Annotated in this window: 240 protein-coding genes, 5 tRNA genes and 1 other RNA gene (2 of these 246 cut by a window edge); 80 read left to right on the forward strand and 166 right to left on the reverse strand. The window is 58.7% G+C overall.

The genetic code is table 11. From position 1 onward, the window contains the following. Positions 1 to 118 carry the 5' portion of a methyl-accepting chemotaxis protein gene (locus tag QRN60_RS09150; protein ID WP_111785085.1) on the reverse strand. It extends 1,697 nt beyond the left edge of the window, so 118 of the gene's 1,815 nt are visible here — the first part of the coding sequence; the start codon lies at positions 116 to 118; the stop codon falls past the left edge of the window. 242 nt (positions 119 to 360) lie between these two features. On the opposite strand from QRN60_RS09150, the gene QRN60_RS09155 reads away from it, so the two are divergent. Next, positions 361 to 675, forward strand: coding sequence for a DUF1883 domain-containing protein (locus QRN60_RS09155; RefSeq protein ID WP_060723301.1), 315 nt, complete (start codon positions 361 to 363; stop codon positions 673 to 675). A gap of 113 nt (positions 676 to 788) precedes the next feature. On the opposite strand, the gene QRN60_RS09160 is transcribed toward QRN60_RS09155, so the two are convergent. Both QRN60_RS09160 and QRN60_RS09165 read right to left on the reverse strand, forming a co-directional pair. After that, entirely contained in the window at positions 789 to 2,105 is a 1,317-nt protein-coding gene (locus QRN60_RS09160) for a replication-associated recombination protein A (RefSeq protein ID WP_003507807.1), read from the reverse strand. Next, on the reverse strand, positions 2,102 to 3,508 hold the full coding sequence (locus QRN60_RS09165) for a DegQ family serine endoprotease (RefSeq protein WP_111785086.1): 1,407 nt from the start codon (positions 3,506 to 3,508) through the stop codon (positions 2,102 to 2,104). Before QRN60_RS09165 ends, QRN60_RS09160 begins: the two co-directional genes overlap by 4 nt. A gap of 186 nt (positions 3,509 to 3,694) precedes the next feature. Here QRN60_RS09165 and QRN60_RS09170 point away from each other — a divergent pair, with 186 nt between their 5' ends. Then, positions 3,695 to 4,045, forward strand: a complete 351-nt coding sequence (locus QRN60_RS09170) for a lysozyme inhibitor LprI family protein (protein ID WP_003507804.1) — start codon at positions 3,695 to 3,697, stop codon at positions 4,043 to 4,045. 16 nt (positions 4,046 to 4,061) lie between these two features. Here QRN60_RS09170 and QRN60_RS09175 read toward each other — a convergent pair whose 3' ends face one another. After that, on the reverse strand, positions 4,062 to 5,063 hold the full coding sequence (locus tag QRN60_RS09175; RefSeq protein ID WP_129565207.1) for a serine hydrolase domain-containing protein: 1,002 nt from the start codon (positions 5,061 to 5,063) through the stop codon (positions 4,062 to 4,064). A gap of 229 nt (positions 5,064 to 5,292) precedes the next feature. Here QRN60_RS09175 and QRN60_RS09180 point away from each other — a divergent pair, with 229 nt between their 5' ends. Further along, positions 5,293 to 5,775: a GNAT family N-acetyltransferase gene (locus tag QRN60_RS09180; RefSeq protein WP_077998587.1), complete on the forward strand. Its 483-nt coding sequence runs from the start codon at positions 5,293 to 5,295 to the stop codon at positions 5,773 to 5,775. Between the two features lie 61 nt (positions 5,776 to 5,836). On the opposite strand, the gene ilvD is transcribed toward QRN60_RS09180, so the two are convergent. Then, a complete protein-coding gene (ilvD, locus tag QRN60_RS09185) occupies positions 5,837 to 7,672 on the reverse strand; it encodes a dihydroxy-acid dehydratase (protein WP_003507800.1) in 1,836 nt (611 codons plus the stop codon). Between the two features lie 312 nt (positions 7,673 to 7,984). On the opposite strand from ilvD, the gene msrP reads away from it, so the two are divergent. Both msrP and msrQ read left to right on the forward strand, forming a co-directional pair. Continuing rightward, positions 7,985 to 8,926 carry a protein-methionine-sulfoxide reductase catalytic subunit MsrP gene (gene msrP, locus QRN60_RS09190; RefSeq protein WP_111785088.1) on the forward strand — a complete coding sequence of 314 codons (942 nt, stop codon included), beginning with the start codon at positions 7,985 to 7,987 and terminating at the stop codon, positions 8,924 to 8,926. Between the two features lie 2 nt (positions 8,927 to 8,928). Continuing rightward, positions 8,929 to 9,576 (forward strand): protein-methionine-sulfoxide reductase heme-binding subunit MsrQ, encoded by a 648-nt coding sequence (gene msrQ, locus QRN60_RS09195; RefSeq protein WP_129565208.1) that lies wholly within the window; start codon positions 8,929 to 8,931, stop codon positions 9,574 to 9,576. Here msrQ and QRN60_RS09200 read toward each other — a convergent pair. Then, positions 9,530 to 9,958: a ribosomal maturation YjgA family protein gene (locus QRN60_RS09200; RefSeq protein ID WP_060726358.1), complete on the reverse strand. Its 429-nt coding sequence runs from the start codon at positions 9,956 to 9,958 to the stop codon at positions 9,530 to 9,532. The genes msrQ and QRN60_RS09200 overlap by 47 nt on opposite strands. Positions 9,959 to 10,013: 55 nt before the next feature. Here QRN60_RS09200 and QRN60_RS09205 point away from each other — a divergent pair, with 55 nt between their 5' ends. After that, entirely contained in the window at positions 10,014 to 10,886 is an 873-nt protein-coding gene (locus QRN60_RS09205; RefSeq protein WP_112293723.1) for a DUF817 domain-containing protein, read from the forward strand. Between the two features lie 204 nt (positions 10,887 to 11,090). Here the strand turns inward: QRN60_RS09205 and rplQ are convergent, their stop codons facing one another. The 31 genes from rplQ to rpsL form a co-directional block, all read right to left on the reverse strand. Then, on the reverse strand, positions 11,091 to 11,516 hold the full coding sequence (gene rplQ / locus QRN60_RS09210) for a 50S ribosomal protein L17 (RefSeq protein ID WP_129565210.1): 426 nt from the start codon (positions 11,514 to 11,516) through the stop codon (positions 11,091 to 11,093). A gap of 119 nt (positions 11,517 to 11,635) precedes the next feature. Beyond that, complete coding sequence (locus tag QRN60_RS09215; protein ID WP_003495228.1) at positions 11,636 to 12,646, reverse strand: DNA-directed RNA polymerase subunit alpha; 1,011 nt, start codon at positions 12,644 to 12,646, stop codon at positions 11,636 to 11,638. Positions 12,647 to 12,841: 195 nt separating this feature from the next. Beyond that, positions 12,842 to 13,231 carry a 30S ribosomal protein S11 gene (gene rpsK, locus QRN60_RS09220; protein ID WP_003495225.1) on the reverse strand — a complete coding sequence of 130 codons (390 nt, stop codon included), beginning with the start codon at positions 13,229 to 13,231 and terminating at the stop codon, positions 12,842 to 12,844. A 138-nt stretch (positions 13,232 to 13,369) separates the two neighbouring features. Beyond that, positions 13,370 to 13,738, reverse strand: coding sequence for a 30S ribosomal protein S13 (rpsM, locus tag QRN60_RS09225; protein WP_003507791.1), 369 nt, complete (start codon positions 13,736 to 13,738; stop codon positions 13,370 to 13,372). Positions 13,739 to 14,037: 299 nt separating this feature from the next. Continuing rightward, complete coding sequence (locus QRN60_RS09230) at positions 14,038 to 14,628, reverse strand: adenylate kinase (protein ID WP_003507790.1); 591 nt, start codon at positions 14,626 to 14,628, stop codon at positions 14,038 to 14,040. Further along, positions 14,625 to 15,965 (reverse strand): preprotein translocase subunit SecY, encoded by a 1,341-nt coding sequence (gene secY, locus QRN60_RS09235; protein WP_003507789.1) that lies wholly within the window; start codon positions 15,963 to 15,965, stop codon positions 14,625 to 14,627. Before secY ends, QRN60_RS09230 begins: the two co-directional genes overlap by 4 nt. A 331-nt stretch (positions 15,966 to 16,296) precedes the next feature. Continuing rightward, positions 16,297 to 16,776, reverse strand: coding sequence for a 50S ribosomal protein L15 (rplO, locus tag QRN60_RS09240; protein WP_003507788.1), 480 nt, complete (start codon positions 16,774 to 16,776; stop codon positions 16,297 to 16,299). Positions 16,777 to 16,792: 16 nt separating this feature from the next. Beyond that, entirely contained in the window at positions 16,793 to 16,999 is a 207-nt protein-coding gene (gene rpmD / locus QRN60_RS09245; RefSeq protein WP_003495212.1) for a 50S ribosomal protein L30, read from the reverse strand. An 11-nt stretch (positions 17,000 to 17,010) separates the two neighbouring features. After that, positions 17,011 to 17,580: a 30S ribosomal protein S5 gene (rpsE, locus tag QRN60_RS09250; protein ID WP_003495208.1), complete on the reverse strand. Its 570-nt coding sequence runs from the start codon at positions 17,578 to 17,580 to the stop codon at positions 17,011 to 17,013. A 119-nt stretch (positions 17,581 to 17,699) separates the two neighbouring features. Beyond that, the gene (rplR, locus tag QRN60_RS09255; protein WP_003507787.1) at positions 17,700 to 18,062 is read right to left on the reverse strand and encodes a 50S ribosomal protein L18; all 363 of its coding nucleotides are present in this window, start codon (positions 18,060 to 18,062) and stop codon (positions 17,700 to 17,702) included. Between the two features lie 12 nt (positions 18,063 to 18,074). Further along, positions 18,075 to 18,608, reverse strand: coding sequence for a 50S ribosomal protein L6 (rplF, locus tag QRN60_RS09260; RefSeq protein ID WP_003495204.1), 534 nt, complete (start codon positions 18,606 to 18,608; stop codon positions 18,075 to 18,077). Between the two features lie 43 nt (positions 18,609 to 18,651). Beyond that, complete coding sequence (gene rpsH / locus QRN60_RS09265; protein WP_003507786.1) at positions 18,652 to 19,050, reverse strand: 30S ribosomal protein S8; 399 nt, start codon at positions 19,048 to 19,050, stop codon at positions 18,652 to 18,654. A 12-nt stretch (positions 19,051 to 19,062) separates the two neighbouring features. Further along, entirely contained in the window at positions 19,063 to 19,368 is a 306-nt protein-coding gene (rpsN, locus tag QRN60_RS09270) for a 30S ribosomal protein S14 (protein WP_003507785.1), read from the reverse strand. Between the two features lie 33 nt (positions 19,369 to 19,401). Further along, on the reverse strand, positions 19,402 to 19,956 hold the full coding sequence (rplE, locus tag QRN60_RS09275) for a 50S ribosomal protein L5 (RefSeq protein ID WP_003507784.1): 555 nt from the start codon (positions 19,954 to 19,956) through the stop codon (positions 19,402 to 19,404). After that, positions 19,949 to 20,257, reverse strand: a complete 309-nt coding sequence (rplX, locus tag QRN60_RS09280; protein ID WP_003495200.1) for a 50S ribosomal protein L24 — start codon at positions 20,255 to 20,257, stop codon at positions 19,949 to 19,951. The genes rplE and rplX overlap by 8 nt, the downstream gene beginning before the upstream one ends. A 12-nt stretch (positions 20,258 to 20,269) precedes the next feature. Further along, positions 20,270 to 20,638, reverse strand: a complete 369-nt coding sequence (gene rplN, locus QRN60_RS09285) for a 50S ribosomal protein L14 (RefSeq protein WP_003495199.1) — start codon at positions 20,636 to 20,638, stop codon at positions 20,270 to 20,272. Positions 20,639 to 20,873: 235 nt separating this feature from the next. Beyond that, complete coding sequence (gene rpsQ / locus QRN60_RS09290; protein WP_003495195.1) at positions 20,874 to 21,110, reverse strand: 30S ribosomal protein S17; 237 nt, start codon at positions 21,108 to 21,110, stop codon at positions 20,874 to 20,876. 11 nt (positions 21,111 to 21,121) lie between these two features. After that, positions 21,122 to 21,322 carry a 50S ribosomal protein L29 gene (gene rpmC / locus QRN60_RS09295; RefSeq protein WP_003495193.1) on the reverse strand — a complete coding sequence of 67 codons (201 nt, stop codon included), beginning with the start codon at positions 21,320 to 21,322 and terminating at the stop codon, positions 21,122 to 21,124. 12 nt (positions 21,323 to 21,334) lie between these two features. Next, positions 21,335 to 21,748 carry a 50S ribosomal protein L16 gene (gene rplP, locus QRN60_RS09300; protein ID WP_003507774.1) on the reverse strand — a complete coding sequence of 138 codons (414 nt, stop codon included), beginning with the start codon at positions 21,746 to 21,748 and terminating at the stop codon, positions 21,335 to 21,337. A gap of 38 nt (positions 21,749 to 21,786) precedes the next feature. Continuing rightward, on the reverse strand, positions 21,787 to 22,518 hold the full coding sequence (gene rpsC / locus QRN60_RS09305) for a 30S ribosomal protein S3 (protein WP_003507773.1): 732 nt from the start codon (positions 22,516 to 22,518) through the stop codon (positions 21,787 to 21,789). Beyond that, a complete protein-coding gene (rplV, locus tag QRN60_RS09310) occupies positions 22,518 to 22,907 on the reverse strand; it encodes a 50S ribosomal protein L22 (RefSeq protein ID WP_003495184.1) in 390 nt (129 codons plus the stop codon). Before rplV ends, rpsC begins: the two co-directional genes overlap by 1 nt. 2 nt (positions 22,908 to 22,909) lie before the next feature. Continuing rightward, positions 22,910 to 23,188, reverse strand: coding sequence for a 30S ribosomal protein S19 (gene rpsS, locus QRN60_RS09315; protein ID WP_003507772.1), 279 nt, complete (start codon positions 23,186 to 23,188; stop codon positions 22,910 to 22,912). Between the two features lie 15 nt (positions 23,189 to 23,203). Next, positions 23,204 to 24,040: a 50S ribosomal protein L2 gene (rplB, locus tag QRN60_RS09320; protein ID WP_003507771.1), complete on the reverse strand. Its 837-nt coding sequence runs from the start codon at positions 24,038 to 24,040 to the stop codon at positions 23,204 to 23,206. 43 nt (positions 24,041 to 24,083) lie between these two features. Continuing rightward, the gene (locus QRN60_RS09325; protein WP_003495178.1) at positions 24,084 to 24,377 is read right to left on the reverse strand and encodes a 50S ribosomal protein L23; all 294 of its coding nucleotides are present in this window, start codon (positions 24,375 to 24,377) and stop codon (positions 24,084 to 24,086) included. Further along, positions 24,374 to 24,994: a 50S ribosomal protein L4 gene (gene rplD, locus QRN60_RS09330; RefSeq protein WP_003495173.1), complete on the reverse strand. Its 621-nt coding sequence runs from the start codon at positions 24,992 to 24,994 to the stop codon at positions 24,374 to 24,376. Before rplD ends, QRN60_RS09325 begins: the two co-directional genes overlap by 4 nt. Positions 24,995 to 25,006: 12 nt before the next feature. Further along, on the reverse strand, positions 25,007 to 25,648 hold the full coding sequence (gene rplC, locus QRN60_RS09335; protein ID WP_003507769.1) for a 50S ribosomal protein L3: 642 nt from the start codon (positions 25,646 to 25,648) through the stop codon (positions 25,007 to 25,009). A 204-nt stretch (positions 25,649 to 25,852) separates the two neighbouring features. Continuing rightward, a complete protein-coding gene (rpsJ, locus tag QRN60_RS09340) occupies positions 25,853 to 26,161 on the reverse strand; it encodes a 30S ribosomal protein S10 (protein WP_003507767.1) in 309 nt (102 codons plus the stop codon). Between the two features lie 311 nt (positions 26,162 to 26,472). Then, complete coding sequence (tuf, locus tag QRN60_RS09345; RefSeq protein ID WP_003507684.1) at positions 26,473 to 27,648, reverse strand: elongation factor Tu; 1,176 nt, start codon at positions 27,646 to 27,648, stop codon at positions 26,473 to 26,475. Positions 27,649 to 27,713: 65 nt separating this feature from the next. Beyond that, the gene (fusA, locus tag QRN60_RS09350) at positions 27,714 to 29,813 is read right to left on the reverse strand and encodes an elongation factor G (protein ID WP_003507762.1); all 2,100 of its coding nucleotides are present in this window, start codon (positions 29,811 to 29,813) and stop codon (positions 27,714 to 27,716) included. Positions 29,814 to 29,847: 34 nt separating this feature from the next. After that, entirely contained in the window at positions 29,848 to 30,318 is a 471-nt protein-coding gene (gene rpsG, locus QRN60_RS09355; RefSeq protein WP_003507761.1) for a 30S ribosomal protein S7, read from the reverse strand. Positions 30,319 to 30,395: 77 nt separating this feature from the next. Further along, positions 30,396 to 30,767, reverse strand: coding sequence for a 30S ribosomal protein S12 (gene rpsL, locus QRN60_RS09360; protein WP_003507760.1), 372 nt, complete (start codon positions 30,765 to 30,767; stop codon positions 30,396 to 30,398). A 526-nt stretch (positions 30,768 to 31,293) separates the two neighbouring features. Between rpsL and QRN60_RS09365 the strand changes: the two genes are divergently transcribed. The 3 genes from QRN60_RS09365 (at position 31,294) to QRN60_RS09375 (ending at position 33,133) form a co-directional block, all read left to right on the forward strand. Further along, a complete protein-coding gene (locus tag QRN60_RS09365) occupies positions 31,294 to 31,587 on the forward strand; it encodes a hypothetical protein (RefSeq protein ID WP_003507722.1) in 294 nt (97 codons plus the stop codon). Positions 31,588 to 31,598: 11 nt separating this feature from the next. Then, complete coding sequence (locus QRN60_RS09370; RefSeq protein WP_111793197.1) at positions 31,599 to 31,949, forward strand: VOC family protein; 351 nt, start codon at positions 31,599 to 31,601, stop codon at positions 31,947 to 31,949. Between the two features lie 98 nt (positions 31,950 to 32,047). Next, a complete protein-coding gene (locus tag QRN60_RS09375; RefSeq protein WP_099085231.1) occupies positions 32,048 to 33,133 on the forward strand; it encodes a helix-turn-helix transcriptional regulator in 1,086 nt (361 codons plus the stop codon). A gap of 154 nt (positions 33,134 to 33,287) precedes the next feature. Here QRN60_RS09375 and rpoC read toward each other — a convergent pair whose 3' ends face one another. The 11 genes from rpoC to tuf (QRN60_RS09430) form a co-directional block, all read right to left on the reverse strand. Then, positions 33,288 to 37,496 (reverse strand): DNA-directed RNA polymerase subunit beta', encoded by a 4,209-nt coding sequence (gene rpoC / locus QRN60_RS09380; protein ID WP_080866263.1) that lies wholly within the window; start codon positions 37,494 to 37,496, stop codon positions 33,288 to 33,290. 181 nt (positions 37,497 to 37,677) lie between these two features. After that, entirely contained in the window at positions 37,678 to 41,814 is a 4,137-nt protein-coding gene (rpoB, locus tag QRN60_RS09385) for a DNA-directed RNA polymerase subunit beta (protein WP_111793424.1), read from the reverse strand. Positions 41,815 to 42,077: 263 nt separating this feature from the next. Continuing rightward, complete coding sequence (rplL, locus tag QRN60_RS09390) at positions 42,078 to 42,455, reverse strand: 50S ribosomal protein L7/L12 (RefSeq protein WP_003507708.1); 378 nt, start codon at positions 42,453 to 42,455, stop codon at positions 42,078 to 42,080. A 59-nt stretch (positions 42,456 to 42,514) separates the two neighbouring features. After that, positions 42,515 to 43,033, reverse strand: coding sequence for a 50S ribosomal protein L10 (gene rplJ / locus QRN60_RS09395; protein ID WP_003507705.1), 519 nt, complete (start codon positions 43,031 to 43,033; stop codon positions 42,515 to 42,517). Between the two features lie 355 nt (positions 43,034 to 43,388). Then, positions 43,389 to 44,084, reverse strand: coding sequence for a 50S ribosomal protein L1 (rplA, locus tag QRN60_RS09400; RefSeq protein WP_129565021.1), 696 nt, complete (start codon positions 44,082 to 44,084; stop codon positions 43,389 to 43,391). Positions 44,085 to 44,086: 2 nt separating this feature from the next. Next, positions 44,087 to 44,518, reverse strand: coding sequence for a 50S ribosomal protein L11 (rplK, locus tag QRN60_RS09405; RefSeq protein ID WP_003507702.1), 432 nt, complete (start codon positions 44,516 to 44,518; stop codon positions 44,087 to 44,089). A gap of 144 nt (positions 44,519 to 44,662) precedes the next feature. Beyond that, entirely contained in the window at positions 44,663 to 45,193 is a 531-nt protein-coding gene (gene nusG, locus QRN60_RS09410; RefSeq protein ID WP_003507690.1) for a transcription termination/antitermination protein NusG, read from the reverse strand. 24 nt (positions 45,194 to 45,217) lie between these two features. Beyond that, positions 45,218 to 45,418 carry a preprotein translocase subunit SecE gene (gene secE / locus QRN60_RS09415; RefSeq protein WP_003507689.1) on the reverse strand — a complete coding sequence of 67 codons (201 nt, stop codon included), beginning with the start codon at positions 45,416 to 45,418 and terminating at the stop codon, positions 45,218 to 45,220. Between the two features lie 183 nt (positions 45,419 to 45,601). Further along, positions 45,602 to 45,677, reverse strand: a tRNA-Trp gene (locus tag QRN60_RS09420). Between the two features lie 125 nt (positions 45,678 to 45,802). After that, positions 45,803 to 46,696: an NAD-dependent epimerase/dehydratase family protein gene (locus QRN60_RS09425; protein ID WP_060723319.1), complete on the reverse strand. Its 894-nt coding sequence runs from the start codon at positions 46,694 to 46,696 to the stop codon at positions 45,803 to 45,805. A 142-nt stretch (positions 46,697 to 46,838) separates the two neighbouring features. After that, a complete protein-coding gene (gene tuf, locus QRN60_RS09430; protein WP_003507684.1) occupies positions 46,839 to 48,014 on the reverse strand; it encodes an elongation factor Tu in 1,176 nt (391 codons plus the stop codon). Between the two features lie 401 nt (positions 48,015 to 48,415). Between tuf (QRN60_RS09430) and QRN60_RS09435 the strand changes: the two genes are divergently transcribed. Beyond that, entirely contained in the window at positions 48,416 to 49,048 is a 633-nt protein-coding gene (locus QRN60_RS09435; protein WP_099086092.1) for a TerC family protein, read from the forward strand. Positions 49,049 to 49,518: 470 nt separating this feature from the next. Here the strand turns inward: QRN60_RS09435 and QRN60_RS09440 are convergent, their stop codons facing one another. Further along, a complete protein-coding gene (locus QRN60_RS09440) occupies positions 49,519 to 49,887 on the reverse strand; it encodes an MliC family protein (protein ID WP_129564876.1) in 369 nt (122 codons plus the stop codon). A gap of 651 nt (positions 49,888 to 50,538) precedes the next feature. Next, positions 50,539 to 50,988: a hypothetical protein gene (locus tag QRN60_RS09445; protein ID WP_129564877.1), complete on the reverse strand. Its 450-nt coding sequence runs from the start codon at positions 50,986 to 50,988 to the stop codon at positions 50,539 to 50,541. 296 nt (positions 50,989 to 51,284) lie between these two features. On the opposite strand from QRN60_RS09445, the gene QRN60_RS09450 reads away from it, so the two are divergent. Further along, complete coding sequence (locus QRN60_RS09450) at positions 51,285 to 51,611, forward strand: BA14K family protein (RefSeq protein ID WP_026363434.1); 327 nt, start codon at positions 51,285 to 51,287, stop codon at positions 51,609 to 51,611. 117 nt (positions 51,612 to 51,728) lie between these two features. Then, positions 51,729 to 51,923 carry a hypothetical protein gene (locus QRN60_RS09455; RefSeq protein ID WP_060723321.1) on the forward strand — a complete coding sequence of 65 codons (195 nt, stop codon included), beginning with the start codon at positions 51,729 to 51,731 and terminating at the stop codon, positions 51,921 to 51,923. Between the two features lie 85 nt (positions 51,924 to 52,008). Here QRN60_RS09455 and QRN60_RS09460 read toward each other — a convergent pair whose 3' ends face one another. From QRN60_RS09460 to QRN60_RS09470, 3 genes are all read right to left on the reverse strand, one after another. Continuing rightward, entirely contained in the window at positions 52,009 to 53,859 is a 1,851-nt protein-coding gene (locus QRN60_RS09460) for an ABC transporter ATP-binding protein (protein ID WP_129564878.1), read from the reverse strand. A 301-nt stretch (positions 53,860 to 54,160) separates the two neighbouring features. Further along, positions 54,161 to 55,186: an SAM-dependent methyltransferase gene (locus QRN60_RS09465; protein WP_060723323.1), complete on the reverse strand. Its 1,026-nt coding sequence runs from the start codon at positions 55,184 to 55,186 to the stop codon at positions 54,161 to 54,163. Then, complete coding sequence (locus QRN60_RS09470; RefSeq protein WP_111797703.1) at positions 55,183 to 55,971, reverse strand: DUF1295 domain-containing protein; 789 nt, start codon at positions 55,969 to 55,971, stop codon at positions 55,183 to 55,185. The genes QRN60_RS09465 and QRN60_RS09470 overlap by 4 nt, the downstream gene beginning before the upstream one ends. A gap of 189 nt (positions 55,972 to 56,160) precedes the next feature. Here QRN60_RS09470 and QRN60_RS09475 point away from each other — a divergent pair, with 189 nt between their 5' ends. From QRN60_RS09475 to QRN60_RS09505, 7 genes are all read left to right on the forward strand, one after another. Beyond that, positions 56,161 to 57,534: an NAD(P)/FAD-dependent oxidoreductase gene (locus QRN60_RS09475; RefSeq protein WP_060723325.1), complete on the forward strand. Its 1,374-nt coding sequence runs from the start codon at positions 56,161 to 56,163 to the stop codon at positions 57,532 to 57,534. After that, complete coding sequence (locus QRN60_RS09480; protein ID WP_060726366.1) at positions 57,531 to 58,349, forward strand: DUF1365 domain-containing protein; 819 nt, start codon at positions 57,531 to 57,533, stop codon at positions 58,347 to 58,349. Before QRN60_RS09475 ends, QRN60_RS09480 begins: the two co-directional genes overlap by 4 nt. Further along, the gene (locus QRN60_RS09485) at positions 58,336 to 59,568 is read left to right on the forward strand and encodes an SAM-dependent methyltransferase (RefSeq protein ID WP_003507666.1); all 1,233 of its coding nucleotides are present in this window, start codon (positions 58,336 to 58,338) and stop codon (positions 59,566 to 59,568) included. The genes QRN60_RS09480 and QRN60_RS09485 overlap by 14 nt, the downstream gene beginning before the upstream one ends. Before the next feature lie 27 nt (positions 59,569 to 59,595). Then, positions 59,596 to 59,973 carry a DUF2147 domain-containing protein gene (locus tag QRN60_RS09490; protein ID WP_003507664.1) on the forward strand — a complete coding sequence of 126 codons (378 nt, stop codon included), beginning with the start codon at positions 59,596 to 59,598 and terminating at the stop codon, positions 59,971 to 59,973. Positions 59,974 to 60,050: 77 nt separating this feature from the next. Next, entirely contained in the window at positions 60,051 to 60,482 is a 432-nt protein-coding gene (locus QRN60_RS09495; protein ID WP_003507662.1) for a DUF2177 family protein, read from the forward strand. Positions 60,483 to 60,607: 125 nt separating this feature from the next. Beyond that, positions 60,608 to 61,150: a sigma-70 family RNA polymerase sigma factor gene (locus QRN60_RS09500; protein WP_003507660.1), complete on the forward strand. Its 543-nt coding sequence runs from the start codon at positions 60,608 to 60,610 to the stop codon at positions 61,148 to 61,150. Further along, entirely contained in the window at positions 61,147 to 61,857 is a 711-nt protein-coding gene (locus QRN60_RS09505; RefSeq protein ID WP_129564879.1) for an anti-sigma factor, read from the forward strand. Before QRN60_RS09500 ends, QRN60_RS09505 begins: the two co-directional genes overlap by 4 nt. Positions 61,858 to 61,942: 85 nt before the next feature. On the opposite strand, the gene QRN60_RS09510 is transcribed toward QRN60_RS09505, so the two are convergent. The 3 genes from QRN60_RS09510 to QRN60_RS09520 are packed head-to-tail and all read right to left on the reverse strand — an operon-like array spanning position 61,943 to position 64,876. After that, complete coding sequence (locus QRN60_RS09510) at positions 61,943 to 62,983, reverse strand: sensor histidine kinase (RefSeq protein WP_003507655.1); 1,041 nt, start codon at positions 62,981 to 62,983, stop codon at positions 61,943 to 61,945. 4 nt (positions 62,984 to 62,987) lie between these two features. Next, entirely contained in the window at positions 62,988 to 63,425 is a 438-nt protein-coding gene (locus tag QRN60_RS09515) for a response regulator (protein ID WP_003507653.1), read from the reverse strand. After that, a complete protein-coding gene (locus QRN60_RS09520; RefSeq protein WP_129564880.1) occupies positions 63,422 to 64,876 on the reverse strand; it encodes a sensor histidine kinase in 1,455 nt (484 codons plus the stop codon). Before QRN60_RS09520 ends, QRN60_RS09515 begins: the two co-directional genes overlap by 4 nt. Positions 64,877 to 65,033: 157 nt before the next feature. Here QRN60_RS09520 and QRN60_RS09525 point away from each other — a divergent pair, with 157 nt between their 5' ends. Continuing rightward, positions 65,034 to 65,459, forward strand: coding sequence for a response regulator (locus QRN60_RS09525; protein ID WP_223564862.1), 426 nt, complete (start codon positions 65,034 to 65,036; stop codon positions 65,457 to 65,459). A gap of 53 nt (positions 65,460 to 65,512) precedes the next feature. Here QRN60_RS09525 and QRN60_RS09530 read toward each other — a convergent pair whose 3' ends face one another. From QRN60_RS09530 to QRN60_RS09550, 5 genes are all read right to left on the reverse strand, one after another. After that, positions 65,513 to 66,505, reverse strand: coding sequence for a sensor histidine kinase (locus QRN60_RS09530; protein ID WP_003507649.1), 993 nt, complete (start codon positions 66,503 to 66,505; stop codon positions 65,513 to 65,515). A gap of 13 nt (positions 66,506 to 66,518) precedes the next feature. Beyond that, positions 66,519 to 66,974: a response regulator gene (locus tag QRN60_RS09535; protein ID WP_003507648.1), complete on the reverse strand. Its 456-nt coding sequence runs from the start codon at positions 66,972 to 66,974 to the stop codon at positions 66,519 to 66,521. Then, the gene (locus tag QRN60_RS09540; RefSeq protein ID WP_099086083.1) at positions 66,967 to 69,177 is read right to left on the reverse strand and encodes a sensor histidine kinase; all 2,211 of its coding nucleotides are present in this window, start codon (positions 69,175 to 69,177) and stop codon (positions 66,967 to 66,969) included. Before QRN60_RS09540 ends, QRN60_RS09535 begins: the two co-directional genes overlap by 8 nt. 253 nt (positions 69,178 to 69,430) lie before the next feature. Continuing rightward, a tRNA-Gly gene (locus tag QRN60_RS09545) sits at positions 69,431 to 69,504 on the reverse strand. A gap of 25 nt (positions 69,505 to 69,529) precedes the next feature. After that, positions 69,530 to 69,614 (reverse strand) — tRNA-Tyr (locus tag QRN60_RS09550). 209 nt (positions 69,615 to 69,823) lie between these two features. On the opposite strand from QRN60_RS09550, the gene rlmB reads away from it, so the two are divergent. From rlmB to QRN60_RS09570, 4 genes are all read left to right on the forward strand, one after another. After that, a complete protein-coding gene (gene rlmB, locus QRN60_RS09555) occupies positions 69,824 to 70,711 on the forward strand; it encodes a 23S rRNA (guanosine(2251)-2'-O)-methyltransferase RlmB (RefSeq protein ID WP_129564881.1) in 888 nt (295 codons plus the stop codon). Between the two features lie 76 nt (positions 70,712 to 70,787). Beyond that, positions 70,788 to 71,180, forward strand: a complete 393-nt coding sequence (locus QRN60_RS09560) for an acyl-CoA thioesterase (RefSeq protein WP_003507645.1) — start codon at positions 70,788 to 70,790, stop codon at positions 71,178 to 71,180. 177 nt (positions 71,181 to 71,357) lie between these two features. Next, entirely contained in the window at positions 71,358 to 71,762 is a 405-nt protein-coding gene (locus QRN60_RS09565) for a DUF2946 family protein (RefSeq protein ID WP_003507644.1), read from the forward strand. 47 nt (positions 71,763 to 71,809) lie between these two features. Beyond that, positions 71,810 to 73,174 (forward strand): PepSY-associated TM helix domain-containing protein, encoded by a 1,365-nt coding sequence (locus tag QRN60_RS09570; RefSeq protein ID WP_129564882.1) that lies wholly within the window; start codon positions 71,810 to 71,812, stop codon positions 73,172 to 73,174. A gap of 68 nt (positions 73,175 to 73,242) precedes the next feature. Here the strand turns inward: QRN60_RS09570 and QRN60_RS09575 are convergent, their stop codons facing one another. Together QRN60_RS09575 and QRN60_RS09580 are read right to left on the reverse strand one after the other, a co-directional pair. Next, positions 73,243 to 73,719: a nuclear transport factor 2 family protein gene (locus tag QRN60_RS09575; RefSeq protein WP_284765344.1), complete on the reverse strand. Its 477-nt coding sequence runs from the start codon at positions 73,717 to 73,719 to the stop codon at positions 73,243 to 73,245. Positions 73,720 to 73,731: 12 nt separating this feature from the next. Further along, positions 73,732 to 74,343: an NAD(P)-dependent oxidoreductase gene (locus QRN60_RS09580; RefSeq protein WP_129564883.1), complete on the reverse strand. Its 612-nt coding sequence runs from the start codon at positions 74,341 to 74,343 to the stop codon at positions 73,732 to 73,734. Between the two features lie 154 nt (positions 74,344 to 74,497). Between QRN60_RS09580 and QRN60_RS09585 the strand changes: the two genes are divergently transcribed. Then, entirely contained in the window at positions 74,498 to 74,881 is a 384-nt protein-coding gene (locus QRN60_RS09585) for a winged helix-turn-helix transcriptional regulator (protein ID WP_003507622.1), read from the forward strand. 117 nt (positions 74,882 to 74,998) lie between these two features. On the opposite strand, the gene QRN60_RS09590 is transcribed toward QRN60_RS09585, so the two are convergent. Together QRN60_RS09590 and QRN60_RS09595 are read right to left on the reverse strand one after the other, a co-directional pair. Further along, complete coding sequence (locus QRN60_RS09590; protein ID WP_087744521.1) at positions 74,999 to 75,421, reverse strand: GNAT family N-acetyltransferase; 423 nt, start codon at positions 75,419 to 75,421, stop codon at positions 74,999 to 75,001. A 106-nt stretch (positions 75,422 to 75,527) separates the two neighbouring features. Next, positions 75,528 to 75,881 (reverse strand): DMT family protein, encoded by a 354-nt coding sequence (locus tag QRN60_RS09595; protein ID WP_129564884.1) that lies wholly within the window; start codon positions 75,879 to 75,881, stop codon positions 75,528 to 75,530. A 265-nt stretch (positions 75,882 to 76,146) separates the two neighbouring features. Here QRN60_RS09595 and uvrB point away from each other — a divergent pair, with 265 nt between their 5' ends. Beyond that, entirely contained in the window at positions 76,147 to 79,113 is a 2,967-nt protein-coding gene (gene uvrB / locus QRN60_RS09600) for an excinuclease ABC subunit UvrB (protein WP_284765345.1), read from the forward strand. An 80-nt stretch (positions 79,114 to 79,193) separates the two neighbouring features. Here uvrB and QRN60_RS09605 read toward each other — a convergent pair whose 3' ends face one another. Then, on the reverse strand, positions 79,194 to 79,793 hold the full coding sequence (locus QRN60_RS09605; RefSeq protein WP_060726374.1) for a hypothetical protein: 600 nt from the start codon (positions 79,791 to 79,793) through the stop codon (positions 79,194 to 79,196). A gap of 190 nt (positions 79,794 to 79,983) precedes the next feature. Between QRN60_RS09605 and QRN60_RS09610 the strand changes: the two genes are divergently transcribed. Continuing rightward, positions 79,984 to 80,952, forward strand: a complete 969-nt coding sequence (locus QRN60_RS09610) for an alpha/beta hydrolase (RefSeq protein ID WP_129564886.1) — start codon at positions 79,984 to 79,986, stop codon at positions 80,950 to 80,952. A gap of 28 nt (positions 80,953 to 80,980) precedes the next feature. Here the strand turns inward: QRN60_RS09610 and QRN60_RS09615 are convergent, their stop codons facing one another. After that, positions 80,981 to 81,406 (reverse strand): DUF1801 domain-containing protein, encoded by a 426-nt coding sequence (locus tag QRN60_RS09615; RefSeq protein ID WP_003507616.1) that lies wholly within the window; start codon positions 81,404 to 81,406, stop codon positions 80,981 to 80,983. A gap of 163 nt (positions 81,407 to 81,569) precedes the next feature. Between QRN60_RS09615 and QRN60_RS09620 the strand changes: the two genes are divergently transcribed. Both QRN60_RS09620 and QRN60_RS09625 read left to right on the forward strand, forming a co-directional pair. Continuing rightward, on the forward strand, positions 81,570 to 82,025 hold the full coding sequence (locus QRN60_RS09620; RefSeq protein WP_060723339.1) for a PRC-barrel domain-containing protein: 456 nt from the start codon (positions 81,570 to 81,572) through the stop codon (positions 82,023 to 82,025). 158 nt (positions 82,026 to 82,183) lie between these two features. After that, positions 82,184 to 82,792, forward strand: coding sequence for a DUF922 domain-containing Zn-dependent protease (locus tag QRN60_RS09625; RefSeq protein WP_112278280.1), 609 nt, complete (start codon positions 82,184 to 82,186; stop codon positions 82,790 to 82,792). A 7-nt stretch (positions 82,793 to 82,799) separates the two neighbouring features. Here the strand turns inward: QRN60_RS09625 and QRN60_RS09630 are convergent, their stop codons facing one another. Beyond that, entirely contained in the window at positions 82,800 to 83,402 is a 603-nt protein-coding gene (locus tag QRN60_RS09630; RefSeq protein ID WP_003507613.1) for a J domain-containing protein, read from the reverse strand. A 395-nt stretch (positions 83,403 to 83,797) separates the two neighbouring features. On the opposite strand from QRN60_RS09630, the gene QRN60_RS09635 reads away from it, so the two are divergent. Beyond that, on the forward strand, positions 83,798 to 84,151 hold the full coding sequence (locus QRN60_RS09635) for a nuclear transport factor 2 family protein (RefSeq protein ID WP_129564887.1): 354 nt from the start codon (positions 83,798 to 83,800) through the stop codon (positions 84,149 to 84,151). A gap of 90 nt (positions 84,152 to 84,241) precedes the next feature. Then, entirely contained in the window at positions 84,242 to 85,111 is an 870-nt protein-coding gene (locus tag QRN60_RS09640; RefSeq protein ID WP_165000646.1) for a hypothetical protein, read from the forward strand. A gap of 444 nt (positions 85,112 to 85,555) precedes the next feature. Here the strand turns inward: QRN60_RS09640 and QRN60_RS09645 are convergent. Next, positions 85,556 to 85,625: transfer RNA gene (locus tag QRN60_RS09645), tRNA-Thr, on the reverse strand. A gap of 132 nt (positions 85,626 to 85,757) precedes the next feature. Between QRN60_RS09645 and QRN60_RS09650 the strand changes: the two genes are divergently transcribed. From QRN60_RS09650 to QRN60_RS09685, 8 genes are all read left to right on the forward strand, one after another. Next, positions 85,758 to 87,011 (forward strand): tyrosine-type recombinase/integrase, encoded by a 1,254-nt coding sequence (locus tag QRN60_RS09650; protein ID WP_209689497.1) that lies wholly within the window; start codon positions 85,758 to 85,760, stop codon positions 87,009 to 87,011. Between the two features lie 147 nt (positions 87,012 to 87,158). Further along, entirely contained in the window at positions 87,159 to 87,365 is a 207-nt protein-coding gene (locus QRN60_RS09655; protein ID WP_099085357.1) for a dehydrogenase, read from the forward strand. Beyond that, positions 87,349 to 87,828 (forward strand): hypothetical protein, encoded by a 480-nt coding sequence (locus QRN60_RS09660; protein ID WP_284765346.1) that lies wholly within the window; start codon positions 87,349 to 87,351, stop codon positions 87,826 to 87,828. Before QRN60_RS09655 ends, QRN60_RS09660 begins: the two co-directional genes overlap by 17 nt. Before the next feature lie 2 nt (positions 87,829 to 87,830). Beyond that, complete coding sequence (locus tag QRN60_RS09665) at positions 87,831 to 88,493, forward strand: SOS response-associated peptidase (RefSeq protein WP_284765347.1); 663 nt, start codon at positions 87,831 to 87,833, stop codon at positions 88,491 to 88,493. 9 nt (positions 88,494 to 88,502) lie between these two features. Then, positions 88,503 to 88,916 carry a hypothetical protein gene (locus tag QRN60_RS09670; protein WP_284765348.1) on the forward strand — a complete coding sequence of 138 codons (414 nt, stop codon included), beginning with the start codon at positions 88,503 to 88,505 and terminating at the stop codon, positions 88,914 to 88,916. Positions 88,917 to 88,994: 78 nt separating this feature from the next. Then, positions 88,995 to 90,002, forward strand: coding sequence for a hypothetical protein (locus QRN60_RS09675; protein ID WP_284765349.1), 1,008 nt, complete (start codon positions 88,995 to 88,997; stop codon positions 90,000 to 90,002). Positions 90,003 to 90,927: 925 nt separating this feature from the next. Then, entirely contained in the window at positions 90,928 to 91,254 is a 327-nt protein-coding gene (locus tag QRN60_RS09680) for a hypothetical protein (protein ID WP_284765350.1), read from the forward strand. 201 nt (positions 91,255 to 91,455) lie between these two features. Then, positions 91,456 to 91,599, forward strand: a complete 144-nt coding sequence (locus QRN60_RS09685; RefSeq protein WP_284765351.1) for a hypothetical protein — start codon at positions 91,456 to 91,458, stop codon at positions 91,597 to 91,599. Positions 91,600 to 91,667: 68 nt separating this feature from the next. Here the strand turns inward: QRN60_RS09685 and QRN60_RS09690 are convergent, their stop codons facing one another. Beyond that, positions 91,668 to 91,871 carry a hypothetical protein gene (locus QRN60_RS09690; protein WP_284765352.1) on the reverse strand — a complete coding sequence of 68 codons (204 nt, stop codon included), beginning with the start codon at positions 91,869 to 91,871 and terminating at the stop codon, positions 91,668 to 91,670. 170 nt (positions 91,872 to 92,041) lie between these two features. Here QRN60_RS09690 and QRN60_RS09695 point away from each other — a divergent pair, with 170 nt between their 5' ends. Further along, a complete protein-coding gene (locus QRN60_RS09695) occupies positions 92,042 to 92,308 on the forward strand; it encodes a hypothetical protein (protein ID WP_129566767.1) in 267 nt (88 codons plus the stop codon). Positions 92,309 to 92,311: 3 nt separating this feature from the next. Here the strand turns inward: QRN60_RS09695 and QRN60_RS09700 are convergent, their stop codons facing one another. The 7 genes from QRN60_RS09700 to QRN60_RS09730 all read right to left on the reverse strand — a co-directional run bounded on the left by QRN60_RS09700 (position 92,312) and on the right by QRN60_RS09730 (position 96,820). Further along, on the reverse strand, positions 92,312 to 92,647 hold the full coding sequence (locus tag QRN60_RS09700; RefSeq protein WP_236760209.1) for a response regulator: 336 nt from the start codon (positions 92,645 to 92,647) through the stop codon (positions 92,312 to 92,314). Between the two features lie 157 nt (positions 92,648 to 92,804). After that, a complete protein-coding gene (locus QRN60_RS09705) occupies positions 92,805 to 93,149 on the reverse strand; it encodes a hypothetical protein (protein ID WP_111792603.1) in 345 nt (114 codons plus the stop codon). 117 nt (positions 93,150 to 93,266) lie between these two features. Further along, complete coding sequence (locus QRN60_RS09710) at positions 93,267 to 93,506, reverse strand: hypothetical protein (protein ID WP_022556394.1); 240 nt, start codon at positions 93,504 to 93,506, stop codon at positions 93,267 to 93,269. Beyond that, positions 93,503 to 94,429, reverse strand: a complete 927-nt coding sequence (locus QRN60_RS09715; protein ID WP_284765354.1) for a glycoside hydrolase family protein — start codon at positions 94,427 to 94,429, stop codon at positions 93,503 to 93,505. The genes QRN60_RS09710 and QRN60_RS09715 overlap by 4 nt, the downstream gene beginning before the upstream one ends. Positions 94,430 to 95,249: 820 nt before the next feature. Further along, positions 95,250 to 95,435, reverse strand: coding sequence for a peptidoglycan-binding domain-containing protein (locus QRN60_RS09720; RefSeq protein WP_284765355.1), 186 nt, complete (start codon positions 95,433 to 95,435; stop codon positions 95,250 to 95,252). A 33-nt stretch (positions 95,436 to 95,468) separates the two neighbouring features. Then, positions 95,469 to 96,023 carry a hypothetical protein gene (locus QRN60_RS09725; RefSeq protein ID WP_284765356.1) on the reverse strand — a complete coding sequence of 185 codons (555 nt, stop codon included), beginning with the start codon at positions 96,021 to 96,023 and terminating at the stop codon, positions 95,469 to 95,471. After that, positions 96,023 to 96,820: a hypothetical protein gene (locus QRN60_RS09730; RefSeq protein WP_284765358.1), complete on the reverse strand. Its 798-nt coding sequence runs from the start codon at positions 96,818 to 96,820 to the stop codon at positions 96,023 to 96,025. The genes QRN60_RS09725 and QRN60_RS09730 overlap by 1 nt, the downstream gene beginning before the upstream one ends. Before the next feature lie 101 nt (positions 96,821 to 96,921). Here QRN60_RS09730 and QRN60_RS09735 point away from each other — a divergent pair, with 101 nt between their 5' ends. From QRN60_RS09735 to QRN60_RS09755, 5 genes are all read left to right on the forward strand, one after another. Continuing rightward, on the forward strand, positions 96,922 to 97,173 hold the full coding sequence (locus QRN60_RS09735; protein ID WP_284765359.1) for a putative NADH:ubiquinone reductase complex subunit: 252 nt from the start codon (positions 96,922 to 96,924) through the stop codon (positions 97,171 to 97,173). 2 nt (positions 97,174 to 97,175) lie between these two features. Further along, positions 97,176 to 97,751 (forward strand): hypothetical protein, encoded by a 576-nt coding sequence (locus QRN60_RS09740; protein WP_284765360.1) that lies wholly within the window; start codon positions 97,176 to 97,178, stop codon positions 97,749 to 97,751. 119 nt (positions 97,752 to 97,870) lie between these two features. Next, positions 97,871 to 98,155 carry a hypothetical protein gene (locus QRN60_RS09745; protein WP_284765361.1) on the forward strand — a complete coding sequence of 95 codons (285 nt, stop codon included), beginning with the start codon at positions 97,871 to 97,873 and terminating at the stop codon, positions 98,153 to 98,155. A 13-nt stretch (positions 98,156 to 98,168) separates the two neighbouring features. Continuing rightward, the gene (locus QRN60_RS09750; RefSeq protein ID WP_284765363.1) at positions 98,169 to 98,633 is read left to right on the forward strand and encodes a hypothetical protein; all 465 of its coding nucleotides are present in this window, start codon (positions 98,169 to 98,171) and stop codon (positions 98,631 to 98,633) included. Further along, a complete protein-coding gene (locus QRN60_RS09755) occupies positions 98,630 to 98,878 on the forward strand; it encodes a hypothetical protein (RefSeq protein WP_112635641.1) in 249 nt (82 codons plus the stop codon). Before QRN60_RS09750 ends, QRN60_RS09755 begins: the two co-directional genes overlap by 4 nt. Here the strand turns inward: QRN60_RS09755 and QRN60_RS09760 are convergent. The 14 genes from QRN60_RS09760 to QRN60_RS09825 all read right to left on the reverse strand — a co-directional run bounded on the left by QRN60_RS09760 (position 98,849) and on the right by QRN60_RS09825 (position 114,677). Next, positions 98,849 to 100,810, reverse strand: a complete 1,962-nt coding sequence (locus QRN60_RS09760; protein WP_284765364.1) for a hypothetical protein — start codon at positions 100,808 to 100,810, stop codon at positions 98,849 to 98,851. The two genes, QRN60_RS09755 and QRN60_RS09760, sit on opposite strands and share 30 nt — an antisense overlap. After that, positions 100,807 to 102,612 (reverse strand): hypothetical protein, encoded by a 1,806-nt coding sequence (locus QRN60_RS09765; RefSeq protein ID WP_284765366.1) that lies wholly within the window; start codon positions 102,610 to 102,612, stop codon positions 100,807 to 100,809. Before QRN60_RS09765 ends, QRN60_RS09760 begins: the two co-directional genes overlap by 4 nt. Before the next feature lie 161 nt (positions 102,613 to 102,773). Continuing rightward, complete coding sequence (locus tag QRN60_RS09770) at positions 102,774 to 103,757, reverse strand: tail fiber domain-containing protein (protein ID WP_284765368.1); 984 nt, start codon at positions 103,755 to 103,757, stop codon at positions 102,774 to 102,776. Next, on the reverse strand, positions 103,757 to 104,137 hold the full coding sequence (locus tag QRN60_RS09775; protein WP_284765369.1) for a GNAT family N-acetyltransferase: 381 nt from the start codon (positions 104,135 to 104,137) through the stop codon (positions 103,757 to 103,759). The genes QRN60_RS09770 and QRN60_RS09775 overlap by 1 nt, the downstream gene beginning before the upstream one ends. Continuing rightward, complete coding sequence (locus QRN60_RS09780) at positions 104,134 to 105,714, reverse strand: hypothetical protein (RefSeq protein WP_284765370.1); 1,581 nt, start codon at positions 105,712 to 105,714, stop codon at positions 104,134 to 104,136. The genes QRN60_RS09775 and QRN60_RS09780 overlap by 4 nt, the downstream gene beginning before the upstream one ends. Continuing rightward, positions 105,711 to 106,409 carry a phage adaptor protein gene (locus tag QRN60_RS09785; RefSeq protein ID WP_284765371.1) on the reverse strand — a complete coding sequence of 233 codons (699 nt, stop codon included), beginning with the start codon at positions 106,407 to 106,409 and terminating at the stop codon, positions 105,711 to 105,713. Before QRN60_RS09785 ends, QRN60_RS09780 begins: the two co-directional genes overlap by 4 nt. 3 nt (positions 106,410 to 106,412) lie before the next feature. Beyond that, positions 106,413 to 107,279, reverse strand: coding sequence for a hypothetical protein (locus QRN60_RS09790; protein ID WP_284765373.1), 867 nt, complete (start codon positions 107,277 to 107,279; stop codon positions 106,413 to 106,415). A 78-nt stretch (positions 107,280 to 107,357) separates the two neighbouring features. Beyond that, complete coding sequence (locus QRN60_RS09795) at positions 107,358 to 107,873, reverse strand: hypothetical protein (protein WP_284765374.1); 516 nt, start codon at positions 107,871 to 107,873, stop codon at positions 107,358 to 107,360. 12 nt (positions 107,874 to 107,885) lie between these two features. After that, complete coding sequence (locus tag QRN60_RS09800) at positions 107,886 to 108,899, reverse strand: phage major capsid protein (RefSeq protein ID WP_284765375.1); 1,014 nt, start codon at positions 108,897 to 108,899, stop codon at positions 107,886 to 107,888. A 19-nt stretch (positions 108,900 to 108,918) separates the two neighbouring features. Then, entirely contained in the window at positions 108,919 to 110,118 is a 1,200-nt protein-coding gene (locus tag QRN60_RS09805) for a hypothetical protein (protein WP_284765376.1), read from the reverse strand. A gap of 24 nt (positions 110,119 to 110,142) precedes the next feature. After that, positions 110,143 to 110,487 carry a hypothetical protein gene (locus tag QRN60_RS09810; RefSeq protein WP_284765378.1) on the reverse strand — a complete coding sequence of 115 codons (345 nt, stop codon included), beginning with the start codon at positions 110,485 to 110,487 and terminating at the stop codon, positions 110,143 to 110,145. Next, positions 110,484 to 112,721, reverse strand: coding sequence for a coiled-coil domain-containing protein (locus QRN60_RS09815; protein ID WP_284765379.1), 2,238 nt, complete (start codon positions 112,719 to 112,721; stop codon positions 110,484 to 110,486). The genes QRN60_RS09810 and QRN60_RS09815 overlap by 4 nt, the downstream gene beginning before the upstream one ends. Next, positions 112,721 to 114,235: a terminase large subunit domain-containing protein gene (locus QRN60_RS09820; protein WP_350225261.1), complete on the reverse strand. Its 1,515-nt coding sequence runs from the start codon at positions 114,233 to 114,235 to the stop codon at positions 112,721 to 112,723. Before QRN60_RS09820 ends, QRN60_RS09815 begins: the two co-directional genes overlap by 1 nt. Beyond that, the gene (locus QRN60_RS09825) at positions 114,219 to 114,677 is read right to left on the reverse strand and encodes a DNA-packaging protein (RefSeq protein WP_284765380.1); all 459 of its coding nucleotides are present in this window, start codon (positions 114,675 to 114,677) and stop codon (positions 114,219 to 114,221) included. The genes QRN60_RS09820 and QRN60_RS09825 overlap by 17 nt, the downstream gene beginning before the upstream one ends. Before the next feature lie 150 nt (positions 114,678 to 114,827). On the opposite strand from QRN60_RS09825, the gene QRN60_RS09830 reads away from it, so the two are divergent. From QRN60_RS09830 to QRN60_RS09840, 3 genes are all read left to right on the forward strand, one after another. After that, positions 114,828 to 115,034, forward strand: a complete 207-nt coding sequence (locus tag QRN60_RS09830; RefSeq protein ID WP_243015498.1) for a hypothetical protein — start codon at positions 114,828 to 114,830, stop codon at positions 115,032 to 115,034. A gap of 53 nt (positions 115,035 to 115,087) precedes the next feature. After that, complete coding sequence (locus tag QRN60_RS09835; protein WP_284765382.1) at positions 115,088 to 115,231, forward strand: hypothetical protein; 144 nt, start codon at positions 115,088 to 115,090, stop codon at positions 115,229 to 115,231. 184 nt (positions 115,232 to 115,415) lie between these two features. Beyond that, complete coding sequence (locus QRN60_RS09840) at positions 115,416 to 115,718, forward strand: hypothetical protein (RefSeq protein ID WP_284765384.1); 303 nt, start codon at positions 115,416 to 115,418, stop codon at positions 115,716 to 115,718. A 730-nt stretch (positions 115,719 to 116,448) separates the two neighbouring features. Here the strand turns inward: QRN60_RS09840 and QRN60_RS09845 are convergent. From QRN60_RS09845 to QRN60_RS09880, 8 genes are all read right to left on the reverse strand, one after another. After that, positions 116,449 to 117,108, reverse strand: a complete 660-nt coding sequence (locus QRN60_RS09845; RefSeq protein ID WP_284765385.1) for a transcription termination/antitermination NusG family protein — start codon at positions 117,106 to 117,108, stop codon at positions 116,449 to 116,451. A gap of 9 nt (positions 117,109 to 117,117) precedes the next feature. Then, positions 117,118 to 117,405 (reverse strand): hypothetical protein, encoded by a 288-nt coding sequence (locus QRN60_RS09850; protein WP_284765387.1) that lies wholly within the window; start codon positions 117,403 to 117,405, stop codon positions 117,118 to 117,120. A gap of 256 nt (positions 117,406 to 117,661) precedes the next feature. Continuing rightward, positions 117,662 to 118,252 carry a ribonuclease H family protein gene (locus QRN60_RS09855; RefSeq protein WP_284765388.1) on the reverse strand — a complete coding sequence of 197 codons (591 nt, stop codon included), beginning with the start codon at positions 118,250 to 118,252 and terminating at the stop codon, positions 117,662 to 117,664. Then, entirely contained in the window at positions 118,245 to 118,376 is a 132-nt protein-coding gene (locus tag QRN60_RS09860; RefSeq protein WP_284765389.1) for a hypothetical protein, read from the reverse strand. Before QRN60_RS09860 ends, QRN60_RS09855 begins: the two co-directional genes overlap by 8 nt. After that, positions 118,376 to 118,558, reverse strand: a complete 183-nt coding sequence (locus tag QRN60_RS09865; RefSeq protein WP_112635595.1) for a hypothetical protein — start codon at positions 118,556 to 118,558, stop codon at positions 118,376 to 118,378. Before QRN60_RS09865 ends, QRN60_RS09860 begins: the two co-directional genes overlap by 1 nt. After that, positions 118,555 to 119,376: a hypothetical protein gene (locus QRN60_RS09870; RefSeq protein WP_284765391.1), complete on the reverse strand. Its 822-nt coding sequence runs from the start codon at positions 119,374 to 119,376 to the stop codon at positions 118,555 to 118,557. The genes QRN60_RS09865 and QRN60_RS09870 overlap by 4 nt, the downstream gene beginning before the upstream one ends. Positions 119,377 to 119,536: 160 nt before the next feature. Next, on the reverse strand, positions 119,537 to 119,980 hold the full coding sequence (locus QRN60_RS09875; RefSeq protein WP_284765392.1) for a winged helix domain-containing protein: 444 nt from the start codon (positions 119,978 to 119,980) through the stop codon (positions 119,537 to 119,539). Beyond that, a complete protein-coding gene (locus QRN60_RS09880) occupies positions 119,977 to 120,159 on the reverse strand; it encodes a helix-turn-helix transcriptional regulator (protein WP_092731537.1) in 183 nt (60 codons plus the stop codon). The genes QRN60_RS09875 and QRN60_RS09880 overlap by 4 nt, the downstream gene beginning before the upstream one ends. 173 nt (positions 120,160 to 120,332) lie before the next feature. Between QRN60_RS09880 and QRN60_RS09885 the strand changes: the two genes are divergently transcribed. Further along, positions 120,333 to 120,839, forward strand: a complete 507-nt coding sequence (locus QRN60_RS09885) for a hypothetical protein (protein WP_284765393.1) — start codon at positions 120,333 to 120,335, stop codon at positions 120,837 to 120,839. A 4-nt stretch (positions 120,840 to 120,843) separates the two neighbouring features. On the opposite strand, the gene QRN60_RS09890 is transcribed toward QRN60_RS09885, so the two are convergent. The 5 genes from QRN60_RS09890 to QRN60_RS09910 form a co-directional block, all read right to left on the reverse strand. Then, positions 120,844 to 121,269, reverse strand: coding sequence for a hypothetical protein (locus QRN60_RS09890; protein ID WP_284765394.1), 426 nt, complete (start codon positions 121,267 to 121,269; stop codon positions 120,844 to 120,846). A 4-nt stretch (positions 121,270 to 121,273) separates the two neighbouring features. Next, a complete protein-coding gene (locus QRN60_RS09895) occupies positions 121,274 to 121,462 on the reverse strand; it encodes a hypothetical protein (RefSeq protein ID WP_284765395.1) in 189 nt (62 codons plus the stop codon). Then, the gene (locus tag QRN60_RS09900; protein WP_284765396.1) at positions 121,459 to 121,674 is read right to left on the reverse strand and encodes a hypothetical protein; all 216 of its coding nucleotides are present in this window, start codon (positions 121,672 to 121,674) and stop codon (positions 121,459 to 121,461) included. The genes QRN60_RS09895 and QRN60_RS09900 overlap by 4 nt, the downstream gene beginning before the upstream one ends. Next, a complete protein-coding gene (locus QRN60_RS09905) occupies positions 121,671 to 122,465 on the reverse strand; it encodes a hypothetical protein (protein WP_284765398.1) in 795 nt (264 codons plus the stop codon). The genes QRN60_RS09900 and QRN60_RS09905 overlap by 4 nt, the downstream gene beginning before the upstream one ends. 90 nt (positions 122,466 to 122,555) lie before the next feature. Further along, positions 122,556 to 122,714 carry an Arc family DNA-binding protein gene (locus QRN60_RS09910; RefSeq protein ID WP_209689580.1) on the reverse strand — a complete coding sequence of 53 codons (159 nt, stop codon included), beginning with the start codon at positions 122,712 to 122,714 and terminating at the stop codon, positions 122,556 to 122,558. A gap of 110 nt (positions 122,715 to 122,824) precedes the next feature. Between QRN60_RS09910 and QRN60_RS09915 the strand changes: the two genes are divergently transcribed. Beyond that, a complete protein-coding gene (locus QRN60_RS09915; RefSeq protein ID WP_209689582.1) occupies positions 122,825 to 123,160 on the forward strand; it encodes an Arc family DNA-binding protein in 336 nt (111 codons plus the stop codon). 23 nt (positions 123,161 to 123,183) lie between these two features. Here QRN60_RS09915 and QRN60_RS09920 read toward each other — a convergent pair whose 3' ends face one another. After that, entirely contained in the window at positions 123,184 to 123,777 is a 594-nt protein-coding gene (locus QRN60_RS09920; RefSeq protein WP_209689584.1) for a hypothetical protein, read from the reverse strand. Between the two features lie 134 nt (positions 123,778 to 123,911). On the opposite strand from QRN60_RS09920, the gene QRN60_RS09925 reads away from it, so the two are divergent. Continuing rightward, positions 123,912 to 124,352 carry a thermonuclease family protein gene (locus QRN60_RS09925; RefSeq protein ID WP_350225263.1) on the forward strand — a complete coding sequence of 147 codons (441 nt, stop codon included), beginning with the start codon at positions 123,912 to 123,914 and terminating at the stop codon, positions 124,350 to 124,352. A 420-nt stretch (positions 124,353 to 124,772) separates the two neighbouring features. On the opposite strand, the gene QRN60_RS09930 is transcribed toward QRN60_RS09925, so the two are convergent. Continuing rightward, positions 124,773 to 124,848, reverse strand: a tRNA-Thr gene (locus QRN60_RS09930). A gap of 212 nt (positions 124,849 to 125,060) precedes the next feature. On the opposite strand from QRN60_RS09930, the gene QRN60_RS09935 reads away from it, so the two are divergent. Then, complete coding sequence (locus QRN60_RS09935) at positions 125,061 to 126,800, forward strand: GGDEF domain-containing protein (RefSeq protein ID WP_111792349.1); 1,740 nt, start codon at positions 125,061 to 125,063, stop codon at positions 126,798 to 126,800. 31 nt (positions 126,801 to 126,831) lie between these two features. Here the strand turns inward: QRN60_RS09935 and QRN60_RS09940 are convergent, their stop codons facing one another. The 5 genes from QRN60_RS09940 to QRN60_RS09960 form a co-directional block, all read right to left on the reverse strand. Beyond that, a complete protein-coding gene (locus QRN60_RS09940; RefSeq protein WP_003507596.1) occupies positions 126,832 to 127,941 on the reverse strand; it encodes an endonuclease/exonuclease/phosphatase family protein in 1,110 nt (369 codons plus the stop codon). A 267-nt stretch (positions 127,942 to 128,208) separates the two neighbouring features. Next, positions 128,209 to 129,234 (reverse strand): ABC transporter ATP-binding protein, encoded by a 1,026-nt coding sequence (locus QRN60_RS09945; RefSeq protein ID WP_060726380.1) that lies wholly within the window; start codon positions 129,232 to 129,234, stop codon positions 128,209 to 128,211. Continuing rightward, a complete protein-coding gene (locus QRN60_RS09950; protein WP_129564888.1) occupies positions 129,222 to 130,916 on the reverse strand; it encodes an ABC transporter permease in 1,695 nt (564 codons plus the stop codon). The genes QRN60_RS09945 and QRN60_RS09950 overlap by 13 nt, the downstream gene beginning before the upstream one ends. Positions 130,917 to 130,925: 9 nt before the next feature. Continuing rightward, the gene (locus tag QRN60_RS09955) at positions 130,926 to 131,909 is read right to left on the reverse strand and encodes an ABC transporter substrate-binding protein (protein WP_060726382.1); all 984 of its coding nucleotides are present in this window, start codon (positions 131,907 to 131,909) and stop codon (positions 130,926 to 130,928) included. 326 nt (positions 131,910 to 132,235) lie between these two features. Beyond that, positions 132,236 to 133,480 carry an aminotransferase-like domain-containing protein gene (locus QRN60_RS09960; RefSeq protein ID WP_087744528.1) on the reverse strand — a complete coding sequence of 415 codons (1,245 nt, stop codon included), beginning with the start codon at positions 133,478 to 133,480 and terminating at the stop codon, positions 132,236 to 132,238. 273 nt (positions 133,481 to 133,753) lie between these two features. Between QRN60_RS09960 and QRN60_RS09965 the strand changes: the two genes are divergently transcribed. Both QRN60_RS09965 and QRN60_RS09970 read left to right on the forward strand, forming a co-directional pair. After that, complete coding sequence (locus tag QRN60_RS09965; protein WP_087744529.1) at positions 133,754 to 134,206, forward strand: RbsD/FucU family protein; 453 nt, start codon at positions 133,754 to 133,756, stop codon at positions 134,204 to 134,206. Between the two features lie 107 nt (positions 134,207 to 134,313). Further along, entirely contained in the window at positions 134,314 to 135,345 is a 1,032-nt protein-coding gene (locus tag QRN60_RS09970) for an endonuclease/exonuclease/phosphatase family protein (protein ID WP_087744531.1), read from the forward strand. Positions 135,346 to 135,426: 81 nt separating this feature from the next. Here QRN60_RS09970 and ilvC read toward each other — a convergent pair whose 3' ends face one another. From ilvC to QRN60_RS09985, 3 genes are all read right to left on the reverse strand, one after another. Next, positions 135,427 to 136,446, reverse strand: a complete 1,020-nt coding sequence (gene ilvC / locus QRN60_RS09975; protein WP_046798127.1) for a ketol-acid reductoisomerase — start codon at positions 136,444 to 136,446, stop codon at positions 135,427 to 135,429. A gap of 49 nt (positions 136,447 to 136,495) precedes the next feature. Further along, positions 136,496 to 137,149: a TetR/AcrR family transcriptional regulator gene (locus QRN60_RS09980; RefSeq protein WP_003507581.1), complete on the reverse strand. Its 654-nt coding sequence runs from the start codon at positions 137,147 to 137,149 to the stop codon at positions 136,496 to 136,498. A gap of 394 nt (positions 137,150 to 137,543) precedes the next feature. Further along, positions 137,544 to 138,449 (reverse strand): AraC family transcriptional regulator, encoded by a 906-nt coding sequence (locus QRN60_RS09985; RefSeq protein ID WP_003507579.1) that lies wholly within the window; start codon positions 138,447 to 138,449, stop codon positions 137,544 to 137,546. A gap of 193 nt (positions 138,450 to 138,642) precedes the next feature. On the opposite strand from QRN60_RS09985, the gene QRN60_RS09990 reads away from it, so the two are divergent. Then, entirely contained in the window at positions 138,643 to 139,689 is a 1,047-nt protein-coding gene (locus QRN60_RS09990) for an NAD(P)-dependent alcohol dehydrogenase (RefSeq protein ID WP_129564889.1), read from the forward strand. 225 nt (positions 139,690 to 139,914) lie between these two features. Here the strand turns inward: QRN60_RS09990 and QRN60_RS09995 are convergent, their stop codons facing one another. Both QRN60_RS09995 and QRN60_RS10000 read right to left on the reverse strand, forming a co-directional pair. Beyond that, positions 139,915 to 141,180: an NAD(P)/FAD-dependent oxidoreductase gene (locus QRN60_RS09995; RefSeq protein ID WP_111784818.1), complete on the reverse strand. Its 1,266-nt coding sequence runs from the start codon at positions 141,178 to 141,180 to the stop codon at positions 139,915 to 139,917. Positions 141,181 to 141,251: 71 nt separating this feature from the next. Further along, a complete protein-coding gene (locus QRN60_RS10000) occupies positions 141,252 to 142,007 on the reverse strand; it encodes a pyridoxine 5'-phosphate synthase (RefSeq protein ID WP_099086074.1) in 756 nt (251 codons plus the stop codon). A gap of 236 nt (positions 142,008 to 142,243) precedes the next feature. Between QRN60_RS10000 and QRN60_RS10005 the strand changes: the two genes are divergently transcribed. Further along, entirely contained in the window at positions 142,244 to 142,942 is a 699-nt protein-coding gene (locus QRN60_RS10005) for a MerR family transcriptional regulator (RefSeq protein ID WP_099086232.1), read from the forward strand. 6 nt (positions 142,943 to 142,948) lie between these two features. Here QRN60_RS10005 and QRN60_RS10010 read toward each other — a convergent pair whose 3' ends face one another. From QRN60_RS10010 to QRN60_RS10020, 3 genes are all read right to left on the reverse strand, one after another. Next, on the reverse strand, positions 142,949 to 144,076 hold the full coding sequence (locus QRN60_RS10010) for an ATP-dependent DNA helicase (protein WP_129564890.1): 1,128 nt from the start codon (positions 144,074 to 144,076) through the stop codon (positions 142,949 to 142,951). Between the two features lie 79 nt (positions 144,077 to 144,155). Next, positions 144,156 to 144,638, reverse strand: a complete 483-nt coding sequence (locus QRN60_RS10015; RefSeq protein WP_003507571.1) for an SRPBCC family protein — start codon at positions 144,636 to 144,638, stop codon at positions 144,156 to 144,158. After that, on the reverse strand, positions 144,635 to 144,994 hold the full coding sequence (locus QRN60_RS10020; RefSeq protein ID WP_003507570.1) for an ArsR/SmtB family transcription factor: 360 nt from the start codon (positions 144,992 to 144,994) through the stop codon (positions 144,635 to 144,637). Before QRN60_RS10020 ends, QRN60_RS10015 begins: the two co-directional genes overlap by 4 nt. A gap of 132 nt (positions 144,995 to 145,126) precedes the next feature. On the opposite strand from QRN60_RS10020, the gene QRN60_RS10025 reads away from it, so the two are divergent. Genes QRN60_RS10025 through QRN60_RS10035 form a run of 3 tightly spaced genes read left to right on the forward strand, consistent with a single transcriptional unit; the run spans position 145,127 to position 146,833 of the window. After that, positions 145,127 to 145,507: a COG4315 family predicted lipoprotein gene (locus QRN60_RS10025; protein ID WP_077998921.1), complete on the forward strand. Its 381-nt coding sequence runs from the start codon at positions 145,127 to 145,129 to the stop codon at positions 145,505 to 145,507. Next, positions 145,491 to 146,048, forward strand: a complete 558-nt coding sequence (locus tag QRN60_RS10030; protein WP_060723379.1) for an RNA polymerase sigma factor — start codon at positions 145,491 to 145,493, stop codon at positions 146,046 to 146,048. Before QRN60_RS10025 ends, QRN60_RS10030 begins: the two co-directional genes overlap by 17 nt. Further along, entirely contained in the window at positions 146,045 to 146,833 is a 789-nt protein-coding gene (locus tag QRN60_RS10035) for an anti-sigma factor family protein (protein WP_060723380.1), read from the forward strand. The genes QRN60_RS10030 and QRN60_RS10035 overlap by 4 nt, the downstream gene beginning before the upstream one ends. Before the next feature lie 6 nt (positions 146,834 to 146,839). On the opposite strand, the gene QRN60_RS10040 is transcribed toward QRN60_RS10035, so the two are convergent. Beyond that, entirely contained in the window at positions 146,840 to 147,433 is a 594-nt protein-coding gene (locus QRN60_RS10040; RefSeq protein WP_026363426.1) for a LysE family translocator, read from the reverse strand. A gap of 164 nt (positions 147,434 to 147,597) precedes the next feature. Here QRN60_RS10040 and QRN60_RS10045 point away from each other — a divergent pair, with 164 nt between their 5' ends. Next, positions 147,598 to 148,443 carry an aldo/keto reductase gene (locus QRN60_RS10045; protein ID WP_129564891.1) on the forward strand — a complete coding sequence of 282 codons (846 nt, stop codon included), beginning with the start codon at positions 147,598 to 147,600 and terminating at the stop codon, positions 148,441 to 148,443. Between the two features lie 152 nt (positions 148,444 to 148,595). On the opposite strand, the gene QRN60_RS10050 is transcribed toward QRN60_RS10045, so the two are convergent. From QRN60_RS10050 to QRN60_RS10065, 4 genes are all read right to left on the reverse strand, one after another. Next, a complete protein-coding gene (locus QRN60_RS10050) occupies positions 148,596 to 149,126 on the reverse strand; it encodes an SRPBCC family protein (protein ID WP_003507564.1) in 531 nt (176 codons plus the stop codon). Further along, positions 149,119 to 149,487, reverse strand: coding sequence for an ArsR/SmtB family transcription factor (locus tag QRN60_RS10055; RefSeq protein ID WP_026363425.1), 369 nt, complete (start codon positions 149,485 to 149,487; stop codon positions 149,119 to 149,121). Before QRN60_RS10055 ends, QRN60_RS10050 begins: the two co-directional genes overlap by 8 nt. Positions 149,488 to 149,619: 132 nt before the next feature. Next, complete coding sequence (gene ilvN / locus QRN60_RS10060) at positions 149,620 to 150,192, reverse strand: acetolactate synthase small subunit (protein ID WP_003507555.1); 573 nt, start codon at positions 150,190 to 150,192, stop codon at positions 149,620 to 149,622. A 19-nt stretch (positions 150,193 to 150,211) separates the two neighbouring features. Beyond that, the gene (locus QRN60_RS10065) at positions 150,212 to 152,005 is read right to left on the reverse strand and encodes an acetolactate synthase 3 large subunit (RefSeq protein ID WP_129564892.1); all 1,794 of its coding nucleotides are present in this window, start codon (positions 152,003 to 152,005) and stop codon (positions 150,212 to 150,214) included. A 380-nt stretch (positions 152,006 to 152,385) separates the two neighbouring features. On the opposite strand from QRN60_RS10065, the gene QRN60_RS10070 reads away from it, so the two are divergent. Continuing rightward, positions 152,386 to 154,395, forward strand: a complete 2,010-nt coding sequence (locus tag QRN60_RS10070; RefSeq protein WP_129564893.1) for an ATP-binding protein — start codon at positions 152,386 to 152,388, stop codon at positions 154,393 to 154,395. 7 nt (positions 154,396 to 154,402) lie between these two features. Here the strand turns inward: QRN60_RS10070 and miaA are convergent, their stop codons facing one another. Beyond that, the gene (miaA, locus tag QRN60_RS10075) at positions 154,403 to 155,299 is read right to left on the reverse strand and encodes a tRNA (adenosine(37)-N6)-dimethylallyltransferase MiaA (protein ID WP_111793443.1); all 897 of its coding nucleotides are present in this window, start codon (positions 155,297 to 155,299) and stop codon (positions 154,403 to 154,405) included. Here miaA and serB point away from each other — a divergent pair. Together serB and QRN60_RS10085 are read left to right on the forward strand one after the other, a co-directional pair. Beyond that, the gene (gene serB, locus QRN60_RS10080; RefSeq protein ID WP_129564894.1) at positions 155,298 to 156,188 is read left to right on the forward strand and encodes a phosphoserine phosphatase SerB; all 891 of its coding nucleotides are present in this window, start codon (positions 155,298 to 155,300) and stop codon (positions 156,186 to 156,188) included. The two genes, miaA and serB, sit on opposite strands and share 2 nt — an antisense overlap. Beyond that, positions 156,185 to 156,748: a GNAT family N-acetyltransferase gene (locus QRN60_RS10085; RefSeq protein ID WP_003507545.1), complete on the forward strand. Its 564-nt coding sequence runs from the start codon at positions 156,185 to 156,187 to the stop codon at positions 156,746 to 156,748. Before serB ends, QRN60_RS10085 begins: the two co-directional genes overlap by 4 nt. A gap of 24 nt (positions 156,749 to 156,772) precedes the next feature. Here the strand turns inward: QRN60_RS10085 and QRN60_RS10090 are convergent, their stop codons facing one another. The 7 genes from QRN60_RS10090 to QRN60_RS10120 form a co-directional block, all read right to left on the reverse strand. Beyond that, positions 156,773 to 157,522: an SDR family oxidoreductase gene (locus QRN60_RS10090; RefSeq protein WP_111781729.1), complete on the reverse strand. Its 750-nt coding sequence runs from the start codon at positions 157,520 to 157,522 to the stop codon at positions 156,773 to 156,775. A gap of 89 nt (positions 157,523 to 157,611) precedes the next feature. Continuing rightward, complete coding sequence (locus QRN60_RS10095) at positions 157,612 to 159,156, reverse strand: Do family serine endopeptidase (RefSeq protein WP_111834745.1); 1,545 nt, start codon at positions 159,154 to 159,156, stop codon at positions 157,612 to 157,614. Positions 159,157 to 159,348: 192 nt separating this feature from the next. Continuing rightward, positions 159,349 to 160,272 (reverse strand): protease modulator HflC, encoded by a 924-nt coding sequence (gene hflC / locus QRN60_RS10100; protein ID WP_060727395.1) that lies wholly within the window; start codon positions 160,270 to 160,272, stop codon positions 159,349 to 159,351. A gap of 1 nt (position 160,273) precedes the next feature. Next, the gene (hflK, locus tag QRN60_RS10105) at positions 160,274 to 161,392 is read right to left on the reverse strand and encodes an FtsH protease activity modulator HflK (protein ID WP_003507538.1); all 1,119 of its coding nucleotides are present in this window, start codon (positions 161,390 to 161,392) and stop codon (positions 160,274 to 160,276) included. Between the two features lie 143 nt (positions 161,393 to 161,535). Continuing rightward, entirely contained in the window at positions 161,536 to 162,063 is a 528-nt protein-coding gene (locus QRN60_RS10110) for a dihydrofolate reductase (RefSeq protein ID WP_111781731.1), read from the reverse strand. Further along, the gene (locus tag QRN60_RS10115) at positions 162,060 to 162,854 is read right to left on the reverse strand and encodes a thymidylate synthase (RefSeq protein WP_003507534.1); all 795 of its coding nucleotides are present in this window, start codon (positions 162,852 to 162,854) and stop codon (positions 162,060 to 162,062) included. The genes QRN60_RS10110 and QRN60_RS10115 overlap by 4 nt, the downstream gene beginning before the upstream one ends. Positions 162,855 to 162,946: 92 nt before the next feature. Further along, on the reverse strand, positions 162,947 to 163,255 hold the full coding sequence (locus tag QRN60_RS10120; RefSeq protein ID WP_003507532.1) for a DUF2853 family protein: 309 nt from the start codon (positions 163,253 to 163,255) through the stop codon (positions 162,947 to 162,949). Positions 163,256 to 163,397: 142 nt separating this feature from the next. Here QRN60_RS10120 and ssrA point away from each other — a divergent pair. The 4 genes from ssrA to QRN60_RS10140 all read left to right on the forward strand — a co-directional run bounded on the left by ssrA (position 163,398) and on the right by QRN60_RS10140 (position 165,081). Further along, positions 163,398 to 163,770, forward strand: a transfer-messenger RNA (tmRNA) gene (ssrA, locus tag QRN60_RS10125). 229 nt (positions 163,771 to 163,999) lie between these two features. Next, the gene (locus QRN60_RS10130; protein WP_111793094.1) at positions 164,000 to 164,512 is read left to right on the forward strand and encodes an SspB family protein; all 513 of its coding nucleotides are present in this window, start codon (positions 164,000 to 164,002) and stop codon (positions 164,510 to 164,512) included. Between the two features lie 42 nt (positions 164,513 to 164,554). Further along, a complete protein-coding gene (locus tag QRN60_RS10135; protein WP_003507529.1) occupies positions 164,555 to 164,758 on the forward strand; it encodes a DUF4169 family protein in 204 nt (67 codons plus the stop codon). Between the two features lie 113 nt (positions 164,759 to 164,871). Continuing rightward, entirely contained in the window at positions 164,872 to 165,081 is a 210-nt protein-coding gene (locus QRN60_RS10140) for a ribbon-helix-helix domain-containing protein (protein ID WP_003507527.1), read from the forward strand. A 357-nt stretch (positions 165,082 to 165,438) separates the two neighbouring features. Here the strand turns inward: QRN60_RS10140 and QRN60_RS10145 are convergent, their stop codons facing one another. From QRN60_RS10145 to QRN60_RS10160, 4 genes are all read right to left on the reverse strand, one after another. After that, on the reverse strand, positions 165,439 to 169,152 hold the full coding sequence (locus QRN60_RS10145; RefSeq protein ID WP_129564896.1) for an AsmA family protein: 3,714 nt from the start codon (positions 169,150 to 169,152) through the stop codon (positions 165,439 to 165,441). A gap of 91 nt (positions 169,153 to 169,243) precedes the next feature. Then, complete coding sequence (locus QRN60_RS10150) at positions 169,244 to 170,656, reverse strand: FAD-binding oxidoreductase (RefSeq protein ID WP_129564944.1); 1,413 nt, start codon at positions 170,654 to 170,656, stop codon at positions 169,244 to 169,246. A gap of 134 nt (positions 170,657 to 170,790) precedes the next feature. Continuing rightward, positions 170,791 to 173,937 (reverse strand): efflux RND transporter permease subunit, encoded by a 3,147-nt coding sequence (locus QRN60_RS10155; protein ID WP_111793097.1) that lies wholly within the window; start codon positions 173,935 to 173,937, stop codon positions 170,791 to 170,793. Beyond that, on the reverse strand, positions 173,934 to 175,082 hold the full coding sequence (locus QRN60_RS10160) for an efflux RND transporter periplasmic adaptor subunit (protein ID WP_060727399.1): 1,149 nt from the start codon (positions 175,080 to 175,082) through the stop codon (positions 173,934 to 173,936). Before QRN60_RS10160 ends, QRN60_RS10155 begins: the two co-directional genes overlap by 4 nt. Positions 175,083 to 175,306: 224 nt before the next feature. On the opposite strand from QRN60_RS10160, the gene QRN60_RS10165 reads away from it, so the two are divergent. The 5 genes from QRN60_RS10165 (at position 175,307) to QRN60_RS10185 (ending at position 180,385) form a co-directional block, all read left to right on the forward strand. Further along, on the forward strand, positions 175,307 to 175,717 hold the full coding sequence (locus QRN60_RS10165) for a carboxymuconolactone decarboxylase family protein (RefSeq protein ID WP_003507518.1): 411 nt from the start codon (positions 175,307 to 175,309) through the stop codon (positions 175,715 to 175,717). Between the two features lie 100 nt (positions 175,718 to 175,817). After that, positions 175,818 to 178,292: an ATP-dependent helicase gene (locus tag QRN60_RS10170; protein ID WP_077998920.1), complete on the forward strand. Its 2,475-nt coding sequence runs from the start codon at positions 175,818 to 175,820 to the stop codon at positions 178,290 to 178,292. Between the two features lie 104 nt (positions 178,293 to 178,396). Then, complete coding sequence (locus QRN60_RS10175) at positions 178,397 to 179,209, forward strand: glycosyltransferase family 25 protein (protein ID WP_060727401.1); 813 nt, start codon at positions 178,397 to 178,399, stop codon at positions 179,207 to 179,209. 271 nt (positions 179,210 to 179,480) lie between these two features. After that, positions 179,481 to 179,963 carry a DMT family transporter gene (locus QRN60_RS10180; RefSeq protein WP_020009321.1) on the forward strand — a complete coding sequence of 161 codons (483 nt, stop codon included), beginning with the start codon at positions 179,481 to 179,483 and terminating at the stop codon, positions 179,961 to 179,963. Further along, the gene (locus QRN60_RS10185) at positions 179,960 to 180,385 is read left to right on the forward strand and encodes a DMT family transporter (RefSeq protein WP_004430812.1); all 426 of its coding nucleotides are present in this window, start codon (positions 179,960 to 179,962) and stop codon (positions 180,383 to 180,385) included. Before QRN60_RS10180 ends, QRN60_RS10185 begins: the two co-directional genes overlap by 4 nt. Positions 180,386 to 180,448: 63 nt before the next feature. On the opposite strand, the gene QRN60_RS10190 is transcribed toward QRN60_RS10185, so the two are convergent. After that, positions 180,449 to 181,720, reverse strand: a complete 1,272-nt coding sequence (locus QRN60_RS10190; protein WP_004430811.1) for a DUF2778 domain-containing protein — start codon at positions 181,718 to 181,720, stop codon at positions 180,449 to 180,451. 456 nt (positions 181,721 to 182,176) lie between these two features. Between QRN60_RS10190 and pncA the strand changes: the two genes are divergently transcribed. Beyond that, positions 182,177 to 182,803: a bifunctional nicotinamidase/pyrazinamidase gene (gene pncA, locus QRN60_RS10195; protein WP_004430808.1), complete on the forward strand. Its 627-nt coding sequence runs from the start codon at positions 182,177 to 182,179 to the stop codon at positions 182,801 to 182,803. A 151-nt stretch (positions 182,804 to 182,954) separates the two neighbouring features. On the opposite strand, the gene QRN60_RS10200 is transcribed toward pncA, so the two are convergent. Further along, complete coding sequence (locus QRN60_RS10200; RefSeq protein ID WP_004430806.1) at positions 182,955 to 183,191, reverse strand: DUF2164 domain-containing protein; 237 nt, start codon at positions 183,189 to 183,191, stop codon at positions 182,955 to 182,957. A 179-nt stretch (positions 183,192 to 183,370) separates the two neighbouring features. Between QRN60_RS10200 and QRN60_RS10205 the strand changes: the two genes are divergently transcribed. Both QRN60_RS10205 and QRN60_RS10210 read left to right on the forward strand, forming a co-directional pair. After that, positions 183,371 to 184,090: an AzlC family ABC transporter permease gene (locus tag QRN60_RS10205; protein WP_129564897.1), complete on the forward strand. Its 720-nt coding sequence runs from the start codon at positions 183,371 to 183,373 to the stop codon at positions 184,088 to 184,090. Beyond that, a complete protein-coding gene (locus QRN60_RS10210) occupies positions 184,087 to 184,401 on the forward strand; it encodes an AzlD family protein (RefSeq protein WP_004430802.1) in 315 nt (104 codons plus the stop codon). The genes QRN60_RS10205 and QRN60_RS10210 overlap by 4 nt, the downstream gene beginning before the upstream one ends. Here QRN60_RS10210 and QRN60_RS10215 read toward each other — a convergent pair. Next, positions 184,398 to 186,239: an aminopeptidase P family protein gene (locus tag QRN60_RS10215; RefSeq protein ID WP_129564898.1), complete on the reverse strand. Its 1,842-nt coding sequence runs from the start codon at positions 186,237 to 186,239 to the stop codon at positions 184,398 to 184,400. The genes QRN60_RS10210 and QRN60_RS10215 overlap by 4 nt on opposite strands. Positions 186,240 to 186,532: 293 nt before the next feature. On the opposite strand from QRN60_RS10215, the gene QRN60_RS10220 reads away from it, so the two are divergent. Beyond that, positions 186,533 to 186,706, forward strand: a complete 174-nt coding sequence (locus QRN60_RS10220; protein ID WP_003522343.1) for a hypothetical protein — start codon at positions 186,533 to 186,535, stop codon at positions 186,704 to 186,706. 149 nt (positions 186,707 to 186,855) lie between these two features. Here QRN60_RS10220 and QRN60_RS10225 read toward each other — a convergent pair whose 3' ends face one another. The 3 genes from QRN60_RS10225 to QRN60_RS10235 all read right to left on the reverse strand — a co-directional run bounded on the left by QRN60_RS10225 (position 186,856) and on the right by QRN60_RS10235 (position 188,860). Next, positions 186,856 to 187,734, reverse strand: coding sequence for a 50S ribosomal protein L11 methyltransferase (locus tag QRN60_RS10225; protein ID WP_004430796.1), 879 nt, complete (start codon positions 187,732 to 187,734; stop codon positions 186,856 to 186,858). A gap of 80 nt (positions 187,735 to 187,814) precedes the next feature. Continuing rightward, entirely contained in the window at positions 187,815 to 188,423 is a 609-nt protein-coding gene (gene sco / locus QRN60_RS10230) for a cytochrome oxidase assembly protein Sco (RefSeq protein WP_004430794.1), read from the reverse strand. Positions 188,424 to 188,563: 140 nt separating this feature from the next. Next, positions 188,564 to 188,860: a hypothetical protein gene (locus QRN60_RS10235; protein WP_223568009.1), complete on the reverse strand. Its 297-nt coding sequence runs from the start codon at positions 188,858 to 188,860 to the stop codon at positions 188,564 to 188,566. A gap of 87 nt (positions 188,861 to 188,947) precedes the next feature. Between QRN60_RS10235 and QRN60_RS10240 the strand changes: the two genes are divergently transcribed. Beyond that, positions 188,948 to 189,415 carry a chemotaxis protein CheW gene (locus tag QRN60_RS10240; protein WP_004430791.1) on the forward strand — a complete coding sequence of 156 codons (468 nt, stop codon included), beginning with the start codon at positions 188,948 to 188,950 and terminating at the stop codon, positions 189,413 to 189,415. Positions 189,416 to 189,451: 36 nt separating this feature from the next. Here QRN60_RS10240 and QRN60_RS10245 read toward each other — a convergent pair whose 3' ends face one another. Genes QRN60_RS10245 through gcvA form a run of 3 tightly spaced genes read right to left on the reverse strand, consistent with a single transcriptional unit; the run spans position 189,452 to position 191,544 of the window. After that, the gene (locus QRN60_RS10245; protein WP_035220532.1) at positions 189,452 to 189,943 is read right to left on the reverse strand and encodes a CreA family protein; all 492 of its coding nucleotides are present in this window, start codon (positions 189,941 to 189,943) and stop codon (positions 189,452 to 189,454) included. Positions 189,944 to 189,989: 46 nt separating this feature from the next. Beyond that, positions 189,990 to 190,598, reverse strand: coding sequence for a 3'-5' exonuclease (locus QRN60_RS10250; protein ID WP_004430786.1), 609 nt, complete (start codon positions 190,596 to 190,598; stop codon positions 189,990 to 189,992). A gap of 43 nt (positions 190,599 to 190,641) precedes the next feature. After that, positions 190,642 to 191,544: a transcriptional regulator GcvA gene (gcvA, locus tag QRN60_RS10255; RefSeq protein WP_111781737.1), complete on the reverse strand. Its 903-nt coding sequence runs from the start codon at positions 191,542 to 191,544 to the stop codon at positions 190,642 to 190,644. 197 nt (positions 191,545 to 191,741) lie between these two features. On the opposite strand from gcvA, the gene QRN60_RS10260 reads away from it, so the two are divergent. Continuing rightward, complete coding sequence (locus QRN60_RS10260) at positions 191,742 to 192,671, forward strand: DMT family transporter (RefSeq protein WP_060725254.1); 930 nt, start codon at positions 191,742 to 191,744, stop codon at positions 192,669 to 192,671. 180 nt (positions 192,672 to 192,851) lie between these two features. Further along, on the forward strand, positions 192,852 to 193,385 hold the full coding sequence (locus QRN60_RS10265) for a GNAT family N-acetyltransferase (RefSeq protein ID WP_020809657.1): 534 nt from the start codon (positions 192,852 to 192,854) through the stop codon (positions 193,383 to 193,385). 6 nt (positions 193,386 to 193,391) lie between these two features. Here QRN60_RS10265 and QRN60_RS10270 read toward each other — a convergent pair whose 3' ends face one another. The 9 genes from QRN60_RS10270 to QRN60_RS10310 all read right to left on the reverse strand — a co-directional run bounded on the left by QRN60_RS10270 (position 193,392) and on the right by QRN60_RS10310 (position 205,686). After that, the gene (locus tag QRN60_RS10270) at positions 193,392 to 194,285 is read right to left on the reverse strand and encodes an aminoglycoside phosphotransferase family protein (protein ID WP_087744565.1); all 894 of its coding nucleotides are present in this window, start codon (positions 194,283 to 194,285) and stop codon (positions 193,392 to 193,394) included. A gap of 64 nt (positions 194,286 to 194,349) precedes the next feature. Further along, positions 194,350 to 196,524 carry an NAD-dependent DNA ligase LigA gene (gene ligA / locus QRN60_RS10275; RefSeq protein ID WP_129564899.1) on the reverse strand — a complete coding sequence of 725 codons (2,175 nt, stop codon included), beginning with the start codon at positions 196,522 to 196,524 and terminating at the stop codon, positions 194,350 to 194,352. A gap of 116 nt (positions 196,525 to 196,640) precedes the next feature. Next, positions 196,641 to 198,314 (reverse strand): DNA repair protein RecN, encoded by a 1,674-nt coding sequence (gene recN / locus QRN60_RS10280; protein WP_020809660.1) that lies wholly within the window; start codon positions 198,312 to 198,314, stop codon positions 196,641 to 196,643. Positions 198,315 to 198,330: 16 nt separating this feature from the next. Beyond that, positions 198,331 to 199,197, reverse strand: coding sequence for an outer membrane protein assembly factor BamD (locus tag QRN60_RS10285; protein WP_060725092.1), 867 nt, complete (start codon positions 199,195 to 199,197; stop codon positions 198,331 to 198,333). 233 nt (positions 199,198 to 199,430) lie between these two features. After that, on the reverse strand, positions 199,431 to 200,390 hold the full coding sequence (gene lpxC, locus QRN60_RS10290; protein ID WP_099086057.1) for a UDP-3-O-acyl-N-acetylglucosamine deacetylase: 960 nt from the start codon (positions 200,388 to 200,390) through the stop codon (positions 199,431 to 199,433). A 272-nt stretch (positions 200,391 to 200,662) separates the two neighbouring features. Further along, positions 200,663 to 202,420: a cell division protein FtsZ gene (ftsZ, locus tag QRN60_RS10295; RefSeq protein ID WP_087744572.1), complete on the reverse strand. Its 1,758-nt coding sequence runs from the start codon at positions 202,418 to 202,420 to the stop codon at positions 200,663 to 200,665. A 91-nt stretch (positions 202,421 to 202,511) separates the two neighbouring features. Beyond that, positions 202,512 to 203,843: a cell division protein FtsA gene (ftsA, locus tag QRN60_RS10300; RefSeq protein ID WP_004442783.1), complete on the reverse strand. Its 1,332-nt coding sequence runs from the start codon at positions 203,841 to 203,843 to the stop codon at positions 202,512 to 202,514. Continuing rightward, positions 203,840 to 204,772, reverse strand: a complete 933-nt coding sequence (locus tag QRN60_RS10305; RefSeq protein ID WP_162709061.1) for a cell division protein FtsQ/DivIB — start codon at positions 204,770 to 204,772, stop codon at positions 203,840 to 203,842. Before QRN60_RS10305 ends, ftsA begins: the two co-directional genes overlap by 4 nt. Further along, positions 204,760 to 205,686 (reverse strand): D-alanine--D-alanine ligase, encoded by a 927-nt coding sequence (locus QRN60_RS10310; protein ID WP_004430761.1) that lies wholly within the window; start codon positions 205,684 to 205,686, stop codon positions 204,760 to 204,762. Before QRN60_RS10310 ends, QRN60_RS10305 begins: the two co-directional genes overlap by 13 nt. 544 nt (positions 205,687 to 206,230) lie before the next feature. On the opposite strand from QRN60_RS10310, the gene QRN60_RS10315 reads away from it, so the two are divergent. Then, the gene (locus QRN60_RS10315) at positions 206,231 to 207,535 is read left to right on the forward strand and encodes an MFS transporter (RefSeq protein ID WP_020009298.1); all 1,305 of its coding nucleotides are present in this window, start codon (positions 206,231 to 206,233) and stop codon (positions 207,533 to 207,535) included. A gap of 72 nt (positions 207,536 to 207,607) precedes the next feature. Here QRN60_RS10315 and QRN60_RS10320 read toward each other — a convergent pair whose 3' ends face one another. The 12 genes from QRN60_RS10320 to rsmH form a co-directional block, all read right to left on the reverse strand. After that, positions 207,608 to 208,411 carry a GGDEF domain-containing protein gene (locus QRN60_RS10320; RefSeq protein WP_112278301.1) on the reverse strand — a complete coding sequence of 268 codons (804 nt, stop codon included), beginning with the start codon at positions 208,409 to 208,411 and terminating at the stop codon, positions 207,608 to 207,610. Between the two features lie 151 nt (positions 208,412 to 208,562). Beyond that, the gene (gene murB / locus QRN60_RS10325) at positions 208,563 to 209,528 is read right to left on the reverse strand and encodes a UDP-N-acetylmuramate dehydrogenase (protein WP_004430753.1); all 966 of its coding nucleotides are present in this window, start codon (positions 209,526 to 209,528) and stop codon (positions 208,563 to 208,565) included. Further along, positions 209,525 to 210,940 (reverse strand): UDP-N-acetylmuramate--L-alanine ligase, encoded by a 1,416-nt coding sequence (murC, locus tag QRN60_RS10330; protein ID WP_004430751.1) that lies wholly within the window; start codon positions 210,938 to 210,940, stop codon positions 209,525 to 209,527. The genes murB and murC overlap by 4 nt, the downstream gene beginning before the upstream one ends. Then, entirely contained in the window at positions 210,937 to 212,073 is a 1,137-nt protein-coding gene (murG, locus tag QRN60_RS10335) for an undecaprenyldiphospho-muramoylpentapeptide beta-N-acetylglucosaminyltransferase (RefSeq protein WP_004430750.1), read from the reverse strand. The genes murC and murG overlap by 4 nt, the downstream gene beginning before the upstream one ends. 6 nt (positions 212,074 to 212,079) lie before the next feature. Further along, positions 212,080 to 213,234: a putative lipid II flippase FtsW gene (gene ftsW / locus QRN60_RS10340; protein WP_004430748.1), complete on the reverse strand. Its 1,155-nt coding sequence runs from the start codon at positions 213,232 to 213,234 to the stop codon at positions 212,080 to 212,082. Positions 213,235 to 213,239: 5 nt separating this feature from the next. After that, a complete protein-coding gene (gene murD / locus QRN60_RS10345) occupies positions 213,240 to 214,649 on the reverse strand; it encodes a UDP-N-acetylmuramoyl-L-alanine--D-glutamate ligase (protein ID WP_129564900.1) in 1,410 nt (469 codons plus the stop codon). A 3-nt stretch (positions 214,650 to 214,652) separates the two neighbouring features. After that, positions 214,653 to 215,753, reverse strand: a complete 1,101-nt coding sequence (gene mraY / locus QRN60_RS10350; protein WP_004430746.1) for a phospho-N-acetylmuramoyl-pentapeptide-transferase — start codon at positions 215,751 to 215,753, stop codon at positions 214,653 to 214,655. A 23-nt stretch (positions 215,754 to 215,776) separates the two neighbouring features. Continuing rightward, complete coding sequence (locus tag QRN60_RS10355; protein WP_004430744.1) at positions 215,777 to 217,210, reverse strand: UDP-N-acetylmuramoylalanyl-D-glutamyl-2,6-diaminopimelate--D-alanyl-D-alanine ligase; 1,434 nt, start codon at positions 217,208 to 217,210, stop codon at positions 215,777 to 215,779. Continuing rightward, positions 217,207 to 218,676 (reverse strand): UDP-N-acetylmuramoyl-L-alanyl-D-glutamate--2,6-diaminopimelate ligase, encoded by a 1,470-nt coding sequence (locus tag QRN60_RS10360; protein WP_060727410.1) that lies wholly within the window; start codon positions 218,674 to 218,676, stop codon positions 217,207 to 217,209. The genes QRN60_RS10355 and QRN60_RS10360 overlap by 4 nt, the downstream gene beginning before the upstream one ends. Positions 218,677 to 218,733: 57 nt before the next feature. Next, a complete protein-coding gene (locus tag QRN60_RS10365) occupies positions 218,734 to 220,476 on the reverse strand; it encodes a peptidoglycan D,D-transpeptidase FtsI family protein (RefSeq protein WP_004430740.1) in 1,743 nt (580 codons plus the stop codon). After that, complete coding sequence (ftsL, locus tag QRN60_RS10370) at positions 220,476 to 221,036, reverse strand: cell division protein FtsL (RefSeq protein ID WP_004430738.1); 561 nt, start codon at positions 221,034 to 221,036, stop codon at positions 220,476 to 220,478. The genes QRN60_RS10365 and ftsL overlap by 1 nt, the downstream gene beginning before the upstream one ends. A gap of 1 nt (position 221,037) precedes the next feature. Then, positions 221,038 to 221,530, reverse strand: partial view of a 16S rRNA (cytosine(1402)-N(4))-methyltransferase RsmH gene (gene rsmH / locus QRN60_RS10375; RefSeq protein ID WP_065695166.1) — the 3' portion only. 533 nt of this gene lie beyond the right edge of the window; the window shows 493 of its 1,026 coding nt (coding positions 534–1,026); its start codon lies off the right edge, out of view; it ends in the stop codon at positions 221,038 to 221,040.

Genomic DNA, 221,530 nt, shown 5'->3' on the forward strand with positions numbered 1-221,530 from the left:
GTTCGCGCTCCATTTCGTGGTAGCTTTCAAACAGGCTGAATGTGAGAGCCGCGGCCAGTATTGCCAGAAACAATGCGACGAGCGCATACAAGCGCATAGATATTGTTACGTTTTTCATGTTCCCCCTCAACGTCGCTGATGCACTTCGACCAGCCGATGTTAAAGGCAAAAAATTTATTATTATTAAATACACATATTATACGTTGGTATTATTCTTATATGCTCACATTAATTCGCACCGCCATTCCAAACCGGTACAAAAAGCGTGAATTTTCAAACCGGCCGGCGGCATTTAAAGACAGCGTTAACCCTGCCGCCCCTATCCTCCTTGACCGAAATTACACTGCAGGGAGGCGCGCGATGGCACGGCCCAATTTTCGCTATACGCATTATGACCTGAAGGAACTTCGGGCCGGCACGGTCATTGAAGTATCCCTGTCGGCCGTCAACAATGTCCGGCTGATGACGGGGGCGAATTTCCAGCGTTTTACCGAATTGCTCGACTTCAAATATCTCGGCGGCGTCGCGAAAAAATCGCCGATCCGCCTCGCCATTCCAGAGACGTTACACTGGCATCTGGTCATCGACGCCGAAGGCCATAGCGGCCTCGCCGAATCCTCGGTCAAGATGCTGCCCGCGCAGCCGCAGGCAGCACCACATCGCAAGGCATCCTGATCTTATTTAAAAACAGTGAGTTACCGCGGTTTTGCGACTCTTTTTGCCAACGGCCTGAATCTTTTTCTTAAGATCGACCGCAATACGGTTTCGGCTCAAACCGCACAAAAAACCTAACGCGATCCCCGCTCGCGGCGCAGCTTCGCCCACCAGTCCAGACGCTTGCGGATTTCCCTTTCGAAACCCCGGTCCGGCGGATCGTAAAAGGTCGTGCGCCCCATTTTCTCCGGGAAATAGTCCTGCCCGGAAAAGGCATCCGGCTCGTCATGGTCGTAGCGATAGCCATCGCCGTAACCTTCGCCCTTCATGAGCTTGGTCGGCGCGTTCAGAATATGTTTCGGCGGCACCAGCGAGCCGTTTTCCTTGGCCGCCCGCATCGCCGACTTGAAGGCGTTATAGACGGCGTTCGATTTCGGCGCGGTGGCGAGATAGACGCAGGCCTGAGCCAATGCGAGCTCGCCTTCCGGTGAGCCCAGATAATCATAGGCGTCCTTGGCGGCATTGCAGACGACGAGCGCCTGCGGATCGGCAAGGCCGATATCCTCAACCGCCATGCGCACCAGCCGCCGCCCGAGATAGAGCGGGTCTTCGCCGGCATCGAACATGCGGGCGAGATAATAAAGCGCCGCATCCGGGTCCGAACCGCGCACGGACTTATGCAGTGCGGAAATGAGATTATAATGGCCGTCCTGGCTCTTGTCGTAAACCGGGGCGCGGCGCTGCACGATGCGGGTCAGCCCCTCGGTATCGAAGGTCTCATCCTTGCGCGCCGCACGCCAGACCTCTTCGGCAAGCGTCAGCACGGCGCGGCCATCGCCGTCGGCCATGCGGATGAGGCTTGCGCGCGCCTCCTCGGTGAGCGGCAGGGGCTTGCCCTCCGCCTCCTCGGCGCGTTTCAATAATTCGCTCAGGCTCTCCTCGTCATGCGAGCCGAACGTCAACACGCGCGCCCGTGACAACAGAGCGGCATTCAGCTCAAAGGACGGGTTTTCGGTGGTGGCGCCCACCAGAATGATGGTGCCGTCTTCCATCACCGGCAGGAAACTGTCCTGCTGGGCGCGGTTGAAACGATGGATTTCGTCAACGAAAAGTAGCGTCTGCCGGCCATTCATCCGACGTGTGCGCGCTGCCTCGAAAACCTTCTTGAGATCGGCGACACCGGAAAAGATCGCCGAAATCTGCTCAAAGGCCAACCCCGCCTCGCCGGAAAGCAGCCGCGCAACGGTGGTCTTGCCGGTGCCGGGCGGGCCCCAGAAGATCATCGATCCCAACGACCCGCTATCGATCATGCGGCGCAGAACGCCCTCCTCGCCCGTCAGATGCGGCTGCCCGCTCACCTCCGCCAGCGTCTTCGGACGCAGGCGATCGGCAAGAGGCCGCCGGTTGGCGACCTCCACGGGCACTTGCGGGGCGAAGAGATCGTCGCTCATCGCAGGAACTGCCGAATGCGTTGCCCGTCACGCAGGATTTCCACGCGCCAGAAGCCGGGATTGTCATCCAGCGCCTTTTCGACCGCAGCGGTGGAGGCGATGTCTGCACCGTTCAGCGACAGGATCACATCCTTCGGCTGGAAACCGACACGATAGGCCGGCGAACCGCGCTTCACATCGGTGATCACAACACCCGTCACCTGCGACGGCATCCGCAATTCATCGGCAAGCTTCGGCGAGAGATTGGCGACTGTCGCGCCGGCAAAGGGATTGCGGCCCTCGATCAGGCGCTCATCACGCGGCGCGGTTTCCGGCGCAGTATCGAGCGCAATCGTAACTTTCTTCTCTTTGCCCTTTTCCACCACCGTTAGTTCGGCGGATTTGCCGATACCGGCGGTGGTCACGCGATATCCCAGCGCATCCGGATGCTCCACCTCGAAGCCATTGACGGCGGTAACGACCTCGCCGGGCTCGATGCCCGCCTTTTCGGCCGGTCCACCCTTGACGACGCTGACGACAAGCGCGCCGCGGGCCCGGTGCAGGCCAAGCGCTTCAGCAACGTCTGATGTCACGGGATCGAAGGTGGCGCCGATATAGGGACGCTCGAAGCTCGCGTCACCGCGTTCAGCAGCAGCGACGAAAACCCGGACGAGATTGGCGGGAATGGCGAAACCGATACCGTTCGATCCGCCGCCCTTGGAGAAGATGGCCGTATTGATGCCGATCAGCTCACCCGCCATGTTCATCAGCGCGCCGCCGGAATTGCCGGGGTTGATGGAGGCGTCGGTCTGGATGAAGAAGCCGAAATCACCCTGCGTTACCTGGTTGCGGGCGAGACCCGAGACGATGCCGCTGGTCACCGTCTGGCCGACGCCGAAGGGGTTGCCAATGGCAAGCACCAGATCACCAACTTCAATCGCGTCGGAATTACCGAGCGACAGCACCGGGAACTGTTCTTTCGCATCGATCTGCAGAATGGCAAGATCGACCCGGTCATCTTTCAGCAGCACCTTGGAGGAGAACTCACGCCCATCCGCCAGCGCCACCTTGATGTCGTCAGCACCGTCGATGACGTGATTGTTGGTCACCACGAGGCCGCCGGCGGTCACGATCACGCCGGAGCCAAGCGACGACTGTTTTTCCGTGCGGTTCGGCATCTGCTGGCCGAAGAACTGCTCGAAGAAAGGATCGCCGGCAAAGGGCGACAGACGCCGCTGCACGACGCGCTCGGCATAGACATTCACGACAGCGCCTGCGGTGCGCTTGACCAGCGGCGCAAAGGAAAGCTGCATTTCCGTGTGGCTTGAGGGCACGGTCCTGTTGTCCTGTGCGCCAGCGCCCACGGGCAGGAGAATGAGCGCGGCGAGAAAGCCGGTGGACAGATACTTCAACACGCTTCGCATGTGATTCCTCATCGTCATCAATATGATGGAGTTATAACGCCAAAGCCTGTAAAGCAAAGAGCGGCAAGATGATGGCTATCCTTTTCCCAAGTCGCGCCTTTTCCCAGATCATGGCAACAGCGAAATGGAACCAGCGAGCCGCCTTTCCGGTTTCATCCGCAACAGCATTTCTCAAAGAGACACGTCATGGATTTGAAAAAGCCCCTCCTCGCCTGCGGCCTGCTCCTCGCCTCCTCCCTCGTTTCGCCGGCCGCTGCTGCAAGCTTCGACTGCGCAAAGACCGATCTGGCCGCAGATGAAAAGGCGATCTGCGACAACCGTGCCCTCAACGATCAGGATGTGAAGATGGCCACCACCTTCGACATCCTCACCCAGCTGATGGCCATGGGTGCACGCGACACGCTGCGCGACGAACAGAGCAAATGGCTGAAGAAACGTCAGGAGTGTTCAGCCGACGTTGCCTGCCTGACAGCCGCCTATGAGGAGCGCATGAAACGTCTCGGAGAGGCGTTCCAGAGCATCAACAGGCCGCTCTGACCATTATCGCCTGCCCTTACACCGCACGGATGATGACTTCCATGAGGCCATGCAGCTGATCGCGATAACCGGTTCTGGCGGAAGGTGCATCCTCACGAGAGGTCATCACGACGGATAGCCGCCTCGTGGGAACGATATAGAGCATCTGCCCGCCATAACCCCAGGCGTAATAGACCGTTTCGCCCGCCATTTCCTTGATGAACCAGCAATAACCATATCCGTCGCCGTTGAAGACCGAATTTGTGCGCTGCTGCCAGGACTGGTCGATCCAGCCTTGCGAAATCAGTCGCTCGCCCTCCGGTGTCGTCCCACCGCGCCTATAAAGCTCGCCGAAGGCCAGCAACGACCGCGCCGTCATCGCCATCTGGTTGCCGCCGAGATAGACACCCTGCGGATCACGCTCCCAGCCGCCGATCGCAAATCCCTTGAGCGGACGAAACCAGTCACGCGCCAGAGCAAGCGTCGAGCGGCCGGAGGCCCTGGTCAATATCGCCGAGAGCAGATGCGTGGAACCCGTGGAATAGAGCATGCCGCCGCCCGGTTCTCCGACAAAACCGGAACCCAGCGCCATCCGAACCCAGTTGCGGCTGGCGACCCAGCGGCCGTAATTCGGCCCGGACATGCGCTCCAGACCTGACTGCATGGACAACAGGTTGCCGATGGTGATCCGTTCCAGCCGGGGATCGGGACTTGGCGGAAAATCGCCGCGCAGAACTGTCGCAATCGGCTGATCGGCGCCCTCGATGATCTTGCGATCAATCGCCATGCCGACCAGCGCCGAAATGATCGATTTCGAGGCCGACTTGATATTGGTGGAGCCATTCACGCTGGCCCCATGATAGGCGCGGCTTGCGACCTCCTCGCCGTCAATGCTGACTAGGACCGTCCTGAGGCTGGAAAGCGCGTCCGCCTCCCTCAGCAACGGATCGAAACGGATGCCATTGCTGGAGCTTTGCGCGCGGGCAAGTTCAGCAAAAGGCAGGGACGCGATGAGGGCGAGTGCGGTTCGTCTTTTCATGTCACTGAGCTAGGAAGCTATACGGCGATGAAAAGAGGTAACTCCGCCAATCACTCCAATGTGACCATATTTCAAGTACCGCATTCCCATACCGCAATTTGATAGTCCACCGGAACCTTCATGAAAACAAGGCGTTGCCATGCATTCCGGAATCGAGATGCGAAGCGCTTGAATCAGTTTCTGATCTTGAGGACTATCGCCCTGCCACAAATGCAAAAGACGGGAAACGATGCCGCAATTGAAATCATCACGCCTTGTCCTCCGACCTTTTAAGATGACGGACTCGCCGCCGCTCGCCCGGCTGACGAACGACCCGCTCATATTGCGCAATCTGCTGCGCACGACCTACCCTTTCGAACCCGATGATGCACGGCGTCTGATCAGGCGCATTGCTGAACGCCGGCTCCCGGTATGGGCGGTGGATGACGGCAGGCTGGTCGGTCTCATCGGCCTTTCAGGCGAATTCGGTCTTTGGCTTGATCGCCGTGTTTGGGGAAAGGGCTACGGAGAAGAAGCCGGACGCCTCGTCATCGATTATGCCTTTCAGCACATGGGCATCAAGACCCTGCATGCCAATCCCCTATTTGACAACAGGGCGTCGCACCGTCTGATGGACAAGCTGGGTTTTGTTGCGACCGGCCGTGCAACTGCCCTTTGCAGGCAACGGAGAAAAGTTGTGCCGCTTCGACCTTATCGGCTCGATAAAGAGTGATCGGCACAAAAAAGCCGCCGTTAATCAACGGCGGCTTTTTATCATCTCGCAGATCCGGAAATTACTCCGGCAGAATCCGCACGGCACCCTTGTCCGCGCTGGACGCAAAGGCCGCATAGGCCTTCAGCGCCGTCGTGACATTGCGCTTGCGCGGTGCTTCCGGCTTCCAGCCCAGCTCTTCCTGTTCGGCGCGGCGCGAAGCCAGTTCCGAATCCGCTACCCTGAGATTGATGGTGCGGTTCGGAATATCGATCTCGATCAGGTCACCCTGACGCACGAGGCCGATTGCGCCGCCCTGCGCCGCTTCCGGCGAGGCATGGCCGATGGAAAGGCCAGAAGTGCCGCCCGAAAAACGACCGTCGGTGATGAGCGCGCAGGCTTTGCCGAGGCCCTTGGATTTCAGGTAGCTGGTCGGATAGAGCATTTCCTGCATGCCGGGGCCGCCCTTCGGGCCTTCATAGCGGATGACGACGACGTCGCCCGCCTTGACCTCGTTGCCGAGAATGCCCTTCACCGCTGCGTCCTGGCTTTCGTAAACGACCGCCGGGCCGGTGAATTTCAGGATGGATTCGTCAACACCAGCCGTCTTCACGATGCAGCCGTCGAGCGCGATGTTGCCGTAAAGCACGGCCAGACCGCCATCCTTTGAGAAGGGCTTTTCGACCGAGCGGATGACGCCGTTGTCGCTATCTGTATCCAGATCGTCCCAACGCGAGGACTGGCTGAAAGCCACCTGTGTCGGCACGCCGCCGGGGGCAGCCTTGAAGAATTCACGCACCGTCTCGCTGTTGGTGCGAGTGATATCCCAGCGGTCGATAGCATCGCCAAGCGTCGCTTCGTGCACCGTATAGGTATCGCGGTTGATGAGGCCGCCGCGTTCCAGCTCGCCGAGAATACGCATGATACCACCCGCACGGTGAACGTCTTCCATGTGCACGTCCTGCTTGGCAGGCGCCACCTTGGAAAGGCAGGGAACCTTGCGGGAAAGACGGTCGATGTCTTCCATGCCGAAATCGACACCGCCCTCATGCGCCGCCGCCAGAATATGCAGCACCGTATTGGTGGAGCCGCCCATGGCGATATCCAGCGACATGGCGTTTTCGAACGCCGCCTTGTTGGCGATGGTGCGCGGCAGAACGGTCTCGTCGTCCTGCTCGTAATAACGGCGCGCCAGATCAACGATCAGGTGACCGGCTTCGACGAACAGCCGCCGGCGATCCGAATGGGTGGCGAGCGTCGAACCGTTGCCGGGCAATGACAGACCCAGAGCCTCGGTCAGACAGTTCATCGAATTGGCGGTGAACATGCCGGAGCAGGAACCGCAGGTCGGGCAGGCCGAACGCTCGATGACCTTCACGTCCTCGTCGGAAATCTTGTCATCTGCTGCCGCAACCATGGCGTCGACCAGATCAAGCGCGACCGTCTTGCCGTGCAGAACGACCTTGCCCGCTTCCATGGGGCCGCCGGAAACGAAAACGGCGGGAATGTTGAGACGCATCGCCGCATTCAGCATGCCGGGCGTGATCTTGTCGCAGTTGGAAATGCACACCATCGCATCGGCGCAATGGGCATTGACCATATATTCCACGGAATCCGCAATGATTTCGCGCGACGGCAGCGAATAGAGCATGCCGTCATGGCCCATGGCGATGCCGTCATCAACCGCGATGGTGTTGAATTCCTTGGCGACGCCGCCTGCCGCCTCGATTTCACGGGCAACGAGCTGGCCAAGATCCTTCAGATGCACATGGCCCGGCACGAACTGCGTGAAGGAATTGACGACAGCGATGATCGGCTTGCCGAAATCGCTGTCCTTCATGCCGGTGGCGCGCCAAAGGCCGCGCGCGCCCGCCATGTTGCGGCCGTGGGTTGTCGTTCTTGAGCGATAGGCTGGCATGGTGTTTTCCTCGATCTCATGGCGAAGAGCGCATTGCCGCAAAGGCGATAAAAATAGCTCCTGCCCTATTTTGCGGTTTTTCTAGCGCAAACCGCAAGCCCTGTCACTGTCACCTTCAGGCAAAACAGTACGGTTCGGTACGGTACGCCGCTTCCCGATGCAGCAATTCACGCGACCACTTATCACAAATGCGCGATTTCCGCCGCCCGGCCGTTGTTTTTGCACGACGCGCTGAAACATATCTGTGCAGCAGCCGTATAGCCTATCATAATCGATTTATCGCCGATGCACCCGGCTTTTGTGGAGGTTGAAATGCCCGCCTATCGTCCGCCCCTGATCGCGGCTACAGAAATCACGCCGAAGAATATCTACCTGTCCCGACGCGGCTTCCTCGGTACGGCGGCAGGACTTGCGGCAATCGGGCTTGGCGGCCGCGAGGCAATTGCCGCTCCGCTTACGGCGAAACCAGGCGCCTACAAGCTGGATGAAAAGCTCACCCCGCTCGACGCCGTCACCAGCTACAATAATTTTTACGAATTCGGCGTCGGAAAATCCGACCCCAAGGAAAATTCCAGCAAGTTCAAGCCCACCCCATGGACCGTGAAGGTGGATGGCCTTGTCTCCAAACCGCAAGAATTCGGCATCGAAGAGCTGATGAAATATCAGCTCGAAGAGCGTACCTATCGCATGCGTTGTGTCGAGGGCTGGTCGATGGTCATTCCATGGATCGGTTTCCCCCTCGCGGCACTTCTCGATAAGGTGGAGCCGCTTGGCAGCGCGAAATACGTCTCCTTCGAAACCGTGGTGCGGCCGGATGAAATGCCCGGCCAGAGCGGTCTGTTCCAGCCTCTGTCCTGGCCCTATGTCGAGGGTTTGCGCCTCGATGAGGCACGCCACCCGCTGACCATTCTGGCCGTCGGCCTATACGGAGAAACGCTGCCGAACCAGAACGGTGCGCCCATCCGGCTCGTCGTTCCCTGGAAATACGGTTTCAAGGGCATCAAATCCATCGTCCGGATTTCGCTGACCGAGAAACAGCCGGAAACGACGTGGAAAAACTCCAACGCCCGCGAATATGGCTTCTACTCCAACGTCAATCCGCATGTGGACCATCCGCGCTGGAGCCAGGCGACTGAGCAGCGCATCGGCGAAGGCGGCTTTTTCGGCACCCAGAACCGCCCTACCCTGATGTTCAACGGTTATGACGAGGTAGCAGGCCTCTATACCGGCATGGACCTGAAAGCGAATTACTGACCATGGCCCTCGCCTTTTCGCTTCCGTCGCTGCCGAAGCGTTACCAGCCAGCGGCTATCTGGTCGCTTTATGCGATCGGCCTCTGTCCGGGCGTCTGGTATTTTTACCTCACCGCTACCGGTGGCCTCGGCTTCAATCCGGTCAAGGATTTCGAGCACCTGCTCGGCATCTGGGCGTTACGCTTCCTCTGCGTTGGGCTTCTGGTGACGCCGCTGCGAGACCTGTTCAACATCAACCTCATCGCCTATCGCCGGGCGGTGGGGCTGATCGCCTTTTATTACGTGCTGGCGCATTTCACGGTCTATCTGGTGCTGGACCGCGGCCTGATCATCAGCTCCATCGCCGGCGATATTCTGAAGCGGCCCTATATCATGCTCGGCATGGCGGGGCTTACCATGCTCCTGCCCCTCGCGCTCACCTCCAACCGCTGGTCCATCCGCAAGCTCGGCAACCGCTGGAACACGCTGCACAAACTCGTCTATCTCGTGCTCATCGTCGGCGTGCTGCATTTCGTGCTGGCGCGAAAATCGATCACGCTGGAGCCTGTGTTTTATATCAGCACGATGGTGATCCTGCTCGGCTATCGGCTGGTACGGCCCTCGATCATGTCGATGAAGAGGGCGAAACGCGCCAGACCCGTCCGGCCATAATGGCGGCGGCCCCAATTCCCGCGATATAACAGACTATATTCCACAGCGAAAAAACACGGCCGAGCAGCAAAGCGCCGGAGGTCGTTGCGCGAAACCCATCCAGCGCCGGGAAATGAACAAGCCGGACGAGTTCCACGAGGATAGCCGCAATAATGGCGGCATGGACCTCATAGCCACGCCAACGGTAGGGAAAGACGGTCGCCAGCAACAGATAAACCATCGCACCCCAGAGCACTGATCCGCCATATTTTACCGCCACGAACGGCAGTCCCACATCGTAACCGAAGGTGCGCAGGCAAAGGCCGCAGACGATCACCGCCATCGCCGCCGCCAGAAACCGGATGCGGGCTAAATAAGATGGGGATACGCGCGGCAGGCCCATACGGCTTCCTTCGGGTTTTCGTATGAAAGGTAACGAACTGAGATCGGGGACGGAAATGAGCACAGCAACAAGCCCGGCCGCAAGCCGCCTCTCCGTCTTGGACAATCTGCTCTGCGATACCTATCCCTGGGGCGAACTCAAGGGCATCAGGCGTTTTATCGTCGAGTTTCTGTATTTCGGCATCAAGGAGGCACGGGCCTGCATGTTCGCGGGCTTGTTCTTCGTCTCCATCTTCGTGGTGCCGCATGGCGGCGTGCTCGGCATTCCCCGATATGACGTGCTGCTGATCATTGCGCTCGGCATCCAGTTCTTCATGATCTGGAGCAGGCTCGAAACGCTTGACGAGGCCAAGGCCATCCTGTTGTTCCATATCGTCGGCTTCGCACTGGAAGTGTTCAAGACGTCGAGCGCCATCCAGTCATGGGCTTATCCGGATTTCGCCTACACCAAAGTGCTAGGCGTACCGCTCTTTTCCGGTTTCATGTATGCCGCCGTCGGCAGCTACATCATTCAGGCATGGCGGTTGCTGGATGTGCGCATTCGCCACTATCCCGCCTACTGGATGGCGACCCTGATCGGTATCGCCATCTACGCCAACTTCTTCACCCATCACTTCATCGGCGATTACCGCTGGTACATCGCCGCCTGCGCCATCGGCCTCTATTCCCGCGCAACAGTCGTCTTTCGCCCCTACGACCGGGACCGAAAGATGCCGCTGCTCCTCGCCTTCATCCTGATCGGCTTTTTCGTCTGGCTGGCGGAAAACATCTCCACCTTCTTCGGCATCTGGAAATACCCCGATCAAATCGGCGCCTGGTCCGTCGTCCACATCGGAAAGTGGAGTTCGTGGTCGCTGCTGGTCATCATGACCTTTACAATTGTCGCGCACCTCAAGCACATCAAGGGCCGCATCCACGTTCCGGAGTGAGACTATACTTTCCTCCAGGGTTACGTTTGAGCGGATGGTTCGCAGCCCTGAACTATACCTTGGCAACTGAGGCGCTCCCTCCCCCATCCAACCTTTGCGATGGCGGAAGTCCCAACTGCTCCTACTCCCAATAGACGAACGCAAAAAAACCGGGTGATCTCTCACCCGGCTTTTTAATTCATGACGCCTGAACGGCGTCAGACCTTATGCGGCTTCGGCGGCAGCAGCTTCTGCGGCAACGCGAGCCTTGTCGGCTGCGCCCTTGGCATCAACGTCGCGCTCGACGAATTCAACGACGGCGAGAGCCGCGTTGTCGCCCTGGCGGAAGCCGGCCTTCATGATACGCAGGTAGCCGCCGTTGCGGGTTGCGTAACGCGAAGCGATCGCGTCGAACAGCTTGCGAACAGCGTTCTGATCCTTGATCTGCGAGATCGCCTGACGACGAGCGTGCAGGTCGCCGCGCTTGCCGAGGGTCACGAGACGCTCGACGATCGGGCGGATTTCCTTCGCCTTAGGAAGCGTGGTTACGATCTGCTCATGGGTGATGAGCGAAGCAGCCATGTTGGCAAACATTGCCTTGCGGTGGCTGGCGGTTCTATTGAGCTTGCGGCCTGAATTTCCGTGGCGCATTGCTATTCTCCTTTAGTGCAGGCTTCCTATCCGGACCTGCCGTTTCCTGGCACATGCAGGTGACTTACCTGCTGTTTGACGGGGAAAGGCAGTCTTTAAAGGGTCTGCCTTTTTGATTGTTAGTACTGGTCTTCGTAACGCTTGGCGAGATCTTCGATGTTCTCAGGCGGCCATGCCGGTACTTCCATACCGAGGTGCAGACCCATGGAAGCGAGAACTTCCTTGATTTCGTTCAGCGACTTGCGACCAAAGTTCGGCGTGCGAAGCATTTCGGCTTCGGTCTTCTGGATCAGGTCGCCGATATAGACGATGTTGTCGTTCTTCAGGCAGTTAGCCGAACGAACCGACAGCTCGAGCTCGTCGACCTTCTTGAGAAGCGCCGGGTTGAACGCGAGTTCGGTAACCGATTCTTCTTCTGCTTCCTTCTGCGGCTCGTCGAAGTTGACGAAGACGCCGAGCTGGTCCTGAAGAATACGAGCGGCGAAGGCAACGGCGTCTTCGCCGGAAACCGAACCGTTGGTCTCGATCGTCATGATCAGCTTGTCATAGTCGAGAACCTGACCTTCACGGGTGTTTTCCACCTTGTAGGACACTTTCTTGACCGGAGAATAGAGGCTGTCCACCGGAATGAGGCCAATCGGGGCATCTTCCGCGCGGTTGCGCTCAGCCGGTACGTAACCCTTGCCGTTGTTGACGGTGAATTCCATGCGGATTTCAGCGCCATCATCAAGCGTGCAGATCACGTGGTCGGGGTTCAGGATCTCGATGTCGCCAACCGTCTGGATATCACCAGCGGTTACGGCACCTGGGCCCTGCTTGCGCACGACCATGCGCTTGGAATCGTCGCCATCCATCTTGATGGCGATTTCCTTGATGTTGAGCACGATATCCGTCACATCTTCCCGAACGCCGGGGATGGAGGAGAATTCGTGCAGGACACCGTCGATCTGCACGGCCGTAACAGCGGCGCCGCGCAGAGAAGACAACAGAACGCGACGCAGCGCGTTGCCGAGGGTGAGGCCGAAACCACGTTCCAGCGGCTCGGCAACGAGCGTTGCCTTGGTGCGGCTGGACGAGGTGAACTCGACCTTGTTCGGCTTGATAAGTTCCTGCCAGTTCTTCTGAATCATCTTTAAACCTTCCGTTCGCCGCCACCATCCAATCGTGACGGACCGAGCATGAAAACACCGAGAGGAACCTAATTCAGTGGTTCATCGGTGGGTTCTTGAGCGCAAGTCCGTCGATCGAAATCGACGCGCACACGCCAGATACACGAAAATTCCGCCTGACCTGGGGAAAGGCGGAATTTCCGAACCACGGTCGCGTCAGACGCGGCGCTTCTTGCGCGGACGGCAACCGTTGTGCGGGATCGGCGTCACGTCGCGAATGGAGGTGATCATGAAACCGGCAGCCTGCAGAGCGCGAAGTGCCGATTCACGACCGGAACCCGGACCGCAAACTTCAACTTCAAGCGACTTCATGCCGTGTTCCTGAGCCTTCTTCGCGCAATCTTCAGCAGCGATCTGGGCAGCGAACGGGGTCGACTTACGCGAACCCTTGAAGCCCTTGGCACCAGCAGACGACCAGGCAATAGCATTGCCCTGTGCGTCGGTGATGGTGATCATCGTGTTGTTGAAGGTCGAGTTGACGTGCGCGACGCCCGACGTGATATTTTTACGTTCGCGACGGCGAACGCGTGCGGCTTCCTTGGCCATTTTATACCTTTCATTGATCTCTTCACCGCCGTAACACCAGCGGCTACACCGGCGATCGACCCGTCTCCGAGCTTCACGCCAAACTCAGAAAGGCTGGCGCGGACTGCACCAGCCTCCCCTTTCCGGAGAACCGGAAAATTACTTCTTCTTACCAGCGATAGCCTTCGCCGGACCCTTACGGGTGCGGGCGTTGGTGTGCGTGCGCTGACCGCGGACCGGAAGGCCACGACGGTGACGCAGGCCGCGGTAGCAGCCGAGGTCCATCAAACGCTTGATGTTCATCGACGTATCGCGACGCAGGTCACCTTCGACCTGGTAGTCGCGGTCGATGGCTTCGCGGATCTGAAGAACTTCAGCATCCGTCAGCTGATGAACGCGCTTGTCAGCCGGAAGACCGACCTTGTCCATGATTTCCTGCGCGAATTTCGGACCAATCCCGTGAATGTAGGTCAGCGCAATAACAACGCGCTTTGCAGTCGGGATGTTGACGCCAGCGATACGTGCCACGTCTTTTCTCCTTGGTTCCAGTTGCCATCCGGCAAGTGGTGATTCCATTCGAGCGGCCGAGACCGCCAGTTCAAAATTGATGTCCGTGACAAGTCAAAACGACCGAACCCGGATCTCCCTTCCCTCAGGGAAATCCGCGCCAGTCGCTTGGGATGTCGCGAGTTGGCGCGGTGTTTAACGGAATCAGCGCAAAAAAGCAACCGGCTCCGCCAAGATTCTTTTGCGATCCAAAGGATCAGTCGCCATGCGGAAGCGAGATATGGGCAAGAACGCAACAGCCTCGCCCATCCGCTCCATGATCAGGCGGAGGCTTTCTCGAGAACGCGCTCGATGGCCTCGGTGACAGCATCGACGTCAGCCATACCGTCAAGCGTCACGAGTTCGCCCTGTTCGCTGTAATAGGCAGACAGCGGCGCGGTCTTCTCGCGATATTCCGTCAGGCGCTTGCGGAACGCTTCCGGATTGTCATCCGAGCGAACCGTGCCGCCGGCGGCAATGGTTTCAGCCACACGGTTTTCGATTCGGCGAATCAACGCCTCTTCGTCGACCTTGAGTTCGATAACGGCATCTAGGACCAGATTCTTCTTGCGCATGTTGTCTGCAAGCGCCTTGGCCTGCGGAACGGTGCGTGGATAGCCGTCCAGAATAAAGCCCTTGGCACAGTCCGGTGCTTCGATGCGTTCGGAAACGATCTGATTGACGATATCGTCGGAAACAAGCCCGCCGGCGTCCATGACGGCCTTGGCGCGTTTGCCGATTTCGGTGCCCGCGCTGACCGCAGCGCGAAGCATGTCACCGGTGGAAAGCTGCGGGATCCCGTACTTGTCAGTCAGGCGCTTGGCCTGGGTTCCCTTGCCCGCACCCGGCGGACCCAAAAATATCAGTCTCATCGTCCCCTCTTTCCTCCACGCAACTTCGACTTCTTGATCAGCCCTTCATATTGCTGCGCGATCAGGTGGCCCTGAATCTGCGCAACCGTATCCAGAGTTACACTGACAACGATCAAAAGCGAAGTACCACCAAGGGCTAATGGAATGCCCGTGCGTGCGATAAGTGTCTCAGGAAGGATACACACGAAGACCAGATAAATCGCGCCGACCACGGTGATACGGGTCAGGACGTAATCAATGTACTCCGCGGTGCGCTCGCCCGGACGAATGCCCGGAATGAAGCCACCATGCTTCTTGAGGTTATCTGCGGTGTCCTTCGGATTGAAGACGATCGCCGTATAGAAAAACGCGAAGAACGCGATCAGCAGGCCATAGAGCGCCATGAACAGCGGCTGTCCGTGCTGCAGCGACGCGATGATCGAAGTCGCCCAGGCCGGCAGGTTGGTATTGCCGGCAAAACCAGCAGCCGTTGCCGGCAGAAGCAGCAGCGAAGATGCGAAGATCGCGGGAATGACGCCGGCCGTGTTGAGCTTCAGCGGCAGATGCGAAGTATCGCCCTGGAACATCCGGTTGCCGACCTGTCGCTTCGGATATTGAATGAGCAGACGGCGCTGGGCGCGCTCCACGAAGACGATAAGAGCGATGACACCGATGGCGACCACGACAACCATCAGGATGAGCGGGGTCGAAAGCGCACCGGTACGGCCGAGTTCGAGCGTGCCGGCGAGCGCCTTGGGCAGGCCTGCGGCAATACCCGCGAAGATGATCAGCGAAATACCGTTGCCGATACCACGCGAAGTGATCTGCTCACCGAGCCACATCAGGAACATCGTGCCGCCGAGCAGCGTGATGACGGTGGAAACGCGGAAGAACCAGCCGGGATCGACCACAAGGCCGTTGCCGCTTTCAAGGCCGACCGCAATGCCATAGGCCTGCAGCGTGCCGAGCAGCACCGTGCCGTAGCGGGTGTACTGGTTGATGATCTTGCGGCCGGCTTCGCCTTCCTTCTTCAACGCTTCGAGCGACGGCACGACCGACGTCATGAGCTGCACGATGATCGAAGCGGAGATGTAAGGCATGATGCCGAGGGCGAAGATCGCCATGCGCTCGACAGCGCCACCCGCAAACATGTTGAAAAGACCGAGAATACCGTTGGCCTGGCCACGGAAGGCCTGCGCATAGGCTTCGGGGTTCAGGCCCGGAAGCGGAATATGGGTGCCGAGACGGTAGACGAGAAGTGCGGCAAGAGTAAACCAGAGACGCTTTTTCAGATCCTCCGCCTTAGCGAAGGTCGAAAAATTCAGGTTCGAAGCCAGTTGTTCCGCTGCTGAAGCCATAAATTTCTCCGAATGACCCTTGCCAGCCAGCGCAACCGGCCGATGCGGAAAGGTCTAAAAGATACTGGTCAAAACCGGGCTTCGGACAAATGCGGCTCTCGACCGCCATCATGCCTCACCCTGTTTTTTATGTCCTATCCCCTCCCCTACGGAAGTTCAAGAACTGTGAGGCTCTCCCTGCAGCACTTTCTGCCGCAAGCGGGGCCAAGGAAGCACACCGCGAAGAGATTGCCCTGATGCTCTATAAATCGATTTAGATCGAAAGCACCATAGGCCAGGGAGCGCAAACGCCCGGAGCGACTATGCGCCCCGGGCGTCTGAAGTGTATATATTACTCGGAAGCTTCTACTGCAACAGCGAGAAGCTTGATCGAGCCGCCGGCCTTTTCGATCTTTTCGATTGCAGGCTTGGAAGCGCCGGCAACTTCGAAAGCGACCTTTGCCTTCAGCTCGCCGTCAGCGAGAATGCGAACGCCGTCCTTGGCGCGACGGATGATGCCGGCAGCCTTGAGAGCTGCAGCATCGATCGTTGCGGAAGCGTCAAGCTTCTTGGCGTCGATAGCGGTCTGAATGCGGCCGAGCGATACGACAACATATTCGGAAGCGAAGATGTTGTTGAAACCGCGCTTCGGCAGACGACGGTAGATTGGCATCTGACCGCCTTCAAAACCGTTGATGGCGACGCCCGAACGAGCCTTCTGACCCTTCACACCGCGACCACCGGTCTTGCCCTTGCCGGAACCGATACCGCGACCTACGCGGATACGGTCCTTGGAGGAGCCTTCGTTGTCTCTGATTTCATTGAGTTTCATGATAGGTTACTCCGTCTCACTTCTCGTCAACGACGCGAACGAGATGCTGGACCGCACGGATCATGCCGCGAACCGCAGGAGTATCTTCCAGGGTGCGCTGACGATGCATCTTGTTGAGACCCAGACCGACCAGCGTCTGACGCTGGATTGCCGGGCGGCGAATAGGGCTGCCGATCTGTTCGACCGTAACAGTCTTCTTGGCTTCAGTAGTCTTCTTGGCCATGATCCAGCTCCTTATTCTTCAGAAGCGTTGCCGGACGCGGCACGGCGAGCCTGAAGGGTCGCATACTTGAGACCGCGCTGTGCAGCGATGTCCTTCGGATGAACCTGATGCTTCAGAGCGTCGAACGTTGCGCGAACCATGTTGTACGGGTTCGAAGAACCGGTCGACTTGGCAACAACGTCGTGAACACCCAGCGTTTCAAAAACAGCGCGCATCGGGCCACCGGCGATGATACCGGTACCGGCCTTGGCCGAACGCAGCAGAACCTTGCCAGCGCCGTGACGGCCATTGACGTCATGATGCAGAGTGCGGCCATCGCGCAGCGGAACGAAGATCAGATCGCGCTTTGCGCTCTCGGTAGCCTTACGGATGGCTTCCGGAACTTCGCGAGCCTTGCCGTGACCGAAGCCAACGCGGCCCTTCTGGTCGCCAACGACGACGAGAGCGGCGAAGCCGAAGCGGCGGCCACCCTTAACAACCTTTGCAACGCGGTTGATCGCGACCAGCTTGTCGACGAATTCGCTATCGCGCTCTTCACGGTTCTGGCGATCGTCGCGAGAACCTCTTTTTTCCTGTGCCATTGTCCTTGTCCTTTTTCTTTTACGGGTGGAACGGCAAACGAAAAGACCACCGGCCTCGATAAAGAGACCCGCATGGCCCGGTGAAATTCCGCCCGGATCGTTGTCCGGGCGGAAAAAAATCAGAAGTTCAGACCGCTTTCGCGGGCAGCGTCTGCCAGGGCCTTGATGCGGCCGTGATAGATGAACGCGCCACGATCGAATACGACATCCTTGACGCCAGCCTTGACGCCACGCTCGGCAACCAGCTTGCCTACGACAGCTGCTGCTGCAACGTCGGCGCCGGTCTTGAGCGAGCCGCGCAGATCGGCTTCGAGCGTGGAGGCAGACGCAAGCGTCTTACCAGCAACGTCATCGATGATCTGGGCGTAGATGTTCTTCGACGAGCGATGAACCGACAGGCGCGGGCGGCCGTTGGCAACCGCCTTGATCTGGCGGCGCACACGGCTCGCGCGACGTGCAAGTGCTTCTTTCCTGCTAGCCATTTCGCGTGATCCTTACTTCTTCTTGCCTTCTTTGCGGACAATACGCTCTTCAGCGTACTTCACGCCCTTACCCTTGTAGGGCTCGGGACCGCGGTATTCGCGGATTTCCGCGGCTACCTGGCCAACCTGCTGCTTGTTGATGCCGGAAACGATGATTTCCGTCGGCTTCGGAACGGCAATGGTGATGCCGACCGGCGGCTCGTAAACAACGTCATGGGAAAAGCCGAGGGCCAGCTGCAGGTTCTTGCCCTGCATGGCGGCACGGTAACCGACGCCGTTGATTTCGAGCTTGCGCTCGTAACCGTCCTTAACACCCTTGAAGATGTTCTCGATCATCGTGCGGGACATGCCCCACTTCGAACGAGCTTCCTTGGTGCCGTTAGCCGGCGTTACGGAAACGCCGTTATCTTCGAGCTTCAGCTGAATGTCGTCGTTAGCGACGAAAAACAGTTCACCCTTCGGGCCCTTCGCAGTGACCTTCTGGCCGTCGACATTGGCCGTCACACCTGCGGGAACCGGAACGGGCTTTTTACCGATACGAGACATTATTCAATCCTGTCTGTTCGTTATGGAGATCCTTGCTCGGGTCTTAGAAGACCGAGCAAAGAACCTCGCCACCAACGTTCTGTTCGCGAGCCTGGTGATCGGCCATCACGCCCTTCGGGGTCGAAAGGATGGTGATGCCGAGGCCGTTCGCGACCTGCGGAATGGACTTTACCGAGACATAAACCCGGCGGCCCGGCTTGGAAACGCGGCCGATCTCACGGATCACGGACGCGCCTTCGTAGTACTTCAGCTCGATCGTGAATTCGGACTTGCCGTTTTCGAAATCGACCTTGGAATAACCGCGAATGTAGCCTTCAGCCTGCAGCACGTCGAGAACGCGTGCGCGGAGGCTGGAAGCAGGCGTGCTTACCGCAGACTTGCGGCGAGCGGCACCATTGCGGATGCGGGTGAGCATATCACCCAAAGGATCAGTCATGGTCATGTGCCCGTCTCCTTACCAGCTCGACTTGACAATGCCCGGCACCTTGCCGGAATTGCCCAGCTCACGAAGCGCGATACGCGACATCTTGAGCTTGCGATAGAACGCGCGCGGACGGCCCGTTACTTCGCAGCGGTTGCGGATACGCGTCTTCGAGCCGTCACGCGGCAGCGAAGCGAGCTTCAGAGTGGCCTTGAACCGGTCTTCGATCGGAAGGGACTGGTTCATCACGATCGCCTTCAGTGCAGCGCGCTTGGCGGCCTGCTGGGCGACCGACTTGCGGCGGCGCTTGTTCTTTTCAACTGCGCTTGTTTTCGCCATATCGGAGTTCCTTTTCTACGCTCGTCGTTACGGTTAGTGACGGAACGGGAAGTTGAACTCTGTCAGCAGAGCCCGAGCTTCGTCGTCCGACGTCGCCGTCGTGCAAACGATGATGTCCATGCCCCACATCTGATCAACCTTATCGTAGTTGATCTCAGGGAACACAATGTGTTCCTTGATGCCCATGGCGAAGTTGCCACGGCCGTCAAAGCTCTTCGGGTTCAGGCCCCGGAAGTCGCGAACGCGCGGCAGCGCGATGTTGACCAGACGATCAAGGAATTCGTACATGCGTGCGCCACGAAGGGTAACCTTCGCACCGATCGGCATGCCTTCGCGAACCTTGAAACCAGCGATCGAGTTGCGAGCCCGGGTAACGACCGGCTTCTGGCCGGCAATTGCAGCCAGATCGGCGGCAGCAATCGTGGGCTTCTTGGAGTCGGCAGTTGCCTCGCCAACACCCATGTTGATCACGATCTTCTCAAGCTTCGGGATCATCATCACGTTGGCGTAGGAGAACTTCTCCTGCATGGCGCCACGGATACGGGAAACGTATTCCGTCTTGAGACGCGGCTCGTACTTATCAGCCATCGATCACTTCTCCCGAACGCTTGGCCACGCGGACCTTCTTGCCATCCACAACAGAGAAACCAACGCGGGTCGGCTTGCCATCCTTGTCGACGATGGCGATGTTGGAGATGTGCAAGGATGCTTCCTTGTTGATGATGCCGGCTTCCTGTGCCTGGGTCTGGCGCTGGTGACGCTTCACCATGTTTACGCCACGCACAACGGCACGGTCTTCTTTCGGCATCACCTGGATTACTTCGCCGGTACGGCCCTTGTCCTTACCGGTCAATACGACAACCTTGTCGCCTTTACGAATTTTCTGCATCGCTATAGCTCCTTACAGCACTTCTGGAGCCAGCGAGATGATCTTCATGTGGTTCTTGGCGCGAAGTTCGCGCGGAACCGGTCCGAAGATACGGGTGCCGATCGGCTCTTTCTTGTTGTCGATAAGAACGGCTGCGTTGTTATCGAAACGGATGACGCTGCCGTCAGCGCGACGGATGTCCTTGGCGGTGCGAACGACAACCGCCTTCATCACGTCGCCCTTCTTGACGCGGCCGCGCGGAATAGCTTCCTTGATGGAAACGACAATAATGTCGCCAACAGAAGCATATTTGCGCTTCGAGCCGCCCAGCACCTTGATGCACATGACACGACGTGCGCCGGAATTATCCGCCACGTCGAGGTTTGTTTGCATCTGAATCATGTCAGGTCGCCTTCTTGTTGTTACCGGAACGGTTGGGCAAACTCTCCCGAGCGAGCCCCCTGCCCCAGCTTATGAATATATCTTCGTCTTGCGCGGAAATGTCGTGACAGGGTGGTTTCCCGAAGGACCTTCCGTGCGCATCAAAGCAAAAGACGCTCGATTCACGAGCGTCCTTGCGGTGCTTCATACAGGAATTCGCGCCAAGTTCAAGAGACCTGGCGCGATTCTGATGAAATTAAGCCTGGGCGGATACAACCGTCCAGCGCTTGTCCTTGGAGATCGGTGCGCATTCCTCGATGGAAACGACATCGCCGACCTTATACTGATTGTTCTCGTCGTGTGCCTTGTACTTCTTCGAACGACGAACGGTCTTCTGAAGCAGCGGGTGAGCGAATCGACGCTCAACACGAACTACGACAGTCTTCTCGTTCTTGTCGGACACAACGACGCCCTGCAGAATGCGTTTCGGCATATTATTTTTCCTTAGGCCTTGGCTTCTGCCGCCTTCTGGCGGGCAATGGTTTTAACGCGGGCGATATCCTTGCGGACTTCGTTGATGCGCGAGGACTTCTCCAGCTGACCAGTTGCCTTCTGGAAGCGCAGGTTGAACTGCTCCTTCTTCAGATCGGCGAGCTTGTCCTTGAGCTGGTCGGCGCTGAGGCCGCGAACTTCATCGGCTTTCATGTGCCTTGCTCCTTACTCTGCGATGCGCTGTACGAAGCGCGTCTTGACCGAGAGCTTGGCAGCGCCGAGACGAAGCGCCTCACGGGCGATCTCCTCGGTAACACCGTCGATCTCGAACATCATACGACCGGGCTTGACCTTGCATGCCCAGTAATCGACCGAACCCTTGCCCTTACCCATACGAACTTCGGTCGGCTTGGCCGTAACCGGAACGTCTGGGAATACGCGGATCCACACACGACCTGCGCGCTTCATGTAACGCGTGATCGCGCGGCGGGCCGCTTCGATCTCGCGTGCATTCACGCGGTTCGGTTCCTGCGACTTCAAGCCGAATTCACCGAATGCCAGGTCAAAGCCGCCCTTGGCGACGCCTTTGATGCGTCCCTTGAACTGCTTACGGTACTTAGTACGCTTTGGCTGCAACATTTTCTTACTTCTCCGAGCTTATCTTTCGCCAGCGTCAATCAAGCGTTTTCGCGACGACGATCGGAACGATCGCCACGCTCACGGCTTGCAGGGCCCTGTGCGTCGCCTTCGAGACCGCGACGCTCAGAAGCCATCGGATCGTGCTCAAGGATTTCGCCCTTGAAGATCCAGACCTTGATGCCGCAGATACCGAATGCGGTTTCAGCTTCGGCTGTGCCGTAGTCGATGTCCGCACGCAGCGTGTGCAACGGAACGCGACCTTCGCGGTACCATTCGGTACGAGCGATTTCTGCACCACCGAGACGGCCGCCGCAGGTGATCTTGATGCCTTCGGCGCCAAGACGCATTGCGGACTGAACAGCACGCTTCATCGCACGGCGGAAAGCCACGCGGCGCTCGAGCTGCTGAGCGATCGACTGGGCAACCAGCGTCGCGTCGATTTCCGGCTTGCGCACTTCAACGATGTTGAGGTGCGTTTCGGAGTTGGTCATCTCGGAAAGCTTCTTGCGAAGCTTCTCGATGTCTGCACCCTTCTTGCCGATGATCAGACCCGGACGAGCCGAGTGGATCGTGACGCGGCACTTCTTGTGCGGACGCTCGATGACGACCTTGGCGATGCCGGCCTGCTTGAGTTCCTTGATCAGGTAAGCCCGGATCTTCAGGTCTTCATGCAGAAGCTTGCCGTATTCAGCGGTGTCAGCGTACCAGCGGCTGTCCCAGGTACGGTTGATGCCGAGGCGGAAGCCGATCGGATTGATTTTCTGACCCATTATGCGGCCTCCCCTTTTTCCTCAACTTCACGAACAACGATCGTGAGGTGAGAGAACGGCTTTTCAATGCGGGAAGCACGACCACGGCCACGGGCGTGGAAACGCTTCATGGTGATGGACTTGCCAACATAGGCCTCGGCGACGACGAGAGCGTCGACGTCGAGGTCATGGTTGTTTTCCGCATTGGCAATTGCAGATTCGAGCGTCTTCTTGACGGTGCCTGCAATGCGCTTGCGGGAGAATTCGAGCTCGGCGAGAGCGCGATCAACCTTCTTGCCACGGATAAGAGCGGCAACCAGGTTCAGTTTCTGGGGGCTGACGCGGAGCGTACGGGCAATGGCCTGAGCCTCATTGTCCTTCAGCCGGCGTTCGGTCTTAGCCTTCGCCATGATTACTTCCTCTTTGCCTTCTTGTCCGCGCCGTGACCGTAATAGGTACGGGTCGGAGAGAATTCACCGAACTTGTGTCCGACCATGTCTTCGTTGACGGAGACGGGCACATGCTTGCTGCCGTTGTAGACGCCGAACGTCAGACCAACGAACTGCGGCAGGATCGTGGAGCGACGGCTCCAGATCTTGATTACTTCGTTACGTCCGCTCTCGCGCACCTTCTCAGCCTTGGTGAGAAGATAGCCGTCAACAAACGGACCTTTCCATACTGAACGAGCCATTAGTGACTACCTCTCTTACTTCTTACGCTGATGGCGCGAGCGCATGATGAACTTGTCGGTCGACTTGTTCGAACGGGTGCGCTTGCCCTTCGTGGGCTTGCCCCACGGAGTAACCGGGTGGCGACCACCCGACGTGCGACCTTCACCACCACCGTGCGGGTGGTCGACCGGGTTCATGACGACGCCGCGAACGTGCGGACGCTTGCCACGCCAACGCGAACGACCGGCTTTACCGTCGTTGATGTTGCCGTGATCCGAGTTCGAAACAGCGCCGATCGATGCGAGGCAGGAGCCGTGCACCAGACGCTGTTCGCCCGAGTTGAGACGCAGGATGGCCATACCGGCATCGCGGCCGACGAGCTGGACATACGTACCGGCGGAGCGAGCGATCTGACCGCCCTTGCCCGGCTTCATCTCGACGTTGTGGATGATCGAACCAACAGGAATGTACTGAAGCGGCATGGTGTTGCCGGGCTTCACGTCCACTGCCTTGTCGGAGGCGATCACCTTGTCACCGGCAGCGAGACGCTGTGGCGCGAGAATGTAAGCCTGTTCGCCGTCGGTATACGTAACCAGCGCGATGAACGCGGTGCGGTTGGGGTCGTATTCCAAACGTTCAACGGTGCCTTCAACGTCGAACTTGCGACGCTTGAAGTCAACCAGACGGTAGGTCCGCTTGTGACCGCCACCCTGGAAACGGACGGTGATCCGGCCCTGGTTGTTACGGCCACCCTTGGAGCTGAGGCCCTGGGTGAGAGCCTTTACCGGCTTGCCCTTGTAGAGCGAAGCGCGGTCCACGATAACCAGCTGACGCTGGCTCGGCGTGGTCGGATTGAAACTTTTCAATGCCATATTCTTGTTCCCTTTTGGGTCTTTGCCCGCTTGGGCCTAACCTTTAGAGTCCGGTGGACACGTCGATGGATTGACCTTCGGCGAGCGTAACGACGGCTTTCTTGACGTCCTTAAGCTTACCGGCGAACCCACGGAAACGACGGGTCTTACCCTTGCGGATAAGCGTGTTCACAGCCGTGACTTTGACGCCGAAGAGAGCTTCCACGGCAGCCTTGATTTCAGGCTTGGAAGCGCTTTTGGCGACGTTGAATACGACCTGGTTCTGTTCGGATACCAGCGTCGACTTTTCCGTGATCGAAGGAGATACGATCACATCGTAGTGGCGAAGATCCGTCATTTGAACCGCTCCTCCAGAGCCTCTACAGCAGCCTTGGAAAGCACCAGCTTGCCACGGCGCAGGATGTCGTAAACATTGATGCCCTGTACCGGCAGAACGTCCACATTCGGGATGTTCTGAGCAGCGAGCTTGAAGTTGCCATCAAGTTCGGCGCCACCGATGACGAGAGCGTTGGTCAGGCCAAGCGAAGCGAAGCTGCCCAGCAGAGCCTTGGTCTTTGCTTCGGACGCGACGAGCTGATCGACGATGATCAGTTCTTCAGCCTTCAGCTTTGCAGACAGGGCGTGACGCAGAGCAAGCGCACGAACCTTCTTGGGAAGGTCATGTGCGTGGCTGCGAACGACCGGGCCGTGGGCCTTGCCGCCGCCGCGGAACTGCGGTGCGCGAGCCGAATGGTGACGAGCGCGGCCCGTACCCTTCTGCTTGTACATCTTCGCGCCGGTGCGGGAAACTTCCGACCGGTTCTTGGACTTGTGGGTTCCCTGCTGCTTCTTTGCAAGCTGCCAGCGAACCATACGGGCCAGGATGTCCTGGCGGGGGTCGAGGCCGAAGATCTCATCCGACAGAGAAACCTTGCCGGCGTCTTTTCCCTCGAGGGTTTTGACGTTCAATTCCATGATAAGGCTCCCTTACTTCGCAGCCGACTTGACGGCGTCGCGGACGATGATCCAGGAACCCTTCGAGCCGGGAACTGCACCCTTCACGAGGATGAGGCCACGGTCTTCATCGGTCGAAACGACTTCGAGGTTCTGGGTCGTAACGCGCGTCTGGCCCATATGACCAGCCATGCGCTTGCCCTTCCAGACGCGGCCCGGATCCTGGTTGTTACCGGTCGAACCGTGTGCACGGTGCGATACGGAGTTACCGTGCGAAGCGCGGCCACCACCGAAGTTGTGACGCTTCATAGCACCGGCAAAACCTTTACCGATCGTGGTTCCAGTGACGTCGACCAGCTGGCCGGACTGAAAATGATTTGCGGTCAGTGTTGCACCGATGTCGATCAGGTTCTCGGGGGAAACCCGGAACTCGACGAGCTTGGCTTTCGGCTCGACGTTGGCAGCGGCAAAATGACCGCGAAGCGCCTTCGTCGTGTTCTTGACCTTGGACTGGCCGGCACCGAGCTGAACTGCGGTGTAGCCATTCTTGTCTTCCGTGCGCTGGGCAACGACTTGTACGTTATCCAGTCGCAATACTGTTACAGGGATATGTTCACCTGCGTCGTTATAGACGCGTGTCATACCCACTTTCTGTGCAATCACACCTGAACGCATTGGTTCATCCTCTTGCGAGCCTTGAAGGGAAAACCCTCTCTGGCCTTTGTTAAGGAGTGCCCTTCGACATCTCACGATGTTTCCGGTCTCCGGTTTGGAAGTCGTTGGATTTCTCCACGTACCTTCCTTGTTATTGGCCTTCACCCGAGGGTGAAGCCCGGCCTTGTTACTTCAGCCCTCACCTTGGATGGATCGGGCCGGGTCTTAGAGCTTGATTTCCACGTCAACGCCAGCAGCGAGGTCGAGCTTCATCAAAGCATCGACAGTCTGCGGGGTGGGGTCAACGATATCGAGAAGACGCTTGTGCGTCCGCATTTCGAACTGTTCACGGCTCTTCTTATCAACGTGGGGAGAGCGGTTGACGGTAAACTTTTCGATGCGGGTGGGGAGCGGAACCGGGCCGCGAACGCTGGCGCCGGTGCGCTTTGCGGTCGACACGATTTCACGGGTAGAGGCATCGAGGATCCGGTGATCGAACGCCTTGAGGCGGATACGGATATTCTGGCCGTTCATTCGTCTTGTCCTTGTTCTTTGTTATTCGTTTCCGCACGCGGAAACACATGAACTTCTATTGATCGTGGCGCCGCAGATTTTCAAAAATCGAGAGGGATGAGCGTTACACCCCAATCATTTCGGTAGTCTGTATTGCTAAAAACACCGCGCTCCGCAATCGCTTGCGAATCCAGCGGTGATTGTGAGTGCGCGTTTACGCGCTTTCACCGAATTTTTCAAGCACTAAAAATGCAACGCCGCCAGGCTTTTTACTAAAAGGCCGGCGGCGGTGTTGTTCACACCGCCGCCAGTCAGAATTTCAATGGTCGAAATTACTCGACGATCGAGGCCACGATGCCGGCGCCGACGGTACGGCCGCCTTCGCGGATAGCGAAGCGCAGCTTTTCTTCCATCGCGATCGGAACGATCAGCTCGACTTCAACGGTGACGTTGTCGCCAGGCATAACCATTTCCGTGCCTTCAGGAAGCGACACGATGCCGGTCACGTCAGTCGTACGGAAGTAGAACTGCGGACGGTAGTTCGTGAAGAACGGCGTATGACGGCCGCCTTCTTCCTTCGTCAGGATGTAGGCTTCTGCCATGAACTTCTTGTGCGGCTTGACCGAACCCGGCTTGCACAGGATCTGACCACGCTCAACGCCGTCACGGGTAACACCGCGAACCAGTGCACCGATGTTGTCGCCAGCCTGGCCCTGATCGAGCAGCTTGCGGAACATTTCAACGCCGGTAACAGTCGTCTTCGAGGTCGGACGGATGCCGACGATTTCGACTTCTTCACCAACCTTGACGATACCGCGCTCAACGCGACCCGTCACAACCGTACCACGGCCAGAGATCGAGAACACGTCTTCGATCGGCATCAGGAACGGCTGGTCGATCGGACGCTCAGGCGTCGGGATGTAGGCGTCAACAGCAGCCATCAGCTCGCGGATTGCGTCTTCACCGATCTTCTTGTCAGAATCTTCAAGAGCGGCAAGTGCCGAACCCTTGATGATCGGGATATCGTCGCCCGGGAAGTCGTAGGACGACAGAAGTTCGCGAACTTCCAGTTCAACGAGCTCGAGAAGCTCGGCGTCGTCAACCTGGTCGACCTTGTTGAGGAACACGACGATTGCCGGAACGCCAACCTGGCGGGCAAGCAGGATGTGCTCGCGCGTCTGCGGCATCGGGCCGTCAGCTGCAGAGCAAACCAGGATCGCGCCGTCCATCTGGGCAGCACCGGTGATCATGTTCTTCACGTAGTCGGCGTGGCCGGGGCAGTCGACGTGCGCGTAGTGACGGGCAGGCGTCTCGTATTCAACGTGTGCCGTCGAGATCGTGATACCACGAGCCTTTTCTTCCGGAGCCGCGTCGATCTGGTCATACGCCTTGAACTCGCCGAAGAACTTCGTGATTGCTGCCGTCAGCGACGTCTTGCCATGGTCAACGTGACCGATCGTGCCAATGTTGACGTGCGGCTTATTGCGCTCGAACTTGCTCTTTGCCATTAGTGGCTCTCCATTCTTGTCCCTTGACGGGAATAATCTTCAAAATTCGGTGGGGCGTACCCCGATCACTTCTGACCGGAGTACTTTGCCTGGATTTCCTGCGCCACGTTCGACGGAACCGGCGAATAGTGGTCGAACGTCATCGAGTACTGTGCACGGCCCTGCGACATGGAGCGCAGGTTGTCGACGTACTTGAACATGTTCGCGAGCGGAACATGCGCGTTGATGACGACGGCGATACCACGGCTTTCCTGGCCCTGGATCTGACCACGACGGGAGTTCAGATCGCCGATAACGTCACCGACATAGTCTTCCGGCGTTACGACTTCGACCTTCATCATCGGCTCGAGAAGCTGTGCGCCAGCCTTCTTCGCTGCTTCACGGAAGCAGGCACGCGATGCGATTTCGAAGGCGAGAACCGACGAGTCAACATCGTGGAATGCACCGTCGACCAGCGTCGCCTTGACGCCGAGCATCGGGAAGCCAGCCAGCGGACCGGAAGACAGAACGCTTTCGATACCCTTCTGAACGCCCGGGATGTATTCCTTCGGAACAGCACCACCGACGATCTTCGATTCGAACTTGAAGTCTTCGCCTTCGGGGTTCGGTTCGAAAATGATCTTCACGCGAGCGAACTGACCGGTACCACCGGACTGCTTCTTGTGCGTGTAGTCTTCTTCGTGCTGACGCGTGATGGTTTCGCGGTAGGCAACCTGCGGAGCGCCGACGGTAGCTTCAACCTTGAACTCGCGACGCATACGGTCAACGAGAATGTCGAGGTGAAGTTCGCCCATGCCTGCGATGATCGTCTGACCGGATTCTTCATCCGTCTTGACGCGGAACGAAGGATCTTCAGCAGCCAGGCGGTTGAGCGCGAGGCCCATCTTTTCCTGGTCGCCCTTGGTCTTCGGCTCGATGGCGATCTGGATGACCGGCTCGGGGAATTCCATGCGCTCGAGGATAACCGGCTTCAGCGGATCGCAGAGCGTATCGCCAGTGGTGGTTTCCTTGAGGCCAGCCAGAGCAACGATGTCGCCGGCAAAGGCTTCTTCGATGTCTTCACGGCTGTTGGAATGCATCTGCAGCATACGGCCGACGCGCTCGCGCTTGTCCTTGACCGTGTTGATGACCGACGTGCCCTTTTCGAGCTTGCCGGAGTAGATGCGGGCGAAGGTCAGCGAACCGACGAAGGGGTCGTTCATGATCTTGAACGCGAGCATGGAAAGCGGCTCGCTGTCATCGGCATGACGCTCGATTTCGGCTTCGGTCTTGAAGTCGATGCCCTTGATCGCGGGAATGTCCAGCGGCGAAGGCAGGTAGTCGACGACGGCGTCGAGAAGCGGCTGAACGCCCTTGTTCTTGAACGCGGTACCGCAGAACATCGGGTGGAACTTCACGTCGATGGTGCCGCGGCGAACGAGCGCACGGATCTTTTCGTTGTCGGGCATGATGCCGTTCAGGTAGTCTTCCATCGCTTCTTCGTCGATCTCGACAACGGTCTCGATCAGCTTTTCGCGATATTCGTCAGCCTTGGCCTTCATGTCTTCAGGAATTTCGACGACGTCCCACTGAGCGCCGAGCGATTCGTCGCGCCAGATGAGTGCGTTCATCTCGATCAGGTCGATAACGCCCTTGAACTCGGTCTCAGCGCCGATCGGCAGCTGCATGACAACGGCGATGGCGCCGAGACGGGTCTTGATCATTTCTACCGAGCGGTAGAAGTCAGCGCCGGTCTTGTCCATCTTGTTGCAGAAGATCATGCGCGGAACATGATACTTCTCGGCCTGGCGCCAGACGGTTTCCGTCTGCGGCTCAACACCGGCGTTGGCGTCAAGCAGCGCGATGGCGCCGTCGAGAACGCGCAGCGAACGCTCAACTTCAATGGTGAAGTCGACGTGGCCGGGGGTGTCGATGATGTTGAAGCGGCGCATCTTGCCGTCGCGACCCTTCCAGAAGGTCGTGGTGGCAGCGGAGGTGATGGTGATACCACGCTCCTGCTCCTGTTCCATCCAGTCCATCGTGGCTGCGCCATCGTGAACTTCACCGATCTTGTGCGACTTACCGGTGTAATAAAGGATACGCTCGGTGGTCGTCGTCTTGCCGGCGTCGATATGCGCCATGATACCGAAATTGCGGTAGTCTTCGATTTTATATTCGCGAGCCATAATGGACTGCCTTTCGATATGCGACCGGTTAAGATTACCAGCGGTAATGCGAGAATGCGCGGTTGGCGTCGGCCATCTTGTGCGTGTCTTCGCGCTTCTTGACAGCAGAACCGCGGTTGTTCGCAGCGTCCATGAGTTCGCCGGAAAGGCGATCGACCATGGTCGTTTCGTTGCGCTTGCGGGCAGCCGTGATCAGCCAGCGAATAGCGAGGGCCTGACGGCGCTCGGGGCGAACGTCGACGGGAACCTGATAGGTGGCACCACCAACGCGGCGCGAACGCACTTCAACGTGCGGAGCAACGTTGTCGAGGGCGGAGTGGAACACGCCGAGCGGCTCCTGCTTCGTCTTGCCCTGAACGACGTCGAACGCGCCGTAAACGATGCTTTCTGCGACCGACTTCTTGCCGTGAAGCATGATGGCGTTCATGAACTTGGTGACGACCAGATCGCCGAACTTCGGGTCCGGGTTGATCTCACGCTTTTCTGCACTATGGCGACGGGACATATTTTTTGTCTCTCAATGTTATTGACGCTTTACCACGCGGAGAACCTCGCGCAGCGCCGGAATTTGTTAAACCCGAATTACTTCGGACGCTTCGCACCGTACTTGGAGCGGCGCTGCTTGCGGTTCTTGACGCCCTGGGTATCGAGAACACCGCGGATGATGTGGTAACGCACACCCGGCAAGTCCTTTACGCGGCCGCCGCGGATCATGACCACGGAGTGTTCCTGAAGGTTGTGACCTTCGCCCGGAATGTAACCGATGACTTCGAAGCCGTTGGTGAGGCGGATCTTGGCAACCTTACGCAGAGCCGAGTTCGGCTTCTTCGGGGTCGTCGTGTAAACGCGGGTGCAAACACCACGCTTCTGCGGGTTTTCCTGAAGAGCAGGAACCTTGTTGCGCTTTACCTGTGCCTGGCGAGGCTTGCGGATCAGCTGGTTTACGGTAGGCATATAACCATCCCTTGCAAAAACTACTTAAGCCACCCTCACGGGTGGCGGCTATGCCGTTGCCGGCGACGATGCACGCATATATCCTCATGCGCAAAACGTGGCCCGATCCGGTTTCACGGATGGACCACCAAGAGCAGAGGACACCGGATGAGGCGTCTTGCGTGCAACATTCGTGTCTTCTACGTGCAATGGAGACCCGTTTGAGATGATGTTCGGGAAAAAGCTTTCCGAACGGCCAGCACCCACAGAGGCTCCGATGGCGGGCGTACTACTGTTTTAGCCAGCTTTCGTCAAGGGCGAATCCACATTTTGCCCCCGCGCCCGCGGCCACGAAGCCCGCGTCCGGGCCATTTCCAGCCAGCTTTAACATAAGTCGGCGCAGAAGGCTGCGATTTCGACCTCCACGCTTTGGCTTTTCATAAAATCCGTCTATTGATTCCCTGTGGCGAGCCGGAGCAGCGCCGCCACGGGCGGAACCGATTCCATCGGCCCCCATTACAGCAACGAATGATCAAGGAACCGCGTCATGAGCACCCTCCCCGACAACGACAACGGACGCGAAGAGCCGATGGTCTTCATCGTCATCGGCAAGGCCTATGAGCACGACAATTCCGAAGGCATCGACATCCACGTCATTTTGCGGGCGCCGGACGACGATACCGCCGTGCGCGAAACGCTGAACGCGCTTTCCGAGGAAGGCTTCATCGAAGCGGACCTCGACCAGATCGGCATGCTGACCGAAGTTCCCGATGAAGAGCCGCACGCTTCCGCCTATCAGGGCGCCCTCGAAGGCGAAGTCGCCATCATCCGTTTCGCCTGAGGCGCAAATCCATGGCGGTAAGACGGGTCGTCGCCAATATAGAAACGCCCGACCCAGCGCGGGCGAAGGCGTTTTATTGCGATATTCTCGGCATGCCCGTCGCCATGGATCACGGCTGGATCGTCACCCATGCCAGCCCGCTCGAAGCAAGAGCACAGGTCAGCTTCGCAAGTGAAGGCGGCTCCGGCACTGATGTGCCGGACCTTTCGATCGAGGTTGATGATTTCGAGGAGGTCCACGCCAGAATCCTGAAGGCCGGGCTGCCCATCGAATACGGCCCCGCCGTTGAGGCGTGGGGCGTACGCCGCCTTTTCGTGCGCGACCCCTTCGGCAAACTTATCAATATATTAAGTCACTCATAGATTATATACTTTTAATACAATAGTATTATTTCTTTATCCGTTGAACAATACCCAAATATCAGCTTACAATAGTATCGACGCAAAATTCCGGTGGCGGGTTGGATACTATATCTTCAGCAGACATTATCGATGACATTTACGAGGCGGCACTTTTCCCTGATCGCTGGGCTGAGGTCATAGAGACAATCGGTAACCGCCTGGATTTCTGGGGCGGTGCGCTTACCTGGGGCAAGGGTGAGGAGGAGGCATGGCTCTTCACCCCCAATCTGCAGGACGTGATGCAGGCCTTCATGGAAGGCGGCTGGAACAGGCGCAACGATCGCCTCACCCGCGCAATCCGCGAAGGACAGTTTTCCTTCGTACAGGATTTCGACGTCTTCACCCATGACGAATGGGCCGGATTGCCGATCGTGCGTGACTTCCTGATGCCGCGCGGATTGGGATATGGCGCGGCAACGCAGATTGCGCCACCGGATCATCCGGAAATGACAGTGCTTTTCGAACGCAAACTCGATAGCGGCGTCATCGGGCCGGAAACCATGGCGGCGCTGGGCCGGCTGAGGCCACACATTGCCCGCAGCCTCACCCTCGCAACCCGGCTGCAGCGACAGAAGGCCGACGCCATGACGCTCGGGCTGAACGCCATAGGCGCGCCAGCGGCGGTGCTACAGGCGAGCGGGCGTATCCTCTCCGCAAACGACATGTTTCTCTCCCTCAGGAAATGTATTTCCACCCGTGCCCGCGACAGGATCGTAGTGTCAGACGAAAGAGTAAACCGGCTGCTCTATAAGGCGCTCGCCGGAGATAATGTCGGCTCTTTCCCCCTCCCGACCGGCGAAGATCGGTCCTGCATCCTCCACGTCATACCGTTGCGCAGGAACGCACTGGATTTGTCCCCGAAAGGTTCCGCCATCGTGCTGATATCGCAACCCATGGGCACCATCACCGATGCAACGTCACTGTTAAAAGGGCTATACGATCTCACCAAGGGCGAGGCCCGCGTGGCTCTGGAAATCATGAAGGGGCTCTCGCTTCCCGCCGTGGCGAAGCAATTGCAGATTTCCCATGAAACGGTGCGCAGCAACGCCAAGTCGATCTATGCGAAGACTGGCAGCACCGGCCAAACTGATCTCGTTCGCCGGCTCTCCGTTCTCACCCGCTATAACATCCGCGAACAGAGCTGACCCTCGCCGCGCGGCTGAAGATAATCTCAAAGACAAATCGTAAAATCGCGCTGACTCGCCGGTGGCTTCCACACAAACAAAAACGCCCGGATTGCTCCGGGCGTTTCCATTGAACCTTTGGCGGGGCTTCGTAAAGCCCCTGCCCTGTCTGACCTTATTCGGCGGCCGGAGCCTGGTCCGTCATGTCCTGCAGCATCTGGTTCGCAGAGCCTGCACCCGTACCCTTGCGGCGTTCCTCGAGAATGAGGTCGTCGCGCGAGGTGGCGATGCGGCGGATCTGCGTCATGGTGCCGCCAGTACCGGCCGGGATGAGGCGGCCGACGATGACGTTTTCCTTGAGGCCCTGCAGCGTGTCCGTCTTGCCGGCGATCGCAGCTTCCGTGAGAACCTTGGTGGTTTCCTGGAAGGATGCGGCCGAGATGAAGGACGGCGTCTGCAGCGAAGCCTTGGTGATGCCGAGCAGAACCGGCTCGCCATAGGCAGGCTTCTTGCCTTCTTCGATCAGGCGGTCGTTGTTGTCGTCAAGCTCGATGCGATCGACGTTGTCGCCAACGATGTACTGGCTGTCGCCAGCATCGGTGATTTCAACCTTCTGCAGCATCTGGCGAACGATCACCTCGATGTGCTTGTCGTTGATCACAACGCCCTGCAGTCGATAGACTTCCTGGATTTCGTTCACGAGGTAGGAAGCCAGAGCCTCCACGCCCTTAATCGCCAGAATGTCGTGCGGCGCCGGGTTGCCGTCGAGAATGTATTCGCCCTTCTCGATGTAGTCGCCTTCCTGAAGATGGAAGGGCTTGCCCTTCGGGATCAGGTATTCGACCGGCTCGACGCCGTCTTCCGCAGGCTCGATCATCACGCGACGCTTGTTCTTGTAGTCGCGGCCGAGGCGGATCGTACCATCAATCTCGGCGATGATGGCGTGATCCTTCGGACGACGTGCTTCGAACAGTTCGGCAACACGCGGCAGACCACCGGTGATGTCCTTCGTCTTGGCGCTTTCCAGCGGCGAACGTGCAAGCACGTCACCCTGGGAGACCTTGGAACCCGGCTCGACCGACAGGATGGCATCCACGGACAGATGGAAGCGGGCTTCGCCACCACGGCTAAGCTTCGCCACAGCGCCGGAAGCGTCCTTGATGATGATCGCGGGCTTCAAGTCCGAACCGCGCGGCGTCGAACGCCAGTCAATGACCTGACGCTTGGTGATGCCGGTGGATTCGTCGGTCGCTTCCAGAACGGAGAGACCGTCGACGAGGTCTTCGAAGTGAACGGTACCTTCCACTTCCGTCATCATCGGACGGGTGTAGGGGTCCCACTCTGCAAGACGCTGGCCACGCTTAACCTTGTCGCCATCATCCACGAAGATCTTCGAACCGTAAGCGACACGCTGCGAGGAACGTTCCGCGCCGCGCTCATCAAGGATCGTAACGGACATGTTACGGCCCATGGCGATGAGAACGCCTTCCGAGTTCCGCAGGATGTTGCGGTTCTTGATCTGGATCGTGCCTTCATACGACGCTTCGAGGAACGACTGGTCGACCACGTTCGCCGTACCGCCAAGGTGGAACGTACGCATGGTGAGCTGCGTGCCCGGTTCACCGATCGACTGTGCGGCGATGACGCCAACGGCTTCGCCCATGTTGACAGGCGTACCGCGTGCAAGGTCACGACCGTAGCAGACGCCGCAGACGCCGATCTGCACTTCGCAGGTCAGAGCGGAGCGGATGCGGACGGACTGGATGCCCGCCTTTTCGATGGCGGCCACATCGGCCTCATCGATAAGCGTGCCGGCCTTGACGATGTTCTCGCCGGAAACCGGATGATCGATATCGTCCAGAGCCGTACGGCCTAGAATACGTGCGCCAAGCGAGGCAACAACCTGACCGGCATCGACGATGGCGGTCATGGTGAGGCCCTTGTCGGTGCCGCAATCCACGGAGTTGACGATGCAATCCTGCGCGACGTCGACGAGACGACGGGTAAGGTAACCCGAGTTCGCCGTCTTCAGGGCGGTGTCTGCAAGACCCTTACGGGCACCGTGGGTCGAGTTGAAGTACTCGTTAACGGTCAGGCCTTCCTTGAAGTTCGAGATGATCGGCGTCTCGATGATTTCACCCGAGGGCTTCGCCATCAGGCCGCGCATGCCGCCCAGCTGACGCATCTGGTTCGGAGAACCACGGGCGCCCGAGTGGGACATCATGTAGATGGAGTTCATCGGCTTCTGGCGGCCCGTTTCCGGATCGAACTCGACAGCCTTGATGCGCGCCATCATTTCTTCGGCGACCTTTTCGGTAGCCTTGCCCCAGGCGTCGACAACCTTGTTGTACTTCTCGCCCTGGGTGATGAGACCATCATTGTACTGCTGTTCGTATTCCTTCACCAAGGCTTCGGTGTCACCGACGATCTTCACCTTGCTGTCCGGAATGACCATGTCGTCCTTGCCGAACGAAATGCCGGCGCGGCAGGCATGGGCAAAGCCGAGCTGCATGATGCGGTCGCAGAAGATGACCGTGTCTTTCTGGCCGCAGTGACGGTAGACCGTGTCGATCATCTTGGAGATGTTCTTCTTGGTCATTTCCTGGTTGCAGACGTCGAAAGGCACGTTGACGTTCTTCGGCAGAAGTTCGCCGATCAGCATACGGCCAGGGGTCGTTTCATGGATCTTCGAAACCGGCTTGCCGTCGGCATCCACGGTCTTGAAGCGACCACGGATCTTGGCATGCAGCGTCACGACCTTGTTTTCAAGCGCGTGATGCAGCTCACCGATATCCGAGAAGGCCATGCCTTCGCCCGGCTCGTTCTGGTTCATGATCGACAGGTAATACAGGCCGAGAACCATGTCCTGCGAAGGAACGATGATCGGGTGGCCGTTTGCCGGATGCAGGATGTTGTTGGTCGACATCATCAGCACGCGCGCTTCCAGCTGGGCTTCCAGCGACAGCGGAACGTGAACAGCCATCTGGTCACCGTCGAAGTCGGCGTTGAAGGCCGTGCAGACGAGCGGATGCAGCTGGATGGCCTTGCCTTCGACCAGCATTGGTTCGAAAGCCTGGATACCCAGACGGTGCAGCGTCGGTGCGCGGTTCAGGAGAACCGGATGCTCGCGGATAACCTCGTCGAGGATATCCCAGACTTCCGGCTTTTCCTTTTCAACCAGCTTCTTGGCCTGCTTGACGGTCGAGGAGTAACCCTTGGCGTCGAGGCGGGCGTAGATGAACGGCTTGAACAGTTCGAGCGCCATCTTCTTCGGCAGGCCGCACTGGTGCAGCTTCAGTTCCGGACCGGTCACGATAACCGAACGACCGGAATAGTCGACGCGCTTGCCGAGAAGGTTCTGGCGGAAGCGGCCCTGCTTGCCCTTGAGCATGTCGGAGAGCGACTTCAGCGGACGCTTGTTGGCACCCGTGATGACGCGACCGCGACGGCCGTTATCGAACAGCGCATCGACGGATTCCTGCAACATACGCTTTTCGTTGCGGATGATGATGCCAGGCGCACGAAGCTCGATCAGGCGCTTCAGACGGTTGTTACGGTTGATGACGCGGCGATAGAGATCGTTGAGGTCGGACGTCGCGAAACGACCGCCATCCAGCGGAACCAGCGGACGCAGGTCCGGCGGAATAACCGGAACGACCTTCATGATCATCCATTCCGGACGGTTGCCGCTCTCCATGAAGTTCTCGACGATCTTCAGGCGCTTCATCAGCTTCTTCTGCTTGAGATCAGACGTGGTCTCAGCAAGTTCGGCACGCAGGTCGCCAGCGATCTTCTCGAGGTTCATCGAAGCCAGCATCTCATAGATGGCTTCAGCGCCGATCATGGCGGTGAACTGGTCTTCGCCGAATTCGTCAACGGCAATCATGTACTCTTCTTCGGACAGAAGCTGGTTCTGCTTCAGCGAAGTGAGGCCGGGTTCCGTGACGATGTAGTTCTCGAAATAGAGAACGCGCTCGACATCCTTCAGCGTCATGTCGAGCAGGGTCGAGATACGCGAAGGAAGCGACTTCAGGAACCAGATGTGGGCAACCGGCGCTGCGAGCTCGATATGGCCCATGCGCTCACGGCGAACGCGCGACAGCGTCACTTCGACGCCGCACTTTTCGCAGATGATGCCCTTGTACTTCATGCGCTTGTACTTGCCGCACAGGCACTCGTAGTCCTTGATCGGTCCGAAAATACGCGCGCAGAAAAGACCGTCGCGTTCCGGCTTGAACGTACGGTAGTTGATGGTTTCCGGCTTCTTGATCTCGCCGTAGGACCACGACAGGATTTTTTCCGGCGAAGCGATCGAAATCCGGATGGAATCGAAATGCTGCGCAGGCACCTGAGGATTGAAAAGATTCATGACCTCTTGGTTCATGCCTTGTCTCCTTGAGAGGCTAGCTGCTGCCCCTGTTTGCATCTGGACCGGCTTCTTCCCGGGTCACCGTCCAGAGCTTTAAATACGGATTAACCGCACAATGCGGCGAAAGTGTCCCTCGGCAACCGCAGGCTGCCGGAGGAACCGGCAGGCGCCCAAAAAGGCGCCCGCCTCTCTCATTTTATTCCGCCGCGTCGGGCAGCTGGTCGTCGGGCTGGTTCTCGATCTTCGAGTTTTCCAGTTCGACCGAAAGACCGAGCGACCGCATTTCCTTGACGAGAACGTTGAAGCTCTCCGGAATGCCGGCCTCGAACGTGTCGTCACCACGGACGATCGCCTCGTAGACCTTGGTGCGGCCCGCCACGTCGTCCGACTTGACGGTGAGCATTTCCTGCAGCGTGTAAGCCGCGCCGTATGCTTCCAGAGCCCAGACTTCCATTTCCCCGAAGCGCTGTCCGCCGAACTGCGCCTTGCCGCCCAGCGGCTGCTGGGTAACGAGCGAATAAGGACCGATCGAGCGAGCGTGGATCTTGTCGTCAACAAGGTGGTTCAGCTTGATCATGTACATGTAGCCGACGGTGACCTTGCGGTCGAACGGCTCACCGGTACGGCCGTCATAAAGAACGGACTGACCGGATTCATGCAGACCTGCCTTCTTCAGCATCGCAGCGACGTCAGGCTCATGCGCACCGTCGAAGACCGGGGTCGCGATGGAAACACCGCGCTTGGCTTCTTCGGCAAGCTTGACCAGCGATTCGTCATCGAAGCGCTGCACCTCGTCATGCGATTCACTCGCATAGATTTCGGTGAGCTCGGTGCGAAGCTCGCTGATGTCCATCGTCTTGCGATACTCTTCGAGCATCTCGCCGATCTTCTTGCCCATGCCTGCGCATGCCCATGCGAGGTGGGTTTCGAGGATCTGGCCGACGTTCATGCGCGAAGGCACGCCGAGCGGGTTCAAGCAGATGTCGACATGCGTGCCGTCTTCGAGGAACGGCATGTCTTCGACCGGAACGATACGCGAGACGACGCCCTTGTTACCGTGACGGCCGGCCATCTTGTCGCCCGGCTGGATCTTGCGCTTCACAGCAACAAAGACCTTGACCATCTTCATGACGCCCGGAGGCATTTCATCGCCGCGCTGGACCTTTTCGACCTTGTCCATGAAGCGCTGTTCAAGGCGCGACTTGGATTCGTCGTACTGGCCGCGAAGCGCTTCCAGTTCGGACTGGGCCTTCTCGTCTTCGACTGCAAACATCCACCACTGCGAGCGGGGATATTCGGATACGACGGCGTTGGAAAGCTCGACGCCCTTCTTGAAGCCCTTCGGACCAGCGATGGAAACGTGGCCACGCAGCATGTCGATCAGGCGGCCGTAGACGTTACGGTCAAGGATTGCCTGTTCGTCGTCGCGGTCCTTCGCCAGACGTTCGATCTCTTCGCGCTCGATTGCCATCGCGCGCTCGTCCTTCTCCACACCGTGACGGTTGAAGACGCGGACTTCGACGACCGTACCGAACGTGCCCGGAGGCATGCGCATGGAGGTGTCGCGAACGTCGGAAGCCTTTTCACCGAAGATGGCGCGCAGAAGCTTTTCTTCCGGCGTCATCGGGCTTTCGCCCTTCGGCGTGATCTTGCCGACGAGGATGTCGCCCGGCTGAACTTCCGCACCGATGTAAACGATACCGGCTTCGTCGAGGTTCTTCAGCGCTTCTTCCGAAACGTTCGGAATGTCGCGCGTGATTTCTTCCGGACCAAGCTTCGTGTCACGCGCCATCACTTCGAATTCTTCGATGTGGATGGAGGTGAACACGTCGTCGGAAACGATACGCTCCGACATCAGGATCGAGTCTTCGTAGTTGTAGCCGTTCCAGGGCATGAACGCGACGAGCGCGTTGCGGCCGAGCGCCAGGTCACCGAGGTCGGTCGACGGACCGTCCGCGATGATGTCACCCTTGGAGATGAGATCGCCGACGGCGACCAGCGGACGCTGGTTGACGCAGGTGTTCTGGTTCGAACGCTGGAACTTCTGCAGACGGTAGATATCAACGCCCGACTTGCCGGCATCGAGTTCTTCCGTAGCGCGGATAACGATACGCGTCGCATCGACCTGGTCGACGACACCGCCGCGGCGAGCTGCGATGGCAGCGCCGGAGTCACGGGCGACGATCGGTTCCATGCCTGTGCCGACGAACGGCGCTTCCGCCCGCAGAAGCGGAACGGCCTGACGCTGCATGTTCGAGCCCATGAGAGCGCGGTTGGCGTCGTCGTTTTCCAGGAACGGAATGAGAGCCGCCGCGACCGAAACGAGCTGCTTCGGCGAAACGTCCATCAGGTTGATGTTGTCGCGCGGTGCGAGCATAACTTCGCCCGAGTGACGGCAGACGACGAACTCTTCAGTGAAGGCGCCTTCGCCATCGAGTTCGGCATTGGCCTGTGCGACGTAGTACTTGGCCTCTTCCATGGCGGAGAGGTAGATAACGTCGGTCGTCACCTTGCCGTCGATGATCTTGCGGTACGGGCTTTCGATGAAGCCGTACTTGTTGACGCGGGCAAAGGTGGCAAGCGAGTTGATCAGACCGATGTTCGGGCCTTCCGGCGTTTCGATCGGGCAAATACGGCCGTAGTGGGTCGGGTGAACGTCGCGGACTTCGAAGCCGGCGCGCTCGCGGGTCAGACCACCCGGTCCAAGAGCCGAAAGACGACGCTTGTGGGTGATTTCCGAAAGCGGGTTCACCTGGTCCATGAACTGCGACAGCTGCGAGGAACCGAAGAATTCGCGAACGGCGGCAGCTGCCGGCTTCGCGTTGATCAGGTCCTGCGGCATCACGGTGTCGATTTCGATCGAGGACATACGTTCCTTGATCGCACGTTCCATGCGCAGAAGGCCCAGACGATACTGGTTTTCCATCAGCTCGCCGACCGAACGAACACGGCGGTTGCCGAGGTTGTCGATGTCGTCGATTTCGCCCTTGCCGTCACGCAGTTCGACCAGCATCTTGACGACAGCGAGGATGTCTTCCTTGCGCAGCGTGCGCACGGTGTCTTCCGCGTCGAGGTCGAGACGCATGTTCATCTTCACGCGGCCAACAGCCGAGAGATCGTAACGCTCTGCATCGAAGAACAGCGAGTTGAACATCGCTTCCGCGGAGTCCATGGTCGGCGGTTCGCCCGGACGCATGACGCGGTAGATGTCGAACAGCGCTTCCTGACGGTTCTGGTTCTTGTCAACGGAGAGCGTGTTACGGATGTAGGCGCCAACATTGACGTGGTCGATGTTGAGAACCGGAATCTCGTCGAAGCCAGACTGCAGGATCAGGCCGAGCGTCTTCTCGTCGATTTCGTCGCCGGCTTCGAGATAGATTTCACCCGTCTCGTAGTTGACGATGTCTTCGGCCAGGAAGTTGCCGTAGAGGTCTTCGTCAGTCGCCTTAAGCGCCTTCAGGCCCTTGTCGACGAGCTGGCGGATAAGGCGCGGGGTCAGCTTCTTGCCACCTTCGACAACAACTTCGCCGGTGTCGGCGTCGATCATGTCGGTGATGACCTTGGCATTCTTCAGCGCGTCAGGCTGGAACGGGATACGCCAGCCGTCGCCGGCGCGCTCGTAGGTAGCCTTGGTATAGAAGGTCGACAGAATTTCTTCGCCGTCCATGCCGAGCGCCATCAGGAGCGAGGTCACGGGCAGCTTGCGGCGACGGTCGATACGCGCATAGACGATGTCCTTGGCGTCGAATTCGATGTCGAGCCAGGAACCGCGATACGGGATAACGCGGGCAGCGAAAAGCAGCTTGCCGGAAGAATGGCTCTTGCCCTTGTCGTGATCGAAGAACACGCCCGGCGAACGGTGCATCTGCGAAACGATGACGCGCTCGGTGCCGTTGACGATGAACGTACCGTTATTGGTCATGAGCGGCATATCGCCCATGTAGACGGACTGTTCCTTGATGTCCTTGATGGACTTCGCGCCCGTATCTTCATCGATATCGAACACGATGAGGCGCAGCGTCACCTTCAGCGGCGCTGCATAGGTCAGATCGCGCTGACGGCATTCCTCTACGTCGAACTTCGGCGCTTCGAATTCGTAGGACACGAATTCGAGCATGGAGGCGCCGGAAAAATCGGTGATCGGGAATACGGACTTGAATACGGCATTCAATCCCTCGTCGGGACGGCCACCCTTGGGCTCGTCAACCATGAGAAACTGGTCGTACGAAGCCTTCTGAACCTCGATGAGGTTCGGCATTTCCGCTACTTCTGGAATTTTGCCGAAAAACTTGCGTACGCGCCTGCGACCGTTAAACGAAAGGGTCTGAGCCATCGTCGCTCCTTTAAAAATTGCATCCGGGCCTGCAACGGACGGGAACCGATGGCCAGTCGATCCCGTCAAGCAATGGGTGTCATCAATCTCGTTCCACATCCCGGATCGATCAGGCCGGATTGCCTAGATGAGCCGGTTCGGAACCATTCTCTTGAAGAACCCATTACCCAAAAGCCATTTTCACGCGGCTTTTGGGTAATGAGTTTTAAAAACGATGACGACGGAAAGGGGCATGGAGCCCCTTCCCGCCAGCAATCGCAAGATTACTTAACGTCGACCTTAGCGCCGGCTTCTTCAAGCTTCTTCTTGAGATCAGCAGCTTCAGCCTTGGAAACAGCTTCCTTGACAGCCTTCGGAGCGCCTTCAACGAGGTCCTTGGCTTCCTTCAGGCCGAGACCCGTGATAGCGCGGACTTCCTTGATGACGTTGATCTTGTTGGCGCCAGCGTCAACCAGGATCACGTCGAATTCAGTCTTTTCTTCTTCAACAGCAGCAGCAACGCCAGCACCGCCAGCAGCAGCAACAGCTACCGGAGCAGCAGCGGAAACGCCCCACTTTTCTTCGAGAAGCTTCGACAGTTCTGCAGCTTCCAGAACGGTCAGGGTGGAGAGGTCTTCTACGATCTTTGCGAGATCAGCCATTTTGATAGTTCCTTTTGTTCAGTTCGAACCAGTTTGAATATTTACAGCGAAAAACCGCCTTAAGCGGCTTCGTCCTTCTTGGCGTAAGCCGAGAACACCCGTGCCAGCTGGCTTGCAGGTGCGGCGACAACCGTAGCGACGCGAGTTGCCGGGGCATTGAGAAGGCCCAGCAGCTTTGCGCGCAGCTCGTCCAGCGAAGGCAGGGTCGCAAGCGACTTGACTGCTTCGGCGTTGAGCGTGGTTGCACCCATGGAACCACCGAGAACAACGACCTTGTCGTTGGTCTTTGCGAAATCCATGACGACTTTCGGAGCGATCATCGGGTCGACGCTGTATGCAATCAGCGTCTGGCCCTTGAAGAGATTTGTCATCCCTTCCGACTCCGTGCCCTGAAGAGCGATCTTGGCCAGGCGGTTCTTCGCGACCTTGACGGTGCCTCCGGCAGCGCGCATCTTCGAACGGAAGTCGTTCATCTGCGCAACGGTGACACCAGCATAGTGGGCCACGACAACCGAACCGGAAGCCTTGAAGACTTCGTTCAGCTCCGTGACGAATTCGCGTTTTTCCGCTCTTTCCACTGTCTGTCTCCAGTAGACGGGACCACATGATTGTGAACCCGTCGGGTTTGCCTTTGCCCCAAGGGACCTTTTTACAAAGATCCCGAGCGACGCTCGAGGATCCTGTCCCCCGCTCTGTCGCCGCAAACGGCTTCAGGCACAGGCACACCAGGTTCGAACCGGACAGTCAGGCATCAGCAGATACCTCAAATCCAGCCTCACCCGTCTCATGCAGGTTGAATGATTAAGGCCAGGCCCCGAAGGAAATGGCCACCCGCAATCTCGGACAGGAGTTCCGGGTTTCCCCGGAAATCTCCGGCTCCTGGGAGCCGGAAATTCTTTTATTCACACTTCCCTTGGGAAGCGCGAGAATTGATTAAGCCGTAACCGACGAAGGGTCGATCTTGACGCCCGGACCCATGGTCGAGGAAATGGCGACGCGCTTGACATAGTTGCCCTTGGCGCCAGCCGGCTTTGCCTTGATGACGGCATCGGCGAAAGCCTTGATGTTTTCCTCAAGAGCCTTGGCGTCGAACGAAGCCTTGCCAATACCAGCGTGTACGATACCGGCCTTTTCGACGCGGAACTCGACAGCGCCGCCCTTGGACGCCTTGACGGCGCCGGCAACATCCATGGTCACCGTACCGACCTTCGGGTTCGGCATCATGCCACGCGGGCCGAGTACCTTGCCGAGACGGCCGACGAGCGGCATCATGTCCGGGGTCGCGATGCAACGATCGAAGTCGATCTTGCCGCCCTGAACGATTTCAACCAGTTCTTCTGCACCAACAACGTCAGCGCCAGCAGCCGTGGCTTCATCAGCCTTGGCGCCGCGTGCGAAGACGGCGACGCGAACGTCACGGCCCGTGCCGTTCGGCAGGTTGACAACGCCACGAACCATCTGGTCCGCGTGGCGCGGGTCAACGCCGAGGTTCATCGAAACTTCAACGGTTTCATCGAACTTGGCGACAGCACGTTCCTTGACCATCGAAATGGCGTCGGTGAGAACGTAAAGCTTGTTGGGATCCACACCTTCGCGGATCTTCTGAATGCGCTTTGCTACCTTGGCCATGATCAACCTACCACTTCCAGGCCCATGGCGCGGGCGGAGCCCTCAACCATTGCCATTGCGCCTTCGATGTCGGCTGCGTTCAGATCCTTCATCTTGGCTTCTGCGATCGTCTTGACCTGAGCCTTGGTGATGGAGCCAATCTTGGCGCCCTTGCCAGGCGTCTTGGAACCGGAGGTGATCTTGGCTTCCTTCTTCAGCCAATACGTCATCGGCGGCTGCTTCATGACGAAGGTGAAGGACTTGTCCTGGTAATAGGTGATGACGACCGGAATCGGCATACCCTTTTCCATTTCCTGCGTGGCGGCATTGAACGCCTTGCAGAATTCCATGATGTTAATGCCACGCTGACCAAGTGCCGGACCGATCGGCGGGGACGGATTGGCCGCCCCGGCCTTTACCTGCAACTTGAGCTGGCCTGCAACTTTCTTAGCCATATCTCTCTGCCTTTCAATTCAAACCGGTTACCCGGCTTCTCTTAAGCCGGATTGCTCCGGCGGCTGCGGTTGCGTGGTGCGGCGCCCTGCTCCGGCTTAAAGAGCCAGTTTGCCTTCCACGCGCTTGGGGTCTTGCCCCGCCAATCAGACCTTCTCGACCTGATTGTATTCCAGCTCGACCGGCGTAGCGCGGCCGAAAATCGAAACTTCCACCTTCAGGCGCGAACGCTCTTCGTCGACATCCTGAACCACCCCGTTGAACGACGCGAACGGACCGTCGGAAACGCGAACCTGCTCGCCGATCTCGAACGAAACCGAAGACTTCGGACGCTCGACACCTTCCTGAACCTGACCGAGGATACGCTCGGCTTCATAATCGGGAATCGGAACAGGCTTGCTGTCCGAACCGAGGAAACCGGTAACCTTCGGCGTGTTCTTGATGAGGTGATAGGCCTCATCCGTCAGGTTGGCGCGCACCAGCACGTAACCTGGAAAGAACTTGCGCTCGCTGTCGACCTTACGGCCACGACGCACCTCGACAACCTTTTCGGTCGGCACGAGGATTTTCTCGAACAGATGAGAAAGACCCTTCTGACGGGCCTTCTCTTCGATCGACTCAGCGACCTTCTTTTCGAAATTCGAATATGCGTGAACGATATACCAGCGCGCTGCCATTTTTTTTATTCTCCGTTCAATCCGTTACCGGCCGACGTTCAGCACGAGGCTAAGCACCCAGCCGATGAGCTGGTCAGCAGCAAAGAAGAACAGAGCCGCAAAAATGACCATCACCAGCACCATAGCCGTCGAAATCATGGTCTCGCGGCGCGACGGCCAAGTGATTTTTGACGCTTCGGCGCGAACCTGCTGCAGAAACGTAAACGGATTGGTTTTGGATGCCATTGACTGCCCACACAATTACGGCGCGTAAAGCCGAACTAATCAGCCCCACGCACCGCGTGTCTGTTTTGACCTTACATAAACACCGATTCCACTTTTAACAAGAGGAAATCGACATTCGGCGAAATTCGCCGGAAATCCGGCCCCATCTGCCATGCAGCGAAAACCGCGCTTGCGAATGGAAAGTGGCAGGGGCAGAGGGGCTCGAACCCCCGACCTGCGGTTTTGGAGACCGCCGCTCTACCAACTGAGCTATACCCCTTCAGCACCTGAATCGGCCGCGAAATCGCTTGGCCAATTCGGTATGCGCTCCTTTAAGGTGCAGGGAAAGGAATGGCAAGTGTGTTTTTTGTTTTTTCCACTCCGCCCCCGAAAATCCTGCGCCTCTCAGGTTTTAACGTATTTCCGCCAGTCATGTTCTTCGCTGAAGCCCAGGACCTCGCGAATCTTGCGGTTGGAGATCAACCCCTCATGATCCCCGATCTCGCGGCGGAATTGCACGTCAGGGAAATAAGTCTGCGCAAGCTCGCGCGTGGGGACCGTCGCTGTCGCTGTATCATTGACGGCGTTGAAGACCTGATAACCGAGGCCGTCCTTCTCGATGCACAGATGGCAGATCTGGCCAAGATCGCGCGCATCGATGTAACCCCAGGCATTGCGTTTGCGCGTTTCCGGACGGGCGAAGAAGCCGGGAAACTTCTCATATTCATGCGGCTCGATGACATTGCCGATTCGCAGCGCGTAAATGTCGCATCCGCTTCGCTCGGCAAATGCCCGTGCCGTCTTTTCGTTCACCACCTTCGACAGCCCGTAGGAATCCATCGGATCGACATCATAGTCTTCCTCAAGCGGGAAATGGTGGAAATCCTTCTCGCCCTCGGCAAAACAGACCCCGTAGGTGGTCTCGCTCGATGCGATGACGATCTTGCGGATACCAAGCTTCACCGCAGCCTCGATGACGTTGTAGGTTCCCATTGTATTGATGCGGAACGTCTCGTTGTCGGGCTTTATCAGAATGCGCGGAACCGCGGCGAAGTGGATCACCGCATCATAGGGCAAAACACCCTTCCCGCTTTCGAGCTCTGCAAAGTTCCTGTGCATGGACAGGGCATTAAAGACCTGCCCGCTGTCGGTGATGTCGACAATGAGATTGGTGACGCCCGGCCTGTCGAGCGGAACGAGATCGATGTTGTGGACCTCATAACCCTTGTCGATAAGCCACGGGATCACATGCCTGCCGGCCTTGCCGGAACCACCGGTAAATAGAACGCGCTTCTTCATGATACTCCTCATCATCTCCCCGGCAACGAAGTAGCAGCCCGGACAGGGAAGCGAAAGCCACCCTCCCCCTAACGCGCAATACAAAACAAAAAACCCCGCTGTCTCCAGCGGGGTTTCCGTCAAGCCTTTTCAGGCCCGAAGATTACTCGACGATCGAAGCCACGATGCCGGCGCCGACGGTACGGCCGCCTTCGCGGATAGCGAAGCGCAGCTTTTCTTCCATCGCGATCGGAACGATCAGCTCGACTTCAACGGTGACGTTGTCGCCAGGCATAACCATTTCCGTGCCTTCAGGAAGCGACACGATGCCGGTCACGTCAGTCGTACGGAAGTAGAACTGCGGACGGTAGTTCGTGAAGAACGGCGTATGACGGCCGCCTTCTTCCTTCGTCAGGATGTAGGCTTCTGCCATGAACTTCTTGTGCGGCTTGACCGAACCCGGCTTGCACAGGATCTGACCACGCTCAACGCCGTCACGGGTAACACCGCGAACCAGTGCACCGATGTTGTCGCCAGCCTGGCCCTGATCGAGCAGCTTGCGGAACATTTCAACGCCGGTAACAGTCGTCTTCGAGGTCGGACGGATGCCGACGATTTCGACTTCTTCACCAACCTTGACGATACCGCGCTCAACGCGACCCGTCACAACCGTACCACGGCCAGAGATCGAGAACACGTCTTCGATCGGCATCAGGAACGGCTGGTCGATCGGACGCTCAGGCGTCGGGATGTAGGCGTCAACAGCAGCCATCAGCTCGCGGATTGCGTCTTCACCGATCTTCTTGTCAGAATCTTCAAGAGCGGCAAGTGCCGAACCCTTGATGATCGGGATATCGTCGCCCGGGAAGTCGTAGGACGACAGAAGTTCGCGAACTTCCAGTTCAACGAGCTCGAGAAGCTCGGCGTCGTCAACCTGGTCGACCTTGTTGAGGAACACGACGATTGCCGGAACGCCAACCTGGCGGGCAAGCAGGATGTGCTCGCGCGTCTGCGGCATCGGGCCGTCAGCTGCAGAGCAAACCAGGATCGCGCCGTCCATCTGGGCAGCACCGGTGATCATGTTCTTCACGTAGTCGGCGTGGCCGGGGCAGTCGACGTGCGCGTAGTGACGGGCAGGCGTCTCGTATTCAACGTGTGCCGTCGAGATCGTGATACCACGAGCCTTTTCTTCCGGAGCCGCGTCGATCTGGTCATACGCCTTGAACTCGCCGAAGAACTTCGTGATTGCTGCCGTCAGCGACGTCTTGCCATGGTCAACGTGACCGATCGTGCCAATGTTGACGTGCGGCTTATTGCGCTCGAACTTGCTCTTTGCCATGTGAATTGCTTCCTGTGAACGTGAAGTAGTTTCCCCGGCGCACCGGTTTGGTGTCGCCGTTTAAGGCTTTGTAAGCGAATGCGCAAGACTTAATTATGAAAGCGTCTTCGCGCGCGCCTTAAGCGTGCCTTGAGGCCTGTATATGGTGTCTGGTTTGCGACATTTAAACCCTCGCGAGGGTGAGGAAGACGTCGGCCGGGAGCCCCCCTCCGTCAGCCTAGCTAATCACTAAACAAGATATTTCTATCACAACTTCTTTACCTGCACCGGCATGATGGCTTAAGTGCATTCCATCGCCGCGGGGAGACGGGCGATTGGAATCCGGCGCGCGCGCCATCCCATGCCATATCTCGATCCGTCGCTTTCCCTCGCGACATCTCTATCCGTTTCAGGACTATCCCATGGAAATCTTCACAGCCGCCGGTTTCACGGCATTTTTGCAGGTCATTGCAATCGACCTCGTTCTGGCGGGCGACAACGCCATCGTCATCGGCCTTGCCGCCGCCGGTCTGCCCGCTCATCTTCGCCGCAAGGCGATCCTGGTCGGCATCATCGCCGCCACGGTTCTGCGCATCGGCTTTGCCGCCGTCACCGTCCAGCTTCTTGCCATTGTCGGCCTGCAATTGTTCGGCGGACTGCTGCTCGCCTGGGTGTGCTGGAAGATGTGGACGGAACTGCGTGAGGCCGCAGGTTCCATCGAAGACGAGGTGACCGACGAAGAGGCCGACCTGACCAAGGGTCACAAGACCTTCTTTCAGGCCGCGACCCAGATCGTCATCGCCGACGTCTCCATGTCGCTGGACAACGTCCTTGCCGTCGCCGGTGCTGCGCAGGAACACGTGACGGTGCTGATCATCGGCCTCGTCGTGTCTATCGCGCTGATGGGCCTCGCCGCCAACTTCGTCGCCAAGCTCCTGCACCGCTATCGCTGGATTTCCTACCTCGGCCTCATGGTCATCATCTATGTGGCGCTCAACATGCTCTACCACGGCACGCTCGAGGTTCTGCCCTATATCCAGGCCCATCTCGGCTGACACCGCCGGTCAAAACGCTGTTGCACAAGGCCCGGAAACGCCAGTTTCCGGGCCTTTTCCGTGACCTGCGACCATCAAATCCCTCACCCGGTTTTGCCTTTGCAGAACAGGAAGAATCAATCGCCGCACTTGCTGCAACATCAGGAGAAGACAGGGAAATCGTGAATTCTCGCCGGTGGATTCTGACAGTTGAGGTCAGCCACGGGCAAGCCTAGGGAGCTAGTCAATAAGTCATAATAATAAAAAGAAAGGTAAAGCTGCCAATGGCTTATGACTGGAGCGGCGGTCGTACCCGCCGCCTTCGCAGGGTGAGGCTCGGTGTTGTCGCCAGCTCTCTTATCCTGCTGGCGCTTCTTGCGTCGCTCGTTCTTGGCTGAACGCGCCGCGCGCGCACTCCCACGCTGACCGGCGGCATGGCAAGGTTTTCAGGAACCGCCCTGCCGCCGCTCCTTTGAGGGAAAGTCCAGCGCTCAGTATTTCTTCACGTCCACGCAATGAACCGGCTTTTTCATCTCCGGGTCCGCCATCAGATCGTAAAGATCCGCCTCGTCACCCTTCGACCACCAGACATAAATACCGCCCTGATATTTGGCGCCCGAGGCCGAAATGACATTTGCGGCGACCGTCACGCCATCCTTCAGCCCCAGTCGCACGAGGCTGACCTCGCCCGCATTAAAATAGACGGCCTCCACCTTGTCGGCGGCGCATTGATAGACCGCCTCCACCTTTTCGACCGTCGTGTCCTTCGGAAGCGGAATCACCAGGTCTTCAGCCATGGCGCCGGTAGCGAGCGATACGGAAAAAGCTGCAAGAGATATCGCGGCAACGGTTTTATTCATGATGATCCTTTCCTGATGTCACCGGATCATAAGGTCATGCCAGCAAAGCCGAAATGGGGCCGCCGCCTCGCGCCTATCAAATTTTCGGGAAACCCGGCCTCGCAAACATGCGGCAGATCAACGCCGCACCGGACCATGCGGCACTTTCATTCCGTCCGGCAGGCCGGGGCAAAACCTATCGAAACAGCCAATAAACGACGCCAAGGATCACCGTCCACATCAGCAGCGATATGGCCAGCACCGTGAGATAGTTTCGAAATCGTCTGGTCATCCGCCCACATTGCCGGCGAGCCGTCATCAGACAGCCGTAACCGTTGAATTGCTGGATGCGGATCAAGCCGCAGGGTCAATTCGTTCTATCAAGAGATTGAATCTCAAGCCATTCGCAGTTTTTACCCGTCCTAAAACGTGGTTGCCCGTCTAGGGAGTTTCACCCCATCGAGAAACAGGTCCATCCGCGAACAGGTCCTGATCGCGGATGGGACGTCATATCCTCACATGCCGGCGACGGCAGCAAAGGGCCATGGGCGAGGAGGCGCAGGCAAAGACGATGCGGGACAGTCGATCGCAACCGAGACCACACGCGTTATCCGAATCTATCTCGGATAACGCGCCAATAGCGGAGCAGCGGTCATTGACCCGCCGCCTGCCTCAGCTCTTCAGGGCGGTGTTGCACAGGCTCCAGTAACCACCGCCCTTCTGGATCCATTTCAGATCGCCGAGCGTGCCGTCACTCTTGTTCTTGTGGTAGGAGTCGACGCAGGTTTTCAGGCGGGCCTTTCCGGGCGTCTCGCTTGAATATTTCTTATCGATAGCACTCGGGAAAGCGACGCCCTTCGGGGCTTTTATCGTCGCTTTTTCGGGTTCTTTTTCGGTGGTGGCCGCGACCTGCTTGTCGTCGGCCGCATCCTCAGCGGCCGCCTCGCTGCCGCAGAACTTGGCGCGATAGTCGTTCCACTTGACGTCCTTGGCGGACCCGTCGGCTTTCGCCGCCTGATATTTCACGCTGCACTCTTTCATGGTGAGTGCGGCTGCGGGGGAGACGAACGCCGCCGATGCCAGCAGCGCAAAGGATGAGAGAATGACAACCCTGTTAAACATTGAAGACTCCCGTGTGCATGATTGCCGGCCGACTATCTGACCGGATTTTCCGCTTGTCAACGAGCAGTGCGGTAAGGACGGAAACTCAGATCAACGGGCACGGCACTTGCTCACCGGGCGCACCATATTCGTCGTCAAGCCGGCAAAGCGCCGTCATTTTCAACGCCCGTCGCAGGAATCGGTGCACCCGCAGCACCCAGCCTCAAGAATCACGTGTTCGTGTGAAGTCAATCCTTCACCGGAACGAATTTCCTAAGTTTTCGTTAGCATACCGAACGAATAACGAGGATTTATCGATGTTGAGGATGCCGAAGACTATCTCCGCGCTCGCTCTTGGCGTCGCAATATCTGCCGCTTTTGTCGTGCCAGCCCATGCTTTCAGCCTCATACAGCCGGCCTATGAGACACAGCAACAGGCGCAGACCTCAGACCAGAGGGGTTATCCTGCCTCAGCCTTTGCGGCAGGAAAAGGCGAAGACGCCACGCCCAACGGTTACGCCCTGTCGCAGGCCGAGATCAACCATGTAAAATGGTGTGCGACGCGTTACACATCCTACCATCCCACCGACAACAGCTATATGGCGGCTGGCGGCACACGGATGCAATGTCTCTCGCCCTATTGATTCGGCTGCGGCCCAGGCCGCGCCGTTTCCGACAAGATAAAATTTACCTTAAATTCTACCGATTTGAACCATTCCCCCAACTGGCCGTTTGAGCCGCGTGCCAACGGGGAAAATGCGATGTTGTGGAATCTGGAAAAGCTTGAGCAGGAGCGACTAGACCTGATCGAGGTCATTACAGCCCTGCGTCGCGTGGAGCGCCTGTCGCAAACGGATCGCACCTCGATCTTTGATGAAATCACGGCGCATATGGCAAGGCTGAGCGAACTGGATGCGGAGAAACTGCGGGTTCAATCAGCGCTCGATGCAATCTGAAGGCACGCCACGCCAGCCGGCTTGTCGCCATCGGCGTCGCCCAATGCGGCCATCCCAGGGGCTTGCAGCCGCAGATTTCACCTGATCACTCGTCTTCCGGTATGAACCCGCCGATCTGGCGTTTCCAAAGGCGCGCAAACAGCCCGCCCTGCTCAACCAGTTCCTCCGGCCTGCCCTCTTCGATAATCCGGCCATGATCCAGCACGATGATCCGGTCCATTCGTGCAATGGTCGACAGGCGGTGCGCGATGGCGATCACCGTCTTGCCCTCCATCACCAGATTGAGCTTGTCCTGAATGGCGGCTTCGGACTCGCTATCAAGGGCGGAGGTGGCTTCGTCGAGAATCAGGATAGGCGCGTCTTTCAACAGCACGCGCGCAATGGCGACCCGCTGCCGCTGCCCGCCGGAAAGCTTGATGCCACGGTCTCCGACAAAAGCCAGATATCCTTTTCGCCCCTCACTATCGGCGAGATCGGCGATGAAGGCATCGGCCTTCGCCACTTTCGCCACCTCCTCCACCTCCTCCCGCGTCGCTTCTGGCCGCCCGTAGCGGATATTGTCGCCAACCGACCGGTGCAGCAACGCCACATCCTGTGCAATCACCCCGATATTGCGGCGCAGGCTCATCTGCGTGACCTCGCGAATATCCTGACCGTCGATGCGGATGGCGCCATCCTGAATGTCGTAGAACCGCAGGAGCAGATTGACCAGCGTCGTTTTTCCCGCACCTGACAGACCCACAAGGCCGACCCTCTCTCCCGCGCGGACCTTAAGCGACAGATCATCGATCACCGGTCTGCCGGACTTGTAGGCAAAGCGGATGTGGTCGAAATCAATGTCTCCACGCGCGACATTCAGTTCAGCCGCGCCGGCCCTGTCGGTAATGGTCGGCGGCGTCGTCATGACAGGCATGGCGTCCTTGATGGTGCCGATCGCCTGGAATATCTGCTGGCCCATCTGCAGGAAGGTGAATGTGTGCCCTGACAGCCGCTGCAATATATAGACCGCGCCGACGAATTCTCCGACCGTGATGAACCCCTTCACCAGACCGGAAAACCCCACCGACAGGATCGCCAGCCACAACGCCATGTTGAGCGCAACCACGACCAGCTCAGACGCGCGGTAGACACGCTGCTCCCTGTGCTGCGTCTGCACCGCCTTGTTCAGAATGCGGCGGATTGCGCCCGCCTCGCTGTCTTCGGCAGCGAATTGCTTGATCATCTGCATGTTGCTGTAGAGATCGGTAATCGCGCCCGAGACAAGGCTCTTTTGTTTCGCCGACCGGCGTGACCGTTCCGTGAAGACGGGAGCCAGTTTGACGGCGAGAACCACATTCAGCACGATCCAGATGAACACCGGCAGCGCCAGCTGCCAGGACAAGGCGGCAAGAAGCGCAAGAGAGCCGATCATCTGCAGCAGAAAACGCGGTCCGATCTGGAATGCGTTGATGATCTGCTGCTGAACGGCTGACGAGACCTGCGAAAGACGCGAGGCGACCTGTCCGGCGTAGAGCTCATGGAAAAATGCCAGATCCTGCCGCTCCACGGCCTTGTGGCCCTGCCACTGGATGGCCACCGGCATGGCGATGCCGAGCGTGTGCGAATTGAGCGTATTGAGAAGAAACGAAGCCACCGGCATGGCGGGAAAGATCAACAACCCAAGGACGGTAAGCAGCGGCCATTCATCGCGCAGAAAAGCCTCCGCCCCCTGCGCCGTCACGCCATCAACGATAACGGACAATCCCCAGATGATCGACAGGTTGATGGCTTCCACCGCCATGGATGACAAGGCAAGAGCAATGAGGACGCCGCGAAACATCTCAATGAAATGCAACAGCACCGCGACGGGGCCTTTCGACGGCAGCGGCCGGAAGGGAATGTCGAGCGGCCGTATCAGCGTCTCGAAAGGGCGAAAAATCGTATCTGAAATCGACATGGGCCTCTCGGATCGCGGTTTGGCATCGACGGGGAGGAATCAGCTACGCGTCCGGCATGGAACCATGACCGGCCCTTGACCTCAATTGTAAAGAATAGCTGGTGCGCGCCCTGAACATGGCGTGAAATGAAACGTTCGCACGATCATGCCGATCATCGGCAAGTCGAAGCAGCGAAAATGATTGCGGGTGAACATGCCTGCAATGGAGAGCAGACAAGGCAAAACGGCGCAAAATCAACGTTTAACGGTTGTCTTCGATTTTCAAGGGCGAACACAGCGCCTTTTTTTTAGTGTTTCGAACTTAACTGGGCATCAGAAGGTAATGTCCGACACCCCAGACCTCCCCACCCTGATGCCCGAACAGCCCGGCGGTTGCGAGGAAGAAAAGTCGCCAGCGGCGTTCCCACAGTCTCGCGTCGTTTCCGTAAACGCGCTTCAGGATCGGCCGGACACGGTCAATCTCCCGGTCAAAATTCGCCAGCCAATCAAGAGCTGTCCGTCGATAATGTAGACCGGACCATCGCCAGTCCTGTTCTACAGTGAAAATCTTCCCAAAACGATGGGGAAGATCGAAGGCAGGCATGATACCGCCGGTGAAGAAGTGCCGGGCGATCCAGTCTGCCGGATTATTGTGGTCAAAACGGTAGGATCGGTCACGGTGGTTGAAGACGTGCAGGAAGAACCTGCCTTCCGGCTGCAGCCAGGAACGAACCCGCTCGAATAACATCTGCCAGTTCGACATGTGCTCGAACATCTCCACCGACACGACACGATCGAAACGATTGCCTGTCGTGAAATCATTCATGTCGGCGGTTACCACCGAAAGGTTGGAGAAGCCGCGCTCCCGGGCGCAGCCGATTATGTAGTCACGCTGCGATGCTGAGTTCGAAACGGATGTGATCCGCGCATTGGGAAATCGGCCCGCCATATACAGGGAAAGCGAACCCCAACCGCAGCCGAGTTCCAGAATATCCATGCCATCACGCAGCCCGGCATGGGCCACTGTCTCGGAAAGCGCCACGGTCTCGGCTTCATCCAGCGTCGTCGTGGCGTCGGGATAATAACAGCAGGAATATTTGCGCTGCGCTCCGAGAACCAGCGAGAAAAACTCCGCTGGGACTTCGTAATGTTGTCTGTTCGCCTCGTCGGTGTGGCTGGCTATGGGAAACGTCGCCATATCCTTCGCAAAGGCCAATTCGGCATCATCGGGAATATTTGCAAGCCGCCGTTTCGTTCGCACGCAGAGCATATCTATACCGGCCAGTGTGACCGCGTCAGTGAGCGGTGCGCGTTCTGCGGCATTGATGGCGAAGGCGAGCATATTCATGGCGTTTCCTCGTTCTTGCGCGGGCCCGGAAAGAAGGCGTTGACGCGGCGTTGCAGGACGCGGAACCTCTCTCCGCGCGATTTCAGCATGTGCTCTTCAAGCGGCGGAATGCCGGAGACGTGGACGAGCAGCCAATACATCATGATGGGTGCAGCAAGCGACGCCCAGGACAAGACCTGCTCCTGAACGGCGAGCAGCGGGAAACTGCACCAGAAAAGCCATTCGAAGAAATAATTGGGATGGCGGGAATAACGCCAAAGGCCGGTTTCACAGACGCCGGTTTTTGCTTCCGGCGTTTTCCTGAATTTTGAAAGCTGGGCATCCGAGAGCGCTTCACCGGCCAGTGCGGCAAAAGCGACCGCCGTGGCGAAAATATCGATGAGACGCGGAAAACCCTGGCCGTTGCCGGAAGCGAGATAAACCGCAAGAACGAGCACGAAAGCGGCAATGGCCTGTATCTGGAGGAAGATGAAAAGTCTGAGAGGGGCTGCGCTGCCCCATTGCTTGATGAGCTTTGCATAACGGGGATCTTCTCCGCCGCCCTGCGTGCGCATGCCTATATGCCCGGCAAGTCGCAACGACCAGACGACGACAAGGGAAAATACGACCGCGCGCCGCCAGCCTTCTCCTTCCGCGAATAAAACTGCTAAAACTCCGCCAAACCCGACACTCGCCGACCAGACGGTGTCGATCCAGCCGCTCGAACCGGTTGCTCTTTGCAGCGCCCACGCGCCTGCCATCAGAAGCGACATGAGAATGGCAAGCGTCAGGATCACAGACAACATCACTATTTCGCTCGCGGTTTGAACAGATGGAGACCGGGTTTCGTGATGGCAAATACGACCGAACCGGCAAAAGAGTTTCAGGTTTCGGAAAAGATTCCAAAAAAACACCAGCCGCTGAAACTTATCCGCCCCCTCCCTCGTATCTGCGCTGTCCCAAGGCAAATTTCTGTAATGCGATGGCGAGGATAGATGACCGACACGGAAACGAGACAAAAAGATAGCCGGTACCGCATCGCAATTGTGGGAACAGGAATTTCCGGCCTGTCGGCAGCGTGGCTTTTGTCGAAACGGCACGATGTCACGGTCTTTGAGGCGGCTGATCGCGTCGGCGGCCACAGCAACACGGTGACATTCGATACGGATAAAGGACCGGCTCATGTCGATACCGGGTTCATTGTCTATAACGAGTGGACCTATCCCAATCTCACCGCGCTTTTTCGAACGCTTGACGTACAGACCGCAGCGTCGAACATGTCTTTTGCCGTTTCCCTCGACAATGGCGACTTTGAATATTCCGGTGGAACCGGTCTTGGCCTGCTGGCACAGAAGAGAAATGTGCTCAGACCACGTTTCTGGGCGATGGTTGCGGACCTCCTTCGGTTTTACCGCAATGCCCCTCGCGACCTGCATTTGATGGGCAATACATCGCTCGACGAATATCTCACGCACAACCGGTACGGATCGGCGTTCCGCGACGATCATCTTTACCCCATGGCGGCAGCCATATGGTCCACGCCGGCCATGGAGGTCGGCCGTTACCCGGCTGCGCATTTTATCAAATTCTGCCGCAATCACGGCCTGCTGTTGCTGCGCGATCGACCGGTCTGGCGCACCGTTGTCGGTGGCTCGCGCGAATATGTAAAACGCATCACGGCGCCATTTGCGGATCGAATTCGCCTCTCGACACCGGTGACACGCATTCGCCGCCTTCCGCGCGGCGTCGAACTCACCACCGCGGACGGGAAAACTGCCCGCTTCGATGACGTGGTGATGGCAACCCATGCAGATCAGGCGCTGGATATGCTCACGGACGCCTCGCCCGCTGAACAGCGCATCCTCGGCGCCTTTGGCTATACGAAAAACCGCGCCGTGCTTCACACCGACAGCAGTTTCATGCCCCGTCGCCGCGCTGCCTGGTCAAGCTGGAACTATGTTGCCGATACGCGCATTAAGGCGGGCCAGCCAAGCATCACATACTGGATGAACAGGCTTCAGCCGCTGGGAGAAACCCCGGACACTTTCGTAACGCTGAACCCGGTCCGGGAACCGGATCAAGGAAAGATCATCGCCGAGGAAACCTATCACCATCCCGTTTTCGACGCCGGCACAGAGCAGATGCGTCAGGAGCTTTGGGCTTTGCAGGGCCTGCGAAACACCTGGTTCTGCGGCGCTTATTTCGGATCGGGTTTTCACGAGGACGGACTTCAGGCCGGGCTTGCGGTTGCCGAAGATTTAGGCGGGGTGACACGGCCATGGAAGGTTGCCGACGATAGCGGCCGGATCATTCGCCTGGATTTGAAAACCATTGCGACGGACACGAAACTCATGGAGGCGACAGCATGACGCCTCCCTTCACGTCAGCGCTTTTCCCGGGCAATGTGACCCATGCGCGCTTCAAGCCGAAAATCCACAAACTGGCCTACCGGATTTATTCGCTGCTTCTCGATCTCGATGAACTTGAGACGCTCGACCGGAAATTGCGGTTTTTTTCCGTGGACCGCTTCAACCTCTTCTCATTTCATCGCAGGGACCGTGGCGACGGCAGCGCGATTGGCCTGCGCCGGCAGATAGAGACGGCGATGACGGCGGCGGGTATCGCCGTGGATGGAGGGCCTATTCGCCTTCTCACCATGCCGCGCCTGCTCGGCTGGGCTTTCAACCCTCTGAGCGTGTTCTTCTGCTATGGGCGCGACACGTCGCTGAAAGCCATCCTCTGGGAGGTGGATAACACCTTCGGGCAACGGCATTCCTATCTGATCCCGGTGGAGGCCGGCAAAGAGACCGAGATCGTCCAGCGATGCGACAAGGCTTTCTATGTCTCTCCCTTCATGGACATGGACCTACGTTATGTTTTCCGCGTCGTCCCGCCAGGTGACAGGCTGAAGATCGTCATCGAAACTTTCGACGATGACGGCGTGGTCCTGACGGCCCGCCATCTTGCCTGGCGCGTCGAGCTGACCGATCGCGCTCTGCTCAAAGCCTTCGTCACCATCCCGTTCCTGACGCTCAAGGTCGTTCTCGGCATTCACTGGGAAGCCCTTAAAATCTGGCTGAAAGGCGTGCGGCTCAAAAAACGTCCGCCGCCGCCCGCCGAACCCGTCTCATTCGTTCATCCATCATCGTCGCAAATCGAGGCCAGAATTCATGACCCCGTTTGAAAATCTCTCTGAATTATCGACGCAGGGCACTCGCCTCAACGGTCGTGCCGGCATGGGCACATGGCTCATCAGCCGGCTGCTGAACAATATCGAGCGCGGCCGACTGCGCGTAACCCTTCCTGGCGGTGGAAACATCGAAAAATCGGGCGATTCGGAAGGTAGCGAAGCCATTCTCGTGCTGCATAACTGGCGGGCCATCCGCAGGCTGCTCGTCAACGGCGATATCGGCTTTGCGGAAGGTTTCATCGAAAATGACTGGTCTACGCCTGACCTGACAGCGCTCATCCGTTTCGCCGCTCAAAATCGCGAGGCATTTGCAAGGTCGATGCGCGGCAGCCTGCCCATGCGTCTCATCAACCGGCTTGCACACGGGCTGAATGCCAACACCAGACGTGGCAGCCGCCGCAATATCGAGGCGCATTACGATCTTGGCAACGAGTTCTACCGGCAGTGGCTCGATCCCACGATGCTCTATTCCTCGGCGATTTTCGACGAAACCACCACCAGCCTTGAGGCCGCGCAACGCAAGAAACTCGAGCGCATTGCGGAGAAGCTACAGCTGACCGGAAATAACAACGTACTCGAAATCGGCTGCGGCTGGGGTGCACTCGCCATCCATCTCGCCACGCAGCACAATACAAACGTGACCGGCATCACCCTTTCCCCCTCCCAGTTGCGCTGGGCAGAAAATGCGGCGGAGAAAGAAAACAACGCGGGCCGGATCGATCTCAGGCTGCAGGATTACCGCGACGTGCAGGGTCAATTCGACAATATCGTCTCGGTGGAAATGTTTGAAGCTGTCGGCGAAGCCTATTGGCCAAGCTATTTCGAAACGCTGAAACGCTGCCTGAAACCCGGCGGCCGTGCGGTGCTGCAAATTATCTCCATTGAAGAAAGCCGCTTTGACACCTATCGGCGCAAGGCCGATTTCATTCAGAAATACATCTTCCCGGGCGGTTTTCTGCCCTCCGATTCAGCGCTTGAAAAAGCCATGGGACAAACCGGCCTGAAACTCACGGAGACGGAGCTTTTCGGCCAGTCCTATGCGCTCACACTGTCGGAATGGCGCCAGCGTTTTCACGCCCGATGGCAAACGATTTCCCTGCTTGGCTTCGATGAGCGCTTCCGGCGGCTGTGGGACTATTACCTCTGCTACTGCGAAGCGGGTTTTGCCGAGGGAACCATAAATGTCGGCCTATACACGATAGAACACGGATGAGGCGGGGCGAACAAGCGGAGAAAGACAATGAAAATCAGCAGATTGGCAATTGTACCCGCCCTCTTCCCGACGCTGGCGGGCCTCGGTGCGGCAGCAGGCGAGATTGACGGAAACTGGGCGCGCGGCGACGGCAAGGCGAAAGTGCTGATCGCGCCCTGCGGCGAGAAAATATGCGCCACGAATACATGGATCAAACCTGGCACCGCAAAAGAAAAGACCGGTGATCGCCTGATCATGGACATCAAGCAGAGCGAGGCGGGCAGCTATTCCGGCACCGCCTTCGACCCGCAACGGGAAAAATCCTACAAGATAACGGTGACGGTCGCGGGCAATAACATGACCACGAAAGGCTGCATCGTCGCCGGCCTGCTGTGCAAGGGCATAAGCTGGACCAGGATCGACTAGCGCATACTCAAATCGCTTCTCTTTATTCTCGTCATCCCGAAAAAAACGTCGCCTGATCAAAGGCAAAGGAAACACCGATGAAGACATACCTTGCCGCTTATTCCTTCACCCTCATCGCATTTCTGGTGATCGATTTCATCTGGCTGAGCACCATGGCGTCGCGTCTTTACCGGCCAGCCATCGGCGATCTTCTGGCGGAAAATTTCCGCCTTGCTCCGGCAATCGTCTTTTATCTCATCTACGCCGCCGGCCTCACTTTTCTCGCCGTTCGTCCGGCTCTGATTTCGGGCGAATGGACCACGGCTCTGCTTTATGGCGCAGCGGTGGGCTTCATGGCCTATGCCACCTATGATCTGACCAATCAGGCCACACTGAAGAACTGGTCCACCACCCTGACTGTTGCCGATCTACTGTGGGGAACCTTCGTCTCGGCGGCAGCGGCCATCATCGGTTATCTCGTCACGGTCCGCCTCATCGGCCCGCTTGAAAACTCGGCGGGTCTGTCATGACACTTGTCATAACCTGCGGCTTGCGCCCGACGCTCAAAGGGAGTCCATGTAGCGAACGCCCCAAGCATCTCTTGTCTTCTTCCGAAAGACGACCCTATAAAGGAAGGACAGCAAGGAAGGTTCGAATGCAGGGCAAAGAGATCGCAACGCTTATCAACCGCGTCGGCATGGGTGATCGTTCAGCATTCGTCTCGCTTTACCAGGCAACAAGCCCGAAGCTTTTTGCGATCTGCCTAAAAATCCTGCGGGACAAAATGGAAGCCGAAGAGGCGCTGCAGGAAATCTATATCAAGGTCTGGCAGCGCGCCCGAACATTTGCCGTAAGCGCCGGCAAACCGGCGACATGGCTTGCCACCATCGCCCGCAACCACGCGATAGACACCATCCGCGCGCGTAAACCCGCAAGCGATGACATTGACGAGGCCTATGATCTCGTTGACGAGAGCATCCGCGATCCCGAGCAGCAGGTCGTTCTGGTGGATGAAGGCCGCAGGATCGATGACTGCATGCGGGAACTTGAGACTGTGCATGCACAGGCGGTACGTCGTGCCTATGTCGAAGGTTTGAGTTATCTTGAACTCGCCGACGAATTGCGCGTGCCTCTGAACACGGTCAGAACCTGGCTCCGGCGCAGTCTTCTCAAACTCAGAGAGTGCATGCAGCGATGACAACGGGCGACCAGAGTGGCGGAATGCACACGCACGACGAAATCCTCGCCGGCGAATATGTGCTGGGCGTTCTGCCGCTCGAAAAGCGCCGCGAGGTGGGAAGGCGCATCCAGGACGAGGAAGCCTTCGCGCAACTCGTGCAGCGCTGGGAAACGGAGTTTTCCGACTTCAACGCCGAGTATCAGGAACAGACACCGAGCCCGACTGTCCTTGCCCGCATCGAAGAGCGCCTGTTTGGCAGCAGGGCTGTCAATACCAATGGCAGTCTCTGGAACTCCGCGCCTTTCTGGCGCTGGATATCAGTCGCCACCAGCGCAACCGCCGTCGCTGCCGTCGTCTATGCTGCGTTCCCCGACCAACGGCCGGATACCACCCCGCTTGTGGCCGAGCTTGCGACAACCGACAGTCAGGTCAATCTCCTCGCGTCCTACGATGCGGAATCGGGCCGGATGCGTATCGTACCGGTCGCAACCGGCAAGACGGACGAAAAATCATTGGAATTGTGGCTCGTCATGGATGGCGGCAAGACCCGCTCGCTTGGCGTTTTCCAGCCGGGCACGAACGGCGACCTCATCATTCCCGCCGACATGCGCGGCACCATAACGGATGGCACGACCTTCGCAATCAGCGTGGAACCCTTCGGAGGCTCTCCGACCGGTCAGGCAACCGGCCCAGTCATCGCTGTCGGCACCGCGCGGCATCTGTGAGGTTTCAAACCGGTTTTAGCATCGCCTGAGCGAAGCTTCTGCGCGGCTCTCATTACTGGCGCTGGTGAGAGCGGAAAATCAATCCTTACCGCTTCTCATGCCATGTCATAGTAAAACGCGTTCCCTGCCTCAGCTCGGGATGTGTATGGGTCTGCTCGACACGTGCACCGATATTCTGCGCCATCGCCATGATCAGCTTGGTACCGAGGCCTGTGCCACGCGGAGTCGAATCCGACGACACGCCGACGCCGTCATCTTCCACCAGCAGAACAAACTGCCCACTATCCTCGGAGAGTTTGACGCGAACCGTACCGGTCTGGTCAGGATAGGCATATTTCAGCGCATTGGTCAGAAGCTCGGTAATGATGACACCAAGCGCCACGGCATGATCAGCCTTGAGATCGATTTCGCAAAGCGAAGTCTCGACCGTGACGGAAGAAGAGCCGGGCACCGCCTGGAACAGGTCGCCGATGATAGAGGTCAGATAGGAACTCAGGGAGACCAATCCGACATTGGCGGTATTATAGAGGCTACGGTGCACGCCGGCGATGGCCGAAATCCTGCTTTGCGTTTCCAATAACGCGGTTTCCGCTTCCTGCGATTTCAGGGTGTTTATTTGCAGACGGATCATCGCCGACACCAGCGACAGGCTGTTCGCGACACGATGGTTCATCTCCTTCACCATCATTTCCGCGTGCTCTTTGGCCTTTACCAGCAAACGATCGGCCTCTTCCTTCGTTTGGCGCAGGCGATGGTTTTCCAATGCCTGCTCGATGGCTGTAAGCAGAAGCGGAAAGAAGTCGTCCCCGACATTCTTGATGACGTAGTCGGCAGCACCCGCCTTGAGCGCGTCTATGGCGATTTGGGCCTCGTTGGACCCCGTCACATAGAGAACTGGCGCCCTTGCCGGTATCGTCTGGATCGCGGCAAGAAATTCCATGCCCGTCGCGGTCTGGAAATAGTGATCGAGAACGACAACATCGAACTGCCCGTTTTGAAAAAGCTCGAGGCCGGAAGCTACGGAGGTGGCATGAACCACCTCCATACCGTGACGACCGAGAACGCGGCTGGAAAGCCGCGCCAGAGCCGGGTCGTCATCGACATACAAAACGCGCAAAGCCATCATGCCTTCAAGGTATCTGAATTACGGAAAAGAACAGGCCGAGATTTTTGATGGCATTGGCAAAGCCCTCATAATCGACCGGCTTGGTTATATAAACATTCGCGCCAAGATCATAGCATTTCTGAATTTCAGTCTCGTCGTCGGTCGTTGTCAAAACCACCACGGGCAAACGGCGTGTATATTCATTGCTCTTGATCTGCTCGAGAATATTGATGCCCGACATGTCGGGGAGATTGAGATCGAGCAAGACGAGAAGATAACGGTCCTTGCTGACAAGCCCATCCCGACTTTCGCCTAATATAAAGTCCAGCGCCTTGGCGCCGAGCGTAAAAGGCACGATCTCGTTGTTCACGCCGGCGCGCCGCACGTTTTTCTCGATCAGCCGAGCATGGCCTTCGTCGTCTTCGATCATCACGATCGTTACTTCCTGACCGGTCGCTTTCATTTGTCGCTTTCCTTCGTCACGCGTCTGAGGTCACTCGGCATCAGCAGGATAAACGTGCTGCCTTCGCCAAGTTTAGACTCGACTTTAATGTCACCCCCTAAATTTCTGATTAGCGAACGAACATGCGCAAGACCAATGCCCTCTCCCGGCTGATCCTGATTGCCCGCCCGCCGAAAGAGCTCAAAAACCCGTTCGAGGTCCTGTTCGCCAATACCGCGCCCGTTGTCGGCGACTTCGATACAAATAGCTCCACGTCCAGCCGGATAGGCCCGGGCCGTCAGTCTCAGCGGGCGGCCAGGCATCTGGTATTTCACCGCGTTATCGAAGAGATTTCCGAGTATCTGATCGAGAGATATCCGGTCGGTCACGATCGTCAGCTTCGGCGTGTCGACTTCGATCTCGCCGCCATTGGCGTTGATCTGGTGGCGTACCGTCTCAGACAGTGACGAGAGCAACGTTTCTATGTCGACTTTCTCCGGCTGCAGCTTTCGCTGGCCGTCGCGGGATATTTTCAGGATGGCGTTGATCAGCTGATCCATTTTGCGGGTGGACGAGCGGATGAAGCCGATAGCCTCTGGAATATCCTCTTCAACCGCCAGCCGCGCCTCACGAATAACGTCCTCCGGGAGAGACTTGCCATCTGCGAGAACATAACTCGTTACCGGCTTCAGCGAAGCATCGAATTCGGATAGGAAGCCCATGATATTGACGAGCGGCGCGCGCAGGTCATGCGTCACGATATATGCGAAGCGCTGAATTTCCTGATTGGCGCGGCGAAGATCCCGCGTTCTTTCCTCGACACGTTCTTCAAGATGACGATTGAGTTCATCGACATCCTCCCGCGACCTGTTCAGGGCACGGATATAGGTGAAGACAAGGAAGATCGAACCACCGACCACAATGAGGATAGCGAGCGCACCGCCGACCGTTACCCAGCGCAGCTTATTGGCAGCCCCGAGTTGATCCGCAACGATGATGCGCAGGCGATCATCTGTGTCCGATTGCAGGTCCGACAGAATACTCCTGATCTCGTTCATGAAGCGTTTGCCGTCATTATTACGGACGACCTCAACCGCCTCCGTTATTCGGCCCGAACGCTGCAAATCGATGGTCTCACGGGTTTCAGCCAGCTTCGCGTCGATTGTCTGCCTCAAACCCGAAAGAGACTGCTTGTATTGCTCGTCTTCCGTCAGAAGATCGAAAAGTCTTGACTGGCGTTGGGGCAAGCCACGCAGGGCTTCTTCATAAGGCACGAGATAATCGCGATTATTGGTCAGCAGATATCCCCGCTGGCCGGTTTCGATGTCCTGCATCGTCGTCAGCACATCCAAAACAGCGGCACGAAAACGTCGGAGTTCCGCTGTTTCCTGGGAATAGCGGTTATTCACCTGCACCAGCCACAGCGACATGGAGACCATGCCAATCAAAATCGCAACACCCACGGCAAGCATCAAAAGGCTTCGTTGGGCAAACGGTGAAAAACCAATCACAGAAATACATTCCCGGTAGGCACGAATTAAAGTTGCAAACTAGAATACGACGACATCAGAGGCGACTGTTTTCTTTTTATTTATGGAAGGAACCAGTTTGGGACTTAGGGGTTTTGCAATGTTGATTGGCAGTGCCCGACTGAGCCGAACTGACGAGAATGCGATAACGATGAGCTATAATTTCCAGGGAAAACAAATCCTCGTATTGGAGGACGACGCGCTTCTGGCGATGGATATGGAGGATTTTCTTTCCGATCTGGGGGTCAACGTCGTCGGGCCCGTTTCGCACATTGGCGCGGCCTTGGAAAAAATAAACGCCACTGATCTGGACGGCGCAGTCATTGACCTCAATCTGAGAGGCGAATTGTCCTTCCCGGTCATCGAGGAGCTCAAGGCGGCAAATATCCCTTTCGTCATATGCAGCGGATATGCGGAAATACCCGGAGTGCGTGCGCAGCTGGACGGGCTTACCGTCGTCTCCAAACCCTGCGATTTCGACAATCTCTCGCATGTTCTGGCAAATGAGTTTTTACTGACCAACTAGGGCGGGGCTAATCTCGGTCCGGTGCCCCAAGCCGCTTCTTTTCATGTGGCGACTTAGTCCAGGGGAAAGATGACCTGATATTGCAGGCCGTCGCGGTCGTAGCGAATTTCACTTTCCGCTTGCAATTCGTATTGCGCGCCCCTTGTTACAAGGGTGGTTCCAAAGCCCGTGTCTTCCGGCATTGAGACCGGCGGGCCTCCGCTTTCCCGCCACCGCAGATTGATCCGGTCGCGTCCGTCTCCGTCACGAAGCTTTTTCCAGACAACGTCAACCTTTCCGTTCGCACCGGAAAGGGAACCGTATTTCTGCGCGTTAGTCACCAGCTCGTGCAGGATCATTCCCAGCGCCAGAGCGGATTTTGGCGATACATGAACGCCATCCGGACCGTCGAGTTCGACCCTGCTCGTGAAGGTATTATGCGGCTCGATCGCGCGCTTCACGACATCTCTCAAATCCGTCTCACCCCAATTGCTCTGAAAAAGCAGGGCGTGGCTTTCGGCCAGAGCGCTTACGCGGGCCACCAGCCGTTCCTGATAATCCTCGATCGAGGTGCTGCCTTTCGCCGTTCTGCGGATGATCGATATGACCATCGCCATCGTATTCTTGACACGATGGCTTAGCTCGCGGACGAGCAGCTCCTTGTGCAGCTCCGCCCGTTTTCGCTCCTGTTTCTCCCGAGCTTCCGCCAGGGCGCGCTCCACAGCGGATGGCAGTCTCACAAGCCGTTGCTTGAGGACGTAGTCCGTCGCGCCGCGCCGGAATGCATCGATGGCCGCATCCTCACCTAAAACACCGGACACGAAAATGAACGGCGTATCGGGTCTTGTCGCCATAACGACATCGAGCGCCGACATGCCATCGAAGTCCGGCAAAGAGAAATCCGCGAGAATGATATCGAACTGCTGTTTTTCCAACGCCTCGATGAACGATGCCTTGCCAACGGCCCTCGTTACCGCAGGCGGCGTCGAAAGACGTGAAAGCTGTTCTTCGATCAGTTCGGCATCCACCGAACTGTCTTCGAGGAGAAGAAGTCTGCTTGCCTCCATTCGCGACACAGTCTCATCCGCCATTGCGATGTGCACCCGGCGGCGGTTCGTTCAGGAGAGCCCAGAAGACGCCAAGATCCTGTATAGCCTTGAAGAACTGGTTGAATTCCACAGGCTTGACGACAAATGCGTTCACGCCGAGTTCGTAGCTCCTGACGAGATCCTGTTCTTCTCGCGACGACGTCAGCATGACGACTGGAATATGCCGCAAGTGATCGCTGCCCTTGACCGTCTGCAAAACCTCAAGCCCGTCCACTTTCGGGAGTTTGAGATCAAGAAGAACCACGGCCGGATCACCGCCCGGGCGGTTATGATAGCTACCGGTTACATTCAGATAGTCGAGTGCTTCCGTACCGTCGCGTGCCACCACCACCTCATTCGCCAGCTGGCATTTCTCAAGAGCGGTCAGCGTTAGTTCCAGATCGCGTGGGTTATCTTCCACCAGCAGAATGGGTCTGAGTTCAGGCAATTTTTTCCTCTTCAACTTTCGTAACCGGCAATGTGAAGAAGAACGTGGCTCCCTCACCGACAGTTCCCTCGGCACCGACCAAACCGTGATGGCGTTCGACAATTCGTCGCACCAGCGCAAGTCCAATGCCCGTTCCCTCGAAATCCTCTACCCGCTGCAATCTCTGGAACACACCAAAAAGCTTGCTGTAATAGGCCATATCGAAGCCAACACCATTATCTTCGACCGAGTAAGTGACGTCGTCCTCGGTTTCGACCGCAGAAATAGTGATGATCGAGACCGGCTCCCGGGACGAATATTTGATGGCATTTTCGATGAGATTGTACCAGACCTGCCGCAGCAGGGTCGCATCCCCGAATATCACCGGCAACTCGCCGATGCGCCACTCGATCTCGCGATCGGCAACGGCGTGCCCGAGAGAGCGACGAACTTCGCTCACCACCTTCTGCATATCCACCGGTTTCAGGGACAGTTGCGTGCGACCAAGCTGTGAGAAATTCAGGAGATCATCCACCAGCCTGCCGGCGCCCAGCGCCGCCTCTGATATCATCTGCAGATAATGCGAGGATTTCTCGTCCAGGGCATTGCTGCGCTCCCGCAACAACTGCGCAAACCCGACGATATGACGGAACGGGGCACGCAGGTCGTGCGAAACGGAATAGGAAAAGGCCTCCAACTCTTTATTGGTCCGCTGCAATTCCCGCGTCAGATCTGCCATCTCCTCGGCCTTGCGCAGGACAATGCCGATGATCGCACTGCGAAGCTCCCTCGCTGCCGCAAGCTCGGGCTCCGACCAGGGAGATGACGTGTTGCGCAATTGCTCCTTCCAGATTTCAAAAGACTTGCGGGGATGAATGCGCCCGCTCTCCTGCACCGTCTTGTGCGGATCACCGCCCCAGCGTACCGTTTTTATGACTTCCGGCCGAAACCAGATAAGCCAGCTGCCGTGCAACTCCGAAACCCGCATCGCAATAATTCCGCTTGCGGTGGCGGCATAGGCCTCAGCGGCGGCGTAATCGCCGGATAGGTTGTCGGTTGCAAAAACATCGGCAACGTCCTGCTCACCGAGCCATAGGACAAGCTCTTCAACCTGCTGCCGTGACGGCGTCCTGCCGACCAGCTCATAGTCGTCGCCGAGGACGAGTGCCGCGCCGTCCGCTCCCACCTGTTTCAGCAGGTCGTTTTTTTCATCGTCACCCGCAAGCAGTCCATCAACCCATTTTTCGGCAGCAGCCATCCCCTTCAGCAGGCGCGCCTGAATGTGGCCAAGCTCCACCCGGCGGGATGCATCCTGGGAACTCTGCTCCATGGCGATCCGCATCGACAGGAGCTGCGCGGCAAAATCGCAGGCTTCACGGACGGCAAGGGATACCGAATGGGGTGTAGCGTGGTGGCAGGCAATCAAGCCCCAGAGAGCGCCATTGACGATGATCGACACCGACATCGAAGCGGCCGTACCCATATTGCGCATATATTCGAGATGAACCGGCGACACACTGCGAAGCTGAGAAAAGCTCATATCGAGCACTGCTCCCGTTTCCGCATTCACCGGCGGCCTGATCGGGACGGGCTTATAATCGACATCGGGAATCATTCGCAGGCGATTGATGGTGTAGAGCTGCCGCGCCTGCGGCGGGATATCGCCCGCCGGAAAGCGAAGTCCGAGATAAGACGGCAAAGTCCCGCTTCCGGCTTCCGCCACGACATGACCGCTCCAGTCCAGTCCGAAGTCATAGATCAGCGTACGATCATAACCGCTGATCAAAGACACCAATTGCGCCGTCCGAAAAAGCGCGTCCTCCAGCGACGGCGCGCTGTTCAGATATTGCGCCAGATTCGTAAGTTCGCCCATCAGCTTTTCAGCCGACTCGCCCTCTCTTGCCTTTTCGACCTCGAGAATAACCAAAGTCCCGGATCGATGCGCCGAAACAACGAGTTTCTTTTCAGCCCATGCATATCGGAAATTGCTCTCTTCGCCGGAATACCAGGCGGAAAGTTCAGAGATGAACGGCAAGATTGTTTCGGTGACGACGGCACCGATTGGTAAGGCCGCATCAATATAATCGGCAAGATTATCGCTCGCCTGCACAACGGAGAGTTCCCGCGCGGACAGAACCAAAAGGGCTCCATGTTCCTGAATAGCACCGGGAATGTGGATGGGCTCTGCGCCGCAACTATCCAGTTTCGGCGTATTTGAACTCATAACTTTCTCCAGCCGCTCTTTTTGCGAGAACGTTCGACCTGCTCAAAAGATGCGGCCAACCTATTGATTATTGCGGGGATGTAAACGCTCGTTTTCGCAAAATTGCCGAATGATTTCCACCGGATTTCCGGTTACGCAAACGTAGGACGTTCACGCGGCCATAGATTGAAACAATCACGCGATAAGAAATCCGGGCGCTGGCGCAGCAAAATCGGCGCTTGTTGGACGTCAATGATCTTTTTGGAAAAGTCACTGGAGCGGGTAGCGGGAATCGAACCCGCGTATTCAGCTTGGAAGGCTGCTGCTCTACCATTGAGCTATACCCGCGGTGGTGATTTCGATCCGTGCAGAATGGTGGAGGGAGTTGGATTTGAACCAACGTAGGCGTAGCCAACGGATTTACAGTCCGTCCCCTTTAACCACTCGGGCATCCCTCCAGCTTTCTGCTAGGATCGAGCAACCAAGCTCTTCAGATTTCGCTGCGGCGAAGCGCCGTTGCGTCGTCTGTGGCGCGTATATGACGGCCTCGTTCGTTTCTGTCAACACGCCCTTTCACGAATTTTCGGGAAAAAATTCAAACCTGTTTGCAGCCCTGTGGATTATCGCGGGGGCTGGTGCGCGCCTCTTTGCAGAGATATAAGGCGCCATGAGCAAAGACGATCCCAACAACAAATCCACCCGCGACACGCACTATGCCACCCTGCGCCGTGCCGTGCGCGACGCCAAACGCGAGCGGGGCGAAATTCCGACCCCGCAGCAGCCGAAGCGCCGGAACCGCGGTGCTGATGACTGGAAGCCGCCGCAGCTTGCGCCCGATCAGGTGCATCTTTACGGCCTGCATACCGTGCGCGCGGCGCTTACCAATCCCGAACGGCAACTCATCAAGCTATCCGTCACCCAGAACGCCTTTGCGCGGCTGGATATCGGCGAGGCGGATGCCCAGCCCTTCCCGGTCGAGATGGTTTCGCCGCAGGATATCGACAAGGTTCTCGGCCCCGATGCCATCCATCAGGGTGTGATGCTGGAAACCAGGCCGCTGCCGCTCAAGCGGCTCGGCGCGCTGAAGGACAGCCCGCTCATTCTCGTGCTCGATCAGGTCACCGATCCGCACAATGTCGGCGCCATCATGCGCTCGGCGGTCGCCTTCAACGCCGGCGCCGTCATCACCACCATGCGCCACAGCCCAACCGAGTCAGGCGTGCTGGCGAAATCGGCTTCCGGTGCACTGGAACTCATTCCCTATATCCAGATCACCAATCTGGCCGATGCGCTGGGCGAGCTGCACAAGCTCGGCTTCTTCTCCGTCGGTCTGGATTCGGAAGGCCCCGCCCCCATCGAACAGACCTTTAGCGGTGAAAAAATCGCACTGGTGCTGGGCGCCGAAGGCAAGGGCCTGCGCCAGAAGACGCGCGAAACCGTCTCGGCGCTCGCCCGTCTCGACATGCCGGGCGAGATCAAATCGCTCAATGTTTCGAATGCGGCGGCCATCGCCCTTTATGCAACGCAGCAATTTCTGGGCAAAGCGTCGTCCTGACGCTTGCCCTTCCTTGCGAAATCGCAAAGCGCAACGCATGCTGCGCCTTTGTCATTCGCATGGAGCAAATCTCAACATGACCAACCCGACCATCAAACCGACCGGCGAGCTGACTCTCAGAACGCTCGCCATGCCGGCCGACGCCAATCCGGCCGGTGATATTTTCGGCGGCTGGGTCATGTCACAGATGGACTTGGCGAGCGGCATCCGCGCAGCGGAACGCTCCCGCTGTCGTGTGGTCACGGCAGCGGTCAAGGAAATGGCCTTCGAACTGCCGGTGAAGATCGGCGACACGCTGTCCATCTATACCGATATCGCCCGCGTTGGCCGCACGTCCATCACGCTCACGGTGGAAGCCTGGGCGCAGCGGTCGCGTTATGACAAGCTGGAGAAAGTCACCGCCGGAACCTTCATCATGGTGGCAATGGACGAAAATGGACAACCCACGCCTATTCCCGCAGCGGAATAATCGCGTTGCGGCACTGGGCTCCAGTGCCGCTCTCAGCTCAAACGCCATATACAGCAGGCAGCATAGACATCTCGCGCATTGTCAGGATCATTCCTCACCGATGCGATCCCTGTTGTCTCTCCCCTGCCGTCATTGTGTCGCGGTGACATCTCGCCGCAAATATGACATTCCGATCCCATGGGATTCATTCGCAGGATCATGCAGGATAGAAGTTCGGCTGGCGCCATCGCCATGCTGGCGGTTCTGCTTTTCCTTTTGCAGGGTCTCGCCAATGGCCTGACCAGCGGCAATATGGCGATGGCCGCGCTGGCGGCGGATGAGATCATCTGTTCCAGCCATATGCCTGAAGGCGGCTCGGACAAACACGACCCGGCGGGCAAGATCGCCGATGACTGTTGCGGCACGCTCTGCCGTCTGGCCTCGGCCACGGCCGCCGCTCTTCCGGTTATTCCCGTCGAAGGCGCGGACAATATTCTCCCGGCGGTCGAAGTCGCCTTTTTGAATTTCGACGCGGTGCTGTCGCCATCGCCGCCCAATCTGGAATCGCGCCCACGCGCGCCGCCCTTCGCTCCGCAGCGCTAGAACACTGTCCGGCCTGCCGGAAAATCCATTCTCTTGCGGAGACATCCATGTCCGTTACGACCTCTTTCGAGGGCGAGCGTGCGCCTGCGCATTCCTCGTCCGCAAATCTTTACCGCGCCGTGTGGCGTTGGCATTTTTATGCCGGTCTCCTCGTCCTGCCCTTCATGATATCGCTCGCCGTCACCGGCGCGCTTTATCTCTTCCAGGACGAGTTCGACAATTTTATCCATTCGGACCTGAAGCGCGTCGAGGTAGCGCAAAACGCGCCAAAAGCCCTGCCTTCCGAGATCGTGGCCGCAGCGCTCGCGGCCGTTCCCGGCACCGCCGTCAAATATACGACACCGGCCGATCCAGGTGCTTCGACGGAAATCACCGTCAATACGACGGTTGGAAAGCGGGCCGTCTACGTAAACCCCTACACCGCTGAGGTGGCCGGTTCCCTGCCGGATCGCGGCACCATCATGTGGACGATCCGTTATCTCCACAGCCTGAAATATTTCGGCGCCTATGCCCGCTATCTGATCGAGATCGCGGCCGGCTGGTCCATCCTTCTTGTCGCCACCGGCATCTATCTCTGGTGGCCGCGAAAGCAGACGGGTGGAGTCGTCACCGTGCGCGGCACGCCGAAAAAACGGGTCTTCTGGCGCGATACCCATGCCGTCACCGGCATTTTCGTCGGCTTTTTCATCGTCTTTCTTGCGGTCACCGGCATGCCCTGGTCGGGCGTATGGGGCGCGAAGGTCAATGAATGGGCGAATGGCAGCAACTTCGGGTACCCGGCGGGCATCCGCACCGATGTGCCGATGTCCGGAGACCATCTCGATCATGTGGCGAAGACAAGCTGGTCGCTGGAGCAGGCAAAAATACCGGAATCCACCACCGCCTCCGAAGGCCAGCCGATCGGAATCGACGAGGCGATCGCACGTTTCGACGCACTCGGCCTTGCCGCCGGTTATGCCGTCGCCCTGCCGGGAAAACCGACCGGCGTCTATAGCGGCTCGGTCTATCCCGATGATCTCGGTCAACAGCGCGTTGTGCACCTTGATCAATATAGCGGAGAGCCGCTGATCGACATGAGCTACGCCGATTACGGCCCGCTCGGCAAGGCGCTGGAATGGGGCATCAACGTGCATCTGGGACAGCAATATGGCCTCGCCAACCAGATCGTGCTTCTGGCGGCCTGTATAGGCATTGTGCTGCTTGCCGTGTCCGCCGGTGTCATGTGGTGGAAACGCCGTCCGAAAGGGTCGCTCGGAGTGCCGCCCCTGCCGCAGGAAAAACGCGTGCTTCGCGGCCTGCTGGTCATGCTCACCATCGGCGGCGTCATTTTCCCGTTGGTGGGCGCGAGCCTGCTGGTCATGCTCGTGCTGGACCTGATCATACAGTCCCGTCAGAAACGGCGCGTAATCTGAAAACGGAAACAGCCGGGCGAAAATCCCGGCTGTTTCCCTGTCATCGGTGAGGCGTCAAGAGACTGGCCTCAGAACATCGTATTATTGTTCGCCGCCGTTTCCGGAACGGGCTGGATCACATCCCAGTGCTCGGTGATCTTGCCGTCGGTGACGCGGAAGATATCGACGATGGCCGTACCGCGATCGCCGTCTTTTTCGGTCGAATGAATATGCAGATAGACGAGATCGCCATCCGTGGCGCTGCGCACGATGCGCGCCTTCGACTGCGGGTTTTCCTTGAAGTGACCGGTGAAATAATCCACGAACGGCTTCTTGCCATCCGGCACCATGGGGTTGTGCTGCTTATAGCTGTCGACAATGACGGCAGCCCCCTTCTCCACTTCATGCTTATTGAAAACGGTATCGTAAAACTCGATCACCAGCTTGCGGTTGGCCTCTTCCTGGGCGAGATCCCGCTTGGCGGTTTCGGCCAGGACCGGAGCGGCCATCAATGCAGGCGCAAGAGCGAGAGCGACGATGGCAAGACGACGTGTCACGAAATTCATGGGTGATACCTCTCAATAACCGACGGTGAAACGCTGGCGGGAATGCTGCGGCTTCTCGATTTCATCGACAAGCGCAATGGCGTAGTCCTCAAAGGAAATGCGGCTGCCTTCGGCATTGCTGAGAAGCTCATCTTTGCCGATACGGAATTTGCCGGTTCTTTCCCCCGGCACGAATTCGGCGGATGGCGACAGGAAGGTCCAGTCGAGCTGCTTTTCCCCTCTCAGGCGGTCCAGAAACTCCGCGCCCTTGGTCGCTTCGGCCTTGTAGGCGGCCGGGAAATCCGGCAGGTCGACCACACGCTGGCCCGGTGCTATTTCAAGGCTGCCGGCACCACCCACCACGAGGTAACGGGGAACGTCGGAGGCGCGCACGGCCTCGATCAGCGTCACGGGATCGCTGGCGGTGAAGTGCACCGCGCTGATCACGGCATCGTGACCTTTAAGCAGCTCCGAAAGCCCTGCCTGATCGAAAACATCGCCCTGTTTTGCCACCACGTTCGGCAGGCTGACGATCTTTTCAGGGCTGCGGGCGATCGCCGTCACCTTGTGCCCCCGGTCGGAAAGTTCCTTCAGAATACGGGATCCGGCATTGCCGGAGGCCCCGATGAGCGCGATGTTAGCCATGACTTCTTCCTTTGTCGGTATCGTTATTGGTCTAAATAATAGACCGCTAATGAAAGCTATGATATCGCAACCCCGGCCGCAAGAAGTCAGCCGCCGCTGATCAGGTCACACGGCGATGACCTGAAGGGGTAAGAAAATGGAAAGGGCGAGGCAAATGCCGGATATGCAAACCAAAGAAATCTTCGTCTTCGACCAGCCCTGCCCCATACGCGACGTGCTGGATCGTATCGGCGATCAATGGAGCCTGCTGGTTCTGGAAGCGCTTCAGGGCGGCGTGCTGCGTTTCAACGAATTGAACCGCAAGATCGACGATATTTCCAAGCAGATGTTGTCGCGTACGTTGAAGCGGCTTGAGGAAGACGGTTTCATTCGCCGCACGCTTTATGCGCAGGTACCGCCGCGCGTGGAATACGAACTGACCAATCTCGGCCGTTCGTTTCTGGTGCCGATGCAATTGCTGGTGCAATGGGCCGATGAGAACCACGTCCGTATCTGCAAGGCGCGGCTGCAATATTCCGAAAACGACAATCGCAGCTGACAGGAAGCAGGCATCCAGAGCATTTCCAGTAAAAGTGCGTAGCGGTTTTACGTCCGGATAATGCGATAAACAAAGAGATGGAGCACGTCCGACGCTTCCGTTTAAACCGGACGTGCCCTAGCCCAGCCGGTAGACCTTGCAGACCAGCCCTTCCGGCTGGCGATAGGTCGTGAAGCCCATGGCGTCGTAATAACCCTGCCCGAGCATGTTGTCCGCGCCGATGCTGGCATCGATATTCTTGAGGCCCCGCGCCTCTGCCGCCCTTCGCGTTGCCGCGAAGAGGGCGGATCCTACTCCTCTTCGCGCCGCCTGCGGGCTGACATGGGTGCCGATGATGCCCCAGCCTTCCGCCACGCCATAGGGATTGTCCGCCCGCGCATAACGCAGCGACTGGAACCCCAGAATGCGCCCGTCCTCATCCTCGGCGACCGAGCACTCGATACGATCGGTGTGCTGGATATAATTCTCCAGCACCGCCGTAATATCCGTCGGCGCTTTTCGGAGGCCGGCCGAGAATATCTCGTTCTGGACCGCCGCCATTCCCGTCGCGTCGTCAACTCTTGCAGGGCGTATTTTCATCGATACATCACCTCATATCCGTTGCGATTGGTTCCGCCGGCAAAGCGCCAGTCTCTTTCGTTTGTCTTCAGGAGCGGAAAATGAAGGAAGCGCCGAAGGCGATCAGCGCAAAACCGATCACGTGATTGATGGTGATGCTTTCCTTCAACCAGAAGATCGAAAACAGCGCGAAGACCGCGAGCGTGATGACTTCCTGAATGGTCTTGAGCTGCGCGGTGGAATAGACCTCCGAACCTATGCGGTTGGCGGGAACGGCCAGCACATATTCGAAGAACGCGATACCCCAGCTGGCGACAATAGCCAGGAAGAGCGCGCTGCCCTTGTGCTTGAGATGGCCGTACCAGGCGAAGGTCATGAAAATATTGGAGGCGACAAGCATCAGGACAGGCCAGATGTGGGCAGGGCTGATTGAGAACGGCATGATGGGTCCTGGAAAAAGGGAGGGATGTCATGAAATGCAGTATAAAAAGCAGTCTGAAGGTAAACGTCATTCTGCCCGTATGGATTTGCTCTAGCGCATCCGCCCGAAAACCGGAATCGATTTTCTGCAGATTTTAGCAAAGCCGTCTTCAGCGCTACGCAACGCATCCGGCCGAATTTTGTTCCGCACGCTTCGTTTCCTTTTTGTACTCATTTTTTCGCTGTATCCCCTTCACTTTGTGCGTGACTCCCTCCATATTTCGCCCATGGCCAGATCACCGAAAAACTCCATCTCCTCGCCCTCGGGCTTCGAGGAAGCTCCGCAATCGTCATTCGAAGGTGCGCCGCTCAGCGGCAGCGTCTCCGATTGGGTGAAGCAGCTTGAGGCGGAAGCGGAGGCATCCTCCGTGGAAACCCAGCGCGAAATCGCCTCGAAGGCGGGCAAGCACCGCAAGAAGATCGAGATCGAAGCGCGCAAGGACGCGGAGAAGGCCGCCTCGAAGACGGCCAAGAACACCACGGCCTCCAAGACCGCGCGCGGTGTTTCCATCGGCGCATCGAGCGATCCGAAAACCCGCGCCGCCGCCGGCCTCAATCCGGTCGCCGGTATGGACGTATCGCTGGAGGATGCCGCCAACCTCGCGCCGGGCGCCGTCACCGCAACGGTGGACGCGCTGTCGAAGCTGATCGAGAGCGGCAATCCGCTGTTCAAGGACGGCAAGCTGTGGACGCCGCACCGCCCGGCCCGGCCGCCGAAGTCCGAAGGCGGCGTTACCATCCGCATGGCCTCGGACTATCAGCCCGCAGGCGACCAGCCGACGGCCATCAACGACCTCGTGGAAGGCATCAATTCCGGCGAGCGCAGCCAGGTCCTGCTCGGCGTCACCGGCTCCGGCAAGACCTTCACCATGGCCAAGGTGATCGAGGCGACGCAGCGCCCGGCCGTCATCCTTGCCCCCAACAAGACGCTGGCCGCGCAGCTCTATTCCGAGTTCAAGAACTTCTTCCCCGACAATGCGGTAGAGTATTTCGTCTCCTACTACGATTATTACCAGCCGGAAGCCTATGTGCCGCGCTCCGACACCTTCATCGAGAAAGAATCCTCGATCAACGAACAGATCGACCGGATGCGCCACTCCGCCACCCGCTCGCTGCTTGAACGTGACGACTGCATCATCGTCGCCTCCGTCTCCTGCATCTACGGTATCGGCTCGGTCGAAACCTACACCGCCATGACCTTCCAGATGCAGGTGGGCGACCGGCTGGACCAGCGCCAGCTTCTGGCCGACCTCGTGGCCCAGCAATACAAGCGCCGCGACATGGATTTCCAGCGCGGTTCGTTCCGCGTGCGCGGCGATACCATCGAAATTTTCCCCGCCCACCTTGAGGATGCCGCCTGGCGCATCTCGATGTTCGGCGACGAAATCGATTCCATCACCGAATTCGATCCGCTGACCGGCCAGAAAACCGGCGACCTGCAATCCGTCAAGATCTACGCCAATTCGCACTATGTCACCCCGCGCCCGACGCTGAACGGCGCGATCAAGTCGATCAAGGAAGAGCTGAAGGTCCGTCTCGCCGAGCTGGAAAAAGCCGGGCGTCTGCTGGAAGCCCAGCGGCTGGAGCAGCGCACCCGCTACGATATCGAGATGCTGGAAGCGACCGGCTCCTGCGCCGGTATCGAAAACTATTCGCGTTATCTCACCGGCCGCAATCCCGGCGAGCCGCCGCCGACGCTGTTCGAATATATCCCTGATAACGCGCTGCTTTTCATCGACGAAAGCCACGTCTCGGTCAGCCAGATCGGCGGCATGTATCGCGGCGACTTCAGGCGCAAGGCGACGCTGGCCGAATACGGCTTCCGCCTGCCCTCCTGCATGGACAACCGCCCGCTACGCTTCGAGGAATGGGACGCCATGCGGCCTCTGACGGTCGCGGTTTCGGCTACCCCCGGCTCATGGGAGATGGAACAGGCCGGCGGCGTCTTTGCCGAACAGGTCATCCGCCCGACCGGCCTTATCGATCCGCCGGTGGAGGTTCGTTCCGCCCGTAGCCAGGTGGACGATGTTCTCGGCGAAATCCGTGAGACCGCCGCCAAGGGTTACCGCACGCTCTGCACCGTGCTGACGAAACGCATGGCCGAGGACCTGACCGAATATCTGCATGAACAGGGCGTTCGCGTGCGCTACATGCACTCGGATATCGACACGCTGGAGCGCATCGAGATCATCCGCGACCTGCGTCTCGGCGCTTTCGACGTGCTTGTTGGTATCAACCTCTTGCGTGAGGGCCTCGACATTCCCGAATGTGGTTTCGTGGCAATCCTCGATGCCGACAAGGAAGGCTTCCTGCGCTCCGAAACCTCACTGATTCAGACCATCGGCCGCGCCGCCCGTAACGTCGACGGCAAGGTCATCCTTTACGCCGACAACATCACCGGCTCGATGAAGCGCGCGATGGAGGAGACCTCCCGCCGCCGCGAGAAGCAGGTGGCCTATAACGCCGAACACGGCATCACGCCGGAATCGGTCAAGGCGAAGATCTCCGATATTCTTGATTCAGTTTATGAGCGGGATCACGTAAGGGCCGATATATCAGGCGCTTCCGGCAAGGGCTTCGCCGATGGCGGCCATCTGGTCGGCAACAATCTGCAGTCCCATCTCAACGCGCTGGAAAAATCCATGCGCGATGCCGCCGCCGATCTCGACTTCGAAAAGGCCGCCCGCCTGCGCGACGAAATCAAACGTCTCAAGGCCGCCGAACTCGCCACCATGGACGACCCCATGGCGAAGGAAGAGGCCCGCGCCATCGAAGGCGGCGGAAAAAACAACAGACGCAGCCACTTGTCGATCTCCCCGCCTGAGGGGGAGACATCCGGCAGGACGGAGGCGGGCGCCGCGCCGAACGAAAGCGGCAAATCCCTTTTCACCAAACCCTCACTGGATGAAATGGGCCCCGGCTCAGATGCGGGAAAACCGCTGTTCCGCAGGAACACGCTGGACGAGATGACCGTGGGCAGGACCGAAAAGCCCGTGCGCAGCGCAGTACCAGACAAGCCCGAGACCGAATCCGGCAAACGCTTCTCACCGCTCATGGAAGGCCAACCGGAGCGTACTACCGATGATCCGCGACCGCTGGTGCGCGGCAAGATCGGCGCGGGGTCCTATGAAGACGCCGGCGAGCAGAAGCGCAAAAGCCGGACGAAGGGCAAGACGGGCCGACCGGAACGCTAACGCGCCCAGGCGTTATGCAGCGCCATGCATGGCTATCGCGAAAATATGGCCGGAGCACTCGCGCGCCCCGGCAACGGCGATCAGTTTTCGCACTGTCTGATCCGCGCCGCGACCTGGCCCGCACCAAACACTTTCGTCAGATCCGCATCCACGGTCATGGCAATGTAGTCTTCATTTTCCGCAGGCTTGATGTAAGTCGAGAAATAGACCGGGCCGGTCGGGAGAACGCCTGTGACACAGGCGCGCAATATCTCGATCTCCGTACTCCCCCTGATGCGCGGCCCCTCGATGCGGGAAAGGCGCACCTTCTCCTGCAATGTTGCAAGCCTTGAAACCTCCTCAGGCTTTATTCTCCACACGCTTGTGGCGGTTCCCTCCCGCTTTTCCGCGTGGAACTGCGCGCGGGCGGCGGCGTCCTTATCCTCGATCAACGCAAACGTCTCGACAGTCTCGCCCTTTACGCCGTCTGTAACGCTGCGAATAATCATCACCGCATCACCGGAACCCAATGACAGATGGGCAGGAAGCTGCAGCCCTACACGCACATGCTCGAAATTCATCGTCAGAAAGTCGAGCCGCATCAGCTTGGGAATACTCGAGATGGGCGTGGTCATGCAGCCGGTAAGGAGAAAAAGTAAAATAAGCGAGCGTGTGAAACGCGATAATATCAATGTCACCATGTTTTAAATCCAAAATTATCAAATGTGCGCAATGGCCTTGGCGGGAACAATCCTTCCCGGACCTGAGACCGTCATACCGGTCCGCAGATGTGAGGGAATGACATTGCAGCAGCGTTACGTCTTCCGGAACTCACGGTTCCCTTGAACGTTGACCGCCCTTATGGAATGGCAAGCAGTATGGAGACACGGCATGCATCTCAGAAATCTGGCGCTCTCATACCTTTTCCTCTCCTGCGCCCCGAGCTTTGCCGGCCAGATCGAGGATGCCACCTTCCACAGCGCGGCCCTCAACGCGCCGCTTCCCGTCAACATCTACCGCCCGGATGGCGCTCCACCGGAAAACGGCTGGCCGGTGCTCTACCTCCTGCACGGCCATGATGGTGACCAGAATAGCTGGCGCGATCTCGGCAATATCGAAAAGACGCTCGATACGCTCATCGAGGCCGGCGCCATACGCCCGCTTGTAGTCGTCATGCCTGGTGTCAAGAACAGCTGGTATGTGGATTCCACCGCCGTGGGCGGTCCCGGCGATTACGAAACCGCCCTGACCGGCGATCTGCGCCACCAGATCGAAAAAACACTGCCGGTGCGGAAAGATCGGGAAGGCCGCGCCATTGCCGGCCTCTCCATGGGCGGCTTCGGCGCCCTGCATCTCGCCTATGGCCACGAGGACCTCTATGGCGCCGTCGCCAGCCTGTCGGGCGCCATCTGGCAGAATGTCCCTGCCGCCGATCTCGACAAGACACCTGCCGAACTCAAGCTCATTCAGGACAGTGCTTTCTTTCACCGGGTTGACCGCGCCACCGTTACAAGCGGCATCGTGCTGCCCTCAACCGGCGACCATTTCTCCGGCGCCTTCGGCACGCCTTTCGATGCAAGGCTCTTCAACGAAAAGAACGTCTTCACCCTCGTGGCGCAGCATGTCGCCGAAAGCCAGGATCTGCCCGCCACCTATCTGACCGTCGGCGACGATGACGGCTTCTTCCTCTGGCGCGGCGCCATCGCCCTGCATGAGACGCTACAGGCCGACAAGCGCAAATCTGAATTGCGCGTGACCGATGGCGATCACGTCTGGTCGGTGTGGAAGGTCTCGATCATCGACGCGCTGAAGTTCATCGATGGGGAGTGGGACAAGGCCGCGGACGTAGCCCGGGACTGAGGCATCGCCCTCCCCACCACCGGTTTCATCACTTTCCGGCTCGTTTCTTCCCGCTCGTCGCTGCCACATTCAACGCCACCGCAGCCTGTATCAACGCCGCTAGCGCCTGGTCATCCACGACATCCCCCTCGTGAAAATCGATCGCGCGCCGCGTGTTTCCCTCCAGGCTGGAATTGAACAGCCCCGCCGGGTCCTCCAGCGACGCGCCCTTGGCAAATGTCATCTTCACCGCGCTTTTGTAGGTTTCACCCGTGCAGAGAATACCGGCATGCGACCAGACCGGCACGCCGCGCCATTTCACCTCTTCGATAACCTCGGGATCGGCCGTCCTGATCACCGCACGGATATGCGCAAGCGTGTCGCCGCGCCAGTCGTCCAGCTCTGCAATTTTCCGGTCGATGACCTCGGATGCCGCAGCCTCTTCCGCAGCTTTCTCCGTCACAGTTTTTGCCATGATACCCTCCCGATTTCGCCGCGCCGCCGCTCCCGGCCTGCTGCACATCTGTTCCGGTTTTCAGCATAGACCAAAATTTCCTGCGCTCCCATGCGGAACCAAATTCGCCCTTCACCGTTTCTTCCCCGAACGCAACGTTCAGCATACAAAGGGAAGAAACATCATGAAAATCAATGTCATCGCTCTCGCTGCCGCAGCAGCGCTCTCCTCTTCCGTGGCTTTTGCCCAGACGGCAACCACGGCTCCTGCTGCCGGCGCGGATGCCACTTTGTCCGGCCCGGGCATCACCATGGGCACCAAGGCCAGCGGCCCGCTGAAGTTCGTCAATGTCCAGAAGACCGATCTCACCGCCTCCCAGCTTGACGGCATGGACATCTATAACGCCCAGAACGAAAACATCGGCGAGATCGAAGATGTCGTCATCGGCGACGGCAAGTCGGTGATCGGCCTTGTCGCCAGCGTCGGCGGCTTTCTCGGCATCGACAAGAGCTATGTGGTGCTCGATCCGGCCTCCGTCGCCGTCCACAACGACAACGGCACCTGGAAGGCCTATGTCGACACCACCAAGGACGCACTGCAGAACGCACCCAAGCTCGATTACGACAAGCTGGACGACTGATTACCCCTGCAGTCGTACACTTGTCTCCCCCGCGCCGAGGCGCGGGGGTTTTCGTGTGGATTATTCCGCGCAGGAGCCGGCGATCCTCGCCCACATCCCCTTGCCTGACCGCATGCCCCTCGCCTATCTTCGGCGCGCAAACCACCAAGGATCGATGCGTGCCCGCCCACAGTCTTTTTTCCCTTTCCGTCAGCACCGCCCTGTTGCTGAGCGCCCTTCCGCTGTCAGCGCAGTCCGCCGGCTGGAAACCCGCCGAGCAGATAAAGACCTATGCCATCAGCGGTAATTCGGGTGGTGCGCTTTACCAGTCGATCGGCGAGCGCGGCCCCACTGCCGGCGTGCAGGCCATTGCCCACACCACCTTCAAGCTGACATGGCGGCGCGATTACCGCCCGCAGCCGGATGGTGCCTGTATTCTTGTCACGGCAAGGCCCAATCTCACCATCATCTATACCTGGCCGAAAGCGCCGGCCAATCTGCCGCCCGCCGTCGCCGCCAGCTGGAAGACCTTCATTTCCGGCGTGGAAACCCATGAGCGCGTCCATGGCGAACACATCCTCGACATGGTGAAAAAGATCGAAGCCTTCAGCACCGGCCTGAGGGCGGAAAACGATCCCAAATGCCAGAAGGTTCGCGTCGTGCTGCAGCAGCGGCTGGGCGAGCTTTCCAACGAACAGCGCCAGCGCGGCCGCGATTTCGACCGCGACGAGCTTTCCCCGGGCGGACGGGTGCACCAGCTCATTCTCGCCCTCGTCAACGGTCCGTGACGGGCGCTTACTCCGCCGCCTCGCCTTTCAGCAAGGGCTCGGCCAGCATCACGCTTTCCAGCTCGTAGGAATAGCCCTCGAGCATCGTATAGGCCTGTTCGATCGCCTCGATCTGAGCTTCGGCGTTGCGGATCGCTTCAGCGATGGACTGGCTGCGGGCACGCAGCATGGAACTCAGCACATCGGTTTCCGGCTTGCGGCCAAGACGGTCCATATGTTTGCGAACCCGGGTGCGGTGCCGTTCCAGTTCGAGAATATGGAAACGGCTTTTCAGAATATCATCGGTCAGCTTGCGGCGCATGGCCGCCACGGGGTCGAAACTGCCGGGCTCGCGTTCGTCCAGAATGAACTCATTGACCAGCGTTTCCAGCATCAGCAGGCCCTTCAGGTCCTTGGCGTCGGCAAGCTGCGGATCATAGCCGGTATCGTCGAACACCTTGCGGCGCACCGGATCCTTCAGAAGCTCATAGGCGGTTTGCAGGCGCGCGAACTGCTCGGCATCGCCACCGCTGTCGGGATGGGCGGCCTTGGCCACCTTGCGGTAAGCCGATTTGATCGCCGCCTCGTCGGCATCGCGCTCCACGCCAAGCAAAACATAGGGATCAATCACAAAAACACCTTCAAACGCAAACTGTTACCCGCACACCTGATGCCACCCTCATAAGGCCTGCGAGTGGATCATAGGCCAAATCCGCCCGGCACGGCACCCCGCCCCGGCGGTTAAACCGGCAAAGCCCACACAAAAGCCTTGCCGCAGGCGGCAGGACGACCGGCGGAAAGCCCTTGAGGCCGAAATTTGTCGGACCCAAGGCGACTATAATGACGGGCAGGACAAAATTGTGGAAAGCGGCGGCAAAACATGCCGCCCCTGCAGCACCGCATTTGCCGCAGCCGGCCCAAAACCATCCTGAAGAAAAGCGTTACCGGCGCGTTTTCAGGAGGTTATGGTGGAACCTCGCCAACGGGTGTAAGCTTGGCTTTTGGATCTTGAGGGAGGACGATCCGATGCCGCAAACCATTACCCAGACCGTCACGGACTACATCCATGCCATGGCCTATGCGGATGAAAGCCTGATGCGTGACGTTTTCGACCCGCGCGCCAGCATCGTCGGAACCTTCGGAGGCGAAATCGAATGGTTATCCCTGGAGGACTTTGTTGACCACATGCGCAAAAGCGAACGCGGCCTCCCCGATCATGATCCCGCTTTCGAAATCATGGGTATCGACAAGGAGGGCGACAGCGCCTCGGTGAAGCTGACGACCCGTTTCGACGGCATGGATTTTTATGAATATTTGTCCCTGCTGGAACGCGACGGCAACTGGTCGATCGTGCACAAGCTTTATCACGTAAAGCCATAGGGATTTTTAAAACCGCCACCCCGCATTGTGCGCTTCTGCCCGCTCGCGTTCCACTCTCAGCGACGGGCCATAATTGCGATTCTGGTTGCTTTGCTGCTGGAAGAACTAAAACAGATCGCTGTAGATCGCCGTTATCCAGAGCGCGTTAACGAAGAGCCAGACAACACCGAGCCACATGATTTTGCGGCTGCTATCGGTTCTCATTGCCACAACAGCAATCAGCAGGCCGCCGACTATCCTTGCCAGATACCATGGCCCGAGCTGTTCAAAGTGTTCCTTCCCCTTGATGTAGGTGTCCATCAGATCGAAGACGAACGAGGCGGCAAACAAGGCAAAAAACGCATGTCGCCTGCGCACGAAAAAACTTTCCCGCTCGGACAACTCCTGAATATGATCGGGATAAAGCAGCGTCGACATCAAAAAGAAGAGCGACGTGTAAACCAGAACGAAGATGTAGATCCAGAAATTCCAGTTATGGATGAGCCGCAGGGCAAACTCCCACCACCAGAAGTGGACCGCTCCAAGAAGCAGGACAATCGACCAGACGATCTGCGCGTGCATGCGATCGGTTTTTTGCGGCTCCTGCAACCTTCTGGAAAGACCAGACAACACTCTGGTGATTGCAAGGCCGAGGATGAGGCTTACCAATATCCGCAAATGACCGTATGCATCCATTGGAAGCGCCCGCTGTTGCTCAACTTATCGCTGAACAATATGCTTAAACCCGCAGGCTTTACAATCATCCTGAAAGACCGGGCAATAAAGGGGCCTGTCTCGCGCCCCAGACTAAGCGGCAATCCCGTCGCCCTGTTGGGCGAATTGTTGCCGCATCACTGGATCGGCCGACCAATCCGAGGCGCCAAGGACATATTCGGCGGGCGCTTACGATCCGCCGTTTTTCTTTTCGTTCTTCGCTTGATCGTGGTGCCACTTAATGGCGAAGAACATGCCCGTGCCTAACACGAGAATCTTGAGCGGAAAGACGACTATAGGGAACCAGTCTACCCAATCCCAATCCATCATTTGCATATTTCCAAGCTGTTACTTGACACTATCTGTCGTGAGGAGCGCTACCTCAAAACTGCTGCTGCAACAACTTCATATGCGCGGTCTTTTTGACGCAGCCCCGCCGGTCCGCTTCATCTGCGGCTGTCGTATCCGCCGCGCCCGCCAATCGAAAAACTTGCTTTCCCTGGCGAAAACCGTGCCCGCGCCCCGCTCGAAATTCTTGTCTTTCTTGCTTGTGGCGTCTTGATGAATTCATTCGGACAGAACTGGACGCCGAGCGGCTTCACGTCATCATGGCGCAGGGAAACGCGCTGGCAACGGAATGTAAAATGCGCCGCGCAGCAAAATGGATGATTTTGAACGACAAGATAAAACATTGATAAACAATGAGAAAACTGGTGCCCCCGACAAGGTTCGAACTCGTGACCCCCTGATTACAAATCAGGTGCAGGCACCTAACGCGGGCTAACGCCTCATAACAGTGGATAACGCCAAAAACCCTTGATTACAAGGGATTACGGCGATTGTTTAGGTACTGTTATTAACGCTATATAACGTTGCATAACTTCACTTTCCGTTACCCCAGCGTTACCCCAAGATGCCAGCAGCACTCACAGCAAAAGCCGTCGAAGCAGCCAAGCCCGGAGCCTCCCGCAAGGAAATACCGGACGGGGCTTTGCAGGGCCTGTATCTGATCGTACAGCCGTCTGGCGTAAAAAGCTGGGCGGTGCGATACCGGCACGCCACGAAGCCGAGAAAAATGACGTTGGGGGGATATCCGGCCATCAGCTTGGCTGACGCTCGCAAAGAGGCGCAGAAGGCGCTCCGGATGGTTTCGGAAGGCAGAGACCCGGCAACTGAAAAAGCCGACGATGACGACGTCCGGCCGGCTTACATGGATCTCGTGCCGGCGGTTCTAGATGAGTTCGTGACCCGCCATGTCGAGGTGAAAAACAGCCAGTCTTACATAGATGAGACGAAGCGCATCATCGAGGCTGATCTAAAACCGGCATGGAAACAAAAGCTCATCAAGGCCGTGACGAAGCGCGACGTCCTGCGGTTGCTCGACAAGATTGTTGATCGGGGCGCGCCGATTATGGCGAACCGGGTTCGCGCGCTCTTGAGCAAATTCTTCGCTTGGTGCGTTGAGCGAGACATTATCGAGTTTTCACCCATGACCTCGATCAAGCCGCCGAGCAAGGAAAAGACCAGAGACAGGGTTTTGTCAGACGACGAAATAGCGCTTGTCTTGAAGGCGTGTGACGCGATTGGCGCACCATTCGGCCCCATGGTGAAGATGCTTTTCTTCACCGGCCAGCGCCGCACGGAAGTGGCGGGAGCCCGTTTCGCAGAATTGGAGATTGAGGGGAACAATCAGGTGTGGGTGATCCCGCCAGAAAGAGCGAAGAACAAGAAGGAACACTTCGTGCCCCTGACGAGCGTCGTGCTCGACCTGGTCAGTTCCTTGCCGCGGATTGTCCCGGCAGAGGGAAAAAAGGCTGTATTCCTGTTCACCACGAATGGGAGAACACCCGTTTCAGGATTTTCAAAAGCCAAGAAGACCGTCGATAACGCGATGATCGACATTTTGCGAGAAACCGCAACGAAGGATGGAAACGATCCCGAGAAAGTCAGGCTTGAGCCTTGGACGTTCCATGACATCCGCCGCACAGTCGCCAGCGGTATGGCAAGGCTGAACGTTGCCGTTCATGTGGTAGAGACAATTCTCAACCATAGATCCGGCAGCATCAGGGGCGTTGCGGCGGTTTATAATCGTTACGATTACGCAGACGAAAAGCGAGAAGCCTTGCTAGCTTGGTCGAACTATCTTGAACGCCTAACGTCGCGGTGAAGCGCTGGCAGACGTGGCCAAAAGCCTTGAAAGACTCTTCTTGACTCCATTACGAACGAGAACATAATAAGAACACGCTTGGCACGGGGGCGTCTGCCTATCGGAAAATCAGGGACGATTTGAACTCTTGAACCGGAGAATGAGAACGTGCGCCCAGAAAGACGAGAGCCGGAAGCCGATCCGGTGGACCACATCATCGCATGGCACGACGGAGACAGTCGCGCTGCGATCGAGACGCTGATGGAGGACATCCAGCATTTGAGGCTGCAGCTCGCACTGGCGACGGCTGCAATGGGCAGAGGATTTACGCGAGGCTGGCTACCGAATGAAGACCGGGATGACAGCAAACGATAACGGCTATGATTACAAGGAACTCGACAGAGAAAAAATATGGGTCATCTGCGAGGATTGTGAGCTTCTTCGGTCGTTTGATGGCAAGGCGGTGAAAGCCGAATTCACCGCTACTCCAGCCCCAAGCCCGCTCCGCCTGATTGCGCAGAAGCTTATAGGATGCCCAAAATCGAAGGAAGATTTCGGCCCACGATGCAGGATGAGCTACTATTGGACCTTAGAGGAGCGAACGGAAAAAGCGGCGCAAGAAGAAGCAGCTGGTGTGCGGGTGTGCGATCTACGCTCTTGGGAAGTCGTTGTGGCCGGGTGTGGATCCTGCAAGCATGTGACGGAGTTACCACGCTGGAAGCTCATAAAGATGGTCGGCGGTAACACGACCCTCCAGGACCTGCAGCCCCGCCTGAAGTGCCGGAAGTGCGGCGAGAAAGGCGGCTCCTACATCACAATTGCAAAATTGCCGAGGTGAGCATGTGTAATTTGTACCGTGTGAAGACCAATCAGGAATCGATCCGCGACATCGTGGGCATCATGCAGGAGCGGCTTAACCTGGAGCCGGATGTTGAAGTCTACCCAGACCGGCCGGCGCCAGTCGTACGCAACAGCGAAAGCGGACGAGAGCTCGCAGGGCTCACATGGGGCATGCCGTCGCCGCAGTTCGTGACGCAGGGAAAACCCGATACAGGCGTGACCAACATTCGCAACGTCACCTCGCCGCACTGGCGCCGATGGCTGCGTCCCGAAAACCGCTGCGTGGTGCCGTGGACGACCTTTTGCGAATGGGAAGACACCAAGCCCCGGAAGACGAAGCGATGGTTTGCGCTCAATGAGGAAGCACCCCTCGCCTTCTTCGCCGGCATCTGGACAGAGTGGAACGGCGTGCGCGGATCGATGAAGAACCCGCGAGAAGGCGAACATCAGCTTTATGGATTTCTGACAACGGACCCGAACAGCATTGTGAAGCCGATCCACCCGAAGGCTATGCCGGTCATCCTGACGAACAAGGATGAGGTGGAGATGTGGCTGACCGCGCCATGGGAGGAAGCGAAAGAGCTCCAGCGGCCTTTGCCTGACGACGGCCTCGTGCTGCTGCCGGTCGAAGACGAGACCAAGACGGCCGATCTATTCGGATAGGAGACGAATATGCATATCCGTCCTTACATTCTGGAAAATCACGGTGTCTACCCCAAGGCGCTACTGGAAGATGGAGACTTCTTCGGAGTGCAGAAAGCCATTCACGAGGACATCGACCCGCGCCTGCTCGCAGAAGTGGACCGGGAATCGGACCTCACCGCTTATTCCGGATATGTCGCCATGGAACTCTGGGCCGATGATGACGACATACCGACCGGCGCAAAGATTGAGATTTTGTTCAGCGAGCGAAAAGGCGTTGCTGCCCTTCTCTACGACCACCCCAAGATTTCCGACGTGTTCATAGAGTGGGTTTTTTGCACCTCACCCGATGATGCTTTGACCGAGTGGAAGAGGAAGGTTCGCTGGCCGCTGATTGAGACGTCGCGGGGACCGGTAGAGATTATCGGGGATGCCCAACAATGAGCGATTGACGGACCTCTAAAGCTTGATCACCCTTATAAACACTCTACCTTGCGATCCTGCCCACCAGGGAACCAAACAATGCGCTCGATTCTACTTTCCCTCTGCTTCTCGGCATTCTCTTTCCTTCATGCAGCGAACGCCGACGATATTCAGGCTCGTGGTGAACGGTGGGAAGACCCGACATGCAAAGATGTGGCGCGCGCAATCATAATGACTGAAATCTATCCTTCTTATTCCTACGAGATGCCTCTTGTGAGAGCAGACGGGACATATCGCCCTTTCATCGAGAGAAAGTTCTCACCCACCGAACGCCAGGAGAAGCGGCATTTTGAGAAGGAGTGGAGATCGACTCCTCGTCTCGGCGTCGAATGGTCTTCCTGGGACAGATCTGAGCCAACCTTAACAAACTGCAAGCTGGTTGGCTCAGAAGTGGAAGCGACAGGCGGGGTAACTCACTACCGGATGAACTGGACCAGCCTCCCTTACCGAGCGGAAATGGATGCATGGATTTCGCAAGACCATCAGATGTTGACGCGTGTTACACGTCGCTACCTCGGCGGTGGATTAGAGTTCCCCGAGGAACGAGTGGCGCTTCTGTTCAAGTATGACGGCCTCTTGATCACCTCGCCACTAAGGAGCCCAAGACCTTCCGACAGCCTCACATCTTGCGATCGGGTGAAGCGGATGGTTGCGAAATTCAATGAGACGCAAGCCGTCCAAATGACGATGCGATTCGTCAATAATGGCTTAGGAGAACCTTATTTTGGCCAGTATTTGCACGTTGGCGCAAAGGAGTACTCGCGAGATACAGGATGGCCGTGGGAAGTCCGGGATCGTGTAATCGTCCCTACAGAGATAATTAACAAATGCAAATTGCTCGGCTTTCAAGAAGTAAATGGCATTGCAACATCATTGTATGAATACGAAAGGCCAGACCTTCGGGACGGCGAGCTGCGTATCCTGACCTGGATTTCTGACGAGACCCATCTGCCTGTAAAGGCTCATTTCACGCGGCTAAAGCCCGTCAATGGCTTCGAGGTGTACATCACCTATGCATTCGACCCGGACGTGAAAGCGCCAATCTGACGTCTGTGCTTTGGAAGTCTTCGCGATGGGGCGGCCAATTTGGAGTCTTCTCCAACCTAGACCTTTAACGGTGCCAAGCGCGCCGTAGTTGACGACAGAAAAGATTCAGACTTCTATCGGCAGCCTATAAGATGGAATGTACGATGAAGCGCCCTCAACCTACCCGAGAACGAGCCGCCCGCGCCCTGTGTCGAATGAGCGACGTGCCGGAGAACACGAAGTTCAATGATAATAGGCCAATGTGGGAGAGCTTCCTACCAGAGGTGGATGCGGTACTTGAGGCGGCGCTGGGCACAGAAGAACTTGAGCGGATGAAACGGGACGAGGCTAGTAAGCTGTGAGCGGTCAAGAACCCCAAACACCGACGACGCCCAAAGATCACGTCACATCGTGGATCAGGAGCTACATTGCGAATGCATCAGGATTCTGGAAAGCGGCCATATGCTTCCAAATCACCTTCTTGGTTCTCATGCTGCTTCACGCCGGCGCCTTGCTTGCAGGCTGGCACAATGTTTCCAATCGGATCCTAGGCTATTCGTCACTGGCCTTCGTAGGATTTTTCGTATCGCTCCTGTGCCACGCATATGTGAGCATTAGGGCGTCAGTGAAACGGGACGAGGTGAAGAAGCAGTGAGTGACAGGCAATTCCCGTCTGAGAATGACCTAATGGAGGCGCTACGCACGCTTTCCGATAATACCGGCCGCATCGCATGCCCAATATGCATGAACCAGACATGGGAGATTGAGACGGAGCCAGGTGGTGGCTTACTTTCAATCTTACCATTGCCCGGACTTATAGGCTTCAGACCCTCAAATCCAACCACAATGTCGCCGCTTATCCCATGCCTCGTTTTTGTTTGCGAAAATTGCGGGTTTGTCCGAGAGCATAGCGTCCCCATGCTCCTTAGAAAGTCGAGGTCAAACCGTGGCTGATGAAGACATTAAACCGGGCCACAGCGCCGAAGTTTATTCTTTCCCTACTGGTTTGAAATCAGGTGGCGGCGGTGGTACATTTGACGGTATGGAAGCTCGCGTAAAGTCCCTAGAAGACGACATGAAGAAGATCCTGCAGGACACAGCAGAGATCAAGGGCATGCTACGTGCAGCGCCTTCCGCTATCGAATTTGGAGAAATGAAGGGGCGCCTGAATAGCCTTCCAACCACAGCGAAGGTTGCAACGATTGTTGCGATAGCTGCAGGCCTAGTGACAATCCTGACACGATGGAACGAGCTATCCGCTCTCTTCAAGTGACCCGCTCCGGCGGGTTTCTTTTTGCCAGCCCTTTACCAGCCGTTTACGCTGCTATGGCAAGCTGAAACCAAGCGCGAAATGTATTCAGTACGCGCGGCTTTTCCCAACTAGCCCGCCACACTCGGCGGGTTTTGTTTTGCTCTGCTGAATAAACGATTTCTTCACCAGAACACGGCATCTCTTGCCATAGAGGGCCTTGTTATGCGTTACCGCTTTCTGATCAATGCCGCCTTGCTTTTGGCAATACCACTGTGCGGCCTCGGTATTTTTGCTGTTGTTGCCGTTTCACAGAACGCCGACAAGGCGATTGGTGTGGACTATGTGACAACCAGTTCAATCAAATGATACCGTCTCCCCCGTCGCCATAGTGAGCGATCCGAGAATCGCTTCGGCGGACTTCTTTTCGCTCGCGCCTATTTCTGGCCGTCGGGGATAATCAGCCAGAACAACTGCACCAGGTCATCCCAGAGCCGGCCCAGATCCTCGATCATCGCCGTTATTTCCAGGTACGCGTAGATGCCGGCAATGATGAGGACAATCAGCGCACCGAACACCAGCCACGGCCAGATCCTGCGATTTCGCTTTGAACCACACTGCGTGTTTTGCTCAGCGACCATTCAGCACTCCGCACACCGCTCTCTCAACGCTCCCCTACCTTACGAACCTTGATGGGTCGACTCACCCGCTAAACGTGTTATCCTCTTGGTATTGTCACCAACCGAATTCATAGGCGGTGACAACTGAGGGTTACTACGTGCTCCCGCCTATTCGTGTGGAGGGCGACTGAGTGCCTCAACAATTAAATCACATTGATTCTGTACTTCGTCGTGTGCTTGCTCGCTGGGCCGCCCGCTTCACTCCTGATGAGCATATTCAGGGCCGCCTCGTGGAAAATACCATCCTCGAAATACTCCGACGGTTTCCAGAAGCCGATGACGACTGCACGATCGATGTCCAGCTTCTTGCAACGATGCGGCAGGTTCTGCTGCGGGAGTTTGGCGTACATCCGGCCGCGGCCAATGAAGGCTCGTCCGAAGAGTCTTGTTCCGATTGATGATCAATGAAGAGTGGACGATGTTCCCGGCGGACCAAAAAGCGCGTCGGCTATCACTCGCAGTTGCTGCTTGTCGTCGCTCAAGACGTAACCGTTCGATTTGCTCTCGAAGAAAGAAGCGAAGACGAACGGCACCTCCATTGTGTCCAGCAGCAACGCCAAGTGCATCATGGCTTCCGGATCAACTTCGACATCAATGATTGCAGCATCGATATCGCCTTCATTCACCAGCTTTAACACTTGCAGCATAGAGGAAACGGGGCCTGCAATAATAGCTCCAGCCGCAATGAGTTGCGCGCGGCATTCCAGCGTCAATAACTGACCCTGCTGCACCACCATCAGCTTCTTGCCTCTGAAGACGCGTAAAATTGGACTATCCTTCCACTCACGCTGAGCTCTGTCGCAATCCGGTCTTTTAACACGTCTTCAGCCTCGGCTCCCACATAATTCTGGAATTTGCAGAACTGTTTGCCCACGTCTCGGCAAGCGGGTTGATTTACGAAGACCGCGTCGCGCGTGGCTTCGACTGATTTTCCACGATGCGGTCGACGCGTAAGGTCATCTTATCGACGGCATCTTTTACCGCTCCGATTGCACCCATGATTTGTTCTGTCTGTTCGCGAAGACCCGACTTGGAAACGTATGTTTCCGCGACGTGGAGACGGTGTGCGGCGAGTTCTTCCCTCGCCAAAGATGCCATCGCCGATGCAGCTGACGCCGCCGCAGACGCTTCGGTCTTCGCAGCGCTGATCTTGGCGTCGACGTACTTCCACAGGCCGAAGATGAAGCCGAAGACCAGTACGAAGAAGCCGACGGCACCCATGATCTCGGCGCCGGTCATGGCTTCACCCCGCACAGCTTCTGCAGCTTCTCATTTTCAGTGAGGATTTGCCGCTTGGTTTCTGACGTCATCTGGTCCTCGGCAGAGGGCCGTACTGGACGCGCGATGTCGCAGTAGCTACCGCTTGTCGCGCATCCACTTGCCAAGAGCGTCATCAACGCCAGCGTCATCCAGATTCCTGATTTCATTTTCAACATCCCCGGCCTTCTTGATGGCCTTGGCATTCGCCGCGGCCTGTTCGTCTTTTGCCGCGGAGCGCCCTGCCCTCTGGCCATACAGAAAGACGCCCGCGAGGATCGCGAGCGCCGTACCGATTGCGGCTAGATAGCCTTTGAGTTTCGCCCACAGGAGGATCAAACCACCACCTCCTTGCCGCGCCATGTATTCCAGCGGCGGGCGATCACATCGCGATTGCGGTATGCGACGTACGCAACAGCGGCCACAGCAACACCGGCGACAATCCAGCCCCAAGGAAGGCCAGCGACGAAAGCGAGCAAGCCTGAGCTTGCAGCTGAGGCGACACCCTTTGTTACGGCTTCCCTTGCTGCCGAGGCGTCGCGCCGAAGCTGTGCGAGCGTGGCGGGACCAATGATGCCGTCGGCGATCAGATGCGGGTGGGCCTTCTGGTAGGCAATCACCGCGGCCTTGGTCTTCTCTCCCATCCATCCGTCGATGGCGCCCGGGTTGAGGCCAGCTGCCGTGAGCAGCTCCTGCGCCTCCTTTACGACCGGATCCGGCTGGGCTGACGGCTCTGCCGTAGCCTCCTTGGTCGCGGTCGCTACGTCGGTGTAGATGCCCTTTTCGAAGAGCAGAGCCTCCTCCTTGCGGCGGCGCACGAGGCCCGGCAGCTTCTTGCCTTTTGCCGTATTGTAGTTGGCAGCGAGATGAGCGGCGGCCTTCTTGATCTGGCCTTTGCGCCAATATTCGGCCCACGTCCATTTCATGGCGCCGACGCCGAGGTTGAATGTGACCGAAGCCGCCGCGTCCAGCTCATGCTGCTTGCGATTCTCGGGAGAGTCGGCAACGACGGCCGGAACGTATTCGGCGGCAAGCACGGCGTCGAGGATCGCATCGCTCTGCGCGGCCGTGATCTTGGTCTTGCCTGGCACCAGTTTGGTAATACCTATCTTTGCAAGCTCGCGGCGCACGGAATCGCTACGCATGGTGAAGCCCGTACCGATCGTCGGAATGCCGACGGGATCGAGATAGGCAGTGAGCGGATTGCCCTCGTGCAGGCGCACGAAAGCCCTCCCCTGTGTGGAGATTTTGGTGATTGGCATGGGTGTTCCTTGAGTTGGGAATAGGCACGGGAGGCGTCTCCCGTGCCATGGCATCCTGATTTTTACGGGTTGTTTCTCAGCGACTACGAGGCCGATTCGTTCATCCAGCGTTCATGCGCCAAAAGCCACCTTGCGCGCGGTCGCTCCGCCCAGCGACCTGACAGAGGCCCGCAGCCAAGCCCCCCAAAGCACCTGCGGGCCTCTATTTTTTTTGGCGACGCAAGTCTCTCTAAAAGATGGACAATTTGTAAGTTGTGAACCCGCCTTTACGGCTTTAAAAGCGACGCTGTCGCGCGTCCCCTGAAACAGGCCGCGGCATTGGGGTCCGCCGCTTGGCGGAGTGGCGGGCCTCTCCAAAGATTCTGGTAGCGCTTCTCAATCAACAGGACCACACTCGCGCCGCCGTGGCCATCCCAATCTCCACGGTGTGGAGGCCTGTTGTCTACGAGGGGCGACGGGCCTCCGCTCTTGGAACGAATTCCAATATCGCGCGTTTGACGTTGCTGTGCTGTGTATTTTGTAGACAGCACTGGGGCTCGCGCCCACCCCCCCGGTTCCCGTGCGAGCCTCTTTTAGCTTCCCGCCCTAAAGTCCCGGGTTATGCTGCCGGCCGAGCGATGGCTTTTTAGTAATGCCGCGAGATGATACGCGTGCTGAACTCATTATTGATGATGGCCGGTTCACTTACGATCAGCCAAAAAAGATAGCCCAACCCGCCTAAAAACGTAGCGCAGCCAACGACCAAGAAGGCAATGCCGAGATACATTAACGCCAAATGACCATTGTTCATCTCTATTCTGCCAGTAACATTGATTAGGTGTTATATTACTTGCTGCGCTATTCTTTTTTCAAGATGGTACCGGAGCAAGCGATCTGATAAGCGAGTGTCGCACCATTGTCCGACCGTGCGGTCGACGCCTACGTGCGGGATGCCATCAGCGCCAGACGGCCCGACATCATAGCCGAGCGAAATCAAGCGCTGCTGTACATCGCGTACAGTCGCCATGGTCGTCTCCTGATTTTCGAGATTACTGGCCGGTCAGGGCCACTGGATTTGAGCAGCCGCCTTTGCTTCCGGGATTGTCGAAGCAGACGAAACGGAAGCTTTCCCGCCCAGCCGAAGCGCCTCGATCTGCGCGCCGACAACGCGCCAAGTCTGATAGGCGTAATCCACGACCTGCGCGACTTCGATCAACGTAGGCGCGGTTATGCCCACCTCTGCGGACAGGAGCGGGAAATGGCTTTCATCGATCTCGCCAGATCCTATCAGCGAAAGCACTTCTGCGGCCTCTTGGGCCTTCTGCTGATAGGTCATTGCCTGACCAGATCCGCCGGTGATGTAACGGAGGCGCGCACGTTCGGCGTCTTCATCGATCCTTGCGGAGAGTCGGAACTTCCACTGGTCAAGAACCAAATCATCCTCTGGATTTGGCTCTTCCACGGCCGGGGCTTCAATCAGCTTGAAGCCGCCGATAATCGAGACAGCGAAGCCAGACACTACGCCTTCTAACGCTGCGGCGTACTGTTCGTCGGTGATTTCGATGGCGCCTTCGATTGGGTCAGAGCAAACCCCGCCTTCAAATGCATAGGGCATCACTTAATCCTCATGATGTAATTCAGGCCGATGTTGCGGGGGCGCGTTTCCTCTGCGCCCGTATTGCTGAGCCAGATTCCAGTCGCCGCCCATCCAGTATTGCCATACGAAAACACGGCGGGAGGTTGGTCTAGCTGGGTTGAACGACCCGTGCTTGCCGTGCCGTTCTGAACTCCGGGGTGATAGTGGGTCGGGTCGTTGACGGTGTGATTGTGCGCCTGCATGGCGAAATACTGTTGAACGCCTGCGGAACCAGGGCGAAGAAACATACGCGATGTGTTGATGAGTTGAACAACGCGGCCGGTGATAGGTGAGCCAGCAAAATTGATCGTGGCGTAGGCATCGACATTGGGCCAAGATCCGCTGACGACTTCGGACACCAAAAGACCTTCGTTATACAAGCCAGCGCCTGTCTGCCCGCCGGCAAGATCAATATAACGATAACCCGGATTGTTTTTGGGAGGGTAACCAGTACCAGCTAGGCCAAACCAGCCCGCTATCGGAACGCCGATCGGCTGCAACGCCCATGGATCGTTGACAACCGTTGCAAGCGAGTCCAATTGGGCCTTCGTAATTGCATCCGTATTCGCGGTACCGGCACCGAGATTGACTATTTTCTTAGTTCCCATAGACAGGTCTCCGGTCATGGGGGACCGGCCATCCCGGAGCAAAGTCGCGCTCAATGCCTGCGCCACGTCCTCGAAAGGCGGATTGTGCTGGATCGGCAAGACGGTATCGCCGTTCTCGACGAAATAGCTCGTCGGCAGCGTGTAATTGCCGTTGCTGTCAAAGGGCATGTTGCCTCCATAGAAAAAGGCGGCTCAGTGAACCGCCTCGACTCTTTCAAAGAATGGTGTAATTCAATCATGCGTAGTATTTTCACCAAGCAGATTTAGAGATGTCAGAACTTACCGAAGCCTCCAAGGAGCGCAAAAAACTCTCCGCAACTACCTTATCGAACTTGGCCGTCGGTATTTGGCTGGCCCTGATATTTGCTCCGCTTGTAACGGTTGCCCTGTCCGAGGATACCATCAAAACACAAGGATGGCGTATTCCTATAGTCGCGTTCATTGGTGCTGGCGTAGGCGGTGTGCTATATTATCTGGCAGATCGTGAGCTTGCGGAGAGTGACGACTCTGAGGAACGCTAACCATGCATGAGTTAATTATTGTACTTTCGCCCATAGCCTTCGCCATCGCTGCATTCTTCTGCGCCTCGTATGCTGCCCAAAAAAAACGCCCCCTCAGAAAAGTCTCCGCTGTATCTGCGACTAACTCTCAAGCAGGAGACAAGGACGCTTGGATAGCGGATTATATCACGACCTCGGAAAACATTGAGAGCGAGGCATTTCACAGAACAGGGCAAACGAGGTCTGTTTCTAAAACGCCCAGCTATTACGTCGAATGGGACGATAGCAAAATCCGCTTCTTTGATGATGACGGTCACGAGCATGTGGGAATCCCAGGCGTCGAATTTTCAGAAATCACAAAAGCAATTTTGGACCAGCCCTCGGATGATTTAGTTCAGAGCGCGAAAATTGCTGTAGGTTCTGTTGCTCCGTTCGAGACCACTAGTTCTACTTGGAAGCTTGTAAAATCAGGTAAAGTTGTCTCATACCGGAGCTTGGCAGGTAGTGTTATTGTTCAAGGCGGTATCAAAGCAAAAGGTCGTAGAAAAGGCGTTCTTGTGTCTTTGCCTGACGACGACAGGAAGACTACGGGTAGTTGATCGCCGTTTCATAGCTAAATGCCTCGAAAACTTTGATACTCCTTAATTCTTTGCGAATACCGGCTCGACTCCGAATACAACCTGTGCATTAATTCTGCCCACAACTGGGGGCATCCATAATGAAAACTGTATTGATCGCGCTGGCACTGACCTGCGCAACCGTTTCTGCATCGTTCGCCGGCGGCGTTAACGGCTATTTCAAGAGCAACGGCACCTATGTCGCTCCGCATTATCGGAGCAGCCCGAACGGGACGGTGACTGACAACTATTCCTTCAAAGGCAACTCGAACCCATACACCGGCAATTCGGGCTCCAACCGCTATCGCAGTGATACGACTTCTCCGTATTTCAATGGCACCCCGTCATCGAACGGCCGGTATGGTCATTCCACGAACCGCTGGTGAGGCGATACGTTGAATGGCCTGGGTTGTTGGGATCGGTATATTTTTCTTCCTTCTATTTGCTTTCCCGAAGCAGGTAGGAGGCCTGATTTTAATCCTTCTGGCGATCGGTGGCGCCGCATGGATTTACAGCAACGCTGAGTCCAAAGCAGCAGCAAAAGAGCGGTCGAAAATAGTTACCTCGGCTCGCACAGACTTGGGCTGTGCTGATCCCCAATTCCCGATCGGGGTGTCAATTTCTAACGGCGCCAAAAAACAGATTAACAGCGTAGATTTTACGATCTCAGCAAAAAGGCCTGGATACAGCTCTGAGGTCTACTCAAATTTCCATACCAGCGATCGCATCCTCAAGCCGGGAGACGTGTATTTCGCATGCTGGTCATTATCCCGCTACGAGACGACTTACGGGAAACTCAAAGATGAGAATATCAAAGCGCTAAACTGGTCAGCGAGGGTTATTTCAGTTAGGTTTTCAGAATGACCCGTCATATTGATCACGATCCGCACGAACCGAAGATTGAGCGCGGCCCCGGCCCATGGCGCTGGCTGATACCTGCGATCGGTGTTCTTTGGATCGGTAACGCCTACTATTCGCTCATCGATTGGCAATCCGCCGCACTCGGCGGCGGCACCGGTATTGTTCTTGCGCTTTGGGCCATCGAGGTCACCGGCAATAAGGTTCCTGACTGGTGGAGGTCAAAGCCTCCCGGCTCCGGCCGCTCCTGAGCTCAGCAGCGCTGACACCACTTTCGCCCGCAACTGATCGCTTCTGGTCAGCTTCTCATTTCCAGCCGTCAACAGATTACGAGCGCCCTGCGGACTGGTTTCAAGCAGGATTTTCGAAATCCTCTCGATGACGCTCGGTGGCATACCTTGCGCTTCGTTTATAGCTTTCCCCACGCCGTGCATAATTGCGCCCGTCACGTCGCGCCGCAGAAGCGATGCGATCACACCGGGGTCAACCTTATTCATGTCGATGGCGTCGGCAATGTTGTCGGCCGTCTTGGAGCCGCCCAGAGCAGCAAAAGCCGTGTCGAACATGCGCTGTTCTCTGCCGATCCTTTGCCCCAGTTCTTGCGCACGGCCAGGCGCGGCAACCACCGGGAACTCTTGTTCGAATTTCGGGGTCGTCAAAATGCGCGCCTTGTTCGTCGTGGGCGCGCTCGACATTGCCTCAACCTTTGCAATAAGTGGATCGGCGTAACCGACGCGAAATGCGCCTTGCTGGTCCGGGGTGAGGCGCACAAATTGATCAATAGTGTCCGCCGCGCGCTTGCGTCCAGATGTCGCCGCTCCACCTTCAGCAACAGCATCGATCACACCGCTGCGTGTCCGGAACGTGTCGTTTGCTGTTCGGAACGCAGGGGAGGCCTCTTCAAGCGCTGCATCTACCCGGCGCTTCACCTGATTAAGGGCGAAGGCCCGATTGCCAGCGCCCTGTGCGTCGGCGCGAGCAATCATGTCGTCGAGGTCCAGCTTTGCCCGAAACAGAGTGTTGAAGTCTGTCACCTGGCTGTTGCCATCCGAAAGCATGGATCGAACGCGAGAAAGAGCACCCTCGATACTGTCATTTGCGATCCGGTCACGCGGGCTGACGATCTGGTTTACGCCGGGGCTAATGGTCTCGTCGATGTGCTCAAGAATAGGAGTGACATTTGCCGCACCCGCATCGCGCCGCGCGGCGCCGTAAAGGGCATTTGCTTCTGCATCGCGCGCGGCCGTCAGAGACGCTGTCCGTTGTGCTGCTGTATCGCCGGCGTCAAACCCTTCAGCGAGTGCATTGGCGAGACGGTCGCCTTGTCCGGCCTGACGGAAGCGCAATGCGTCGATGAAGGCCTGTCGCTCATCATGAGGATTGCGGGCCACAGTGGACGCCAAGCGCTGCCCGGTAACGCCCAGGGCGTCGGCAACATTGTACATGTCCTGACCGGCATCCTGTGCGGATTGCAGTATCGCGGAAATCTCGTCCGGCGACTTGCCAGAGCGACGGAGGGCATTCGCAATAGCATCCGTGGCATAGTTTTCGGGATAAAGGCGAGCCATTACCGGCGCGGCCACAGTCTTCGCCACCTTGGACACACCCGCGACAGCCAACGGCGTTGCCCCACCCAAAAGAAGGCCAGTGCCGCCGCCTTTGAGTGCGCCCTGAACGCGTCCATCCACGCCTTCACCACTTCCAAATCCCTGCGCAGCGCCGAGGATAAGGCCGTCACCGGCAGAGGCGGCGGCCACTCGGCCAAGCCCTTTACCCGCCTCAGCCGCATTGGCTGCCAGCGAGAGGCCGTTCTTTGCAAGACCAACGCCGCCGGTCACCCCGCCAGTGATCTGGCCAGCCAAGCGGTAGCCGCCGCGCTCTTCGCTGTCCGCCGCGTCCGTTGCACGCTGCGCTTCAAGATTGGCGTTATACCGATCAGAAATGCTGCCTCCTTCCTTGCCGGTACCAAATACCGGGTTGAATAAAGCATCACCGGCCGCGGCAGCCTCATCCGCCAGCCCAAACGAAAGCGTGTCGGCTGCACCGCGCACAAAGCTATCCACCTTACCCAGAACGCCATCTCGCGCTGGATTAGCCGGACGCTCTGTAGAGCCAGTCTGGGCCTCTGCTCGACGACGGCGAGCGCGCGCAATTGCCAGCGCCTTTTCCTGTTCTGGTGTCATTCAAACAGTCTCCGCTCTTCGGGCGTCATGAATTCCCAGTCCGACGCATCCACACCTTCGGGGGCTTTGGATTTTCCATTTGCCTTGTCACGCAGCACCTTCGTGAAATCCTCAAGCGGGTTTTTCAACTCGCGGATCATCTTGCGGCCTTCTGCCGGTTTGAGAGAACGATCAGCAACCGCATCGGCAATCTCCCCCATTTGGACCTGATACTGGGTGATCCCGCGCATGGCGTTCAGGATCATGGTGTTGCCGCCGGGCTGATTGATGATCCGCGGGAGTGACTGCTTGAACAGTGCCAAATCGGCGTCAGACATCGGGCCGGAACCAGGCTGCCGCTGTTGTGGCACAAGCTCGTTGATCAGTGCCTGCGTGGCCTGGATGTCATCCAGCTTCGCAGTCGGGATGCCCCATTCGCCCAGCGCTTGCTTGAACGCTGCACCGGCACCGGTTGGTGAATTGGCTAGAAGCGCCTCAAGACGATCAATCTGCCCCATCTTGGCGCGTGAGCGCACACCTTCATCAGAGAGTGTTGCAAATGTCTCGGCATTCTTCTTGTCGAGGTTTTCATAAAACTTGTCACCCTCGCCAACCGTCACATTGGTGGAACCGGCACCGGCCTTCTTCTGCGCAAGCTGGAAGTCGACGAAAGAACCTTCATATCCGCGCTCGCGAGCATATTCGTATTCCTTGATGTCACTCGTCCTGCCGCCATTCTCCTTTTCCCAATCGAATCGCTCGCGCGCGAGCTTGTCGCTGTTGGTGACGCGCGGATTGCGAAGGTTTTCGACTTCAAGGCGGCTTTTTTCCAGCCCCAACTGATACGCTGGATCGCTCTGCTTCAGGCGCATTTCTTCTGCAGCCTGCTGCCGGGACATGTTCTGTTTCAGCAGGATCTCGGCAATACCACGGGTGCGGGCGTCTGCGCGGGGATCGGAAAGAACTTCCATGATTGCGGGCGGTATTGGCTGGCCACCGGGTGCTGTTGCCTGCGCAACCTGTTGAGGCTGGGCGACAGAGGGCGGAGTCGCTACCGTCTGCGGTGCTGGCAACGCTGGCGCACGGGGCTGCACCGACACCATCGGGTCAACATATCTGGACGCCGGCGCGGCAACCTCAATCGCCTGAACAGCAGGCATGCCGGCAGTGGGATCAAGACTTGCGACCTCCGTGGCGGCGCCCTGAAAACTCGGAAGATAGCCCTTGGCGAAAGCCAGTCGCCGCGCGGACTCGCCACCTGGGCGATTGTATCCGGCGAAAGCCCAGGCGTTATTCATAAGCTGCTGCGCTTCTTCGACGCTCTTGGCACCGTTCAGCTTCTGGATAAGCGCCGGGTCTTCGTTCAAGAAGAACTTCGCCTGGCCCTGCGGTGACAGATCGCCTGTTGCGGCAAGAGCCTGATAACGAGGACCGCGCCACGACATGATTCCGCCTGCGCGCCCGGGCTGCCCACTTTCGCTCGGATCGCTCCATGTACGGTTAGCATTTGCTGCCGACCACCCGCTTTCGGCGCGGCCGGTGGCCGCGATTGCAGCCAGTGCATAGGGGTTCTGAACGCTCGTCTTGATGGTGTCCATGAAAGGGGCGAAGGTGTCACCAGTGACAGGCGATGTTGCCGACACTTCGCCGGCCGCGCTCGTCATGGGAATAGTCGATCCCGTCGCTGTCGATGCTGCAGTCTGTCCCGTCACACCGCCGCCCCCGGCAAGAAGGCTTGCAATCTCACCGAATTTTCCGGCGTTCCATGCCTCGTTGTCTTTCGCTGTCTTATCGATCGCACGCGCATCGAGAGCACCAAGCACACCTTCCGCAACACGCGCCGCGCCCTGCGCCCAATGACCCACCGGGGAATAATCCATGCCCTTGCGCATCATCGCATCGGCAATTTCCCGCTGCTTCGCGATTTCGTCGGCAGAGAGCTTGCGACCGTTCCGGCCCCAGACAAATGCACCTTCAGCAGCCATTATGCGGCCTCCGTAGCAACACGATAATCAACCATCTTGAAGCCGTTCGGCTGCTGATGGACTGCATCGGGGAATTTATCTTCAACCTCGTCAGCCATCAGGCCGATTTCAGTAACAGGCGAGCCGACCATTCGATAGGCGTATACCGGCAGGCCGTTATCTAGTGACCCGACCCGGCGCACGCCGGTTTTCAAGCGCCGATCCGAATACTTCATGCCCGCGGTCAGGCCTGTACCGAGAAGGCCAAACAGGCCGCCCATCTTGGCATTTGCGGCGTTGACCTGCGATTTGTACTGATCGTTGACCATGCCCATGTAGTCGACGCCGGCAACGTTTGCCTGCGGCGTGTTGATAAACTGCGGCATGGACGTTTGTGATCCTGACATAAGCGCCGAAATCTCGTTGAGGGGCTGGTTGCGTTCCGCATAAGCCTCCTGCATCGCCTGACTGCGTCCGGTGAGATAAAGCTGATTGTAGGCGTCGTTCTTCGACTGGTTCAGATTACTGAAGGCCGAGTTCCATGCCGCAGAACCTTCGACAACACCCTGGTTGGCAAGGCGGGTGCGCAACGCCTCCTCTTCCTGTGCAAATCGGGGATCAAGCCGTGCAGAGCCCAACTGCGACAGGCGCGCTTCCGCTTCTGCCGTGTCAGCCTTGAAGGGGTTGTTGAGCAAATCCCTGATTTTGGCGGATTGCTCGTTGGCGATGGTGCCGAGATTGAGCGAAGCCGCATCTGTCTGGGCCTTTATCGCTTGCTGCTGGCCGGAAAGAGTAGTCGTTGCCGTATATTGCGGCACCCATACGGTTTTACCGCTGGAGTCGATAAACGACGCATCACCGGTCTTGGTGTAGGTTAGGTCACCATCTGGCCCTCGCTGGTTGACCATGTTCGTCAACTGCTGCGTTTGTGCCGTGTCACGGTTCATTGCCGATTGGGCGTTAGCGGTTGCCACCGGATCGGGCGCTTTGGGCGTCGAAACCATTAAAATCTCCACTCATCTCTGAGAATGCCGACCAGGAACGCGTCTCGTCCCGGTCCAAAATGGTTGCGGAGCAATCCTTCAACCTGCCCGCCCAGCCTTTCAGCAAAGCGCACAATCTCTGCTTTTTCTGTTTTCGCGGTCATCCGCTCGCATTGAAGCTGGCCGAAAACATAATCGCCCACCGCTTCGCAAAAGCCGCGCGTCCAGCCGTGGCCGGCAATGCTCACATGAACGTCGGCGCCCTCGAACACATTGAATATCGCGCCGGCAACAATCTCGCCGTCACGATCAATCCCCATGCAGGTGAAAGGCGGAACGAAGGAAACGCCGATCGACGTGCTGACGAAATGCAGCACCCGCTCATCGGTGACGATATTCAAACCACGATATCCGTCTGTTCATAGGTGACATCGATGCGGACGATTTCCGCGTCGATCGGGACCAGCGCGCCACTCGTGACACGCATCGCCGGAGCCATGGCATAGCCCTCTCCGTCAACACTGTCCCAGTCCTGCTGGATTTCCTTGACGCGGCCGACGCCCCACACGCCTTGGCCCCATATCGCCGCGCCCCATTCGTTGGAGGCGGGAATTGAAGGTGCTTGCGGAACAGGCGGCAGACTGACGATGTAGTCGGTCTGAATTGTCACCTGCACCTCTACCGGGATGGCTGTACGGACTACCCCGCGCGCCATCTTCGCAATCTTCAGAGCGAGCGGGTTGCCCATGTCTTCGAACAGCGGGATATACGTCATGGTGTATGGCATGCCCTGATCCGAGCCGCCAACGTACCCTTCGACAATCTTGCCGTTCTCCGACCCGAACAAAAGCCGGCCGTTAAACACCTCGAGACATTTGCCGTCCCAGCCGGTCCAGCGCGACCATGCCGCCGTTCTGGTGTTGACGACGTACATCTGCTTTTCCGTGCCGGTCAGCGTGGGCAGGCAGACGACCGCAATCTGCTTTTCCGGCCAGATTTCGCAATGCCATGCGGCACTGTCGCGCTCGTCGACCGTCGCATTCCACGCCGTTTCGATGTTCACCGAGATGGCAGAGGCCGAGAGTGCGGCGTAATCGCGCTGCATCGCCTGCGACAGTGGTACCAGGCCGAGCGAGGTTGCGATTATCAGATCACCGCCACCGCGGAAGAAAGCCTTGGCGCCGAGCGGCTTGCCGATCCGGTAAACACCAACCCTTGACCAATCGGCAGCATCCCCGGGATTTGATCCTGAGAAAACCGCGACCTCGCCTTCAGTCGATACGAACGCGCAATATTCATTCGGGCCGTCGCCGCTCTCGATCGACCAACTGGAGCCGAAGAGAAGCGAACCGCCGCGCGAGAAGACGCCGCCTAACGGCAAACGAACCAGAGCGCCACCAATAACGCTGACAGGCAGATACCATGCATCCATGCTTTCCTTCTGGATGAAGAAGAGCCGGTTCTTGTATTGCCAGACGCGCGAAAGCTTGTTGGGCGTGACGGTGCTTCCAGAAGGGAATGTAAGCGCCGGCGTCGTTACAAAATTCGCTCCATCGTAAACAAAAGGCGTATCCATACCATTCACGCCACGAAGGAACGCCGCGCCATCGGCGTTCACGAACTGAACCACACTCCAATCCCCGTCGGTCTGGCCCGTCACGCGATTGACCGGGGCAGCGGTAATGTCGGCAATTTCATTCTCATTTGCCGCAAAGAGCTTTTCCTGATTGCCGTTCTTGTAGGAGAACAGCGACAGGACCGGCTTTGTGATGGTCGGCATCGTGGCAAAGACATCGCTTCCGCGCCGGATCTCGCCACCTGTCGCCGTGGGCAGGACGTTATCCAAAGCCCATGCACCTTGGGGCGCATCCTTGACCGGCGCGGAAATGTTCTGGTTCGCTATCCAGCCAGCAACCGGCGCAGGCCAGCTTTTCGAGCTGACCTTGCGGGGCTTCCGCTTCGTCGTCGGTTTCCTCATGGAAAGATGTTCCCCGGAAAGGCCATATCAACATCATACGGCAGGCGCGCGCGACCAATGGCAATGGTGCGAGCGCCTTTGTCAGCGCCGCCTATCTGGGCCAGCGCCTGTTCGTAATTCGCCATGGCTTCGGAATAATCGAGACCGTTCATGTCTCTCCAACGCCAGACCAGCGACAGCGTCAGAAGCCGCTCGTCGAGCTTGAACGTGTCGCTGTCGTTGTTGATGACGGCTTTCGAAGTCCCATCACTGGCGCGGGCAATTTCATCAGTGATGAAGTAATATTTCGCGACTTCACTCGGCCCCATCGGCGGATAAATCTGCATCTTGCCATCAAGCACGATCCAGAAACCCGGGGTGCCGGCGGCAAGATACGTTTGCAGGTTTATCCATTCGTCGAGGTCGCGCGCCTGGCGATAACCGCTCTGTTGCCACGTTGCCGAATGCACTTGGCTTTTGACAGGCATGCGGTCGAAACCGTTCGGAAAGTCGAAAGCGATTGACGCTCCGTCTCCCTGATGCTCTGCGAGAACCGTAAGCGCCTGCCATTCGAAAGCCTTCGCAACGTCGACGGCGGCCTCCTGCACCAGATCGGCCAGTTGCATCTCGAATTTCTTCTGCGAACTGAAAATCGTGGTGGGTTTGCGTCCGACGAGCCGAACGGCAGCGGACTGGCAGGCGCTCAGGATTGTCATTGGTTAGGCTCCAGCCTTTGCGGCGGCAATCTTGTCGTTGATCTCTTTGGCCTTCTCGGCAAGCGTTGCCTTGCCCCACCGGCCATCGATCTCGAAGGCAGGATCGGCGTCAGCGATCCAGAGCTTGATATCGTCGGCTTCCCAATCAGAGAACGGGTTTTCCGGGTCGATATCGCCGTCGTTTTCGCTCGTGGTTTCGTCGCCGGCTTCCTGGTCAACGACTTCTTCATCGTCTCCTTCGGTCGTGTCGGTAATGTCATTCTCCGGTTCCGATTCCGGCTCTGGCTGAGACACCTGCGGAACGGTCGAGTCCTTCCGTGCGGCCTTCTTGCCTGATTTTCCTTCGAGTTCGGCCAGTCGGCGGCGGAGTTCGTCGTTCTCGGACAGGACGGCGGCAAGGTCTGCACCCTTTGCGGCATTGTCGAGATACGCTTGCGCCTGGTTCTTCAGGTCCCGGCCGCCCATGCCGAGCATCTTCAGATTGTTGCCGTCGAGCGCGGCGAGCGCTTCTGCCGTGTAGATGTTCAGGGCCTTCAATTCGAGCCGCTTGCCCTGCGTCAGGAACGGGAGTTCTTCGACGGGCGTGCCACTAGCCGCCTGCGCGGCACCGGCTTTGAACTTCTTGTATTGGTCATTGTATTTCTGGGCATACGTGATGCGAACGCGCTCGCTCGTAACCGGGTCGTCGGCCCATTCGCACTGTTCATGCGCCGGGAAAACGCCGACCGTCTGCTTGTTGCCAGAGAAGCGGATCTCGCAGATTTCCTGATCGTCGTAGACCGGACGGCCCTTTTTCTTGCTTTCCGCTTCGTTGATGACGCTCAGGGTTTTGAAAACCGCATATGTCAGGGAAGAGTTGTTCTCGCTCATTGTCGAGTTCCTGTCTGAGAGGTTGCAAAGAAAAAGGCGGCCCGAAAGCCGCCCTCGTTTTCTTCATGTGTCAGGACGTTAGTCAGCCAGACCGTCGTTGACGAACGGACGGCTGATTTCGAATTCAGCCAGACCAGCGGCGGGGGTGCCGATTGCAGAGGCGCCCTTGGCACCCTGCACGCGGTCACCGGCAACAACAGTATCGTCGACGGAACCGGCCGTGGCCGTCGCGTAAACGTTGGCGTCGTCGACAAAGCCAGCCAGAACGCGGCCGATCGCCTTCCCCTGAATCTGGTACCAGCCAAATTCATTCGCGACGGTGGCCGCCATGGCGACGGCAACGGGACCGATATCGTTCGCGGCGAGCAGTTTCGTCGAGAAGTCGTCGGCGTTGTAAACCACCCACGAGCCGAGCTGCGTGTTTGCAACGCCCTTCAGGTAGATGAATTCGCCCGTGCCGTAATCCGGATCCTGTGCGGTGGCGATATCGCCAATCCACGGGCCGGGGGTCGATCGACCGGCCGCCGAAGAGGCCGGAAGATGGGAGTTGATCGGAGGATGCCCGATGTTCACATTGTGAAAAACGTAAGCCATGTCGGTTTCTCCTTACGCGGCCGGGTTGCTGTCGAAGAGCTTCCACTGGAACAGCGGGTTCGTCATGGTGAGCTCGCCCATGAAGCCGATGTACTGGACAACGGCGTCCTGGTTGATCGGCATCATCGCGCGGCCGATCTTGTTGAAATTGCGCTCCGGGTGGTAACGGACGCGCAGGTTCGTCGTGTCGAGGCCATAGGTGGTGTTCGCCGGCATGTTGGAGCCGATGCCACCTTCCTGCACGATTTCAGCGGAGCGACCGGCGCCGTAGTATTTCAGCGTCTGGAAGCCGAGCTTGCCAAGGCTCGTTTCGTCATTGATGCGCTGAATGGCGATGGTGGCCGCGTCGTAGGCAGCATAATGCTCGGGCGACATCAACAGCAAGTCAGCGGACTGCTTGTTGCGCGAGCGCTGCGTCATGATGCGGTTCAGCATCGGGCGGATCGTCACCGAATTCACCTGCGTACCGATATCGGGAGCGAAGGAGTTGGCATCGAACGCCGAAGTGCGCCAGATCGCATTCGTGCGGTCGATACCGCCATAAATGCCGGAACTGGTCACCGTCGGAACCGCAAGCTGCAGACCGCCAAGCTCCTTGCCGCCGAAACGCGTTCCGTTGCCGTGGAGCGAAAGGTCGACTTCGTCTTCCAGTTCGCTTTCAGCCGCGGAAATGTGCGCTTCCATCACGTCCATAAGCTGGTTTTCGCCTTCGTTGTTCAGAATCTCCTCATTGGAGAGCGTGACAGCGACGGCAACCATTTTGGGCGTCCATTCGGCATCATTGAACAGTTCGGCCGGAACGGGGTTCAGGAAGTCGTAGCCGTTATACCAGACGGCAGAGCCGGTCTTGGCATACAACAGGCGCTCGCGGATGCGTGGGCCGGAGTAAGGCTTGAAGTTGTCCTTGCGTTTCAGGACGGCAAGCAGCGCCTTCGAGTTGGAGACGAGGTCCTGGTAGCCTTGGGAGCGATCCTCAAGGGCCAGAGACAAAATCTCCTGGTTCTTTTCAACAGATGTCAGGGCCATGTGCCCCTCCTTTTAATTGTCAGCCTGCCTGGGCGAATGCGCGCTTGAGGCTGTCTTTGACCGAGGAAGAGGCCTCACGTCGGTTCGGGTCTGAGCCGGCCGAGGGAGCGCCAGTGATGGATTTCTCGCCCTTGCGGGTCTGAGCCGCGAGAGCTTCTTTCTCGGCGTCTGAGGCCGATGCTGCTGCGATGGCGTCTGAGGCCTGTGCAGTGGCAGGTTTTGCATTCGGATCGGGGTTGAGACGATCCGCAAGCTGATATGCTGCCTTGAGACGATCGATGGGCGGAAGGTCTGGATCGACCTTGTCGCTTTTCAGGAAGAAGGCGATATCGCCCATCAGATCGTAAAACCGTTCATTTCCGGGCTGAGCCGCAAAAGCCTGAACCTCGTTTGAGGCTGCTGTGGTCTTCTGCTCATGAAAGCCAGTCGCGACACCGGAAATCTGCTGTTTCAGGTCTGCGAGCTCGCGGCGCAACTCGCTAATCACGCCTTCCTGCTGAACCTGGACATCCTCTGCCTTCTGGCCGGAAATATGAGCGGCGAGCGCGCGCATGTTGATGCCAAAGTGATTGCAGATATGCTGAAATCCTTCGACCGGGTTGCGCGCAAAAGCCTGTTCGATGTCCACGACCTTTTGCAGCGATACCTTCAAATCGTGACCGTTACTGCGTGCAATCTCGTCGAACTCGCGGATCGGCTCATACCGGTCATGAGAGGATTTGTATTTCGTAATCCCCTCTTCCATTTCGCGCTGAACGCGATGGACGGCAGCCTGCACCGATTCCGGCACCTTCTCCCAGTCGGCCGTCGCGGCCACGTCGGACGAAAACCGCTTGGGAGCCTCATAGCGCGGCTTCTGCGTCTGGGGCTGCTGCTGGCCGTTCTCGGCCGTCGTTTCGGCCTTCTGCTGCGCCGTGTCCACCTTTGCGTCGGTCTTCACCGGCTGCTTTTCGACTTGCTTGTCGTTTTTCTGCTCGGCCTTCGGGTCGCTGCGAACAGGCTTGGCTGCTTCCGCCTTCTCCTGATCGTCGAGCTTCTTGCGAGCGTTGGCGATGGCCTCACGCGCCGATGGTTTCGGCTGATCCTTCGTTTCCTGCTTGTCGGCAGGCTGGGAGGCAGGATCGGTGCGAACCGGGTTCGGGGTCTGAACGACCTGTTCAGAGGATGCAGAAGAGGGTTCAGCGGCTGCAGGTGCAGCGCCAGCATCAATTTCCGACATGATTATCTCCGTCTGAGGGAATGCTTACTGTTTGGAGGTGCGCTCGCCTCGATTGAAGCGAGCGGTGGCTTTCTCGATCGATGTCCGAATGGCCTTGCGATCGGGTTTCGGCTTCTTGCGTGGGCGCAATCTCGCTGGATCGTTGCCCACCTCGATGACGCCGGCAGCCTTGTAGGTTGCTCGAAGCGCCGACTTGCTGCTGTAATACTTGCCATCCAGCATGGACTGTACCGGCTCGATGGTGTCCGAAATGAAACTCGGCACCGGCAACGCATCAGATGCGCCTTGCGGCGGTGCAGACAGGCATTCCAGGGGCCATTCATCGACATTGTGCCAGTTGCGGCATTTGCGGCAGAAACGCTCTGTCATGCTGTCACCTCAACAACGGCACCGGCACCGGCCATGGCAGCATCGATCGCCGCCTTGTCGGATTGCGCCACGATTTGGCCGCCCAGCTTTTCGATTTCCAGTTCCTTCATGCGGATATCAAGCTGACCCAAATCCATGTCCTGCTTGTGTTTCTGCGCCTTCTGGGCCGCATCCAACTGGATAGCCTTCACCTTCTCGCCCGCCTCAAACTCGCGCATCTTTGCCTCGTGATCGGCAAGCTGCCCCTTGATCTGGGTATCTCGGGCAAAAGCGTCCTGTTTCCGCTTCTCGTCCATCTGCTTCGACTGGGCTTCAGCTTGCGCAGCGGCCTGAGCGGCTTCCGCTGCCTGATTACCCTGTACCGGCTGCGATGCCAGTTGCTTCATCTGTTCGGCAAACTCGTCGATAACACCATCGAGTTGACGACCGGCGCGGAACTGGCTGGCGACAAAGCGCAATGTCTCCGCCATCAGCGGTGCGATCTGCGGAACTTGCTGCACAGCCGGGACTGCCTGGGCAAGGATGCTACCAACGGCAGTGGTGAATTCCGTGGCCCGCTGCTTCTGAGCATTCTCATCAGGCGTGACGGTCGAATCCGTCTCGATATCGAGGACAAAGGGCCTCACACGCTGTTCGCGCAGGAGCTCCATCACCTTCTCAATCGTCACCGTCTCGTTGAGTTCGTTAATCTGGCCTGTAAGCTGCTGGATCTGGCCGTTGAACTGCTGCAGCACCTGTTGCGCAATTTCGGGCTTCTGCTGGGCCTGCGCCTGTATCTCCGGATCAGACTGCGCTTCCTTGATTTGCGCCTGAATGGCCTTGATCTGCTTTTCGAGTTCCGAAACCTGCTTCTTGATGTGCGCATCGGTGGCAATATCAAGCTGCGACATTTCCAAAAGGGTCTTCTTCTGGAAGTTCTCGGCCATGATCTCGCACATGATACGGGTCAGGTCGCGCGCAACACGCACCATCTCGTCCTGCCGGTCTCTGATACGAACAGAACCGTACTGGCTCTTCATCTCCTGGGCGCCAAGCGTCTCGTTTGCATTTGTAGAGCCGCGCATGATGTCCGACAGGCCCGTGATTTCGTACACGTCTTGGATCAACTGGCGCCGGAGGTTCACCAGCTGCACGATAACCGTGCCGATAACTTCCAGCGGCAGCCAGATAATCGGGTTCGATCCCAGTTCGCCAAATGCGGCCCAATTCGACACCGGCACAAGGATAGACCGGTTCTCGACATTCTTCAGCGCGGCCTCGATAGCATCGCCAATGTCGGACGCGCCCGCAGGATAGAAGCCCTTGACCTTGACCGATTCCGCCAGCGCCGAAATGCGCGCCGTGATCTCGTTGATTTCCTCAATCTGGTCCTTGTACTGGACGTAATCCGGCACGGGGATCATGCTGTTGCGCTGCGTGGTACCGTATGCGGGCTTCGGGCATGGGAAGAAGCCGTCAAGCGTCAGATGGGGCTCGTCATCGTCGAGCAACACATCGACGCCTTCCGTCACCCACACAACGCGGTTTGCGGACTTGATCCAGATTTCCCAGACGCCCGCCTTCTGCCGGCCGTCGCTGTTCTGGCGCTCATCCTTGCGAACCGCGAAATCGGCGTCCTGATAGGCGTTGCCGGAGGTCTTGTAGAACCTCTTGCGCATTTCCGACTTTGTCAGCCATGCACGGCGAGCAACCCAGTCCGTTTCCTTCCAGCTTCTGGCCGGATCATGGGCAAAGTCCTTGCGGTTCACATGGTCAATGCAAACCCGCTCGTTAAACTTTCCGTTCTTCGTCTTGGTCTCGTACCGCACCCACGGCGCACCGCGGGCAAGGATGGTCAGATCATCGCGCACCATGCGCATGACGCCGTCGATATCCTCGATCTCGAAACCGACGATGGCGCAGCGCTCAAGCAGTTCCGACGCCATGCGCGGAATAGGCTTCCGGTCACCACGGAAGCGCGGGATAACGACCGGCACCGGCGGGCGCGAATAGATCGACGGACCGAGAACCTGAATATTCGCCCAGAATATCGAGAATTCACGATCACGCCCGGCACTGGCAAGACGCTCCAGATCGGCATAGCGCTTCTCGATATTGTCCGACTTGTCCGAATAGCTCTGAAACCCAGCTTTCCGGTAATCGGCAATCATCTTCAGGAACGGCGCGGACTTCTTCAGCTTCTTGTTGGGGTCGAACTCGTCATCGTCGACGCTGGTGTCGATTTGATCAGCCATCAGACTGCAATCCTCGTTCTTCCTGTTTCGCTGGGCGGCATCGGCAATGGTGCGCCACGTTTCTGCTTGTTTTGCTGCTCATCGGTCGGCAGCGCCTTAAGCCAAGGGCGAGACATGCAAGCGTAACGAACCTCGTCGGCCGCATGGTCTTCCATGTCTGAGTTCAAATCCTCTGGCCGGTTCTCGTCGTGCATCAGCGCCGGAATCGTCCGGATTGCGTGAATGCAGGTTTCGAAGAAATAGAGCATCGGCCGGCCGTCGTCGTCGCCATCGAGGCGGGACCGCAACTGATCCCAACCACCCATAGCGCCGCGACCGGCAACGCGCTTGTTATCAGCGCGCCTGAACGTGCTGCCGTTCTTTCCCGTTGTACCCTGCATCATGCGTTCTGCGATCGACGGGCCGCCATCCTGGCTGAACGCAGCGGGATCGAGAACGCCGTATTTGATTTCGTCGCCACCGTCTCTCAATCGAACCTGAGCGCCGACAGCTTCCGCCGTCATCTTCACGCCCTTGTTCGGGATGTATCGGCCCTCCGCATCGGTCGCGATACCGTACCATTCCCTGTACCGGATCATTGCGCCGCGCGGGATAAGGACACCAGATGACGCGAGATAAGGCTCTGTCGCCACGGCATACCATCCGAACGAAAACGGCTTTGCGCTGCCCCAGTCGCCCGCCCTGAACCGCAACCAGTCCTTCGGGATCGGGAACGGCTTGATGACATGCCTGTCCTTGCGGAAATTGTCGAAGAACGCGCCGTCGACGATATCCCAATCACCGTAGCGCATTGCCCTGACCAGTGCGTCCGAACCGAGACCGTGCAAGCGAGCCTCGTATCCGGGGTCGCTCGATGCCATGCTCGGGTTATCTTCCAGCCGTGCCGGAATATACTGGCGAAGCATGCCGCCTTCCGACTTCGGCGTGAAATACGCCTGCATCGGTCGAACACCATCAATGAAGGTCGTCTTGACGAACTGGTGTCCGATACCGCCGGGGTTGGCGCCGCATACGATGCGCGGGAATTTGCCCCTGTAGGCTTCTGGTAACTTGATGCCCACCATACGAACGCGATTGCGCAGGAAACGGTAAATCGTGTCTGTGAAGTGCGTCAGTTCGTCGATCAGCAGCACATGGATTTCAGCGCCCTGATATTTGAACCGGTCTTTCTCGTCCTTGCAGTGGCAGAGATAAATCTTGCTGCCATTCCAGAAGCGGATTTCATCTTCGACGATTTCGCAGAAGCCGCATTCCACCCAGCCGGCCAGCATCGAGCGAAAGCCATTCGGGCCTTCTACGTGGTTTTTCACCAGATCGTCACGGATACGGCGAAAGAGATAAACCTGCAACCCGGGGATTGCCGCGCACCACAGAATGGCGGCAATGCGCATAAGATGGCTCTTTCCGCCGCCGGCAGCACCGCCATACAGAATTTCCGTTGCGATGCTCTCTAGAGCCGTCATCTGTTTAGGATGAAGGCTGAAGTCTAGCTCGTCGTCAGCTTGATTTGCCATTGATGGTAATCTTTGGCGTTAACAGCAGCTTGCCGTTCAGATCAACGTCGCTCTTGTCGCGAAGACCGAGTTCACGGGCGATGATGTTCGAATTCAACAGGTCCGCAGCGGCACCCTCAAGCTTCTGCGAATAGATGATATCCTCAACTCGCGATGCGATATGGGAAAAATCTTGCTTCGCTTTGTAATCGTCCCATGTGGTCCGGTCGATATCGAGGAAGATGCAGAGGGCAGTAATGGTCATTGCCCGCATTTTTGGGAAGGTCTCTTTCGTGACCACACCCTGGAATGCAAAGCCCTTCGTCTCGTACAGCGGGTTTTTCTCTACCCATTCGAAATACTCGGTGCATGCAGTCCATAGATCATCCGGAGTGGCGAATATGGGCCTGCGGCCGTGGCTGCTGCGAACCTTCCAGAACTGATTGCCTTTTGGTGCGGACATAGTTTCCTGTTCCCGTCTGAGGGGGCGCAAAAGAAAACCCGGCCTTGCTGACCGGGTTGTCGAAATACTTACTGTTGAATCTTCTTGCCAATACACGGCAAGTTTGTTTTCTTTTGAGTGAATTCAATCAGAGGCGTGTTGGAGGCTGACATGAAGACATGGCAGGCATTTTTGATTTCAGCATCACTTATTACCGGCGGATTGCTTGCTTCGGCGAGGCCAGGTCTTACCGATGTCGCCGGCTGGGTAACCGTTTCAGGACTTGGCGGCTTCTTCTACAATCCTCAAACGAAAGAAATGATTTGGTGCGAGGTTAAAGGCGCTAGAGGAAACTGCGGTCGTGTTACTGGGTTCTAACAAGCATGCGGTACATTCTTGAGTACCAGCATGGCAAACCTTGGGAGGTTGAAATGGGTGAGACAGAACATCAAAAGTATTTACGCGAGCAGAAAGAAGCTACCGAGCGCGCGGAGGCTGAAGCTGCTCGCATAAGGGCTGAGGAAGATGCGCGTGAAGCTGATCAACAGCGGATACGCAACAATCAAACCAACTGACTTGTAGGGTGGCAGACTCCATTTTGGAGAGCCGCGCTTACGTTCGGCTCCCGCTCCTGCCCGGTGGTGATCATGGAATGGGTTAAAGCAGGCTGCCTGTGGCGTCCTCTACTGCCCGGGGGCGCTTGCGCGATAACGCGCGCCATGCCATCCCGATTCCATCGACGAAATCTGGGGACACGCAATGAAGCTCTTTCTTGCTACAATTACTCTCACAGCGTTCTGCGCATCTACAACTCTCGCCCAGACCCGCGAAGAAACACTTGGTGTGATTGCTGATGCGACCGTGACGCTAAACGAAGTCAATCACGCAATGAACGCTTCAGAAAACGCATCAGTCGCTGCCGTCCTTTTCAAGGACGCGCTCAAACGCGTATCCGATCTCCAAGATCAGCTCAAAGACAACCCGTATTTTCGGCTGTCGTCCTTCAGCGTGAATGTACCTTGGGGTATCTCCGTTGAATTCACACCTGTTGCGGAGAAGTAAGATAGAATGACCGCAGAGGGAACAAACTCGGCCTTCCAGTGACATTCGCACCGTGCCAGGGTGAAGCGAATCTAGACGTGGATGAACTCATTCGGCACTCGATGTAGGCGCGCGAGCTCAATTAATTGCCCACTTTAGTCCGATAAGACTCGACACCTTGGTGCGCCCGTGCTCCTTTTTCAGTGCTGAACCAGCATGGGAGAAGCGCATGGAAAATGGATTATATAGCGTAAGATTTGCCGCGAAGGGAGCCGCCGGCGCTGGCGTGGTAGTTTTACAGGACGGCCAACTCAGAGGAGGCGATTCCGGGTCATATTATCGGGGCACTTACTCCGCCGAAGATGGGTCGTTCTCAGCGAACATAGCGATCAGGACGCATACGATGACTTCCAGTTTAGGCTTTGTGTTCGGGGAAGATGGCACCGATATGACCCTTGTCGGAACATCTAGCGAGACGACGGCGGAGGTGGAGGGCACCTCCGCAAAATTTCCCGGCGTTGTGTTTAATTGCCGCCTTGAGCGGATAGCTGACTGATTAGACGATCAATCGGTTCTGAGATGGCGGCGGTCCCGAAAGCCACGTGGTCGCCGCTGATCTTCGCGTTTGCACTGTCTGATTCTCTGGAAGGGAATTTAGGGTGCATTTCCCCTATCGCGCGGGTCGGATATTCCCGCAAAGGGCCGTCGAATTGATCATCTTCCATAGGAAGGTCCGACTGCAACACCCAAATCACGCTGCTGAAGTTAATGGATTTGCTGGATTTTTGCAAGATTCCACATCTGCCTTATCCAGCTTTTCCAATTCCTCCAAAATAGACGCGCAACGTTCCTTCGCCTTTGGCGTCAGACTGTTCATCGCCGCGGCGGCCATCATCCTGATTGAAACTTTCTTGCGGCGACCCTTCGGAAAGATTGAACCGAGTTGCCGGCCGAGAATTGCCCTTCTTTCTTTTCGCACTTCAGCCTCCCCGTTCCGCCTCATCGCCGCATGTTGGTCTCGTGCTTCCAAATCGGCAAGGTAAAGCTCAAGCATTGCGTCGTTCGAAAAGGACGCCAAGCTATGGCGCCCTCCGCCACGCAGGAAATAGCTTACTGTATTGAGATCCCGCACAGCGCCAAAGCCCTTGTCCTCAATCTTCACGAAGGCATAACCCACCATGAGCGGGAAACGCTTCTCAACAAGCTTGTTGGAGCGCTGGTGGCGGACGACCGTCCAAAACGAAGGCATGAAAACCGTTATACCGTTGTTGCGGCATTCCCGTTCCAGCAGTGTTTCCCCGAGGCGATGATCAGGCGCGTTTGCCGCTGCCTTTGCCATACGCTGTCCACCAGGGACAATGCGGATTGCATACCAGGTATCGTTAGAATTCTTCGTCGCGCTGATATCCATGTTTCGCCCTTATCTTTCGCTCGCCCGACGCTTGATCAACTGCCTACGCTCGGGGGTCAGCCTTACAAACGCCGGCCGCCAATTTATTGGCTTACCTCTGCTTCGCTCTGGCGGATCGATACAAAACCAAATTCCTGAGGCATCTAGAAAAAACTGTCGATCCTCCGCACCGTAGTGGCCCATCATGTCGTCAAAGAGTAAGTCACAAATCGTTCCGTCGGGCATGGCTTCGCTCATGGGCCGCCATGGATTCTCGCGGTCGTGGGCTTCGCGTAGCTGCCGCTCCTTGATGGTCATTGGCATGCCCCCGGCGGATCAATAAGAATGCTCCGCTTGTAGCGGGGGTTCGACACCTCCCCCTCAAGATGTACCACCTGCTTAGCCCGCCGCACGTCGCACGCTTCTACGCGGCAAAGTGATGCTGTGTCTTTAGCCGCACGCTCTGAGGCGAACAATGCATCAGCCCAAGCGACTTCGCTTCCACGCTCTTTGACGACTATCGCGAACCCCCATCGGGAACATCTTCCCAGTTTATCGGGAGCACTGAATTTCATCACATCACCTCCATAATCTGACGGTAGCGCTCATCGAGTTCGGCCCCGGCATGATATTTGCTCTCTCGCATGGCAGCTTGCCTGCCTTGCTCAGCAAGCTCATCGGCCCTTTCGTTCCCCACGACCCCGCTATGACCCTTGACCCACCGGATCGAAATGTTGCCGGCTCCGCTTGAAAGGGCCTCGTCAATCGCCTTCCAGAGTTCCACGTTCATCACGACGCGGTTCTTCGGCTGGGCATTCTCTCCCGCCCGCATCCAGCCTTTAGCCTTCCACCCTGGCATCCACTCGGTCGAACCTTTGACGCAATACTGGCTATCGCTCCAAATCGTCGCGGCGGGATTGCCGGGGAGTGCTTTCGCCTTCTCGATCGCGTTCAGAAGCCCGACAAGCTCCATCTGGTTGTTCGTGGTTTCGGGATCGCCGCCGCAGGCCGTGGCAATCTCTGCCCCGCCCTCGTAGACCACAACGCCCCACCCGCCAGCACCGGGGTTAGGAATTGCCGCGCCGTCACAGAAGACATGGAAGCCGACCGAGAAACGCGACGGGCTGAAATCCTTGCTGCCCTTCTTGCGGAGATACCTAGCCATTGCCGCCGCCCTCCCTAAAGATGATCGACAGGATTACGAACGGCACGATGACATACGCGGTTAGCGGCGCTATCGCCGCAAAGCTGGCAATCGAGAACGGGACAGAGAGAAGGTGATTATACATCAGGCCACGCTCCGCTCTCTCTTGAACGTCGGCGTGATCACCTGCCCCTCGATCTGGGGAGGCATCCGCCCGTCAAGCATATCCCGAACAAGGGCCTCAACTTTCCGCTCAAAGCGCCACCGGCTATCAATCACGGTGGACGGCCGATTTTCGGCCCACACAAACAAGTCGAGTTGCGTCATGCCGCGACCTCCTGCCGAGGGCCAAGGATGTTATTCGCCATGCGTGGGGTCAGGACGCCGCCGCTCAACATGCTTTTCAGCCGGCTCCGCAATACCAACGGTACATCCCGCCCATCGCAGATTGCGTCCATCATCAATTCCGCTTCTGCATCATCCGAAGGGATCGGCAGCGGGGTGTTTTCTTCGTCGGTTTTCAGCCCATAGGAGGACGGTTTGAACGAAGAATAGTGGCTATAAAGGTTATCTCTCTCTTCATAGCTATAAGACTCTGCGTAATTATCTACGTAATTACCCTCAATTTCTGAGGGGCTGTCCCCGCAATTTCTGAAGGGCTCAGAGCCTTTAAGCACCTCAATTTCTGAGGGGGACAAGTGGCCCTCATTTTCTGAGGGGGACACATTGAGGCCGCGACGTTTGAGCCTGTAATACTCTTTCTTTTCCGCGTCGAGGCGTCGGAGTGTCTCGCGCTTTATCGTCTGATGATCGAGAACGATATTTTCACGCGCATTTACGATCCTGTACAGCGTGGCGCCATCGTTTGTCTTCCCTACCTCAACGAAGTAGCCAAGCTGTTCAAGCTTGCGGCGTTTCTGAATAATCGTATTTTCCGAGAGACCAGTGTCCACCTGAAGATCGATAATTGATCGATACGGGGTATCGGTCAGCACGTTCATAAAATCGAGATAGGAGCGCACAATCTGAAGGAATGAGCCACCCGCGAGAGGATCGGCGCTAACCGTATTCTCAAGAGTGAACTTCCATGTAGCAACGCTGCTTTCTGTCTTTTTCTCTACTGGCTTGACTTTCTTTGCCCTCAACCGAAAGCCCTCCGGTTCTGACGGTATTGTGCAGCCAGTGTGCAAGCCTGCGCAGCTTCAACAGCCGTGATCCCAAACTTCTGCCACAACAGGTGGATTACCTGCTGCGTCGGCTCGTTCTGTTCGCTAAGCCACATGGCGGCGCGTTCTATCGGTGAGGTCATGCTGCGGCCCTCCCCGCATCAGCGACGATTGCGACATTGCTTCTGTTGAAATACCGAGCATGATGGCCAGGCCAATCGCCGCCATGGGGCTCGTATCGCGTTTCGATTGCAAAGCCGTAGCTTCGCAACTTAAAGATGTAGTGGGACAATCTTGGTCCCACGTTCTCCAGTGAGGAAACGCCAGCGGCACCAGCTGCTATGAGGCGTTCCATTGTCCACCGCTCGCGACCGCGAAGTGTGACCGGAAAGCCTACCGGCTCATTATTGTCATCGAGAATCTGGACTCGAATTGTCTGCTGTGCTTTACCTAAAGCTGTCATCAGCGTTCCTCGCTGTTGATGTTTGGGATGGACGCGGGAAACCGCGATTTCACTTCCGGCAGCGGGGGTTTGGTCGCCAAACTGTGGCCCCTGCTGCCATCCGTTGTTGAGGCAACTCATGCGGCCCCCTTTGCCCGGTCTCTTTCCCAGGCTTCGATTTCCTCCCGCTTAAAAAGACGACGCCTACCGAACGCGACCGGCTGAGGAAATTTCTTATTCTCGTCTCTAATCCATCTGTGCAGAGACATGGGAGTGATGTGGTACCGCTCCGTTAGTTCAGAGGCTGTCATGTATTCCATTTCGGCCGCTCTCCTTTCAAGGCTTGAAGTCCTATGTCACTCAAGGTTATAGCATATTCATCAATGTTCTAAAAAACGGAAATGCCAGTTTTACAACTTATTCATAGTTATCCCCCGCAATCCACAGCAGAACATTCGAGAAAAACAAGCTCAACAAAAGGATTATTTTCCTGATGCCTCGCGACAACAAGTCAAACCGGTTCCAATTGCTTGTGACGGACGCGGAACAAGACGCTATCGAACAGTGGTCTGCAGAAGCGGGCATAACTTCGAAGTCTGAAGCGATCCGCCAGTTGATAAACATCGGCCTGAATGCTTCGGCGCAGAAAGACCAGATCGAGGAGCAAAGCCATCGGCTGCTCAACTTACGGCGCCGCGCTGCACGGGAGATTGCGGGGTACAAGGCGAGAATAGATGCCCTCCCCGAGCCCGATAGGCCGGCGATGCAAGCCAGAGCCTTAAAGGTGTTTGCCGAGCTACTGGCCGATATCTCTGCCGCGTCGTCGGATCTTACGGTAAGAGCCGTCCGCGCTATCGCCCAAGTTACGGCCTTACGACGCGTTGCTGAACTACAGGATACGTTGATTGCCCTCGAAGAGGCCGACGCGGATAACCTGGAGGAAATCCGCGCAAGGCTTGCGGGCATCAAGGCTTTGTCAGACAGGGAGCCGCCGCGGTAAAGCATCATGCGGCCGCCGTCGTTCTGGCGATCTGCAAGAAGATGGCATGAACTGTGCTTTCATCTTCATAGAAATAGCACTTGCAATCATCCAGCCGCTCATGAACCCATCGCGTGAGCGTCAGAACGTCATTGAAGCCCGAAAGATGGTAGGCAAATATTGCTGCCTCCATGCGCTCGACGACGGTTTTTGAATCTTCGCACCGCTGCTTTTGCGCAAGAAACTCGTCTGTTGGCTGCCCCGCCATACAAAGGCCAGATGGGTCAAGATCATAGAGTATATCCCGTACGGCGCTGTCAGCCTCATAAGCCCGTGTGTGAAGCTCTATGAGGTGTGAGAGCGTTACATGGTCGGCCGTATCAGCAAACGCTGTGAAGGTCGGCGTTGAGGCGGCAATAACTGCAGCCTTGATGAAGGTGCGCCGGTTCATTGGCTCACCTCCAAATTCCCAAAATCTCGAAGGCTGTATTGATTTCCCTGATTGCGGAATCGGCCAGAAGGTCGATGGCGCAGTAATCGTTGCCCTCGCCACCAAGGACAGTTTCAGCAACGCGCGTGATGGCGTGGAGATAGCTCTGGGCAGCACCCAGAGCATCATCAATCTTCGTGCGGGGATCGCTCATGGTGTCGCCCCCTTTGCCCTGCCATCTGCCTCCATCTTGTCTACGACGCCTTGCGACATGTCGCGGGCAATCCAGAGGAGGCTGTCAATGCGACGATCAACGGGACCGTCTTGCGCATCGAACTGAAGTTCGCAGATCACGTCCAGAAGGTCGTTCAGATTGCGGGCGGCGGAATCAAGGCAATCGTCTTTGCCGATAACGAACTTGGTCATGCTGCCGCTCCTTCCAGATAGGTTAGGACAGCGGCGATCATGCTTTTCACGCTCGGTTCAGTGTAATAGTCTTCGCTTTCCTTTTGGGCGAACTTCAGAGCCGCGATAGCTCCCTCACGAGAAGTGCAGGGCTGCTTCCAATTATCAAGCTCATCCATCGCTGCGCCGTAAGTGGATTGGCAGACAGCATTTTCGCCGCCCAGATCCGGCCATACTTCCTCTGGGATTGCCCGAAATGCCACGATGCCAGCGTAATACTGGTTGATGACGCTGATAATCGGATCGGCTTCATCTCCTCGCTCGTCGCGGGAAATGGTGCGGAACCAAAAACCCCGGATATCGCCAGCCGGAAAAACCATCGCCATGAACTGGCCGGTGGCCCAATGCGAGAGAGCTTCGGAAAGCTCGCGTGCCAGGCGCTCGACACGGTCAACCGGCAGTTCTTTTTCCTGATCTTCCAGGAAACTCAGCGCGGCGCGCGTCATCGAGGTAAGGCTGTCGGAGCAAGAGAACGCATCGCCTTCTTCAAGCGCGTGCTGAAGGGCGGCAATTGCACCTTCTCTTGTCCTGCAAGGCGTGTCCCAATCATTGAGAACCCGCATGGGCGGCCCATAGGTTTTTGCGATTACGGCTTCTTCGCCGCCGTGCTTCTGGTGATCAACGCTGGGAATGGCTTCAAAAGCCTTGTTTCCGTCACGGTAGGCCTGAACGGCCGCCAACACGGGGTCGGCGTCGTTGCTCAATGCCGTTGAATTTGCGAGCACAGTTGTGCTATTCCTATGATTGCTCATTGGACAATACCTTGTGTTTGTGAGTTACGATTTCCGCGCTACGAACGCGGCAGTCATTTCGAAACCGGCCTTTGGTTGAAGCTACGAACTTCAGTCTGAGGCCGTTTTCATTTCCGCCCGGTCCATCTTTTCCCGAATACAGCGTATGATCTCGCTATTCTGGGAGTTTCCGTTTCTGGACGCTTCTTTTTCAACGAAAGCTTTGATTTCGTCGGGTAGCCTGACCATTAGCTTCGTAAATGTAGCCATAAAAACCTCCTTATTAAGGTTAATATGTCACAGTGCTACCATGGCGGTCAATAGTATGATAGCACCGTGACACCATTTATTTTATGGCACAGTGATACTACGGAATGTGTATGGCGAAGAGCACCCTCACCGACGACCCTGTTCGAGAACAGGACAAGTTTATGTTACGCCTTCCGGAAGGGATGCGGGATAGGATTCGGGCAAAGGCCGAGCAAAACGGCCGCTCCATGAATGCGGAAATCGTTGCGCTATTGGAGCGAGAATACCCTGCGCCCACGGACGTTATGCATGTCCACCTTGCGAACATCCGTCGCGCTCTCGACCAGTACGAGCGCGAAACAGACCCACGGGCTAGGCTGCATCTCCAGCACATGGTCGAGGCCATGGTGACATCTGGACACAATTTGCAAATCGATTGGGATCCTGACGACGACTTGCCTTTTTAGTCCGTGAGCGAAGGGGAGCCGCGTCAGTCGAAATCGATCCACTCGATAGCCAGCTTGCCGCCGAGCGCTTTCGTTGCTTTTTCTAACTTAGCAATATTAGGGCGAAAAGAGCGCCATCCTTGGGTAGCAAAGTACTTCTTTGTCCCGCTTGCGTCGTCTAGATCATGCAATGTCCAGCCGATTTCTTCCGTTCGGGCGAGGATTTGGTCCATGACAGCATGCCCGGTCCTCTTGTATTTCCGCTTAGGTCGATTTAGCCGGTGTCTTTGAGCTGCATCATATATGGACTTGAGCGATTTTCCGGGAAAAGCTTCGATTAAATCAGCACGGCTTGAGCTCGACAAATATATACGTCGAAGCTTTGAGATTTCAGATGCCAACCACTTATTCTGCTTCTTTGATAGATCTAAAAGATAAGCCCTATGATGCAGAGCTTTTATCTCTCTGTGTGGGAGCAGTTTGCGTATGGTCGCATAGTCCGGATAGTGCCTTCTTAGAATTCCCTCTTCTTCAGCGGTCCATATCTTTTTCCCGTCGGGTGTAATTCCTTCGCTTTGGAATACGTCTCTCGTCCAAATGTTCTTTTGGAACACGCTTCGATCGAAAACAGCCACCATGGAAAATCTCCGCTTTTTTGCTAGGAGAAGAACCAAGATGTATCCGGCCAATGACAAAAACTGGCTTGTCCACATTATCCCCGAAATTTCCCAACCGAATTCACCGTGGGCAACCAACGGAAAATATCTGAGACATGAAAAATGCAATGATGAGTTTGATCCTGATGACCGGCGTTGGAATGTTTTACGCGAGCTCCCCAGCCTCAAGTCATGGCGTGCCTTGCGCCTCGCTGATCGTGATCGACGGCGACACTATCAAATGCGACGGCCAGAACATGCGGCTGCTAGGCGGCGGGGTGCCGTTCAACTCTGGCGTGGATGCGCCTGAGATGGGAAGCCGTGCGAAGTGCGACTATGAGCGGGATATGGCGCTGAAGGCAAAAGCCAGGCTGAAAGAACTGCTGCTGGCTGGCGTGCCTCGCATCGAGGACAGCGGCGCAAGGGACCGGACACAAAGCCGGCGGCCGCTGGTGAATGTCTATCTTCCCGATGGCAGGGAAGCGGGTCAGGTTCTTATGGGGGAAGGACTGGCGCGAGAATGGCGCCCAAAGCACCGCATTGATTGGTGCAATTGATCTACACCTCCCTTAAGGAGTACGCAGACTTCGGCGCGAACGCGTCAGAGTTCGACGGACCCGCTGGCAGTACGAGGCTGCTGGCGGGTTTCTTTTTGATACGAGGGGTTCTATGGAATTTATCGCCTTCTCCCCTGAAGAGATAGCAGAGAAATTTGCATGGTCTCCTCGACACGTTCGCAAGCTCGCGCGCGAAATAGGTGCGTGCAGAATATTGGGAAACCGAATGGTTTTGCTTGAAGAGGACGTTAAAGCAATCCTCGACGCAACGAAGCCTCAACCCACGTCGACAGCGCGCAGAGCGAAACGTTCGCAATACGATCAAGGGAGCCACAAGGCACAACAACGTTACCCGTTACCCCGAGCGTTACCCCGAGACGTTTCAGAAATCTGACTTGATGGCTAAATGCTTGAAAATACTGGTGCCCCCGACAAGGTTCGAACTCGTGACCCCCTGATTACAAATCAGGTGCTCTACCAACTGAGCTACAAGGGCAAGCCAGTGCCTTGCCAACTATCAGATTCTGACTTGGTGTAAAGCAAAAACTGTCGGCAGGCCGTCAGTCGGTTGCTTTTCCACACCGCGACGGCCCGCTTGTCCGCATGATCACTATTAAAGCAGAAGGCCCATAAAATAAGCGAAGTATTTACGCGGCGGAGATAGAATGGCCATGAACCATAACCATTCCAGCGAGAATAACGCATCAGATGCGCGCGAGCATACAGAAAATCCAGCTGACAGGCACGATCATCATTGCCGTAAGCTCCATCCTGCTGGCTACCCTTGCCGCGCTGCCCAGCGTCTCCAACTATCTGCGTTACCGGACGAATGCGCAGCAGCTTGGCCGCTTTGAAACCGCGCTCCAGTCCGCCTGGCTGGTTTCGGCAGAGCGCGGTCCTGCCAACAATCTGATGGCGTCGTCTGCCGTGGACGCAAGCCTGGTCGAAGCCCTCGCCGCGGCGCGCAAGGCGACGGACGACAAGTTGTCCCAGGTCGAGACCTCCTTCGCCGAGGAAATCAAAGCGCAACCCGGCTTGGCGAAATCGCTTGCCGAAACCCGCCAGAAGCTGGCGGATTCGCGAGAGGCGGTGGACGACGTTGCTGCCCTTTCGCCTGAAGCACGCAGCTACAGCGCCATGGCCAACGCCATTCAGTCGATGTTCAAGGCGGCGGACAGTGTCAACCTGCTTCGCGGCAGGGCTGCACGCGCCATCATAACAAAGACGCCTGATGTGGCGATCGACATCGCCATGACCGGCACGGCCGGCGTGATGCGCGACAGGATCGGCCGCCTCGGTTCCTATGTCATCATGAGCATGCAGGCAAACCGGCAGGACAGGTTAAGCTATCGCGCAAAGTTCGACACCGAGATGCAAAGCCTGATGCTGGTGAAGTCATCATTGTGGAACTATACCGCCGCCTATCTCTCGACCCCGCGTCTGGACACCGCATTTCGTGAGTTTGAGGCCTATTATTTCGGTCAGGCGCTTCGCTATGCGCAGAATACGATTGCCATCGTCGTGCCGTCTGCGCGCCCAAGCGTGCGTGAGTTTTCCGAAAGCTACATTCAGGGCATGCGGTCGTCGGACAAGCTGCGTGACCTCATTCTTGCCGAAACCCGGGCGAGAATCGAAAAGAAGAAGCAGGAAGCGCTCATCTATGGCGCAGCGTCTCTGTTAATCGCCTTCATTGCGGTTCTGGTCCTGCTTCGCCTCACATCGGTCTACAAGACAGCGCTGTTCCAGCCCATGCAGTCCGTCCGGACGCAGATCGCCGCGATAGCGGCAGGCGATCTTTCCGAGGCACACTATAAGGATGGCGTCGCTCCGGAAGTGAAGAAGATGTTCCAGGAACTTGATTTCCTGCGCGAACAGCTTCGCCAGAAAGGAGAAATGGAGGACCAGCAGCGAGCGCTGGCCGAGCAGCTGCGCAAGCTCTCCGAAACCGACGCCCTGACGGGCGTCTTCAATCGCCGCGCACTGGAAAAGGCCGTTCGCACCATCCTCAGCGGCAACGAGCAATGTCCGGCGCTGGGCGTGATGATTGTCGATATCGACCACTTCAAGTCGATCAACGACCGATACGGCCACGCCATGGGCGACCTCGCGCTGCAGAAAACGGCGAGCCTTTTGAAGGGCGCATTGCGCAAGGACGACATTCTTGCCCGATATGGCGGTGAGGAATTCGTCGTTGTGCTGCAGGATGTCAGCCACGCCACGGCGACGGCCACCGCCGACCGCCTTCGCCGCCTGATCGAGGCCCAGATCATCGATGAGCAGAGCGGCCTGTCCCTGACGGCAAGTTTCGGCGTGGTCTGGCAGGAAGCACGTGCGATCAACAGCTGGGACGAATTGATCGCCATTGCCGACGACCGGCTTTACGAGGCCAAGCGCGCGGGCCGCAACCGGGTCTGGGCAACCTATTTCCCCAAGATCGCGAACGGCTGAGCGACATTGCCGGCGGCAGGTTTCGCCTCGCCTAGATCAGATCCAGCGTCATGACCACGGGGCAATGATCGGAAGCCTTCGGACGATCCCAACCGGTGCGCGGATAACGTTCGACCTCCTGCCCCGGCGGGAATACCGTCCGGAAAGGCTGTCCATTGCGAATGATTTCGGGCACATGCGTGGCGTTCGTCTCCGCCAGACGCGGCGAAAGCCAGATATAGTCGAGCTGGCACAGATGCTGCTCCTGAGGACCGCGGGAATGATAAAGCGTCCAGCGGTCCATGACGTCACGGCGCATCATCGGATTGACCACGAAATCATCGGCCGTAAAAACATCAAGCGCGCTGCGCTCCTCCTCGATCGGCGCAAAGCTGTAGCCGCTGCGCCGGTCGCCGGAAATCGCAATACGCTCCTGATAGTCGTTCATATCGCCGCAGATCGCGAAGTTCTTGTTACGGCTATTGCCGACACCCCAGCGGTTTTCGATGATGCGGCGAACGGCCATGGCCTCCGCCTCGCGGATCGGCATGGTGGCAAGCCGCGCATCGACCGGATCGCGGGAATTGGTCATGGATTTGAAATGCGTGACGTAGAGCGTCAACGGTTTGCCGCCGATCCTCAAATCGATTTCCAGACAATCCCGTTTGAAAATCTTGTCATCGATCTGGTTTGTGGCGGCCAGCGCAGGATTGAAGAGATCGAGATTGCGATAGGTCAGCGCCGCATGGCTCTTGATATCGACCACCTCGATCTTGTCGCCGTCTCGCGTTTCCTCGCGCATGACGACGGCGACATCGATACCGCGACTATCATTACCCTCGACCAGATATTTCTGCAGGTAGCCATTACCGACCATGCGGTAGAGATAGCCATATTCGAAGGCCTGCAGCGCAGCCATGTTGTCGACTTCCTGCAGACAGAGAATGTCGGCATCCGCATCGGCGATGGCGAGCGCCGAAAGCTGCCGCGTATCGTCGGTGGACGAGACCATCCGCGCGCTTTCCAGCGCCTGATAGGTTGCCTCATCCCTGATATCGAAAAGCTGGATCGCCCTGTCGCGCCGCGTCTGGTTGCGAAAGCCGGTGAAATCGAAACGGGTGAGGAGATTTTCGATATTGAAGGTGGCAAGTCGAAGCGACATGAATCAATCCTATTGCTGCGGGGAAACCTTAGCCGGTGTCGCACCGCATCGCCAGTAGCCTGAAACACATCGCGTTTGACCAGATTGGCCCACAGAGGTGCCGTCAGGACTCCGTGCGCCAGTACATCATCCATCCTCATCCCTGTGCTTGTCACAGGAATCCGGCCGATGCGCGTCCGCGCGGCGGGGAGAGTCCTTTCAGCCCAAAGACTTGGGCTGGCTGGATCCCTGTGACAAGCACAGGGATGAGGAGACGTCATTTTCAGGCTAAAGCCGCCACGCTGCACGAATGGCGACCGGCAACCGATCACCGATCGCAACCGCTTCCCGTGAATAGGCCCTGATCGCCTGCCCGTCCGGCAGATCGAGACGCAGGGCATAACGCTCGCCCTCGTAAAGAACCGAGGTGACGGTGCAGGTAATCCCCTCAGAATCCCGCACCACATCCTGCGGCCGCACCAGAATATCCATCTGCGACGCTGCTCCGCTCTCCATCGTCGCACGAAGCCCCGGCCAGTCGAGATCCCGCGAAGCGCCTTCCCGCAAGGGCACCGTCAGGATCGCCCCCTGCCCCACCAGAGAACCGACAAGCCTGCCCTCCGGCCGAGCATAAAGCTCCGCCGGCGGCGCGACCTGCAGCAGCTTGCCATGCGACATGACCGCGACATCAGTTGCGAGCGCCATGGCTTCGGCCTGGTCATGGGTGACATAGATCATCGTCGCGCCGGAGCGTGCGTGAAACTCGCGGAAGGTCTCCTCCATCTCCTGCCGCAGATGGCGGTCGAGATTGGCGAGCGGTTCGTCAAGCAGAACCACATCGGGCTCGGTGACGAGGCAGCGGGCGAGCGCCACACGCTGCCGCTGCCCGCCGGACAATTCGGCGGGGCGGCGATCGGCAAAGCTTTCGAGGCGAACGGCGGCCAGCGCCTGTCGCACCTTCTCGCGATATTTCTCCCCCGAAATGCCGCGCACCTTCAAGGGATAACCGGCATTGTCGGCGACCGACATATGCGGCCACAGCGCATAGGACTGGAACACCATCGCCATGTTGCGCCGCTCCGGCGGCACCATGCTGCCGGCATCGGCCAGCACCCGCTCGCCGAGCAGGATGGAACCATCAGTCGGCTGTTCGAACCCGGCGATCATGCGCAGCACCGTCGTCTTGCCGCAACCGGAAGGTCCGAGCAGCGCCAGGAAACCGCCATCACGCACCGTCAGCGACACATCGTCAACGGCTGGCTTCGATCCCGCACCAAAACTTTTCGACAGGCGGTTGAGAATCAGTTTCGCCACGGGACGACTCCTTTCGGCAGATAGCGCCCCAGAATTTCGAGCAGCAGCATGAGAAAAATCACCATGATGACAACGAGCACCGAAAGCGCCGACGCGAGATCGAAGCTGCCGCTGTCATCGAGATTGTAGATGAGGACGCCGAGCGTCTGCGTGCCAGCCGACCACAGCAGCGCCGACACCGTCAGTTCATTGCAGGCGATCAGGAAAACGAGAATGACGGAAGCGCCTGCCGCCGGCCCGACCAGCGGCAGGATTATATCCTTGAGCCGCCGCCAGAAACCCGCGCCGGACAGCCGCGCCGCCTCTTCCAGCGATGGATCGAATTGCAGGAAGGCGCTGACCATCGGTTTCAGGCTGACCGCGAAGAAGGAAGAGAAGTAGGCGAGCAGGATGATCCAGATCGTGCCGTAGAGCGTCACGCCGAGGAGCGGGATCGGGGCCGCGAAAAGCAGCACGAAGGAAACGGAAATAACAACGCCCGGAAGCGCATAGGGAATATCCACCAGCGCCGAGAGCAGGAACATGAAGCGGCTCTTGCCGCGCACGAGGAAGTAGGCCGTCAGCACCGTCACCGCCAGCAGGCAAAGTGATGTGGCAGTCGCCAGAAACAGCGAATTACGGAAGGCCGTGCGGGTCACGCTCTGCCGGTAAAGCAGTTCCTCATAGGCATGCAGTGTCGCGGTCTTAAGGCTGAGCGGCACGCCATAGGCGGGCGCGAGCGAACTTGCCACCAGTGCCGCAAGCGGCGCGACCAGCATGAAGAACAACACGAGCCACAGGGCAAGCTCCGCCGGCACCCGCCACCGCGCCAGCCCGAAAGTCGCCGCCTTGCCGGAAAGGCCGATGATGCGATAGTCCCTGCCCTTCATCGCCCGTTCCTGCAATGCAAGCCCGGCCACGGAAATGATGGCGATCATGGTGGAGAGAATGGCGATATCGCCGAAGGTGCTGGTGCCGAAACTGGCGAAACGGCTGTAGATCAGCGTCGGCAGGGTAAAGATCGAGGCGGGAATGCCGAGGATCGCCGGAATGCTGAAATTGCCGACATTGGACACGAATGAGATTGCCGCCCCGGCGATCAATCCCGGTGTCGAAAGCGGCAGGATGATATCGAACAACACACGGCGCGGTGAAGCACCCGAGAGCTTGGCGGCCTCGATACCATCCTGTGGCAAGGCCAGCAGACCCGCGCGCAGCGACAGATAGACGAGCGGCGCATGCTGCACGCCGAGCAACAGCGCGATGCCGGCAGTGGAATAAAGCGGCTGCGGCGATCCCATCGCCGGCGCAAGGCCGATGGCCTTCAAAAGCGTGCTTGACGGGCCGGTCATGCCGATCCACGACAGCGCCGTCACCTGCGGCGGAATCATCATCGGCAGCATGAACAGAAAGCTCAAGATCGACTTGCCGCGTATGTCGCAGAGCGTCAGCGAAAGCGCAAAGGCGCCGCCGATGCCAAGCGAAATCAGCATGCCGAAAAACGAGGTGGAAAGCGTGTTCAGCGCCGCATCCCACAGGGCCGGATCGGCCAGAAGTCGCCATATGTCACCATTGAGTGACGAAATGATGCCGGTATAGGCGAGCCGCCCGAGCGGCAGGGCGCTGAGCGCAAAAACAACGCTGACCACAAAAGGAAACAGCCAGCGCGGCTGGCTGCTTCCATAGGCATTGGAACGGGTCATTCCGCTTTATCAGCCCTTGGAGCCGAAGATATCGGAGAAGGTCTTCAGGTCCTGTTCGGAGTTCTTCAACGCATCGGCGGCGTTGAGCGGCAGAACCTTGAGCTTGTCGCGGGCCGGGAAACCTTCCGGCATGCCGGCGTCGGCGCGCGCGGGAATGTAACCGAGCTTGACGAAGCCCTGCTGGCCCTTTTCGGAAAGCACGTAGTCAACGAACTTCTTCGCCGCTTCCTCGTGCTTGGTGCCCTTGATGATCGCGACCGGCTCGGTGACAGCAGAAACGCCTTCTTCCGGGAAGACGAACTCGACCGGCGCGCCCTTGGCCTTTTCGCGGATCGGCATGTAGTCGACAACCACGCCATAGGCCTTCTCGCCCGATGCGACGGACTTCAGGACCGCGCCGTTGCCGCCGCCGGCAATGGCTTCATTGGCCTTCAGCTGCTTGTAATAATCCCAGCCAAGATCCTTAACGGCGGCGAGTGTCTGCGCATGGATCAGCGCGGCACCCGAGGTCAGCGGGCTCGGCATGGTCACGAGACCCTTGGCTTCCGCCTTCGCCAGATCCTTCCAGCTGGTCGGCTTCATCGCGGCAGCGGTGTTGTACATGATGCCTGTTGTGATGAGCTTGGTGGAATAATAGAAGCCATCCGCATCATAGAGCGAGGCATCGATATTCTTGGCTTCAGGGGACTTGTGAGCCAGAAGCTGGCCGGCCTGCTTCATGCGCTCCAGCGTTACCGTGTCGGCGATCAGCAGCACGTCGGCAACCGGATTGCCGGCATTGATCTCGGCCATCAGCTTGGCCATGATCTTCGGCGTCCCGTCACGCACCCATTCAACTTCGAGACCCGGATTGGCGGCCTTGAAACCATCAACGGTCGCCTGCGCGTCCTCGTTCGGCTGGCTGGTATAAAGCACCAGATCGGCGGCATTGGCGGCTGTGGCGATGAAGCCGAGCGATACGATGGCGGTGAAAGCGGAGAGCAGCGTTTTCATGGGTCCAGTCCCTGTTGTTCGGTGGGACCGCTAAAACATGATTGCATAACATGTATGTGACAGGCAGGATTTTAGAGGTGTAATCCCTAGGGTTCGTCGGGATTGAGAGTAACAATGCTCCTTGGCGCTTGCGGCTTACCCCCTCTGTCCTGCCGGGCATCTCCCCCTCAAGGGGGGAGATCGATTTGCGGCAAGGTTTCGCCTATCTCAACGCCTTAGAATGAAGTGGCAGGCGAGCGTCTTGCCGATCTCCCCCCTTGAGGGGGAGATGCCCGGCAGGGCAGAGGGGGGTGAAGCCGCAACCTCTGTAACTGCCGGAAAGTCACTCAAATCGCCGGAACCACCTCGCCCGTAGTTGCCTGCGCGGTCGCGATCAACCGCCCAAGCCGCTTCATGCCTTCCTCGATCATCGCCTCGTTAGCGCAGGAGAAGCTGATACGCAGCGTATTCGTGCCGGAACCATCCGCGAAGAAAGCGCGGCCAGGAACGAAGGCGACCTTTTCCGTAGCGATGGACTTTGCCAGCAGTGCGGCCCCATCCATGCCTTCCGGTAGGGTCACCCAGATGAACATGCCACCTTCCGGCTTCGTCCAGCGCGTGCCCTTCGGCATATATTTGTCGAGTGCGGCCAGCATCGCATCACGGCGGGCGCTGTAAGCAGCCTTGATCTTGGCAACCTGTTTGTCGAAGCCGCGCGAGGCGACCCGTTCGATGGCGATCTGGTTGATTGTAGAGGAATGCAGGTCGGCGGCCTGCTTCATCAGCACCAGCTTGCGGATAACAGGCGCAGACGCGACGATGTAGCCGACGCGAAGGCCGGGTGCGAGCGTCTTGGAGAAACTGCCGCAATAGATGGTGCGGGTATTCTCGATGCCGCCCGAGCGGGCGATATCGAGCGCCATGATCGGCGGAACAGCCTCGCCATCGTAACGCAGCGACTGGTAAGCGGCGTCTTCGATGACGGCGATATCAAGCTCGTCGGCCAGCGCCAGAACCTTTTCGCGGCCGACCAGATCGACGGTTTCCCCGGTCGGATTGGAGAAATCGGCCGAGAGATAAGCGAACTTCACCGCGCCGCCGAGCTTGGCCGCGGTTTCGCGGTATGCCTCGGGCGTGCGGTTGCCGCCGGGGTTCAGCTGGTCGTAATTCGGCTCATAGGCGTTGAAGGCGGAAAGGGCGCCGAGATAGGTCGGCCAGGTGACCAGCGCCGTATCCTTCGGCGACAGGAACAGCTTGCCGAGATAATCGAGACCCTGCTGCGAACCAGAAACGATGAAGACGTTATCGGCAGTGCATTCGATGCCGATCTTGTCCATCTCGCCGGCCAGCCATTCGCGCAGCGGCTTGTAACCTTCGCTCACCGAATATTGCAGCGCTGCATTGACCTGCGCGCCGGAAAAAATTTCCGCGTAAGCCTGCTGGAATTCCTCTGCGGGGAAGAGAGCCGGGTCCGGAATGCCGCCGGCAAAGGAGATGATATCGGGCTGCTCGAGCAGCTTCAGCAGCTCGCGGATTTCAGACGCTTTCATGCGCGAAGAGCGCGTGGCGAAAATTTGTTCCCAATCAAGCATGGGTACGTTTCCTCTTGTGTCGTTTTTATGCGTGCATCTTTACAGAAATGTCGATACGTCAGCAATACTGACTTATCAGTTTTTCGAATTATTTCTGCCTCCCTGCACATTGTCCGCAACCGGCCCCTCTTGAGGCCCGATTTTGCGGACAAAGCCAAATACACCCTTGCGCAAAGCTTCACAATCACACCTTTGCGATTGACGCGACATGGTTTTCCGGCTGGATTGCGCGCGCGCCGCAACGCGGCGAAAGCATCATGGGAGTTTGACGACATGCTAAAAAATATCGACCCGGCGCTGAACGCCGACGTTCTGCACGCGCTGCGCGCCATGGGTCACGGCGATACGCTGGTGATCTCCGACACCAACTTCCCTTCCGATTCGGTTGCCCGCCAGACGACTGTCGGCAAGGTGCTGCATATCGACAATGTCTCTGCAGCCCGCGCCATAAAAGCCATCCTGTCCGTCCTGCCGCTCGACACGCCGCTGCAGCCCTCGGTCGGCCGCATGGAAGTGATGGGCGCGCCCGATCAGCTAGAGCCGGTGCAGGCCGAGGTGCAGAAGGAAATCGACGCGGCGGAAGGAAAATCGGCCCCTATGTACGGCATCGAACGCTTTGCCTTCTACGAAAAAGCCAAACAGGCCTATTGCGTCATCACAACAGGCGAAACCCGGTTCTATGGCTGCTTCCTGCTGACGAAGGGTGTCATTCCGCCGGCCGAATAAGGCCGGGAACGGGAAAATTCGCCAGCCGCCGGCCTTCATGACAATTTCAAGTTGTTGTGGCAAAAACTTCCACTAGGCTTGAAAAACCAACCGGAGGTGTGCGGATCATGACCCAATATGTCCTGGCGTTCTGGAATGTCGAAAACCTGTTTGCGCCGGAGGGCTATCCGGCGCGCGAGCCGTGGATTGCCGAGCGGCTGAAGAACGATCTGAAAGGCTGGACAGAGGACCTGTTCAGGACCAAGGTCAGGCAGCTCGGTCTGATCATAAGTCAGATCGGCGGTGCGGGACCGGATCTGCTCGGTGTGTGCGAAGTCGAGAACCGTTTCGTGCTGGAGACGCTGGCGGAACATCTGAACGACCTCATGCCCGCCCGCGCCTATCGCGTCGTGCACGCCGATTCCAGCAAGGACCAGCGCGGCATCGACACCGCCTTCATCTACGACAGCAAAAAGCTGCTGATCAACGAAAACGAGATTTTCAGCCATTTCGTGATGCGCCGCACCGGCACACGCGACATTACCCAATGCACCTTCATCACCAGGGGCGGCCGCCAGCTTATCGCGCTCTCCAATCACTGGCCGTCGCGCTCGGGCGGCGCGGTGGAAAGCGCCGGTTTTCGCATGACCGCCGGTGAAACGCTGGGTTACTGGCACCAGCGGATTAGGGAAGAGAAAGGCAACGACATCGCCGTCATCGCTTTCGGCGATTTCAACGACGACCCTTCCGATGCATCGCTGCGCTACCACGCCAATTCCACCCGCGAGCGCGACGATGTCGAAAGCTCGCTATCGGCCATGTTCTACAATCTCGCCTGGAATTATCTGCGCCAGCCGGTGGTGGATTCCGTCGGCACGGCAAGAACGATCTACGGCACGCTCTATTTTAACGGCGATGCCAATATCTTCGATCAGATCCTCGTCTCCCGATCACTTCTGAGCGGCAGCAGCGGCTTCAAGGTGCACGAGGAAACCGCGAAAATCGAAGCGATTGCCGCCATGGTCAGCCATAGCAAGAACGAGGGACCGATCCGCTTCGGTCTTTCGAAAGGCGATGCGGTCAAAAACGTCAATCTCGGCGGATTTTCCGATCACTTCCCGGTTTCGGTGGTTATCGAGGAAGACGACGCGATCGTGTGACCGGGAGCCCTCTCAGCCGGACAATACAGAAAAGGCCGGAGCTTTCGCCCCGGCCTTCCAATCTTCCACCAGCAATGAAGCTTAGTTGACAGCCTTGTCGACCAGCTTGTTCTTGCCGATCCAGGGCATCATGCCGCGCAGCTTTGCGCCGACTTCTTCGATCTGGTGGGCGTCGTTGTTGCGACGGATACCCTTGAAGCGTGCGCCGCCAGCCTTCCATTCCTGCATCCACTCGGAGGTGAACTTGCCGGTCTGGATGTCGTGCAGAACGCGCTTCATTTCAGCCTTGGTGTCGGCAGTGATGATGCGCGGACCGGTGACGTATTCGCCCCACTCGGCCGTGTTGGAGATCGAGTAGTTCATGTTGGCGATGCCGCCTTCATAGATCAGGTCAACGATCAGCTTCACTTCGTGCAGGCACTCGAAATAGGCCATCTCAGGTGCGTAACCGGCCTCGACCAGGGTTTCGAAACCGGCGCGGATGAGTTCAACGAGACCGCCGCACAGAACGACCTGTTCGCCGAAGAGGTCGGTTTCGCACTCTTCCTTGAAGTTGGTTTCGATGATGCCCGAACGGCCGCCGCCAACGCCGCAGGCGTAGGAGAGAGCGAGTTCAAGCGCGTTGCCCGAAGCGTTCTGGTGAACGGCTACGAGGCAGGGAACGCCGCCGCCCTTCTGGTATTCGCCGCGAACCGTGTGGCCGGGGCCCTTCGGTGCAATCATGACGACGTCGAGCGATGCCTTCGGCTCGATGAGGCCGAAGTGAACGTTGAGGCCGTGTGCGAAAGCGATCGCTGCGCCGTCACGGATGTTGCCGGCGATGTCGGCCTTGTAGATGTCAGCCTGGAGTTCGTCCGGCGTCGCCATCATCAGGAGGTCGCCCCACTTGGCGGCTTCGGCAACGGTCATGACCTTGAAGCCGTCGGCTTCCGCCTTCTTGACGGTCGGCGAACCGGCCTTCAGAGCAATGACGACGTTCTTGGCGCCGGAATCCTTGAGGTTCAGCGCATGGGCGCGGCCCTGGGAGCCGTAACCGACGATGACGACATTCTTGGACTTGATGAGATTGAGATCGGCATCACGATCATAATAAACGCGCATTTTATGGTCCTTCCCTAATGCTTGTCTCTCAGTTGTCTGAACCGGAATCTCAGGCGGGTTTGCCGCTGAGTTCCGAATGTACCTTTTCCGTGCCGTAGAGGGTCAGAAAGGCGACGACCGCCTTCTTCGCCCGGGCGGAAAAATCCTTGTCCGGCGCCTCGCCCAGCAGCATGCGCACATGCAGATCCGAAACGATGAGACCGTAAAAACTGCGATATGCCTCCTCGGCATCATCGAAACGCAGGTAACCCGAACGGCGACCCGCCTCGATCAGCCCGCGGGCGCGGCGGTCGATCTGGCGACGGCCGCGTTCCAGCAGCAGATCGCCGAGCTTCGAACCGTCACGGCTCGCCTGCCCTATCGCCAGACGGTTGAGCGCCAGCGACACGTCGCCCGCCAGCACATCAAGCAGATCATGCGCGAAAACCTCGAGGTGATCGGCAAGCTGCGGCGCAGACACGCGGTCGCCCGCCTTTTCGAAGGTGCGGACCTTGCTTTGCTGAAAGGTGATCATTGCTGCCAGCAGGCCATCGCGATCACCGAACCACTTGTAGAGGCTTTCCTTGGAACAGTTGGCCGCACGCGCCAGACCGGATGTGGTGAGCGCTTTCTCGCCGCCCTCGACCAATAGACGCAATGCCTGATCCAGAACGGCGTTCTGGCGCGGCGAAAATTCCTGCGCTGTGATCGGGTCGGAAGCCAAGTCTTTTCCACTCCAGGGGCTCGATTAATGTACCGTACGGTACGGTTCGAGCGCCATTTAAGCGGAGGCAGCTGTCCGGTCAAGCGGATTCTTGAGAGGAGGACGAAAATTGACGCGCTGTTGCGCAGTGTGAATGGGAGCGGGGGGCTCCAGGGGGTTATGCGTTCGTAGCGTGTCCGATGGCGCGTCGGACTTACCCCCCTCTGCCCTGCCGGGCATCTCCCCCACAGGTGGGGAGATCGATATGCGGCTAAGCTTCGCCCATCGCAATGGTAGAGAATGAAGCGACGCCAAAGCCGCTTGCCGATCTCCCTCCTTGTGGGGGAGATGCCCGGCAGGGCAGAGGGGGGTAAGTCCGACGCGCCATCGACCCGCTATGAATGGACAGTCCCTTCTACCCCGCCACAATTTCACGCGAGGCATCGACATCACGCGACGGCGACAGCCCGTAGAAGCGGCTATATTCACGGCTGAACTGCGAAGGGCTCTGGTAACCGACGCGATGTCCGGCAGTGCCCGCATCCAGCCGCTCCAGCAGCATCAGCCGGCGCGCCTCATGCAGGCGCAATTGCTTCTGGTACTGAACCGGCGTCATGGCCGTGATCGTTTTGAAATGATGATGGAAGGAGGACACGCTCATGCCGATATGCTCCGCAAGATCCTCGACGCGCAGCTGGCGCGCGAAATTCTCGCGCAGCCAGGCAATGGCGCGGGCGATCCGGTTGCCGTGGCTGCCGGCCGCGATGATGTTCATCAGCTGCCCACCCGCCGGTCCGGTCAGGATGCGGTAGAGGATTTCCTGCTCGATCAGCGGCGCCATTGCCGCAATGTCCGCCGGGCGGTCGAGCAGGCGCATCAGCCGGATGGCCGCATCGAGCAGCTCCGGCGTGGCGGCATTGACGACGATGCCGCGCTGCGCGTTCGCCGGCTCCGCAGGCGGGTCGATAGGCACGCGCCGCATGAGATCGAGCAGCTTTTCACTATCGATCGCAAGCGCGATGCAAAAATGCGGAACCTCCTTGCTCGCCTCCACCACGCGCCAGGCAACCGGCAGGTCAAGCGATGTCAGGAGATAGTCGCCCGCACCGTAATTGATGGTGTCCGTTCCCAGCTGGACGCTTTTCGATCCCTGGATCACCAGTGCGAAACAGGGGCGGTAGCTGCCGTGGCACGGCGCGCTGGGCGTCGTGCGTCGGCTGATGCCGAGAGATTCGATCGCCGTCTGCACCTCGCCGTCGCTTGTGGCATATCGCGCGGCGATGGAGGCGATCTCCTGATAGAGATTAAACGGCAAGGACATAGGGGAATTCCCTTAACTGAAGGAGGAAATGCAGCGGATGTCATTTATCTAGAAAGCCTCCCGGCCCGCGCAAAGAGCACGCCCGCATATTTTTGCAGGATCGTGCAAAAAGGCTGGAGGATCGCTCTAACGCCTTCCCAAGCTTCCGTCGCATATTCCGCCGTCACTTCCCCACCCCCGAAAGGATATTCAGATGGCTATAGCAAGAGGTTACGCTGCGACCGACGCGTCAAAGCCGCTTACCCCGTTCACCTTCGAACGCCGCGAGCCGAACGATGACGACGTCGTCATCGACATCAAATATGCCGGCATCTGCCACTCGGACATCCACACCGTCCGCAACGAGTGGAAGAACGCCGTCTATCCGATCGTTCCCGGCCATGAGATTGCCGGTGTCGTGAAAGCCGTCGGCTCCAAGGTCACGAAGTTCAAGGTCGGCGACCACGTCGGCGTCGGCTGCTTCGTCGATTCCTGCGTCGGCTGCGCCACCCGCGATCTCGACAACGAACACTACATGCCCGGCCTCGTCCAGACCTATAACGACGTCGATCCCTTCACGAAGACAGCCACCCATGGCGGTTATTCCGACTCGATCGTCGTCAAGGAAGGTTATGTCCTGTCGATCCCGGACAACCTACCGCTCGATGCTTCCGCACCGCTTCTCTGCGCCGGCATCACGCTTTATTCGCCGCTGCGCCGCTGGAACGCCGGTCCCGGCCAGAAGGTCGCGATTGTCGGCATGGGCGGCCTTGGCCACATGGGCGTCAAGCTCGGTGCGGCCATGGGCGCGGATGTCACCGTTCTTTCCCAGACACTGTCGAAGAAGGAAGACGGCCTGAAGCTCGGCGCGAAGGACTATTACGCCACCAGCGACACCTCGACCTTCGAGAAGCTGGCCGGCACCTTCGACCTGATCATCTGCACGGCTGGCGTCGCCATCGACTGGAACGCCTATCTCGGCCTCCTGAAGCCCAAGGGCAGCATGGTGGTCGTCGGCGCACCTGAGCATCCGATCCCGGTCCACGCTTTCGCACTTATCTTCGGCGCGAAGAACCTCTCCGGCTCGATGATCGGTTCGATCAAGGAAACCCAGGAAATGCTGGATTTCTGCGGCGAGCACAACATCGTCTCGGAAATCGAGACGATCAACATCCAGGACGTCAACGAAGCCTATGAGCGCGTGCTGAAAAGCGACGTGCGGTATCGCTTCGTCATCGACATGGCATCGCTCGACGCTTGATCGTTGGATTGGGCACACACGCCACATCCACACGCCGTCACCCCGGACTAGATCCGGGGTCCAGCGCGATCAAGTCTTTGATCGAAAAAGACTCTTTTAACGGCGCAGACGCGCCGTGGCTGGATGCCGGACCTAGTCCGGCATGACGGAGGAGAGGTTGGGCGCGCCTACAGAAGCACGAGGGCGGGAAGCGCAGGCTTCCCGCCCTTTGCCTTACACCTGCCCTCAGGCCTCGTCCTTCAGCGTCTCTTTCTGGGTAATCAGCCGCGCGCTGTGCTGGCCGCTCAGGTAAATCCACAGCCAGCTCCACGCCACGGCAAGTCGCGACCGGGTTCCGATCAGGAAGTAGATATGGGCGAGCCCCCATATCCACCACGCCAGCACGCCCTTGAGCTTGAACCTGCCGAAATCGATCACCGCCGCACGTTTGCCGATGGTCGCCAGATTGCCCTGATGGCTGTAGCGGAAGGGCGATGGTGACGGCTGGCCGGCCAGCCGCGCCTTGATGACCTTCGCGACATAGGCGCCCTGCTGCTTTGCCGCGGGCGCAATGCCCGGCACCGGCTTGCCATTCTCCTGATTGACGGCGGCCGTATCGCCGATGACGAAGATATTCGGATCGTCTTCCAGATTGAGATGAGGTCCGACGATGGCCCGCCCTGCCCGGTCGGCGGCGGCGTTGAGCCATTTCGCGGCGGGCGACGCCTGCACGCCGGCGGCCCAGACAACGGTGCGGCAGGGGTAATAGGTCTCGCCGACCGTCACGCCCTCATCGCTGCACGCCGTCACAGGCGTGCCAAGCAGAACCTCGACGCCGAGTTTTTCGAGCGCTTCCTTCGCATAGGCAGAAAGGTCTTCCGTGAAGACCGGCAGAACGCGAGGGCCAGCCTCGACGAGCAGCACCCGGGTCTTTCTGGTATCCACATTGCGGAATTCCGCCGGCAGCGCCTTATGCGCCAGTTCGGCGATCATGCCCGCCATTTCCACGCCCGTCGGGCCTGCGCCGATGATGACGAAGGTCAACAGCGCCTGCCGTTCCTCTTCGCCGGTGGCAAGTTCAGCCCGTTCGAAAGCCAGCAGCAGGCGGCGACGGATTGTCGTCGCATCTTCAAGCGTCTTGAGACCGGGGGCGGAACGCTCCCACTCGTCGCGGCCGAAATAGGCGTGGCGGGCGCCGGTGGCCAGCACCAGCGTATCGAAGCCGATCACCTGACCCGAACTCAAATGCACGGTCCGCGCGGCCCGATCTATGCCATTCACCTCCGCAAGCAGGGTCGTGACCTCCTTGCGGTCACGATAGAGATGGCGGATCGGCCAGGCGATTTCGGATGTCGCGAGAGCCGTCGTCGCAACCTGATAAAGCAATGGCTGGAACAGGTGATGATTACGACGATCTATCAATGTAATACGGACAGGGGCCCCCTCCAGCCCGTGTACCAGTTGCAAACCGCCGAAGCCTCCACCCACGACGACAACATGATGTTCTTGCATATGTCTCTGCCTTCAAAAGCTCGCGCACGGAGCATGCGCCAGCTAACTATAGGCAAAAAAATTGACTTTGGTTATGAAATAGCCTGACCGCAGGCACGGCAAAAACGCCGGACTGTTTCAGCCATGCCATATTCCAGCGCATCCGCCGTCAGCCCGTGACCGATGGAAACCTCGGCCAGATAAGGGATACGTTTCATCAGCTTTGGCAGGTTTTCGACAGTCAGGTCATGGCCGGCATTGACGGCAAGCCCGAGCGCTCTCGCATGGTCCGCCGTCTGTCCAAGCTTTTCAAGAAGCGCATCGCCCTTTTGTGGATCGTCAAAGCAGCCGCCATAGGGGCCGGTGTAGAGTTCGATGCGCGCCGCCCCCGTTTCGGCCGCCAGCTGCACCGGCTCGCGCTCGCCATCGCCATCGGCAAAAAGCGAGACGCGCATGCCGCCAGCCTTCAGGCGTCCCACCACCTCTTTCAGGAAAACGCCATGCTTGCGGAAATCCCAACCATGGTCGGACGTCGCCTGCGACGGGTCGTCAGGCACCAGTGTTACCTGCTCCGGCTGCGTCTGTTCACAAAGGACGAGGAAATCCTCGGTCGGATAACCTTCGATGTTGAATTCCGCAGCGGGGAAACGGTCGTCGATCAGCGCACGCAGCACCGGCAGATCGGAAAAGCGGATATGGCGCTGGTCCGGCCGCGGGTGTACAGTCAGCCCGCTTGCCCCCGCCTCCAATGCAATATGCCCGAAATGCGCGACATCCGGCCACGGAAGATCGCGACGGTTGCGTAACATGGCAATTGCGTTCAGATTGACAGAAAGTTTTGCGGGCATGGCATCGGGGCTCCGGTTCGGAATTGACATCCTGTTTCACGCAGGTTGAGGCCAATCGCAAGGAGGCCGGCAAATTTTTTATTATCGCGGGAACGAAAACAGGCAATACACGTTACGGTTCTGATGTGGCGTTTGGCATGAGGTCTTGATCGGAAAATATGTCCGTCTTGGGGGAACAAGCAACGGACACCTTTAAAAAGGCAGGCACACTGTCAAAGAGCGCGAAGGGGGAGACAATGCAGGATGGCCGGATGCCGTTCGAAAGTCACGGCGATGAGGACAAACCCAATCTAAGGATCAGCAGCTTTCTACCGGATGTAAGCCTGCCCTCCTCCCTGCCCGCGGAACCCGTCCCCATCGCCGACATGGCCAATATCTTCGGGGTGACTCACCGGACGCTGCATTTCTACGAGGAAAAGGCGCTGCTGACTTCAAGGCGCATCGGTCAGATGCGCGTCTATACCCACCGCAACGTCCAGCGTATGGCAGTCATCAACGTCTGCCGTGAAGTGGGTATTTCCGTCGCCGCAATTACCGAAATCATGGAAAAATTCGTCCGTTCGCTCTCGCAAAGCGAGGCGGACGATATATTCCACGCCGCGCTGCGGCAGCGGAAACGCGAATTGACGGCCGAGCTTTCCACCCTTCAGCGCCAGGCCCAGCAGATCGAGGAGCTGCTGGTCACCGACACGGATGCGGACGGCATGGATGGTGCGGAACGGGCGCCGGCAAAGGACATCGCCCTTACCGACACCGAACGAAAATGTCTGGAACTGATGGCGGAGGGTTATGCGCCGGTGCGCCTCGCCCGCGCCCTTGGTCTTTCGGGCACCGATCTCAATGTTCTCGAGGCAAAGATCATCGGCAAGTTCAATGCCAGCAACCGTTTTCAGGCGGTCGCCAAGGCGGTTCTTCTCGGCGTCATCCGCGCCTGATAACGATCAGCGAACGATTGTCAGGGTCTCTGCCGCACGGGTAATGGCGGTGTAGAGCCACCTCTCGCGCGAGTCCCGGAACGCATAGCTCTCGTCGAAGAGAACCACGTTGTTCCACTGCGAACCCTGCGCCTTGTGCGCGGTCAGCGCATAGCCGAAATCGAACTCGTCATAACGCTTACGCGTGGACCACGGAATTTCCGTCTCCACATCCTCGAAGGCCGCCTTCAGCAATTTGATCTTGGCCGCACCGCGATCCATATCGTCGTCTTCGGGCCGTATCATCAGGTTGATGCCGGGCTTCACCGTCTCGCGCGATGAACTCATCACCTGCCAGAGCGAGCCGTTCAGCAGGCCCTTGGCCGGATCGTTCCGGAGGCAGACCAGCTTGTCACCGGATTGCGGGTAATCGGCGGTAAAGCCCTTCAGCTCGCGAAGACGCTGATTGTAGCGGCGGCGGGTACGGTTGGTGCCGACGAGTACCTGATCGGCATCGAGCACCAGCGACTGCGTCACCTCCGACTTGGAAATCACCTGCGCGGAACCATAATCGCCGCGCATGATCTCCCGGCCTTCCCGCACATCCATGGCAAGATGGATGATCGGATTGTCCTTGGCCTGCCGATGAATCTCCGACAGCAGATAATCCGGCTCCTGCTCGGTAAAGAAGCCGCCGCCCGAAACCGGCGGCAGCTGCCCGGGATCGCCGAGCACGAGGATCGGCGTGCCGAAGCTCATCAGGTCCTTGCCGAGCTGCTCGTCCACCATCGAACATTCATCGATGATGATGAGCGCCGCCTTGGCGAGCGGGCTCTGGCGGTTGATGGAGAACATCGGCGCAATCGAGGTCTTGCCGGTTTCCTCGTCTTCGACAGTTTCTTCACCGCGCGGGCGGTAGATCAGCGAATGGATGGTGCGGGCATTGGTTGCACCACGCGAACGCAGCACCTGCGCCGCCTTACCGGTGAAGGCCGCAAACAGCACCTCGCCATCGACATTTTCCGCGAAATGCTTGGCAAGCGTCGTCTTGCCCGTTCCGGCATAACCGAACAGCCGGAAAACCGGTGTGCGGCCTTCCTTCAGCCAGCGGGAAACAGCCTTGAGCGCTTCGTCCTGTTGCGGTGAAAATAACATGCGCCCTCATCGCAGGATTCGAGCGTGGTGCGCAACAGAAAAAGAACGAAAGATGAATCGCCTGACGAGAATGACGGCCTCAATAGGCCGCCTGCTTCTCGACGAGTGCCGCCAATTGCTCCGCAACCGTATTCCAGCCGTCGAAGAACCCCATCTCCGCGTGCCTGTTGCGATCCTCAAGATTGTTGTGCATGGCGTAAGCCACATATTCCATGCCGTCGGGATGATCGCGAAACGTCATCACGGCCGTGAGGAACGGCTGGGCGGAGGGGCGAAAACCCGCGGTCAGCGCATCGGTGAAAACCAGACGCTCCTCATGATCCACCGCCAGAAAACATCCTTTGACATGCGGACCGAAGGCCGCGCCATCCTCGCTATACCGCGTTTCGAAGGCGCCGCCGGGATGAAGCTCCATTTTATCGACACGGCATTGGCCGGGATGCGGCACCCACCACTGTTCAAGACTGGTCCTGTCCGTCCAGGCATTCCAGACGAGCCGGCGCGGCGCCCTTATGATGCGTGAAATTTTCAGGTCGAGATCGGGATTGAAAGTGTCGGTCATCGGTCATTCTCCCCTTTGCTGGACATCCTGTCCTGTTGTGCCATGACAAACTGTTCGAGCCGGTCGGTGCGGCCTTCCCAGATGGCGCGCTGTTGCGAAAGCCAGCCATCGAGCATGGAAAACCGCTGCTTCTCCAGGGAGCAGAACCGGACACGCCCCTGCTTGCGCGTCACGATCAGCCCCGCCTCTTCCAGCTGGCGGATATGTTTCATGAAGGATGGCAGGGCCATGTCGAAGGGTTCGGCCAGCGTTCCGATGCTCGCCTCCCCGCCGCCCAGCCTCAGGATCACCGCCCTGCGGGTCGGATCGGCAAGAGACTGGAAGATATCGTTGAGTGCATCTGAATAGTTTTCCATAAGGCTAACTATCACATCAAAACACTTAGCTCAATGGATAAGTTTAAAAATGCGTCGAGACAGGGAATAATCCGTCAGGTTGCGGTGTCTCTTGATGTGCTGGCGGCAGAGGCCGCCCGAACCAAGGAGGATATGTCCATGAAGATCCGCTTTATCGTTCCCGCCCTCGTTCTGGCTTTTGCCGGAACGGCCTATGCCGCCCCTGCGGTCGAAACGGTCAAGACCGCCAAAGGCGACGTGCTGGCGGGCGAAAAAGGCATGACGCTCTACACTTTCAAGAACGACAAGAAGGGCGTATCCAATTGTTATGACAAATGCGCGGTAAACTGGCCGCCGTTTTTCGCAGCCGCCAGCGACAAGGCCGAGGGTGCCTATTCCCTCGTGAAGCGCAAGGATGGCAAGATGCAGTGGGCAAAGGATGGCATGCCGCTTTATTACTGGGTCAAGGATACCAAGAAGGGCGATGCCACCGGTGATGGTGTGAACGGTGTATGGGATGCCGCAAAACCCTGATGGCATGAATGGCGAAAAGCGGGGGAACCATTCCCCCGCAGCCGGCAGCTTCGAAACGGAGATGCTGGCGCTGATACCCATGCTGCGCCGTTATTCCCGCAGCCTTTCCCGTTCTGACGCCGATGGCGAGGACCTCTTGCAGGACTGCGTGGAAAAGGCGCTGGCCAATCAAAGGCAATGGCGCGGAACAGGTTTAAAAACATGGGCTTACACGATAATGACGAATCTTTATCGTAACCGCCACCGCGCCGAGAAACGTCACCCGTCCGAAAGCCTCGACGGCCATGAGACCATCGCCGGCGCGGAGACGCTCTCCGACACGCTGGAGAATGACCGCCTGCACGGCGCGCTCGCCCTTCTTTCGTCCGACATGCGCGCGGTGCTGATGCTGGTGACGGTGGAGGGCTACAGCTATCAGGAGGCGGCCGAGACACTATCGATCCCGCTCGGCACCGTCATGTCCAGACTGTCCCGCGCCCGCGAAACCCTTCGCCAGCACCTGGCGGCGGATAATATCATACCCCTGCGGAGACCACGATGAAACGGCCCGACGCCATAACCGAAGACGACCTGCACGCCTATGTCGACGGACTTCTTTCCGACGACGACCGCGCGGCTGTCGAGGCCTGGCTGGCGGAAAGGCCGGAAGAGCAGGCCCGCGTGGAGGAATGGAGAAAACAGGCCGATATTCTGCGCAATGCCTTCGCCTCCTATGCCGCTGCACATCCGCATGACGCATCGATGCTCAGCCCGCAAAAGAGGGAGCGCGCATGGCGGGCAAAACCGGTTCTCCTGCAAACAGCGGCCGCGCTTTTGATCTTCGTGGCGGGTGCTGCGGCCGGCAGGCTTCTGCCGCCGTCTTTTTCCACGCCGCAGGACGTGACTCTGGCGTCGCTGACGACGGATATTCCGGCACAGGCGAAATCCGCCTATCTCATCTATGCGAGCGAGGTGCGCCATCCCGTTGAAGTCGGCGCCGGAGAGCAGCAGCATCTCGCGACATGGCTCGGCAAGCGGCTCGGCTACCCCTTCACCATCCCCGATCTCTCGAAGATCGGATATGACCTCGTCGGCGGGCGTCTTATCCCGGTCAGCGGCAAGCCGGGCGCGATGCTGATGTATCAGGACAAGACCGGCCGCAGGGTGACGGTGCTGATCGGCCACAACGAGGAAAACCGCACCACCAGCTTCCGCATGGCCAGCGCCGACGGTATCGAGACCTTCTACTGGATCGACAACGAACTGGGTTACGCCGTGTCCGCCGAACTGACGCGCGACGAGGTGCAGGCGATCGCCGAGGAATGTTACCGGCAGTTTCCGACGTGAGGGCTGTTATTTCAACATCGGCCAGAGGCTGATGACGAGAAGCACGGCCATGGTGATATTGAACCATTTGAGCCGGACCGGCACAGCGAGCCAGTCGCGCAAGGCGGAGCCGAAGCCGGCCCAGGTCGAAACGCTGGGAAGATTGACCGCGGCGAAGGCCACGCCGACGACAAGGACGGTGAAGAAATATTGCCGCTCATCCGTATAGGTCGCCATCGCCGTCACCGCCATCACCCAGGCCTTGGGATTGACCCACTGAAAGGCGGCGGCTGCAATGAAACTCATCGGCGCCGACGCGGCAGAACCTTCGCTAAGGCTGCGGGAAGTACCGATCTTCCATGCAATCCAGACGAGATATAGACCACCTGCGAATTTCAGGCCGGTGTAAAGAACGGGCACCGAATGCAGCAATGCGCCGAGACCGAAGCCGACCCCGATCAGCAGCGACAGGAACCCCGCGCCGATGCCCAGCATGTGCGGGATGGTACGGCGGAAACCGAAGTTCACCCCTGACGCAAACAGCATCATATTGTTCGGGCCTGGCGTGATGGAGGTGGTGAAGGCAAACAGCACCAGCGCGACAAAGGTTTCGGCAGTCATGATTTCTCCTTGAGCAGAAACCCTATCCGTCGAACCATCATCAAGCCACCCCGCCGGATCGATGGGCGCGGTCAATTTTTTTGATGGATCAATACTTTCCATGCCGGGTTTGAGAAGTCGGAACAAAGGGCTATTGTCCAATCACCAATCGCTGGAGCGAACCCATGTATGACGACATTCCTTCCGTCACCCTGCCATCAGGAAAAGAGGTTCCGGCCCTTGGCCTCGGCACCTGGAACATGGGGGAGACGCGATCATCCGCGCCGCAGGAGGTCGAAAGTATCCGCAAGGCGATCGATCTCGGCATGACGCTGGTCGACACGGCGGAAATGTATGCGGACGGCAGATCGGAGGAAGTGGTCGGCGCGGCAATCGCCGGCCGTCGCGACGAGGTGTTTCTGGTCAGCAAGGTCTATCCCTGGAACGCCAGCGCCAGAGGCACGGCGGAAGCCTGCGAGCGCAGTCTCGCAAGGCTCGGTACCGACCACATCGACCTCTATCTGCTGCACTGGCGTGGCGAGCACCCGCTTGCAGAAACCGTGGCGGCTTTCGAAAGGCTGAAGCGCGACGGCAAGATCGGCGACTGGGGCGTCTCCAATTTCGACAGCGACGACATGGAGGAGCTTTTCGCGGTTCCTGACGGCAAAAACTGCGCCGCCAATCAGGTGCTATACAACCTGTCCCGACGCGGGCCGGAGTTTTCGCTGCTGCCGTGGTGCCAGGAGCATGGCGTGCCGCTGATGGCCTATTCCCCCATCGAACAGGGCCGCATTTTGAAGAACCATGAACTCATCCGCATCGCCAAGGCCTATCAGGCAACCCCGGCCCAGCTGGCGCTCGCCTTTCTGCTGGAAAGGGACGGCGTCATCGCCATTCCGAAATCCGCCAGCATCGCACGGGTCGAGGAAAACCGCGGTGCGACGGATCTTGAAATAACCGATGAAGACTGGGCGGCGCTCGATGCCGCCTTCCCGCCACAGACGCGCAGAACCGCGCTGGAAATGCTTTGATATAACAGTATGTTAAGAGACTGTTCGGAATCTGTCGATCAGGCAGTTGAATCGGAATGTGAGCAAAGCAATTGTGCCAGCGCCACGGCAGGCCGCACTTGAAAAAACGGCGCGGAAAGCCGCGCCGTTGTGTCTAAAAAAGCACCGCTCCGTTACGGTATACGCCGCTCATATTCTTCTTTCAGTCCCAGCCATGTATCCCAGAACGGCCCCGGCTCCTTCTCCTGAAGACGGGCGGCGAGAATGTCGAGATGCACATGCCAGCCAGCGCTGACGTCAAGCCTCGTCCTCCTGTCGGCCAGCCGGCGATGAACCAGCGTCAGCAGCACATCCTTGCCAAGAGCCTGAAGTTCGATCGAGACCTCGCCACCTTCGCCCCAACTAAAGACGAGACGGTGCGGTGGAACCACGGTAATGATGCGGGAAGCCATACGATCTTCTTCGGAAAAACCTTCCGGGCGCCTGCCGGGCGGATCGGAAAGCTCATCGTTGCGCCACACCAGCTCGAACGGTGCATCGGGCGCAAGCCGCATTTCGCCGGAAGCCAGCCAGCGGCGGCGAAGTTCGCTTTGTGTCAGATAGGCCCAGACCCGGTCGATCGGTCCCGGCAGCAGCCGTTCGATCTTCAGGGTCGTCGGCTCGACGAGACGGCCATAGGCGTCAGGCATTGCAATATCAGCCATTGTCATTTCCTCCATCTGCAGGGATTTTTCCCTGATCATCCTCCCTGAGCATCTGCTCAAGAATATCGAGGCGACTGCCCCAGAACTGCCGGTAGAAATCCAGCCATTCATGCGCTTCCGCCAACCGTTCCGGCGAAAGGCGGCAGACATGGGTGCGCCCCCTCACCTCGCGGCGGATAAGCCCGGCATTTTCCAGAGCCTTGATGTGCTTTGAAGCCGCAGCGAGCGATATGTCGAACGGTTGGGCCAGCTGGCTTACCGTGCGCTCGCCACGGGACAGATCGCGCAGCATCGTGCGTCGCGTGGCGTCGCCAAGGGCATGAAAGACGGTGTCGAGATGTGAAGCGGATAATTCAACCATGTTGTTGAATATAGACTGCCGATCCAGAAAGTCAACCATACGGTTGAATGTTGGATCAAGCGGAACAACGCCGTAAAAAAACCCGCGGCGAACCGCGGGCTTATATTTCAGCATCTGCCCCAAATACGGAGATTACATTCCCTGCGAACCGCGATTCATCGCCGCAATACCGGTGCGGCAAATTTCGATCAGGCCGAGCGGCTTGATGATGGCCACGAACTGGTCGATCTTCGATGACTTGCCGGTAATTTCGAAGATGAAATGCTCGACAGTCGCATCCACCACCTTGGCCTGAAACGCATCCGCAAGGCGCAGGGCTTCGGCGCGCACTTCACCGGTGCCGGCGACCTTGATGAGCGCCACTTCGCGCTCGATAGGCCGCTCCTGCCCCAGTTCGCGAGCACGAACAGTGAGATCGAGGACCCGGTGCACCGGCACGATACGTTCCAGCTGCGCCTTGATCTGCTCCAGCACGATGGGGGTACCGCGCGTGACGATGGTGATGCGCGACAGATGCGCCTCATGTTCGGTCTCGGAAACCGTCAGGCTTTCGATGTTGTAGCCACGGCCGGAAAACAGGCCGATGACCCGGGCGAGAACACCCGGCTCGTTGCTGACGAGAACCGACAGCGTATGATTTTCGACGGCAGCCGTTTCCTTCTGGATGAAATAGGCGGAGCCGGTGGGCTGTAGGTGTGCGTTCATGTCCTTTTCCTCTCCCGGCTCAGACTAGCTGACGGCCCTTGGCGTCAATGGCGTTGGCAACAGCTTCATCCGTCGCCTCATCCGGCAACAGCATCTCGTTATGAGCCTTACCAGACGGGATCATCGGGAAGCAATTGGCAAGATTGGCAACGCGGCAATCGAAGATAACCGGCTTGTTGACCGCGATCATCTCGGCGATCTTCTCGTCCAGTTCCCTAGGATCATCGCAATACATGCCGACCGCTCCATAGGCTTCCGCGAGCTTGACGAAGTCAGGCATCGCTTCGGTATAGGAGTTGGACAGGCGGTTGCCATGCAGCAGCTGCTGCCATTGGCGCACCATGCCCATGTACTGGTTGTTGAGGATGAAGATCTTCACCGGCAGACCGTACTGGATGGCGCAGGACATTTCCTGAATGCACATCTGGATCGAGGCGTCACCGGCGATATCAATGACAAGCGCTTCCGGGTGTGCAACCTGAACGCCGATGGCTGCCGGCAGACCGTAACCCATGGTGCCGAGACCACCTGACGTCATCCAGTGGTTCGGCTCCTCGAAGCCGAAGAACTGCGCCGCCCACATCTGATGCTGCCCGACTTCTGTCGTAATGTAGGTGTCACGCCCCTTCGAAGCCTCATGAAGCCGCTGCAACGCATATTGCGGCATGATGACATCGTTGGAGTTTTTGTAGGCGAAGGAGTTGCGGGCACGCCAGCGCTCGATCTGCGCCCACCAGTCGGCGGTCTGCGCCTTTTCCGGTTTCTTCGGCAAGGCGCGCCACAGGCGGACCATATCTTCCAGAACATGGCCGACATCGCCGATAACAGGCACGTCGACGCGAACCGTCTTGTTGATCGACGATGGGTCGATATCGATGTGGATCTTCTTGGAATTCGGCGAAAACGCGTTGATGCGGCCGGTAATTCGGTCGTCGAAACGCGCGCCGACGCAGACCATGACATCACAATCATGCATCGTCATATTGGCTTCGTAGGAACCGTGCATGCCCAGCATGCCGAGCCAGTTCTTGCCCGATGCCGGATAGGCGCCGAGACCCATCAGGGTCGAGGTGATCGGGAAACCGGTCAGCTCTACCAGTTCACGCAGCAGACGGGTGGCCTCCGGGCCGGAATTGATGACGCCGCCGCCGGTGTAGAAAACCGGCTTCTTCGCCTTCGACATCAGCTCGATGGCCGCATGAATGGCATTGAGGTCGCCCTGGACCTTCGGCTTGTAGCTCTCATGCTGGATGGCGGCGGAAGGCGGCGTGTAGGTGCCGGTGGCGAACTGGATGTCCTTCGGAATATCGACAACAACAGGTCCGGGACGACCCGTCTGCGCGATGCGGAAGGCTTCATGGATAATGCCCGCCAATTCGTTGACGTCCTTCACCAGCCAGTTGTGCTTGGTGCAGGGGCGCGTGATGCCGACGGTGTCACATTCCTGAAACGCGTCGGAGCCGATCAGCGATGTCGGAACCTGGCCGGAGAGGCAGACGAGCGGAATGGAATCCATCAGCGCATCCTGCAGCGGGGTGACCGCATTCGTCGCGCCGGGGCCTGACGTGACGAGCATGACGCCGACCTTGCCGGTGGAGCGGGCATAACCTTCGGCGGCGTGGCCGGCGCCCTGCTCGTGGCGCACGAGAATGTGCTGGATGTCTTCCTGCTGGAAAATCTCGTCATAGATCGGAAGCACGGCACCGCCGGGGTAACCGAAGATGTGCTCGACGCCGTTATCCTTCAGCGCCTGCAGAACGATCTCCGCACCTGTCATGCGATTGCTGTTTTCCGTATTGTCCTTATCCGTCATTGCCTGTTTCCATCCCGCTTTGGCTTTGGATATCGAGGAGCCCGAGGGCCTGTTTGAAGACATAAAAAAAGGCCCCTAGAGGAGCCTCGTTCAGCGCATGGGTGCTTTCGCCGGATGGTTACACCATCCTGCCCATGCGCCGTCCCACCACGATAAGTACGTTAAGATTTTTCATGGGGCGGAGTGTTAGCCAGAAAACCCCCAGCCGTCAACGCATATTGCAGGAAAAAATCGCCGCCGCCTTCTTTTATTACCCGCAAGCAGACTTCCGCGAAATTTTCGAACGCAGCCGGTACACCTGTTGTTAAGCATAATATTTTAATATCGAGAGCGCAGATACTGCCCGAACCACCGCGATATCGCATGTACCGGGAAAAAATGTGAATAACGACACGTTTCATAACGCGTCCCGCATGGACGAAAACGAACGGCGGTCCGGCCAGCAGCCGGCGAACCGCATGCTCGGCCGCGTCATCGCCTGTAACGGCGCACACGCCACCATTGCCGCCGAAACCGAACCGGGCACCACCGATGTGTCGCAGCTCTGGTCTGTCGGACGCCTGATCTCGATCGAAATGGGCACGAGCCGCGTCGCGGCCCTCGTCTTCGCCATGCGCACGGGCGAGGACTATTGGGCAGCGGACAGACCGAACAGGCTGCTGATCGACGTTGAACTCGTGGGCGAAGTTTACCGCACCGAGGACGGCAGCGAACGCTTTTCCACCGGCATCTCGCGTTACCCCTATCTCGGCGCGGTGGCGCACCGCATCCGCACCAGCGACCTCTCGAAGATCTACGACAGCGGCAAGCGTGACGCCTGCGTGATCGGCAGGCTGACACAGGACGATACGATCGGCGCCGCCATCAGCATTCCGCAGATGCTTGCCAAACATTTCGCCGTCGTCGGTTCGACGGGTGTGGGCAAGACCACCGCCGTTTCGCTGCTTCTGAACAAGGCGATCGAGACCGACCCGAAACTGCGTGTCCTCATTCTCGATCCACACAATGAATTCGCGGCCGCTTTTCCCGATCATTCCGTCGTCATCGATACGGATACGCTGGACCTGCCCTTCTGGCTGATGCGGCTTGAAGAATTTGCCGAGGTCATCTTCCGCGGTCGCAAGCCGGTGCCGGAAGAAATGGATGTCCTCCGCGACATCATTCCCGAAGCGAAGAAGGCGTTTCGCGGCACCGAAGGTTCCGCCGTCCGCCGCACCTCCGACAAGAGCGCGATCACACCCGATACGCCGGTACCCTACCGCATGGCCGATCTTCTCGCCCTCATCGACGAGCGTATCGGACGGCTGGAAGGACGCGGCGAAAAACCCGCATTGCGCACGCTGAAAGGCCGCATCCTCTCGGCCATCAACGATACGCGCTACAACTTCATGTTCTCCAGCAATACGATCAGCGACACCATTCTGGAAACGGTGGCGCATATTTTCCGTATTCCCGGGGAAGGAAAGCCGATTTCGGTATTCCAGCTGTCAGGCATTCCCTCCGAAGTGGTGAACTCGGTGGTTTCGGTCCTCTGCCGCATGTCCTTCGAACTGGCGGTGCTGGCGCGCGGCTCGCTGCATATGCTTGTCGTCTGCGAGGAAGCGCACCGTTATGTGCCTGCCGACCCCGAGCGCGGCTTTTTCCCCACCCGGCAATCCATCGCCCAGATCGCCAAGGAAGGCCGCAAATACGGCATTTCGCTCGGCGTCATCAGCCAGCGGCCGAGCGAACTGGACCAGACCATCCTGTCGCAATGCTCGACCGTTTTCGCCATGCGGCTCTCGAACGAGATCGACCAGAAGATCATCCTTTCAGCGGTACCGAACGCATCGACATCGACCACCAGTTTTCTGTCGTCCATCAGCAATGGTGAGGCCATTGCTTTTGGCGAGGCCGTCAATGTACCGATGCGCATGCGTTTTGACCGCGTCGTCACGGCCAAATTGCCGAAGGCGAGCGGCATCACCAGCCATGTGAACCACGAGACCCCCGATACGGTCGACCTGAACAGCATCGTCACGCGCATGCGCGCCACGCCAAAACCCGTTATCACCGGTTTCCAGCAAAGCGTTGAAGCGGCCTTTTCCGATCTGCCGGAACCGGCAGCGCCAAGCCGGGCAACGGATGAGGTCGACAACTGGAAGCAGGAACTGGGCACAGCCGCAACGGGGGGATATGAACCCTATCGCCCGGACATGCTGCCTGGCCGCACACTCCCTGCATCACCAAATCCGGCGGCACCCGATACCGCCTCTGGCGCCGTCAACGAATTGCGCAAGGCCAGTTTCCAGATGCAGGCGCAAAATGGCCCGCCGCCCGGCGATACACGCCCTTCGCTCCGCGAGAGCCTCCTGAAGAAGCCGCTCGGCAGTCTCTACCGGAAAGACTGACGCCCGTTCACGGCTGGATGCGTGTCCAGTCGTCTCCCATCTGATTGCGGAACCAGGTCATCTGCCGTTTGGCATATTGACGGGTCGCAGCCGCCGATTTTTCGATAACCTCCGCCTCGCCCATACGCCCGGCCAGCATATCGGCGATCTGGGCAACGCCGATCGCCTTCATCGCCGTTGCATCAGGCGCAAGATTGAGCGCGAGAAGTGCCCGTACCTCCTCTACCGCGCCGCTTTCCATCATGGCTTCAAAGCGACGATTGATGCGATCATGCAGCACCGGCCTTTCCGGCAGGACGACGAATTTCTGCGCCCGGTCGGGGTCGATAATCATAGGGGCCCGGGCCTGCTGGAAATCCCGGATCGATTTCCCCGTCGCCTCAAGCACTTCAAGCGCCCGGACGATACGCTGCCCGTCCCCCGGCTGGAGCGTGTCCGCCATGGCCGGATCACGGCCGGCGAGTTCCGCATGAAGGACCGCCGCTCCCTCCTCGACCAGCCGGGCGCGCAATCTCTCGCGGATGTCTTCTGGAATGTTGGGCATGTCGGAGAGGCCGCCCGTCAATGCCTTGAAATAAAGCCCCGTGCCGCCGACGATGACGGGGAAACGCCCCTGCGCCCGTAAATCCGAAAGCAGCGCAGAAATATCCCGCAGCCATTCGCCCGTTGAATAGAGGCTGCTCGCCGGCACATGGCCGTAGAGCAGATGCGGAACGCCCTCCATCTCGTCTTCGGATGGCCGGGCGGTCAACACCCGTAGCGTGTCGTAAACCTGCATGCTGTCGGCATTGATGACGACGCCGTCCCGCTCCCGCGCCAAACGAAGCGCAAGCGCGGACTTGCCGCTTGCCGTCGGGCCGGTTATCAGGATCGCATCAAAATTCTCATCAAGGTTTTTCATCATGGCTCTCGTTGCCACGCTTATCGCCAATCCGTCAAATCCTGTTCTGACACCGGCCCTCGGCGAAGCGGCCGCGAAGGCCGTCAACGCATCGGGCCTCTACTGGCTGGCCGATGGCATTGCCTGCGATATCACCCTGCCCTCCGGCACCGCAACCGAACAGGCACGCAGCGCGATTGCATCCGCGCTTGCTGGAAAACCGATCGATATCGTCATCCAGGAGCAGGATCAGCGCCGCAAGAAGCTTCTGATCGCCGACATGGATTCGACCATGATCGGTCAGGAATGCATCGACGAACTGGCGGCCGAAGTCGGGCTGAAGGACAAGGTCTCAGCCATCACCGCCCGCGCCATGAATGGCGAGATCGCTTTCGAACCCGCATTGCGTGAGCGTGTGGCGCTGCTGAAGGGCCTGCCGGTCTCTGTCATCGATGACGTCATCGAAAAGCGCATCACGCTGACCCCGGGCGGCAAGGAACTGATCGCCACCATGAAGGCGAAGGGCTATTACACCGCCCTCGTGTCCGGCGGCTTCACCGTCTTCACCGGCCGCGTCTCCGCGATGCTCGGTTTCGACGAGGACCGCGCCAATCTGCTGGGCGAAGCCAATGGCGAACTTGATGGCACCGTTGCCGAACCCATCCTCGGCAAACAGGCAAAGGTGGATGCACTGAACGATATTGCAGCAAAGCTCGGCATTTCGCCGGAAGAGGCAATGGCAGTCGGCGATGGCGCCAACGATCTCGGCATGCTGCATCTGGCCGGCGCGGGCGTGGCCCTGCATGCCAAGCCGGCCGTGGCAGCCGAGGCGCAGATGCGCATCGACCATGGTGATCTGACCGCGCTTCTATATATCCAGGGCTACCGCAAGACGGATTTTGTCACTCCATGATCATCCGAGAGACACAGAGACTCATTCTGCGCGAGTGGAAGGAGAGCGACCGTGACCTGTTCCGCGAAATCAACGCCGACGAAAAGGTCATGGAGTTTTTTCCCTTCCGCCGCAGCCATGCGGAAGCGGACGCCGTGCTGGAAACCATCAACGGCATGATCCGCGGCAGCGGTTACGGCTTCTACGCCATGGAATTGCGCGAGACCGGCGAAGTCATGGGCTTCTGCGGCATTTCCCCCGTCATGAATCTCGACCCGCCCTTCCCGCTCGGAACCATGGAAATCGGCTGGCGGCTCGCCACCCGCTTCTGGGGCCACGGCTATGTCACGGAAGCGGCGCAATCGCTGCTCGTCATGGCCTTCGATGAAAAGGAGACGCCGGAAATCGTCTCCTTTGCCGTGCACAACAACCAGCGTTCAACGCGGGTGATGGAGCGCATCGGCCTCAAGCGTGATCCTTCACGCGATTTCGACCATCCGCGCGTGCCGGAAGAGACGCATCCGCATCTGCGCCCGCATGTGACCTATGCGTTGACGCTGGAGGAGTGGCGGGCGCGATAAGACCCTGCCCGCCAAGCCCGAACATCACTTCACGGCCGCATTGCCGCCATCGGCAAACAACGCCGCTCCGGCGACGAAGCTCGCCATGGGGCTAGCGAGGAAAAGCGCTGCCTGCGCGATTTCCTGCGGCTCAGCGATACGTTTCATCGCATGCAGGCCAGCGGCCCATTCCTTCTGCGCCGCATCGCCGGCTGCCGGTGTATCAACCCCGCCGGGCAGCAGCGCATTGGCACGAATACCGCTGATGGCATAATCGGCGGTAATGCCTTTCACCAGCCCCATCAACGCCGCCTTCGCCGCCCCATAAGCCGCCATGCCCGGTATGCCGACGCTGGTGCCGACGAAGCTTGAGGTGAAGACGATGGAGCCGCCGCCACGCGTCAACATCAGCGGTATCTGGTACCGCGCTCCCAGAAAAGCGGAGGTAAGATTGACGTTGAGTACATCATCCCATTCCGCAGGCGAAATCTCCGCCAGCGGCTTCATGGCCCCCACCGCACCGGCATTATTGACGGCGATATCGAGGCCACCGAACACGCTCACGGCCGCCTCTGCCAGTCGGGAATGGGTTTCGGCAAGACCGGCATCACCCGCAACCGCGTGGACGCGGCCGCCGGTCTCACGAATGTCGGCGGCAACCTCCTGCAGCGCCTTTTCGCCGCGCGCATTGAGAACGACCGCCGCGCCGTGAGCGGCAAACAGCATCGCCGTCGCCCGGCCGATGCCGGATGACGCACCGGTGATGATGGCAACCTTGTTTTCAAGCAATTTCATATCCTTGGCCTCCGTTTAATGGAGCCCAAGGATTAGAGAGCGGCCGGAATGACAACCACCCGATTCCTGACGGATCGGACGAAAGGCGTTTATTCCAGCGGCAGCGCCACGACGCGCAGATTGCCCTGGGCATCCGCCACCATCATATGCGCATTCTTGCGGCCTTCGGATTTCAGGCCGTTGACGCGCACCAGCACATCGCCCGGAACCTCCATGAAGTCCTGCCCGACCTCGACGATGATATCGCCGGCCTTCATGCCCTTCTGTTCGGCGGGCGAGCCCGGATCGACGCTGGCGACAAGCACGCCTTCCACGCTTTCGGCAATGCCCTTTTCGGTGCGCAGCTCGTTGCTCAGCACCACGAGATTCATGCCGAGCACGCTCTGCGGTGCTTCACGCACTTCCGGCGTCTGGTCCTGCGCCTGATCGTCGGTGCCGCCATCGTCTTCCGGTACGACCACACCGCCATCGCCGTCTTCGCTCTGTTGGTCCTCGGCCGAGGCCTTCTCATCCGTCGCATCCTGCAACTGGCCGAGCTTGACCTTGACGGTCTCCTCCTTGCCATCACGCAGGATCACCACATCGACGTCCTTGCCGACAGGGCTTTCCGCCACGATCCGCAAAAGGTCGCGCATCTCGTGAATATCCTTGCCGTCGAATTTCAGCACGACATCGCCGGCCTGGATCGGGCCATTTTCCACCGGTCCGCCCTTGGCGACGCCGGAGATAAGCGCACCCTTGGCGCTATCCATGCCGAGGCTTGCCGCCACATCGTCGGTGACGGGCTGGACACGAACACCCAGCCAGCCGCGGCGCGTCTCACCGAATTCGATGAGCTGCTGGACGATATTCTGGGCAAGCTCCGTCGGCACGGCGAATCCGATACCGATCGAACCGCCGCTCGGCGAAATGATCGCCGTATTGATGCCGATCACCTCGCCCTTCATGTTGAAGAGCGGACCGCCGGAATTGCCCTTGTTGATGGCCGCATCCGTCTGGATGAAATTGTCATAGGGGCCGGCATTGATATTACGCCCGCGCGCGGAAATAACACCGACCGTCAGCGATCCACCAAGGCCGAAGGGATTGCCGATGGCCATCACCCAGTCGCCGATGCGCATGCTGCGCGAATCACCGAACTTGACGGCCTTCAACGGCGTTTTCGGCTCCACCTTCAAGACGGAAAGGTCGGTTTTCGTATCAGTGCCAACCAGCGTCGCCTTGAGCTTCGAACCATTCGGGAAAATCACCTCGATGGCGTCGGCGCCCTCGATGACGTGGTTGTTGGTGACGACGTAACCGGCCGGATCGATCACGAAACCGGACCCCAGCGAATTGACCTTTTCACCGCCTTCCGGCTTCTGGCTGTCGAAATAATCCTTGAAGAATTCCTGGAAGGGCGAACCCTCCGGCAGTTTCGGCGGAACCGGGCCCTTGCCGTCGGTCTTGACGTTCTGCGAGGTGGAAATATTCACCACCGCGTCGAGAAGCGGCTCGGCAAGATCAGCCACCGATTCCGGCCCATGGCTCTGCGCCAATGCCGCAACCGGTGCCGTAAGGCTACCCGCCACAAGCGCGATGCCCGCGATTGCGGCGATGCTGCTGCGAAAAGGCGAAAGAAGGGTCACGGCCATAAGCGTCCTCGCGTTTCAAATAGTCCTGCCCTGCATATATCGGCAAAGCATAAGGCGGAATGATGAAGTGTAAAAATACCTTTTCGTGAACAGGCGGGGGACGCCTTGCCCGTAGTCACAGCTTTGGCACGAAAACGGACCAAAAAGAAAGGGCCGGTAAAAACCGGCCCTCCAAAATCATTTTATCCGTTATCAGTTCGCCGGTGCCGGCGCAGGTGCGGCAGGCGCCGCGGAAGGCACACCGTCGATGTTGTTGAAATAACGGAAGAAGGTAGAGTCCGGAGACAGAACCAGCGTCGTGCCTGTTCCGCTCAGTGAGCTGGAATAGGCGGCCATCGAGCGATAGAACTCGAAGAAGCTCGGGTCGCGCTGGAAAGCTTCACCGAACACCTTGTTACGCTCCGCATCGCCTTCACCGCGCAGCACTTCGGACTGACGACGCGCGTCGGATTCGAATTCCACGACCTGACGGTCGGCGATAGCGCGGCGACGCTGCGCTTCTTCGTTACCACGGGCGCGGATCAGTTCGGCCTCGGCCAGACGTTCCGACTTCATGCGCTCGAAGGTCTGCTGCGAGACTTCCTGCGTCAGGTCGGTACGGCGAATGCGCACGTCAACGATGCTGATGCCGAGTGATTCCGCATCGGGACGCAGATCGTCACGCACTTCCTGCATCATCGATGCACGTGCATCCGAGAGCGCGGATTCGAAGCCACGCAGACCGTAGACCCGGCGCAGCGATGCGTCGAGACGGGTACGCAGGCGCGATTCCGCCGACATCTGGTCACCCGAGACCGTCTGCCGGAAGCGGCGTGCATCCGTGATGCGATAGACCACGAAGGCATCAACCTCGTAGAACTTGCCGCCGGAGACCTGAACACGGATATTGTCGTGATCAAAGCGCAGCGCGCGGTTTTCGACATATTGTACGCGGTCGGCGTCCATGAAGGCGAAGGGCAGCTTGAAATAGAGGCCCGGCGCGGTTTTGACATCCTGGATTTCACCGAAGCGAACGACGATGGCCTGCTGGCGCTCGTTGACGACAAAGATCGACGAATAACCGAGGAAAAGCACGACGGCGAGGCCGACGAGAATGGCCGTAAGACGGTTGCCCATATTAGTTGCCTCCCTGCTGTGCCGCGCCCGGATTGCCGCGCATGATCTCGTTCAGAGGCAGATAAGGCACCACACCCTGTTTTTCGTCGATGATGACCTTGTTGGAGCCCTTCAGGACCTGTTCCATCGTTTCCAGGAACATGCGCTGACGGGTTACATCAGGCGCGGTGCGATACTGGTCGTAGATGGAGATGAAACGCTGCGCTTCACCCTGTGCCTCGTTGACGACACGCGACTTGTAGGCGTTCGCTTCTTCGAGGATCTGCGCGGCCTGACCGCGGGCGGCACCGAGCTTCTGGTTGGCGTATTGGTTGGCTTCCTGAACGAAGCGGTCTTCGTCCTGTTCGGCGCGCTGCACTTCATCGAAGGCGTCGGCCACTTCGCGCGGCGGTGCCGCGTCTTCAATAGCCACCGCATTGATGGAGATGCCGGCGCCATAACCGTCCATGGTGGACTGGATGATGGTGCGCACATCCGCTGCGATCGCCTGACGGTTATCGCGGAAGATGTCCTGTGCCGGACGACGGCCGACGACTTCGCGCATGGCGCTTTCGGAAACCTGCTGCAGGGTTTCAGCCGGGCTGTCGACGTTGAAGAGGTAGGATTTCGGATCGGAGACCGTATAGAGCACCGAGAACTGCACGTTGACGATGTTCTGGTCGCCGGTCAGCATCACGCCGCTCGCTGAAGACGACGAAGCGCGCGAACCGATATTCTGCTGCTGCTCGGTCACCTTGACGATTTCCACCGTCTCGATCGGCCACAGATGGAAATGCAGGCCCGGCATCGAAATTTCATCCTTCGGACGCCCGAAACGCAGCTCCACGCCGCGCTCGTCCGGCTGGACGGTGTAGATGGACTGGATGCCGAGGAAAACCAGAACGACGAGAACAACGATCGCAACCGCGCCGCCGTTGAAGCCGCCCGGCAGGACATTCCTGAAACGGTCCTGGCTGCGCCGGATGATCTCTTCCAGATCAGGAGGGCCGCCATTGCCGCCGCCACCGCCGCGAGGCCGGTTAGGCCCCTGCCCCCATGGGCCGCCACCGCCGCCCTGATTGTTTCCTCCACCGCCGCCGCCCCAAGGGCCGCCGCCGCCATTCTGATTGCTCCAGGGCATCAATACCTCTTTATAAAAGCCTCTCCCGATTCCGTTCGAAAGCGATTGCTCGCGTGCGGCGGGAATATCGACCCGTTATAAGAAGGAGAAGCGTCCGTTTCAACGCAGAGGTGGTAACTAAATACCCAATCGGGGTAAATAGTTCACTTTGACGCGGCTCTGCGCACATAAGTGGTGAACAGAACGGGATAATTGTCCCTTTCCCCTGCGGGAGCGGGGGTTTCCTCGGTTTTCTCAAAAACGCCGGGATCGATTTCCGGAAAAAAAGTGTCTCCATCCAGCTTTACCGCCACATGGGTGACGGAAAGTTGATCGGCAAAGGGCATGGCCTGACGGTAAATCTCGCCGCCGCCGGCCACGAAAACCTCATCCACACCCAGTTCCGCAGCCTTGGTTTTTGCAAGCTTCATGGCCTCGTCCAGCGACGAGACGACATCCACACCTTCAGGCCGGTAGTCGGCATTGCGGCTGACGATGATATGCGGACGGCCCGGCAGGGGGCGCTCGCCGACGGATAAAAATGTCTTGCGGCCCATGATGAGCGGCTTGCCCATCGTCATCGCCTTGAAGCGCTTGAGGTCAGTGGAAAGCTTCCACGGCATGTCGAGGTCGCGGCCGATGACGCCGTTTTCGGACACCGCGACGATGATGGTGACGCGCGGCTCACTCATACCGCGATCGGCGCCTTGATGCTTGAATCGGCCTCGTAGTTCTCAAGCGTAAAGTCTTCGAACTTAAAGCCGAAAAGGTCCTTCACATCAGGGTTGAGGCGCATCGTCGGCAAGGCCTTGGGTGTGCGCGTCATCTGCAGCTGCGCCTGTTCGAAATGGTTGGCATAGATATGCGCATCGCCGAGCGTATGGACGAAATCGCCGGGCTTCAGCCCCGTCACCTGCGCCACCATCAGCGTCAGGAGCGCATAGGAGGCGATATTGAACGGCACGCCGAGGAAAATATCCGCCGAGCGCTGGTAAAGCTGGCAGGAGAGCTTGCCGTCGGAAACATAGAACTGGAACAGGCAATGGCAGGGCGGAAGCGCCATCTCGTCCACCAGCGCGGGGTTCCAGGCCGAAACGATGTGGCGGCGGGAATTGGGATTGGTTTTCAGGGCCTCGATCAGAAGCGCGATCTGGTCGATATGGCGTCCGTCAGGCGCCGGCCAGGAGCGCCACTGTGCGCCATAGACGGGGCCGAGATCGCCGTTTTCGTCAGCCCATTCATCCCAGATGGAAACGCCATTTTCCTTGAGATAGGCAATATTGGTATCGCCCTTCAGGAACCACAGGAGTTCATGGATGATCGAGCGCAGATGCAGCTTCTTGGTGGTGAGAACCGGAAAACCTTGCGCAAGGTCGAAACGCATCTGGTAACCGAAAACCGAGCGCGTGCCCGTGCCGGTGCGGTCCCCGCGGTCGGAGCCGGTTTCCATGACATGCCGGAGAAGATCGAGATATTGTTTCATGCGTTCTGCCGCCGATTCCCTGATATCGAGGGAATATAATAGCACAGGGCGGCAGAACCAATCACCTAATGCGGGCTTATCCCCGGATCAAATCAAAGCGACTGAAGCTTACCCAGTTCCTTGGCGACCAGGTAATAGAAAGTCACACGCGACTTGGAGCGGTCGGCGGCCATGGCCTTGGCGACGGCATCGATCGCCTGATCGGCCGCACCGTCGGTAACGCCGAGCTTCTTGCCGCACCAGCTCGCCTTCACGCGCGCAAGCTCTTCCGGATCGGAAGCGGACACCAGCGAGGAATCCCGGTTGCGCAGGGCAATGCCGAGATGCTTGACGATCTTGCCGACAATGGCTTCGTCGGCTGCTGCGTCGTATTTCTTCACATCTGCGAGATAGTCAGTCATGTCCACTCCTTCGTGTGTCCCCGGCCCGGTGTTGCTTCTGGTGACCGGTTGCAGGGAGAATGGGACAGCAATCCCTCGTCGTCAAGAATTGTCTAAAGTGCGGGCCGCAATCACGAAACCTTTTCATGGAATTGTCATCACCCCCCTTTTCTCGGGCGGGCGAAACGCCTATATGAGCCTTGCCGGGGCAACCCGGCTATGGCGATAAACGGTCGGTGTAATAAACCTATTGGACCCGGGGGCGGTACCCGGCGCCTCCACCAAAAACCGGCGGGCTTTTCAAGATGAAGGCCGGCTTTTGATGGGGGCGAAATAGGATCGACAAGGGCGTAAAGATCGAACTTTTGCTCGGCATGATACCGCCGTTATCGGGTCACAAGTGTAGTTGCAAATGACAACAACGCTAAGGAATATGCTCTCGCTGCCTAATGGCGGTGCGGGAATTCCGCTCTAAGTCCTCACGGTTAGCCCCGTGAGGCGGGGTTCGGAGGTACCTGGCAACAGAAACCTCCACCTTCTCCATTTTGCCTGAATTGATTATATGATAGCTGACTTGCGAACGGCGTAGGCTTTTCCGTTGCTGCCGTTCAGGACATTGCGTATACTTGGGCAACGCGTGAGCGTCAGGATCGGAAATGATCCCGGCTCAAGGATTACGCGAAGATTCAAAGTGTTACAGCGTCCTTGGCGCGCGAGCCGCGCCGCACATGAAAAGACGTTCGAATAAGGGAAAGACAGGACCGCATGGGGCAGGATCATATCCGTTACGACATTCTCGCACAGGATGCCCTTCGCGGCGTTATTCGTAAGGTTTTGGGTGAAGTGGCCGCAACCAGCCGCCTGCCCGGCGACCACCATTTCTTCATCACATTCCTGACCGGCGCGCCGGGCGTGCGGATTTCCCAGCACCTCAAGGCGAAATATGCCGAACAGATGACCATCGTCATCCAGCACCAGTTCTGGGACCTCAAAGTAACCGAAACCGGCTTTGAAATCGGCCTCTCCTTCTCCGATACGCCGGAAAAGCTGGTCATTCCCTATAATGCCATCAGAGGTTTCTACGATCCTTCCGTCAATTTCGAACTCGAATTCGACGTGCCTCTGGCCGAAGAAGAAGAGATGGAAGAAGCCGAAATCACCGCTTATCCCGTTTCCCACGAGGCAAAGCCGGCTGCTGCTTCCGAAACGCCCAAGGCCGGCGAGGAAAAGAAGGAAGGCTCTGTCGTTTCGCTGGATGCCTTCCGCAAGAAGCAATAACGGCTTACCCCGAGCGTACGAAACCCGAGGAGACATATCCCCATGGCGGCCGATATCGTCAATCTACGTCAGTTTCGGAAACAGAAAGCCCGTAGCGAAAAAGAAAAGCAGGCGGAGCAGAACCGCCTGTCCTTCGGCCGCGCCAAGGCGGAAAAAAATCTCACATCAGCCCTGAACGAAAAAGCCGAAAAGGCGCTCGATCAGGGGCGGCTCGAAAAACCCGATGACGGGGTCGGCAAAGACTGACAAGCCGACGGACCGCCGCGGATTTCGGGACTATCGGAAAAGAATCGCAAAACAGGGACTTGCCGGGGAGATATGATTCAGACCTCCAACCGGATCCACCGGAGACCGATCTGATGATCCGCAAGCACTCCGCGACGTTGCACGGCCACCGCACCAGCATTTCACTCGAGGATGCCTTCTGGGACGAGTTGAAAATCATTGCGGACAGACGCAAGATCAGTTTCGCGGCCCTGCTTGCCGAAATAGATGACAACCGCGCCGCCGACAGCAATCTGTCCTCGTCGCTGCGGGTTTATGTGCTGAACTGGCTGAAAAACCGCTGAGATTTTCCGGCGTTCAGTAAAGACACGCAATCGATCACGACCTGCGACGCCTCTATCCGGATTTGTCCCCCGGACTACAAAAAATACTGCCGAAAACTCGTAACGCCGTGAAAGCATTCATTAAACATTGGCGGCCTAGTCTGCGCTGCAAGGCATTTCCCGTATTGCGTAGCCTTGCTTTCAAATACTGTTTCCAGACCTTTCCCATCCACCACGAGGCGTTCCGGGGCTCCCCCCGTTAGGGAACGAGTTTGCCGTGAGATTCTCGGCTCATGCTCGAGGATGATGCAACGTTCCGGGACAGGTTTCCGCACTTTCGCAATATGAAGGCCGATCAGCCTTACCCTGCCCGCAAGCTTACGGCGTGGCAGGAGCGTTTTCCGGCGCCAGTTGCCGGATGGCGTTTTCCGTCGGAGGCACCACCAGAACCGGCGCGGATTGCCGCTCGGGTACCGGCTGTTGCCCCTGTTCCTGCTGCTGTTGTTGCAACCGCTCCTGCTGTTCCTTTTCCTGGCGCAGACGTTCTTCGGCTGCCGCCTTCAGACGCGCCTCTTCGTCAGCCCTGGCCTTGGCTTCCGCCTCCGCCCGCTCCTTCTCGGCCTGCCGCTCGGCCGCCTGAGAGCGATAAAGCGCGACTTCGCGGCGCAGGCGCTGCTTTTCAAGAACACTCGCCTGCATGGCCTCCACCCGGCGACGTTCCTTTTCGAAAGCCCTGAGCGAAAGGTAATTGCTGAGCGCTGAAACATCGGTCGTCAAAGCCGGCGCGGCAAGCGGACCGTTATAGTTGAGACGCACCGATGGCTCGGCCCCTGCGACCGTTTCGGTACCGGGATTGAACAGAAGATCGAGGTCGCCATTCACGGTCGAAGCCGCAAGATCAACCGTCGCGTCGGCCGTCAGCGTTACGGGATCGATCCCCGCACGCAGATTCTGGAAATGAAGCGCGCCGCCATTCAGCGAGAACGGCAAGGCCACATCGCCAAGCCCGATTTCACCCTGCCACAGGCTCTGGTCCACCAGCGGCCGCACCTTGGGCGCGTCGATCGGCTGCTGCAAACCATCAGCCGCCTGCAGGATCGGCGGGAAGGCGCCGGGATTAAGCCCCTTCAGCACAAGCCCGCTGGCCCTAATTTCACCCGATCCACCCGCTGATTTCAGCATTTCACCGACACTTTTGCCCGTCGATTCGGCCGTGAGGTCAACGGCCACCCGGCCTGTCGCAACCGGCCCGTTGGCATTGGCCCACAAGATCGGCTCCGGATTGGCATCGGTCACCGCGATCTTGGTGCGGAAAATGCCCGCACCTTCGCCAGTCGACATGGCAAGCCGCCCCGTCAGCTTACCGCCCATGAAGGTGCCGGCAACATCATCGAGCGACAGACTGCCCGCATCATGCGTGACCCTTGCCGAAACACCGGTGACTGTACCAAAGGGACCGGCCTCGAAGCTTTCCGCTTTCAAGGCGAGCGAAGCCTTGAGCTGCGGGAAGGCTGGCATGGCCAGAGGCTTGGCATTGAGCGCTCCGGTTTCCGGATCAATCACCGGCCCATAGATCGCATCCCCCAGCCAGGCGAGATCGACGGTTCTGACGGAGAGATCACCGTCTACAGGATGGGGGGCGGCACGCTGGAATGTCAGATTGCCCGAGAAAGGATTTCCGCCCGCCTGCCCGCCGATCGAGGAGAGTGCGATCTTTTGCCCGTCCACCGCCACTTTCGCATTGGCCTTCAGCGCCATGCCGCCGCCAAGCTGCGGCAGGCCGACAGCGTTCATGATGAGGTATGGCTCGATGTCAGCGCTTTCGAGCGCCACATCGGCGCTGCCCTCGCCGAAATTGGCGGCCGAGACAGCAAAGGAACCGTTCATCGAAAAATGCGTCCGTTCCGTCGAGAAGCGCAGTTCCGTCTGGGCGGGCGAGCCGAGGGTGCCGTTGAGCTTGACCGAGAGAAGTCCTTCGCCATCCGCATCAAAGGGCAGCGGATCGAGCCCCGCCTGCCCGAACAGGATTGCGGTCGACTGGTTCTTCAGGACGGCTTCCAGCGACATGGCCGTATCATCGGTGATCGACAGGAAATCCGGCATCTTGGCAACGGCCGAGAGCCGGCTGCCATTGACGGTGCCGGAGACGGCGACGTTGGCCCCGCCGTTTTCGCTATTGACCGAAACATCCATGGCAAGGTCGGAATTGGCGTACCATGGCGAACTCGCCGCCAGACGGCTGAGGAATGGATGGTTTGGCAATTTCTGCTGCAGCATGGTGAAGAACGGCTGCATATCCGCGGCATGCAGGTTCACCGTGCCCTTGCCGGCATATTTCAGCAGCGAACCCTGCAATTGCCCTCTGGCCTTCACCTCCGCGCCGGCAATATCGCCGGCCGTCATGTTTTCAAGCGAGAGAACCCCGCCGGCCATGGTGAAGGCGGTTTCGACGTGATTGGCGGTCACACCGGCCATGTTGAACCGGTCGGCCTTGAATTTTGCGGTAATGCGGTGGTCGAGGACGGAACTGCCGACCTGATCGCCAAGCGCCAGACTGCCGAGCGCCCTCAGCGCATCGAGATCGATTTCGTTGCCCGAGAGATCGATGGAGAGATTGGAGGTCTTGCCGTCGGAACGCCGCTCCAGCTCGCCCTTCAGCGAGGCATCGCCGATCGCAAGCTCCAGATTGTCGAAACGCTGATTGAGCGTCGTCAGTGAAACATCGGCGGAAAAACCGGCGGCATTGAGCTGGCGGATCGCCGGATCGACGGAACCGGAAAGCCAGTTCGCCAGCCCCGAAGGCTGGTTGGAGGCGAGCAGCAGATTGCCGTTGAAAGCGGGGCCGCCAAGCAGCGTCAGCGATCCCTTGGCTTCAAGCTGGGTCCTGCCCGGCAGCGTCGCCACGGCATTCACCACCTGCCAGCCGCTGCCTTCCGGGCGCACATCCAGCCGGATGTCGCGGATGGTCGTATCGTCGGAAACGAGTGCGGGAAGGCTGATGCTCGCTTTGCCCGGCACCGGCGGAACCGGGATGCGGGCCACCATGGCCGCAAAGGCTTCAATGCGCTGGCGAACCGAGGCGGTGGGCTGGCGTGAGGTCTTGCCCGTTTGCACGACAGGCGGCGCGAAGCGGGCGACATCTATCTGCTGGCCATCGGCCGTCAGCAGGAATTCCGGCTTGGCGCCGGTATCGAGCGTCGCCTCGCCCGTCACGACATAGGGATTTTCGCTGCCGCCGAGTTCCATGCGGTAACTCGGGATACGCACGCTTTCATTGGTCAGTTCAAAACTGCCGCGGGTGCGCGGCGAAGAAAACAGCGATTGGCCCGCCTGCTGCTTCTGCTTTTCATCCTCACGGAAACTGAAGGAGAAAGAACCGCTATAAGCGGGCTTTCCCGCCGTTGCAGCAATCGCACCATCGAGATCGACCTCGACCGGATGTTCGTCAGGCACCACGCGGACCCTGAGGCCCATGCGGCCGGCGGCATAATCCGGCTCGCTGCTGGAGAGCGAGAACGACCCCGGATGCCCGTCAATGGCGGCGCGCCCTTCGGCCTTCCACGGCCCGGCCAGCGAATTGGCGGACATGTCGGCGTTGAGACCGGTCACCACGCGATTGCGGCCGGATTGCTCGTCGATGAATTCGATCTGCCCGCCTTCGATCTGCACGCTTTCCAGAACCACGGTGCGGGCGGGAATTTCCGCCCGGCTGCCGCGCATCCAGTCCAGCGTGCCATCTTTCAGCAGCCTGATCTTCGCCTTGGGCTCCTCGATGCGCATGTCGAAGATGCGGGCCTCGCCCGAAAGGAAAGGCGCAAGCTCGGCATCCATGGAAAAACGCGCGACCTGAATGAGCGGCGATCCATCCGCATCCGTTCCGGCGCGCACATCATGCAGCGTTACCGAGGGGAAAGGCAGGATGCGGGCCTCAACGCGGCCATGCACAACCACCTTCTTGCCGAGAATACGGCTCGCCTGGTCTTCAAAATCGCGGCGGAAATCCGTCCAGTCGACGAAATAGGGAATAAGCAGCGCCGAGAACAGCACCACGGCCAGCAGTCCGCCCAGAAAAACCAGAATACGCCCGAGCACTGACCTGCATCTCCCTTCGCGAACGCTGCAAACCTATTCTTTTCTGCCTTAACGGCAAGCAGCCTTTTGTACCAATCAATTGTGAGGATGATCAGACAAGCCGGAACAACTTGCCCGGATTGAAGATATTATCCGGATCGAGCGACGTTTTGATGGCGCGCATCACATCCAGTGCATTGCCGGCCTCTTCGGCAAGAAAACTCATCTTGCCCTGGCCGATGCCGTGTTCGCCGGTGCAGGTGCCGTCCATGGCGATGGCGCGGCGGTTGAGACGGGCGACAAAGGCTTCGGTCTTCGCGACGCTTTCGGCATCCTTGCCATCAAACAGAATAAGGACGTGGAAGTTCCCGTCACCCGCATGACCGACGATCGGCGCGAGAAAACCGTTCTCCTCAATATCCCGCTGCGTTTCCACCACGCAGTCAGCGAGGCGCGAAATCGGCACGCAGACATCGGTGGACAGCCCATCGAGATGCGGTGCGAGCGCACGCGACGCCCAATAGGCGTCATGACGCGCTTTCCAGAGCTTGTTGCGCTCGGCGGCATCGCTCGTCCAGCGGAAGTCGACGCCGCCGCATTCCGCCGCGATCTCGGCAAACTGCTGCGATTGCAGCGCCGCCGTCTCCTCGGTGCCATGGAACTCCACGAAAAGCGTCGGCTTCTCCGCGTAGTTCAGGCCGGAATAGGCGTTGCAAGCCCGCACCTGCACCTCGTCAAGCAATTCGATGCGGGCAACCGGAACGCCCATCTGGATCGTCATGATGACGGCATCGCAGGCCGCCTTGATCGTGTCGAAGATGCAGACACCGCCGGCGATCTTTTCCGGAATGCCCTGAAGCCGCAGCGTCACGGACGTGATGACGCCGAGCGTCCCCTCGGCCCCCACGAAAAGCCGCGTCAGGTCGTAACCGGCGGAGGACTTGCGGGCGCGGCGAGCGGTGCGGATTTCCTCGCCATTGGCGACAACAGCCGTAACGGCAAGCACATTGTCTTTCATCGTGCCATAACGAACGGCATTGGTGCCTGAGGCCCGCGTCGAGGCCATGCCGCCGATCGAGGCATTGGCGCCCGGATCGATCGGGAAGAACAGGCCGGTATCGCGCAGATAGACGTTGAGGTCCTCACGCGTCACGCCCGGCTCCACCGTCACGTCAAGATCTTCGGCATTCACCTCAATGATGCGATTCATCCGGCTGAAATCGATGCAGATTCCGCCGTTGGGCGCATTGACCTGCCCTTCAAGCGAAGACCCCGTTCCGAAGGGAATGACCGGAACCTTGTATTGGGTGCAAGCCGTCACCACGGCCTTCACATCATCGGCGCTTTCGGCAAAAACCACTCCGTCAGGCGCCTGCAGGGTCAGATAGGTGGTGGTGTGGCCATGCTGCTCGCGGAACGCCTGGCCCGTCTGGACCTTGTCACCCAACTGCTGCTTCAGCACCGCGAGCGCAGACGCAATGCCCTCTTCATTCCGCTCACCCGCCACAACGTCTTTCAGCGCCATCATCCGTCTCCACCGCAACATCTGCCCGTAACGGATTCGATCCGTTACGAAATTCCGTCAGGTGGTATGGGATAAGGTTAACGCTTTGTCCAGCATCGCGATTGCGCCGCATGCGGTTTGGCGACAACCCCGTCCTATTCCGCTGCGAGCAACGGCTTGTCCTCCTCCAGCGCCTTGCGGCGGGCGGCAAGTTCAAGCTCGCGATGGAGGCGGATTTCCTCATCCGCCTGCGGCTTGGCAAAACGGGCGATGAGCAGATAGGAGACCGGCGTGATGTAAAGCGTCACCAGCGTCGCGAAACCGAGACCGCCGACGATGACCCAGCCGAGCGCGATGCGCGCTTCCGCGCCCGCGCCCTGCGCCAGCACCAGCGGCACGCCGCCAAGAATGGTGGCGATCATCGTCATCATGACAGGGCGCAGGCGGATGCTGGTGGCCTTTTCGATGGCTTCCCGCACGGTCGCGCCCTGATCGCGCAGATGATTGGCGAATTCCACGATCAGGATGCCGTTCTTGGCCATCACGCCAACAAGCAGCACGAGACCGATCTGACTATAGACGTTGAGGCTTGAGCCGGTGACGAGCAGCGCGATAACGGCGCAGGCAAGGCCGAGCGGCACTGTCGTCATGATGATGACTGAGCTCAGGACACTTTCGAACTGCGCGGCCAGCACGAGGAAGATGATGGCGATGGCGAAACCGAAGGTCAGCAACATGCCGCTGGAGTTCTCCTCAAGCGTCGCCGCCTCACCGAGCGGCAGCAGGCGGGCGCCGGGCGGCAGGATGGATTGCGAAAGCTCGTTCACCTTCTCCAGCGCCTGACCGAGCGAAACACCGTCCTTCAGATTGGCCGTGAAGCCGACGGAGGGAAGCTGCTGCTCACGGTTGAGCTGCGGCGCAACCGCATTTTCCTTCAGCGAAGCGATGACCGACATCGGCACGATCTTGCCGTCGCCCGTTTTCAGGAAGACATTTTCAAGATCGGTCGGATCATTGATCGGCCGGGTGGAGGACAGGAGCCGCACCGGGATTGCATCGCCATCCACGAAAACGTCAACGACCGAGCGTCCTTCCAGCAGCGACTGCATGGCGCGCGACAGCCCGGTGATATCGATGCCGAGATCGGAAGCGCGCTCGCGATCGATGGAAACGGAAAGCTGCGCCTGATTGGGCTCATTGTCGAAACGCGGCGTATCGAACAGGCCGCTTTCTTCCATGGAAAGCAGCAGTTTCTGCGTCGCCGCCGTCAGCGCCGCATAGTTGCTGCCAACCATCGCCATCTGCAAACCGTTACCGGCGCCACGAATACGCAGGCTGTTCGGCTGCATTGCACTGCCGCGCAGCGCCGGCACCTTGTTGGCGGCGGAAGTGACGTCAGCGGCGATCTGATTCTGGGTGCGCTCGCGATCGGCCCAAGGGGCGAGCGTCAGCACCATGAAACCGGTATTGGACGAACCGTTCATGCCCGTGATGGAATAGATATTGCGGATTTCCTCGCTGTCGCGCAGCGGCTGCAGATTTTCCTCGATACGCTGCAGCTGGTCGCGGGTATATTCAAGGCTGACGCCCTGCGGCGCGGTAACCCGCATCATGATCGAGGCACGGTCCTCGCGCGGCGTCAGCTCGTTCTGGATCATGCCGAAGGCAATCCACGACAGGCCTGAAAAGATCAGCGCCACGATAATCACGATCAGCGGATTGTTCAGGCAGGCGGAAAGCGTCGACTTGTAGGTGGAGGCAAAGACATTGCCAAACCAGGCGAGCGGTCCCGTCTGTTCCTTCAACCCCTCCTTCAACATGCGGGAAGCCAGCATCGGGCAGAGCGTCAACGCGACGATGGAGGACAGACCCACGGCGAAGGCCAGCACGAAACCGAATTCGCGGAACAGGCCGCCAAGCTGGCCCGGCAGGAAGGAGAGCGGAATGAAGACGGCCGCAAGCGTCGCCGTCGTTGCGATGACCGCGAAGAAGACTTCCTGCGTGCCGAGAACGGCAGCGGCCCGCGGCCCCATGCCTTCCGCCCGGCGGCGCACGATATTTTCCAGCACCACGATGGCGTCATCGACCACCAGGCCGGTCGCCAGAACGATGGCGAGCAGCGTCAGAATATTGACCGAAAAGCCGACCATGTAGATGGCGACAATGGTGCCGATCAGCGCCACCGGCATGGTGATCGCCGGAATGAGGGTGGCGCGCCAGTCGCGCAGGAAGAGATAAAGCACGACGACGACGATGATCGCCGAAAGACCGAGCGCCAGTTCGACCTCGTGCAGCGCGCCTTCGATGAAGACGGCGTCATCACTGGTGACGACGATGCGTGTGCCTTCTGGCAGATTGGCCGACATGGCATCGACGGCGGCCTTCACGCCGGTGGAAATATTGAGCGTGTTGGACTGCGCCTGACGGATGACGCCAAGACCGACACCCTGCACGCCATTGGAGCGCAGCGAGGTGGATTCGTCATCCGCACCGAGCATGACGGTTGCCACGTCGCGAAGGCGGATATTGTTCTTGATGAGAAGGTTGGAAAAGTCCTCCGGCTTCGTCAGGCTCGCCGTGGCGCGCACGACGATGTCCTGCGTCGTGCTTTTCAGCGATCCCGCCGGCACGTCGAGTGCCGCGCTGGCGAGCGCGTTGGAAACATCGGTCACGGTCAGACCACGGCTGGCGAGTGCTGCCTGATTGAGATCGACGCGAAAAACCTTTTCCTGATCGCCATAAAGCTCGACATCGGCAACGCCGTCGACAGCAGCCAGACGGTCGATAATCTCGTCATCCACCAGCTTGGTCAGATCTTCCATGCTGAGCGTCGACGAGGTGACGGCAAGGCGCATGATCGGCTGGCTGTCGGAATCCGCCTTGATGATCTGCGGCTCGTCGGCATCGTCGGGCAGCTGATTGGTGACGCGGCCAATGGCGTCACGCACATCGTTGGCCGCAACGGCCATGTCGACATTGTCGCCAAATTCCATCGTCACGCGGCTGGTGCCGAATTGCGAGTTGGAAGCGATGGATTTGATGCCGCTGACACGCGCCACCGCACCTTCGATGGTCTGCGTCACTTCCTGGTCGATCGTCTCAGGCGCAGCACCTTCATAGGTGGTCCTGACGCTGATCGACGGCCGGTCGACGTCAGGCAATTCGCGCACCTCGACGCCAACCAGAGCGGCGAGGCCAGCCACGACCAGCAGCGTGTTGAGGACCGCCGCCAGGATAGGCCGGCGCACGAACAATGCGGTGAAAGCGAGCTTGGAATCCTGACCGGAAGGCGACTGCGTCATTGGCTGGCGACCTCCTCCGGCTTCGGCTGTTCGCCGACGCGGACGGCACCGCCTTCACGCACGCGCTGAAGGCCCTCGATCACGACTGGCTCGCCTTCCGCCAGTTCCGCCTTGACGAGAACCGCATCAGGGTTGCGCTGCACGATCTGCACCCGCACCTTGTTCGATTTGTTGTCGGTGACGCGCCAGACATAGGAGCCTTCCGCATCCCACTGCACGGCCAGAGGATCGACCGAAGCATAGGTCTCCCCGGCAAAACGCATGGTAACGCCGAAGGACATGCCGGCCCTCAGTTCGTCCTTCTCGTTACCGAACTTCGCCCGGATGCGGATCGTGCGGCTTGCTTCATCGACACGGTTGTCTACAGCTTCGATTTCACCCTTGAAGGTTTCGCCGGGACGCGAAATGGAGGTCGCCTCCACCGGCATTCCGACCTTGATCACGGTTGCAAACCGCTCGGGTGCCCAGAAATTGACGAGAATTTCCGACCGGTCGTCGATGCTGACGATGGTTGACTGCGTGGTGACGTTGTCGCCGATATTGGCGGCGACGATACCGGCCACACCCTCAATCGGCGCGACGATGTCGCGGCGCCTGAGATTGAGTTCGGCGGTGCTGAGCGCCAGCTTGGCGGATTCTTCGGCAATCTGCGCATCCATCACATCGAGGCGGGAAACGGATTTCAGGTTCTTGTAGGAACTGGATTTTTCAATCGCGCTGCGCAGCGCGACCTGCGCCTTGTCGCGTTCGATCACCTGCTCTTCGTCATCGAGCCGCGCAAGCACCTGCCCCTTCACGACGCGTGCGCCGGCGGCCGTGCGGATTTCTGAAAGCGTGCCCGATGTCTGCGGCATGACGACGACCGACTGGATCGCCTGGCCGTTGCCGATGGCGTTCAGCCGGTCATTGACCGTGCCCTTTTTCACCGGAGCCGTCACCACCAGGGTGGCGTTGCCGTTGCGCCGCGAACCACCATTCTGGCCTGCGGGCGAGCCGGCCGCTGCGACTTCTACCGCGCCTGCCGGCGTTTTGCCGAGCCCCATGCTGGCGAGCACATTGCGGGCTTCGGGCGAATAAAAGCCCCAGAGACAGAGCCCTGCCCCCACCACGGCCAGACTGACACCCACCTGTTTCCAGACCCGCATATAGTTCTCCGGTTGATCATCGCAGCATAAAGCAGCCCCTGAAGCGCAGGCTTCGGGACATCAGCAGTATTCCCCCTCGTTTAAAACGAGGCAACGCACAAATCCGTTTCTTACGTAATTGTAATTTGTGATGGATTCTCGTCGAGCACACGACGAAGGCCATTTTTATCGCAAATATTCTTCAGCGCGGTAATCTGCCCCCAGGAAAAGAGCCGGAGGAAGCCATGAGCACCGTAACGAAAGTACAAAATCCCGAAGCCGATCCGCGCGTCAAGGCGGTATTTGACGACATCCGCACCACCCGCAAGTCGGACTTCATCAATAATATGTGGCTCTACCTCGCCTTCGATCCTGATCTTCTGGAAAAGACATGGGCCGAGGTCAAGGCGGTGATGGCGACACCTTCCGCGCTCGACCCCGTGGTCAAGGAAATGCTTTACATCGCGGTGTCCGTCACCAATGGCTGCTCCTATTGCGCCCATTCCCACACGGCCGCCGCCAAAGCCAAGGGCATGACCGGCGAGCAGCACGCCGATCTCCTGCGGGTCATCGCGCTTGCCGCCAAGACCAACCAGCTTGCGGTGGCGCTGCAAGTCCCGGTGGATGCCGCTTTTGATGCCGACAGGCAGGCATGATGCAAAAAATGCCTTGGAATAGGCGTTTTGACCGATGATACCGGAATAAAAGCAGAACGCGGTTCTGGCCTTTATATCCCGAATCACTACATTGGGCCGCATGAGCAACAGTTTCGACGATATGCCGTTCTTCGATGAAGAACCCGTGACGCCGCGCAGGGCGACGAATAATGCAGGCGCGGAAAGCGCCGGCGGGCTCGGCATTGCCGCCCGCGCGATGGCTGCGCGCGATCAGACGCGTGCCGCGCCCGATTATCTTTCCGGCCTCAACCCGGAACAGCGCGACGCCGTGGAAACGCTTGACGGACCCGTTCTTGTCCTTGCGGGCGCCGGCACCGGCAAGACCCGCGTTCTGACGACCCGCATCGCCCATATTCTCGCAACCGGCCGTGCTTATCCCAGCCAGATCCTTGCCGTGACCTTCACCAACAAGGCGGCCCGCGAGATGAAGGAACGTATCGGCGTTCTGGTCGGCGGCGCCGTCGAGGGCATGCCCTGGCTTGGCACCTTCCACTCCATCGGCGTCAAGCTTCTGCGCCGCCATGCCGAACTCGTCGGCCTGAAATCGGATTTCACCATTCTCGATACGGACGACGTGGTGCGGCTGATCAAGCAGCTCATTCAGGCCGAAGGTCTCGATGACAAGCGCTGGCCGGCAAAGCAGTTTGCCGGCATGATCGACGGCTGGAAGAACAAGGGGCTGACGCCGCCGGATATTCCGGAGGGCGACAGCCGCGCTTTCGCCAATGGCAAGGGTCGCGAACTTTACACCGCCTATCAGAACCGCCTGAAAACACTGAACGCCTGCGACTTCGGCGATCTTCTGATGCACCCGATCAGCATCTTCCGCCGCCACACGGATATTCTGAAGGAGTATCACCAGAAGTTCCGTTACATTCTGGTGGACGAATATCAGGACACCAATACGGCGCAATATATGTGGCTGCGGCTTCTCGCGCAGCGCGCCAAGGACGAGCCGCAGAACGTCTGCTGCGTGGGTGACGATGACCAGTCGATCTATGGCTGGCGCGGCGCGGAAGTGGACAATATCCTCCGCTTCGACAAGGATTTTCCCGGCGCCAAGGTCATCAAGCTTGAACGCAACTACCGCTCCACCGAGCATATTCTCGGCGCAGCCGGGCATCTGATCGCCCATAATGAGGGCCGTCTCGGCAAGACGCTGTTCACCGAACGCAGCAGCCCTGACGATGAAAAGGTCGTGGTGCATGCCGCCTGGGATTCCGAGGAGGAAGCCCGCGCGGTCGGCGAGGAAATCGAACAGCTTCAGCGCAAGAACCACAAGCTGAACGACATGGCGATCCTCGTTCGCGCCTCCTTCCAGATGCGCGAATTCGAAGACCGTTTCGTGACGCTCGGCCTCAATTACCGCGTCATCGGCGGCCCACGCTTTTATGAGCGCCTCGAAATCCGCGACGCCATGGCCTATTTCCGCCTCGTCTGCCAACCGGCCGACGATCTCGCCTTCGAGCGGATCGTCAATACGCCGAAGCGCGGCCTCGGCGATACGACCATCCGCAACCTGCACGACTATGCCCGTGCCCGTGATATTCCGATGCTGGCGGCAGCCGCCGATATCATCGAGACCGACGAGCTGAAACCGAAGGCCCGCAAGGCGCTGTTCGATGTGGTGCAGGATTTCCGCCGCTGGCAGGGTCTCCTGGAAAATACCGAGCACACCACGCTTGCCGAGCAGATTCTCGACGAAAGCGGCTATACCGCCATGTGGCAGGCCGACAAGACGGCCGAAGCGCCAGGCCGGCTGGAAAACCTCAAGGAACTCATCCGCTCGATGGAGGCCTTCGAGAGCATGCGCGGCTTCCTCGAGCATGTGGCGCTCGTCATGGATGCCGAGCAGAACGAAAATCTCGATGCCGTCTCCATCATGACGCTGCATTCCGCCAAGGGCCTGGAATTCGACACCGTCTTCCTGCCCGGCTGGGAGGAAGGCCTGTTCCCGCACCAGCGGGCTCTGGACGAAGGCGGTCGCTCCGGTCTGGAGGAAGAACGCCGCCTCGCCTATGTCGGCATCACCCGCGCCAAGAAGCTCTGCCATATCTGGTTCGTCTCGAACCGGCGCATTCACGGGCTGTGGCAATCCACCCTGCCCTCGCGGTTCCTTGATGAACTGCCGTCGGCCCATGTGGATGTCGCGGCATCCGACAGCAATTACGGCGGTTATGGCGGACGCGGCGGCTACGGCCAGTCGCGCTTCGACAAGGCCGACCCCTTCACCAACAACTATTCCACCCCCGGCTGGAAGCGCGCGCAGCAGAACCGCAGCGACGCCACCCGCGACAATTGGGGCACCCGCTCCGGCCATGCGGTGGAACGAATCGGTTATGGCGAGAGTGGCCCGCGCACCCGTACGATAGAGGGCGAGCTGGTGGCGAAATCCGTCGCGGACAAGCCGTCGAAATTCTTTGTCGGCGACCGCGTTTTCCACCTCAAATTCGGCAACGGCAATGTTTCCGCCATCGAAGGTAACAAGCTGACGATCGACTTCGATCGCGCCGGACAGAAGCGCGTGCTGGATGGATTTGTGGAAAAGGTTTGATTCGACAACTATGAGTGCCCGCAGACCGCTTTTTCCGTAGCCCACGTCATGCCGTTGCAATAAAGGAGTTGCAATGGGGATGTGAAAACCGGGTGAGGACTGCTTTGCATATATTACCGAAAAGCCAGCGCAAGCTTGCGGTTTTCCTGATCAACATGGACAGCGCCACCAAACGCCTCGCGGATATGAACGCCCGCCTTGACGCCATGGGGCTGAAGGCGGAGCGCGTCCCCGGCGTCAATGGCAGGGAACTGAATTACCCGATCCCGGAATTCAGCGAGATTTCCTACATGCTCATGCATGGCCGCCGCACCTCGCCGCCGGAAATCGGCTGTTATCTCAGCCATGTCGCCTGCGCCCAAAAATTCACGGAAGGCGACGCCGATATAGCACTCATCCTTGAGGATGACGTGGTCTTCGATGATGATTTTCTCAACGCCATCGATGAGGCGGTGCTGAACGGCGGCGACTGGGATCTGCTGAGGCTGACAACGGTCAGCAATGGCCGGAAATTTCCGTTCCGCCCGCTTTCCAATGGTCGTTCGCTCGCCATTGCAATCACGCGGGAAAAAGGGTCGGGAGCCTATCTCGTCAACCGCCGCGCCGGAAAATGGATATCGAAACTGATCCCCATGCGGCTCGCCTATGACATCGCATTCGATCTGGAATATCTCGCGGGCCTCAAGGCGGCGTTCATCTACCCGCTTTGCGCCACGCAAGATGCGGACGGAGAAAGCCAGATCCAGAACAATCTGCGCATCTACCGCCTCCCGCGCTGGCGTTATTTCACCGTACTGCCCTATCGCGCCTTTCTGGAAACCAGTCGTTTCCTGCTGCGCGGCATCCGCTTCGTCATGGCGAAGGCGAAGGTGGCTATGGGAGGCGGCAAGGGCAAGACCGCTCCAGCCAGTCATTGAATTATCTTTCTTACACTTCGCCGGGCGTGAATCCGACAAGATAGACGGCCGCGACCACGGCTGCGAGAAGGAAAATCGAAACGACGAAAATCGTCATCCGGTTCAATGGTTTGCGCGTCGTTTTCTTCATGCTGCAATAATGCGCGGCAGGGTGGCTTGTTCCGCAACGCACAGGATAATGTCGCGTGAAGCAGCAAAGCGGCGCAATTCGATTCCGCTTCAGGCACATATCGGCTAAAGCTCGGGTTCCTCTTCAGCTTTCCGGCCCGCCATGACAGACACGACGCATCCACGCCTCAACCCGCTGCATCTTGCCGCCGCCTTCGCCAGCGGTTGCCTTTTGACATTGATGGTGCATTTCAACGGTCAGCTTGCCCATTACGGCAATGCGCTGTTTTCCTCCTGGACAGCGCATGGAACCGGCACGGTGGCCGCCCTGATTTATCTCGCCATCATGCGCCCGAAGAAAGATCCAGCAGCACCGGCAAAACCGAAAGCGCCGCTCTGGGCCTATTGCGGCGGGGTGGTGGGTGCCGCCATCGTCATCCTCACCTCCACCGCCGTCAATTCGCCGCTGGCGCTTTCCGGCACCATTGCGCTCGGGCTTGGCGGACAGGTGATCTTCAGCCTCCTGGCTGATCTTTTCGGCCTCTTCGGCCTGCCCAGAAGGAAGCCGGACCTGCGGGACATGGCAGCGGTGGCGCTGATCCTGTGCGGCAGCGCGCTTATCATCCTTGTGGGGAGAACGGCATGATACTCTGGATCGCCATGGCCTTTACCGGCGGCGTCTTCGTGGCGCTGAGCCGCCAGATCAACGGCCGCCTCAGCCTGTCGAACTCGCCGCTCATCGCCTCCTTCTGGAACCATATCGTCGGTTTTGGTGTGCTGACCGTCATCGGCCTTATCGTCGGCGGCCTCATTCCGCCGGGCGCGGCCGATGCGCCATGGCTCGCCTTTATCGGCGGCCCGATCGGCGTCGTCTTCATCGCTTCGGGAAGCTGGCTCATACCGCGCATCGGTGCGGTCAATACCGCCCTTCTGGTCATCAGCGGCCAGATGGTTTCAGGCGTGGTTCTTGATCTTTTCAGCGATCATCCGCCGAAAATCTGGGCAAGCGCACTTGGGATTCTGCTGATCCTGGCCGGCATGGTGCTGACACAGCGGCGCGGTCGCTAAAGCATTTTCAGTAAAAATGCGCAGCGGTTTTACGTCCGGAAAATGCGTAGAACTTAAGAAAGCTCAGGAGTCGCTGCCGCGCGAGAACATGCCGATCAGGGTCTTGCCGCCGCTTTTACCGCCGCTGCTGGCAAGTGTCGGCCGGTTACCGTTCAGTTTCGGCACCACCACCATGCGCTTGACTTCGCCGCGTTTGAAGGCCGCAAGGAAGCGCGAATAATCGCGGAACACCACGCAGCCGTTCGATTCACCGCGTTTTGCCAGCATGTAGGTGTGCGCCAGAAGACCGTCGCGGCCGTGCGGGTTGACGCCGCTTTCCGGCGTCAGACGAATGGCTTCGACTCCGTGGAACCGCGCCTCGCGCATCGTCAGACGATAGCTGGAGGGCGGCGTCGAACCGCGCATTCTCACATGCACATAATCGGGGTTGTCGCGCATCTTGCCGATGCCGGAATGCGCCTCCAGCTTCTCGCCGTTCGGCATATGCACGACACCGGAGGAAATATCATAGATCGCCGTTCCGTTGCCGCGATCCGGCCACGGAACCGCATCCATCTTGCTCGGCTCGCGTATCGGATTATCAGGCTTTGCAAAGGCGAGCATGGCGCCGGTGCTCTGCTTGGGCGGCGCAGGTGCGCGCAGGGGAACCGGCGCATCAAAAGCAGGCGCCGAAGCAACCTCGGCCCTGGACGGTGTGGCAGGACGCGGTGACGGCTCGACCGCCTGAGCCGTCGCGACTTCAGGCCGGAAACTCGGCAGCGGCACATCATCGGGCAGCAGGCTGCTTGCTTCTTCCTCGATCTGCGGCCGCGCCAGTGCCACTTCAAATGCCGGATGCTGCGGAACGGCGCTCTGATAGGCGACCTCGGAGGTGCGTCCAAGCGCCGAATCGACGATTGCCGAAGGCTTGAGCGCGGCGAGTTCCTTAACGGTCGCCTGCCCTTTCGCGTTCGCTGCCGCGCCGAAGCGCTCGCCGAATTCCTTCGCACCAATCTCGGGCATGATGCCGGCAAGGCGAACAGCCTTCTGCTGGCCGTGGCTATGGTCGCTCAAACGGGAAAACTTGCGGATGTGAATATCTCGCGCGGCCGTGCGAACAATCGCCGTCTCAGCCGAATCGAGCCTCGTCACCAGGGTCTTTTCAAACTGTCCGACACCATGCGAGGCAGCGGCCATGCTATGCAGCGAGGCAAAGGCTGCGACTGCGAAAAGGCTGGCAAAAACGCCGCCGCCGAGAAGCGCGGACATCCGTCCGAGCGAAGAGGATTTGCCTCTCTTGGCGGAAGACGAACCGGTAAAGCCGGCACCATTATAGGCCGCAGCAGAAAACGCCATGATACTCGTTACTCGAACCGTTCACGCATACCCGGCCGACGCCGGAGGGATTTTGGGACATCCGAAGAGCGGGCAGACACCACGCCGGTTTCGGAATTGACTGGCTCGAAGCATGACGAATTATGGTAACCAAAGTGTTTACGAGTCCCTGCAAAAATATTTCGTTAAGGTCTGCGCATTGTAAGGTGAAGGCAAAACAATGACTTGCGCGGGTACTGCGTGCATCCGCACTGCATCGTCCCGGGAAATACCCCTTAAAGGAGCGTCATCGGCCTAAAAATTTCCGTCGCCGCATTGTCAGGTAAATTCCGACTTGGCCGGAAATTTGCTGCAAATGCGGCAGGACTGCGACAGGGCAAGTCCCTGCCGGAAACACCCATGCTTACCGGAGAAATCGAAAGGGGCTTGATCCGCCAAAGCCGGCTTGGCATCCTGCCCTCAAAAGGGAGGCACATCATGAAGGCGCTGCTGCTCATCGATATCCAGAACGGGTTTTGCCCGGGCGGCAATCTGGCCGTTGCCGATGGCGACAGGGTCGTGCCCATCGCCAATGCCCTGATCGACAATGGCGGCTACGATCTCATCGTCGCCTCGCAGGACTGGCACCCGGAAAATCATGGCAGCTTCGCCTCGCAGCATCCCGGCAAGAAACCTTTCGACATGGGCGAACTCTCCGGCAAACCGCAGATGATGTGGCCGGACCATTGCGTGCAGGGTACACCGGATGCGGAATTCCACCCTGATCTCAAGACGGAAACCTTCGATTACATCCAGCAGAAGGGCGAAAACCCCGCCGTCGACAGCTATTCCGCCTTTCGCGACAATGATCAGGGCGCGACGACGGGACTGGCCGACTATCTGAACCGCCAGGGTATCACGCAACTTGACGTCTGCGGCCTCGCCACCGATTACTGCGTCAGCTTTTCGGTGCTCGATGCCCTCGACATGCTGCCTGATGTGCAGGTGCGTTTCATCGAGGATGCCAGCCGCGGCATCGATCCGCAGGGCATCAAGGCCGCGATTACCACCATGCGGGAAAAGGGCGCAATCGTTCTCAAAAGCCGCGACATTCTGCGGGACTGAAGAACACTGGGCTTACCACTCTCCTCATCCCTGTGCCCGTCACAGGAATCCAGCCGACGCGCGTCTGCGCGGCGAGAGAGTCTTTCCAGCCCAAGGACTTGGGCTGGCTGGATCCCTGTGACGAGCACAGGGATGAGGAAGGAGAGTGCCGTTACCGCGGCTTCGGTTTCTCCAGAACGTCGATATCGCCTGCTGCATCCTCAAGGCGTCTCAGGATCGCGGCATGCGCATCCCTGAGCCCCTCATTATAAAAAACATGCCCCAGCTCCTCTGCCAGAAAGTCGACGAAGATCTCCGCCTGCAGATGGCCGATCTCGGTTTCGGTCTCACGGGCAAGATAATCCCTGATACGTGCGGCCAGCGCGGCCTTTTCCTGCTTTTCCAGCATCGATCTTCCATCGTCTGACTGTTGAGGTGCACGAGAAGACGGCGGTGAAGCCGGCCCGGCACCGGCCATATGGGGCGATACCGTAACGGAAGCTTCAAGTTAATCAATCGATCCATTCATGCAATTCGTTTGCCAGCCGGACGGGACGGCGATAGAGCGGCGGCAAGGAGTTTCCAGACATGTTCAATGCAGATTTTCGCGAGGGATTGAAGAGCGGTTTCCCGATCGCCCTCTCCGCCGCCCCCTTCGGTGCGCTGTTCGGCGCCGTCGCAGTCGATAACGGGCTGAGCGTCACCGAAGCCACGATCATGAGCGGCACCGTCTATGCGGGTGCAAGCCAGCTCGTTGGTATCGAACTGTTCGGCCAGAAGGTTGCCCCCTGGCTGATCGTTCTTTCCGTCTTCGCCGTCAATTTTCGCCATATCCTCTATTCGGCCGCCATTGCCCGGATGATCTCGAACTGGTCATTCCTGCAAAAAGCCGCTGGTTTCTTCGTGCTGGTTGATCCGCAATTCGCCGAGTCGGTCAGGAAATACGAAAATACCGGCACGGTCGGCTTTTCCTGGTACATGGGCTTTGCCGCGCCCGTTTATGTGCTGTGGCTGGCCATGACCATTCTCGGCGCATCGCTCGGCAATATGGTCGGCGATCCGAAAGCAATTGGCCTCGATGTGCTGCTGCCGATCTATTTCATGGGCATGGTGCTAAGCTTCCGCCAGCGGGAGAATTTCTACCCTGTCATGCTGGCAAGCGCGGTTGGCGCAACGGTTGCCTATCACATCGTCGGCTCCCCGTGGCATGTGAGCCTCGGCGCGGTCGCCGGAATTCTCGTTGCGGTCCTTTATCCGCCAAAACCGAACGGCACGTCGAATTCTGAAAACGGGGTGGAAACGCCATGAGCGACATGCTGCACGCCGATACGCTGATCCTGATCGCGCTCGCCGCCATCGCCACCTACCTCACCCGCATCGGCGGCTATGTTCTGATGACGCGGATGAAATCCATCCCGCCACGCATGGAGGCGGGGCTGAACGCCGTTCCCGTGGCGGTTTTGACCACGCTCGTCGCACCCGCCTTTTTTGAAGGCGGATACGAGGTCAAGATCGGCATGGTGGCCGCCCTGCTGGTCTGCCTGCGGTTTCCCGGCCTCACGATGCTGGCCGTCGGCTGGGCCATCGTCATCGCCATCAGGCATTTCGGGCTGCTTTAAGCGACCCGCTCCAATGGCTTCGTTGCGGCAACGAGCCACGCCTTAACCTCCTCGTCGGTGATCAAGGGAGAAAGCTTCTCCAGAACCCCGGCGTGATAGGTGTTCAACCAGTCGAGTTCTTCGTCGGTCAGGAGAGCGGTGACCACCAGCCTGCGGTCGATAGGGCACCATGTCAGCGTCTCGAAGGAGAACATCGGCTGGTCGCCGCCGGAGACCTCTTCCGCCTCGCGCACATAGATGAGGTTCTCGATGCGGATGCCAAAAGCGCCGGGCCGGTAATAGCCCGGCTCGTTCGACAGGATCATGCCGGACAGCAGTTCCTGCGTCGAAAGCCTGGAGATACGCTGCGGCCCCTCATGCACCGAAAGATAGGAGCCGACGCCGTGGCCGGTGCCATGGGCGTAATCCGCTCCCGCCTTCCAGAGCGCGATGCGCGCCAGCGGATCGAGATCGCAACCGCGCGTTCCCTTGGGAAACCGTGCGGTACTGATGCCGATCATGCCTTTCAGCACCAGTGTGAAGAAACGCTTCTGCTCTTCCGGAACGGCGCCGATCGCAATCGTGCGGGTGATGTCAGTGGTGCCGTTGACATATTGCGCACCGGAATCGACGAGGAACATCTCCCCATCCGCAAGTGTGCGGTCCGTATCTGTCGTGACGCGGTAATGGATGATGGCGGCATGTTCGCCGGCACCTGAAATCGTGTCGAAAGATACGTCCTTGAGCGGGTTTTGCAGCCCCTGCCCCACCTTGACCCGAGCGGCCTCGAGCGCCCTGACGGCGGCAATTTCGGTGACGCTGCCGGGCTGCTGGCGGTCCAGCCAGCAGAGATATTCGACCATGGCCGCCCCATCCTGCACATGAGCGGCTGCCGAGCCGGCCAGCTCCGCCTTGTTCTTGCGCGCGCGCGGCAAGCGGACAGGATCAGCCTCCTCGATCAGGGTGCCGCCCGCCGCGGTAATCGCGCCGGTCAGCGCCACCGGCGTCAGATCGGCATCCACCATGACGCGACCTTTAGCGCTGGCAATGGCGTGCAGGCGGTCGGCGATCTTCGACGGCGGCAATTGTGTCGCGAGCTGCGCCAGATAAGCCTCGACCTCAATGCCGGTCTTGCGCTTGTCGAGAAAAATATCCGCCCTGCCATCCGCATAGATGATGGCGCGCGCGAGCGGATGCGGCGTATGCGGCACGTCGTTGCCGCGAACGTTGAAAATCCAGGCAATGGACGACGGATCGGTAACCAGCAGGGCATCTGCGCCCTTTGCCGAGACCGTTTCCGCCAGCGAGGCGATCTTTTCCTTCGCCAGCTTGCCGGTAAAGGCCTCGGGCTGGATAACGACGGGCTCCAGCGGCTCGGATGGACGGTCCTGCCACAGGGCATCAAGCGGGTTCTTTTCCAGGAGAACGACCGAACCGCCTTTGCCGGCAAGCACCTTTTCCAGCCGCTTCAACTCCGCGCCGGTGTGCAGCCACGGATCGATGCCGAGCCGGAAACCCTGTGGGGCATGTTCGGCAAGCCAGACGGAGGGCGGCGCGCCAACCAGATCGCCGCCGCTGAAGACCGATTGATCGACCTGCGACTTCAGCTGCGTCGTATAACGGCCATCGACAAAAACCACTGCCTGCGTGCGTGTCACCAGCGCAATGCCGGCGGAACCGGTAAAGCCGGTCAGCCATGAGAGGCGCTCGGCGCACTCAGGCACATATTCTCCCTGATATTCATCGGCGCGCGGCACCAGAAAACCGTCGATGCCGAGGGCGTCGAAACCGGCGCGCAGTGCCTCGACACGGGCCTTGCCGAATTGCGGCGCGGATTTGTTTTCGAAGGTCTGGAACATGAGCGTCTTTCGGGAACTGTCATGAGAAAAACTGGACGGTCGCGCCATCAAATCATTGGCGCGCAACGACAATGCCATGCGGACAAAGCCGGTTTCAAGCCATATATGACAGATGGGATTGCGACGATAAATTGTGCATGTTTCGCGAAATAAGTAATACTCAAGGCAATATGTCATGCGAAAAACGCATATCTACCCTGAGATATCCCCTCTAACCAAACAAAAACACATCGCTTATCTTCAGGGCAACACAGCGAGAGAGACACTCTCATGGCAAACAAGGATTTGAAGCAATGGCAAAATCTTTCCTCCGCACCGCCTTCGATCGCGTCGTTGAAGCACGCGAGCGTCAGGTCAGCCGCCACGTCAACGCCGCCCTTCTGAACCTCGACGACAAGTCGCTGGAAGCGCTCGGCATGAACCGCGCCGATCTGCGTCGCAAGGCAAAGTCCAGCTACGTATTCTGATAGTGTCCGGTGCGGAGATCCTCCCTCCGCCGCGCCGAACAGGAATACGTCGACCCGCTTGAGCAAACTCCTCCCATCTGCTCGCGGGTTTCCAGGCGGCGCGAAAGCGCCGCCTTTTCTTTTACCCCGAAAGGGATGCTGGGGAAGCTTCAGTCCTTGCGCAGGTGCAGCGTCACCCAGCCATTACGCCAGATCGTGCGGACATGGGAAAGTCGGGCGCCATTATAGGCGGAAAGCACTTTCCAGCGCTGCGACGCCAGAATGCCGGACAGGATGACGGTGCCGCCGGGCGCCAGATGCGTGACGAGCTGCGGCGCCATCTTGATGAGCGGCCGCGCCAGAATATTGGCAATGATGAGATCGAACGGGCCATGCTTGCGGAAAGCGTCCGAGTGGAAACCCGGCGCGGTCTCCAGCGCAAGCCCGGAGACGATACCGTTCAGCCGCACATTCTCCTTCGCCACCTTCACGGCGATGGGATCGATGTCTGTCGCAAGCACGGGAATAGGACGCATCTTGCGTACAGCAATCGCCAGAACGCCGCTGCCGGTACCGAGATCCAGCGCATTGCGCACCGTCCTCGCCCGCAGAACTTCCTCGATCATCTCAAGGCAACCTGCCGTCGTGCCATGATGGCCCGTGCCGAAAGCCTGCCCCGCCTCGATTTCGATTGCCAGATCGTTCGCCTGCACCTTATCGCGATCATGGGCGCCATACACGATGAAGCGCCCTGCCCTGACCGGCTTCAGCCCCTCGAGCGACTTGGCGATCCAGTCAACGTCAGGAACGGTCTCCTTCTCGATGACGAGACCGGGAAAGGCAGGAGCAAGCAGCGCGCTGACCCGCTCGCGGAACTCTTCTTCCTGTTCAGCCATCAGATAGACCGAGGCTTCCCAGATATCGCGCTTTTCATCCACCTCGGTGGTGGCAATCGCGACATCCTCCTCGCCGAAATAGTCCGACATGAGATCGAGGATTTCACCCGCCTGGATTTCGGTCGTGGTGACGTAAAGTCGGATTTCGCTCACGGCGGGCTGCTTTCTCTGGCTAATAGTTCTGTGTCTGCCTTTGCCACAAAACCGCAGTCAGTCCAATAAGCCGCGCGTAATTAAACCTTCGTACCCTTCAGAAGATTCTGAAGTTTCTGCTCGGCGACATCGGGATTCTCACCATAGGCAATCGTCCCCGCAAAGCGGCCATTGGCATCGAGCAGGATGACGGACGCCGTGTGATCCATGGTGTAATCGCCATTCGGATCCTTCTCGTCCACCGGCACCTTCTTGGCATAGATGCGGTAGCCCTTCAGCGTCTCGGCAATCTTGTCGGCCGGGCCGGTGATGCCGGTGATCCGCTTCGAGACGTTGGAGACATATTGCTGCATGATCTCAGGCGTATCGCGCTCGGGATCGACGGAGACGAAATAGGCCTGAAGCTTGTCGCCGGCCGGGTCCACCTTCTCCATCCAGCCGTTCAGCTCGAACAGGGTTGTGGGGCAGACCTCCGGGCAATGGGTGAAACCAAAGAACAGCGCAGTAGGCTTGCCCTGAAAGGCTTTTTCGGTAATCGGCTGGCCGGTTTGCGCCGTCAGTTCGAACGGCACGCCATAGGCCGTCTCCACCATCTGCTCCCGGGTTTTCGTCATTTCGATCGTCAACCAGCTGACGACACCGGCGAGAACGAGCACGACGGCCCACAATACGATGCGAATATTTCTCATTTTCCAATCCTACCCCGAAAGCCGGCGGCATATCGCAGGCTCTGGCAGACAGATAACGAAAGGAGGTGGCGACGGCAAATCAACTGGGCGTATTTGAGCCGACCGCGCTGATTTGTCACAAATCCGCAGCCGAAAAAACGTCAGAGGCACCAGGCGATGCCGCTCTGCACCGTAGACAGGAAAATATCCGTGCCGTGCCGCACCCAGCCGTCAAAGGCAAGAAGCACGATGGCAAGCGAGGCCACAGCCGCAAGACTTGCCAGAATAAACTTCAGCGGATGGGAAACGAGCGCGTTCATATGCCTATCATAACCTGTTTGCGTGAGCGCGAAAACCGCCAAAATACTGGGTTTTGCCGGCAGGCGCGGGGCAATTGTTAGGGAAAGTTTAAAATCTTGCTGTGCATTATGACCATAGCGGTTTTTAAGCCTCGACATGATGTCTCCCGGTCCATTCTCCGGCCACCGCATAAAGCTCAATCCTGCGCGGGCCTGTTAGAGAGCCATCAGAGGAAACCTGCCGTCATGTCCAACGCCATCAAGCAATCCGGCGCATATCTCGAAATCGTTTCCTTCCATCTGAGCGATCAGGAATTCTGCATCGACATCATGGCGATCCGCGAAATCCGCGGCTGGGCGCCGGTTACCCCGATGCCGCACACCCCGCCCTATGTTCTCGGCCTCATCAACCTGCGCGGCGCCGTCATTCCCGTCATCGACATGGCCGGCCGCCTTGGCATGAAAATGACCGAGCCCTCCGAACGCTCCGCCATCATCGTCACCGATATCGGCGGCAAGCTGGTCGGCCTTCTGGTGGAGCAGGTCTCCGACATGATGACCATCCGCTCCGAAGACCTGCAGCCCGCGCCCGACATCATTCCGGAAGAGCAGCGCAGCTTCTGCCGCGGCATCGTCGCGCTGGAAAAGAGCATGGTCTGCTTCCTCAACCTCGACACGGTCATTGCCGACGAGCTGGCGCGCGAAGCAGCCTGATCCAGGCATCTATAACGCAATTGCGGGGGGCGAGCCTTACGGCTTGCCCTTTTGCCATGTGACCTGCTGGTTATAGAGCGGCACCGTGGAAATCGCCATCTTGGCCGAACCGTCAGTCAGCTCCCGTGCATGCACCAGATAGATAAGCGTGTCATTGGCCTTGTCATAGACGCGGCTGACGACCAGCTTCTTCCAGACCAGCGACATGCCCTGCCGGAATACTTCTTCCCCGCCCTTCGAGAGATCGATATCGCCGATCTCCACCGGCCCCGTCTGGCTGCAGGAAATGGCGTTGTTGGATGGGTCTTCAAACCAGTTGCCGTTCTTCAGCCGGTCGATGACGCCGCGCTCGAAATAGGTGACGTGGCAGGTCACGCCCTTGATCTTCGGATCGGCAATCGCCTCGATGACGATGTCGTTGCCGATCCAGTCGACGCCAACCTCACCCACGACCTGCGAATGCGCGGCAGTGACCGGAAGCAATGCCAGAAAGCCCGCAAACAAACCCGACAGAGTTTTCATCGTCATCGCATCTTCTCCGTTACGCTGCTTCAAACATAAGTGCGCGGAACGGTTACGCAACCCGGGAGACGGCGCGTTTTTTCATGCTGCAGGGCTGGTAACCGGTGGAGGTGAGACGGCCTGCGACCATGCCGATCTTCTCCGGCAAGTCGCGAACATGGGTGACGCGCAGCGCCTTGGCCGCCGCAATCGACGCTGCCGCGCAGACAACGGCATCTTCGGCGGCATTATGGTGCACGAAACGCAGCTGGAGGTGATGGGCAATGACATTCAGCTTATGCGATTCCAGCTGCGGCCAGACGTGCCGGGCGATCTTGACGCTGCACAGATAAGAAAGATCCGGATAGGACTGCCGGTACTTGTCGAACGACGCCCGCATGACGCTGAAATCGAAGGCGGCATTATGGGCGATCATCGTCGCACCGTGGAAGTCGTCGATGAACTCCTCCATCACCTCAGGGAATTCCGGCGCGTCCTCGACATCGGCAGGGCGAATCCCGTGTACGGCGATGTTGAAGGGCGAAAATCGCATGTCCTTCGGCCGGATGAGACGCTCCTCGACGCGAACGATCTCGCCGCCCTCTATCCACGCAAGTCCGACGGAGCAGGCGCTGCCCCGCTCCTCATTGGCGGTCTCGAAATCGATGGCGATGGTTTTCAAGAGTGATTCCCGTTGTTTCATTCCGGCATAAACCGGATTGGCCTCAAAGAGAACCGGCCTCGGCTGAACGCGCCTCCGAAAGCATCCAGTCGATGAGCGTCACCAGATCGGGATTATCGAGCATACGCCTGGGATAAACGAGGAAATAGGCAAGCGTGCTGGCCATGTCCTTGCCGAAGGGGGCGATCAATGCGCCTTCCGCAAGCTCGCGGGAAACAAGCGAACGCCGGGTCAGCGCAATGCCGTGCCCGGCCTTGGCCGCATCCAGCGCGCCGTTGCTGTCGATGAAGACGGTGCCGCCGGTGGCATCGACATCAGATGCCCCCGCCGCCTCCAGCCAGCGCCGCCATTCATTGCGGTTTTCATCATGCAGCAGGGGAACGGACTTCAGATCACCCGCCTCCTGAAGCGGCCCGTATTTTTCAAGAAGCTGCGGCGAGCAGACCGGCAGCGTGCTGTCATCGATGAAGCGGATACTCTCAAGCCCTTCATACCGGCCAAAACCATGCCGCACCGCCAGATCGACGTCGTCCCTTGAAAAATCCACCAACCGGTTCGTCACGCTGATGCGGACATCCACATGCGGGTGTCGCTGCTGGAAGGCCGGCAATCGCGGCATCAGCCATTGCACGGCGAAAGTCGGGGTGCAGCTGAGCGTCAGAACGGTGATCTCAGATCGCGCCGTCAGTTCCGCCGTCGCCTCGCGCATCATCCGGAAGGCAGTGCGAAGCGCGCCGTAATAACGTTCCCCTTCACGCGTCAGCTGGATGCTGCGCGGTTTGCGGGAAAAAAGCTGCACACCAAGCCGCGCCTCCAGCTCCCGGATTTGCAGGCTAACCGCGCCGGGTGTGACATTCAGCTCATTGGAGGCAAGCGTGACGCTGCGATACCGCGCTGCGGCCTCGAAGGCCTGCAGTCCTTTCAGAGAAGGAAGTTCGGCTGCCATGATTTAGCTCACCTCAATTATCGCACGAGAAACAATCGTTTGAAAACACCATAAAACAGGGAGTAAATAGACGCAACAAGACCTGAAATGCAGTGAAAGCCATCCAACTTCGATTTGAGCTAAACTCAACCGATATCGGGTGGATGGCGGCGGTCCCGTCTGCGATCATGTCGGTGCTCATGCTTTGGGAGATGATGATGGCGATACAGAAACAGATGGATGCCCGCGAATGGGCGATGCTTGTCGCGCTTTCGCTCCTGTGGGGCGGATCGTTCTTTTTCATCGGTGTCGCGGTCAAGGAATTGCCGCCGGTCACCATCGTTACGCTGCGGGTCACCCTTGCCGCCACAGCGCTTCTAATCGTCTGCCGCATCATGGGCCTTCGCCTGCCGCGCGAAGGGGCGGTGTGGCGTGCGTTTTTCGGCATGGGCCTGCTGAATAACATCATTCCCTTCTGCCTGATTGTCTGGGGCCAGACCCATATTGCCAGCGGGCTTGCCTCGATCCTCAATGCCACGACGCCCCTCTTCACCGTCATCGTCGCGCACTTTCTGACCGCCGACGAGAAGATGACCGGCAACAAGCTCACTGGCGTGCTGATCGGCTTTGCCGGCGTGGCTACCATGATCGGCCCGGCCGCCTTTACCGGCTCATCTGGTCTCTGGGGCCAGATCGCCATTCTTGGCGCCGCCGTCTCCTATGCCTTTGCCGGCATTTTCGGCCGCCGCTTCAAGGCCATGGGCGTGCCGCCGCTGATGACCGCCACCGGCCAGATTTCCTCTTCAACACTGATGCTGATCCCGGCCGCCCTTCTCATCGATAAGCCTTGGACACTCGCCATGCCGAGCCTTGGCACCTGGGGCGCGCTGATCGGCATCGCCCTGCTGTCGACGGCGCTCGCCTATCTCATCTTCTTCCGTATTCTTGCCAGCGCCGGCGCCACCAACCTTGCCCTCGTCACTTTCCTCATCCCGGTCAGCGCCATCCTGCTCGGTTCGCTGCTGCTCGGCGAGCAACTGGAAATGAAGCACTTCGCCGGCATGGCAATGATCGCCGCCGGTCTTGCAGCGATTGACGGCAGGTTGCCGGCAAAACTCAGAAGCCTGCTGCGCAACGCCCCGGCTTGACAGAGCTACACGGCAAAAGCATTCTGCGCGCATGATCGCGAAACAGAACACCACCCGTCGCCATACCATCACCGGCCACCCGGCAGGGAAAGGTATGTCGTCGCGTTAAGCGATCCATTTCCACCCTGCCATTAGAGCAGGGTTCGCAAGCCTGCTCCCATACGCCCCAAGGAGACAGGCATGCAGAACGTGAAATTTGCCGATAATGAAGATGATCAGTTCCAGTTACGCGACATCCTCCTGCGCGCACCGCGCCTGGATGATGCCGAAGCCCTGACCGAACTGTTCAACCTGCCGGGCGTCCGTCACGGCACGCTACGGCAACCTTTCCAGTCTGTGGAAAAGACCAGAAAGGCAATGGAGAACCGCGGTCCGAACGACATTTCGATCATAGGCGAATGGCGCGGAAAGATCGTCGCCAATGGCGGGTTGTTTCGCAGGGCAGGACGACAGGCCCATATCGCCGACCTGGCGATCAGCGTTCACGACGATCTCGCGGGAAAAGGGGTGGGGTCGCACCTTCTTGGGGCGCTGATCGACACAGCGGATAACTGGCACGATATCCGCCGCATCGAGCTCAACGTCTTCACGGACAATCTCCCGGCAATCCGGCTCTACGAGAAATTCGGTTTCGAGCGCGAGGGCACCCTGCGCAACGATGCCTATCGTGATGGAAAATACGTCGATGCCCATGTGATGGCACGACTTCGATAGGCGCTTTCAGCGTAGAAGGTGATCCGCAAACACTTCCCGAATGGTCCGCCGCGACCATTCGGCCATTCTTTCGTTCCGCCCGCGCTCGGCATCCAGCACGATCAACGCCTTCCACAGCGCCCAGCCGCGCCCGCGCTGCCATGTGGTATCATCAAGCTCCAGCGCCTGACGAAAAACGGCACGGCTTTCGGCATTGAGCACATTCCAGGCGAGAATGAGATCGGAAGATGGATCGCCGACGCCGGAACTGCCAAAATCGATGACGGCTGAAAGGCGGCCGTTCTGCACCAGCAGATTGCCCTCGGCAATGTCGCCATGCACCCAGACACCCTGCCCCTGCCAGCGGCTGGAAAGCGCCAGCTGCCAGATCTCCATGGCCAGCGCATGATCCACCTCATCGGCAAGGCGTGCTGCCGAGGCCCGCGCCTCCCCGTCATAGACCGAGAGGGACCCGCCGCGATGAAAGTTATGCGCGCCCGCGCGTGGGCCATCCGAAGCATCCACGCCGTGCAATGTTTTCAAAAACGCGGCAATATCAATAGCGACAGTCGAAAGATCGACGCGCTCCAGATGCCGTGCGAGAGGTTCGCCCTCAAGCCAGCGATAGACGGACCAGCAGAACGGATAGCCTTCTCCCGGCTGCCCCAGCGCCAATGGTGCAGGGATCGGAAAAGGCAGGAGCGGTGTAAGCGCCGGCAGCCACCGGTGCTCCTTTTCCACCTGCGCAACATACCGGGCGGCACTTGGCATGCGGATCAGCATGTCGCCACCAAGGCGAAAGCTGCGATTGTCCCAGCCGCTCAGTTCCACCGGCCGGACCTCGAGATCAGCCCATTGCGGAAACTGGCTGGTGACCAGCGCCCGGACCTGCTGTGGGGTGACGACAATACGGTCATCCATACTGTGCTCTCCGTCTCAGGCGCAAAGCTTTAGCGGCAAAGGACAACATCGCCATGACGGCGCATCAGCCGCCGATCAGCGCCAGCCACTCGTCCTCGTCCATGGTCTGCACGCCCAGTTCAGCCGCCTTGGCAAGCTTGGAACCGGCCCCCGGCCCTGCCACCAGAATATCGGTCTTTTTCGAGACGGAACCGACCACCTTGGCGCCGAGGCTTTCGGCCCGGGCCTTAGCCTCATCGCGGGTGAACTTTTCCAGCGAGCCCGTAAACACGACCGTCTTGCCTGCCACCGGGCTGCCTTCCGTCGAGGGCTTCTCGGCCTCCTTCGGGCGAAGCTCCCGTATCAGCCGGTCGATGACATCCAGATTGCGTGGTTCCTTGTAGAACTCGATGATCGCGCGGGCCACCACCTCGCCAATGCCGTCGATGCTGTTGAGTTCGGCCCAGGCATCGCTCGCCGGATCGGCCGCCGCCTTCATGCTCTCTTCGAAATGTTCGTAAGTGCCATAGGATCGCGCCAGAAGCTTCGCCGTGGTCTCGCCCACATGACGAATACCGAGCGCGAAGATCAGCCGGTGCAGATCGATCTCGCGGCGGGCGTCGATGGCATCGAACAGCTTCCTGACGCTGACCTTGCCGAAGCCGTCGATATTCTCGAGCTTGGTGAGGTGAGAGCCTTCCTGCCGCGCCTTCAGCGTGAAAATATCAGGCGCGGTCTTGATCGAGAGCGCCGGATCGTCGCTTTCGAAGAAGAAGTCTATCTGCTTGGTGCCGAGCCCTTCGATATCGAAGGCATTGCGCGAGACGAAATGTTTCAGGTGCTCCACCGCCTGCGCCCGGCACACAAAACCGCCGGTGCAACGTGTGACCGAGTCGAGCTTGCCGGTCTTTTCATTGCGCTCCCGCACCGCATGGCTGCCGCAGACCGGACATTTCTCCGGGAATGCATATTTCGCCGCCTCGGCCGGGCGCTTTTCCAACAGTACATCCAGAACCTGCGGAATGACATCACCGGCGCGCTGCACAATGACCGTGTCGCCAATGCGGATATCGTGATCCTCCGGGCGGATGCGCTCGCCGCTATTGCCGATACCTTCGATATAATCGGCATTATGCAGCGTCGCATTGGTGACAACGACACCGCCGACGGTGATCGGGGTGAGACGCGCGACCGGCGTCAAGGCGCCGGTACGTCCCACCTGAATTTCAATGTTCTCAACCGTGGTGAAGGCCTGTTCGGCCGGAAACTTGTGCGCGGTCGCCCAGCGCGGGCTGCGCGAGCGGAAGCCCAGTCTCTCCTGAAGGTCGAGCCGGTCGACCTTATAGACCACACCGTCGATATCATAATCGAGATCAGGCCGCGCAACGCCGATTTCATTATAATGTTCAAGCAATTGCTGGGCGGAGGTGAATCGCTTCATCAGCGGATTGACCGGGAAGCCCCATTCCCTGAACTTCTCGACGATGCCGTATTGCGTATCGGCAATCCGCGTCGGCTGGCCGCCATTCGAAACCTCACCCAGGGCATAGGCAAAGAACCTGAGTTTGCGTTTCGCTGTCACATTGGCGTCGAGCTGGCGCAGCGAACCGGATGCCGTGTTGCGCGGGTTCACATAGGTCTGCTTGCCTTCGGCCTCCATCTGGGCGTTGAGCGCCATGAAGTCGCTCTTCGCCATATAGACCTCACCACGAACCTCCACCACATCGGGCGCGTCCGAAGGCAGCTCGTTCGGGATTTCCTTGATGGTCCTGATATTGGCGGTGACGTTTTCGCCCGCCGTGCCGTCACCACGCGTCGCCGCGGTCTTCAGCCTGCGGTTCTCGTAGCGGATCGACATGGAAAGCCCGTCGATCTTCGGCTCGGCGGTAAAGGCGATGGAATCATCAGGCAGATGCCCGAGGAAGCGATAGACAGAACTCACGAAATCCCGCAGATCCTCTTCCGAAAACGTATTGTCGAGCGACAGCATCGGCCGCGCATGCACGATTGGCGCAAAGGTCGGAAGCGGCGCGAAGCCGACTTTCTTCGATGGGCTATCGGCCCGCACCAGCGCTGGAAAAGCCGTCTCGATGGCATCGTTGCGCCGCTTCAGCGCATCATAATCGGCGTCCGAAATCTCCGGCGCGTCCTTGCCGTGATAAAGGGCGTCATGGCGAGCAAGCTCGGCCGCCAGAAATGCGAGCTCGGAAGAGGCTTCAAGCTCGGTGAGGTTTTCGACGGATTTCTGGTCTTTCGACATGACGGCCTCTTTTCGGAATTACCGAACGCTTTTAGCCGAAATAACAGACATTAAAAACAGTTTTGCCGCTGGACTCACAACGCCGAAAGGCGCTCCAACGGCATTGTCGCGAACGATCAGTCCTTGGCGGCAAGCAGACGAGCGGCCGCAGCCCTCGCCTCGTCCGTTACCGATGCGCCGGCGAGCATGCGGGCGATCTCTTCGGTGCGGTGTTTCGGCTCCATGGTGGCCACGCGCGTGGCGATGCGCTCGCTGCCGTCGCCGGATGGGCCTTTGGAAATGAGGAGATGAGTGGCAGCCCGTGCGGCCACCTGCGGCGCATGGGTGACGGACAGGACCTGCACGGTTTTCGACAGGCGGCGCAGCCGCTGGCCGATGGCATCCGCCACAGCGCCGCCAACGCCCGTATCGATTTCGTCGAACACCAGCGTCGGCGCCGATCCGCGATCGGCGAGCGCCACTTTCAACGCCAGCAGGAAACGGGACAGTTCGCCGCCCGAGGCCACCTTCATGATCGGACCGGGGCGCGTGCCCGGATTGGTCTGGACGTGAAACTCCACCGTATCGATACCGTCAGCCGTCGCCTGCTCGGGATCGGAGGTCACCTCGACGGTAAACCGCGCCCGCTCCAGCTTCAGCGCCGGAAGCTCGGCCATGACAGCGTTGGAAAGCGCTTCCGCCGCATTGCGGCGTTTGTCGGAAAGCGATTGGGCGGCACGGTCAAAATCGGCCTTTACGACGCCGAGATTGGCCTCGAGCTTGCCGAGTTTTTCTTCACCGGCATCGAGATCGGCGAGATCGGCCACCATTTTTTCGGCGAGAGCCGGAAGGTCAGGCACGGCGACATTATATTTGCGGCCCGCGGCGCGCAGCGCAAAAAGCCGCTCTTCCACCCGCTCCAGCTCACGCGGATCGAATTCGGTGCGGCGCAATGCCGCCTCCACTTCCATCTGCGCATTGGAAAGGCTGTCCAGCGCGGCATCCAGCAATTGCACGGTGTCTTCAAGCAGGCCGGGAGCCTCGTGGCTCTTGCGCTCGAGCCGGCGCATCATCGATGCAATGACAGGCACGGGCGAGGCATTGCCGTTCAGAAACTCGCTGGCCTCAGCGATATCGCCGGCAATGCGTTCGGATTTCTGCATCACCGCCCGGCGCTCGGCCAGTTCTTCCTCTTCTCCGTCACGCGGCGAGAGCGTTTCCAGTTCCTCAACGGAAGAGCGCAGGTAATCCGCCTCGCGCGCCGCCGCCTCCACCTTGGCGCGGTGCGTCTTCAGAGCCCGGTCAGCATCTTTCCAGGTGCGGTAGAGGCCCTGAACAGCGCGAGCCTCATCGCTCAGCCCGGCAAAGGCATCCAGCAGCGTCCGGTGTGCATCGGTGTCGACAAGCGCGCGATCATCATGCTGGCCGTGGATTTCGACCAGGAATTGACCGAGCTGGCGCATCATCTGCACGCTGATGGCCTGATCATTGATATAGGCCTTGGTGCGCCCGTCAGAGGATTGCACCCGGCGGAAAATCAGGTCGCCATCGTCATCGAGACCGTTTTCGCGCAGGAGAAGCCGGGTCGGGTGATTGTTCGGGACTTCGAAAGTGGCAGTAACCTGCCCCTTTTCTTCACCGTGGCGCACAAGGCCGCCGTCGCCACGGCCGCCAAGCGCCAGCGAGAGACTATCGAGAAGAATGGATTTGCCCGCACCCGTCTCGCCCGTCAACACGGAAAGGCCTGCCTCGAAACCGAGGTCAAGCCTTTCGATCAGAACGATATCGCGAATCGAGAGCTGGACCAGCATGGCCTATGCCCCGGTCTCAGGCGCCGATAAGCTTCTTGCCGGCGCGCGAAATCCAGGACCCCTTGTTTTCACGCGGCTCCAGCCCCTGACCCTTCAGCAGCTTGTAGGAATCCGCATACCATTGGCTATCAGGATAGTTGTTGCCGAGAACGGCGGCCGCCGTCTGCGCTTCGTCCACCAGGCCCATAGCGTAATAGGCTTCGGTCAGACGCGCCAGCGCTTCCTCGATCTGGTTGGTGTTCTGGTACTGCTCGACGACGATGCGGAAACGCGAAACGGCGGCGAGATATTCCTTGCGCTCAAGGTAATAACGACCGACCTGCATTTCACGGCCGGCGAGCTGGTCGCGGGCGAAACGGATCTTGGCCTGCGCGTCAGCGACATATTCCGAATCGGGATAGTCATTGACGACCTTGTTCATCGCCTCGACGGTGCGCTGTGCTGCGCGCTGATCCTGCGTCACGTCGGAAATCTGCTTCGAATAGGCAAGGCCGATCATGTACTGAACATAAGCGGCGTCCTTCGAGCGCGGATATTGCCGCAGGAAGCGGCTGCCATTCGTGATCGCCACATCGTTCTTGTTGGTGCGCGTGGCAATGAAGGTCTGCATGACAAGCGCCTTCTGGCCCCATTCGGTAAAGGGATATTGCTTGTCGATCGCCTCGAACTTGCGTGAGGCCTCCGTCATGTTGCCGGCGTTCATGTTGGCAAGCCCCTGCTTGTACAGAACGTCAGGCGGATCGGTCTCGACGCCGAGCTTGGTAATGTCGATATCCGGATCGGACTGGCAGGCCGTGACGACGACACTCGCGCCGACCAACATCAACGAAACGGCGATCCCCCGCATCGTACCCTTCATTGCACCAGACCCTACATGCTTCATTCGACAGTTCCCACTTCCCGCGCAAATACATAAGCATCGGCTTTGCACTGGCGTTCTAGCCATAAAAGCATCCGCAGGGCAACGCAATGATGACGCATTAACGCATTTTTATGGCATCGACCCGTGCAATCGCACGAATATCAGACGATATAACGCAACTTCTTGTTCTCATCACGAAAAAGCCGCCCCAAAGGGAGCGGCTTTTTCTGTCAATTGATAGCCTGCGAAAGAACTCAAGCTGACCAGGGTGCAAATTCCGGCATGTTAACCGCAACGAATTCGCGGGCGCGCACCATCTGGTTGCGGGCAGCCGGAGCCTCGACGATCTCGTAAGCGGTGCGGTCGCTCAGCAGGGCCTTCAGCGCATTCGCATTAACCTTGTGGCCGCCGCGATAAGAGCGGTAACAGCCGATGAACTGCGCGCCGGCAAGCGCCAGGTCGCCCACGGCGTCCAGCGTCTTGTGACGGACGAATTCGTCCTTGGCGTAACGCAGGCCTTCCATGTTGATGACGCTGTTGTCGTCGGAGATGACGACCGAGTTCTCAAGCGAGGAACCGAGCGCATAACCGGCGGCCCACAGACGCTCCACGTCACGCATGAAGCCGAAGGTGCGGGCGCGCGACAGTTCATTCTTGAACGTATCCGCCGTCAGGTCGCCCTTCCAGGACTGCTTGCCGATCAGCGGCGTGTCGAAATCGATGTCGACTTCAAAACGCGTGCCGTCATAGGGACGGAACTCCGCCCAGGAGGCACCCGAATCGATGCGCACCGGCTTGGTGACGCGGATGTAACGGCGCTTCACGCCCAGGTTCTTGATGCCAACAGATTCGATCGCCTCGATGAAAGGTGCCGAGCTGCCGTCCATGATCGGCGCTTCAGGACCATCGACCTCGACGACAAGGTTATCAAGACCCACGGCGTAGATGGCGGCCATGACGTGCTCGATCGTCGCTACCGACTGGGAGAGCGAACGGCCGAGCACGGTGCACAGATCGGTATTGCCGACATTGGCCGAAACCGCCTTAAGCTCTGTAACACTGCCATTATCGTGAAGGCGGTGGAAGACGACGCCCGTTCCGGCTTCTGCAGGCTGGAAGGTCATCGAGACCGGATTGCCGGAATGCACGCCAATGCCTTTAAGCTGAACAGCATGTGCGATAGTTGTCTGAAATCCGAGCAGTCCGATAGTCATGCGTCTATGCCTTGTTTTGCAAACCGCGCTGCTTCAGCCAGCGCCGTTCAAGTTTTTCAAGCCGGTTTTTAACGACCGGAAAAGTCAATCTGTTCCTTCACCCAGCCTCATACATACGCACATGTAGGTGCCACGACAAATCACTGTTCGTTTCGGATTGTTACATGCGCAAGCCATTGAAAACGCGAATTAATTTAGTGTTAATAACGTAAAATAAACAAAACGCCCGGATCGTGTGATCCGGGCGTTTCAAGGGGCTTATGGAATCGCCTTTAGTTGGACTGGCGGCGCAGGAAGGCCGGGATTTCCAGCTGGTCATCGTCGTGATGGCTGGACGAAGCAGGCGTTGTACGGCCGTGGTCGTCAAGCTGGCCACGACGCGGTGCGTAGAGGCTTGCTTCCGGCGAAAGCGGGGCGCGGCGCTGCTGCGGTGCCATGCTCGGCGCATCCATCATGTCGGAAGGAACTTCTTCCTCTTCACGGCGGCCAAGCGAGTTGGTGATGCGCTTCAGAAGACCCATCGGGCCGCGCTCTTCCTGTGCGGCAGGAGCGGCATGGGTGCGGTGGTCCAGCTCGGCCTTCACGACCGGCGGGAAGTCTTCGACCTTCGGCATGCGAACCGGCTCGGGCTGACGGGCAACCGGCGCGGGTTCCTGGTAGACAGGAGCCTGCGGCTGCTGCATCCGCGGAGCCTGAGCGGCAACCTGTTCCGGAGCGTGATAGACCGGCGCCTGCGCAACCGGTGCCGGAGCGGCCTGCTGAACCGGCTGGGCCGGACGGAGGGCAGCCGGTGCTTCAGCCGGGGAAGATGCGAACAGCTTGCTCTGCGGACGGAAATCCTGGGCGGGCTGCTGGTGTGCGGCGAAACCGAGTTCACGTTCCATCTCGGCTTCCGCCGAACGGATGGTCTGGGCGATCGGGTCTACGGCCTTCTGTGCCTGCGAGACTGCTGCAGGCTGTACTGCGGCCGGAGCGGGAGCAACGGCCGCGGAAGGACGGATAAGCGGCTTGGCAACAGCAGCTGCGGCGCGCATATCGGCAATGTTCTGTTCGCCAACGCCAGCAACGCGGTCGATGCCGGTTGCCACGACGGAGACGCGGATGAGACCTTCCAGAGCCTCGTCGAAGGTTGCGCCGAGGATGATGTTGGCATCCGGATCAACTTCTTCGCGGATACGGGTTGCAGCCTCGTCGACTTCGAACAGGGTGAGGTCGCGACCACCGGTGATGGAGATCAGGAGGCCCTGCGCGCCCTTCATCGAGGTTTCGTCGAGCAGCGGGTTGGCGATCGCCGCTTCCGCAGCCTGCATTGCGCGGCCCGGACCGGAAGCTTCGCCGGTACCCATCATTGCGCGGCCCATTTCGCGCATGACCGAACGGACGTCGGCGAAGTCGAGGTTGATAAGACCTTCCTTCACCATCAGATCGGTAATGCAGGCAACGCCGGAGTAAAGAACCTGGTCGGCCATGGCGAAGGCGTCCGCAAAGGTCGTCTTGTCATTGGCAATACGGAAAAGGTTCTGGTTCGGAATGACGATCAGCGTATCGACGGACTTCTGCAGTTCCTCGATGCCCTGTTCGGCAAGACGCATGCGGCGGCCGCCTTCGAAGTGGAAAGGCTTTGTGACGACGCCGACCGTCAGGATGCCCTTGTTGCGTGCAGCCTGTGCGACGACCGGGGCAGCACCCGTGCCGGTGCCGCCGCCCATGCCGGCGGTGACGAAGCACATGTGGGTGCCGTTCAGGTGATCGATGATCTCGTCGATGCACTCTTCAGCAGCCGCGCGGCCGACTTCCGGCTGGGAACCGGCGCCGAGGCCTTCGGTGACGTTGACGCCGAGCTGAATGACCCTGTCTGCCTTCGTCATGGTCAACGCCTGAGCATCCGTGTTGGCGACGACGAAGTCGACGCCCTGGAGGCCGGCCGTGATCATGTTGTTGACAGCGTTACCACCACCGCCACCGACACCGAAGACGGTGATGCGTGGCTTCAGCTCTGTGATATCAGGCTTCTGCAGCTGTATCGTCATTTTAACATTCCTTCTTTCTCTGGCCGCATCGCCCCGCTGGCCGATTCTTGAAACTCAACTCTGAAACCTCCGGCTTGCGCCACGAGGCCACTCAAAAACTCTCTTTCAGCCATTGCCCCACCCGGGCTATCCGGCCGCTACCGTTCCCAAACGGCGAGAACATTCCGCCTTGCGCCGCATGAATTTCGATGTCCGCCACCTGCGGGTAGATCATCAGTCCGCAGGCGGTTGAAAATGCCGGTCCCTTCGCCGCCACCGGAAGACCGGCAACCCCCATGGGGCGGCCGATGCGAACGTTGCGGGCGAGAATGCGCCGTGCCGTTTCCGGCAGCCCCGTCAGCTGGCTTGCGCCGCCGGTCAGGACAACGCGCTTGCCGACGATGGGACTGAAGCCGGACTTCTGGATACGATCACGGATCAATTCCAGCGTCTCTTCGATACGCGCCCGCACGATGCGGGTTACAAGTGCTCTTGAAACTTGCGATGGTTGATCGCGATCATCTTCGCCAATCGGCGGGATCGAAATCATGTCGCGCTCATCCGCGCCATTCAGCAAAGCCGAACCATGCACCACCTTCAGTCTCTCCGCATCTTCGATTCGTGTCGAGAGGCCTCGTGCAAGATCTGTCGTAACGTGATGACCGCCAAGGCCGATCGCGTCGGTATGAATGAGACGGCCTTCGGCAAAAACAGAGATCGTCGTGGTGCCGCCACCCATGTCGATGGCCGCGCAGCCAAGCTCGACTTCATCGTCCACCAGAGCGGCAAGACCGCTGGCATAGGGCGTCGCCACCATGCCTTCGACGGAAAGATGCGCGCGGTTGACGCAAAGCTCGAGGTTCTTCAGCGCCGTGCGTTCGACAGTCACGACATGCATATCGACGCCGAGAAGATCGCCATACATCGACAGCGGATCACGAATGCCGCGCTCGCCATCCAGCGAATAGCCCGTCGGCAGAGAATGCAGGATCGCCCGGTCCTGACGCATGGACTGCTGGCTTGCCGCCACCAGAACCTTGCGCAGGTCACTTGCTTCCACTTCCTGACCGCCGAGATCAATGCTCGCGGTATAGATATCGCTAGCCAACCGTCCTGCCGAAACATTGACGATCAGGCTGTCGACGGTAAGGCCCGCCATGCGCTCGGCCGCATCGACCGAAAGACGGATCACACCTTCGAGTGCATCGAGATCGGCGATCACGCCGGACTTCACGCCGCGCGAACGCTGGTGGCCAATGCCGATGATTTCGACCTTGTGGGTACGGCCAGGCAGGATTTCACTCTCTTGACGCGGCGTCAGCCGTCCGATCATGCACACGACCTTGGTCGAGCCGATGTCGAGCACCGAGACGATGTGGCTGCGCTTGGAAGAAAGCGGCTTCAAACGAGGCAGACCGAAATGGGAAGAACCGAAAAAGCTCATGTGTTCTTCTCCGCCTTCTTGAGAGCCTTGGTGCGTGCGTCGACAGCGGTCTGACGGCGCTCCGTCGCACCTTCGGTCAGCTGGATCGTGGTGCGATCCGCCAGTCTGAGATCGACTGCGGCGACATCTCGCGACAGGACCTTTTCTTCGAGATCAAGCCGCGCCAGCAATTGCAGCGCCTGCGGCAGGTTTTCTTCCGGCAGCTTGACGACGATGCCGTTGTCGAGGTGCAGATCCCAGCGGCGGCCGGCAATGCGCACATAGGCGCGGACGCGGTTGCGGATTTCCGGCCAGTCGGCCAGCTGCTCGACGAAACCGGCAGCGCCCGTTTCCGCGTCGCGTCCAACGAACAGCGGCAGGGAAGCGAATTTATTGTCACGCAGCGGCGCGATGACGCTGCCGCTCTTTTCGATCAGCGACAGTTCCGAGCCATGCTGCCAGATGCCGAAGGCCTGGCGTTCTTTCAGGCGAACCTCGATCGTCTTCGGGTAGACCTTACGGATATCCACGTCTTCCACCCACGGAAGCTGCACGAGCTTGCGGCGCGCCGCATCGATGTCGAGTGCAATCAGCGAGGTGCTGCCATCAAGGCCGAGAAGCTGGAAGACATCGATTTCGGAGGTCTGCAGATTGCCGGAGACCTTCACGTCCTCAACGGCGAAACCCGCAGCAGAGGTCGTCGCCTGCGTAACGATATTCGTGTGGCCGCCGAGCGACATGCCATAAAGGCCAGTCACCGCGTAGAAGGCGACGGCCGAAATCGTGCCGGTATGGGCGGGAATGTGGATGCGTCCGGTCGCAAGGCTGACGCAGAAGCGCACGACACGACGCAGCGGGCGCGGCAGCACCATGCGGTCGTCGGCATTTGCCGTCGCTGCGAATTGCTCGCGCTTTTTTGCCGTCGACTTTTTGCCGGTCACCGCAAACACGAAGCGTCCTCCACCATCCAGCTGACAAGGTTACCAAAGGAGCGGCCAGCATGGGCCGCCATTTCCGGCACCAGGGAGGTCGGCGTCATGCCCGGCTGCGTATTCACTTCAAGCCAGATAACTTCGCCATCTTCTGAGAAGCGGTCGTCGTAACGAAAGTCTGAACGGCTTACGCCACGGCACCCGATCGCCCGATGCGCCATAACCGCCAGTGTTTGAATTTTTTGGTAAATTTTCGGTGAAATTTCTGCCGGAATGACATGTTTCGAGCCACCAGCAGCGTATTTAGCGTCAAAATCATAGAAATTGTGACCGAGCGGCACCACTTCGGTGACGCCAAGCGCCTCGCCGTCAAGCACACCGCAGGTCAATTCGCGGCCATGGATGTAGCGTTCGACCATCACCTGATCGCCATAACGCCATTCCGACGAAGTGAGGATTTGCGGCGGATGCGACTGGTCTTCCTTGACGATGACAACGCCGAAGCTCGAACCTTCACGCACCGGCTTCACCACATAGGGTGGAGCAAGCGGATGTTCGCTGGTGAAATCGAAGCGGTTCATGACGCGCTCGGCGGCAACCGGCACCCCGGCAGCCGCAGCGACTTTCTTCGCCTGCGCCTTGTCCATGGCAAGTGCGGAAGCCAGCACGCCCGAATGTGTATAGGGAATGGCCAGATATTCGAGAATACCCTGAATGGTGCCGTCTTCACCGAAAGGACCGTGCAGCGCATTAAAGGCGACATCCGGGCGCAGCTCATCGAGTACGGCCGCGACATCGCGCCCCACATCGACCCGGGTAACCTTGTAGCCCTCGCCCTCAAGCGCGAGCGCGCAGGCATTGCCCGACGACAGGCTGACTGGCCGCTCCGACGAAAACCCACCCAAAAGAACAGCTACGTGCTTGCCGCCCATCGATACCTCTGACACCAACTCTCCGTTACGAACCACGCCCCGAACCGACCGAATTTGAAGAACGGTGATTCTGGCACATGACCCTTGAGATCAGTTAAACGCCATTAAGGTTAATGAATCGTTTACTTTCGTTAACCACCGCGCCCAACGTGCCGAGTTCCGTTAAAGAATCAGCACCGATCCGGATTCCCTCCTTGGAATCAGAGAGTTGCATGGATTGCAACATGCAGGTTTTCAATGATCGGAAATAAAATCGCACGAGCGCACCTGCTGCTCCGCGATAAAGGCAAGATCGAAACGTTAACGGACGGGATTATTCCCCAGGGAAAATTATCTGGCGTTTCAGCGTTTTAAAACCGCAGCCTGAATCAGTCTCTCAATCGCCGAAGCGCATCCGGCAGCACGCAGCCGAGCCTGTCGCATTCATCAATCACATTATTTGCATTATTTCTTTTTTAGCATTCCATAGGAACAAAAATTGCGTTAACGCAGACATCGCCTCCCAAGGCATGACATTGCAATCATCCAAAATGGAACCAATACCATGACCGACGCGATATCTCCGGTATCGCCGACCGCTGACAATTCGAACGTTGTAAAGACAAATTCGCCTGCACGAGTTCTCACTGCCAGCCTGGTCGGCACGACCATCGAGTTTTTCGATTTTTACGTTTACGCCACGGCCGCAGTGCTCGTGTTCCCCGCCTTGTTCTTTCCGAACAATGACCCGATGACGGCGCTTCTGGCGTCCTTCGCCACCTTCTCCATCGCCTTTTTTGCCCGTCCGCTGGGTGCTGTGGTCTTCGGTCACTATGGTGACCGCGTCGGCCGCAAGACGACACTTGTCGCCGCGCTGCTGACCATGGGTGTATCGACCGTCGTGATCGGCCTCCTGCCCTCCTATGAGACCGCCGGCGTCCTTGCACCGCTGTTGCTGGCGCTGTGCCGCTTCGGCCAGGGCTTTGGCCTTGGCGGCGAATGGGGCGGCGCCGTCCTGCTCGCCACGGAAAACGCGCCTCCCGGCAAGCGCAGCTGGTACGGCATGTTCCCGCAGCTCGGCGCCCCTGTCGGCCTGTTCCTCTCCTCCGGCGTGTTCTGGATCCTGCTGCACTTCATGTCGCAGGAAGCGTTGCTCAGCTGGGGCTGGCGCATTCCCTTCGTCGCTTCGATCATTCTGATCGCGGTCGGCATGTGGGTTCGCCTGTCGATCACCGAGACGCCCGACTTCCAGAAGGCGATCGAAAAGGAAGAACGTGTGGCCGTTCCGGTCGCGGAACTGTTCCGCAACCACAAGCGCAGCCTCGTGCTCGGCACCTTCGTGGCGCTGGCCACCTTTGTGCTCTTCTACATCGGCACCGCCTATCTGCTGTCCTATAACGTCAAGGTCCTGAAAATCCCGTTCCTTGACGCGCTGGAAGTGCAGATTCTCGGCTCCATCGTTTTCGGCATCTTCATCCCGATCGCCGGCAAGCTCGCCGAAAAATTCGGCCGTCGTGAAATTCTGATCATTACGACGGTGCTGATCGGCCTGTTCTCCTTCCTGCTGCCCGGCCTGATGACCGGTAGCGAAGGCTCCATCTTCGTCTTCGCGGCCCTTGCCATGATGCTGATGGGCATGACCTACGGCCTGATCGGCACGGCGCTCGCAGCCCCCTTCCCGACCCGGGTGCGCTACACCGGCTCGTCGATCACCTTCAACATGGCCGGCATCTTCGGCGCATCGCTGGCGCCTTACATCGCCACATGGCTGCAGGTGAATTACGGCATGGGTTATGTCGGCTACTACCTGTGCGTCTCCGCCCTCATCACGCTGGCCTGCATTCTGCTTTCCCGCAAGGACGAAGTCTGAGCCAAGCGCAGCCCAACAGGAAAAGCCGCGAAACCGGGTTTCGCGGCTTTTTCCATTCTACAATGGCAAATCCTATGCGACGGTCTGGCGGCTGACCTTCTGGCCGGCAAAACAGATGCGATTGCGCCCCGATCGTTTCGCGTCGTAAAGCGCCATATCGGCATTGTGCATGACTTTCTCGAAAATCTCCCAATTCGCCCGGAAAGCCACACCCATAGAGACGGCGGTCCTGATCCGCATGCCCTGGAAATCCACCGGTGTCGCCGCGATCCTCGCACGCGCCTTTTCGCAGAGCTCCAGAAAATCCTGCGGAGCCAGCTCCTGCACAACGACGAATTCTTCTCCACCCAGGCGCGCGATATAGGCGGTTTCATCGAAACAATCGCGGATCATGGCGGCGACACTGGAAATAACCATATCGCCAGCCAGATGGCCGTATCTGTCATTCACCGATTTGAAGCGGTCGATATCAACGAAGGCGACGCAATATTGCGTATCGAGACGGGCGCAGTTGGCGTAAAGCCCCAGCCTGTTGTTGAGGCCGGTCAGCGCGTCGGTGTGGCTGAGATGCAGAAACCGCTCATGCGACTGGGCAAGCAGCTTCACTTCGCGCGCATTGATCCAGCCGATGATCAGAGCCAGGGTAAACGCGATCGTTGCCGACAGGGTCGTGCCGAGCATCAGCCCATTCGCAAGGTCGGTCACCAGCCCTAACAGCGAAAGAATGAAGAGCCCAGCCGTATCGATCACGACGGCGATAATGGTGACCAGAACCGCCACACGCAGCGCAAAATCGAGCGGTTCCAGCCGCTGGCGGCCTTCAGGCGTCGCAACCGAAAAACTTATGCTTTGGATCAGTTTATGCCAGAGACCCAACTTAACCCCCAACGGGTTTGGATGTCGCGTGAATTAAAATTGCCTAAAATACCAAAAAGCTGGATAATGAACCCAGCTATTCTTGTCACCTAATAATAAAACATAAGTATTGACCGGGCGTTACCATAAACACCCGGCCGAAAAGGAAGCATCAGCTCCCTAGAAACGGTTCCACCTCACGGCCCGGCATGAAAAGCCCTAGCCGCTTGATTTCCCACTCCAGCCGGATGCCCGACTTCTCGAACACGCGCTTGCGGATGGTCTCACCCAGATATTCCAGATCGTAGCCGGTCGCATGGCCGGTATTGATCATGAAATTGCAATGCAGCGATGACATCTGCGCGCCGCCGATGACCAGACCGCGGCCGCCCGCCTCATCGATGAGTTCCCATGCGGAATGACCTTCGGGATTCTTGAAGGTCGAACCACCAGTCTGCTCACGGATCGGCTGAACTGTTTCGCGATGGTGACGCACGGCGTCCATATCGGCGCGGATTTTCGCCTTGTCTTCCGGATAACCCTCGAACAATGCGCCGGTGAAGATCAGGCCTTTGTCCGCGCCGGAATGGCGGTAGCTGTAGCCCATATCGGCATTGGAAAGCACATGCTGCTTACCCTGACGATCAACCGCATAGACTTCCACCACGCGCTCGCGCGTCTCACCGCCGTTTGCGCCCGCATTCATACGCAGCGCACCGCCGATGGAGCCGGGAATGCCGTAATAGAAATGGAAGCCGCCAATGCCGTTATCCATGGCCATGGCCGCAATATGCTTGTCCGGGCAGATCGCACCGGCCTTGATGCGGTTTTCGCCGGCAAGCTCCACCTGGCCGAAACCTTTGGCCGACAGACGGACGACAACGCCCGGAATGCCGCCATCGCGCACCAGAAGGTTGGAGCCGACGCCGACCACCGTCAGCGGCACGTCTTCCGGCAGAATTTTCAGGAAGGCAATCAGATCATCGGTATCGTGCGGCTGGAACATGACTTCCGCCAGACCGCCGGCTCTGAACCACGTCACGCGGTCCATGGGCGCATCCGGTGTCAGACGTCCCCTCAGTTCGTTTACCCCGTCGCCGAGCCTCCCCAGCAATTTAACCCCATCGACCTGTCTCATTCAGACTTTCCTGATATGCTCTTCAATTCCGAAGGCAGCGCTGCTGCCCATTGCGTGATATTTCCAGCCCCCAAGAGAACCACGAAATCACCCGGATTCGCAATGCCTGCAACCACTGAGGCGAGATCTTCCCGTTTCTCAAGAAAACGGGCGTCACGATGGCCGGCGGCCTTGATGGCCGAAACCAGCGCTTCCGAACTTGCGCCTTCGATCGGATCTTCGCCCGCAGCATAAACCGGGGCAAGAAGAATCGTATCCGCATCGTTGAAACAATGCGCGAAATCGTCAAACAGGCTGGAAAGGCGGCTGTAGCGGTGCGGCTGATGCACCGCGATGATACGGCCATTGCAGGCTTCCCGCGCCGCCGCCAGCACAGCCTTGATCTCGACCGGGTGATGACCGTAATCGTCGAAGACCTGTACGCCATTGGCTTCGCCCGTCAGCGTGAAACGCCGCTTGACGCCTGCGAAGGAGGCGAGACCCTTCTTGATGTCAGCTTCCGAAATACCGAGACGATTGGCGACGGCAATCGCGGCCGTCGCGTTCGAAACATTGTGTCGGCCGGGCATCGGCAGGACGAGATCCTTGAAGGAGAATATCTTGCCGGTACGACGACGGCGGATTTCCACGTCGAAAACCGAGCGTGTGCCATCGATGCGCACATTCGAAAAACGCACGTCGGCCTGCGGGTTTTCACCGTATGTGATGACCTTGCGATCCTCGATGCGGCCGACCAGCGCCTGCACTTCCGGGTGGTCAAGGCACATGACGCCGAAGCCGTAGAACGGCACGTTCTCGACGAACTGGCGGAACGCCGCGCGCACAGCATCAAAATTGCCGTAATGGTCCAGATGCTCCGGATCGATATTGGTAATGACGGCCACGTCGGCCGGCAGCTTCAGGAAGGTGCCGTCGGATTCGTCGGCTTCCACCACCATCCACTCGCCCTCGCCCATACGCGCATTGGTGCCATAGGCATTGATGATGCCGCCATTGATGACGGTCGGGTCGAGATTGCCGGCTTCCAGCAGGGTCGCGACCATCGAGGTGGTCGTCGTCTTGCCGTGGGTGCCGCCAATGGCGATGGCGTTACGGAAACGCATCAGCTCGGCCAGCATTTCGGCACGGCGAACGATCGGCAGGTGTTTTTCCCGCGCGGCGATGAGTTCCGGATTGTTCTTCTTGATGGCGGTGGAAACGACCACGACCTCGGCGTCACCGAGATTGTCCGCCGTATGGCCGACGAACACCTCGATGCCCTTGTCGCGCAGACGCTGCACATTGGCGCTGTCGGCCTGATCCGACCCCTGAACGCGGTGGCCGAGATTGTGAAGCACTTCGGCAATGCCGCTCATGCCGATCCCGCCTATGCCGATGAAATGGACAAGGCCTATGGCTTTCGGCATCTTCATGCCCCAACTCCTTCATTCTTCTTCTTGAATTCCTGTACGGACTGGCCGGAAGCAATGGCCTCCACCAAATCGGCCAGCACATCCGCCGCATGCGGTTTACCCGTTGCCTTGGCCGCCGCTGCCGTTGCCGAAAGACGATCCGGTTCCGAAAGCGCCGAGGACAGGAGGCCGGAGAGCTTCTGCGGCGACAGTTCCGCCTGCTTGATGACGCTGGCCCCGCCCGCCGCCGAAAGTGCTGCCGCATTGGCGGCCTGATCGTGATCCAGCGCATGCGGATAAGGCACGAGAATGGACGGGCGGCCGATCACCGAAAGCTCCGATACCGTCGAAGCGCCCGAACGGCTGATCACCAGATCGGCCTCGCCGATGCGCGACGCCATGTCGCCGAAGAAGGGCGAAACGTCAGCCTTTACGCCAAGCTTCTGGTAGGAGGCGATGACGCTGTCCTTGTCTTCAGGACGCGCCTGCTGGGTGACGACGATGCGCTTGCGCTGCTCGTCTTTCAGCAGGCAGATAGCCGCAGGCACCGCGCTCGAAAAGAACTGCGCGCCCTGGCTGCCGCCGAACACGACAAGCTGAAAAGTTTCACCCGTCTGCGACGGGGTATAGGGAATTTCAGATGCCGCCAGCACCGCCGGGCGCACCGGATTGCCGGTCGCCACCGTCTTGTCGGAATATTGGCCATTGGCGGGCGGCAGGAAGCCGCCGGCGATCGCCTTCACACGGCCTGCCAGCGCCTTGTTAGCGCGACCCATCACAGCATTCTGCTCATGAATGATGGAAGGCACGCCAAGGCCGGTGGAAGCCAGAAGCGGCGGCACGGTGGGATAACCACCGAAACCGACAACCGCGACCGGCTTCAGTTTCGCCACCAGCCGGCGCGCCGCGCGCAGGCCAACCCAGAGCTTCCAGAGCGAACGCGCCACGGAAATCGGGTTTTTCGAGCCGATGGTGGCAGACGGCACCACATGGATTTCATCCGCCGGGAACTTGCCGGCATAACGCTCGGCGCGGCTGTCGGTGACGAGATGCACCTGATAACCGCGCGCCTTCAGCGTATGCGCGAGCGCCTCCGCCGGAAAAACATGGCCGCCGGTTCCCCCAGCGGCAAGAAGAACAATACCCTTGCTCATGATCGTTTACTCCGCGGGAACGCCGGAACCGACGCGGAAGAAACTCCGCTCCTGCGCCCGCTTTTCGGGTCTGTGGCGTGTCAGCGCCAGAAGGAAGCCGGCGGTCACGCAGATCGCCATCATCGACGAACCACCATAAGAAATCAGCGGTAGCGTCATGCCCTTGGCGGGCATCAGCTCGAGATTAACGCCGATATTGATCATCGACTGCATACCGATCTGCAGCACGAGACCGGCGACGGCAAAGCGGCAGAAATCGTCCTTCTCCTTGAAGGCGTGCGACAGGCCGCGCAGCACGATGAAGGCGAAGATCGCAACGAGGAACATGCAGAAAACGATGCCGAATTCTTCCGCCGCCACCGAGAAGATGAAGTCGGTATGGCTGTCGGGAATGATCCGCTTGACGATGCCCTCGCCCGGTCCGCGACCGAACCAGTCACCACGAATGATCGCTTCGCGTGCGGTATCGACCTGAAACGTATCGCCCTCACCCGTCCAGAACCGGTCGATACGACCGGCGACGTGCGGCAACATGAGATAGGCGGTCACAATGCCGCCGACGCCAAGGCCACCGAGCATGATGATCCAGAACCATGGTACGCCGGCCATGAAGAACATGCCGCCCCAGACCACGGAGGTCAGAATGGTCTGGCCGAAGTCCGGCTGGGCGATCAGGAGTGCGGCCACGATACCGAAAGTGATGATGGCAAAGAGATTGCCCGGAATTTCCGGATGGCGCGCCCGCTCGGCAAAAAGCCATGCGCAGACGATGACGAAAGCCGGCTTCATGAATTCCGACGGCTGGATCGAGAAGGTGCCGATGGAAATCCAGCGCCGCGCACCCTTGACCTCGATACCGAAGAACAGCGCGAAGATCATCATCAGCAGCGAGGCGATCAGCATGATGACCGCCACGCGGCGCACCTGGCGCGGCGACAGGAAGGACAGGCCGACCATGATCGCCAGCGACGGCACCATGAACATCGCCTGACGCTCGACGAAAAAGAAGCTGTTGAGGCCGATGCGCTCGGCAACCGCGGGCGATGCCGCAAAGGACAACATCAGGCCTATGCCCATCAGCGCGATGAACGCCGCCAGAAAGAAACGGTCGATGGTCCAGAACCATTCCGCGACCGGACCTCGATCAACTCGGCTTACCATGGCCTTCAGCCCCCTTTTCCAGAGTCAACCAGCATCGTCATGCCATCGAGCGCCGCGACCTGCGCGACGAACGAATCACCTCTGATTTCAAAGTTCTTATATTGATCGAAGCTTGCGCAAGCCGGGGACAACATCACGATATTGCCGGCCGTCGCATCTTTTTCCGCATCCGCCGCCGCATGCTGCACGGCTTTGTCCAGCGTGCCGGATATTTCGTATGGCACCGCCTCGCCGAGCGTTGCGGCAAATTCCGCCGCAGCCTCGCCGATCAGATAGGCCTTGGCGATGCGCGGAAACAGCGGCGAAAGACTGGTAATGCCGCCCGCTTTCGGCAGACCGCCGGCGATCCAGTAGATACGGTCGAAACTCGAAAGCGCTGGCGCTGCCGCATCGGCATTGGTCGCCTTGCTGTCGTTGACGAAAGTGACATTGCCGCGCCGGCCGACCGGCTGCATGCGATGTTTGAGGCCGGGGAAGGATTTGAGACCGGCGCGGATTTCCTCTTCCGAAACACCCACGGCAAGGCAGGCGGCAATTGCGGCCGCCGCATTCTGCGCATTGTGGCTTCCACGAAGAGTCTGGATACCGTCGAGATCGACCAGCAGTGAGAAGGTGCCGCCATGCGCCCGCAGGATGTGGCTGCCTTCGGCATAAAGACCTTCGGAAACAACATTGCGTTTCGAAATGCGCGCGACCTTCACGCCGGCACGCTCGATGCGGTCGGCAATCAGCGTCGAATGGCTGTCATCCACACCGACGATAGCCGTGCCGCTGCCCGCCACCAGCCGTTCTTTGACGTCGGCATAATGCTGCATCGTGCCATGCCGATCGAGATGGTCAGGCGTGAGGTTAAGCAGAATGCCGGCAGTCGGATTGATCGTCGGCGCCAGATCGATCTGGTAGGACGAGCACTCGACCACGTAAAAGCGCTGCGCCTTCGGTGGATCGAGGCTCAGCACCGCCGTGCCGATATTGCCGCCGAGCTGCGTATCGCGGCCCGATGCCTTGAGAATATGCGCGATCAGCGCCGTCGTCGTCGACTTGCCGTTGGTGCCGGTGATGGCGATGAAAGGGCAATCCGGGGCATGGGCGCGGCGCTCGCGGATGAAAAGCTCGATATCACCGATGATCTCCACGCCCGCTGCCTTCGCAAGGTCGACCGACCAGTGCGGCTTCGGATGTGTCAACGGCACGCCGGGCGCCAGCACAAAGGAAGAAAACGAGGCCCAGTCTATCGTGTGCAGGTCCGCCGTGGTGATGCCTTCGGCCTCAGCCTTCGCGACGCTGTCGGGATTGTCGTCGAAAGCCACGACATCAGCACCGCCGGCAACCAGCGCCCGGGCGGTAACGAGACCCGAACCGCCGAGCCCGAAGAGAGCGACTTTCTTACCCCTAAACGACGTGACCGGGATCATCGCTCACCTCAGCTTCAGGGTGGCGAGGCCGAGCAGCGCAAGGCCCACGGAGATGATCCAGAAACGGATCACCACCTGGCTTTCCGTCCAGCCTTTTTTCTCGAAGTGGTGATGGATCGGCGCCATCAGGAAAACGCGCCTGCCGGTGCGCTTGAACCAGAAGACCTGGATGATGACCGACAGCGTTTCCATCACGAAGAGACCACCGACGATGACCATGACGATCTCGTGCTTGGTGGCGACAGCGATCGAGCCGATCAGGCCGCCGAGCGCCAGCGAACCCGTATCGCCCATGAAGATGGCGGCAGGCGGCGCGTTGAACCACAGGAAGCCAAGGCCCGCGCCGATGACCGCGCCGACGATAACGGCAAGCTCACCCGTGCCGGGCACGAAATTGATCTGCAGGTAATTGGCAAAAACCGCGTTGCCGGCGAGATAGGCGATCACGCCGAAGGTAGCGGCAGCGATCATGACGGGCACGATGGCAAGCCCATCGAGACCATCCGTCAGGTTTACCGCATTGCCCGCGCCGACGATGACGAAAGCACCGAACAGCACGAAGAAATAACCGAGATTGATCACGAGTTCCTTGAAGAAGGGAAAGGCGATGGAGCTGCCGAGCGTGCCGCCATGCGGTGCTGAAGCTAGCGCCATCTTCATCATGAAGAACACGGCAATCGCCGCAATCAGGAATTCGATGCCGAGACGGGCCTTACCGGAAAAGCCCTTGTCGCTCTGTTTCGTGACCTTGAGATAATCGTCGTAAAAGCCGATTGCCCCGAAACCGAGCGTCACCATCAAAACGGCGACGACATAGACATTCGAGAGGTCGCCCCAGAGCAGCGAACCGCCGAGGATACCGGCAAGGATCATCAGCCCGCCCATGGTCGGCGTGCCGGCCTTCTTGAAATGCGTCTGCGGCCCATCGGCACGGATCGGCTGGCCCTTGCCCTGACGCACGCGCAGCGAGTTGATGATGGCCGGTCCAAACAGGAAGACGATCAACGCAGAGGTGAACATCGCCGCCCCCGCCCGGAAGGTGATGTACCGGAAGAGGTTGAAGACTTGAATTTTATCCGACAGTTCGACGAGCCAGATCAGCATAATTGCCCTTTCAAAAGGCTATTTCAGACTTGGCGTTCCGTCTCGGGGAATGCCGGATACTTGTCAAGCAGCGCGGCGACAATCTTGCCGAAACCGAGGCCAAGTGACGATTTTACCATCAGCGCGTCTCCCGGTTGCACCCATTGCAGGGCGAAATCGGTGAGTTCCGCCGTCGTCGGGAACCAGATGACGGTCACGCTATCAGGCAGCGCATCGCGCAGCGCCGCCATTGCCTCGCCCGCAAGCCACACATGTTCGATACCGGCCGCGAGCAACGGCCCGGCCAGTTCCTCATGCAGCTGCGCGGAAAACTCACCCATCTCCAGCATATCGCCGAGAACGGCGACGCGCCGGCCGTGACCCTGCGTTTCCGTTTCCGCCAGCACGGCAATCGCGGCGCGCATGGAGGCCGGATTGGCATTGTAGCTTTCATCAATCAGCAGGAAGGAGCCGCCATTGATGGAGAGATGGTGGCGCTGGCCACGCCCCTTCACCGCCTCGAGCGATCCCAGCGCCTCAAAGGCGCGGTCGAGATTGGCGCCCGTTACGGCAACCGCGCCAAGGACCGCCATGGCGTTATCGGCGATGTGCCGGCCGGGAATATTGATGTGCAACTCGCTGGTTTCGCCGTTCAGTATCGCCCAGATCGTCGAGCCCGTCGCCGTGCTCTCGAAATCCGCGAGGCGGAAATCCGCCTTGGCGTGCTGCCCGAAGGTGAGGATATGTTCGATGCCCTGTTCCTGCGCCGCCTCTTCAAGCTGCTCGAACTGGGCATTATCGCGGTTGAGGATGACGGAACCACCCTCCTCCAAACCTTCGAAAATCTCGGCCTTGGCTGCGGCGATCTCTTCGATATTCTTGAAATTGCCGAGATGGGCAGGCGCAATCGTGGTGATGATCGCCACATGCGGGCGGACCATCTTCACCAGCGGCCGGATTTCGCCGGAATGGTTCATGCCGATTTCGAACACGCCGAATTCCGTATCGGCGGGCATGCGCGCCAGCGTCAGCGGCACACCCCAATGGTTGTTAAAGGAAGCCACTGCCGCATGCACCCGGCCGGATGGGGCCAAGGCCTGCCGCAGCATTTCCTTGGTCGTCGTCTTGCCGACCGAGCCGGTCACCGCGATGATGCGCGCTGACGTTCTTTCACGCGCCGCGATGGCGAGTTTACCGAGTGCGGTAAGAACATCTTCCACGACGATCATCGGCACCGTCAGACGGCCAAGAGCCGGCAGTTTGCCTTCGGCCACGACGAGCAGACTGGCCCCGTTGGCGACGGCAAAACTCGCATAGTCATGGCCGTCGACCCGGTCACCCTTGATGGCGAAAAAGGCTTCGCCGGCTTTGACAGTCCGGCTGTCGATGGAAATGCCGGTGATTCCGGTCGACAGGTTGCCCACGGGGCGTCCTGCCGTAATGGCGATCATGTCGGCGACTGTCCATAACCAGCTCAAATTTTCGATCCTTCCAGCCCTGCCAGTGCAGCGCGCACCTGTTCATGATCGGAAAACGGCAGCGTCACGGAACCGACGATCTGCCCCTCCTCATGCCCCTTGCCCGCAACGATCAGCGTATCGCCATGCGACAGCATCGACACCGCATGCCGGATCGCCTCCGCCCTGTCGCCGATTTCCAATGCGCCGGGTGCCGCCGCCATGACTTCCGAACGGATCGTCGCGGCGTCTTCCGAGCGCGGATTGTCGTCGGTGACGATGACGATGTCGGAAAGCCGCGTCGCAACCTCGCCCATGATCGGGCGTTTGCCCTTGTCACGGTCGCCGCCACAGCCGAAGACGGTGACGATGCGGCCAGAGGTGAAAGGCCGGACCGAGGTCAGCACGTTCTCCAGCGCATCCGGCTTGTGGGCGTAATCGACATAGGCGAGCGCACCGTTCCCCGTCTGGCCGACAAGCTCCAGACGTCCGGCAGCACCGATCAGCTTCTCAAGCGCCTTCAGCGCCGTTGTCGCGGCAACGCCGGTGGACATGGCGAGACCTGCAGCGACGAGAGCATTCGCAACCTGAAAATCACCCGCCAGCGGGATGTCGACTTCATGGATCACGCCGTCATGATGCACTTCGATCATCTGCTTGTGACGGAAGTGCTCCACCCGTTTCAAGGTCAAATAATCACCCTTGCGGCCGACGGTGCGCACATCGAGACCCGCTTCGCGCGCCGCCCGGATTGCCTGGTCCGACCACGGATCGTCAGCAAAGATCACTGCGGGAGAGCCCTTCTCCATCAGCGTATCGAAGAGCCGCATCTTCGCGGCCATATAGTCCTCGACGGTCGGATGATAATCCATGTGGTCGCGGCCAAGATTGGTGAAACCGGCGGCTGCCAGCTTCACTCCATCGAGACGGCGCTGGTCGAGACCATGGCTGGATGCCTCCATCGCCGCGTGGGTCACGCCTTCGGCCGCAAGTTCGGCCAGAAGCGCATGCAGCGTCACGGGATCGGGCGTGGTGAGCGCGCCATAATCCTCGCGGCCGGGAGCGATGACACCCGTGGTGCCGATCTGTGCGGCGGCGTGGCCGGCGAAAGCCCATATCTGCCGCACGAAGGAGGCGACGGACGTCTTTCCCGCAGTGCCGGTGACGGCGACCATGGTTTCCGGCTGTTTTCCGTAAAAACGGGAAGCGGCAAGGGAGAGATAAAGGCGTGGATCCGTGACGGAAAGCACCGGCACATCAGCCTCCAGCGCGTGTCCGGAAACGACTGCGACCGCACCCTTGGCAACCGCGTCCTTCACATAGGCCGCGCCATCCGCCCTGGTGCCCGCAACCGCCACGAACAGGCTGCCGGGCGCAGCCTTGCGGCTGTCTGCGGTGATCCCCCCGATTTCGATCGCCCCGATCTCAGACAGGAGCAATTCTTTCAATTCCGGAAACGCATTTCCGGATATATCTCGCAAATTCATCGACTGTGTCCGTCTTGTCCCCCCGGCGCGAATCGCCGGAATATCATAAGCTAACAATCAATAAGACACGAGCAAGGCCGAGCCATCCTTGCCGAACTTCGGCTTCACGCCCAGCACCGCCGCCGTGCGGGTGATGATATCGCGCACCATCGGCGCCGCAGACGTGCCGGCAAGCGCTGCGCCGTTGCCCTTGTCCGTCTTCGGCTCATCGATGAAAGACAGCACGACATATTGCGGGTCATCCATCGGAAAGGCCGAGAGGAAGGCGTTGAAGTTCTTGTCGTGCACGTAACGTCCGTTGACGACCTTGTCGGCCGTACCGGTCTTGCCCCCGACGTTGAAACCGTCGACGCGCGCATTGCGGCCCGAACCGTTGACGCCGTTCCACTCGAAGAGGAAACGCATGTCCTTGCTGGCGCCGGGCTTCAGAACCTGCTTCGCCACCTGATCGGCCTGTTCGCGGGTACGCGGCAGGAAAGTCGGTTCGATCAGTTTGCCGCCATTGACGAGTGCTGCACCGGCGACCGCCGTCTGCAGCGGCGTCGTGGAAACGCCGTGGCCGAAGGAAATGGTGATGGAGTTGATCTTCTTCCATTCGCGCGGCTGCGACGGCAGCGCCACTTCAGGCAATTCGGTCTGCATGCGGGTCAAAAGGCCAAGCCGCGTCAGGAATTCCTTGTGGCCTTCCGTTCCCACGGTGTCGGCGATCTTGGCCGTACCGATGTTGGACGAAAACTGAAAGATTTCCGGCACCGAAAGCATTCGGCCCTTGCCGTGGAAGTCCTTGATGGTGAAACCGCCGATGCGGATCGGATAACGCGCATCGAAAGTATCGCCGAGACGGACGCGGCCCGAATCGAGACCCATGGCAATCGTGAAGGACTTGAAGGTGGAACCCATTTCGAACGTGCCGTTCGACATGCGGTTGAGCCAGCCTTCCTTGGCACCTTCAGCCGGGTTGTTCGGGTCGTAATCCGGCACGGAGGCCATGGCGAGCACTTCGCCGGTATGCACATCCAGAACCACCGCGCCGGCGCCAATCGCCTGGAACTTGGTGATGGCCGAGGTCACGACTTCACGGACAATGGACTGCACGCGCAGATCGATGGATAGCTTCACCGGTTCCAGCGGCTGGTCGCTGGTCATGCCGAGCGCCGTCAGATCGGCAAGGCCCTGGCTGTCGACGTAACGTTCCATGCCGGCAACGCCACGGTTGTCGATGTTGACGTGGCCGACGACATGCGCAGCGGTCGGCCCGCCGGGATAAAAGCGGCGCTTTTCCGGACGGAAGCCGACGCCGGGAATACCGAGCGCAAGAATCTGGCTCTGCTGCTTCGGCGTCAGCTGACGGCGCAGCCACTGAAAGCGCGAATTGGAAGAAAGCTTCTGATAGGTGCCGCGCTGGTCGAGATCCGGCAGGACAGTACGCAGCTTCTCAATGGCCTCGTCGATATCAACGATGCGATGCGGTTCGGCAAACAGCGAGACGGTGCGGATATCGGTGGCCAGAACCTCGCCGTTGCGATCAAGAAGATCGGGGCGCGACGCCATCAGCCGGTCTGCGGGCGCGATGCTCGACACTGTTTCCTGTTCCGCCATGCCATATTGCACGAGACGGCCGCCCACGACGGCATAAAAGGCGACAAAACCGAAAATCAGAAGGCCGACGCGGCTTTTCGCCTGGGCGGCCCGCTTCTTGCGGGCGCCCTCAAACGCCGCATGGTCGGTATAAACACCGGTGGTGCTGGCGGAAAAGTGAGCCTTACTCTTCAAAACCATGACGCGGGAGAGAAAAGACATCAGCGGTTCACCGATCCTGTTATGGTTTCATCCATATCGCCGGTTTCATCACCAGCGGCGGCGGAGGCGACCGGTACAGGCGCCGGTGCCGGACGTGAAACGCGCGCACGTGGCGTGGGAACCGGAACGCCGTTGACAGCGATCTGGCCCGCAGGCGGCGATTTGGGCTTCGAAGCGCCACCGAGGGTAGCCCCCGGCTTGGAGCCATTAACGGCAGCGGCGATGACATCCTCGACGCTCATGCCTTCAGGCTCGGGCGGCTGCGGCAATTGCGAGCGCAGCATGGGCAACTCGCGCGGCTGCGCCAGCTGCGTCGGCAGCGTCGGTGAAAGACCAAGCTCCGTTTGATAGGCATTCACCAGCCGGTGCAGACGGTTCGGCTGCGTCAAGAGAGCCCAGTCGGCCCTCAAAAGATCGATCGTATCCTTTTCAAGCTTGATCTCGGCCTCCAGCTTGCGGACTTCCTCAAGCTTCAGATCGGCCTTGTGCTTGATCGAATAGGTAACCACAGCCGCAGCGACCATGACCCCCATCAAGATGACATCGAAAGTGCGCAGCATATCAGCCTCCCATCTTTTCAAGGCTGGCGAGATCAGGAAGCTCGAAAATCGAGAAATCTGCAGCGCGCGCCGGGGCTGTGGTGCGCAGGCCAGCGCGAAGCTTGGCCGAGCGAGCCCGCGGATTAAGTTCCGCCTCCTCGTCGCTGGCGGCGATCATTGGCTTGCCGATGTTCTCGAAAATGGCCGGCTTATCCTCCACCATCGGCAGATGCCGGGAACCGGCGGCCTTGCCCGAACGGTCGGAGAAGAATTTCTTGACGATACGGTCTTCCAGCGAATGGAACGTGACGACGACCAGCCTTCCGCCGGGCTTCAAAACCTGCTCGGCGGCAAACAAAGCCTGCGCCAGCTCGCCCAGCTCATCATTGACGAAAACGCGCAGCGCCTGAAACACGCGCGTTGCGGGATGGATCTTGTCCTTCGCCTTGCGCGGCGTGACGATCTCGATAAGGCCCGCCAGATCACGGGTGGTTCGGAACGGCTCTTCCGCCCTC

This window comes from Agrobacterium sp. CFBP2214, assembly GCF_030209895.1.
GTDB classification, from domain to species: domain Bacteria; phylum Pseudomonadota; class Alphaproteobacteria; order Rhizobiales; family Rhizobiaceae; genus Agrobacterium; species Agrobacterium radiobacter.

Bases quoted from the DNA above. Each gene is read 5' to 3' on its own strand.
- QRN60_RS09715 (WP_284765354.1), bottom strand. From the start codon at position 94,429: ATGCCAATCACCAAAATCTCCACACAGGGGAGGGCTTTCGTGCGCCTG.
- QRN60_RS09915 (WP_209689582.1), top strand. From the start codon at position 122,825: ATGGCGAAGAGCACCCTCACCGACGACCCTGTTCGAGAACAGGACAAG.
- QRN60_RS10190 (WP_004430811.1), bottom strand. From the start codon at position 181,720: ATGGCGTTTTCTGCTGCGGCCTATAATGGTGCCGGCTTTACCGGTTCG.
- QRN60_RS09595 (WP_129564884.1), bottom strand. From the start codon at position 75,881: ATGCCGTTCTCAATCAGCCCTGCCCACATCTGGCCTGTCCTGATGCTT.
- ftsW (WP_004430748.1), bottom strand. From the start codon at position 213,234: ATGGTAAGCCGAGTTGATCGAGGTCCGGTCGCGGAATGGTTCTGGACC.
- QRN60_RS09515 (WP_003507653.1), bottom strand. From the start codon at position 63,425: ATGAAAGCGACCGGTCAGGAAGTAACGATCGTGATGATCGAAGACGAC.
- QRN60_RS09560 (WP_003507645.1), top strand. From the start codon at position 70,788: ATGACCAACCCGACCATCAAACCGACCGGCGAGCTGACTCTCAGAACG.
- fusA (WP_003507762.1), bottom strand. From the start codon at position 29,813: ATGGCTCGCGAATATAAAATCGAAGACTACCGCAATTTCGGTATCATG.
- QRN60_RS09785 (WP_284765371.1), bottom strand. From the start codon at position 106,409: ATGACAATCCTGAGCGCCTGCCAGTCCGCTGCCGTTCGGCTCGTCGGA.
- rpsK (WP_003495225.1), bottom strand. From the start codon at position 13,231: ATGGCCAAGGAAGCCGCACGCGTTCGCCGTCGCGAACGTAAAAATATC.
- QRN60_RS09205 (WP_112293723.1), top strand. From the start codon at position 10,014: ATGAGCACAGCAACAAGCCCGGCCGCAAGCCGCCTCTCCGTCTTGGAC.
- hflK (WP_003507538.1), bottom strand. From the start codon at position 161,392: ATGCCCTGGAGCAATCAGAATGGCGGCGGCGGCCCTTGGGGCGGCGGC.
- rplK (WP_003507702.1), bottom strand. From the start codon at position 44,518: ATGGCTAAGAAAGTTGCAGGCCAGCTCAAGTTGCAGGTAAAGGCCGGG.
- QRN60_RS09925 (WP_350225263.1), top strand. From the start codon at position 123,912: ATGAAAAATGCAATGATGAGTTTGATCCTGATGACCGGCGTTGGAATG.
- rplN (WP_003495199.1), bottom strand. From the start codon at position 20,638: ATGATTCAGATGCAAACAAACCTCGACGTGGCGGATAATTCCGGCGCA.
- QRN60_RS10115 (WP_003507534.1), bottom strand. From the start codon at position 162,854: ATGAAACAATATCTCGATCTTCTCCGGCATGTCATGGAAACCGGCTCC.
- QRN60_RS10235 (WP_223568009.1), bottom strand. From the start codon at position 188,860: ATGTCGAGGCTTAAAAACCGCTATGGTCATAATGCACAGCAAGATTTT.
- QRN60_RS09580 (WP_129564883.1), bottom strand. From the start codon at position 74,343: ATGGCTAACATCGCGCTCATCGGGGCCTCCGGCAATGCCGGATCCCGT.
- QRN60_RS09155 (WP_060723301.1), top strand. From the start codon at position 361: ATGGCACGGCCCAATTTTCGCTATACGCATTATGACCTGAAGGAACTT.
- QRN60_RS10040 (WP_026363426.1), bottom strand. From the start codon at position 147,433: ATGACTGCCGAAACCTTTGTCGCGCTGGTGCTGTTTGCCTTCACCACC.
- QRN60_RS09735 (WP_284765359.1), top strand. From the start codon at position 96,922: ATGTCAGAACTTACCGAAGCCTCCAAGGAGCGCAAAAAACTCTCCGCA.
- QRN60_RS10020 (WP_003507570.1), bottom strand. From the start codon at position 144,994: ATGGAAAACTATTCAGATGCACTCAACGATATCTTCCAGTCTCTTGCC.
- pncA (WP_004430808.1), top strand. From the start codon at position 182,177: ATGAAGGCGCTGCTGCTCATCGATATCCAGAACGGGTTTTGCCCGGGC.
- QRN60_RS09860 (WP_284765389.1), bottom strand. From the start codon at position 118,376: ATGTATAATCACCTTCTCTCTGTCCCGTTCTCGATTGCCAGCTTTGCG.
- QRN60_RS09995 (WP_111784818.1), bottom strand. From the start codon at position 141,180: ATGCAAGAACATCATGTTGTCGTCGTGGGTGGAGGCTTCGGCGGTTTG.
- rpsJ (WP_003507767.1), bottom strand. From the start codon at position 26,161: ATGAACGGCCAGAATATCCGTATCCGCCTCAAGGCGTTCGATCACCGG.
- QRN60_RS10160 (WP_060727399.1), bottom strand. From the start codon at position 175,082: ATGCGGGTCTGGAAACAGGTGGGTGTCAGTCTGGCCGTGGTGGGGGCA.
- QRN60_RS09955 (WP_060726382.1), bottom strand. From the start codon at position 131,909: ATGAAAACGCTGCTCTCCGCTTTCACCGCCATCGTATCGCTCGGCTTC.
- rplB (WP_003507771.1), bottom strand. From the start codon at position 24,040: ATGGCATTGAAAAGTTTCAATCCGACCACGCCGAGCCAGCGTCAGCTG.
- secY (WP_003507789.1), bottom strand. From the start codon at position 15,965: ATGGCTTCAGCAGCGGAACAACTGGCTTCGAACCTGAATTTTTCGACC.
- QRN60_RS10155 (WP_111793097.1), bottom strand. From the start codon at position 173,937: ATGACGCAGTCGCCTTCCGGTCAGGATTCCAAGCTCGCTTTCACCGCA.
- QRN60_RS10110 (WP_111781731.1), bottom strand. From the start codon at position 162,063: ATGAGTGAGCCGCGCGTCACCATCATCGTCGCGGTGTCCGAAAACGGC.
- QRN60_RS09705 (WP_111792603.1), bottom strand. From the start codon at position 93,149: ATGACCGGCGCCGAGATCATGGGTGCCGTCGGCTTCTTCGTACTGGTC.
- QRN60_RS09500 (WP_003507660.1), top strand. From the start codon at position 60,608: ATGCAGGGCAAAGAGATCGCAACGCTTATCAACCGCGTCGGCATGGGT.
- QRN60_RS10055 (WP_026363425.1), bottom strand. From the start codon at position 149,487: ATGGTTGAATTATCCGCTTCACATCTCGACACCGTCTTTCATGCCCTT.
- QRN60_RS09465 (WP_060723323.1), bottom strand. From the start codon at position 55,186: ATGAATATGCTCGCCTTCGCCATCAATGCCGCAGAACGCGCACCGCTC.
- rpsL (WP_003507760.1), bottom strand. From the start codon at position 30,767: ATGCCTACCGTAAACCAGCTGATCCGCAAGCCTCGCCAGGCACAGGTA.
- QRN60_RS10090 (WP_111781729.1), bottom strand. From the start codon at position 157,522: ATGAAATTGCTTGAAAACAAGGTTGCCATCATCACCGGTGCGTCATCC.
- QRN60_RS10015 (WP_003507571.1), bottom strand. From the start codon at position 144,638: ATGACCGACACTTTCAATCCCGATCTCGACCTGAAAATTTCACGCATC.
- msrP (WP_111785088.1), top strand. From the start codon at position 7,985: ATGCCCGCCTATCGTCCGCCCCTGATCGCGGCTACAGAAATCACGCCG.
- rpsS (WP_003507772.1), bottom strand. From the start codon at position 23,188: ATGGCTCGTTCAGTATGGAAAGGTCCGTTTGTTGACGGCTATCTTCTC.
- QRN60_RS09700 (WP_236760209.1), bottom strand. From the start codon at position 92,647: ATGGTGGTGCAGCAGGGTCAGTTATTGACGCTGGAATGCCGCGCGCAA.
- QRN60_RS09180 (WP_077998587.1), top strand. From the start codon at position 5,293: ATGCCGCAATTGAAATCATCACGCCTTGTCCTCCGACCTTTTAAGATG.
- gcvA (WP_111781737.1), bottom strand. From the start codon at position 191,544: ATGGCAGCCGAACTTCCTTCTCTGAAAGGACTGCAGGCCTTCGAGGCC.
- QRN60_RS10210 (WP_004430802.1), top strand. From the start codon at position 184,087: ATGAGCGACATGCTGCACGCCGATACGCTGATCCTGATCGCGCTCGCC.
- QRN60_RS10050 (WP_003507564.1), bottom strand. From the start codon at position 149,126: ATGGCTGATATTGCAATGCCTGACGCCTATGGCCGTCTCGTCGAGCCG.
- rpsC (WP_003507773.1), bottom strand. From the start codon at position 22,518: ATGGGTCAGAAAATCAATCCGATCGGCTTCCGCCTCGGCATCAACCGT.
- QRN60_RS09475 (WP_060723325.1), top strand. From the start codon at position 56,161: ATGACCGACACGGAAACGAGACAAAAAGATAGCCGGTACCGCATCGCA.
- QRN60_RS09445 (WP_129564877.1), bottom strand. From the start codon at position 50,988: ATGTTTAACAGGGTTGTCATTCTCTCATCCTTTGCGCTGCTGGCATCG.
- QRN60_RS09750 (WP_284765363.1), top strand. From the start codon at position 98,169: ATGGCCTGGGTTGTTGGGATCGGTATATTTTTCTTCCTTCTATTTGCT.
- QRN60_RS09480 (WP_060726366.1), top strand. From the start codon at position 57,531: ATGACGCCTCCCTTCACGTCAGCGCTTTTCCCGGGCAATGTGACCCAT.
- QRN60_RS10260 (WP_060725254.1), top strand. From the start codon at position 191,742: ATGGCGATACAGAAACAGATGGATGCCCGCGAATGGGCGATGCTTGTC.
- QRN60_RS10085 (WP_003507545.1), top strand. From the start codon at position 156,185: ATGATCATCCGAGAGACACAGAGACTCATTCTGCGCGAGTGGAAGGAG.
- tuf (WP_003507684.1), bottom strand. From the start codon at position 48,014: ATGGCAAAGAGCAAGTTCGAGCGCAATAAGCCGCACGTCAACATTGGC.
- QRN60_RS09165 (WP_111785086.1), bottom strand. From the start codon at position 3,508: ATGCGAAGCGTGTTGAAGTATCTGTCCACCGGCTTTCTCGCCGCGCTC.
- QRN60_RS09960 (WP_087744528.1), bottom strand. From the start codon at position 133,480: ATGCTTGATTGGGAACAAATTTTCGCCACGCGCTCTTCGCGCATGAAA.
- QRN60_RS09570 (WP_129564882.1), top strand. From the start codon at position 71,810: ATGTCCGTTACGACCTCTTTCGAGGGCGAGCGTGCGCCTGCGCATTCC.
- QRN60_RS10005 (WP_099086232.1), top strand. From the start codon at position 142,244: ATGCAGGATGGCCGGATGCCGTTCGAAAGTCACGGCGATGAGGACAAA.
- QRN60_RS09755 (WP_112635641.1), top strand. From the start codon at position 98,630: ATGACCCGTCATATTGATCACGATCCGCACGAACCGAAGATTGAGCGC.
- msrQ (WP_129565208.1), top strand. From the start codon at position 8,929: ATGGCCCTCGCCTTTTCGCTTCCGTCGCTGCCGAAGCGTTACCAGCCA.
- QRN60_RS09575 (WP_284765344.1), bottom strand. From the start codon at position 73,719: ATGAATTTCGTGACACGTCGTCTTGCCATCGTCGCTCTCGCTCTTGCG.
- QRN60_RS09825 (WP_284765380.1), bottom strand. From the start codon at position 114,677: ATGTCCGCACCAAAAGGCAATCAGTTCTGGAAGGTTCGCAGCAGCCAC.
- QRN60_RS09745 (WP_284765361.1), top strand. From the start codon at position 97,871: ATGAAAACTGTATTGATCGCGCTGGCACTGACCTGCGCAACCGTTTCT.
- QRN60_RS09170 (WP_003507804.1), top strand. From the start codon at position 3,695: ATGGATTTGAAAAAGCCCCTCCTCGCCTGCGGCCTGCTCCTCGCCTCC.
- QRN60_RS09920 (WP_209689584.1), bottom strand. From the start codon at position 123,777: ATGGTGGCTGTTTTCGATCGAAGCGTGTTCCAAAAGAACATTTGGACG.
- QRN60_RS10215 (WP_129564898.1), bottom strand. From the start codon at position 186,239: ATGTTCCAGACCTTCGAAAACAAATCCGCGCCGCAATTCGGCAAGGCC.
- QRN60_RS09615 (WP_003507616.1), bottom strand. From the start codon at position 81,406: ATGGCAAAAACTGTGACGGAGAAAGCTGCGGAAGAGGCTGCGGCATCC.
- ilvC (WP_046798127.1), bottom strand. From the start codon at position 136,446: ATGCGCGTTTATTATGATCGTGATGCCGATCTCAATCTCATCAAGTCC.
- rpsG (WP_003507761.1), bottom strand. From the start codon at position 30,318: ATGTCCCGTCGCCATAGTGCAGAAAAGCGTGAGATCAACCCGGACCCG.
- ilvD (WP_003507800.1), bottom strand. From the start codon at position 7,672: ATGCCAGCCTATCGCTCAAGAACGACAACCCACGGCCGCAACATGGCG.
- QRN60_RS09435 (WP_099086092.1), top strand. From the start codon at position 48,416: ATGGAAATCTTCACAGCCGCCGGTTTCACGGCATTTTTGCAGGTCATT.
- QRN60_RS10185 (WP_004430812.1), top strand. From the start codon at position 179,960: ATGATACTCTGGATCGCCATGGCCTTTACCGGCGGCGTCTTCGTGGCG.
- QRN60_RS09845 (WP_284765385.1), bottom strand. From the start codon at position 117,108: ATGGATATCAGCGCGACGAAGAATTCTAACGATACCTGGTATGCAATC.
- QRN60_RS09780 (WP_284765370.1), bottom strand. From the start codon at position 105,714: ATGAGGAAACCGACGACGAAGCGGAAGCCCCGCAAGGTCAGCTCGAAA.
- QRN60_RS09730 (WP_284765358.1), bottom strand. From the start codon at position 96,820: ATGCCCTTTGACAGCAACGGCAATTACACGCTGCCGACGAGCTATTTC.
- QRN60_RS09440 (WP_129564876.1), bottom strand. From the start codon at position 49,887: ATGAATAAAACCGTTGCCGCGATATCTCTTGCAGCTTTTTCCGTATCG.
- QRN60_RS10035 (WP_060723380.1), top strand. From the start codon at position 146,045: ATGAAACGGCCCGACGCCATAACCGAAGACGACCTGCACGCCTATGTC.
- uvrB (WP_284765345.1), top strand. From the start codon at position 76,147: ATGGCCAGATCACCGAAAAACTCCATCTCCTCGCCCTCGGGCTTCGAG.
- QRN60_RS10045 (WP_129564891.1), top strand. From the start codon at position 147,598: ATGTATGACGACATTCCTTCCGTCACCCTGCCATCAGGAAAAGAGGTT.
- QRN60_RS09810 (WP_284765378.1), bottom strand. From the start codon at position 110,487: ATGACAGAGCGTTTCTGCCGCAAATGCCGCAACTGGCACAATGTCGAT.
- QRN60_RS09665 (WP_284765347.1), top strand. From the start codon at position 87,831: ATGTGTAATTTGTACCGTGTGAAGACCAATCAGGAATCGATCCGCGAC.
- QRN60_RS10165 (WP_003507518.1), top strand. From the start codon at position 175,307: ATGAGCACCGTAACGAAAGTACAAAATCCCGAAGCCGATCCGCGCGTC.
- rplF (WP_003495204.1), bottom strand. From the start codon at position 18,608: ATGTCTCGTATCGGTAAAAAGCCCGTTCCGGTTCCCGCAGGTGTGACG.
- QRN60_RS09505 (WP_129564879.1), top strand. From the start codon at position 61,147: ATGACAACGGGCGACCAGAGTGGCGGAATGCACACGCACGACGAAATC.
- QRN60_RS09805 (WP_284765376.1), bottom strand. From the start codon at position 110,118: ATGTCGGAAATTGATGCTGGCGCTGCACCTGCAGCCGCTGAACCCTCT.
- QRN60_RS09895 (WP_284765395.1), bottom strand. From the start codon at position 121,462: ATGAGCGATCCCCGCACGAAGATTGATGATGCTCTGGGTGCTGCCCAG.
- hflC (WP_060727395.1), bottom strand. From the start codon at position 160,272: ATGGGCAACCGTCTTACGGCCATTCTCGTCGGCCTCGCCGTCGTGCTT.
- QRN60_RS09370 (WP_111793197.1), top strand. From the start codon at position 31,599: ATGGCGGTAAGACGGGTCGTCGCCAATATAGAAACGCCCGACCCAGCG.
- QRN60_RS09590 (WP_087744521.1), bottom strand. From the start codon at position 75,421: ATGGCGGCGGTCCAGAACGAGATATTCTCGGCCGGCCTCCGAAAAGCG.
- QRN60_RS09160 (WP_003507807.1), bottom strand. From the start codon at position 2,105: ATGAGCGACGATCTCTTCGCCCCGCAAGTGCCCGTGGAGGTCGCCAAC.
- QRN60_RS09965 (WP_087744529.1), top strand. From the start codon at position 133,754: ATGCTAAAAAATATCGACCCGGCGCTGAACGCCGACGTTCTGCACGCG.
- QRN60_RS10135 (WP_003507529.1), top strand. From the start codon at position 164,555: ATGGCGGCCGATATCGTCAATCTACGTCAGTTTCGGAAACAGAAAGCC.
- QRN60_RS09675 (WP_284765349.1), top strand. From the start codon at position 88,995: ATGCGCTCGATTCTACTTTCCCTCTGCTTCTCGGCATTCTCTTTCCTT.
- QRN60_RS10025 (WP_077998921.1), top strand. From the start codon at position 145,127: ATGTCCATGAAGATCCGCTTTATCGTTCCCGCCCTCGTTCTGGCTTTT.
- QRN60_RS09770 (WP_284765368.1), bottom strand. From the start codon at position 103,757: ATGGTTTCGACGCCCAAAGCGCCCGATCCGGTGGCAACCGCTAACGCC.
- QRN60_RS09885 (WP_284765393.1), top strand. From the start codon at position 120,333: ATGCCTCGCGACAACAAGTCAAACCGGTTCCAATTGCTTGTGACGGAC.
- QRN60_RS09875 (WP_284765392.1), bottom strand. From the start codon at position 119,980: ATGAGTTGCCTCAACAACGGATGGCAGCAGGGGCCACAGTTTGGCGAC.
- QRN60_RS09485 (WP_003507666.1), top strand. From the start codon at position 58,336: ATGACCCCGTTTGAAAATCTCTCTGAATTATCGACGCAGGGCACTCGC.
- QRN60_RS10265 (WP_020809657.1), top strand. From the start codon at position 192,852: ATGCAGAACGTGAAATTTGCCGATAATGAAGATGATCAGTTCCAGTTA.
- QRN60_RS09585 (WP_003507622.1), top strand. From the start codon at position 74,498: ATGCCGGATATGCAAACCAAAGAAATCTTCGTCTTCGACCAGCCCTGC.
- QRN60_RS10010 (WP_129564890.1), bottom strand. From the start codon at position 144,076: ATGTTATTTTCACCGCAACAGGACGAAGCGCTCAAGGCTGTTTCCCGC.
- murC (WP_004430751.1), bottom strand. From the start codon at position 210,940: ATGAAGATGCCGAAAGCCATAGGCCTTGTCCATTTCATCGGCATAGGC.
- QRN60_RS10065 (WP_129564892.1), bottom strand. From the start codon at position 152,005: ATGACGGATAAGGACAATACGGAAAACAGCAATCGCATGACAGGTGCG.
- QRN60_RS09495 (WP_003507662.1), top strand. From the start codon at position 60,051: ATGAAGACATACCTTGCCGCTTATTCCTTCACCCTCATCGCATTTCTG.
- rlmB (WP_129564881.1), top strand. From the start codon at position 69,824: ATGAGCAAAGACGATCCCAACAACAAATCCACCCGCGACACGCACTAT.
- QRN60_RS09900 (WP_284765396.1), bottom strand. From the start codon at position 121,674: ATGACCAAGTTCGTTATCGGCAAAGACGATTGCCTTGATTCCGCCGCC.
- ftsA (WP_004442783.1), bottom strand. From the start codon at position 203,843: ATGAGCTTTTTCGGTTCTTCCCATTTCGGTCTGCCTCGTTTGAAGCCG.
- QRN60_RS09685 (WP_284765351.1), top strand. From the start codon at position 91,456: ATGCGTTACCGCTTTCTGATCAATGCCGCCTTGCTTTTGGCAATACCA.
- QRN60_RS10285 (WP_060725092.1), bottom strand. From the start codon at position 199,197: ATGAAGCATGTAGGGTCTGGTGCAATGAAGGGTACGATGCGGGGGATC.
- QRN60_RS09795 (WP_284765374.1), bottom strand. From the start codon at position 107,873: ATGGCTTACGTTTTTCACAATGTGAACATCGGGCATCCTCCGATCAAC.
- QRN60_RS10245 (WP_035220532.1), bottom strand. From the start codon at position 189,943: ATGACGATGAAAACTCTGTCGGGTTTGTTTGCGGGCTTTCTGGCATTG.
- QRN60_RS09520 (WP_129564880.1), bottom strand. From the start codon at position 64,876: ATGCTTGCCGTGGGTGTTGCGATTTTGATTGGCATGGTCTCCATGTCG.
- rplX (WP_003495200.1), bottom strand. From the start codon at position 20,257: ATGCAGAAAATTCGTAAAGGCGACAAGGTTGTCGTATTGACCGGTAAG.
- rpmD (WP_003495212.1), bottom strand. From the start codon at position 16,999: ATGGCCAAGAAGACTACTGAAGCCAAGAAGACTGTTACGGTCGAACAG.
- QRN60_RS09840 (WP_284765384.1), top strand. From the start codon at position 115,416: ATGAAGCTCTTTCTTGCTACAATTACTCTCACAGCGTTCTGCGCATCT.
- QRN60_RS10140 (WP_003507527.1), top strand. From the start codon at position 164,872: ATGATCCGCAAGCACTCCGCGACGTTGCACGGCCACCGCACCAGCATT.
- QRN60_RS10000 (WP_099086074.1), bottom strand. From the start codon at position 142,007: ATGCCCGCAAAACTTTCTGTCAATCTGAACGCAATTGCCATGTTACGC.
- recN (WP_020809660.1), bottom strand. From the start codon at position 198,314: ATGCTGGTCCAGCTCTCGATTCGCGATATCGTTCTGATCGAAAGGCTT.
- sco (WP_004430794.1), bottom strand. From the start codon at position 188,423: ATGAGAAATATTCGCATCGTATTGTGGGCCGTCGTGCTCGTTCTCGCC.
- murG (WP_004430750.1), bottom strand. From the start codon at position 212,073: ATGAGCAAGGGTATTGTTCTTCTTGCCGCTGGGGGAACCGGCGGCCAT.
- QRN60_RS09835 (WP_284765382.1), top strand. From the start codon at position 115,088: ATGGGTGAGACAGAACATCAAAAGTATTTACGCGAGCAGAAAGAAGCT.
- QRN60_RS09790 (WP_284765373.1), bottom strand. From the start codon at position 107,279: ATGAGCGAGAACAACTCTTCCCTGACATATGCGGTTTTCAAAACCCTG.
- QRN60_RS09450 (WP_026363434.1), top strand. From the start codon at position 51,285: ATGTTGAGGATGCCGAAGACTATCTCCGCGCTCGCTCTTGGCGTCGCA.
- QRN60_RS10270 (WP_087744565.1), bottom strand. From the start codon at position 194,285: ATGGATGACCGTATTGTCGTCACCCCACAGCAGGTCCGGGCGCTGGTC.
- ligA (WP_129564899.1), bottom strand. From the start codon at position 196,524: ATGTCGAAAGACCAGAAATCCGTCGAAAACCTCACCGAGCTTGAAGCC.
- rpsH (WP_003507786.1), bottom strand. From the start codon at position 19,050: ATGACCATGACTGATCCTTTGGGTGATATGCTCACCCGCATCCGCAAT.
- rpsE (WP_003495208.1), bottom strand. From the start codon at position 17,580: ATGGCACAGGAAAAAAGAGGTTCTCGCGACGATCGCCAGAACCGTGAA.
- QRN60_RS09650 (WP_209689497.1), top strand. From the start codon at position 85,758: ATGCCAGCAGCACTCACAGCAAAAGCCGTCGAAGCAGCCAAGCCCGGA.
- QRN60_RS09635 (WP_129564887.1), top strand. From the start codon at position 83,798: ATGCCGCAAACCATTACCCAGACCGTCACGGACTACATCCATGCCATG.
- QRN60_RS09530 (WP_003507649.1), bottom strand. From the start codon at position 66,505: ATGGAGGCAAGCAGACTTCTTCTCCTCGAAGACAGTTCGGTGGATGCC.
- secE (WP_003507689.1), bottom strand. From the start codon at position 45,418: ATGGCATCCAAAACCAATCCGTTTACGTTTCTGCAGCAGGTTCGCGCC.
- QRN60_RS09990 (WP_129564889.1), top strand. From the start codon at position 138,643: ATGGCTATAGCAAGAGGTTACGCTGCGACCGACGCGTCAAAGCCGCTT.
- miaA (WP_111793443.1), bottom strand. From the start codon at position 155,299: ATGATGAAAAACCTTGATGAGAATTTTGATGCGATCCTGATAACCGGC.
- rplQ (WP_129565210.1), bottom strand. From the start codon at position 11,516: ATGCGCCACGGAAATTCAGGCCGCAAGCTCAATAGAACCGCCAGCCAC.
- QRN60_RS09200 (WP_060726358.1), bottom strand. From the start codon at position 9,958: ATGGGCCTGCCGCGCGTATCCCCATCTTATTTAGCCCGCATCCGGTTT.
- QRN60_RS09820 (WP_350225261.1), bottom strand. From the start codon at position 114,235: ATGGCAAATCAAGCTGACGACGAGCTAGACTTCAGCCTTCATCCTAAA.
- QRN60_RS09815 (WP_284765379.1), bottom strand. From the start codon at position 112,721: ATGGCTGATCAAATCGACACCAGCGTCGACGATGACGAGTTCGACCCC.
- QRN60_RS09970 (WP_087744531.1), top strand. From the start codon at position 134,314: ATGACCCAATATGTCCTGGCGTTCTGGAATGTCGAAAACCTGTTTGCG.
- QRN60_RS09670 (WP_284765348.1), top strand. From the start codon at position 88,503: ATGCATATCCGTCCTTACATTCTGGAAAATCACGGTGTCTACCCCAAG.
- QRN60_RS10220 (WP_003522343.1), top strand. From the start codon at position 186,533: ATGGCAAAATCTTTCCTCCGCACCGCCTTCGATCGCGTCGTTGAAGCA.
- QRN60_RS09910 (WP_209689580.1), bottom strand. From the start codon at position 122,714: ATGGCTACATTTACGAAGCTAATGGTCAGGCTACCCGACGAAATCAAA.
- QRN60_RS09230 (WP_003507790.1), bottom strand. From the start codon at position 14,628: ATGAGACTGATATTTTTGGGTCCGCCGGGTGCGGGCAAGGGAACCCAG.
- rpmC (WP_003495193.1), bottom strand. From the start codon at position 21,322: ATGAAAGCCGATGAAGTTCGCGGCCTCAGCGCCGACCAGCTCAAGGAC.
- QRN60_RS09890 (WP_284765394.1), bottom strand. From the start codon at position 121,269: ATGAACCGGCGCACCTTCATCAAGGCTGCAGTTATTGCCGCCTCAACG.
- QRN60_RS10130 (WP_111793094.1), top strand. From the start codon at position 164,000: ATGGGGCAGGATCATATCCGTTACGACATTCTCGCACAGGATGCCCTT.
- rplO (WP_003507788.1), bottom strand. From the start codon at position 16,776: ATGAAACTCAATGAAATCAGAGACAACGAAGGCTCCTCCAAGGACCGT.
- QRN60_RS10205 (WP_129564897.1), top strand. From the start codon at position 183,371: ATGTTCAATGCAGATTTTCGCGAGGGATTGAAGAGCGGTTTCCCGATC.
- QRN60_RS09985 (WP_003507579.1), bottom strand. From the start codon at position 138,449: ATGTCCTTGCCGTTTAATCTCTATCAGGAGATCGCCTCCATCGCCGCG.
- QRN60_RS09940 (WP_003507596.1), bottom strand. From the start codon at position 127,941: ATGTCGCTTCGACTTGCCACCTTCAATATCGAAAATCTCCTCACCCGT.
- serB (WP_129564894.1), top strand. From the start codon at position 155,298: ATGGCTCTCGTTGCCACGCTTATCGCCAATCCGTCAAATCCTGTTCTG.
- rplA (WP_129565021.1), bottom strand. From the start codon at position 44,084: ATGGCCAAGGTAGCAAAGCGCATTCAGAAGATCCGCGAAGGTGTGGAT.
- QRN60_RS09490 (WP_003507664.1), top strand. From the start codon at position 59,596: ATGAAAATCAGCAGATTGGCAATTGTACCCGCCCTCTTCCCGACGCTG.
- QRN60_RS09850 (WP_284765387.1), bottom strand. From the start codon at position 117,405: ATGACCATCAAGGAGCGGCAGCTACGCGAAGCCCACGACCGCGAGAAT.
- QRN60_RS09620 (WP_060723339.1), top strand. From the start codon at position 81,570: ATGAAAATCAATGTCATCGCTCTCGCTGCCGCAGCAGCGCTCTCCTCT.
- murD (WP_129564900.1), bottom strand. From the start codon at position 214,649: ATGATCCCGGTCACGTCGTTTAGGGGTAAGAAAGTCGCTCTCTTCGGG.
- QRN60_RS09455 (WP_060723321.1), top strand. From the start codon at position 51,729: ATGTTGTGGAATCTGGAAAAGCTTGAGCAGGAGCGACTAGACCTGATC.
- QRN60_RS09565 (WP_003507644.1), top strand. From the start codon at position 71,358: ATGGGATTCATTCGCAGGATCATGCAGGATAGAAGTTCGGCTGGCGCC.
- QRN60_RS09880 (WP_092731537.1), bottom strand. From the start codon at position 120,159: ATGGAATACATGACAGCCTCTGAACTAACGGAGCGGTACCACATCACT.
- QRN60_RS10095 (WP_111834745.1), bottom strand. From the start codon at position 159,156: ATGGCCGTGACCCTTCTTTCGCCTTTTCGCAGCAGCATCGCCGCAATC.
- QRN60_RS09905 (WP_284765398.1), bottom strand. From the start codon at position 122,465: ATGAGCAATCATAGGAATAGCACAACTGTGCTCGCAAATTCAACGGCA.
- mraY (WP_004430746.1), bottom strand. From the start codon at position 215,753: ATGCTGATCTGGCTCGTCGAACTGTCGGATAAAATTCAAGTCTTCAAC.
- QRN60_RS10180 (WP_020009321.1), top strand. From the start codon at position 179,481: ATGACAGACACGACGCATCCACGCCTCAACCCGCTGCATCTTGCCGCC.
- QRN60_RS09605 (WP_060726374.1), bottom strand. From the start codon at position 79,793: ATGGTGACATTGATATTATCGCGTTTCACACGCTCGCTTATTTTACTT.
- rplP (WP_003507774.1), bottom strand. From the start codon at position 21,748: ATGTTGCAGCCAAAGCGTACTAAGTACCGTAAGCAGTTCAAGGGACGC.
- QRN60_RS09950 (WP_129564888.1), bottom strand. From the start codon at position 130,916: ATGACCCGTTCCAATGCCTATGGAAGCAGCCAGCCGCGCTGGCTGTTT.
- QRN60_RS09510 (WP_003507655.1), bottom strand. From the start codon at position 62,983: ATGATGGCTTTGCGCGTTTTGTATGTCGATGACGACCCGGCTCTGGCG.
- QRN60_RS09760 (WP_284765364.1), bottom strand. From the start codon at position 100,810: ATGACACCAGAACAGGAAAAGGCGCTGGCAATTGCGCGCGCTCGCCGT.
- QRN60_RS10200 (WP_004430806.1), bottom strand. From the start codon at position 183,191: ATGCTGGAAAAGCAGGAAAAGGCCGCGCTGGCCGCACGTATCAGGGAT.
- QRN60_RS09215 (WP_003495228.1), bottom strand. From the start codon at position 12,646: ATGATTCAGAAGAACTGGCAGGAACTTATCAAGCCGAACAAGGTCGAG.
- rplE (WP_003507784.1), bottom strand. From the start codon at position 19,956: ATGGCTGATAAGTACGAGCCGCGTCTCAAGACGGAATACGTTTCCCGT.
- murB (WP_004430753.1), bottom strand. From the start codon at position 209,528: ATGAGACAGGTCGATGGGGTTAAATTGCTGGGGAGGCTCGGCGACGGG.
- rpsN (WP_003507785.1), bottom strand. From the start codon at position 19,368: ATGGCGAAAACAAGCGCAGTTGAAAAGAACAAGCGCCGCCGCAAGTCG.
- QRN60_RS10315 (WP_020009298.1), top strand. From the start codon at position 206,231: ATGACCGACGCGATATCTCCGGTATCGCCGACCGCTGACAATTCGAAC.
- QRN60_RS09425 (WP_060723319.1), bottom strand. From the start codon at position 46,696: ATGAAGAAGCGCGTTCTATTTACCGGTGGTTCCGGCAAGGCCGGCAGG.
- QRN60_RS09460 (WP_129564878.1), bottom strand. From the start codon at position 53,859: ATGTCGATTTCAGATACGATTTTTCGCCCTTTCGAGACGCTGATACGG.
- rpoB (WP_111793424.1), bottom strand. From the start codon at position 41,814: ATGGCTCAGACCCTTTCGTTTAACGGTCGCAGGCGCGTACGCAAGTTT.
- QRN60_RS09720 (WP_284765355.1), bottom strand. From the start codon at position 95,435: ATGGCGACTGTACGCGATGTACAGCAGCGCTTGATTTCGCTCGGCTAT.
- rplD (WP_003495173.1), bottom strand. From the start codon at position 24,994: ATGGAATTGAACGTCAAAACCCTCGAGGGAAAAGACGCCGGCAAGGTT.
- rplC (WP_003507769.1), bottom strand. From the start codon at position 25,648: ATGCGTTCAGGTGTGATTGCACAGAAAGTGGGTATGACACGCGTCTAT.
- QRN60_RS09800 (WP_284765375.1), bottom strand. From the start codon at position 108,899: ATGGCCCTGACATCTGTTGAAAAGAACCAGGAGATTTTGTCTCTGGCC.
- QRN60_RS09470 (WP_111797703.1), bottom strand. From the start codon at position 55,971: ATGTTGTCTGTGATCCTGACGCTTGCCATTCTCATGTCGCTTCTGATG.
- QRN60_RS09865 (WP_112635595.1), bottom strand. From the start codon at position 118,558: ATGACGCAACTCGACTTGTTTGTGTGGGCCGAAAATCGGCCGTCCACC.
- QRN60_RS10360 (WP_060727410.1), bottom strand. From the start codon at position 218,676: ATGAATTTGCGAGATATATCCGGAAATGCGTTTCCGGAATTGAAAGAA.
- QRN60_RS10170 (WP_077998920.1), top strand. From the start codon at position 175,818: ATGAGCAACAGTTTCGACGATATGCCGTTCTTCGATGAAGAACCCGTG.
- ilvN (WP_003507555.1), bottom strand. From the start codon at position 150,192: ATGAACGCACACCTACAGCCCACCGGCTCCGCCTATTTCATCCAGAAG.
- rpoC (WP_080866263.1), bottom strand. From the start codon at position 37,496: ATGAACCAAGAGGTCATGAATCTTTTCAATCCTCAGGTGCCTGCGCAG.
- QRN60_RS09610 (WP_129564886.1), top strand. From the start codon at position 79,984: ATGCATCTCAGAAATCTGGCGCTCTCATACCTTTTCCTCTCCTGCGCC.
- QRN60_RS10120 (WP_003507532.1), bottom strand. From the start codon at position 163,255: ATGACTGACTATCTCGCAGATGTGAAGAAATACGACGCAGCAGCCGAC.
- tuf (WP_003507684.1), bottom strand. From the start codon at position 27,648: ATGGCAAAGAGCAAGTTCGAGCGCAATAAGCCGCACGTCAACATTGGC.
- QRN60_RS09660 (WP_284765346.1), top strand. From the start codon at position 87,349: ATGACAGCAAACGATAACGGCTATGATTACAAGGAACTCGACAGAGAA.
- rplV (WP_003495184.1), bottom strand. From the start codon at position 22,907: ATGGCGAAGGCTAAGACCGAACGCCGGCTGAAGGACAATGAGGCTCAG.
- QRN60_RS10310 (WP_004430761.1), bottom strand. From the start codon at position 205,686: ATGGGCGGCAAGCACGTAGCTGTTCTTTTGGGTGGGTTTTCGTCGGAG.
- rpsQ (WP_003495195.1), bottom strand. From the start codon at position 21,110: ATGCCGAAACGCATTCTGCAGGGCGTCGTTGTGTCCGACAAGAACGAG.
- QRN60_RS09175 (WP_129565207.1), bottom strand. From the start codon at position 5,063: ATGAAAAGACGAACCGCACTCGCCCTCATCGCGTCCCTGCCTTTTGCT.
- QRN60_RS09365 (WP_003507722.1), top strand. From the start codon at position 31,294: ATGAGCACCCTCCCCGACAACGACAACGGACGCGAAGAGCCGATGGTC.
- QRN60_RS09325 (WP_003495178.1), bottom strand. From the start codon at position 24,377: ATGACGGATCTTCGCCACTACGATGTGATCGTATCTCCTTCGATCACG.
- QRN60_RS09725 (WP_284765356.1), bottom strand. From the start codon at position 96,023: ATGCCCTATGCATTTGAAGGCGGGGTTTGCTCTGACCCAATCGAAGGC.
- rplL (WP_003507708.1), bottom strand. From the start codon at position 42,455: ATGGCTGATCTCGCAAAGATCGTAGAAGACCTCTCCACCCTGACCGTT.
- rplR (WP_003507787.1), bottom strand. From the start codon at position 18,062: ATGGCTAGCAGGAAAGAAGCACTTGCACGTCGCGCGAGCCGTGTGCGC.
- ftsL (WP_004430738.1), bottom strand. From the start codon at position 221,036: ATGCTGCGCACTTTCGATGTCATCTTGATGGGGGTCATGGTCGCTGCG.
- ftsZ (WP_087744572.1), bottom strand. From the start codon at position 202,420: ATGACGATACAGCTGCAGAAGCCTGATATCACAGAGCTGAAGCCACGC.
- QRN60_RS10365 (WP_004430740.1), bottom strand. From the start codon at position 220,476: ATGTCTTTTCTCTCCCGCGTCATGGTTTTGAAGAGTAAGGCTCACTTT.
- nusG (WP_003507690.1), bottom strand. From the start codon at position 45,193: ATGGCAGCGCGCTGGTATATCGTTCACGCATATTCGAATTTCGAAAAG.
- QRN60_RS09540 (WP_099086083.1), bottom strand. From the start codon at position 69,177: ATGAGTTCAAATACGCCGAAACTGGATAGTTGCGGCGCAGAGCCCATC.
- QRN60_RS10150 (WP_129564944.1), bottom strand. From the start codon at position 170,656: ATGGCGCTGAAAGACGTTGTGGCGGGTGAGCGGAATGAAGAGGGCATT.
- QRN60_RS09855 (WP_284765388.1), bottom strand. From the start codon at position 118,252: ATGGCTAGGTATCTCCGCAAGAAGGGCAGCAAGGATTTCAGCCCGTCG.
- QRN60_RS09830 (WP_243015498.1), top strand. From the start codon at position 114,828: ATGAAGACATGGCAGGCATTTTTGATTTCAGCATCACTTATTACCGGC.
- lpxC (WP_099086057.1), bottom strand. From the start codon at position 200,390: ATGACTATCGGACTGCTCGGATTTCAGACAACTATCGCACATGCTGTT.
- QRN60_RS09525 (WP_223564862.1), top strand. From the start codon at position 65,034: ATGTTGATTGGCAGTGCCCGACTGAGCCGAACTGACGAGAATGCGATA.
- QRN60_RS10030 (WP_060723379.1), top strand. From the start codon at position 145,491: ATGCCGCAAAACCCTGATGGCATGAATGGCGAAAAGCGGGGGAACCAT.
- QRN60_RS09935 (WP_111792349.1), top strand. From the start codon at position 125,061: ATGCGCGCGAGCATACAGAAAATCCAGCTGACAGGCACGATCATCATT.
- QRN60_RS10240 (WP_004430791.1), top strand. From the start codon at position 188,948: ATGTCCAACGCCATCAAGCAATCCGGCGCATATCTCGAAATCGTTTCC.
- QRN60_RS09690 (WP_284765352.1), bottom strand. From the start codon at position 91,871: ATGGTCGCTGAGCAAAACACGCAGTGTGGTTCAAAGCGAAATCGCAGG.
- QRN60_RS09740 (WP_284765360.1), top strand. From the start codon at position 97,176: ATGCATGAGTTAATTATTGTACTTTCGCCCATAGCCTTCGCCATCGCT.